Source organism: Streptomyces flavofungini (assembly GCF_030388665.1).
Classification (GTDB): Bacteria; Actinomycetota; Actinomycetes; order Streptomycetales; family Streptomycetaceae; genus Streptomyces; species Streptomyces flavofungini_A.
Genome location: NZ_CP128846.1, coordinates 4212453 through 4441375 on the forward strand (window position 1 = coordinate 4212453; position 228923 = coordinate 4441375).

205 protein-coding genes, 2 tRNA genes and 5 pseudogenes (2 of these 212 cut by a window edge) are annotated in these 228923 nt (G+C 71.8%); 98 read left to right on the top strand and 114 right to left on the bottom strand.

Annotated features, from left to right (window positions below; translation table 11 throughout):
- The 7 genes from QUY26_RS17385 to QUY26_RS17415 form a co-directional block, all read left to right on the top strand.
- Nucleotides 1-120, top strand: partial view of a histidine phosphatase family protein gene (locus QUY26_RS17385; protein WP_289947650.1) — the 3' portion only. 597 nt of this gene lie to the left of the window's left edge; the window shows 120 of its 717 coding nt (coding positions 598-717); its start codon lies off the left edge, out of view; its stop codon occupies nucleotides 118-120.
- Nucleotides 113-1405 carry a serine--tRNA ligase gene (gene serS / locus QUY26_RS17390; RefSeq protein ID WP_289947652.1) on the top strand — a complete coding sequence of 431 codons (1293 nt, stop codon included), beginning with the start codon at nucleotides 113-115 and terminating at the stop codon, nucleotides 1403-1405. The genes QUY26_RS17385 and serS overlap by 8 nt, the downstream gene beginning before the upstream one ends.
- Nucleotides 1406-2428, top strand: a complete 1023-nt coding sequence (locus QUY26_RS17395; RefSeq protein WP_289947654.1) for a glycosyltransferase — start codon at nucleotides 1406-1408, stop codon at nucleotides 2426-2428.
- The gene (locus QUY26_RS17400; RefSeq protein WP_289947655.1) at nucleotides 2422-3441 is read left to right on the top strand and encodes a hypothetical protein; all 1020 of its coding nucleotides are present in this window, start codon (nucleotides 2422-2424) and stop codon (nucleotides 3439-3441) included. The genes QUY26_RS17395 and QUY26_RS17400 overlap by 7 nt, the downstream gene beginning before the upstream one ends.
- Before the next feature lie 644 nt (nucleotides 3442-4085).
- Nucleotides 4086-4772 (top strand): DUF317 domain-containing protein, encoded by a 687-nt coding sequence (locus QUY26_RS17405; RefSeq protein ID WP_289947658.1) that lies wholly within the window; start codon nucleotides 4086-4088, stop codon nucleotides 4770-4772.
- Nucleotides 4773-4886: 114 nt separating this feature from the next.
- Nucleotides 4887-5324: a hypothetical protein gene (locus QUY26_RS17410; protein WP_289947661.1), complete on the top strand. Its 438-nt coding sequence runs from the start codon at nucleotides 4887-4889 to the stop codon at nucleotides 5322-5324.
- A 93-nt stretch (nucleotides 5325-5417) separates the two neighbouring features.
- Nucleotides 5418-5915: a hypothetical protein gene (locus tag QUY26_RS17415; RefSeq protein WP_289947663.1), complete on the top strand. Its 498-nt coding sequence runs from the start codon at nucleotides 5418-5420 to the stop codon at nucleotides 5913-5915.
- A gap of 85 nt (nucleotides 5916-6000) precedes the next feature.
- Here QUY26_RS17415 and QUY26_RS17420 read toward each other — a convergent pair whose 3' ends face one another.
- Nucleotides 6001-6129, bottom strand: a complete 129-nt coding sequence (locus QUY26_RS17420; protein WP_289947665.1) for a hypothetical protein — start codon at nucleotides 6127-6129, stop codon at nucleotides 6001-6003.
- 165 nt (nucleotides 6130-6294) lie between these two features.
- On the opposite strand from QUY26_RS17420, the gene QUY26_RS17425 reads away from it, so the two are divergent.
- Entirely contained in the window at nucleotides 6295-8583 is a 2289-nt protein-coding gene (locus QUY26_RS17425; protein ID WP_289947666.1) for a hypothetical protein, read from the top strand.
- A gap of 194 nt (nucleotides 8584-8777) precedes the next feature.
- Here QUY26_RS17425 and QUY26_RS17430 read toward each other — a convergent pair whose 3' ends face one another.
- From QUY26_RS17430 to QUY26_RS17445, 4 genes are all read right to left on the bottom strand, one after another.
- A complete protein-coding gene (locus tag QUY26_RS17430; RefSeq protein ID WP_289947668.1) occupies nucleotides 8778-9956 on the bottom strand; it encodes a hypothetical protein in 1179 nt (392 codons plus the stop codon).
- A gap of 273 nt (nucleotides 9957-10229) precedes the next feature.
- Entirely contained in the window at nucleotides 10230-11285 is a 1056-nt protein-coding gene (locus QUY26_RS17435) for a hypothetical protein (protein WP_289947671.1), read from the bottom strand.
- 9 nt (nucleotides 11286-11294) lie between these two features.
- The gene (locus QUY26_RS17440) at nucleotides 11295-11636 is read right to left on the bottom strand and encodes a helix-turn-helix domain-containing protein (protein WP_289947673.1); all 342 of its coding nucleotides are present in this window, start codon (nucleotides 11634-11636) and stop codon (nucleotides 11295-11297) included.
- 9 nt (nucleotides 11637-11645) lie between these two features.
- Nucleotides 11646-12737 (bottom strand): tyrosine-type recombinase/integrase, encoded by a 1092-nt coding sequence (locus tag QUY26_RS17445; RefSeq protein ID WP_289947675.1) that lies wholly within the window; start codon nucleotides 12735-12737, stop codon nucleotides 11646-11648.
- Nucleotides 12738-12984: 247 nt separating this feature from the next.
- Here QUY26_RS17445 and QUY26_RS17450 point away from each other — a divergent pair, with 247 nt between their 5' ends.
- Nucleotides 12985-13188, top strand: a complete 204-nt coding sequence (locus QUY26_RS17450) for a hypothetical protein (RefSeq protein ID WP_436840350.1) — start codon at nucleotides 12985-12987, stop codon at nucleotides 13186-13188.
- A 176-nt stretch (nucleotides 13189-13364) separates the two neighbouring features.
- Here QUY26_RS17450 and QUY26_RS17455 read toward each other — a convergent pair whose 3' ends face one another.
- The 6 genes from QUY26_RS17455 to QUY26_RS17480 form a co-directional block, all read right to left on the bottom strand.
- Nucleotides 13365-13745: a hypothetical protein gene (locus QUY26_RS17455; protein ID WP_289947677.1), complete on the bottom strand. Its 381-nt coding sequence runs from the start codon at nucleotides 13743-13745 to the stop codon at nucleotides 13365-13367.
- A gap of 295 nt (nucleotides 13746-14040) precedes the next feature.
- Nucleotides 14041-15783 (bottom strand): mobilization protein, encoded by a 1743-nt coding sequence (locus QUY26_RS17460; RefSeq protein WP_289947680.1) that lies wholly within the window; start codon nucleotides 15781-15783, stop codon nucleotides 14041-14043.
- Complete coding sequence (locus QUY26_RS17465; protein WP_289947682.1) at nucleotides 15780-16340, bottom strand: MobC family plasmid mobilization relaxosome protein; 561 nt, start codon at nucleotides 16338-16340, stop codon at nucleotides 15780-15782. Before QUY26_RS17465 ends, QUY26_RS17460 begins: the two co-directional genes overlap by 4 nt.
- 334 nt (nucleotides 16341-16674) lie before the next feature.
- Nucleotides 16675-17547: a DUF2637 domain-containing protein gene (locus QUY26_RS17470; protein ID WP_436840351.1), complete on the bottom strand. Its 873-nt coding sequence runs from the start codon at nucleotides 17545-17547 to the stop codon at nucleotides 16675-16677.
- 423 nt (nucleotides 17548-17970) lie between these two features.
- Nucleotides 17971-19281 carry a DUF3631 domain-containing protein gene (locus QUY26_RS17475; protein ID WP_289947685.1) on the bottom strand — a complete coding sequence of 437 codons (1311 nt, stop codon included), beginning with the start codon at nucleotides 19279-19281 and terminating at the stop codon, nucleotides 17971-17973.
- A gap of 230 nt (nucleotides 19282-19511) precedes the next feature.
- Nucleotides 19512-19742 carry a hypothetical protein gene (locus tag QUY26_RS17480; RefSeq protein WP_289955795.1) on the bottom strand — a complete coding sequence of 77 codons (231 nt, stop codon included), beginning with the start codon at nucleotides 19740-19742 and terminating at the stop codon, nucleotides 19512-19514.
- Nucleotides 19743-19836: 94 nt separating this feature from the next.
- Between QUY26_RS17480 and QUY26_RS17485 the strand changes: the two genes are divergently transcribed.
- Both QUY26_RS17485 and QUY26_RS17490 read left to right on the top strand, forming a co-directional pair.
- Nucleotides 19837-20538 carry a helix-turn-helix domain-containing protein gene (locus tag QUY26_RS17485; RefSeq protein ID WP_289947687.1) on the top strand — a complete coding sequence of 234 codons (702 nt, stop codon included), beginning with the start codon at nucleotides 19837-19839 and terminating at the stop codon, nucleotides 20536-20538.
- Complete coding sequence (locus QUY26_RS17490; protein ID WP_289947689.1) at nucleotides 20535-22178, top strand: tyrosine-type recombinase/integrase; 1644 nt, start codon at nucleotides 20535-20537, stop codon at nucleotides 22176-22178. Before QUY26_RS17485 ends, QUY26_RS17490 begins: the two co-directional genes overlap by 4 nt.
- A gap of 128 nt (nucleotides 22179-22306) precedes the next feature.
- On the opposite strand, the gene QUY26_RS17495 is transcribed toward QUY26_RS17490, so the two are convergent.
- From QUY26_RS17495 to bldG, 11 genes are all read right to left on the bottom strand, one after another.
- A tRNA-Thr gene (locus QUY26_RS17495) sits at nucleotides 22307-22380 on the bottom strand.
- 120 nt (nucleotides 22381-22500) lie between these two features.
- A complete protein-coding gene (locus QUY26_RS17500; protein ID WP_289947690.1) occupies nucleotides 22501-24078 on the bottom strand; it encodes an alpha/beta hydrolase in 1578 nt (525 codons plus the stop codon).
- A gap of 209 nt (nucleotides 24079-24287) precedes the next feature.
- A complete protein-coding gene (locus QUY26_RS17505; protein WP_289947694.1) occupies nucleotides 24288-25493 on the bottom strand; it encodes a DNA polymerase III subunit delta' in 1206 nt (401 codons plus the stop codon).
- A 184-nt stretch (nucleotides 25494-25677) separates the two neighbouring features.
- Nucleotides 25678-29115 carry a dTMP kinase gene (gene tmk, locus QUY26_RS17510; protein WP_289947696.1) on the bottom strand — a complete coding sequence of 1146 codons (3438 nt, stop codon included), beginning with the start codon at nucleotides 29113-29115 and terminating at the stop codon, nucleotides 25678-25680.
- Between the two features lie 252 nt (nucleotides 29116-29367).
- Nucleotides 29368-32184, bottom strand: coding sequence for a type I DNA topoisomerase (gene topA, locus QUY26_RS17515; protein WP_289947698.1), 2817 nt, complete (start codon nucleotides 32182-32184; stop codon nucleotides 29368-29370).
- Nucleotides 32185-32601: 417 nt separating this feature from the next.
- Nucleotides 32602-32799, bottom strand: a complete 198-nt coding sequence (locus tag QUY26_RS17520) for a hypothetical protein (RefSeq protein ID WP_289947701.1) — start codon at nucleotides 32797-32799, stop codon at nucleotides 32602-32604.
- 263 nt (nucleotides 32800-33062) lie between these two features.
- A complete protein-coding gene (locus tag QUY26_RS17525; RefSeq protein WP_289947703.1) occupies nucleotides 33063-34622 on the bottom strand; it encodes a DUF7059 domain-containing protein in 1560 nt (519 codons plus the stop codon).
- Between the two features lie 130 nt (nucleotides 34623-34752).
- Nucleotides 34753-35343 carry a small secreted protein gene (locus QUY26_RS17530; protein ID WP_289947704.1) on the bottom strand — a complete coding sequence of 197 codons (591 nt, stop codon included), beginning with the start codon at nucleotides 35341-35343 and terminating at the stop codon, nucleotides 34753-34755.
- Between the two features lie 261 nt (nucleotides 35344-35604).
- On the bottom strand, nucleotides 35605-38007 hold the full coding sequence (locus QUY26_RS17535; RefSeq protein WP_289947707.1) for a sodium-translocating pyrophosphatase: 2403 nt from the start codon (nucleotides 38005-38007) through the stop codon (nucleotides 35605-35607).
- A gap of 724 nt (nucleotides 38008-38731) precedes the next feature.
- A complete protein-coding gene (locus QUY26_RS17540; protein ID WP_289947709.1) occupies nucleotides 38732-39157 on the bottom strand; it encodes an ATP-binding protein in 426 nt (141 codons plus the stop codon).
- Between the two features lie 141 nt (nucleotides 39158-39298).
- Nucleotides 39299-39640, bottom strand: a complete 342-nt coding sequence (gene bldG, locus QUY26_RS17545; protein WP_030677886.1) for an anti-sigma factor antagonist BldG — start codon at nucleotides 39638-39640, stop codon at nucleotides 39299-39301.
- A gap of 81 nt (nucleotides 39641-39721) precedes the next feature.
- Between bldG and QUY26_RS17550 the strand changes: the two genes are divergently transcribed.
- Nucleotides 39722-42175, top strand: a complete 2454-nt coding sequence (locus tag QUY26_RS17550) for a DEAD/DEAH box helicase (protein ID WP_289947714.1) — start codon at nucleotides 39722-39724, stop codon at nucleotides 42173-42175.
- Nucleotides 42176-42232: 57 nt separating this feature from the next.
- On the opposite strand, the pseudogene QUY26_RS17555 reads toward QUY26_RS17550, so the two are convergent.
- The 7 genes and pseudogenes from QUY26_RS17555 to ssd form a co-directional block, all read right to left on the bottom strand.
- A pseudogene (locus QUY26_RS17555) lies at nucleotides 42233-42523 on the bottom strand (Rv3654c family TadE-like protein); the annotation flags it as partial.
- A gap of 149 nt (nucleotides 42524-42672) precedes the next feature.
- The gene (locus QUY26_RS17560) at nucleotides 42673-43020 is read right to left on the bottom strand and encodes a TadE family type IV pilus minor pilin (protein ID WP_289947717.1); all 348 of its coding nucleotides are present in this window, start codon (nucleotides 43018-43020) and stop codon (nucleotides 42673-42675) included.
- A 169-nt stretch (nucleotides 43021-43189) separates the two neighbouring features.
- Nucleotides 43190-43366, bottom strand: a complete 177-nt coding sequence (locus tag QUY26_RS17565; protein WP_289955796.1) for a DUF4244 domain-containing protein — start codon at nucleotides 43364-43366, stop codon at nucleotides 43190-43192.
- A 470-nt stretch (nucleotides 43367-43836) separates the two neighbouring features.
- The gene (locus tag QUY26_RS17570) at nucleotides 43837-44751 is read right to left on the bottom strand and encodes a type II secretion system F family protein (protein WP_289955798.1); all 915 of its coding nucleotides are present in this window, start codon (nucleotides 44749-44751) and stop codon (nucleotides 43837-43839) included.
- 68 nt (nucleotides 44752-44819) lie between these two features.
- Complete coding sequence (locus tag QUY26_RS17575; protein ID WP_289947720.1) at nucleotides 44820-45734, bottom strand: type II secretion system F family protein; 915 nt, start codon at nucleotides 45732-45734, stop codon at nucleotides 44820-44822.
- Nucleotides 45731-46900 (bottom strand): TadA family conjugal transfer-associated ATPase, encoded by a 1170-nt coding sequence (locus tag QUY26_RS17580; RefSeq protein ID WP_289947721.1) that lies wholly within the window; start codon nucleotides 46898-46900, stop codon nucleotides 45731-45733. The genes QUY26_RS17575 and QUY26_RS17580 overlap by 4 nt, the downstream gene beginning before the upstream one ends.
- Nucleotides 46897-48009, bottom strand: a complete 1113-nt coding sequence (ssd, locus tag QUY26_RS17585; RefSeq protein WP_289947722.1) for a septum site-determining protein Ssd — start codon at nucleotides 48007-48009, stop codon at nucleotides 46897-46899. Before ssd ends, QUY26_RS17580 begins: the two co-directional genes overlap by 4 nt.
- A 526-nt stretch (nucleotides 48010-48535) precedes the next feature.
- Here ssd and QUY26_RS17590 point away from each other — a divergent pair.
- Complete coding sequence (locus QUY26_RS17590) at nucleotides 48536-49360, top strand: HAD family hydrolase (RefSeq protein ID WP_289947724.1); 825 nt, start codon at nucleotides 48536-48538, stop codon at nucleotides 49358-49360.
- Nucleotides 49361-49755: 395 nt separating this feature from the next.
- Here QUY26_RS17590 and QUY26_RS17595 read toward each other — a convergent pair whose 3' ends face one another.
- On the bottom strand, nucleotides 49756-50571 hold the full coding sequence (locus QUY26_RS17595) for an oxidoreductase (RefSeq protein ID WP_289947726.1): 816 nt from the start codon (nucleotides 50569-50571) through the stop codon (nucleotides 49756-49758).
- 122 nt (nucleotides 50572-50693) lie between these two features.
- On the opposite strand from QUY26_RS17595, the gene QUY26_RS17600 reads away from it, so the two are divergent.
- Nucleotides 50694-51674, top strand: a complete 981-nt coding sequence (locus QUY26_RS17600; RefSeq protein ID WP_289947728.1) for an ATP-binding protein — start codon at nucleotides 50694-50696, stop codon at nucleotides 51672-51674.
- Nucleotides 51675-51841: 167 nt separating this feature from the next.
- Here QUY26_RS17600 and QUY26_RS17605 read toward each other — a convergent pair whose 3' ends face one another.
- A complete protein-coding gene (locus tag QUY26_RS17605; protein WP_436840352.1) occupies nucleotides 51842-53146 on the bottom strand; it encodes a hypothetical protein in 1305 nt (434 codons plus the stop codon).
- A gap of 296 nt (nucleotides 53147-53442) precedes the next feature.
- On the opposite strand from QUY26_RS17605, the gene QUY26_RS17610 reads away from it, so the two are divergent.
- The 6 genes from QUY26_RS17610 to QUY26_RS17635 all read left to right on the top strand — a co-directional run bounded on the left by QUY26_RS17610 (nucleotide 53443) and on the right by QUY26_RS17635 (nucleotide 61478).
- Nucleotides 53443-55899 (top strand): bifunctional SulP family inorganic anion transporter/carbonic anhydrase, encoded by a 2457-nt coding sequence (locus QUY26_RS17610; protein ID WP_289947729.1) that lies wholly within the window; start codon nucleotides 53443-53445, stop codon nucleotides 55897-55899.
- A gap of 49 nt (nucleotides 55900-55948) precedes the next feature.
- Nucleotides 55949-57955, top strand: coding sequence for an acetate--CoA ligase (gene acs, locus QUY26_RS17615; protein WP_289947731.1), 2007 nt, complete (start codon nucleotides 55949-55951; stop codon nucleotides 57953-57955).
- Nucleotides 57956-58161: 206 nt separating this feature from the next.
- Nucleotides 58162-59559, top strand: coding sequence for a Na+/H+ antiporter NhaA (gene nhaA / locus QUY26_RS17620; protein WP_436840353.1), 1398 nt, complete (start codon nucleotides 58162-58164; stop codon nucleotides 59557-59559).
- 51 nt (nucleotides 59560-59610) lie between these two features.
- Nucleotides 59611-60108 (top strand): phage holin family protein, encoded by a 498-nt coding sequence (locus QUY26_RS17625; protein WP_289947735.1) that lies wholly within the window; start codon nucleotides 59611-59613, stop codon nucleotides 60106-60108.
- A complete protein-coding gene (locus QUY26_RS17630; protein WP_289947737.1) occupies nucleotides 60105-61055 on the top strand; it encodes an alpha/beta fold hydrolase in 951 nt (316 codons plus the stop codon). Before QUY26_RS17625 ends, QUY26_RS17630 begins: the two co-directional genes overlap by 4 nt.
- A gap of 225 nt (nucleotides 61056-61280) precedes the next feature.
- Nucleotides 61281-61478: a hypothetical protein gene (locus QUY26_RS17635; RefSeq protein WP_289947739.1), complete on the top strand. Its 198-nt coding sequence runs from the start codon at nucleotides 61281-61283 to the stop codon at nucleotides 61476-61478.
- A 42-nt stretch (nucleotides 61479-61520) separates the two neighbouring features.
- Here QUY26_RS17635 and QUY26_RS17640 read toward each other — a convergent pair whose 3' ends face one another.
- The 3 genes from QUY26_RS17640 to nth form a co-directional block, all read right to left on the bottom strand.
- Nucleotides 61521-62723 (bottom strand): MarP family serine protease, encoded by a 1203-nt coding sequence (locus QUY26_RS17640; protein ID WP_289947741.1) that lies wholly within the window; start codon nucleotides 62721-62723, stop codon nucleotides 61521-61523.
- Between the two features lie 130 nt (nucleotides 62724-62853).
- Nucleotides 62854-63669, bottom strand: a complete 816-nt coding sequence (locus QUY26_RS17645) for an NUDIX hydrolase (RefSeq protein WP_436840354.1) — start codon at nucleotides 63667-63669, stop codon at nucleotides 62854-62856.
- Between the two features lie 91 nt (nucleotides 63670-63760).
- Complete coding sequence (nth, locus tag QUY26_RS17650) at nucleotides 63761-64780, bottom strand: endonuclease III (RefSeq protein ID WP_289947744.1); 1020 nt, start codon at nucleotides 64778-64780, stop codon at nucleotides 63761-63763.
- A gap of 554 nt (nucleotides 64781-65334) precedes the next feature.
- Here nth and QUY26_RS17655 point away from each other — a divergent pair.
- Both QUY26_RS17655 and QUY26_RS17660 read left to right on the top strand, forming a co-directional pair.
- On the top strand, nucleotides 65335-66009 hold the full coding sequence (locus QUY26_RS17655) for a Crp/Fnr family transcriptional regulator (RefSeq protein ID WP_016642758.1): 675 nt from the start codon (nucleotides 65335-65337) through the stop codon (nucleotides 66007-66009).
- Nucleotides 66010-66182: 173 nt separating this feature from the next.
- Nucleotides 66183-67019 (top strand): nucleotidyltransferase domain-containing protein, encoded by an 837-nt coding sequence (locus tag QUY26_RS17660; protein ID WP_289947750.1) that lies wholly within the window; start codon nucleotides 66183-66185, stop codon nucleotides 67017-67019.
- A 139-nt stretch (nucleotides 67020-67158) separates the two neighbouring features.
- Here QUY26_RS17660 and QUY26_RS17665 read toward each other — a convergent pair whose 3' ends face one another.
- The 4 genes from QUY26_RS17665 to QUY26_RS17680 all read right to left on the bottom strand — a co-directional run bounded on the left by QUY26_RS17665 (nucleotide 67159) and on the right by QUY26_RS17680 (nucleotide 69661).
- The gene (locus QUY26_RS17665) at nucleotides 67159-67989 is read right to left on the bottom strand and encodes an MBL fold metallo-hydrolase (RefSeq protein ID WP_289947752.1); all 831 of its coding nucleotides are present in this window, start codon (nucleotides 67987-67989) and stop codon (nucleotides 67159-67161) included.
- A gap of 61 nt (nucleotides 67990-68050) precedes the next feature.
- Nucleotides 68051-68977 carry an NUDIX hydrolase gene (locus tag QUY26_RS17670; RefSeq protein WP_289947755.1) on the bottom strand — a complete coding sequence of 309 codons (927 nt, stop codon included), beginning with the start codon at nucleotides 68975-68977 and terminating at the stop codon, nucleotides 68051-68053.
- 55 nt (nucleotides 68978-69032) lie between these two features.
- Nucleotides 69033-69503 (bottom strand): RidA family protein, encoded by a 471-nt coding sequence (locus QUY26_RS17675; protein WP_289947756.1) that lies wholly within the window; start codon nucleotides 69501-69503, stop codon nucleotides 69033-69035.
- Nucleotides 69500-69661, bottom strand: a complete 162-nt coding sequence (locus QUY26_RS17680; protein WP_003975360.1) for a DUF4177 domain-containing protein — start codon at nucleotides 69659-69661, stop codon at nucleotides 69500-69502. Before QUY26_RS17680 ends, QUY26_RS17675 begins: the two co-directional genes overlap by 4 nt.
- Before the next feature lie 96 nt (nucleotides 69662-69757).
- On the opposite strand from QUY26_RS17680, the gene QUY26_RS17685 reads away from it, so the two are divergent.
- On the top strand, nucleotides 69758-70732 hold the full coding sequence (locus tag QUY26_RS17685) for an ArsA-related P-loop ATPase (protein ID WP_289947757.1): 975 nt from the start codon (nucleotides 69758-69760) through the stop codon (nucleotides 70730-70732).
- Between the two features lie 57 nt (nucleotides 70733-70789).
- The gene (locus tag QUY26_RS17690) at nucleotides 70790-72226 is read left to right on the top strand and encodes an ArsA family ATPase (RefSeq protein WP_289947758.1); all 1437 of its coding nucleotides are present in this window, start codon (nucleotides 70790-70792) and stop codon (nucleotides 72224-72226) included.
- Between the two features lie 404 nt (nucleotides 72227-72630).
- On the opposite strand, the gene QUY26_RS17695 is transcribed toward QUY26_RS17690, so the two are convergent.
- Nucleotides 72631-72975 carry a WhiB family transcriptional regulator gene (locus QUY26_RS17695; protein WP_170316297.1) on the bottom strand — a complete coding sequence of 115 codons (345 nt, stop codon included), beginning with the start codon at nucleotides 72973-72975 and terminating at the stop codon, nucleotides 72631-72633.
- 432 nt (nucleotides 72976-73407) lie between these two features.
- On the opposite strand from QUY26_RS17695, the gene QUY26_RS17700 reads away from it, so the two are divergent.
- The gene (locus QUY26_RS17700; protein WP_289947760.1) at nucleotides 73408-75666 is read left to right on the top strand and encodes a transglycosylase domain-containing protein; all 2259 of its coding nucleotides are present in this window, start codon (nucleotides 73408-73410) and stop codon (nucleotides 75664-75666) included.
- A gap of 118 nt (nucleotides 75667-75784) precedes the next feature.
- Here QUY26_RS17700 and QUY26_RS17705 read toward each other — a convergent pair whose 3' ends face one another.
- Nucleotides 75785-76252, bottom strand: a complete 468-nt coding sequence (locus QUY26_RS17705; protein WP_289947763.1) for a GatB/YqeY domain-containing protein — start codon at nucleotides 76250-76252, stop codon at nucleotides 75785-75787.
- Between the two features lie 111 nt (nucleotides 76253-76363).
- Here QUY26_RS17705 and QUY26_RS17710 point away from each other — a divergent pair, with 111 nt between their 5' ends.
- Both QUY26_RS17710 and QUY26_RS17715 read left to right on the top strand, forming a co-directional pair.
- Nucleotides 76364-77299 carry a metallophosphoesterase gene (locus QUY26_RS17710; protein ID WP_289947765.1) on the top strand — a complete coding sequence of 312 codons (936 nt, stop codon included), beginning with the start codon at nucleotides 76364-76366 and terminating at the stop codon, nucleotides 77297-77299.
- 112 nt (nucleotides 77300-77411) lie between these two features.
- Nucleotides 77412-77485 (top strand) — tRNA-Pro (locus QUY26_RS17715).
- A 673-nt stretch (nucleotides 77486-78158) separates the two neighbouring features.
- On the opposite strand, the gene QUY26_RS17725 is transcribed toward QUY26_RS17715, so the two are convergent.
- Together QUY26_RS17725 and QUY26_RS17730 are read right to left on the bottom strand one after the other, a co-directional pair.
- Nucleotides 78159-78572, bottom strand: a complete 414-nt coding sequence (locus QUY26_RS17725; RefSeq protein WP_289947767.1) for a DUF5994 family protein — start codon at nucleotides 78570-78572, stop codon at nucleotides 78159-78161.
- Between the two features lie 43 nt (nucleotides 78573-78615).
- Nucleotides 78616-79008, bottom strand: coding sequence for an STAS domain-containing protein (locus QUY26_RS17730; protein ID WP_289947768.1), 393 nt, complete (start codon nucleotides 79006-79008; stop codon nucleotides 78616-78618).
- A 717-nt stretch (nucleotides 79009-79725) separates the two neighbouring features.
- Here QUY26_RS17730 and QUY26_RS17735 point away from each other — a divergent pair.
- Together QUY26_RS17735 and QUY26_RS17740 are read left to right on the top strand one after the other, a co-directional pair.
- Nucleotides 79726-80469: a GAF and ANTAR domain-containing protein gene (locus tag QUY26_RS17735; RefSeq protein ID WP_289947769.1), complete on the top strand. Its 744-nt coding sequence runs from the start codon at nucleotides 79726-79728 to the stop codon at nucleotides 80467-80469.
- Between the two features lie 82 nt (nucleotides 80470-80551).
- Nucleotides 80552-81280 carry an ANTAR domain-containing protein gene (locus QUY26_RS17740; RefSeq protein WP_289947770.1) on the top strand — a complete coding sequence of 243 codons (729 nt, stop codon included), beginning with the start codon at nucleotides 80552-80554 and terminating at the stop codon, nucleotides 81278-81280.
- 406 nt (nucleotides 81281-81686) lie between these two features.
- Here the strand turns inward: QUY26_RS17740 and QUY26_RS17745 are convergent, their stop codons facing one another.
- Complete coding sequence (locus QUY26_RS17745; RefSeq protein ID WP_289947773.1) at nucleotides 81687-81887, bottom strand: hypothetical protein; 201 nt, start codon at nucleotides 81885-81887, stop codon at nucleotides 81687-81689.
- A 200-nt stretch (nucleotides 81888-82087) separates the two neighbouring features.
- On the opposite strand from QUY26_RS17745, the gene QUY26_RS17750 reads away from it, so the two are divergent.
- From QUY26_RS17750 to QUY26_RS17760, 3 genes are all read left to right on the top strand, one after another.
- Nucleotides 82088-82600: a DUF5994 family protein gene (locus tag QUY26_RS17750; RefSeq protein ID WP_289947774.1), complete on the top strand. Its 513-nt coding sequence runs from the start codon at nucleotides 82088-82090 to the stop codon at nucleotides 82598-82600.
- A gap of 39 nt (nucleotides 82601-82639) precedes the next feature.
- Complete coding sequence (locus QUY26_RS17755) at nucleotides 82640-83188, top strand: GNAT family N-acetyltransferase (RefSeq protein WP_289947776.1); 549 nt, start codon at nucleotides 82640-82642, stop codon at nucleotides 83186-83188.
- 121 nt (nucleotides 83189-83309) lie between these two features.
- Nucleotides 83310-84272 (top strand): sensor histidine kinase, encoded by a 963-nt coding sequence (locus QUY26_RS17760; protein ID WP_289947779.1) that lies wholly within the window; start codon nucleotides 83310-83312, stop codon nucleotides 84270-84272.
- 12 nt (nucleotides 84273-84284) lie between these two features.
- Here QUY26_RS17760 and QUY26_RS17765 read toward each other — a convergent pair whose 3' ends face one another.
- Nucleotides 84285-84446 (bottom strand): hypothetical protein, encoded by a 162-nt coding sequence (locus QUY26_RS17765; protein WP_289947786.1) that lies wholly within the window; start codon nucleotides 84444-84446, stop codon nucleotides 84285-84287.
- 257 nt (nucleotides 84447-84703) lie between these two features.
- The gene (locus QUY26_RS17770; RefSeq protein ID WP_289947792.1) at nucleotides 84704-85327 is read right to left on the bottom strand and encodes a hypothetical protein; all 624 of its coding nucleotides are present in this window, start codon (nucleotides 85325-85327) and stop codon (nucleotides 84704-84706) included.
- A 492-nt stretch (nucleotides 85328-85819) separates the two neighbouring features.
- Between QUY26_RS17770 and QUY26_RS17775 the strand changes: the two genes are divergently transcribed.
- Nucleotides 85820-86344, top strand: coding sequence for a DUF5994 family protein (locus QUY26_RS17775; protein WP_289947795.1), 525 nt, complete (start codon nucleotides 85820-85822; stop codon nucleotides 86342-86344).
- Here the strand turns inward: QUY26_RS17775 and QUY26_RS17780 are convergent.
- On the bottom strand, nucleotides 86272-87339 hold the full coding sequence (locus tag QUY26_RS17780; RefSeq protein WP_289947796.1) for a fatty acid desaturase family protein: 1068 nt from the start codon (nucleotides 87337-87339) through the stop codon (nucleotides 86272-86274). The two genes, QUY26_RS17775 and QUY26_RS17780, sit on opposite strands and share 73 nt — an antisense overlap.
- Nucleotides 87340-87376: 37 nt before the next feature.
- Nucleotides 87377-88462 carry a ferredoxin reductase gene (locus tag QUY26_RS17785; protein WP_289947798.1) on the bottom strand — a complete coding sequence of 362 codons (1086 nt, stop codon included), beginning with the start codon at nucleotides 88460-88462 and terminating at the stop codon, nucleotides 87377-87379.
- Between the two features lie 498 nt (nucleotides 88463-88960).
- On the opposite strand from QUY26_RS17785, the gene QUY26_RS17790 reads away from it, so the two are divergent.
- From QUY26_RS17790 to QUY26_RS17885, 20 genes and pseudogenes are all read left to right on the top strand, one after another.
- Complete coding sequence (locus tag QUY26_RS17790) at nucleotides 88961-89533, top strand: DUF5994 family protein (protein ID WP_289947800.1); 573 nt, start codon at nucleotides 88961-88963, stop codon at nucleotides 89531-89533.
- A 6-nt stretch (nucleotides 89534-89539) separates the two neighbouring features.
- The gene (locus QUY26_RS17795; protein ID WP_289947802.1) at nucleotides 89540-89818 is read left to right on the top strand and encodes a hypothetical protein; all 279 of its coding nucleotides are present in this window, start codon (nucleotides 89540-89542) and stop codon (nucleotides 89816-89818) included.
- Nucleotides 89815-90126, top strand: a complete 312-nt coding sequence (locus QUY26_RS17800; protein WP_289947804.1) for a hypothetical protein — start codon at nucleotides 89815-89817, stop codon at nucleotides 90124-90126. Before QUY26_RS17795 ends, QUY26_RS17800 begins: the two co-directional genes overlap by 4 nt.
- Before the next feature lie 79 nt (nucleotides 90127-90205).
- The gene (locus QUY26_RS17805; RefSeq protein WP_289947807.1) at nucleotides 90206-91219 is read left to right on the top strand and encodes an acyl-CoA desaturase; all 1014 of its coding nucleotides are present in this window, start codon (nucleotides 90206-90208) and stop codon (nucleotides 91217-91219) included.
- A gap of 43 nt (nucleotides 91220-91262) precedes the next feature.
- Nucleotides 91263-91664, top strand: coding sequence for a DUF5994 family protein (locus QUY26_RS17810; RefSeq protein WP_289947809.1), 402 nt, complete (start codon nucleotides 91263-91265; stop codon nucleotides 91662-91664).
- 89 nt (nucleotides 91665-91753) lie between these two features.
- Entirely contained in the window at nucleotides 91754-92062 is a 309-nt protein-coding gene (locus tag QUY26_RS17815; RefSeq protein ID WP_289947811.1) for an STAS domain-containing protein, read from the top strand.
- Nucleotides 92063-92164: 102 nt separating this feature from the next.
- On the top strand, nucleotides 92165-92440 hold the full coding sequence (locus QUY26_RS17820; protein ID WP_289947812.1) for a hypothetical protein: 276 nt from the start codon (nucleotides 92165-92167) through the stop codon (nucleotides 92438-92440).
- A 196-nt stretch (nucleotides 92441-92636) separates the two neighbouring features.
- Nucleotides 92637-93380: a GAF and ANTAR domain-containing protein gene (locus tag QUY26_RS17825; RefSeq protein WP_289947816.1), complete on the top strand. Its 744-nt coding sequence runs from the start codon at nucleotides 92637-92639 to the stop codon at nucleotides 93378-93380.
- Between the two features lie 91 nt (nucleotides 93381-93471).
- Nucleotides 93472-94188 (top strand): ANTAR domain-containing protein, encoded by a 717-nt coding sequence (locus QUY26_RS17830; protein ID WP_289947819.1) that lies wholly within the window; start codon nucleotides 93472-93474, stop codon nucleotides 94186-94188.
- Between the two features lie 188 nt (nucleotides 94189-94376).
- Nucleotides 94377-94742 carry an STAS domain-containing protein gene (locus QUY26_RS17835; protein WP_289947820.1) on the top strand — a complete coding sequence of 122 codons (366 nt, stop codon included), beginning with the start codon at nucleotides 94377-94379 and terminating at the stop codon, nucleotides 94740-94742.
- Between the two features lie 528 nt (nucleotides 94743-95270).
- A pseudogene (locus QUY26_RS17840) lies at nucleotides 95271-96125 on the top strand (DUF2397 domain-containing protein); the annotation flags it as partial.
- Between the two features lie 79 nt (nucleotides 96126-96204).
- On the top strand, nucleotides 96205-96774 hold the full coding sequence (locus QUY26_RS17845) for a DUF2397 family protein (RefSeq protein ID WP_289955805.1): 570 nt from the start codon (nucleotides 96205-96207) through the stop codon (nucleotides 96772-96774).
- Nucleotides 96771-98099, top strand: coding sequence for a TIGR02678 family protein (locus QUY26_RS17850; protein WP_289955807.1), 1329 nt, complete (start codon nucleotides 96771-96773; stop codon nucleotides 98097-98099). Before QUY26_RS17845 ends, QUY26_RS17850 begins: the two co-directional genes overlap by 4 nt.
- A complete protein-coding gene (locus QUY26_RS17855; RefSeq protein WP_289947822.1) occupies nucleotides 98096-102334 on the top strand; it encodes a TIGR02680 family protein in 4239 nt (1412 codons plus the stop codon). The genes QUY26_RS17850 and QUY26_RS17855 overlap by 4 nt, the downstream gene beginning before the upstream one ends.
- A complete protein-coding gene (locus QUY26_RS17860) occupies nucleotides 102331-103602 on the top strand; it encodes a TIGR02679 family protein (protein ID WP_289947825.1) in 1272 nt (423 codons plus the stop codon). The genes QUY26_RS17855 and QUY26_RS17860 overlap by 4 nt, the downstream gene beginning before the upstream one ends.
- A gap of 368 nt (nucleotides 103603-103970) precedes the next feature.
- On the top strand, nucleotides 103971-104174 hold the full coding sequence (locus QUY26_RS17865; protein ID WP_289947827.1) for a cold-shock protein: 204 nt from the start codon (nucleotides 103971-103973) through the stop codon (nucleotides 104172-104174).
- Between the two features lie 360 nt (nucleotides 104175-104534).
- Entirely contained in the window at nucleotides 104535-106046 is a 1512-nt protein-coding gene (locus QUY26_RS17870) for a DEAD/DEAH box helicase (protein WP_289947829.1), read from the top strand.
- 46 nt (nucleotides 106047-106092) lie between these two features.
- Nucleotides 106093-106407, top strand: a complete 315-nt coding sequence (locus QUY26_RS17875) for a CBS domain-containing protein (protein WP_289947831.1) — start codon at nucleotides 106093-106095, stop codon at nucleotides 106405-106407.
- A 78-nt stretch (nucleotides 106408-106485) separates the two neighbouring features.
- Nucleotides 106486-106797, top strand: coding sequence for an SCO5918 family protein (locus QUY26_RS17880; RefSeq protein ID WP_289947834.1), 312 nt, complete (start codon nucleotides 106486-106488; stop codon nucleotides 106795-106797).
- Between the two features lie 706 nt (nucleotides 106798-107503).
- The gene (locus tag QUY26_RS17885) at nucleotides 107504-107842 is read left to right on the top strand and encodes a MerR family transcriptional regulator (protein WP_289947835.1); all 339 of its coding nucleotides are present in this window, start codon (nucleotides 107504-107506) and stop codon (nucleotides 107840-107842) included.
- Nucleotides 107843-107988: 146 nt separating this feature from the next.
- On the opposite strand, the pseudogene QUY26_RS17890 reads toward QUY26_RS17885, so the two are convergent.
- Nucleotides 107989-108245: pseudogene (locus tag QUY26_RS17890) on the bottom strand (citrate/2-methylcitrate synthase); the annotation flags it as partial.
- A 6-nt stretch (nucleotides 108246-108251) separates the two neighbouring features.
- Nucleotides 108252-109310, bottom strand: coding sequence for a tRNA (adenosine(37)-N6)-threonylcarbamoyltransferase complex transferase subunit TsaD (gene tsaD, locus QUY26_RS17895; RefSeq protein WP_289955808.1), 1059 nt, complete (start codon nucleotides 109308-109310; stop codon nucleotides 108252-108254).
- Between the two features lie 260 nt (nucleotides 109311-109570).
- Between tsaD and QUY26_RS17900 the strand changes: the two genes are divergently transcribed.
- The 3 genes from QUY26_RS17900 to QUY26_RS17910 are packed head-to-tail and all read left to right on the top strand — an operon-like array spanning nucleotide 109571 to nucleotide 111677.
- A complete protein-coding gene (locus tag QUY26_RS17900; protein ID WP_289947837.1) occupies nucleotides 109571-109717 on the top strand; it encodes a hypothetical protein in 147 nt (48 codons plus the stop codon).
- Complete coding sequence (locus QUY26_RS17905; RefSeq protein WP_289947838.1) at nucleotides 109714-111096, top strand: hypothetical protein; 1383 nt, start codon at nucleotides 109714-109716, stop codon at nucleotides 111094-111096. The genes QUY26_RS17900 and QUY26_RS17905 overlap by 4 nt, the downstream gene beginning before the upstream one ends.
- Nucleotides 111093-111677 carry a hypothetical protein gene (locus QUY26_RS17910; protein WP_289947840.1) on the top strand — a complete coding sequence of 195 codons (585 nt, stop codon included), beginning with the start codon at nucleotides 111093-111095 and terminating at the stop codon, nucleotides 111675-111677. The genes QUY26_RS17905 and QUY26_RS17910 overlap by 4 nt, the downstream gene beginning before the upstream one ends.
- 240 nt (nucleotides 111678-111917) lie before the next feature.
- On the opposite strand, the gene QUY26_RS17915 is transcribed toward QUY26_RS17910, so the two are convergent.
- Nucleotides 111918-112763 carry an SDR family oxidoreductase gene (locus QUY26_RS17915; RefSeq protein WP_289947843.1) on the bottom strand — a complete coding sequence of 282 codons (846 nt, stop codon included), beginning with the start codon at nucleotides 112761-112763 and terminating at the stop codon, nucleotides 111918-111920.
- 151 nt (nucleotides 112764-112914) lie between these two features.
- On the opposite strand from QUY26_RS17915, the gene QUY26_RS17920 reads away from it, so the two are divergent.
- The 3 genes from QUY26_RS17920 (at nucleotide 112915) to QUY26_RS17930 (ending at nucleotide 119253) form a co-directional block, all read left to right on the top strand.
- Nucleotides 112915-113505 (top strand): TetR/AcrR family transcriptional regulator, encoded by a 591-nt coding sequence (locus QUY26_RS17920; RefSeq protein ID WP_436840355.1) that lies wholly within the window; start codon nucleotides 112915-112917, stop codon nucleotides 113503-113505.
- A gap of 440 nt (nucleotides 113506-113945) precedes the next feature.
- Nucleotides 113946-118061: a WD40 repeat domain-containing protein gene (locus tag QUY26_RS17925; protein WP_289947845.1), complete on the top strand. Its 4116-nt coding sequence runs from the start codon at nucleotides 113946-113948 to the stop codon at nucleotides 118059-118061.
- Between the two features lie 445 nt (nucleotides 118062-118506).
- Nucleotides 118507-119253, top strand: coding sequence for a glycosyltransferase family 2 protein (locus QUY26_RS17930; protein WP_289947847.1), 747 nt, complete (start codon nucleotides 118507-118509; stop codon nucleotides 119251-119253).
- 103 nt (nucleotides 119254-119356) lie between these two features.
- On the opposite strand, the gene QUY26_RS17935 is transcribed toward QUY26_RS17930, so the two are convergent.
- Nucleotides 119357-120340: an FkbM family methyltransferase gene (locus tag QUY26_RS17935; RefSeq protein WP_289947848.1), complete on the bottom strand. Its 984-nt coding sequence runs from the start codon at nucleotides 120338-120340 to the stop codon at nucleotides 119357-119359.
- 44 nt (nucleotides 120341-120384) lie between these two features.
- Nucleotides 120385-121635 (bottom strand): amidohydrolase family protein, encoded by a 1251-nt coding sequence (locus QUY26_RS17940; RefSeq protein WP_289947851.1) that lies wholly within the window; start codon nucleotides 121633-121635, stop codon nucleotides 120385-120387.
- A gap of 226 nt (nucleotides 121636-121861) precedes the next feature.
- Here QUY26_RS17940 and QUY26_RS17945 point away from each other — a divergent pair, with 226 nt between their 5' ends.
- Both QUY26_RS17945 and QUY26_RS17950 read left to right on the top strand, forming a co-directional pair.
- Entirely contained in the window at nucleotides 121862-122311 is a 450-nt protein-coding gene (locus QUY26_RS17945) for a DoxX family membrane protein (RefSeq protein ID WP_289947853.1), read from the top strand.
- Between the two features lie 43 nt (nucleotides 122312-122354).
- On the top strand, nucleotides 122355-122975 hold the full coding sequence (locus tag QUY26_RS17950; RefSeq protein WP_289947857.1) for a hypothetical protein: 621 nt from the start codon (nucleotides 122355-122357) through the stop codon (nucleotides 122973-122975).
- A gap of 27 nt (nucleotides 122976-123002) precedes the next feature.
- Here the strand turns inward: QUY26_RS17950 and QUY26_RS17955 are convergent, their stop codons facing one another.
- The 4 genes from QUY26_RS17955 to QUY26_RS17970 form a co-directional block, all read right to left on the bottom strand.
- Nucleotides 123003-123623: a TetR/AcrR family transcriptional regulator gene (locus QUY26_RS17955; protein WP_289947859.1), complete on the bottom strand. Its 621-nt coding sequence runs from the start codon at nucleotides 123621-123623 to the stop codon at nucleotides 123003-123005.
- A 135-nt stretch (nucleotides 123624-123758) separates the two neighbouring features.
- A complete protein-coding gene (locus QUY26_RS17960; protein ID WP_289947863.1) occupies nucleotides 123759-124898 on the bottom strand; it encodes a TlpA disulfide reductase family protein in 1140 nt (379 codons plus the stop codon).
- Nucleotides 124899-125029: 131 nt separating this feature from the next.
- On the bottom strand, nucleotides 125030-125380 hold the full coding sequence (locus tag QUY26_RS17965; RefSeq protein ID WP_436840514.1) for an ArsR/SmtB family transcription factor: 351 nt from the start codon (nucleotides 125378-125380) through the stop codon (nucleotides 125030-125032).
- Nucleotides 125381-125418: 38 nt separating this feature from the next.
- Nucleotides 125419-125910 (bottom strand): SRPBCC domain-containing protein, encoded by a 492-nt coding sequence (locus QUY26_RS17970; protein WP_289947865.1) that lies wholly within the window; start codon nucleotides 125908-125910, stop codon nucleotides 125419-125421.
- A 140-nt stretch (nucleotides 125911-126050) separates the two neighbouring features.
- Here QUY26_RS17970 and QUY26_RS17975 point away from each other — a divergent pair, with 140 nt between their 5' ends.
- Nucleotides 126051-127787: an ankyrin repeat domain-containing protein gene (locus QUY26_RS17975; RefSeq protein WP_289947867.1), complete on the top strand. Its 1737-nt coding sequence runs from the start codon at nucleotides 126051-126053 to the stop codon at nucleotides 127785-127787.
- Between the two features lie 125 nt (nucleotides 127788-127912).
- Nucleotides 127913-128113, top strand: a complete 201-nt coding sequence (locus QUY26_RS17980; protein WP_289947871.1) for a DUF4287 domain-containing protein — start codon at nucleotides 127913-127915, stop codon at nucleotides 128111-128113.
- On the opposite strand, the gene QUY26_RS17985 is transcribed toward QUY26_RS17980, so the two are convergent.
- Nucleotides 128049-128648 carry a hypothetical protein gene (locus QUY26_RS17985; protein ID WP_289947873.1) on the bottom strand — a complete coding sequence of 200 codons (600 nt, stop codon included), beginning with the start codon at nucleotides 128646-128648 and terminating at the stop codon, nucleotides 128049-128051. The two genes, QUY26_RS17980 and QUY26_RS17985, sit on opposite strands and share 65 nt — an antisense overlap.
- A 595-nt stretch (nucleotides 128649-129243) precedes the next feature.
- On the opposite strand from QUY26_RS17985, the gene QUY26_RS17990 reads away from it, so the two are divergent.
- On the top strand, nucleotides 129244-130005 hold the full coding sequence (locus QUY26_RS17990) for a response regulator (protein ID WP_289947874.1): 762 nt from the start codon (nucleotides 129244-129246) through the stop codon (nucleotides 130003-130005).
- Nucleotides 130006-130175: 170 nt separating this feature from the next.
- Here QUY26_RS17990 and QUY26_RS17995 read toward each other — a convergent pair whose 3' ends face one another.
- The gene (locus QUY26_RS17995) at nucleotides 130176-132002 is read right to left on the bottom strand and encodes a sensor histidine kinase (RefSeq protein WP_289947875.1); all 1827 of its coding nucleotides are present in this window, start codon (nucleotides 132000-132002) and stop codon (nucleotides 130176-130178) included.
- 253 nt (nucleotides 132003-132255) lie between these two features.
- Here QUY26_RS17995 and QUY26_RS18000 point away from each other — a divergent pair, with 253 nt between their 5' ends.
- From QUY26_RS18000 to QUY26_RS18015, 4 genes are all read left to right on the top strand, one after another.
- The gene (locus QUY26_RS18000; protein ID WP_289947876.1) at nucleotides 132256-133041 is read left to right on the top strand and encodes a DJ-1/PfpI family protein; all 786 of its coding nucleotides are present in this window, start codon (nucleotides 132256-132258) and stop codon (nucleotides 133039-133041) included.
- A gap of 358 nt (nucleotides 133042-133399) precedes the next feature.
- Nucleotides 133400-133939, top strand: a complete 540-nt coding sequence (locus QUY26_RS18005) for a hypothetical protein (RefSeq protein WP_289947878.1) — start codon at nucleotides 133400-133402, stop codon at nucleotides 133937-133939.
- A 90-nt stretch (nucleotides 133940-134029) separates the two neighbouring features.
- Complete coding sequence (locus QUY26_RS18010) at nucleotides 134030-135952, top strand: S9 family peptidase (RefSeq protein ID WP_289947880.1); 1923 nt, start codon at nucleotides 134030-134032, stop codon at nucleotides 135950-135952.
- Nucleotides 135953-136574: 622 nt separating this feature from the next.
- Nucleotides 136575-137408 (top strand): SURF1 family protein, encoded by an 834-nt coding sequence (locus QUY26_RS18015; protein WP_289947882.1) that lies wholly within the window; start codon nucleotides 136575-136577, stop codon nucleotides 137406-137408.
- Nucleotides 137409-137537: 129 nt separating this feature from the next.
- Here the strand turns inward: QUY26_RS18015 and QUY26_RS18020 are convergent, their stop codons facing one another.
- From QUY26_RS18020 to QUY26_RS18055, 8 genes are all read right to left on the bottom strand, one after another.
- Nucleotides 137538-139160: a hypothetical protein gene (locus QUY26_RS18020; protein ID WP_289947883.1), complete on the bottom strand. Its 1623-nt coding sequence runs from the start codon at nucleotides 139158-139160 to the stop codon at nucleotides 137538-137540.
- Complete coding sequence (locus QUY26_RS18025; protein ID WP_289947884.1) at nucleotides 139157-139813, bottom strand: SigE family RNA polymerase sigma factor; 657 nt, start codon at nucleotides 139811-139813, stop codon at nucleotides 139157-139159. The genes QUY26_RS18020 and QUY26_RS18025 overlap by 4 nt, the downstream gene beginning before the upstream one ends.
- Before the next feature lie 412 nt (nucleotides 139814-140225).
- Nucleotides 140226-141287: an aspartate-semialdehyde dehydrogenase gene (locus QUY26_RS18030; RefSeq protein ID WP_289947886.1), complete on the bottom strand. Its 1062-nt coding sequence runs from the start codon at nucleotides 141285-141287 to the stop codon at nucleotides 140226-140228.
- The gene (locus QUY26_RS18035; RefSeq protein WP_289947889.1) at nucleotides 141284-142555 is read right to left on the bottom strand and encodes an aspartate kinase; all 1272 of its coding nucleotides are present in this window, start codon (nucleotides 142553-142555) and stop codon (nucleotides 141284-141286) included. Before QUY26_RS18035 ends, QUY26_RS18030 begins: the two co-directional genes overlap by 4 nt.
- Before the next feature lie 220 nt (nucleotides 142556-142775).
- On the bottom strand, nucleotides 142776-143354 hold the full coding sequence (locus QUY26_RS18040; RefSeq protein WP_289947891.1) for a Uma2 family endonuclease: 579 nt from the start codon (nucleotides 143352-143354) through the stop codon (nucleotides 142776-142778).
- Nucleotides 143355-143404: 50 nt separating this feature from the next.
- Nucleotides 143405-144382: a hypothetical protein gene (locus tag QUY26_RS18045; protein WP_289947893.1), complete on the bottom strand. Its 978-nt coding sequence runs from the start codon at nucleotides 144380-144382 to the stop codon at nucleotides 143405-143407.
- A 278-nt stretch (nucleotides 144383-144660) separates the two neighbouring features.
- A complete protein-coding gene (locus QUY26_RS18050; protein WP_289947895.1) occupies nucleotides 144661-144849 on the bottom strand; it encodes a DUF397 domain-containing protein in 189 nt (62 codons plus the stop codon).
- A complete protein-coding gene (locus QUY26_RS18055; RefSeq protein WP_289947897.1) occupies nucleotides 144846-145664 on the bottom strand; it encodes a helix-turn-helix domain-containing protein in 819 nt (272 codons plus the stop codon). The genes QUY26_RS18050 and QUY26_RS18055 overlap by 4 nt, the downstream gene beginning before the upstream one ends.
- A 78-nt stretch (nucleotides 145665-145742) precedes the next feature.
- Between QUY26_RS18055 and QUY26_RS18060 the strand changes: the two genes are divergently transcribed.
- Nucleotides 145743-146153: a hypothetical protein gene (locus tag QUY26_RS18060; protein WP_289947899.1), complete on the top strand. Its 411-nt coding sequence runs from the start codon at nucleotides 145743-145745 to the stop codon at nucleotides 146151-146153.
- Here QUY26_RS18060 and QUY26_RS18065 read toward each other — a convergent pair.
- A complete protein-coding gene (locus QUY26_RS18065) occupies nucleotides 146150-147250 on the bottom strand; it encodes a sensor histidine kinase (RefSeq protein WP_289947901.1) in 1101 nt (366 codons plus the stop codon). The two genes, QUY26_RS18060 and QUY26_RS18065, sit on opposite strands and share 4 nt — an antisense overlap.
- Entirely contained in the window at nucleotides 147237-147932 is a 696-nt protein-coding gene (locus QUY26_RS18070; RefSeq protein ID WP_289947904.1) for a response regulator transcription factor, read from the bottom strand. The genes QUY26_RS18065 and QUY26_RS18070 overlap by 14 nt, the downstream gene beginning before the upstream one ends.
- Before the next feature lie 153 nt (nucleotides 147933-148085).
- On the opposite strand from QUY26_RS18070, the gene QUY26_RS18075 reads away from it, so the two are divergent.
- The 3 genes and pseudogenes from QUY26_RS18075 to QUY26_RS18085 all read left to right on the top strand — a co-directional run.
- Complete coding sequence (locus QUY26_RS18075) at nucleotides 148086-148670, top strand: M15 family metallopeptidase (RefSeq protein WP_354670695.1); 585 nt, start codon at nucleotides 148086-148088, stop codon at nucleotides 148668-148670.
- Entirely contained in the window at nucleotides 148667-149788 is a 1122-nt protein-coding gene (locus QUY26_RS18080) for an endonuclease/exonuclease/phosphatase family protein (protein WP_289947907.1), read from the top strand. The genes QUY26_RS18075 and QUY26_RS18080 overlap by 4 nt, the downstream gene beginning before the upstream one ends.
- A 74-nt stretch (nucleotides 149789-149862) precedes the next feature.
- A pseudogene (locus QUY26_RS18085) lies at nucleotides 149863-150024 on the top strand (dihydrofolate reductase family protein); the annotation flags it as partial.
- A gap of 49 nt (nucleotides 150025-150073) precedes the next feature.
- Here QUY26_RS18085 and QUY26_RS18090 read toward each other — a convergent pair.
- The 3 genes from QUY26_RS18090 to QUY26_RS18100 all read right to left on the bottom strand — a co-directional run bounded on the left by QUY26_RS18090 (nucleotide 150074) and on the right by QUY26_RS18100 (nucleotide 151834).
- Complete coding sequence (locus QUY26_RS18090; protein ID WP_289947909.1) at nucleotides 150074-150733, bottom strand: DUF5063 domain-containing protein; 660 nt, start codon at nucleotides 150731-150733, stop codon at nucleotides 150074-150076.
- Entirely contained in the window at nucleotides 150726-151325 is a 600-nt protein-coding gene (gene recR / locus QUY26_RS18095; RefSeq protein ID WP_289947910.1) for a recombination mediator RecR, read from the bottom strand. Before recR ends, QUY26_RS18090 begins: the two co-directional genes overlap by 8 nt.
- Nucleotides 151326-151492: 167 nt before the next feature.
- Nucleotides 151493-151834 (bottom strand): YbaB/EbfC family nucleoid-associated protein, encoded by a 342-nt coding sequence (locus QUY26_RS18100; RefSeq protein ID WP_087885156.1) that lies wholly within the window; start codon nucleotides 151832-151834, stop codon nucleotides 151493-151495.
- 287 nt (nucleotides 151835-152121) lie between these two features.
- Between QUY26_RS18100 and QUY26_RS18105 the strand changes: the two genes are divergently transcribed.
- Entirely contained in the window at nucleotides 152122-152865 is a 744-nt protein-coding gene (locus QUY26_RS18105; RefSeq protein ID WP_289955813.1) for an SLATT domain-containing protein, read from the top strand.
- Between the two features lie 134 nt (nucleotides 152866-152999).
- Here QUY26_RS18105 and QUY26_RS18110 read toward each other — a convergent pair whose 3' ends face one another.
- The 5 genes from QUY26_RS18110 to QUY26_RS18130 all read right to left on the bottom strand — a co-directional run bounded on the left by QUY26_RS18110 (nucleotide 153000) and on the right by QUY26_RS18130 (nucleotide 159703).
- Nucleotides 153000-153650, bottom strand: a complete 651-nt coding sequence (locus QUY26_RS18110) for a hypothetical protein (RefSeq protein ID WP_289947913.1) — start codon at nucleotides 153648-153650, stop codon at nucleotides 153000-153002.
- Between the two features lie 97 nt (nucleotides 153651-153747).
- Entirely contained in the window at nucleotides 153748-156195 is a 2448-nt protein-coding gene (locus QUY26_RS18115; RefSeq protein ID WP_289947915.1) for a dolichyl-phosphate beta-glucosyltransferase, read from the bottom strand.
- A complete protein-coding gene (locus QUY26_RS18120) occupies nucleotides 156192-156965 on the bottom strand; it encodes a GntR family transcriptional regulator (RefSeq protein WP_289947917.1) in 774 nt (257 codons plus the stop codon). Before QUY26_RS18120 ends, QUY26_RS18115 begins: the two co-directional genes overlap by 4 nt.
- A gap of 407 nt (nucleotides 156966-157372) precedes the next feature.
- Nucleotides 157373-158731, bottom strand: a complete 1359-nt coding sequence (locus tag QUY26_RS18125; RefSeq protein ID WP_289947918.1) for an aspartate aminotransferase family protein — start codon at nucleotides 158729-158731, stop codon at nucleotides 157373-157375.
- A 186-nt stretch (nucleotides 158732-158917) separates the two neighbouring features.
- Nucleotides 158918-159703, bottom strand: coding sequence for a VTC domain-containing protein (locus QUY26_RS18130; protein ID WP_289947921.1), 786 nt, complete (start codon nucleotides 159701-159703; stop codon nucleotides 158918-158920).
- A 296-nt stretch (nucleotides 159704-159999) separates the two neighbouring features.
- Between QUY26_RS18130 and QUY26_RS18135 the strand changes: the two genes are divergently transcribed.
- Together QUY26_RS18135 and QUY26_RS18140 are read left to right on the top strand one after the other, a co-directional pair.
- The gene (locus QUY26_RS18135) at nucleotides 160000-160596 is read left to right on the top strand and encodes a DJ-1/PfpI family protein (protein WP_289947923.1); all 597 of its coding nucleotides are present in this window, start codon (nucleotides 160000-160002) and stop codon (nucleotides 160594-160596) included.
- The gene (locus QUY26_RS18140) at nucleotides 160593-161141 is read left to right on the top strand and encodes a MarR family winged helix-turn-helix transcriptional regulator (RefSeq protein ID WP_289947925.1); all 549 of its coding nucleotides are present in this window, start codon (nucleotides 160593-160595) and stop codon (nucleotides 161139-161141) included. Before QUY26_RS18135 ends, QUY26_RS18140 begins: the two co-directional genes overlap by 4 nt.
- A gap of 264 nt (nucleotides 161142-161405) precedes the next feature.
- Here QUY26_RS18140 and QUY26_RS18145 read toward each other — a convergent pair whose 3' ends face one another.
- Nucleotides 161406-161921, bottom strand: a complete 516-nt coding sequence (locus QUY26_RS18145) for a hypothetical protein (RefSeq protein ID WP_289947927.1) — start codon at nucleotides 161919-161921, stop codon at nucleotides 161406-161408.
- A 166-nt stretch (nucleotides 161922-162087) separates the two neighbouring features.
- Here QUY26_RS18145 and QUY26_RS18150 point away from each other — a divergent pair, with 166 nt between their 5' ends.
- From QUY26_RS18150 to QUY26_RS18165, 4 genes are all read left to right on the top strand, one after another.
- Entirely contained in the window at nucleotides 162088-162939 is an 852-nt protein-coding gene (locus QUY26_RS18150; protein ID WP_289947929.1) for a helix-turn-helix domain-containing protein, read from the top strand.
- 17 nt (nucleotides 162940-162956) lie between these two features.
- Nucleotides 162957-163511 carry a class IV adenylate cyclase gene (gene cyaB, locus QUY26_RS18155; protein ID WP_289947930.1) on the top strand — a complete coding sequence of 185 codons (555 nt, stop codon included), beginning with the start codon at nucleotides 162957-162959 and terminating at the stop codon, nucleotides 163509-163511.
- A gap of 290 nt (nucleotides 163512-163801) precedes the next feature.
- Nucleotides 163802-165739 carry a serine/threonine-protein kinase gene (locus QUY26_RS18160; protein ID WP_289955815.1) on the top strand — a complete coding sequence of 646 codons (1938 nt, stop codon included), beginning with the start codon at nucleotides 163802-163804 and terminating at the stop codon, nucleotides 165737-165739.
- 139 nt (nucleotides 165740-165878) lie between these two features.
- Entirely contained in the window at nucleotides 165879-167453 is a 1575-nt protein-coding gene (locus QUY26_RS18165) for a substrate-binding domain-containing protein (protein WP_289947931.1), read from the top strand.
- 3 nt (nucleotides 167454-167456) lie between these two features.
- Here the strand turns inward: QUY26_RS18165 and QUY26_RS18170 are convergent, their stop codons facing one another.
- Nucleotides 167457-168740 (bottom strand): adenylosuccinate synthase, encoded by a 1284-nt coding sequence (locus QUY26_RS18170; protein ID WP_289947933.1) that lies wholly within the window; start codon nucleotides 168738-168740, stop codon nucleotides 167457-167459.
- A 174-nt stretch (nucleotides 168741-168914) separates the two neighbouring features.
- On the opposite strand from QUY26_RS18170, the gene QUY26_RS18175 reads away from it, so the two are divergent.
- Nucleotides 168915-169775: a diacylglycerol kinase gene (locus tag QUY26_RS18175; RefSeq protein ID WP_289947935.1), complete on the top strand. Its 861-nt coding sequence runs from the start codon at nucleotides 168915-168917 to the stop codon at nucleotides 169773-169775.
- A 20-nt stretch (nucleotides 169776-169795) separates the two neighbouring features.
- On the opposite strand, the gene QUY26_RS18180 is transcribed toward QUY26_RS18175, so the two are convergent.
- Nucleotides 169796-170359 (bottom strand): GbsR/MarR family transcriptional regulator, encoded by a 564-nt coding sequence (locus tag QUY26_RS18180; RefSeq protein WP_436840356.1) that lies wholly within the window; start codon nucleotides 170357-170359, stop codon nucleotides 169796-169798.
- Nucleotides 170360-170452: 93 nt separating this feature from the next.
- Here QUY26_RS18180 and QUY26_RS18185 point away from each other — a divergent pair, with 93 nt between their 5' ends.
- Together QUY26_RS18185 and QUY26_RS18190 are read left to right on the top strand one after the other, a co-directional pair.
- The gene (locus tag QUY26_RS18185; protein ID WP_289947939.1) at nucleotides 170453-171385 is read left to right on the top strand and encodes an ABC transporter ATP-binding protein; all 933 of its coding nucleotides are present in this window, start codon (nucleotides 170453-170455) and stop codon (nucleotides 171383-171385) included.
- On the top strand, nucleotides 171382-173004 hold the full coding sequence (locus QUY26_RS18190; protein ID WP_289947942.1) for an ABC transporter permease: 1623 nt from the start codon (nucleotides 171382-171384) through the stop codon (nucleotides 173002-173004). Before QUY26_RS18185 ends, QUY26_RS18190 begins: the two co-directional genes overlap by 4 nt.
- A gap of 22 nt (nucleotides 173005-173026) precedes the next feature.
- Here the strand turns inward: QUY26_RS18190 and QUY26_RS18195 are convergent, their stop codons facing one another.
- From QUY26_RS18195 to QUY26_RS18265, 15 genes are all read right to left on the bottom strand, one after another.
- Nucleotides 173027-174235, bottom strand: coding sequence for a cytochrome P450 (locus QUY26_RS18195; RefSeq protein ID WP_289947944.1), 1209 nt, complete (start codon nucleotides 174233-174235; stop codon nucleotides 173027-173029).
- A gap of 109 nt (nucleotides 174236-174344) precedes the next feature.
- Nucleotides 174345-175025: a response regulator gene (locus QUY26_RS18200; RefSeq protein WP_289947945.1), complete on the bottom strand. Its 681-nt coding sequence runs from the start codon at nucleotides 175023-175025 to the stop codon at nucleotides 174345-174347.
- Nucleotides 175025-176467, bottom strand: a complete 1443-nt coding sequence (locus QUY26_RS18205; RefSeq protein WP_289947946.1) for a sensor histidine kinase — start codon at nucleotides 176465-176467, stop codon at nucleotides 175025-175027. Before QUY26_RS18205 ends, QUY26_RS18200 begins: the two co-directional genes overlap by 1 nt.
- 318 nt (nucleotides 176468-176785) lie before the next feature.
- The gene (locus QUY26_RS18210) at nucleotides 176786-177703 is read right to left on the bottom strand and encodes an alpha/beta hydrolase (RefSeq protein ID WP_289947948.1); all 918 of its coding nucleotides are present in this window, start codon (nucleotides 177701-177703) and stop codon (nucleotides 176786-176788) included.
- 231 nt (nucleotides 177704-177934) lie between these two features.
- A complete protein-coding gene (gene kynU, locus QUY26_RS18215) occupies nucleotides 177935-179242 on the bottom strand; it encodes a kynureninase (RefSeq protein ID WP_436840515.1) in 1308 nt (435 codons plus the stop codon).
- A gap of 25 nt (nucleotides 179243-179267) precedes the next feature.
- The gene (locus QUY26_RS18220; protein ID WP_289947950.1) at nucleotides 179268-180143 is read right to left on the bottom strand and encodes a tryptophan 2,3-dioxygenase family protein; all 876 of its coding nucleotides are present in this window, start codon (nucleotides 180141-180143) and stop codon (nucleotides 179268-179270) included.
- A 178-nt stretch (nucleotides 180144-180321) separates the two neighbouring features.
- The gene (locus QUY26_RS18225) at nucleotides 180322-180735 is read right to left on the bottom strand and encodes a DUF3151 domain-containing protein (protein WP_289947952.1); all 414 of its coding nucleotides are present in this window, start codon (nucleotides 180733-180735) and stop codon (nucleotides 180322-180324) included.
- 36 nt (nucleotides 180736-180771) lie between these two features.
- Complete coding sequence (locus QUY26_RS18230; protein ID WP_289947955.1) at nucleotides 180772-181923, bottom strand: MalY/PatB family protein; 1152 nt, start codon at nucleotides 181921-181923, stop codon at nucleotides 180772-180774.
- Nucleotides 181924-182008: 85 nt separating this feature from the next.
- Nucleotides 182009-183031: a class II fructose-bisphosphate aldolase gene (gene fbaA / locus QUY26_RS18235; protein ID WP_289947957.1), complete on the bottom strand. Its 1023-nt coding sequence runs from the start codon at nucleotides 183029-183031 to the stop codon at nucleotides 182009-182011.
- A 154-nt stretch (nucleotides 183032-183185) separates the two neighbouring features.
- Nucleotides 183186-183737 (bottom strand): orotate phosphoribosyltransferase, encoded by a 552-nt coding sequence (gene pyrE, locus QUY26_RS18240; protein ID WP_289947960.1) that lies wholly within the window; start codon nucleotides 183735-183737, stop codon nucleotides 183186-183188.
- A gap of 10 nt (nucleotides 183738-183747) precedes the next feature.
- Nucleotides 183748-184551 (bottom strand): aldose 1-epimerase, encoded by an 804-nt coding sequence (locus QUY26_RS18245; RefSeq protein ID WP_289947961.1) that lies wholly within the window; start codon nucleotides 184549-184551, stop codon nucleotides 183748-183750.
- An 85-nt stretch (nucleotides 184552-184636) separates the two neighbouring features.
- Entirely contained in the window at nucleotides 184637-185578 is a 942-nt protein-coding gene (locus QUY26_RS18250) for an SRPBCC domain-containing protein (protein WP_289947962.1), read from the bottom strand.
- A gap of 70 nt (nucleotides 185579-185648) precedes the next feature.
- Nucleotides 185649-187238, bottom strand: coding sequence for a polyamine aminopropyltransferase (locus QUY26_RS18255; RefSeq protein ID WP_289947963.1), 1590 nt, complete (start codon nucleotides 187236-187238; stop codon nucleotides 185649-185651).
- 228 nt (nucleotides 187239-187466) lie between these two features.
- Complete coding sequence (locus QUY26_RS18260) at nucleotides 187467-187988, bottom strand: DUF2617 family protein (RefSeq protein WP_289947964.1); 522 nt, start codon at nucleotides 187986-187988, stop codon at nucleotides 187467-187469.
- Between the two features lie 447 nt (nucleotides 187989-188435).
- Nucleotides 188436-188693, bottom strand: a complete 258-nt coding sequence (locus tag QUY26_RS18265; protein ID WP_289947965.1) for a hypothetical protein — start codon at nucleotides 188691-188693, stop codon at nucleotides 188436-188438.
- Nucleotides 188694-188875: 182 nt separating this feature from the next.
- Between QUY26_RS18265 and QUY26_RS18270 the strand changes: the two genes are divergently transcribed.
- Together QUY26_RS18270 and QUY26_RS18275 are read left to right on the top strand one after the other, a co-directional pair.
- Nucleotides 188876-190159, top strand: a complete 1284-nt coding sequence (locus tag QUY26_RS18270) for a pyridoxal phosphate-dependent aminotransferase (protein WP_289947966.1) — start codon at nucleotides 188876-188878, stop codon at nucleotides 190157-190159.
- 69 nt (nucleotides 190160-190228) lie between these two features.
- Nucleotides 190229-191422 carry a glycosyltransferase family 39 protein gene (locus QUY26_RS18275; RefSeq protein ID WP_289947968.1) on the top strand — a complete coding sequence of 398 codons (1194 nt, stop codon included), beginning with the start codon at nucleotides 190229-190231 and terminating at the stop codon, nucleotides 191420-191422.
- A gap of 21 nt (nucleotides 191423-191443) precedes the next feature.
- Here the strand turns inward: QUY26_RS18275 and QUY26_RS18280 are convergent, their stop codons facing one another.
- A complete protein-coding gene (locus QUY26_RS18280) occupies nucleotides 191444-191983 on the bottom strand; it encodes a YbjN domain-containing protein (RefSeq protein WP_289947970.1) in 540 nt (179 codons plus the stop codon).
- Nucleotides 191984-192076: 93 nt separating this feature from the next.
- Entirely contained in the window at nucleotides 192077-194704 is a 2628-nt protein-coding gene (clpB, locus tag QUY26_RS18285; protein WP_289947972.1) for an ATP-dependent chaperone ClpB, read from the bottom strand.
- A gap of 151 nt (nucleotides 194705-194855) precedes the next feature.
- Here clpB and QUY26_RS18290 point away from each other — a divergent pair, with 151 nt between their 5' ends.
- The gene (locus tag QUY26_RS18290) at nucleotides 194856-195290 is read left to right on the top strand and encodes a pyridoxamine 5'-phosphate oxidase family protein (RefSeq protein ID WP_289947973.1); all 435 of its coding nucleotides are present in this window, start codon (nucleotides 194856-194858) and stop codon (nucleotides 195288-195290) included.
- 205 nt (nucleotides 195291-195495) lie between these two features.
- On the opposite strand, the gene QUY26_RS18295 is transcribed toward QUY26_RS18290, so the two are convergent.
- Nucleotides 195496-195867, bottom strand: a complete 372-nt coding sequence (locus QUY26_RS18295; protein ID WP_289947976.1) for a hypothetical protein — start codon at nucleotides 195865-195867, stop codon at nucleotides 195496-195498.
- 346 nt (nucleotides 195868-196213) lie between these two features.
- Between QUY26_RS18295 and QUY26_RS18300 the strand changes: the two genes are divergently transcribed.
- The 4 genes from QUY26_RS18300 to QUY26_RS18315 are packed head-to-tail and all read left to right on the top strand — an operon-like array spanning nucleotide 196214 to nucleotide 200237.
- Complete coding sequence (locus tag QUY26_RS18300) at nucleotides 196214-197203, top strand: helix-turn-helix transcriptional regulator (protein ID WP_289947977.1); 990 nt, start codon at nucleotides 196214-196216, stop codon at nucleotides 197201-197203.
- Nucleotides 197200-198180 (top strand): helix-turn-helix transcriptional regulator, encoded by a 981-nt coding sequence (locus tag QUY26_RS18305; protein ID WP_289947979.1) that lies wholly within the window; start codon nucleotides 197200-197202, stop codon nucleotides 198178-198180. The genes QUY26_RS18300 and QUY26_RS18305 overlap by 4 nt, the downstream gene beginning before the upstream one ends.
- 53 nt (nucleotides 198181-198233) lie before the next feature.
- A complete protein-coding gene (locus QUY26_RS18310) occupies nucleotides 198234-199208 on the top strand; it encodes a helix-turn-helix transcriptional regulator (protein WP_289947981.1) in 975 nt (324 codons plus the stop codon).
- A gap of 57 nt (nucleotides 199209-199265) precedes the next feature.
- A complete protein-coding gene (locus QUY26_RS18315; RefSeq protein ID WP_289947983.1) occupies nucleotides 199266-200237 on the top strand; it encodes a helix-turn-helix transcriptional regulator in 972 nt (323 codons plus the stop codon).
- Between the two features lie 32 nt (nucleotides 200238-200269).
- On the opposite strand, the gene QUY26_RS18320 is transcribed toward QUY26_RS18315, so the two are convergent.
- The 3 genes from QUY26_RS18320 to QUY26_RS18330 form a co-directional block, all read right to left on the bottom strand.
- Entirely contained in the window at nucleotides 200270-200809 is a 540-nt protein-coding gene (locus QUY26_RS18320; RefSeq protein WP_289947991.1) for a hypothetical protein, read from the bottom strand.
- Nucleotides 200806-201480, bottom strand: coding sequence for an MmyB family transcriptional regulator (locus QUY26_RS18325; protein WP_289947992.1), 675 nt, complete (start codon nucleotides 201478-201480; stop codon nucleotides 200806-200808). The genes QUY26_RS18320 and QUY26_RS18325 overlap by 4 nt, the downstream gene beginning before the upstream one ends.
- 312 nt (nucleotides 201481-201792) lie before the next feature.
- Nucleotides 201793-202773, bottom strand: a complete 981-nt coding sequence (locus QUY26_RS18330; RefSeq protein WP_289947994.1) for an MBL fold metallo-hydrolase — start codon at nucleotides 202771-202773, stop codon at nucleotides 201793-201795.
- A gap of 343 nt (nucleotides 202774-203116) precedes the next feature.
- Here QUY26_RS18330 and QUY26_RS18335 point away from each other — a divergent pair, with 343 nt between their 5' ends.
- Nucleotides 203117-204196 (top strand): LuxR C-terminal-related transcriptional regulator, encoded by a 1080-nt coding sequence (locus tag QUY26_RS18335; protein ID WP_289947995.1) that lies wholly within the window; start codon nucleotides 203117-203119, stop codon nucleotides 204194-204196.
- A 10-nt stretch (nucleotides 204197-204206) separates the two neighbouring features.
- Nucleotides 204207-204512, top strand: a pseudogene (locus QUY26_RS18340) (response regulator transcription factor); the annotation flags it as partial.
- A 306-nt stretch (nucleotides 204513-204818) separates the two neighbouring features.
- On the opposite strand, the gene QUY26_RS18345 reads toward QUY26_RS18340, so the two are convergent.
- From QUY26_RS18345 to dnaK, 5 genes are all read right to left on the bottom strand, one after another.
- Entirely contained in the window at nucleotides 204819-205337 is a 519-nt protein-coding gene (locus QUY26_RS18345) for a hypothetical protein (protein ID WP_289947997.1), read from the bottom strand.
- Nucleotides 205338-205539: 202 nt separating this feature from the next.
- On the bottom strand, nucleotides 205540-205995 hold the full coding sequence (locus QUY26_RS18350) for a heat shock protein transcriptional repressor HspR (protein ID WP_289947999.1): 456 nt from the start codon (nucleotides 205993-205995) through the stop codon (nucleotides 205540-205542).
- A gap of 4 nt (nucleotides 205996-205999) precedes the next feature.
- Nucleotides 206000-207196 carry a molecular chaperone DnaJ gene (gene dnaJ / locus QUY26_RS18355; RefSeq protein WP_289948001.1) on the bottom strand — a complete coding sequence of 399 codons (1197 nt, stop codon included), beginning with the start codon at nucleotides 207194-207196 and terminating at the stop codon, nucleotides 206000-206002.
- 84 nt (nucleotides 207197-207280) lie between these two features.
- The gene (gene grpE, locus QUY26_RS18360; RefSeq protein ID WP_289948003.1) at nucleotides 207281-208021 is read right to left on the bottom strand and encodes a nucleotide exchange factor GrpE; all 741 of its coding nucleotides are present in this window, start codon (nucleotides 208019-208021) and stop codon (nucleotides 207281-207283) included.
- Nucleotides 208021-209892, bottom strand: a complete 1872-nt coding sequence (gene dnaK / locus QUY26_RS18365; protein WP_289948004.1) for a molecular chaperone DnaK — start codon at nucleotides 209890-209892, stop codon at nucleotides 208021-208023. Before dnaK ends, grpE begins: the two co-directional genes overlap by 1 nt.
- A gap of 356 nt (nucleotides 209893-210248) precedes the next feature.
- Here dnaK and QUY26_RS18370 point away from each other — a divergent pair, with 356 nt between their 5' ends.
- Entirely contained in the window at nucleotides 210249-212516 is a 2268-nt protein-coding gene (locus QUY26_RS18370) for a (Fe-S)-binding protein (RefSeq protein ID WP_289948006.1), read from the top strand.
- 178 nt (nucleotides 212517-212694) lie between these two features.
- Nucleotides 212695-214008 (top strand): FG-GAP repeat domain-containing protein, encoded by a 1314-nt coding sequence (locus tag QUY26_RS18375; protein WP_289948009.1) that lies wholly within the window; start codon nucleotides 212695-212697, stop codon nucleotides 214006-214008.
- Here the strand turns inward: QUY26_RS18375 and QUY26_RS18380 are convergent.
- On the bottom strand, nucleotides 214001-214237 hold the full coding sequence (locus tag QUY26_RS18380; RefSeq protein WP_289948011.1) for a hypothetical protein: 237 nt from the start codon (nucleotides 214235-214237) through the stop codon (nucleotides 214001-214003). The two genes, QUY26_RS18375 and QUY26_RS18380, sit on opposite strands and share 8 nt — an antisense overlap.
- Nucleotides 214230-214439, bottom strand: a complete 210-nt coding sequence (locus QUY26_RS18385; protein WP_289948013.1) for a hypothetical protein — start codon at nucleotides 214437-214439, stop codon at nucleotides 214230-214232. Before QUY26_RS18385 ends, QUY26_RS18380 begins: the two co-directional genes overlap by 8 nt.
- Nucleotides 214440-214611: 172 nt before the next feature.
- Between QUY26_RS18385 and QUY26_RS18390 the strand changes: the two genes are divergently transcribed.
- Both QUY26_RS18390 and QUY26_RS18395 read left to right on the top strand, forming a co-directional pair.
- The gene (locus QUY26_RS18390; protein ID WP_289948020.1) at nucleotides 214612-215331 is read left to right on the top strand and encodes a DUF6879 family protein; all 720 of its coding nucleotides are present in this window, start codon (nucleotides 214612-214614) and stop codon (nucleotides 215329-215331) included.
- A gap of 10 nt (nucleotides 215332-215341) precedes the next feature.
- Nucleotides 215342-216193 (top strand): helix-turn-helix domain-containing protein, encoded by an 852-nt coding sequence (locus QUY26_RS18395; protein ID WP_289948022.1) that lies wholly within the window; start codon nucleotides 215342-215344, stop codon nucleotides 216191-216193.
- A gap of 229 nt (nucleotides 216194-216422) precedes the next feature.
- Here the strand turns inward: QUY26_RS18395 and QUY26_RS18400 are convergent, their stop codons facing one another.
- The 3 genes from QUY26_RS18400 to QUY26_RS18410 form a co-directional block, all read right to left on the bottom strand.
- Complete coding sequence (locus QUY26_RS18400) at nucleotides 216423-216929, bottom strand: hypothetical protein (protein WP_289948025.1); 507 nt, start codon at nucleotides 216927-216929, stop codon at nucleotides 216423-216425.
- 87 nt (nucleotides 216930-217016) lie between these two features.
- On the bottom strand, nucleotides 217017-218279 hold the full coding sequence (locus QUY26_RS18405; protein WP_289948027.1) for a helix-turn-helix domain-containing protein: 1263 nt from the start codon (nucleotides 218277-218279) through the stop codon (nucleotides 217017-217019).
- 77 nt (nucleotides 218280-218356) lie between these two features.
- Nucleotides 218357-219607 carry a helix-turn-helix domain-containing protein gene (locus QUY26_RS18410; RefSeq protein WP_289948029.1) on the bottom strand — a complete coding sequence of 417 codons (1251 nt, stop codon included), beginning with the start codon at nucleotides 219605-219607 and terminating at the stop codon, nucleotides 218357-218359.
- Between the two features lie 227 nt (nucleotides 219608-219834).
- Between QUY26_RS18410 and QUY26_RS18415 the strand changes: the two genes are divergently transcribed.
- Both QUY26_RS18415 and QUY26_RS18420 read left to right on the top strand, forming a co-directional pair.
- Complete coding sequence (locus tag QUY26_RS18415; protein WP_289948032.1) at nucleotides 219835-221226, top strand: FG-GAP-like repeat-containing protein; 1392 nt, start codon at nucleotides 219835-219837, stop codon at nucleotides 221224-221226.
- 55 nt (nucleotides 221227-221281) lie between these two features.
- Entirely contained in the window at nucleotides 221282-222715 is a 1434-nt protein-coding gene (locus tag QUY26_RS18420) for an FG-GAP-like repeat-containing protein (protein ID WP_289948034.1), read from the top strand.
- A gap of 248 nt (nucleotides 222716-222963) precedes the next feature.
- Here the strand turns inward: QUY26_RS18420 and QUY26_RS18425 are convergent, their stop codons facing one another.
- Nucleotides 222964-226215: a hypothetical protein gene (locus QUY26_RS18425; protein WP_289948037.1), complete on the bottom strand. Its 3252-nt coding sequence runs from the start codon at nucleotides 226213-226215 to the stop codon at nucleotides 222964-222966.
- Nucleotides 226215-226721, bottom strand: a complete 507-nt coding sequence (locus tag QUY26_RS18430; protein ID WP_289948038.1) for a hypothetical protein — start codon at nucleotides 226719-226721, stop codon at nucleotides 226215-226217. Before QUY26_RS18430 ends, QUY26_RS18425 begins: the two co-directional genes overlap by 1 nt.
- A gap of 346 nt (nucleotides 226722-227067) precedes the next feature.
- Here QUY26_RS18430 and QUY26_RS18435 point away from each other — a divergent pair, with 346 nt between their 5' ends.
- A complete protein-coding gene (locus QUY26_RS18435) occupies nucleotides 227068-228144 on the top strand; it encodes a Yip1 family protein (RefSeq protein WP_289948040.1) in 1077 nt (358 codons plus the stop codon).
- Between the two features lie 113 nt (nucleotides 228145-228257).
- Here the strand turns inward: QUY26_RS18435 and QUY26_RS18440 are convergent, their stop codons facing one another.
- Together QUY26_RS18440 and dcd are read right to left on the bottom strand one after the other, a co-directional pair.
- The gene (locus QUY26_RS18440; RefSeq protein ID WP_289948041.1) at nucleotides 228258-228755 is read right to left on the bottom strand and encodes a phosphoribosyltransferase; all 498 of its coding nucleotides are present in this window, start codon (nucleotides 228753-228755) and stop codon (nucleotides 228258-228260) included.
- An 8-nt stretch (nucleotides 228756-228763) separates the two neighbouring features.
- A protein-coding gene (gene dcd, locus QUY26_RS18445; RefSeq protein ID WP_030362097.1) for a dCTP deaminase crosses the window boundary here: on the bottom strand, nucleotides 228764-228923 show its 3' end. It continues 416 nt past the right edge of the window; the window shows 160 of its 576 coding nt (coding positions 417-576); its start codon lies off the right edge, out of view; the stop codon is at nucleotides 228764-228766.

The window sequence follows — 228923 nt, forward strand, 5'->3', positions numbered from 1 at the left end:
GAGATCACCGCCGGTGGTGACGCGACGATATTGCGGATCGGCGAGGGGTCGGCGGTTGCTACCGTCGATGCGGTATCCCCATCCCACTCGCCGGATAAGAAGGATCTTCCCCATGCATGATGCCCGCGCCCTGATTGAAATGGGTGCCGAAGCGGTACGTCGGCTCGCGCGTCGCGGTTACTCCCTGGACCTGTCCCGGCTGGAAGACCTCCAGTCCCGGCGCAACCAGAGCATCCGCTCGGCCGACGAGCTGCGGGCGGAGTCCAAGCGGGTGGCGAGCGAGGTCCAGCAGACGGCCAAGCAGAGTGGGGACATCTCCAAGCTGAAGGAGCGCGCCCGCGAGCTGAAGGACCAGATCCGCGACATCGAGGCCGCACAGGAGAAGGTCCAGGAGGAGCTCACCGAGCTCCTGCTGACCATCCCGAACCTCCCCGACGACGAGGCCCCGGACGGCGACTCGGAGGAGTTCGCGGTCGAGATCCGGCGCGTCGGCAACCCGCCGGCGTTCTCGTTCGAGCCGAAGGACCATGTCGACCTGGGCGAGGCCACCGGCATCCTCGACTTCGCCCGCGCCACCAAGCTGTCCGGTTCGCGCTTCGCGGTCTCCCGAGGCGCGGGCGCCGCCCTGGAGCGCGCGCTGGCGACGCTCTTCCTCGACATCCACACCCGCCGCCACGGCTACGTCGAGCACGGGGTTCCGTACCTGGTGACCCGCAAGACGATGACCGGCACCGGCCAGCTGCCGAAGTTCGAAGAAGACCTGTTCAAGACCGGCGCCGCCGATCGCGACCTGTTCCTCATCCCGACGGCCGAGGTCCCGCTGACCAACCTCTACGCCGACGAGATCATCCCGCCCGCCGAGCTGCCCCTGGCCCTCACGGCGCACACCCCGTGCTTCCGCTCGGAGGCGGGCTCGTACGGGCGCGACACCCGCGGCCTGATCCGCCAGCACCAGTTCTCCAAGGTCGAGATGGTCAAGATCGTCGACCCGGAGACGGCGGACGCCGAGCTGGAGACCATGGTCGGCCACGCCGAGGCGTGCCTGAAGGAGCTCGGCCTCTCCTACCGCGTGGTCAAGCTGGCCGCCGGCGACACCGGCTTCTCCGCCCAGCTCACGTACGACATCGAGGTCTGGATCCCGAGCCAGAACACCTACCGGGAGATCTCCTCGATCTCCAACTTCGGCACCTTCCAGGCCCGCCGCGCCAACATCCGCACCCGCGGCGAGGATGGCAAGCCCAAGCTCGTCGCCACGCTCAACGGCTCCGGCCTGCCCGTCGGCCGCACCCTGGCCGCGCTCCTTGAGCAGTGCCAGCAGCAGGACGGCTCGCTCGTCCTCCCTGAATCTCTCTTCCCGTACCTCGGCTTCCGCCGGATCTCGGCGGACGGAACACCGGAGGCATAAGTGCTCGTCGGCGTCTGCGACTTCCCCGGTAGCTACGCCTTTCCACCCGCCGGATACGGCGGAATCGAACGATGGCTGTGGGCGGTCGCCGTAGGCGCCCGAACCGCAGGCGCCGACGTACACCTCCTCGGACCGGGCTGGCTCGCTGACCTGGAACACGGCTGGGTCCGCAAGCCGGTCCGCCTGGAGGACATCACCACCGGATCACTCGCCGAACGCGAGCTCCGCGCCAACGGCTACGACCTCCTGGTCGTGGGCCACGAATACCCATCACTGCCCGCGTGGACCCGCACGTGGAGCGAACTGGACTGCGACGTCGCCACGTTCCAGCACTCGCCGGTCTTCCAGCACACCGACGCCGCGTTCGACGGCAAGCGCTCCCGCCTCTACTGCTACTCACCCGAGATGATCGAGCGGTACGCCAGATGCGAGCCCATCCCGGAACTGGCCGTACACTTCGGCCTCGACGAAGCCGAACCACCCGCCCTCGCCGGGCGCGACCTCGTATGGCTCGGCCGCGTCGATGCCGAGAAGGCGCCCCATCTGGCGACCCGTGCAGCCCAGTTACTCGGCCGCCGGATACGGATCGTCGGCCCGGTCTTCGACGAGGAGTACGTACGCCGCCACGCTCGACTCCTCAACGCCGACCACATCGAGTGGGTCGGCGAACTCGGCGGCCCCGCCAAGACCGCAGCCATCCACGAAGCCTCCGTCTTTGTCTACACGTACGCCCGCACCTACGTAGAGGCCGGAGCCGCAGTCTTCGGAGAATCCCTCCGCGCCGGCACACCCATGGCCGCGCTCACCTGGCGCACGGGCACCTGCGCCGAAGCCGCCCTCTGCGACGCGACCGGCACGATCGCCGTGGCCGACCCCGAGGCGGACGACGAGACCGCCGCCCAGCAACTGGCGCACGCCATCGAGCAGGCGGAGAGTCTGGATCACCGGGAGGTCCAGGAGGTCGGCCTCCATCGCTTCGACCCGGCACGGCACTTCACCGCGATGGCGGCACCACCATGCTGACCCGATCGGCCAGCTCGGCCGGGGACACGCTGGCCCGACAGATACCCGCTGTGCTCCGCGCGAGGTTGGGGCCGCACTGGGAGTTCACGACCGACGCCGACCGCATCGAAATCCGGCACCCATGCCGAGGCACTCCCTACAGGCCCCCACGTAGAAGCCCCTCGTGGAGGGAGCTGCTCGACAGCCTGGAGACCTCCTTCGCGGGTGACGGAGCCGCTCGCGATACCTGTCTCCCTCTCCGCTGGGGCAGGGATACGGAACTGACCATCTCCGCGGTACAAGCCCTCGACCCCCTCCTCAAGGACGGCAAGCTCCACACCTACCGAAGCGGCTTCCTCGCCCAGCCGGTCGTCCGCTTCACCGGCCAGCGCGATGCCACGGGCCTCCTGAAGGACGGGTTCCTCACCTCCTTCGTCAACGTCTCCCGCGTCCAGCCCGTGAACAACCTGGACGAGTACGGGGCCGTCCTGGACGGCTGGCTGACCACGCTCTCCCAACTCGGCTTTCATGCACGCCACTTGCGGATCTACGGGACGCTGCATCCGTGGCGTCGGCGACAGGTCGAAGGCATCACACTCCGCTTCGCCCACCGGAACCTCACCCTCGGGGACATCGTCCTCCTATGGCACACCGACCACCCCGATCGCCTGGCGGTGGACCTCGGCACGGGCCTGGAACGTCTGGCGTGGGCACGCACCCAGACCCGCTGGAACGAGCTGATCTACGGTCGCTACGCTTACGCGGCACCACTGGCGACGTTGGACGCTGTCCGCACCGCCACGCTTCTCCTGGGCTCCGGGATCAGCCCTGCGGCCCGGGGCGCCGGCGGGGTCACCCGCCGCGTCGTGGGCACGATCGCCCCGGATGCTGTGCGCCTCGGTGTCAGTGCCGTCGTCCGAGACGCGCACGACTACTGGTCGCTCTTCGGCCCTCTGCAGGTTCCGTGGCCAGAGGTTGCTCGCGCCATCGAGGAGGAGACAGCACGTTCGGCCAGCTCGGCAATCCAATCCTGAGGATGGCACCCCACTCGTGCGTCATGCGGCGAGGTAGGTCGGTCCGATCGCCGGGGCTTTCTCCAGATCTGCCGCCGCCAGCCATGCGTGTTGGCTACCGTCCCCGGATGAAGTCACAGGTCGCCGAGATCACTGAAACTTGCACCTGCCCTGCGAAGGACAACGTCTGCCAGGACTGCAAAGGCGAAGGGTGGGTGACGCCGTTACCCGAGGACGGACGCCGACGTGACGCCACTGGCAGTTGTACCTCGTGCGCCGGACGGGGAGGCCACCACCTGCCACACGACTCGACGTGCCCGGTGACGCAGAAGCACCCTGGGCTCGAGTACTTCGCACCACAGCTCATCAGCGACACGGGCAACATCACGTTCTTCAGTACCGGCAACGCACTCGCTCGCCCAGAAGTGCGGCAGCGTCTCGCGCGGATTCTGTTCGGGCCGCTTCCTTGAGGACCCGACCCGCGCCATCAGTGGGTTCCTCCGCGCAAGTTCGCCTGAGGCAGACAGGAAAGTCCTCGGAACTACTGGTGCGCTGTCGAACTGCATGCCAACGTACAACGCTATGCCGAAGACCCCGAACCCACGGAGACGCCCCTGTCCCCGCACCACCCCGACGATCCCTCCCACCGCGAGATACCGGGCCCGATGTACTGGGTCACCCCGCGCCACCTGGCCGGTGACGACGACGCTCTCGCCGAGCGGGTCGGCGACACCCTCGTCGGCCTTGAGTGGCGTATGTGGCCGACTGCACGCGACACGATTCTGTACGTGAGCCCGAACGGGCTGTGTGGCGCCGAGTGGATACGCGCCAGCTATCCGTTCGAGCTCGGCGGCCTTCCTGTGGCCTGGCAGTTGAGTGCTCGGCTACATGCCGACTCCGCGATGCCGGAGTGGAACGCGTACTTCACCGCTGGCGTCCCCCACGAGGCACTGACCGATCTCCTTGTCGCGATCGACGGCTACGACAAGGCGGACTTCGGCGTCGAAGGTCCCGAGATGGTACTCGCCGCGCTCGGAGCCCAGGGCTGGGCCCGCGATGTGGACCGACCCCGCGCCGGCGCCTCGGACCCCGGGTTCTCCTGCACGTTCTCCCTGGAGCTGCTGCCGCCGCTCGTCCGGGATTCCGACCTGCGCCCTGACGGCGTGGGCTGGCAGGCGTGGGCGGAACCCGTTCTCGGCGCCCCGTACCTGTGGTGCACGAGCTTCAGTGCCAGCATCCCTCACGGGTTGGTCGCAGCGTTCGCCTCCTCACTCGCCTCGCCGGTCCCGGTATCCCGCCGCACCCTGCCCATAAGTGCCGGGGGCCGGCTCAGCATCGTCAGGCGCGGCTGACACCTCCCACCCTGCTGTTACCCCGGCGCTCGGAGCGGCTCCACGCCACTCGTCGCCAATCCCCTTGCGTTGCCGATCCCGTTGCACCTGCCCGATGACAGAGATGGAGACTCCATGTTCCGACGACGCGCTCGCGCCGACCGTGAGTTCCGTGAGGCCCAACGGGCGGGGTTTGCTCTCCTGCAGATGCACGCCCAAGAGCCGTGGTCCTTCGACGGCGTCCAGACGCCGGTTGCGCCGACCGACGCCACGGAGGGACCCGACTTCCTGCCGCCGGAGTTCCGAGCACCGTGCCGCCAGGACGTCTCGGGCTTCATGATGCGCTGGGACCTGCCGCTCGTAATCGACGGCGAAGTCCACGCGTGCCACTGCGGCGCGTACCGGAACTGGATCGTCTTCAACATGCGCGACGACTCGGTCTGGCTGCGCTGCGAAGCCGGGCACGAAGCACAGGAGACCCGGCTGGACACCGCCTGGTACAACCGCAACTCCGGTCCAGTCGACCGCTTCCACCCCACCCTCGAAGACGGCCTTCGCCACCTCGGCCACTGAAAGCACGAAACCCCTTCCCCCGCCCCTGCGTTCGTCGGCCCCGGAGGGCCGACCCGGTCAGACATCCGTCTCGCATCACCAAGGGGTTTCCGTATGCGCCGCTCCACCACGACCGCCCTCGGCTTCGGCCTCGGTGCCATCGTCACCGTCCTCACCCCGACCGGCTGCGCCGGCCCCGCCGAGACCGCCGGCTCGTCCACACCCACGCACCGGGGTGGCAGCTCCCGCTCTGTATCTGCGCCGCTGTCCTCGGCCCAACTGGACGAGCGGCTGTTGGACGAGAGCGACCTGGGCGAGGGCTACATACGCAAGTCCGAGACTTCTCGCCGCGATGATGACGTCACCGTCATCGGCTGCCCGGCACTTCAGAAGCTCGGCAGCGACGCGGCCACCGGCTCCGGCCTCGACTTCGCGCACAAGGCGAAGGCAACCTTCGCCTACACCGGCAGCAGCGCGTCACTGATCAGCGAGGACCTGTACAGCGACAGCGCCTCGAAGCTGTCCAAGGGCATCGTGCTGGTAAGTCCGGCTATCGAAACTTGCGGAATGCCGTCCCCAGAAACCTATCCGCCGGGCCAGGTCCCGGTTTGACCCGCAGGTCGCTCATGCGGGTGCCGTCCGGACTTCAGTTCCGTTGCGCCGCCACCAACAAGGGCGGCGGCGCAACGGTGCTTGGTTACAGCTCGTGGTCCAGAAGCCAGCCGATCACAGCCCGGGTGGCGCCGGAGAGGATGGCGGCAAGACCGGTGATGGCGAGCTTGGTGCGCGCTCGTCGTTCCGGACGATCGAGTCGACTATGGGGCATTGAGAACCTCCGTGGTTCGCGGATTCTGATGAGCGGCTGGCCAGCTCCGACTCCACGATTCCTGCAGCAGGGGCAGCGCATCTCAGTTGCGATGGGGCACGATCACGGAACCGTGGATGCGCTGTTCAGACCACGACCCCAGATGGTGAGCGAGAACATGGTGCGATGAGTGGAGACAAGAGGAGAGAGACGACGCGGCGCCCGCGTGTGATCGCGCGTCCGCCGGTTTCCGCGGGGCCGCTGCGAGACCTCAAGGACCTGCTGTACAAGCTGTACCTGGACGCAGACGCGCCGACCATGGAGGCGGTGGCCGCAGCGATAGCAGAAGACGATGGACTGCTGGGTGCGCCGAGCAAGGACACCGTGCACCGCTGCCTGGTTTCGACCGAAGTTCCGCCAAACCAGGCCGATGTAGCTGCGGTGGCGGTGGTGTTGGCGCGGATGGCGGCGTGGGACCCGAATGACGCTCAGGCGCGAGCGCGGGACTTGTGGGTGCAGGCCCGCATGGCTGGGCCACTGGGGCAGTCAATCGCCGAGTGTGACCCCATGGCGCTGGAAGTCCACCGTGCCATTGACGCTCCGCTGGTAGACGACGGGGCTGAGTTGCCGCGGTTGCCGACGTATGTGCCGCGTGCGCACGACCAAAAGCTGCGGGAGGTAGTTGACCGAGCGGCAGCCGGAATCACTGGAATCGCTGTCTTGGTCGGCGGCTCATCCACCGGCAAAACCCGCGCTTGTTGGGAAGCGGTCCAGCATCTGCCTGCGGGCTGGCGGCTGTGGCACCCCATCAATCCAAGTCACCCGGAGGCAGCGCTCGAGCACCTGCCTGCGATCGGCCCGCGCACTGTGGTGTGGCTCAATGAAGCCCAGCACTACCTTGACACTTCCGGGGAGTCCGGAGAACAGATTGCAGCTCGCCTGCGTGACGTGATGCGCGATCCTGATCGCGCTCCAATTCTCGTGCTGGGCACATTGTGGCCGGACCACTGGGATGCGCTGACTGCTGCACCCTCGTCAGGCGATGCGCCACATGCTCATGTCCAGGCCCGGGCGCTCCTATCCGGAACTGCCATCCGCGTGCCAGCACGCTTCGACGAGGCGGCACTGCAAAGCCTGCAGACCGCCTCTGTCGGCGACGCACGGCTCCGCCAAGCCGTTGAGCAGGCTCAGCAGGGGCGGATTACACAATATCTTGCAGGAGGCCCCGCTCTGGTCGAGCGTTACGAGACCGCACCGCCAGCAGCGCGGGCCCTTGTCAATGCTGCGATGGATGCCCGCCGATTGGGCCACGGTACGGACATTCCCATGGCATTCCTAGAAAGCGCGGCGTGGACCTATCTCGACGAATTTGAGCAGGACCAGCTCGGTGACGATTGGCTAGAGAAGGCTCTTGCCTACACCGCAGCCGCAGTGCATGGAGTTCGTGGTCTGCTGGCTCGCCGCCGACAGCGCCTTCCCGGATCTGACACCACGAACCTTGATTCGCTGACGTACCGGCTAGCCGATTACCTTGAACAACATGGTCGGCTAGAACGCCGCTATCTCATGCCTCCTGAAGGTTTCTGGAATGCTGTAGCAGAGCACATACATGTACCCGATTACCTCATGAACTTCGCCAATGCCGCCCACATTCGATGGCGAAAGCAGCTGGCGACAGAGCTCTATGGGCGGGTCACCTCCACTCACCCTAAGGCGCTCGCGAAACTAATCTCGCTTCTCATCGAAGCGGATAAAGACGAGGAAGTGAAACGCCTGGCTCACATGGCAACAGACATCGGTGATTCATTCACACTGGTGCAAATAGCCACGACGTACGCGGGAAAGGGAGTTCGGGGCAAGGCGAGGGACTTCGCTCTTCAAGCCATCGATGCTGGCCAACTCGACACCCTGGAAGTGGTGGACCGCGTATTAGCAGGCAGGAGGGAGACGGCCGGAGGCGCTTCCTTCGAGATTCCCGGCGACGACGGCCCCCGCCCGCGATCAGTTGGCCAGCCTCTTCGAACACGCAGAAGTCCACAAGATTGGCACGAAGCCCCGGTGTGGTTTTACCCAGCCAGCTCAGGAAGTGCGCCTTGGGTACTAGCCGAGGTCGCCGGGCGGCAGGAAGAAGCCGAGCGCCTTGCGGCGGAGGCCGCTGCGGCAGGAGCCACCTGGGCCTGGCTAAACGTAGCGGCTGTTCGCCTAGAAGCTGAGGATCGAGCCGAGGCGGTCGACCGCCTGATTCATCTCGCCGCCGATGCTGGCGATCTCTCCGCCCTGCAGTGGCTGGCTGGAAGGAGGGCCGCAGCCGGCGACAATACGGAGGCAAACCGCTTGGCTCTTTTAGCACTCAATGCAGGTAACCCGGCCGCAGCAATTCATCTAATGTTCGATGAAGAGGGTTCTGATCACACGCATCTGCAACTGATGAGATACGGATTGACGATCGAAGGGAAGATCTCCGGGCCCTGGTGACGCGGAAATGGCGGTGCCTCGAAATGTGGCGGAGAGGCGCACTCTGGCTAGGAATGCAACTGATCACAAGTCACATATGCATCACCACAGGTAGCTTGACTGGATTTGTTCATGCCGGATGCTAGTCGGCGCTCGCCATCCGGAACGACGCCGGAGTTATTGGTAAGCCCGGTTATTGGAACGTGCGGAGTGCCTCAGCGGTGGGTGAGTTCCGCCGCGTAGGCGGCTCCGTAGCCCTGGTTGTCTCGTTGCCACTGGTCTGCGGTGGTCTGGTGGAAGCCGAGCAGGCGGCTGATGACGTAGGCGGGCAGTTCCGCGGCGAGCTCGATCAAGGAGGAGCGACGGGCCACTCGGCAGCGGATCCCGAGGGCACTCAGGCGTGCGGCCAGGGAGTAGGGGGTCAGGGGCTGGCCTGGGTAGGCGCCGGGGAAGAGCCACGGGGCCTCGTTGAGTGGGACGGTGACCGCGCGGCCTTGGCGGCGGCGAACGAGCTGACGGACGAAGTCGTCGAGGGGCGGCGGCAGGATGACTGGCTCGCTGCCGAGCAGGAGGGTCACCGTATTGTCCCGGTCGGTGACCTGGTGGGTGGTGAGCTGGGTGATGCGGCTGGTGGGCTGGGCGAAGAGCAGCAGGAGGAGGCCGGCGGCCCGGTCGACGAGGTCCAGAGTGTCGTCGTGGATGAGGCGGCGGACCAGGTGCCAGCGGTGATCCTGCGCAAGGACGTCCTGTCCGAAGTCGGTGGTGTAGGCGGGTGCTTCCAGCTGGTGAGTGTGTCCGCGTCGGCTGGTCCAGAGCAGGAAGCTGCGGATAAGCGTCCTGTTGTGAGCGCCCTCGGCCAGCCAGGCATCGAGATGGTCCTGGGTGCACCCGCCCAGCGTGCTGTCCTGTTGGTGCAGCCACTGCACAAAGCGCACCGCATTCTTGATCTCGTGTCGGACTCCGATCGCCTGGCCGTAGGTGACCGGCCTGCTGGCAGATCGTCGGCGCAGACGACGCAGCGGCCCCCAAGTATCGTATGTCCGCAGGATCTTCCGCTCGTCGGGAGCCTCGACGCAGACGAGGATCTTCGACAGCCACTGCTCGAATTGGGCGAGCTGTTCGTCCCGGGGTGGCAGGGCGCCGCCGGCGACCAGGGCGGCGCGCAGGTGCTGCACGGTCACGGTGGGCTGGAGGCCATCCAGGGTGTCGTGGGTGATCGGTCTGCTTTGCTCGGCCAAGGTCGTGAGGATTGCGTGGCGGGCAGAGGCGGGACGCATCCACCGCAGCAGGGCATGGGGCCGGGCTCGCAGCAGCGCGGTGAAGACCGGCTCGGCTTCCGGCCGCATGCTGGGGCGGGACCCGGTCAGGACACCGCGCAGGTGCTCGCGGGCCACGCAGGCGGCGCACCGGCCGCGCCTGTACGGGCTGTCCACGGTGCCGCACTCGGTGCAGGGCCTACGGGCTGCGGGGTGTTTGCTCCAACAGTGGCGGCACAGTGGTTCACCGTCCGGACTGCGGCTGGCGACGCGGTGTGGCTTGCCGTAGCCTGAGCACGGCACCGGCTTCTGTCCGCAGTGTCCGCACAGCGGACGGCCGTCTACTGTGCGGGAGTTGACGCGCCGCACGGCGCCACAGGCGGCGCACGCTTCGCGCGGCTTCGCCTGCTCTCAACAAGGCTTGCACAGCGGCACCGGGCTCTTCGCGAAATGGCAGGGTGCCGTGCGGCTGCAGACCGAGCAGACGGCTGGTGGCAGCTGGCGGCATCTGCCGCATAGGGCCCCGTGCTCCGTTCGTTCCACCATGATCCGCACGGCGCCACATCCGGTGCACGCTCTGTGGTTGAAGGGGTCGGTGTGGATGCAGCTCCGGCACAGAGGCACGCCGTCGTGGGTTCGGCCGCCCACCGGCCGGGATTTGCCGCACCGGGCACACGTCTGGGGGCGGGATGCGTGCCAGCATTCGATGCAGCAGCGCATCCCTTCACCGGGCACCTCGAGCCGCACGGGCCGGTGGCAGATCGGGCAGGCGGGGACGGTGACGTCGACGGCTCCGCGATCAACGAGTGCCTGGGCCAGGGCTGCCGTCTTGGGCGGGCCCAGGGCGCCCTTTCCCTTCAGCAGATCGGGAATGTCTTCCAAGGCCCACAGCAGACGGCGCTGGCCGCTGCGGCGGCGCTCGGCCGAGAGGACCGCATCAAGGATCGCCGTGCGGTCGAGCCCGACGGGCAGGGCCTCGATCAGCGTGACGAGCGCCTCCAGCGGGTCCCGCCCGCCGTCGGGCGGATGGTAGCTGCAGCGTGGCTGGCCCTCGCGGTCGCGACTTGCGAAGTCCTTGATGCCGCAGATGGCACAGGGGTTGGCGTGGTTGAGTCGGCGGCGCTGACAGCGGGTGCAGATGCGCAGCCCGTCGCCCAGACCGGCTAAAGGGCGGTCCTTGTGGCAGTCCCCGCATCGCGGTAACTCCAGTCGTTCGGCGCCGTGCTCGCGCAAGGCACGGATCAGCCGCTCGATGGTCCGGGGCCCCTCGGGCCGGCCGGAGGTCAGCAGTTCGGGGTCGGCTTGCAGCACCCGTGCCAGGTCACGGCGCTGTGGCCGCTTGCCGATCGCCGCCACCAGCACCGTCTCCACCTCGCCCGCGTCGAGTCCGGGCTCGAGTCGCCGCACGGTCTCGACGATGACCGCTTCGGGCTCGGTGGCGTACCGCGGAAGTTCCCGACCGTCCATGGCAGTTCCCTACTCGCGTACGATCCGGGCCCGGCGCGGACGGAAGTCGCCGACCCCGGGATCATTGCCGGCGGGTCCATCGCCTCCCCCAGCCGCCGTTTTGCGGCGTCGCCCTGCGACGGGTACGGGTTCGATCAGTTCGTCCATCGCGCAGCCCAGAATGTCGAGCAGCGCCATCAGCGTCTTCAGGCTGAGGCGTTCGGGTCGTTCCACCACCAGGCGGTAGGTCTGGCTGGGCGACAGGTCGATGCCCCGCTCGGCCAGAAGGGGACGCAGATCGGTGGTGGAGAACATTCCACGGGTGGCCATCACCTCCCGCAGATGCCAGCGGTAATCCAGCTTCGCCGTCACGTCATCTCCCTACTGGCCGCCCGCAAGGGCCCGGTCCAAGACCGTGCGCATCATCGTATTCATGAAGTCTCCGCTGACCTCCGTGTAGATCGCGGTCGTGGAGGCATGGCGATGGCCCACCTGGCGTTGAACGAATGTCTCGTCCGCGCCGTCCTCGATCTGATGGGTTACATGACTATGCCGCAGGCAGTGCGGCACCAGGACCTTGTCCAGCCCCAGCGCATCACGGTAGTTGGCGAACCGCTCCTCGATCTCCCGGGCCTGTAGTCGGCCTCCCCGCTCGGTCAACCACAGCGCCTGACTCTCCCGGGAAGCGGCATACCGTGGGCGCACGTTGGTCACGTAGTCCTCGACCGCCTCGACGGCCCAGGGCATGACGCTGAGCACCATACGCCGACGCGGTGGCGAGCCCTTGGTGCGCTTGCCGTAGCGGACCTGCAGCGAGCCGAACCGGCCCAGTTCCGGCGCCTTCGGGCTGCGGTAGAAATCGGTGACGTCCAGACGGGAGGTCTCCGTGCACCGCAGCCCCCACCCGTAGATCGCCTTGAACACCGTCGCGTCGCGGTACGCCGCCAGGGCTCCCTTGCGGCCCAGCCGGATCGTCCGCTCCACCTGGTCGTCGGCGTGATCGAGGAAGAGCTGGATCTCCTCACGCGTCATCGGGCGCCGGTCTGCGTCGGCCTCGTAATCGACCAGGTGCGCGGCGGTGTTCCACTCGTGGCAGACCTGCACGGGATGAGTGCCGAAACGGGCCTCGCACTCCTGCGGCCACTGGTAGTGCGGCGAGGTGATGTAGTCGCAGAACAGGCGCACCGCCGTCTGATAGCTGCGGATCGTGGACTCGGCTCGCTTCAACTCCGCGATCAGGTACGTCGTCCACTCATCGACATCCCCCGCCGACCAGCACCACGGATAGGCATTGGCGAACGAACCGAAGGCCCGGACCACACGCTGCCGGTCCGAGATCGTCCTGGATTGGAGCCGACGCCCGCCACGCTGCTGACGCCCCCAGCCCTCCAACATCGCCTCAAACACGGCATCTTCGGGGTGCAGCAACGCGACGCCGTCAAGCAGAACCAGCCGAGCCGAAGCATCACTCATTCCAGTCCGCACCATGCGCACCCCCGCTATCGAGTGCTCGAATCATGCATCAAACGCAAGTGGCGGCGCAAAGGAACAGGTCAAGGTCTCTTGGGCAGCGGTAAGTTGGAGGGACCGACGCTGCACGTCACCAGGTCGCGACTCCGGAGATCATGCAGCAAATGCAATTGCCCGGGGTTGAAAGGTCTTCGACGCGATGCTCTCCTGCCCCGTCTACCAGGTGACGTCGGGCAGCACCGTCGTCGACATGGGCACCGAGAAGACGGCCGCGCCGGACCTCGGCGACGAGCAGTGGAGCCAGCTACTCACCTACTCCGCCGGGGGACAGCGCAGCATCGTAAAACAGACGGCGATCCGTACCGGCAACATCCTGGTGATCGTCTCCGGAAGCCCCGGTCTTGTCGACGCTCACTTGGCGAAGGCTTTCGACAAGGGACAGCACATGCGATGACCGACTGGATCGCGCCTGCCGCTGTACGGCCTTCCCTCAGGTCACGGGCCCACAGCAGCGCGGGCAGACGCTGACAGGCTACGGGCGTCGGCAGCAGGAAGGGGGCCGGCGGCCGGGAATCGTCCCGGCCGCCGGCCCCCTTCCTCATATCGGTATACGCGCGGTGTCGGCTTGTGTCAGAAGGCGTACGGAGTGAACGGACGGATGGGGTCTGCCACATCGGCGAGCAGCCGGTCGAGCTCGGCCCGGTCGTCCTTGGTCATTATCTTGACCGCCCCGCTGAGGGTCTTCCGCATGAGCCGGTCCATGAACGGAGCGAGGTAGCGGTGGAGTGTGTCGCGCGCTTCGCTCATCGTCCGCAGGTACTCCTGGTAGCGCGCGATCTGGGCGCGGGTCTCTTGGAGATCGGCGTGGGTGGCCGTGTCGACGATGGCCTGCTCCTCCTTGGTGAAGGGCCGTCCATCGAGGTAGGACCAGGTGTTGGTGTCCGAGCGACGCTTGAAGTCCGAGCTGCAAAGGAGGGCGACAACGTGGAAGCGGGGTTCGGTTTCGGGCATGCAGGTGCTCCATACAAGAGAGAGGTGGTTGGGCAACACCAACTGTCCGGAGAATCCCCGGTTTCGGTAACCGGGGATTCCCGGTTACCATCCGTCCCCGCTCCTGTCGGTCATCCCCTGCGGCAGATGCCACCGGCTGCAGCCCGGCCCTCACATCGACCTGCTCGCAGCCGCACTACGGGCCGTACGCCGCGAACGTGCGACGCCGCAGGAAACCGCCGCGTTGTGGGGCTTGCCCACGCACCTGGAGTCGGGCGGCCTGCCGTCGCAACAGGCCGCCCCTGCCCGTGCCATGTCACCGCCGCGGATGGCTGTCCCGTCCCGGAACAGGGGCTGGCGCGGCCGACCGGTGTGGGGGCGGCACCGTACCGCCGGACACTGACGCCCACGTGGCCGAGCTCTGTCGGGCCGCTTCGGCTCGGCGGTTGGGTACGGGGTTTCGGCTGGTGTGCTGGATGCGGGTGATCAGGACGCGGGCGGATTGGCGGGCGGTGCCCAGTTCGCGTTGCTCTGCGGCCTCCTTGAGGAGTTGGTGCGGCTTGTGGCCGCCGGCTTCGGCATCGGCGAGAAGCGCGGCGAGGGCGGGCCAGCTCCGGTCGGCGAGGATTCGCTCGGCGTGGTCGGGGACTGCGGTACGTACATCACTGGCCAGGGTCCGGCGGGCCTCTTCTCGCGGCTGGTGGTGTGCCAGTTCGGTGAGCGTGGGGGCCAGGGCGTGATCGGCTGCGGTCTGCAGGTGGTGGAGGGTTCGGCGGGCGGCGTCGGCCTGATGGGCGTGGTTCTTCGCCTCGTGCCACCGCTTGGCGAGGATCGTTGCCCAGACCAGGGCGGCGAGCAGGGCCGCGAGCGCGCTGCCGTCCGGGCCGGTGGCGGTGTGGACGATGTCGCGGGCTGCGATGCGAACCGCGTCGGCGGCTCGGTCTTCGGCACGGATTCGGGAACGCTGGGTGCGGGCGAACGCCCTTGATGCGGTTCGAAGTTCGACGCACAGGCCGTCGGGTGTGTGCTGTGCGGTGGCTTCGATCAGTTCGCCGAGCGCGGCTATGTGGGCCTGGGCCCGTGCGTCACTGCCGGACCCGTCGTCACCGGTGGCGTCGGTGAGCTCGGCGTGGAGGCTGTCGAGGGCGTCGGTGGCCTGGTGCCAGGGGGTGGCGGTCCGCGAGCGTCGGGCAGTGGGGTGCTCTTCTGCCGTGCTGGTCGCCAGGCGGGCCTGCAGCTTGGGCAGGCTGAGGTCGGGGGCGATCTTCCCGCCCGGCTTGTAGATCTGCTCGCCCTTCGCGTTCACGTCACCGGGGCGGCCGACGGCGTAGCCGAGCAGGTCTCCGGAAGGGCCGCGCCTTGGCTTGACCGCGAGGCCGTCCGCTTCGAGGTACGTGAGCAGTTCCTCGGCATCGGTGACGTGCGGGATGGCGGCGCGGATGCGGTCTTCGAGCCACTGTTGGCTGGTCTGTTCCCAGCCGAGGCGTGTCGCCTTGTGCATATCGGCCTGGGTCGGCCGACGGTTGGCGGTGCCGTCGCCCTTCTTCAACTGGCGGAGCCCGTAGTCCTTCTCGATCTTGCGGCACTCGTCGCCGACGCGGATTCCGTTGTTGTGGAGTTTGGGTCGGCGGCCGTCCTCGCGGACCGTGGTGGCGAGGATGTGCATGTGGTCGTCGGCGTGACGTACGGCGATCCAGCGACAGGCCAGGTCGTCGCCCTCCGGCGCGATGCCGGCCGCGTGCACGATGCGCCGGGCGATCTCACTCCACTCGACGTCGGAGAGGTAGCGGTCTTCGGGGGCGGCTCGGACGGGGCAGTGCCAGACGTGGTCGGTGACCGGTTGTCCGAACTCGCTGTTGCGCAGCCGTACAGGCTCGTCGAGGTAGCGGCCGAGTTCGGTGAGGGTGGCGTTCTCGTCGCGGCCGGGGTCGGGCATGGCGAGCATCGCGAAGCCGGCCACGATGTGCGGATCGAGGTGCTCGTCGTGCCGACCGGGTCCATAGAGGTAGGCGAGCAGACCGCGTGTCTTGGTCCCTGCGGGTTTGATAGCGGCGATCATGCGGCCAGGTCCTCTGTCGGGTCGGCGGGCTCGCGCAGGGCCTCGGCGATCAAAGTCAGCAGGTGGTCGAGTTCGTCGAGCCGCTGGCGTATGTCGGGTGGGGTGAGGTCGCTGTTGAGCGCTCGGGCGATCTGGTTGACGTTGACACCGATCCGGTTGAGCTGGCGCAACACCTGGGCGCGGAACATGTGGGTGCGACGGCGGTCCTCGGACAACGGCAGGTTCGCGGTGAAGCGGCCGTCCAGGAAGGCGAGGACGACGTCGGCGCAGAACCCGGACTCTCCTTTGTAACCGTGCTCGGCGGTGGTCTCCCGGAGGCGTGCACGCTCATCGGAGCGGAACTGCAAGGGGCCGACGCGTTCCGTGCGCTTGTCACCTGTGAAGCGGCGAATCGTGGGCTGCACGCTCTTAACGGTCGGCTCGCCGGCGACGGTCTCGATGACGGAGGCGGGGCGCAGAATGGCGCGTTGGACGGCGTGGCGCGTCTCCAGGTCGGGGCCGCCCTCGGCCCCGGCCTCCGGGTCCGGCGCCCCCTGGCGCGGGACCGTCTCCGCCACCCCCGGGGCGGAGATCCCCGAAGACCGGCCTTGAGTCGGACTCGGGGTACTACTGGCTCCGCCAGGGGCAGCCCGTCCGAACGCGCGACGCCAACGCTCCTTCAGCGTAGGGGATTTCGTCAGGGGCAGCGGCTCGCCGGGGGTGTTGTCGGGGTGGTGGGGATCGTGCGTCATGCGTGGTGCTCCGGAAGGGCTGGCTGGACGGACGGATACACGGGACCGGTGCGCTGGATGGGGCGGTCACCAGCCTGTCCACAGGTGTGGACAGGCGGGCGGGAAGTGGGGGTGATGGCCGGGTGACCGGAAGGGTTCCGGTCACCCGGCCAGGTTGCGGTCAGCGCTTGGAAACCTCGATCCCGGCGGCTTCGAGTTCCGGCCGCAGCAGATCCATCACCTCGGTCTGGCGCTCGCTGCCGATCGTCAGGTCACGGTCCTTCACAGCCTCCCGGAGCAGGCCCCGAGTGAGCTTGCCGTGCTGATGACCGGTGGCGCGGCCGATGTCGGCCAGCTCCGCGATGGTCGCCTTCGGCGGACGGCCACCGCTCGACTTGGTCGCAGTCTCTGCGGATGGCGGTATCGTCCGCGCATCCGGAGAGCCGAGCAGTTGACCGGTGGAGGCATCGGATGCAGCGGCTGCCGCAGGGCCATGGGCGGATGCGGTGACCGGTGGTTCCGGCACATGTACGGAACCGGCGTCCGGGTCGTCGGCAGGATGCGCGACGAGCTGGTGGATCTGCCGCATGAGCACACCGAAGGCCACCATCGCGGCGGCTGGTGGAACCGCGGCGACCACGTAGTCGAAGACGGGGACTGTGCTGGCGTTGTCGGTGCCGCTGACACCGGCGACGTTCAACGCGATGGAGCCGACCGATCCGATGGCGGTCACGGCGATGGCCCACCCGTCGGTGACGCGGCGCAGGCTCGCGCGGAGCATGAGCAACTCGCCCGCGACAATGAAGGCGTCCAGGGTGGCAGGCCAGGCCCAGCGGCGGATCGGGGAGTTGCCGAGGCCGTGCTGTCCGGCGACGTCGGCCAGATGCGCGTAGGAGAGCCAGAACGCGCCGCCGGTCAGGGCGACGATGACGACGCCCGCCATGGTGAGCGCGTACCGCTCGGCATCGTGCTTCGTCATCGCCGAGCGCTCGGTGCCCGGCTGGTCGTCGGGCGGCCGGTGGTGCGGTGCATGAGGCAGGGGAAGGGTTGTCAAGCGGGGAACTCCCTGGGGTTTCGGTGTGAGTGCGTCTTTGCCGTCTTGCCGTTGCAAGCCCAGGTCAGAGCGGGTACGGCAGCGGCCTCGGGGATCCGTCTTGGCACGTACCGCCGGCGTCTTGGGCCTGCCGCGAGCGGACTCAGGACGCTCGTCTCGCCTGAGCCCACAGGCAGGTTGGCCGGGTCCCGAGTCGGGACGGTGCCGTTGCGTCTCCCGTCTTGCGGGGCAGGGCTGTGACCTGTGGTGATACGGCAGGACGGCGGGAGACGGCACAAGACGGATAACGGGCACCGTCTTGGTGGCGGGGATGCGATTGATGATCGCGCTGCCGTCTTGCCCCTGATTGCCGTCTTGGGCGCATACCGTGTGACCTGCGAGATCACGGCAGGGACGGCAAGTACGGCAACCAGGGGCCGGGGCTCAGCCCTCGCTCGGGGCGGGATCGGCGTCGACGGGGTGGACCGTGGGGCAATAGCGGCGCCAGGCGTCGAGGAACTTGTTGCGCATGTAGCCCTTGCGCTGCGTCCGGTCAGCCATCCGCACGTTGCCGGAGGCGATACCGAACTCGCGCAGCATCCGACCCAGTTCTCGGGCGGTCAGGCCACCGCGCCCCCACTCGGCCCACGGGGCCTCCACGTCCTGACGCAGGTGATGGAGAAGTTCCTCGGTGGCCAGACTGTCGACCTCGCGCTGGGCGGCGAAGATCCGACGGATGTCGGCGAGGATCCGCGCCCCGCTGGGGTGCTCCTCCTCGGCCGCCACCTCAGCGGCGACCATCCGCGCACACGCCTCCCGTGCCAGACGTGGCCAGTACCCTCCTGCCAGCTCGGCGACGATGATCAGAGGCTCCCAGGTGTCGGCGGCGCGGTCCTCGACCGGCATCTCCGGCTCCAGGTCCGCGGCCTCGTCCAACAGGGGCCTGGCCCACGCGTGGATGCGGTCGCGCAGCTCGTGCAGGGCCGGGATGTCGCGGCGCGAACGGAAGGGTTTGACCTTCTCGCCCTCGGCCCGGCGCCGCATGCGGATCACCACCGCGCGGTCCATGACCGTGTCGGGCAGGTCGCCGATGCCCGCGATGGCGGCCATGGCGAATGTGGCGAAGCGGTGTGGGGTGTGGTCGTTGCCGACGACCCGGGTCACGTACCGGCCGCGCTGGTGACCGGCGTTGAGCAGGCCGCGCATCTCCTCGTTCTTCTCCGCCATCTTCGGACTGCCGAAGATAGTGTCCGCCTCGTCCACCAAGAGCGTGGGCGGATCGTCGGCGTCGACGGACCGGAAGATCGCCGCCGGTGTGGTGTTGATGGTCAGCATCGGTTCGTAGACCGTCTCAGTCAGTATGTCGAGCAGCCGAGACTTGCCGCACCGCTTCGCCGGCCCTACCACCGCCAGGCGCGGAGCGTGCTGCCACGCCGCCTGCAGATGCGTCGCCACCACCCACAACGTGACCGCGTCCAGCGCCTGCGGCGATGGCAGGATCACGAACCGGGCTATCTGCACACGTAGTTCGTCCAACAGCTTCGATCCGGTCGTAGGCGCTGCGTCCGGTATCTCCACCTCCTCGCTGGGCACCTCCGTGTCGGTGCCACGGACAGGCACGTCGCCGTCCTGGTCCAGTTCGCCATCGTCGGCCTGCGTGGCGCGCAGGTGGGCTCCGGGCTTGCCGGGGATGGCCGTTGCGGGCCAGCTCGCCGGAGCGCAAGTGGAATAGGAGTCGGGGTTCTCGGGTTGCACCGGGCAGCTCCTGTGGCGGTTGCGGGCTCGCATGCCCTGGCCGCCGGGTCGGTTCACATGGGACTGGTGGGGAGTCATCGGGCCTCCGGCGTCGCATCGCCGGAGGCTCTCCCCCATCTCGCGGTCGCTCAGGTACCGAGAGGGACCACGGACAGTACGTCCACGTCTGTCCACAGTCCAGCGTTTCTGTGTCAGCTCAGCGCAGAAGCGTCTGCTACGCACACGTCCCCTCATGCGGCCAGGCCCAGCAGGGCCAGCAGGTCTGCGGTCACCACCCGGTAGGCGTTGCCCAGCCGCAGCACCTTGCACGGGTACTGGCCGCGCTTCGCCAGCTCGTACCCCTTGCTCCGCCCGAGCCCCAACGCCCGATTACCTGTCTCCAGGTCAACGGCGGCGGGCAGGGTCAACAGCTCCTCGCGGCTCATGCCCTTCACGTGGCCGACGGCTTCGTTCTCGCGCATACGCGCTCCATCCATGACTGAGCCCTCGGCGAACGTGACGATCACGCCCGGCTCCAGGCCACCAAATCAAGGATGAAGAAGTTAATGTGTCCTCATGACACAATACGATTTCGATGCTGGATACGAGGACGAAGACGAGGACGACATCCCCGAGTGGGCCGACCACGTCATGGCCACCGTGGCCGCCGAGGTCCGACGCCGACGGAAGGAGCTGCGTATGAGCGCCCAGGACCTCGCCGACCGCTGCGAGGAAATCGGCCATCCGATCCCCCGCAACGTGATTGCCAATATGGAATCCGGCCGTCGCGCCAACCTCCCCCTGGTCGATGTCATGGTCCTGGCCAGGGCACTGCGCACGAACCCGATCTGCCTCATCTACCCGATCGGTTACGCCGCCGAGGTCCAGCGGCTCCCGTACGAACAGCGAATCGCTCCGTGGGAGGCCATGGTCTGGTTCATCGCCCAGGACAGCGGCTCCCTGGCCGACCGCGACATGCTCCGCTACCAGCGCGAGCACATCGAGGCCCTCAGCGAGGCGCGCTCCGCGATGGCCAGCGAGAGCTACGCGCAGTACGCCGTCGAGCAGGCGACCAGCGCCACAGAACGGGCGGAGGCCCTGCGCGACCAGGCCACCTGCCTGGAGCGCATCGACAAGGCCAAGCAACGCCTGCGCGTCGCCCGCTCCTTCATCCGCCGCGAGCGCGGCCTCCTCCCCTACCTGCCCCCCGAACTCGCCGACGTCGACCCACCCGAACCCGGCAGCAACACCAACACCACCAAGGAGAACGATCTTTGAAGGGCTCCACCTACCGCCGCTGCTCCTGCCGCGACCCGAAGACCGGCAAGGAACTCGGCACGTCCTGCCCCAAGCGCAACAGCAGGAACCACTGCACCTACTCCATACGCCAGGAGCTGCCGCCCCGCGAGGACGGCAGCCGCAGGTCGTTCGCCCGAGGTGGCTACGACAGCCGCAAGGCCGCCCAAGCCGACCTCGACCACGTCCGCGCCCTCCTGGGCCTGGCCGAGTCGGACGATCCCGAGGGCACGGAACTGATCGCCGCCATGCTGGCGGAGGTCGGCCGCGAGCGGACGCCCCTGCCGGACGTAGAGGAGACCCGTAGGCGCCTCAACGCCGGCCAGGACCTCATCGGCAGCCTGACTGTGGCCGAATGGCTCGACCGGTGGCTGGCGGGGAAGCGCATACGCAAGTCCGGCATCAGCCGCTACGAGACCGACATCCGCGTGCACTTGAAGCCGCGCATCGGGCACCGGCGCCTCGACCGGCTGCGCGTCAGCCACCTCAGCGAGATGTTCACGGACATCCGCGACGCCAACGCGGCGATCCTGGAGCAGAACGCCCAACGACGAGCAGCAATCGACGAATTGGCAACCGTGCTGTGGAAGGGCGTAGGCAACCGCGCCCGCCGCAAGGCGATGAAGGCCGCGATCGACGAGATGCCACCCTTCCGCCGCATCACCGGCCCTGCGACGCGCCAGCACGTCAAGGCGACCCTCCGCGCGGCCCTGAATGACGCGATCGGTCAGCAGATCATCACGTTCAATCCGGCGGCCCACGTCGAGATCGACCCCGTACGCAAACCGAAGGCGCTCGTGTGGACGGACGAGCGGATCGCCAAGTGGGAGCAGACGGGCGAGAAGCCGTCGCCCGTAATGGTCTGGACACCGAAACAGACCGGCGCCTTCCTCGACTTCGTAGCCCAGGACCGGCTGTACGCCATGTGGCACCTGATCGCCTTCCGTGGCCTGCGCCGTGGCGAGGCGTGCGGACAGCCGTGGTCGGAGACGAACCTCGACACCCACTCCCTCACCGTCTCCGCCCAACTCGTGCAGGACGGCTGGGAGATCGAGGCATCCGACCCCAAAACGGACAGCGGGTACCGCGTGGTGGCGCTCGACGACGACACCGTCAACGTCCTGAAGCACCACCGCGAGCGCCAGGACGAAGCCCGCGCAGAGTGGGGCTCGGCCTGGGTCGAGACCGGCCACGTCTTCACCCAGGAAGACGGCTCCTGGCTCCACCCCGGCAAGGTGACCGACCTCTTCGAGCGGCTCGTCGCAGCCTCCGGCCTCCCGCCGATCCGGCTCCACGACCTCCGCCACGGCGCGGCCACCCTCATGCTCGCCGCCGGCATCGACATCAAGATCGTGTCGGACACCCTCGGCCACAGTGACACCCGCATCACGCGGGACATTTACCAGAGCGTCCTGCCCCAAGTCGGCAAGAACGCCGCCGAGGCGACGGCCAAGCTGGTCCCGCTTCAGCGCAAGGCCGAGGCGGAGAAGGCGGCCCGCAAGGCGGCGAAGAAGGCGAAGGCCAAGAAGCCCCGCAAGGGCGACAGCAGCAAGCCGAAGGACAGGGCGAAAGCCCAGGCCAAGGCCAAGAAGAAGGCCAAGCGCCGGAAGCCCGAGAAGTAGGTCGCCGAGCGGCTCCGCTCACGCATCGCTCACGCAAGCCATCTCACGGCACCCCGGCCGTGTGACGCGCCATGCCCCGAACAAGACAAAACCCCAGGTCAGCGGCTATCTGACCTGGGGTTTATCGGAGCCGCCTTCGGGATTCGAACCCGAGACCTACGCATTACGAGTGCGTTGCTCTGGCCATCTGAGCTAAGGCGGCGCGCGTCCCGCACCTATGGTGCGATCAGCAACGACGCCAAGTCTACACAGTTTCCGAGGGTGCTCCGCACACCCCTGCGAAGCGGCGGTCGGGAGGGTGGTGCGGGGCGCTGAGCTGGGGTTATGTGCAGCGCTTGTCCTTCTGGGGGGCACGGCCCGCCAGGAGGTAGGTGTTGATCGTGTCGTCGACGCAGCGGCTGCCGCGGCCGTACGCGGTGTGGCCGTCGCCCTCGTAGGTGAGGAGGCGGGCCGAGGTGAGCTGGGAGGCGAGGGCCTTCGCCCAGCGGTAGGGGGTGGCGGGGTCGCGGGTGGTGCCGACGACGATGATCGGGTCGGCGCCCTCGGCCTCGATGCGCTGCGGCTTGCCCGTGGCCTTCGTGGGCCAGTACGTGCAGTTCAGGGCCGACCAGGCCAGGCCCTCGCCGAAGACCGGGGAGGCCTTCTCGAAGTCGGGGAGCGCCTTGCGCACGTCCTCGGGCGAGCTGAAGGACGGCGGCAGGTCGAGGCAGTTCACGGCGGTGTTGGCGTACATGAGGTTGGAGTACGAGCCGTCGCCGTCGCGCTCGTAGTAGCTGTCGGAGAGCGCGAGGAGCATCGAGCCGTCCTTGTCCTTCATGGCCGCGGCGAGCGCGTCGCGCAGCTGTGGCCAGGACGCCTCGTCGTACATCGCCGCGATCACGCCGGTCGTGGCCAGTGCCTCGCCGAGCTTGCGGCCGGCGGCCGGGCCGGGGTCGCCCGCGGGGAGCGGCGCCCGGTCCAGGTGCGTGAAGAAGCCCTTCAGTCGCTTGCCCGCGTCGGCGGCGTTCTTCCTGCCGAGGGGGCAGTCCGGCTGCCGCACGCAGTCCTTCGCGAACGACTGGAACGCCGTCTCGAAGCCCGCCGTCTGGTCGCGGTTCATCCGGCGCGCGGGCAGCGAGGGGTCCATGGCGCCGTCGAGGACGAGGCGGCCGACGCGGTCGGGGAAGAGGCCCGCGTACGTCGCCCCGAGGAACGTCCCGTACGAGGCGCCCACGTACGTCAGCTTCTTGTCGCCGAGCACCGCGCGCAGGATGTCCATGTCCCGGGCCGCCTCCACGGTGGATACGTGCCCGAGCAGCTTCCCCGAGCGCTTCTTGCAGCCCGCCGCGAACTTCTTGTACGCCGTGGCGAGCAGGTCGGTCTCACGCCGGTCGTCGGGCGTGGTGTCCGTCTGCGTGTACGCGCTCATCTGGCGGTCGTCCAGGCAGGTCACAGGCTCGCTGCGGGCGACGCCCCGCGGGTCGACCGCCACCATGTCGTACCGGGCGCGGACCTTCTCCGGATAGCCGAGGGCCGCGTAGGACTGGAGGTATCCGACGGCCGAGCCGCCCGGGCCGCCCGGGTTCACCAGGAGCGAGCCGAGGCGGCCGCCCTTGCCCGCCGCTCCCCCCGTCGCCCGCTTGCGCGACACCGCCAGCTTCACGTCGCCCGCGTCCGGCTTGTCGTAGTCCAGGGGCGCCTTCATCGTCGCGCACTGGAATCCGGGCGCCCCGCAGTCGCGCCAGCGCAGCTTCTGGGCGTAGTACGACGCGAGCTCCTTCGGCGTGGCGCGGGGCAGCTCGTCCATGACCACGTCGGTCGACGAACTCGCCGACGAGCAGCCGGAGATGAGCAGACCGGCGGCCAGGAAGGCCAGGCAGCCGCGGCGGAGGTGGCGGGCTCGGGGTGGGGAGGTTTCCATCTCGCGAGACTAACTCTATGGAGTTGTCAGATCACTTTGAGCACTCGTTTGGGTGATGCGGTCAACTGGGCTGTTGCTGTCGCGCCGCGCTGTTGCTGTCGCAGCTTGCTGCTGCTGTTGCGTCTCGCTGCTGCTGTCACAGCTTGCTGCTGCTGTCGCGTCGCGCGCTCGGTGTGGCGTCGCGGCCTCGCCCCGCGCGCAGCGGCTGCTCAGCCCGCCCGCAGTGCCACCGTCATCGCCTCCACCGCGAGCAGCGGCGCCACGTTCCGGTCGAGTGCCGTGCGGCACGCGCCGATCGCCTCTATGCGGCGCAGCGTCGACTCGGGCGAGGTGTCCCGGGCCATGCGCTCCAGCATGTCCTGCACCTCGGTGTTGGCGAGCGGGACGCGGGAGCCCAACTGGAGGGCCAGGACGTCTCGGTAGACCCCGGTGAGGTCGATGAGGGCGAGGTCGAGGCTGTCGCGCTGCGTGCGGGTCCTGCGGCGCTTCTGCTTGTCCTCGAGCTCCTTCATCGCGCCCGCCGTGCCGCGCGGCATCCTGCCGCCCTGGGCCGCGCCGAGCGCCGCCTTCATGTCCTCGGTCTCCTTGACGTCGACGTCCTCGGCGACCTGCTTGGCCTCCTCCGCCGCCGTGTCGATCAGCTCCTGCGCGGCCTTGAGGCAGCCGCCGATCTCCCCGACGCGCAGTGGCAGCTTGAGCACGGCGGCCCTGCGCTCCCGCGCGCGCTCGTCGGTCGCCAGGCGGCGGGCGCGGCCGATGTGTCCCTGGGTGGCGCGGGCGGCGGCCGCTGCGGCGGTCGGGTCGATGCCGTCGCGGCGGACCAGCATGTCGGCGACGGCGGCCACCGAGGGCGTACGCAGGGTCAGGTGGCGGCAGCGGGAGCGGATCGTGGGCAGCACGTCCTCCTGCGAGGGGGCGCAGAGGAGCCAGACCGTGCGGGGGGCCGGTTCCTCCACTGCCTTCAGGAGGACGTTGCCCGCGCCCTCGGTGAGGCGGTCCGCGTCCTCCAGGACGATGACCTGCCAGCGGCCCCCCGCCGGGGAGAGCTGGGCGCGGCGGACCAGCTCGCGGGTCTCCTTGACGCCGATCGACAGCAGGTCGGTGCGGACGACCTCCACGTCGGCGTGCGTACCGATCAGGCTCGTGTGGCAACCGTCGCAGAAGCCGCAGCCGGGCTCCCCGCCCAGCGCGCGGTCGGGGCTCACGCACTGCAGGGCGGCGGCGAAGGCACGGGCGGCGTCGGCCCGGCCGGATCCGGGCGGGCCCGTGAACAGCCAGGCGTGCGTCATCTTCGACGACTCGGGCGGCGGGGTGTCGGCCGCGACGGCGGTGACCAGCGCGTCGGCGTCACGGGCGGCGGCGCCGAGCTGCCCGCTCACCTTCTCCTGGCCCACCAGGTCGTCCCATACCGGCATGGGTCACCGCCTCCGCCCTACCGACGCACACGATCCCTCGGCGTACGTCCCATTTCGCACTGTCGGACTCATTGTGGGGCACCCCACTGACACAGCCGGAGAAGGGGCGGGACTGGGGCGCCCCGCGAGGGCCCGGCCCCGGACCGCCCGAACGCCCAGCGTCTCAGCACCTCACCTCAGCACCTCAGCGCCTCCGCCGCCGCCCCTCGTCCACATCGTCGTCCTCATGCGACCCGAGCAGCTCGTCCGCCAGCGACGGCAGGTCGTCCAGCGGTGTCTCCTCCGCCCAGTCGGGGCGCGGCCGCTGCCGCGGCGTACCGTCCTCGTCGACCTGAGGCAGCTCCCGCGTCCGGTCGTCGGGGCCTTGCAGCGCCTCGCCCGACCGGTCCGCACCGGACGGGCCGGACCGGTCGCCTCCGGGTCGCTCGTCGCGGAAGTAGCCCGGCGGCACCTTGTCCGCCACGGTCTCCGCGCGTCCGCCCCGCGCGGCGGGCTCCCCGCCCACCGCCGGGAGGACCGCCGTCTCGTCGGCCGCCCCCGGCACGTTCGCCTTGGGCAGCTCGGCGGTCACGTCGGACTCGCCCCCGCCGGACCGGCCCGCGCCGTGCCCCGTACCCGCGGCCCCGGCCTCCGGGACCTGCGGCAGCACAGCGGTCTCGTCAGCGGCCCGCGGAACCTGCGGCAGGACGGTCGTCTCGTCGGCGGCACCCGGGACCTGCGGCTTCACCACAGGCGTGGGAACGGTCGTCTCGTCGGCGGCACCCGGGACCTGCGGCTTCACCACAGGCGTGGGTACGGTCGTCTCGTTGTCGGGTGTCTCGACGGGGGAACCGGGCGAACCGGGCGCCTTGCCGACCGGGCCGGAGGACCTGCCCGCAGAGTCAGCCGAGTCGGCGGACCTGACCGCAGGACCGGACGACTTCTGAGCCGACTTGTCGAGCGAAGCCTTCCCCGAACCCGCGGACCCGGCGCCCCGCGCGGACCCCGCAGCCCCGACGCCCTCGCCGGACTCCGCCGCGCCCGCGGCCGCCTCCGCCAGCAGCCGGGCCTCCTCAGCCCGGCGCAGTGCCTCCTCAGCCCGGCGCTGCTTCTCCAGGCGGCGGGCCTCGGCCTCGGCGTGCAGCCGGGCCTGTTCCTCGGCCGCGCGGCGGCGCCGTTCCTCCTCGGCGGCGCGGGCCTGCTCCTCGGCCTCGCGCCGGGCCTCCTCGGCGAGGACCCGGGCGCGCTCCTCCTCGGCCTTGCGGCGGGCCTCCTCGGCGCGCAGCCGGGCCTCCTCGGCCTGGCGCTCGGCCTCGCGGCGCTGGGCCTCCTCCAGCTCGCGGCGCTTGCGCTCTTCCTCCTCCGCGCGGAGCTTGGCGAGCTGTTCCTGGCGCTCGCGCTCCAGGCGCTCCTCCTCGGCCTTGCGGGCGGCCTCCTCCTCGGCGCGCCGCCGCGCCTCCTCCTCGGCCTTGCGGCGGGCCTCTTCCTGGGCCTTCACCTCGGCTTCGGAGAGGGGCAGTACGAGATCGAGGCGGTGCCGGATCACGGTGGTGACGGCCTCCGGCTCCTGGGCCGCGTCGACGACCAGGTACCGGCCCGGGTCGGCGGCGGCCAGGGTGAGGAATCCGGAGCGCACGCGCGCGTGGAACTCGGCGGGCTCGGACTCCAGCCGGTCCGGGGCCTCCGTGAAGCGCTCGCGGGCCGCCTCGGGGGCCACGTCGAGCAGGACGGTGAGGTGCGGCACCAGGCCGCCGGTGGCCCACCGGTTGATGCGGGCGACCTCGGTCGGCGACAGGTCGCGGCCTGCGCCCTGGTAGGCCACGGACGAGTCGATGTACCGGTCGGAGATCACCACGGCCCCGCGCGCGAGGGCGGGTCGTACGACGGTGTCGACGTGCTCCGCGCGGTCGGCGGCGTACAGCAGCGCCTCCGCGCGGTGGGAGAGTCCGGCCGACGACACGTCCAGCAGGATCGACCGCAGCCGCTTGCCGACGGGCGTGGCGCCCGGCTCGCGCGTGACGACGACTTCGTGGCCCTTGGCGCGGATCCACTCGGCGAGCGCCTCGGCCTGCGTGGACTTGCCCGCGCCGTCGCCGCCCTCCAGGGCGATGAAGAACCCGGAGGCGGCGGGCGCCTGCACCGGGTCGTCGCCGCCGCGCAGCGCGTCCCGCAGGTCGTGGCGGAGCGGCACGCCCTGCCGGTCGTCGGCCTTGGCGAGGACCAGCGCGGCCACGGGCAGCAGCAGCGCGCCGACCAGCATCAGCGTGAAGGAGGCGCCGCCGTGGTCGAAGACGAACTTGCCGTTGACCATCCGGTGCGGCCCGATGACGGCCGCGAGCAGCGGCGCCACGAGCGCGGCGAGCGCCACGAAGAGGCGCACGACGGCCTGGAGGTGCTCGGTGGTGCGCGCCCTGCGGTAGTCCTCGACCTCCTGGTCGAGGAGCGCGTGCCCGAGGTTCGCCGCGATGCCCGCGGCGAGGCCGGCGAGCGCCAGGATCAGCAGGACCGTCGTCACGTCGGGGACGAGTCCGGCGGCGAGCAGCGCGACTCCGGTGACGGTGATCGCGAGCGCCAGCAGACGGCGGCGCGACAGCGACGGCAGCAGCGCGGGCGCGGTGCGGATGCCCGCGACCGTGCCGCCGGTCAGCGCGAAGACGAACAGGCCGTACGTGACGGGCCCGCCCTGGAGGTCCTTGGCGTGCAGCACGGCGACCGCGACGGCCGCGGCGACGGCCCCGGCGACGGCGGTGCAGGCGGCCACGAGGAGCGGGATCGCGCCGGTGCGGCCCTTGTCGGTGCCGCTGCCCGTGCGCGGCCTGCGCAGGCCCTCCAGAGGGCTGCGGGCGCGGGGCGTGTGCGTACCGGGCAGCTGGATGGCGTACACGATCGACAGGGACGCGGCGAACAGTCCGGCCGCGAGGAACGAGCCGAGGCCCGCCTGGTGCTGCTCGAACCAGTCGACTCCGGCGCCGAGCAGGATGCCGAGGAGGCTGACGGCGACGAGCGCGACGGCCGCGAGCGGCAGCGCCACGAAGCCCGTACGCAGCGACAGGCGCCGCAGGGCGTCCATGTGGTCGGGCAGGGGGCGCACGGTGGCGCCCTCCAGGGGCGGCCCCGGGAGGAGCGCGGGCGCGGCGCTCTCGCGGGCGACCGTCCAGAAGCGTTCGGCGACACCGGCCACGAAGGCGGTGACGAGCAGCATCGCGAGCGCGTTGGCCGGCGTCCAGTCGATCCACAGGGGCGCGCAGATCAGCAGCGCGGCCCGGACGCCGTCGGCGCCGACCATGGTCCAGCGGCGGTCGAGCGGGCCGTCCGGCGACGTGAGGGACGTCAGCGGGCCGAGCAGGACCGCTCCGAAGAGGAGGGTCGCGAGAACGCGTGCTCCGAAGACGGCGGTCACCGCGATGGCGACGCCTCTGTAGCCGTCGCCGAACGCCCCCTCGGCGACAGCCGCTTGGAGGGCGAGCATGACCAGGACGAGCAGCGCGAGCGCGTCACCGACGCTGCCGACGAGGTGCGCGCTCCACAACCGCTTCAGCTGCGGTACGCGCAGCAGGGCGCGCACCGCGCGCTCGCGGGAGTCCGCGAGCAGGGCGTCATCGGGGGCCGTGGTCATGGCGGGTGGCTGTTCGGCACGCGTCATCCGTCCAGCCTATCTGGACGCCGAGCCTCCTCGCGGGGCCCGCCCGAACACACGGACCCGTGCCCGCCCGGCCTGTACCGGTGCGGCCGCATCCGTTCCGGGCACGGAAACGCGGCGCCGGAGCACCTTTTCCTCAGGCACCCCGACGCCGCGTCACGTCAGCCGGATCAGCCGTCGAGCGGATCAGCCGTCGGCCGGATCAATTCAACCGTCGACCGGATCAACCGTCGACCGGATGAGTCCTCGGCCGGATCAGTCCTCGGCCGCCGCCTTCGAAGCCGCCGCCTTCTTGGTGGCGGTCTTCTTGGCCGCAGTCGTCGTCTTCTTAGCCGCCGTTTTCTTGGCAGCTGTCTTCTTAGCCGCTGTTTTCTTCGCCGGGGCCTTCTTGGCCGCCTTCTTGGCGGTCTTCTTCGCGGGGCCCTTCGCCCGCTTCTCGGCGAGCAGCTCGAAGCCGCGCTCCGGAGTGATGTCCTCGACGCTGTCGCCGGACCGCAGGGTCGCGTTGGTCTCGCCGTCCGTCACGTACGGACCGAAGCGGCCGTCCTTGACGACGACGGGCTTGGCGCTGACCGGGTCCTCGCCCAGCTCCTTCAGCGGCGGCTTGGCCGCGGCGCGGCCGCGCTGCTTCGGCTTGGAGTAGATCTCCAGGGCCTCGTCGAGGGTGATGTTGAAGAGCTGTTCCTCGGTCTCCAGGGAGCGCGAGTCCGTGCCCTTCTTCAGGTACGGGCCGTAGCGGCCGTTCTGCGCGGTGATCTCCACGCCTTCGGCGTCGGTGCCGACGACGCGCGGCAGCGACATCAGCTTCAGGGCGTCCGCCAGGGTCACCGTGTCCAGGGACATGGTCTTGAAGAGCGACGCGGTGCGCGGCTTGACCGCGTTCTTGCCGGTCTTCGGGGTGCCCTCGGGAAGGACCTCGGTGACGTACGGGCCGTAGCGGCCGTCCTTGGCGATGATCTCGCGGCCCGTGCTGGGGTCCGTGCCGAGCGCGAAGTCGCCGCTGGGCTTGGCGAGCAGCTCTTCGGCGTACTCGACGGTCAGCTCGTCGGGCGCGAGGTCGTCGGGGACATCGGCGCGCTGGTGGCCCTCGGAGTCGCGCTCGCCGCGCTCGACGTAGGGGCCGTAGCGGCCGACACGGAGCACGATGTCGTTGCCCACGGGGAAGGACGACACCTCGCGGGCGTCGATGGCGCCCAGGTCGGTGACGAGCTCCTTGAGGCCGCCCAGGTGGTCGCCGTCGCCGTTCCCGGCGTCGGCTGCGCCTCCGGAGGGCTCGCCCTCGCCGAAGTAGAAGCGCCTGAGCCACGGCACGGCCTGCGCCTCGCCGCGGGCGATGCGGTCGAGGTCGTCCTCCATCCGCGCGGTGAAGTCGTAGTCGACGAGCCGCCCGAAGTGCTTCTCCAGGAGGTTGACGACGGCGAAGGAGAGGAAGGACGGCACCAGGGCCGTGCCCTTCTTGAAGACGTAGCCGCGGTCGAGGATCGTGCCGATGATCGACGCGTACGTCGACGGGCGGCCGATCTCACGCTCTTCCAGCTCCTTGACCAGGGACGCTTCCGTGTACCTGGCCGGGGGCTTGGTGGCGTGACCGTCGACCGTGATCTCGTCGGCGGACAGCGCGTCGCCTTCGGAGACCTGCGGCAGCCGGCGCTCGCGGTCGTCCAGCTCGGCGTTCGGGTCGTCGGCGCCCTCTACGTAGGCCTTGAGGAAGCCGTGGAAGGTGATGGTCTTGCCGGACGCGCTGAACTCGGCGTCGCGGCCGTCGGCGGCCCGGCCGCCGATCTTCACCGTGACGGAGTTCCCGGTCGCGTCCTTCATCTGGGAGGCGACGGTCCGCTTCCAGATCAGTTCGTAGAGCCGGAACTGGTCACCGGTCAGGCCGGTCTCGGCGGGCGTGCGGAAACGATCACCCGAGGGTCGGATCGCCTCGTGCGCCTCCTGCGCGTTCTTGACCTTCCCGGCGTACGTCCGCGGCTTGTCCGGCAGGTAGTCGCTGCCGTACAGCTGCGTGACCTGCGCGCGGGCCGCCGAGACCGCCGTGTCGGACAGCGTCGTGGAGTCCGTACGCATATAGGTGATGAAGCCGTTCTCGTACAGCTTCTGGGCCACCTGCATGGTGGCCTTCGCGCCGAAGCCGAGCTTGCGCGAGGCCTCCTGCTGCAGCGTCGTCGTACGGAAGGGGGCGTACGGCGAGCGGCGGTACGGCTTGGACTCGACCGAGCGTACGGAGAAGGCGGTCTGCTCCAGGGCGGCGGCGAGCGCGCGGGCGTTGGCCTCGTCCAGGTGCAGCGTGTTCTGGCTCTTCAGCTGCCCGAGCGAGTCGAAGTCGCGGCCCTGCGCGACGCGCTTGCCGTCGACCGTGGTGAGGCGGGCGACGAGCTGGGAGGGGTCGCTGGAGTCACCGGGGCGACCGGTGCCGAAGGTGCCGGTGAGGTCCCAGTACTCGGCGGAGCGGAAGGCGATGCGCTCGCGCTCGCGCTCGACGACGAGGCGGGTCGCCACGGACTGCACACGGCCCGCCGACAGGCGCGGCATGACCTTCTTCCACAGCACCGGCGAGACTTCGTAGCCGTACAGGCGGTCCAGGATGCGGCGGGTCTCCTGGGCGTCGACCATGCGCTTGTTGAGCTCGCGCGGGTTGGCGACGGCGCCCTGGATCGCGTCCTTGGTGATCTCGTGGAACACCATGCGCTTGACCGGGACCTTGGGCTTCAGGACCTCGAGGAGGTGCCACGCGATGGCCTCGCCCTCGCGGTCCTCATCGGTGGCGAGGAAGAGTTCGTCGGAGTCCTTCAGCAGGTCCTTGAGCTTCTTGACCTGCGCCTTCTTGTCTGCGTTGACGACATAGATCGGCTGGAAGTCATGCTCGACGTCCACGCCGAGGCGGCGCACCTCGCCCGTGTACTTCTCGGGGACCTCCGCGGCGCCGTTGGGAAGGTCGCGGATGTGCCCGACGCTCGCCTCGACTACGTATCCGGGGCCGAGGTAGCCCTTGATCGTCTTCGCCTTGGCAGGCGACTCGACGATGACGAGTCGGCGGCCGCCCTGCGCGGTCTCGCTGGTCGGGGACAACTTCGCTCTTCTCTCCGGTCGACGCTCGGTGGGCAGTGCTGCGGCGGTGCGGTCCGGCGCCGTGGGGCGATGTGACCGCGCTTGCGTTGCGCTGACGCTGCGGAGTGTGACGGTACATCCCGCCCCCGTGTCAAACGGGAAAAGCCCGCAACGGCCACTCGAACGGTAACCCGACTACCGCCATTCCTGCCGCCTGGGCTGGCGGTCACTGCCCCCTGGGCCCTGGGCGGTGCGGGTGCGGAGACTTTTTTTATGGTGCCCTTCGCGTGGCGTGCCGTCCATCGCGCTGCGGGCTCGTCCTCAAGCGCCGGACGGGCTTCACCCCGCCCACCCCGCCCTTTCCTCGCCGCGCGCGGCCTGCCCGGTCGCGTGGGCGTTCCGGTCACGCGGCCTGGCGTGCCGTGCGGCCGTGCCGCCTCAGAGGCGTGTGAAGCACCACACCGCGAGGGCCAGGGCGCCGGATCCCGCCAAGGTCGTGAGGGTCGCGGCGGCCGTGGGGTGGACGCCGTGGGCCACGGGGGCGCGGTGGGCGACGCGGGTGCCCGTCCACAGCAGCAGGCCCGCCCCGAACAGCGCGAACACCGTCCCAGCGAAGATCGCAGGTCCGCTCTCCATGCGCTTGGCCTCCCGCCCCGTCCGTGCGGCACCCGTCGGGTACCCCGGCTGGGGAGGCTGGCACGCCCGGGCGGCGGAAGCGCGAAATCCGGGTGAACGGGGGGCAGCTTCCGAGGCCCACAATGGCTGGATCGGCTCCCAGAGGGGCTGATTTCTCCCCTCTGGCCAGGTCTGCGGGCGGGCCGGTGCCGGCCTGTGGGCGGGCCGGTGCCGGCCTGTGGGCGGGCCGGTGCCGGCCTGTGGGCGGGCCCGCCCACAGGCCCCTACTGCCCCACCGGCTCCAGGAACCCCTGCTCCACCAGGAGCCGGATCTGCGCCGGGGTGCGGTCGCGCAGCAGCACCGCGTCCTCACCCATCAACTGGGCGATGGCATCGAGGATCCGGCCGGCGCTCAGCGTGCCGTCGCAGACGCCCGCGAAGCCCGCGCCCACGGTGTCCACCTGGGTGGCGCGCCGCATGCCGCGGTGCTGGCGCAGCACCACGTGCTCCGGGTCCTCCGCGCCGGGCAGGCCGATCTGCTCCTGCACCACGCCGTCGGCGAGCTTGAAGTGCTCGGCGAGCAGGGCCGCGTCGTCGTGCGCGCGCAGGTAGTCCTGCCGTGCGAAGAACGCCTGCACCGTCTCGCCGAGGGGCTGCTCGACGGGGTGCGTCCACTCCTCGACGGTCACGGACGGCTCGGCGGCGCCGGACTTGCGCAGGGTGATCCAGCCGAAGCCGACGCCCCGGGTCTTGCGGGCCTCGAACTCGTCGAGCCAGGCGTCGTACCGGGCGGCGTACTCGGCCGGGTCCGTGCGGTGGTCCCCGGCGTCGCGCAGCCACAGCTCGGCGTACTGCGTGACGTCCTGCACCTCGCGCTGCACGATCCACGCGTCACAGCCGCGCGGGACCCAGGAACGGACCCGCTCGGTCCACTCCTCGCCCTCCACGTGCTGCCAGTTGGCGAGAAACTGCGCGTACCCCCCTTCGTTCAACCGCTCCCCCGCCTCCTGAACGATCGAGCGGCACAGATCGTCCCCGCCCATGCCACCGTCCCGGTAGGTCAGCCGGGCGCCGGGCGAGATCACGAACGGCGGGTTGGACACGATCAGGTCGTACGTCGCGTCGCCCACGGGCTCGTACAGGGAGCCCTCCCGCAGGTCCGCCGCGGGCACGCCGGACAGGGCGAGCGTGAGGCGGGTGCAGTGCAGGGCACGGGGGTTGAGGTCGGTCGCGGTGACCCGGGTGGCGTGCCGGGAGGCGTGCAGGGCCTGGATGCCGGAGCCGGTGCCGACGTCGAGGGCGCTCGCGGCGGGCGCCCGCACGGTGATGCCCGCGAGCGTCGTGGACGCACCGCCGACGCCGAGCACCACGCCCTCGTCGCGGCTTCCGATGCCTCCGGCGCCGCCGACCGCGCACCCCAGGTCGGACACGATGAACCAGTCCTCGCCGTCCGGTCCGCCGTAGGGCCGCACGTCGACGGTCGCCCGGAGCCCGTCGGCGCCTTCATCCCCGTCCACCGCGCCCTGCGCGCCGTCCGCACCCTCAGCGCGGACCAGCCAGCCGCTCTCCAGGAGCGCGCCCACCGGAAGTACGTCGGCCACGCGCGCGTGGGACACGGGACGCTGCAGCAGGAACAGCCGTACGAGCGACGCAAGGGCCCCGTCGCCCCGGGTGGCCCGGAGCGCGGGCACGGTCTCGCTGCGGGCGAGCGCGGTGTAGGCGGGCGCCCCGAGCAGTTCGAGCAGCCCGTCGGCGGTGAAGTCGGCGGCGAGGAGGGCTTCCCGCAGCCGCGCGGTGACGTCGGCGCGGTCGGACGAGGGCAAGGGCATGCTGGCGTTACTCACCCTCCAATTGTGACCCGCCCGCTCAAGACGGCGCCCCCGGCGCCACTGGGCACCGGGGGCACACGGCCGTACGGATGAGCGGACACCGGGACCCGTCCGGCTCCGCCTCCTCAGCGTGCCGCGGACGCGGCTAGCTCTGGGTCTTCGGAGTGGCCGCCGCGGACTTGCAGCCGTCCTGCTCGCGCATGGCCTTGCCCACGTCGCCCGCCTCCAGCTTCTTCTGGGCGGTGTTCTCGCTCTGGCTGAGCTTGCCCAGCTCCTCGGCGATCTTCGCGAGGTCGTCCGCGAAGGCCGACTGGTCCTTGGTGTCGAGCTTGTCGGTCTGCGCCTTCAGATCGGAGTAGGACTTGGAGAGGCCGTCCAGCTCCTTCACGGCGTCGTTCAGCTTCTTCTCGCCGTCGTCGACGGGCGGGGCGCCCGCCTTCTTCAGGGCGGCGCTCCGCTGGGCGTAGGCCGCGGAGATGTCGCCGAACGCCTTGGAGTCGGTGCTCTTGACCTCGTCCGGCGAACTGTTGTCGGCGGTCTGCTTCTTGATCGCCGCGTTGGCGTCGGCGATCTTCTTCGACTGCGGCCCCACGGCCGTGTCACAGACCTTCTTGGCCCAGTCGTCCAGCTTCTTGTCACCGTCGTCACTGCTGCATCCCGACAGCGCCAGTACCAGTACCGCACCGCCGGACAGCGCGGCCGCGAGCTTCTTGTTCACCGGATTGGTCCCTTCCATGGCTCTCGGCCCCGGAACTTACACGCCAACTGGGCGACAACCTCATGCCAGAGGTACGTTACGACCCCTATTGCAGCCATTTGCACCAAGGTGCGGGTACGAGAGAAGGCTCACGAGGCACGCTCCGCGACCCCGCGCACACGCCCGCGGGCGGACGGCGCCTCAAGAAGCGCCGCCCGCCCGCGTGTTGAGCGGATCCACCGCGTCCGACCGGTCCGGGTCACCCCGTCCCGGCCCGCCGCGGTCCCGCGTCGGCCTACGTCACGAAACCACCGCCGGATCCGCCGAATTGGCGACCTTTCCCTGCGGCTCCGCGTCACCCACGGCGATGCCGCGCCGCTTGGACACGTACACCGCCCCGACGATGACCGCGATGGACAGCACGGCGATCAGGACCCGCATCGCCACGCTCTTGTCCTCGCCGTAGCTGAATTTGATGACCGCGGGCGCGATGAGCAGCGCCACCAGGTTCATCACCTTCAGGAGCGGGTTGATCGCCGGGCCCGCGGTGTCCTTGAACGGGTCGCCGACCGTGTCACCGATCACCGTCGCGGCATGGGCCTCGCTGCCCTTGCCGCCGTGGTGGCCGTCCTCGACGAGCTTCTTGGCGTTGTCCCAGGCGCCACCGGAGTTGGCGAGGAACACCGCCATCAGCGTGCCGGTGCCGATCGCGCCCGCGAGGAACGAGCCGAGCGCGCCGACGCCGAGGCTGAAGCCCACCGCGATGGGCGTGAGCACGGCGAGCAGACCGGGCGTGGCCAGCTCCCGCAGCGCGTCCTTGGTGCAGATGTCGACGACGCGCCCGTACTCCGGCTTCTCCGTGTAGTCCATGATTCCGGGGCGCTCGCGGAACTGCCGCCGCACCTCGTAGACCACGGCTCCGGCCGATCGCGACACGGCGTTGATCGCGAGCCCCGAGAAGAGGAACACGACCGCCGCGCCGAGGATCAGGCCCACCAGGTTGTTGGGCTGGGAGATGTCCATCACCAGGTTCATCGGGGCGCCGTCGCCGAGTTTCTGGCCGACGTCGTCCGCCGCCTCGGCGATCGCGTCGCGGTACGACCCGAAGAGCGCCGAGGCCGCGAGCACGGCCGTGGCGATGGCGATGCCCTTGGTGATGGCCTTGGTGGTGTTGCCGACGGCGTCCAGGTCGGTGAGGACCTGTGCGCCCGCGCCCTCGACGTCGCCGGACATCTCGGCGATGCCCTGCGCGTTGTCGGAGACGGGCCCGAAGGTGTCCATGGCGACGATGACGCCGACCGTGGTCAGCAGACCCGTACCGGCGAGGGCCACCGCGAACAGGGCGAGCATGATCGACGTACCGCCGAGCAGGAACGCCCCGTACACGCCGAGACCGATCAACAGCGCGGTGTAGACGGCCGACTCCAGACCGATGGAGATGCCCGCGAGCACGACCGTGGCCGGGCCCGTCAGCGAGCTCTTGCCGATGTCCTTGACGGGACGCCGGTTGGTCTCGGTGAAGTAGCCGGTGAGCTGCTGGATCAGCGCGGCCATGACGATGCCGATGGCGACGGCCACGACCGCGAGGATCCGCGGGTCGCCGTCCTTGGCGAGGATCGCCGCGTCCGTGACGCCGTCCAAGTCCGCGTAGTTCGACGGGAGATAGACGAAGACGGCCGCCGTGACGAGCGCCAGCGAGATGCCCGCGGAGATGAAGAAGCCGCGGTTGATGGCGGTCATGCCGCTGCGGTCGGCGCGCCGGGGCGCGACCGCGAAGATCCCGATCATGGCGGTGATCACACCGATCGCGGGCACGATCAGCGGGAACGCGAGTCCGGAGTCACCGAACGCCGCCTTGCCGAGGATCAGCGCGGCGACGAGCGTGACGGCGTACGACTCGAAGAGGTCGGCAGCCATCCCCGCGCAGTCGCCGACGTTGTCGCCCACGTTGTCGGCGATGGTCGCGGCATTGCGCGGATCGTCCTCCGGAATGCCCTGTTCGACCTTGCCGACCAGGTCGGCGCCGACGTCGGCGGCCTTGGTGAAGATGCCGCCTCCGACACGCATGAACATCGCGATCAGCGCGGCCCCGAGGCCGAAGCCCTCCAGGACCTTGGGGGCGTCGGCCGCGTACACGAGCACCACACAGGAGGCGCCGAGCAGACCGAGCCCCACCGTGAACATGCCGACGACGCCGCCCGTACGGAAAGCGATCTTCATGGCTTTGTGCGAGACGGCGGTGAGATCCTTTTCCGGCTCGCCTTCCGCCGGTGTCGCTTCCCGCGCGGCCGCGGCCACGCGCACATTGCTGCGTACGGCGAGCCACATACCGATATAGCCGGTGGTCGCCGAGAACGCCGCGCCGATCAAGAAGAAGATCGAGCGGCCGGCCCGCTGATTCCAGTCGTCCGCGGGCAGCAGCATGAGCAGGAAGAACACCACGACGGCGAATACGCCGAGGGTGCGCATCTGGCGTCCCAGATAGGCATTCGCGCCTTCCTGGACCGCCGCCGCGATCTTCTTCATGCTGTCGGTGCCCTCGCCCGCCGCGAGTACCTGGCGCACCAGGATCCAGGCGAGCACGAGCGCCGCGACCGCGACGGCCGCGATCACCATCACGATGAGCCGGTTGTCGTCGGTCAGTACGGCGGCTGCGAGGGTTGAGGGGTGGTCAAGCTGATGAGGGGTAGAAAGCCCCGCCATTCGTCCTCCTTGACGCTTGGGCTGAGCTCAAGATGTGGACGGATTGTAGGGAGCCGAACCTGATCAAAACAGTGCGCCGCAAACGGAATTGGCGTGGGAGTGCGTATCCGCAAATGATCGCGCCGCCGGATTGACCCCGAAAGCGGTAATGCCCCAAAAGCATTGACGCCGGCGCCGCCGCAGAGTTCCCTTAATGGATCACCGAAGTTCGGCCCACCGGAATCACTAGTAACACAATTCAAACCCCGAACGCCCGTCCCGATATCCGAACACGCTTGGCCCCTTGCAGCTCTCTGACCCCACCCGCCCCGAGGGCCCCACTCCTACCGGAGCGCAGCTGCCGGCCGACGGGGCTCGGCCCAGCCCGTCGTGGGGGTCCCCTCTGCTCCTCAAGAGCTTGGGGGAGTTTGAGGACGAGGCGCGACGCGCCGACAGGGGGCATGGGGCGCGGCCCCATATGACCCACGGGGCATGGGGGCGCATCCCCGGGAGGGGCGGGCGGGTGGGGGAAGCGAAAAGCCCCGGCTCGGGCCGACGCGGCAGCGCACGGCAGCGAACTGGGGCACAGCAAGTACACCGGGGGCGGCCCCGGACCCGGCCAGGGTCAGGCCACCGCAAGCGTCAGGAAGCCAGAGCCATCAGGGCGTGGCGACCGTTCAGGGCAGCGCGACCGTCAGCGCGACGCGACCATCAGGACGACGAGACCGTCAGCGCGACGCGACCATCAGGACGTCGTGGGCCACGTCATCCGAATCGACCCGCCGTTCTCGCCGGCGGTCACTTCCACGTCGTCCACGAGTCCGCTGATGACCGCAAGGCCCATCTCGTCCTCGCCCTCGGCCTCCAGGTCCTCCCCGGATCCGGGCCCAGCACCGGGCGCCCGCTCCCCGGGCGCGGAACGCGGAGCCTCATCGCCGACCTCGATGGAGAACTGCTTCTCCTCCTCCACGAGGGCAACCCGCACGGGCGCGGGAACCTCGGCGGCCTGATGCAGCCCGACGGCACGGGTGCAGGCCTCGCCGACCGCGAGCCTGACCTCGTCGAGGACCGCCTCGTCCACGCCCGCCCTGCGCGCGACCGCGGCCGCCACCAGGCGGGCGGTCCGGACGTGCTCGGGCAGCGCGCTGAAGCGGAGTTCAACGGTGGCCATGCATCCCCCTCGGACATACACGCGTGCTGTCAGGGGGCCCGGCCGTCGGCCCGGCCCCCTGCCGTACTGCCACTCCGGGCCGACGGGCCCGGAACCCCCGGGACGAGTCCCGGGGCGCCCGGCCGCTGCCGGGCAACCGGATCAGTCGGTGGCCGCGACCGCTTCGTCGACCGACGTGTGGATCGGGAACACCTTGGTCAGACCGGTGATACGGAAGATCTTGAGAATGCGCTCCTGGTTGCAGACCAGGCGCAGCGAGCCCTCATGGGCACGCACCCGCTTCAGGCCGCCGACCAGCACGCCGAGTCCGGTGGAGTCGAGGAAGTCCACTCGCTCCATGTCGACGACCAGATGGAAACTGCCGTCGTTCACCAACTCGACCAACTGCTCGCGCAGCTTGGGCGCGGTATATACATCGATTTCGCCACCGACCTCGACGACCGTACGATCGCCGACGGTACGGGTCGACAGAGACAGGTCCACGGATCCTCCAGCACCTTGCTATCGAGCGGTCGCCCCTCGGGACACCTCGGCCCACGCCCTCGGGACGGATCGCCAGCCGCGATGGCATTCAATCACTTACCGGCAGGCGTGCACGACGCCTTCGGACCATTGTCCATCCCGCCGGTGACACACTCGGTGCCGATGGCCAACTTTTCTCCCTCCGGAGGACCCTCGCGGGACACCCCGGCACACGCCTCCCCGCAGGCGGTCCTCGACCGGCTGACCACGGGGCCGAGCCGGGCTGCGCGCGTCACTCATACGGAGCACCTGCCCCCACGTGCGGCCCGTTATGCGGTCTGGCCCGATCGCATCCGCGCGGAAGTGATCGCCGCCGTGCAGTCGGCCGGAATCGATCACCCATGGGCCCACCAGGCGCGGGCCGCCGAACACGCGCTGGACGGCGAGTCCGTCGTCGTCGCGACCGGCACCGCGTCGGGCAAGTCGTTGGCATATCTCACACCCGTCCTCTCGGCACTGCTCGACGGCTCCGAGGCCCCCAACGGCCGCGGCACCACCGCCCTGTACCTGGCCCCCACCAAGGCCCTCGCCGCCGACCAGCGCCGCTCCGTCCGCGCCCTGGCCGCCCCCCTCGGCACGGCCGTGCGGCCCGCGGTCTACGACGGCGACACCCCCGTCGAAGAGCGCGAGTGGGTGCGCCAGTACGCCAATTACGTCCTGACCAACCCCGACATGCTGCACCGCGGCATCCTCCCCTCCCACCCCCGCTGGTCCTCCTTCCTGCGCGCCCTGCGCTACGTGGTCATCGACGAGTGCCACACCTACCGCGGCGTCTTCGGCTCCCACGTCGCGCAAGTCCTGCGCCGCCTGCGCCGCTTGTGCGCCCGCTACGGCTCCGACCCCGTCTTCCTCCTCGCCTCCGCCACGGCCGCCGAACCCGCCCAGGCCGCCGAACGCCTCACCGGCCTCCCCGTCACCGAGGTCGCCGACGACGCCTCACCCCGCGGCGAGGTCGTCTTCGCCCTCTGGGAGCCGCCGCTCACCGAACTCCACGGCGAGAAGGGCGCCCCGGTCCGTCGCACCGCCACCGCGGAGACCGCCGACCTGCTGACCGACCTGACCGTCCAGGGCATCCGCTCCGTGGCCTTCGTGCGCTCCCGGCGCGGCGCCGAGCTGATCTCCGTCATCGCCCAGGAACGCCTCGCCGAGGTCGACCGCTCCCTGGCCCGTCGCGTGGCCGCCTACCGCGGCGGCTATCTCCCCGAGGAGCGCCGCGCCCTGGAACAAGCCCTGCACTCCGGCGAACTCCTCGGCCTCGCCGCCACCACCGCCCTCGAACTCGGCATCGACGCATCGGGCCTGGACGCCGTCGTCATCGCCGGCTATCCCGGCACCCGTGCCTCCCTCTGGCAGCAGGCGGGCCGTGCCGGACGCTCCGGCCAGGGCGCGCTCGCGGTCCTCGTCGCCCGCGACGACCCGCTGGACACCTATCTCGTCCACCATCCCGAGGCGCTCTTCGACCAGCCCGTCGAATCGACCGTCCTCGACCCCGACAACCCCTACGTCCTCGCCCCCCACCTGTGCGCCGCCGCTGCGGAACTCCCGCTCACCGAAGACGACTTCAAGCTCTTCGGCCCGGCCACCGGGGACCTGCTCCCCCAGCTGGAGGCCGCGAAGCTGCTGCGCCGCCGCACGAAGGCCTGGCACTGGACCCGCCGCGAGCGCGCCGCCGACCTCACGGACATCCGCGGTGGGGGCGGCCGGCCCGTGCAGGTCGTCGAAGAGGGCACCGGCCGCCTCCTCGGCACCGTCGACGCCTCCGCCGCCCACACGACCGTCCACGAAGGCGCCGTCCACCTCCACCAGGGCCGTACCTATCTCGTCCGGTCCCTGGACCTGGACGACTCCGTCGCCCTCGTCGAGGAGGCCGTCCCGCCGTACTCGACCACCGCCCGCGACACCACCGCCATCTCCGTCCTCGACACCGACACCGAGGTCCCCTGGGGCCCCGGCCGCCTCTGCTACGGCTCCGTCGAGGTCACCAACCAGGTCGTCTCCTTCCTGCGCCGCAAGCTCATCACCGGCGAGGTCCTGGGTGAGACCAAGCTCGACCTGCCGCCCCGCACCCTGCGCACCCGCGCGGTGTGGTGGACGGTCACCGAGGACCAGCTCGACGCCGCCCGCGTCAACCCGGAGATCCTCGGCGGGGCCCTGCACGCAGCCGAACACGCCTCCATCGGCATGCTGCCCCTCTTCGCCACCTGCGACCGCTGGGACATCGGCGGCGTCTCCGTGCCCCTGCACCCGGACACCCTGCTGCCGACGGTCTTCGTGTACGACGGCCACCCCGGCGGCGCCGGATTCGCCGAGCGCGCCTTCCACACCGCCCGCACCTGGCTCACCGCCACCCGCGAGGCCATCGCCTCCTGCGAGTGCGAGGCCGGGTGCCCCTCCTGCATCCAGTCCCCCAAGTGCGGCAACGGCAACGACCCGCTGCACAAACGCGGCGCGATCCGCCTCCTCACCACCCTCCTGAAGGACGCCCCCACGCCCTGATCCCGCCCCCACTGACCAGCCCTCAGCGGCAGCCGCACCCCCGACCAGAGGCCCACCCGGCACCGCCCCCGCAGGCCCCGCCCGCGACCTGACCTCCAGCTCGAACGGCCCGAACTCCGCCGCCGCCGTCACATCCGACACCTCGCCCGCCACCGCGCACCGCACGATCCGCGTGTCCTGGGCCCGTGCCACCCGCTCGGCCCGCGCACACGCCTCCGCACGGCCCGCCGTCCAGTGGTCCGCCGCCGCCAACGCCGCCAAGTCGGCCGCGCCGCCCGCCCGATGACGGGCCACCGTCGCCTGCCCCATCGCCAGCACGACCCCCGCGACCGCGCACAGCAGGGCCATCACCACGACCGTCCACACCGTCGCGGCACCCCGGTCCGCACCCGCCCCGACCCCACCTGGTCCGGCCCCACCTGGTCCAGCCCCACCTGGCCCGGCCCCGCCCGGCCCGGATCCGCCCCCTGGTCGCCGACCTCCCGCAGGCCCCCGCCTCACGCCCCCACCCCCACCGTCTGCCCCACCGTCTCTTCCGCCATCGCCACGGCCTCCGCCCGCAGCCTCAGCCCGAGCCCCAGCGCCCGTGGCCCCGGCGACCGCGCCACAACCTCCACCCGGACCAGGTCACCGTCCCTGCTCACCGCCACACTCGCGCCGCGCGGTGCCGCCTGCCGGGCCACCGCGACCGCCGTGCCCCGCGGGTCCTGGCGGGCCATCGCCCGGGCCCCGGCCCGGGCCGCGTCCACGCACTGGATCTGCGCGGACGCGGCCAGCAAGGCCCACACGAGCGCCATCGTGAACAGCACCAGCGTCGGCAGCACCACCGCCGCCTCCGCCGTCACGTACCCGCCGTCACTCCGACCGCGACACCGCCCGGCCCAGCGCCCAGAACCACCCTTGGAACCGGACTCGGAACACGATCCAGAACGGGCCTCAGGGCCGGTTCCGGAACCGGCCCCGGAACCGGAACCGGACTCAGGGCCAGACTCGGGACCGGCCCCGGAACCAGCCTCAGAACTGGACATCGAGTGCCCTCTCCACCACCGCCTGGAGCGCGGCCTTGACCGGTCCGCTCGTCACAACCTTGTAGAGCAACCCGGCGAACGCCACGGTCGCGATGATCCCCATGGCGTACTCGGAAGTGACCATTCCGGAGTCCCGCGCCACGCTCCGCGCCCTACCCCACATCCGGCCCGGCGGCCGCGCCGAGCTCTCCGAACTCACGCGACGCACCGGCCACTCCCACCGCATCCACCGCATCCACCGCGCCATCCGCGTCACGTACCGCCGAGCGCGCGCACGCACCTTGCCCCACATTTCAACCCCCATGGAATCTCTGTCAGTTGTTCGCGGCTGGTCCTTCACCGCTGGTTCTTCACCGCTGGTTCTTCACCGCTGGTTCTTCACCGCTGGTTCTTCACCGCTGGTTCTTCACCGCTGGTTTCTTGCTACTGGCACTTCGCTGCCGGACTTCACAGCCAGCTCTTCGCTGCTGGCCGCTCGCTGCTGGCTACTGGCTGCTCGCCGTTGACTCTCCGAGAGCCGTGGTCTCGAAGCCGGTCGTGCGGTCCCGCGCCCCCGATGTCCTGGCACCCGTACGACATTTCGCCCAGGCGGCCCGCAGGACGCCCGTCCGCGCACCGGGGCGCGGACCCGCCTCACTGCCCGCTCATCAGGCCCCCGGCCAGGCCGATCACCACCGGCACCACCCCGATCGCGAGGAACGCAGGCAGGAAGCACAGGCCCACCGGTGCCGTCATCTGGACCGCGGCGCGCCGGGCCCGGGCCGTCGCCGTGCGTCCCTGTTCGGTCCGGCAGTCCGCGGCGAACCGGGCGACAGGGCCGGCTGCGGGCGAGCCTGACTCCGTGGTGCGCTCCAGGAGGCGGGCCAGCGCGTCGGCGCCCGGTATCTCGCCGACCCTCCGCCACGCGTCGGCCGGTGCGCCGCCGAGCCGTACCTGCGCCGCGCCCCAGGCGAGCCGTTCCCCGACAGGCCCTCCCAAGGACTCGCCCACGGCCTGGGCCGCCACCACGGGCCCGGCCCCGGCCGCCACACAGGCCACCAACAGGTCCGCTGCCAGGGGGAGTTGCCGGGCAGCACGGGCAGTGTCGGCCTCGTCCTTCCGGTCGGCGCCCGGCTGCATCCGCCACACGCAGCACCCCGCAGCCACGCCCACCACGCATCCCGCGACCCCGCCGACCAGCGCCCACCCCGCGCCGACCACTCCGGCCACCGTCAGCCATCTCCGCGCCTGCGCCCGCCGCCCGGACTCCGCGTCGCCCCAGCGCCGGAGCCACGCACGGCCGCCAAGCCCTTTACCGCCGAGCCCTTCACCGCCAGGCCCCGCGCGTCCTTCGCCGCGCCCTCGACCCCATGACCGTCCCGGCCGGCCCCCGGCCCCCAGGAGGTCCATGGCCCGGCGCCCCACGGCCCGTTCCCGTCGTGCCGCCGCCAGCGTCAGCAGCAGCCACGCCAGGGCCGCCGCCGACCACAGCACCGCCCCCAGGCTGTGGAGAACCCCGGCGCCGACGATCAGCCCGCCCGCCACCTCGTCAACCACCTCGTCAGCCATTCCGCCCGCGATCCGGCCCGTCGTCCCGTCCGCCACGCGGTCCGCCACCTGGTCTGTCGTCTCCACCGTCACCGCCCCTCCGCCTTCCGCATGATCCGCAGCGCCCACCACGCGCCCGCGCCCTCGAACAGCCCGCCCACGGCCAGGCAGCCGAGGCCCGGCCCCGTGTGCAGCAGCACCCGCAGCGGTTCGGCGCCGAGCGCGGCGCCGAGGAGCAGGCCGAGTACGGGAAGCCCGGCAAGCATCAGGGCGGTCGACCGGGCACCCGCCAACTGCGCGCGCAGGTCGGCCCGTTGGTCCCGCTCCGCGCGCAGCGCCCCTTCAAGGCGCTCCAGTCCGGCCGCGAGGCCCGCGCCCCGGTCCACGGCGACCCGCCAGCACGCCGCGAGTCCGAGGAGCCCTTCGGCGCCCGGCTCCAGGGCGGCCTGCCGCAACGCGCCGGGCACATCCCCGCCGAACCGCGCCGCAGCAAGCACCCCGGCCCGCGCACCGCCGAGGCCCCGGCCGACGCCCTCAGCCGACTCCGAGATCGACTCCGAGCCCACCCCCGAGCCCGCCCGCGCGCCCGCCTCCGCGGCCGTCCGCAGCGCCTGCCCCGGCTGCCGCCCCGCCCGCACCTCACCGGCGAGAGCGCCGCACAGGGTGATGACCGCGTCCGCCCTGCGATCCCGCTCGCGGGCGGCCTCCCTGGCCCGGCGCACCCGGCCGGCGAGGGGCATGCCGACCGCCCCCGCGACCAGGGGCAGCACGGACTCCCCGAGGAGCCCGACGGCCGCCCCGCCCACCAGGAGCCAGACCTCGTGCCCGAGCCGCCCCCGTACCCGCGTGAGGCCCTGGCGCCACCGAGGCGCCGCCGCCGGACCGCGAGCCGGGAGGAGGGACCGTGCCCTCCGCAGCCCCCGGGAGGCCCGCACCCGCCCGCCGAGCAGCCACACCGAACCACCCGCGCACAGAGCGGCGCCGCACGCCGTCGCCGCGCTCACGTCCCCGCCCCCCGCTCCGCGAACAGCGCGCTCAACCGCGGCCAGCCGCGCTCCCGGACGAAGCCCCGCTCGCCCCAGCGCAGCGCGGGCACCGTGGCCACCAGGCCCGAAGGGGCGCGCTCCAGGACCTGCACCTCGGCGATCCGGCGCCGCCCCGCCCGGTCCCGTACGAGATGGAGGACCACCGACAGGGCCGCGGCCAACTGGCTGTGCAGGGCCGCCCGGTCGAGCCCCGCGGCCGTGCCGAGGGCCTCGAGGCGGGCTGGGACGTCGGCGGCGGCGTTCGCGTGCACTGTGCCGCAGCCGCCCTCGTGCCCGGTGTTCAGCGCGGCCAGGAGGTGCAGCACCTCGGCGCCCCGCACCTCGCCCACCACCAGCCGGTCGGGGCGCATCCGCAGAGCCTGCCGCACCAGGTCGTCCAAGCCGACGCGGCCCGCGCCTTCCTGGTTCGCGGGCCGGGACTCGAGGCGCACCACGTGCGGGTGGTCGGGGCGCAGCTCGGCGGAGTCCTCGGCGAGGACGATCCGCTCGCCCGGTCCGACGAGGCCGAGCAGGGTGCTCAGGAGCGTCGTCTTGCCGCTGCCGGTGCCGCCGCTGATGAGGTACGACAAGCGGGCGTCGAGGAGGCGGCGCAGCACCCGCTCCCCGCCGGGCGGCACGGTGCCGGCCGCGACCAGTTCGGCGAGGGTGAAGGCGCGGGGCCGCACGACGCGCAGCGACAGGCAGGTGGAGCCGACGGCGACCGGGGGCAGCACCGCGTGCAGCCGGGTGCCGTCCGGCAGGCGGGCGTCCACCCAGGGCCTGGCGTCGTCCAGGCGCCGCCCGGCCACGGCTGCCAGCCGCTGGGCGAGGCGCCGCACCGCGGCCGGGTCCCGGAAGGAGACCCGCGTGAGCTCGAGGCCGCCGCCGCGGTCCACCCAGACGCGGTCCGGAGCGGACACCAGCACGTCGGTCACCGAGGGGTCGGCGAGCAGCGGCTCCAGCGGGCCCGCGCCCACGAGCTCGGAGCGCAACTGCTCGGCCGCGCCGAGCACTTCGGCGTCGCCCAGGATGCGTCCCTGCGCCCGCAGGGCCTCGGCGACCCGGGCCGGGGTGGGCTCGGTGCCGTTCGCGGCGAGCCACTGCCGGACCCCGTCCAGCATGCGGGCGCCCACGACGGCGGTCATACGCCCCCTCCCGTGCGGTCCGGAAGCTGCTCCCAGAAGGCCGCGCAGAACCGGGCCAGGGGCCCGCGCGGCGCGCCGCCGGGCGGCTGTCCGCCGCCGCGCGCGGCGGCGATGCCGTGCTCCCTGGGCAGTTCGCCGACGAGGGGCAGGCCGAGCAGCCGGGCCACCTCGTCCGCGTCGAGGCCGTCGCCGCCGGGCGGCCCGGGGGTGGTGACGAGCCGCAGGTCCCGCAGGACCATGCGCACGGCCGACGCGACCCGCCGGGCCCCGGCCACCGCGCGCAGCTCCGCCGGCACCACGAGCAGGCCGAGGTCCAGCTGCGCCAGTGCCTCCGCCATCGCCTCGTCCACGCGGCGCGGCAGGTCGACGACCACGACGCCTCCACGTCTGCGGGCCGCCGCCAGGACGGCACGCACGGCTTCCGGGGCGATGGCCACCGTGTCGCCGCGGTCCCAGCTGAGGACACGCAGGTCGTGCAGGGCGGGCAGGGACTCCTCCAGGGCTCCGCCGCCGACCCGCCCCCGCGACTGGGCGAACGCGGGCCAGCGCAGCCCCTCGGCGGTCTCCCCGCCGAGCATCACGTCCAGTCCGCCGCCCAGCGGGTCGGCGTCGACGAGCATGGTGCGCCGTCCAGCGCGCGCCGCGGTGACGGCCAGGGCGCAGGCCAGCGTGGAGGCCCCGGCGCCGCCGCGGCCGCCGATGAGGCCGACGGTCAGCGCGGGGCGTCCGACGCCCTCGGCGACGTCGGCGATGCGGTCCACCAGCCAGCGCTCGCCGTCGGGCAGCACGAGCACGTCGTCGGCGCCGATCTCCACGGCCCGCCGCCACACGCCCGAGTCGTCCTGGTCGCGCCCCACGAGCACGACCCCGCGGCGGCGTGCGGCGCCGCGCACCCGGTCGGCCGCGTCGTCCCCGACGAGGACGAGCGGTGCCGCCTCCCATCCGCCGCCGCGCTCGGGCACGCCGTGGTGCACCTCGGGTCGCGCTCCCGCCGCGGCGCACAGCCGCAGCAGGTCGTCCAGCAGGTCCACGTCCTCCGTGACGATCAATGGTCCACCGGCGCGTCCTTCGGACGTCGGCGGTGTGTCGTACGCAATGACTCCAGCCACGATCTTCCGGCCCCCTCTCGCTGCAAGTCCTTCGAATGCGCGTGTGTGCGCATCCGGATCCGCGTCCGCGAAGACCGGCCAATGGAATCCGGCCAAGAACTCCACGAACGGAATCAAGCGTGGGGCGACGCCGGAAATGATGTGGATCTTGGTCAATAACTGTGGAGAAGGCGTTGGCTGTGAATAACTCCTTCACCCATACCGGTGACGCCCCGGGCGCCTTCCGCAGCGCAGCCCAACGGCTACGCACAGTGACGAATCTGGAGCGCACGACATCGACGTCGTTTCGGCGCGCGCGGCGCCACGACGATCGGAAAAGATCAGGAAAGGGCCCCCAAAACCCATCCGGACATGCGACGACCCCCGCCGGGGGGGAGAGCGGGGGTCGTCCCCTCGGTCCGACTCGGGGGGGGAGGAGCCAGACCGGGTTAGCACGGTCGCGAACGATCCGTGACTTCCATGGTGTACCCGAGAGCCTTCTCAGGCAAACCCACGCGCCTCAGCTTACGCCGAATGGTGGGCGCCTATGCTCAACCTTGTGGAAAACCACTCGTCGCCCCGCACAGCCGCGTTCTTCGACCTGGACAAGACGGTCATTGCGAAGTCGAGCACGCTCACCTTCAGCAAGTCGTTCTACCAAGGCGGGCTGATCAACCGCAGGGCGGTACTGCGAACCGCATATGCCCAGTTCGTGTTCCTCGCCGGCGGGGCCGATCACGACCAGATGGAACGGATGCGCGCGTACCTGTCCTCGCTGTGCCGCGGCTGGAACGTGCAGCAGGTCAAGGAGATCGTCGCGGAGACCCTGCACGACCTGATCGACCCGATCATCTACGACGAGGCGGCCTCCCTCATCGAGGAGCACCACACCGCGGGGCGCGACGTCGTCATCGTCTCCACCTCGGGTGCCGAGGTGGTCGAGCCGATCGGCGAACTCCTCGGCGCGGACCGGGTGGTGGCCACGCGGATGGTGGTCGGCGACGACGGCTGCTTCACGGGCGAGGTGGAGTACTACGCGTACGGCCCCACGAAGGCGGAGGCGATCCGGGAGCTCGCCGAGTCGGAGGGGTACGACCTGGAGCGCTGCTTCGCCTACAGCGACTCGGTCACCGACGTGCCCATGCTCGAGTCCGTCGGCCATCCGTACGCCGTCAACCCGGACCGGGCACTGCGCCGCGAGGCCCTCGCGCGCGGATGGCCGATCCTCGACTTCCACCGCCCCGTGCGACTCAAGCAGCGGCTGCCCGCACCCCGCCGCCCCGCGCTCGTCGCGGCGGCAGCGGTCGGCGCCGCGGCGGCCACCGCGGGCCTCGTGTGGTTCGCCAGTCGGCGGCGCGCGGCAGCGAGCTGACCTCGCACTACGGGGGCGTGCGACATGGCGTTCCGGTGCGCCCCTGGAGGCGGCCGGAACCCTGCGCCCGATTCACCCTTGTTTGAACCTAAAAGTAAAGAAGTGCAGCCAGGGCTTCCGCTTCCTCCAGGACAGGAGTACAAAGGAGTCAACGGCCCGCGAGACCAAGGACATCCGAGAGGATTACCTTTAACCGCATTGATTGGCCCCACGGACCGAAGCATGGTCACCGAGCACCCACGCGACGTCGACCCGTCGATTACGGGCCAGCCGCACCAGGTAACGGGCAAAGTTCCCGACCTGATGGGCAAACTTTCGAGGACGCTTGGTAACTCGATGGACATGCCAGCGGCGGTACGAATTCTCGTACCGCCGCATCCGTGTGCGGGGACCCCTCAGGCCGCGCCGCGCTGCAGCGCCTCGCACACCGCCGTCGACTCCCTGACGCCCAGCTCAACCGCCTTGCCACAGTGGACGATCCAGGCGGCCACACCCTCCGGAGTGCCGGACACGTACGCCTCCAGGGCGCCCATATAGGCAGCGCGCCCCAGCTCCGCGTGGCCCGCCTCGGCCGGGCAGATCGACTTCGGGTCGAGACCGCTGCCCACCAGGACGATGCGCTCCGCCGCACGCGCCACCAGGCCGTTGCACGAGCCGAAGGGACGCAGGGCCGCGAGTTCGCCGTGCACCACGGCCGCCGTCACCAGGGCCGGCGCAGAGCCGCCCGCGATGATCAGCTGCGAAAGGCCTTCGAGTCGCCCCGCCACCTCGTCCGCGTCCGGCAACTCCAGCTCGATCAACGGCTCGTCGACCGGTTCGCCCGCCAGGCGCGGACGGCCCGCGGCCTCGTCGGCTTCGGCCGCGGCGACCAGGTGCAGCCGCGCCAGGACCCGCATCGGCGACTGCCGCCAGATGGACAGGAGCTGCCCCGCCTCGGCGGTCAGCCGCAGCGCGGCACCCATCACGCGCGCGTCACCCTCGCCGCTGAAGTCGGTGCGCCTGCGCACTTCCTCAAGGGCCCACTCGGCGCCGGACAGGGCCGCGGACCCGCGCGCCCCCCGCAGCGCCGCCTCGGCGGTGACCTCGTTGCTGCGGCGCCGCATGATCCGGTGGCCGTACACGCGGTCCACGGCCTTGCGCACGGAGTCCACGGAGTCGGCGACACCGGGGAGCTCACCCAGGGCCGCCAGCGGATCGGCTTTCGTACTCATGAGTACGACCCTACGCACCCAGGGCGCGCCCGCCACGAAGGAGTGGTCTTCTTCACGCGATCCGGCACCCCGTGACCTGAACAGGGCCCCCGTGCCAGAGCGCGCGGCTACGCTACATGAACATGAAGATCGCTTTCGTGGGGAAGGGCGGCAGCGGCAAGACCACGCTGTCCTCGCTCTTCATCCGACACCTCGCCGCCACCGGCGCACCGGTCATCGCGGTGGACGCCGACATCAACCAGCACTTGGGCGCCGCCCTCGGCCTCGACGAGGAGCAGGCCGCCGAGCTGCCCGCGATGGGCGGGCGGCTGCCGCTGATCAAGGACTATCTGCGCGGCACCAATCCGCGCATCGCCAGCGCCGAGAAGATGATCAAGACGACTCCGCCCGGCGAAGGATCGCGGCTGCTGCGGGTCCGCGAGGACAACCCGGTGTACGAGGCGTGTGCGCGGGCCGTGGAACTCGACGGCGGCGCCGTGCGTTTGATGGTCACCGGGCAGTTCACCGAAGCCGACCTCGGTGTCGCCTGCTACCACTCCAAGACGGGAGCGGTCGAACTGCTCCTGAACCACCTGGTCGACGGCCGCGACGAGTACGCGGTGGTCGACATGACCGCGGGCTCCGACTCCTTCGCCTCCGGGATGTTCACCCGCTTCGACATGACGTTCCTCGTCGCCGAGCCGACCCGGAAGGGGGTCTCCGTCTATCGCCAGTACAAGGAGTACGCGCACGACTTCGGCGTCGCCCTCTTGGTCGTCGGCAACAAGGTCCAGGGCCAGGACGACATCGACTTCCTGCGCGAGCAGGTCGGCGACGACCTCCTGGTGACCTTCGGGCACTCCGACTGGGTGCGCTCCATGGAGAAGGGCCGTCCGCCCCGGTTCGAACTCCTGGAGGAGAGCAACCACTTGGCGCTGAAGACCCTCCAGGAAGCGGCCGACTCCGCCTACGACCGCCGCGACTGGGAGCGCTACACCCGCCAGATGGTCCACTTCCACCTGAAGAACGCCCGGAGCTGGGGCAACGAGCGGACCGGGGTCGACCTGGCCGCCCAGATCGACCCCGACTTCGTCCTGCGGGAGCAGGTGAGGGCCACCGCCTAGCCCGGGGGCCCGCGACCGCGCCGCCACCCGCCCCGGCCACGGGCACGCGACCGCCGCTCCCCGGCCGGGACAGGCCGGCCCACCGCAGCCCCTGGCCAGGACAGGCCGACCCGCCGCAGCCCCTGGCCAGGAAAGGCCGGCCCGCCGCCGTCTGCCCTCGGACAGGCCTACCGCTTGGCCGGCTCCGCGCCCGGAACGCCCTTGGGCGCCGGGGCGGGCCGGGCGGACAGGAACGCGGGCCAGCCCTCCTTCGGCGCCTTGCCGACACCGAGCCGGGTCAGCTTGGCGAGCACCTGCGGGTCCTGCGCGTCCAGCCAGTCGGCGAGCTGCCGGAAGGACACGCAGCGCACCTCGCGCTTGGTGCAGACGCGCTCGATCGTCTCCTCGATGGCGCGCATGTACGTGCCGCCGTTCCACGACTCGAAGTGGTTGCCGATGATCAAGGGCGCGCGGTTGCCGTGATAGGCGCGGTCGAAGCCCTTGAGGAGGCCGTCCCGCATCTGGTCGCCCCAGTACTCGTGCTTGTTGGGGTCACCGTGCGAGGTCGAACCCGACTGGTTCACCATGAAGTTGTAGTCCATGGTGAGCGTCTCGAAGCCGCGCCCGGGGACCGGGACGAGCTGCATCGACAGGTCCCACAGGCCCTCCTTCTTCTTGGGCCAGAGCTGGTTGTTCACACCGCTGGTGTCATAGCGGAAGCCGAGATCGCGGGCCGCGCGCATGAAGTTGGTGCGGCCTTCGAGGCAGGGCGTGCGGGCACCGATGAGTTCGCGGTCGTAGTCGAAGGGCAGCGGCTGCGCCTTCCCCATGCCCGTGTTCGTCTTCCAGGCCTTCACAAAGGACTTGGCCTGGTTGATCTCGCTCTTCCAGTCGTCGACGGACCACTCGCCGACGCCACGGCCGGTGCCGCAGAAGTGGCCGTTGAAGTGGGTGCCGATCTCATTGCCCTCGAGCCAGGCACCGCGGAGCTGCTCCACGGTGTCCTTGATTCCGGCGCGGTCGTTGAAGCCGATGTCCGAGCTGCCGGCGAGGTGCTGCGGGGGCTTGTAGAGCCTGCGCTTCTCCTCGGGGAGCATGTACACACCGCTGAGGAAGTACGTCATCGTGGCGTTGTTCCGCTTGGCGACCTTGCGGAAGTGCGAGAACAGCTTCTGGCCGTCCTCACCCGCACCGTCCCAGGAGAACACCACGAACTGCGGGGGCTTCTGGCCCGGTTTCAGGCGCTCGGGTCTGGGGAGCAGCGGCTGCTGACCGGTGAACGAGGTCGAGCCGTCGCCGATCAGGCGCACCGCGGCCTTGGGCGCCGGGGCACCGGCGGGCTTCTTCGCGCCGTGCGCCGACCCGGGCGCTCCCCCCTTCGTGCCGGACGAGTCGTCGGCGCACCCGGCCAGCGCCGCCGTGCAGACCATGAGCGCGGCGAGGCCCGCGGCCGTCCGCCGCACCCCCGCGCCCATGCTTGGGTTGGCGGCCATCTCCGCCCACCTTCTTCCGTGCAAGTCGGGACAGAACGTCAGCAACTTCGCACGGGGTGACGGACGGCTGATTCCGACAAGCCGATGAGCATTTTTATTCACTCATCAGAGTGATCACTTACCCCATTTGCACTGATTATCCAGCTAAGGCCTTTACGCTGCATTACGATTCGTTTACCGAGAGTTGAGATATCCCGCCGCTGCAACGCCGTGACCCACGGCCGCGACCCGCCCTCCGGGTTCCACCGGAGGACCCCCTGTTCCGCGACCGCGCCGCCCCGGAGGAGACGGGAAACATGTCCGCCTGCGTCCCCACAAGTGCCGCTCAGCCGGCGCACGGCCCACGCCCCCAGCAGCCCCACGCGCCACCACCGCGCAAGAAGTTCCGCGTCTCGGGCGCCGACGTGTCCGCGTCCATCGCCGTCTTCCTGATCGCCCTGCCGCTGTCCCTCGGAATCGCCCTCGCGACCGGCGCCCCGCTCCAGGCCGGCCTCGTCGCCGCCGCCGTCGGAGGCCTGGTCGCCGGACGCTTCGGCGGCGCCCCGCTCCAGGTCAGCGGCCCCGCCGCCGGCCTCACCGTCGTCACCGCCGAGCTCATCCAGCGCTACGGCTGGCGGACCACCTGCGCCATCACCGTCCTCGCCGGAGTCGCCCAGATCGGCCTCGGATGCCTGCGCGTGGCCCGCACCGCGCTCGCCGTGAGCCCCGCCGTCGTGCACGGCATGCTCGCCGGAATCGGCGTCACCATCGCCGCCGCCCAACTGCACATCGTGCTCGGCGGCACCCCCCAGAGCTCCGTGACCGCCAACCTCGGCGCGCTGCCCGCCCAGTTGGCGGACCTGCACCCGGCAGCGCTGTCCGTGAGCGCGCTGACCCTCGGCATCCTCGTACTGTGGCCCCGGATCCCCGGCCGCGCCGGACGCGTCGTACGGACCGTCCCCGCGCCCCTGGTCGCCGTCACGGCCGCCACCGCCCTCTCCGGACTAGCCGCCCTGAGCGTCGCCAAGGTCGACCTGCCCTCCTGGCGCACCCACGCCCTCGCCGGACTGCCCGAGGGACCCGCGCTCGGCCTCGTCGCCGCCGTGCTCACGATCACCCTGGTGTGCAGCGTGCAGTCGCTGCTCGGAGCGGTCGCCGTCGACAAGCTCACGGCCAAGCGCACCGACGCCGAGGAGCGGGTGGGCCGCTCCGACCTCGACCGCGAGCTGCGCGGCCAGGGCGTGGCGAACATGGTGTCCGGGGCGCTCGGCGGACTGCCCATCGCGGGCGTCGCCGTGCGCAGCGTGGCGAATGTGCGCGCCGGTGCCGTCAGCAGGAACTCCACGATGCTGCACGGCGTTTGGGTAGTAGCGGCCTCCCTGCTGCTCGTGCCGGTCCTGGAGAAGATCCCGCTCGCCTCCCTGGCCGCGCTCGTCATGTTCGTCGGCGCCCAGATGGTCAGCATCAACCACATCCGCACGGTCACCCGCCACCGCGAAGTCCTCGTGTACGCGGCCACCACCCTGGCCGTGGTGTTCCTCGGCGTCCTGGAAGGCGTGGCCGCGGGCATCGCCGTGGCGGTCGCCGTCGCCCTGCACCGCCTCGCCCGCACCCGCATCACCTGCGAGGAGGACTCGGAAGGCGTGCACCACGTGCACGTGCGGGGACAGCTGACGTTCCTCGCGGTGCCCCGGCTCAGCCGCTGCCTGCACCACGTCCCCCAGCGGGCGCACGCCGTCGTGGAACTGGACGGCTCCTTCATGGACCACGCGGCGTACGAGACCCTGCAGAGCTGGCTCGACGCGCACGCCGCGCAGGGCGGCAGCGCCGAGGTCACCGGACGCGGCGGCCAGCGCATCACGGAGCCCGCGGCCACCGCCCACTGCGGCTGCCGCCCCTGGACACCCTGGCGCAACCACCAGTGCGACACCCCCCAGGAACCCCCGCGCGCCGCCCGGCCCGAACAGCACCGACTGGCCAAGGGAATCAGCGCGTTCCAGCAGAACACGGCACCACGCGTGCGGGGCGAGCTGGCCCGTCTCGCGCGCGAGGGACAGCGGCCCGCGCAGCTCTTCCTGACGTGCGCCGACTCCCGCGTCGTCACGTCGATGATCACGTCGAGCGGCCCCGGCGACCTCTTCGTCGTCCGCAACGTCGGCAATCTGGTGCCGCTGCCCGGCGCCGAGAGCGGCGACGACTCCGTGGCCGCCGCGATCGAGTACGCGGTGGACGTGCTGAAGGTCAAGTCCATCACTGTGTGCGGGCATTCGGGCTGCGGAGCCATGCAGGCGCTGCTCAACACGCCGCCGACCGGGGCACAGACGCCGCTCAAGCGCTGGCTGCGGCACGGCCTGCCGAGCCTGGAGCGGATGGCCGAGCAGACCGCGGAGGCGGCCGACCAGCCTCTGGGTGCCACCGGCCAGCCCCTCGGCGCCACCAGCCGACCCCTGGGCGCCGCCGAGCAGGCCCTGCGCGGAATGCCCCGGCTCGCGGGCCGCGCCCCCGCCGACGCCGTCGAGCAGCTCTGCCTCACCAACGTCGTCCAGCAGTTGGAGCACCTGCGGGCCCACGAGGCGGTGTCGAGGCGGCTCGCCGAAGGGAGCCTGGAACTGCACGGGATGTACTTCCACGTGGGCGAGGCCCAGGCATATCTGCTGGCCGAAGGCACGGACGGAGCGGAAGAAGGGAAGGAGACGGGTGGAACGGCGCGCCCGGGGCAGGCACCTGACGAGGTGTTCAGCCAGGTGCCACCCGCTCACCCAGTAGAGGTCTAAACCAATTTTCGGCAAGCCCTTGTCACCGGGGCCGAGTGTCTGATGAGCTGTGGTCTGGGACACAACGGACACCCCGGGAAAGGGAGATGTCGTGAGCAACGAAAGCCTGGCCAACCTGCTCAAGGAGGACCGCAGGTTCGCGCCGCCGGCCGACCTGGCGGCGCACGCCAACGTCAAGGCGGAGGCGTATGAACAGGCCAAGGCTGACAGGCTCGGCTTCTGGGCCACGCAGGCCCGTCGGCTGACCTGGGCCACCGAACCGACCGAGACGCTCGACTGGTCGAACCCTCCGTTCGCGAAGTGGTTCGCCGACGGCAAGCTCAACGTCGCGTACAACTGCGTCGACCGCCACGTCGAGGCGGGCAACGGCGACCGCGTGGCCATCCACTTCGAGGGCGAGCCCGGCGACAGCAGGGCCATCACCTACGCCGAGCTGAAGGACGAGGTCAGCCGCGCGGCCAACGCGCTTACCGAGCTGGGGATCACCGCGGGCGACCGGGTCGCGGTCTATCTGCCGATGATCCCCGAGGCGGTCGTGGCGATGCTGGCGTGCGCCCGCATCGGCGCCGCGCACTCGGTGGTGTTCGGCGGCTTCTCCGCCGACGCCATCGCCGCGCGCATCAAGGACGCCGACGCCAAGCTCGTCATCACCGCCGACGGCGGCTACCGCCGGGGCAAGCCGTCCGCGCTCAAGCCCGCGGTCGACGAGGCCCTGAGCCGCGAGGGCACCCAAGGCGTCGGCAAGGTCCTCGTCGTCCGGCGCACCGAGCAGGACGTGGCCTGGACCGAAGGCCGCGACCTGTGGTGGCACGACGTCGTCGGCAAGCAGTCGCCGGAGCACACGCCCGAGGCGTTCGACGCCGAGCAGCCGCTGTTCGTCCTCTACACCTCGGGGACGACGGGCAAGCCGAAGGGCATCCTGCACACCTCCGGCGGCTACCTGACGCAGGCGTCGTACACCCACCACGCCGTCTTCGACCTCAAGCCGGAGACCGACGTCTACTGGTGCACGGCCGACATCGGCTGGGTCACGGGCCACTCGTACATCACCTACGGCCCGCTCTCGAACGGCGCCACCCAGGTGATCTACGAGGGCACGCCGGACACCCCGCACCAGGGCCGGTTCTGGGAGATCGTGCAGAAGTACGGGGTCACGATCCTGTACACGGCGCCGACGGCGATCCGTACGTTCATGAAGTGGGGCGACGACATCCCCGCCAAGTTCGACCTCAGCAGCCTGCGGGTGCTCGGGTCGGTGGGCGAGCCGATCAACCCCGAGGCGTGGGTCTGGTACCGCAAGCACATCGGCGCCGACACCTGCCCGATCGTGGACACGTGGTGGCAGACCGAGACCGGCGCCATGATGATCTCGCCGCTGCCCGGCGTGACCGAGACCAAGCCGGGCTCCGCGCAGCGGGCGCTGCCCGGGATCGCGGCGACCGTCGTGGACGACGAGGCGAACGAGGTGCCGGACGGCGGCGGTGGCTATCTGGTCCTGACCGAGCCGTGGCCGTCGATGCTGCGCACCATCTGGGGTGACGACCAGCGGTTCATCGACACGTACTGGTCGCGCTTCGAGGGCAAGTACTTCGCCGGGGACGGCGCGAAGAAGGACGACGACGGGGACATCTGGCTGCTCGGCCGGGTGGACGACGTGATGCTCGTCTCCGGGCACAACATCTCGACCACGGAGGTCGAGTCGGCGCTCGTGTCGCACCCGTCCGTCGCGGAGGCCGCCGTCGTCGGCGCCGCCGACGAGACGACGGGCCAGGCCATCGTGGCGTTCGTGATCCTGCGGGGCACGGCGGACGCGGAGGACGCGGAGCTGGTGGGTCAGCTGCGCAACCACGTCGGGGCGACGCTCGGCCCCATCGCGAAGCCCAAGCGGATCCTGCCGGTGGCCGAGCTGCCGAAGACCCGGTCCGGGAAGATCATGCGGCGACTCCTGCGGGACGTCGCGGAGAACCGCCAGCTCGGTGACGTGACCACGCTCACGGACTCGTCCGTGATGGACCTGATCCAGTCCAAGCTGCCGGCTGCGCCGAGCGAGGACTGAGCCCGCCCGACCCCCTGAGGGGCACCCGGCGCCACCCGCGCCGGGTGCCCCTTTTGCGCTTAAGGTGAATTTTGCCGGATAAGTTCGGGTGCACGGTTAGGTAAGCTAAGGATCAACGTCAACAACGCGACAAGAAACACCTAGGTGCGCCGGGAAGTCTGGTCGGCATGTGCTCAGCCCTGCCTACCGACCGGAGGTCGACTCTCGTGGCCGCGCCCACCAGCAGCAACCGCAAAGTACTCGGACGCCTCTCCCTGCCCGAGCGGAACTTCGTCGCGGAGGCGCTGCGCGCCGAGACCGTCGGTGGCGTACTCCTGCTCATCGCCGCCATCACGGCACTGATCTGGGCGAACACCCCGATCAAGGAGAGCTACGAGAGCGTCAGGGACTTCCATCTCGGACCCGCCTCGCTCGGCCTCGACCTGTCCATACAGCACTGGGCGGCCGACGGACTGCTCGCGGTCTTCTTCTTCGTCGCCGGGATCGAGCTCAAGCGCGAGCTGGTCGCCGGCGATCTGCGGGACCCCAAGGCCGCCGCGCTGCCCGTGATCGCCGCCATCTGCGGCATGGCCGTGCCCGCGCTCGTCTACACCCTGGTGAACGTCCTCGGCGGCGGCGCCACGGACGGCTGGGCCGTGCCGACCGCGACCGACATCGCCTTCGCGCTCGCCGTCCTCGCGGTCATCGGCACCTCGCTGCCGTCCGCGCTGCGGGCCTTCCTGCTGACCCTCGCCGTCGTCGACGACCTCTTCGCGATCATCATCATCGCGATCTTCTTCACCAGCGACCTGAACTTCGCGGCGCTCGGCGGCGCGATCCTCGGCCTCGCGGTCTTCTGGCTGCTGCTCCGCAAGGGCGTCCGCGGCTGGTACGTCTACGTTCCGCTGGCCCTCGTCATCTGGGGCCTGATGTACAACAGCGGCGTCCACGCCACCATCGCCGGCGTCGCCATGGGCCTGATGCTGCGCTGCCACAAGGAGGAGGGCGAGCGGCACTCCCCCGGTGAGCACATCGAGCATCTGGTACGCCCCCTCTCCGCCGGGCTCGCCGTGCCGCTGTTCGCGCTGTTCAGCGCCGGTGTCGCGGTGTCCGGCGGGGCGCTCGGCGACGTCTTCACCAAGCCGGAGACCCTCGGCGTGGTGCTCGGCCTCGTCGTCGGCAAGGCCGTCGGCATCTTCGGCGGCACCTGGCTCGCCGCCCGCTTCACCAAGGCCGAGCTGAACGAGGACCTGGCGTGGCCGGATGTGTTCGCGGTGGCCTCGCTCGCCGGAATCGGCTTCACTGTCTCGCTGCTCATCGGGGAACTCGCCTTCAGCGAGGACCCGTTGCTCACCGACGAGATCAAGGCCGCGGTGCTGGTCGGCTCGCTGATAGCGGCCGTGGTCTCCGGAGTCCTGCTGAAGCTCCGCAACCGGAAGTACCGCAAGCTGTGGGAGGACGAGGAGCGCGACGAGGACCAGAGCGGCATCCCTGACATCTACGAACAGGACGATCCGGACTACCACCTGCGGATGGCGGAGATCTACGAGAAGAAGGCCGCCGAGCACCGCAGACTTGCTCGACTGTCAGCCGGATCGAGCGACAGGCACGACGGTCCGGCATGATCTGATCTGACCAGAAGGCACAGAAGAAGTCAGAGGAATGAGGAGCAAGCGATGAGCGCACCCGACGGTCCCGTCGGCACCGAACGCAGCCTCGGCCAGCTCGTCTCCGCGGCGAGCAAAGAGATGTCGGAGCTGGTGCACGATGAGATCGCGCTGGTCAAGGCCCAGCTGACGCAGGACGTCAAGCGCGGTGCGATCGGCAGCGCCGCGTTCATCGCGGCCATCGCCGTCCTCATCTTCTCGCTGCCGATGCTGAGCTTCGCCCTGGCCTATGGCATCCGCACTTGGAGCGGGTTGAACATGGCCATCTGCTTCGTGCTGTCGTTCGCCGCGAATGTCCTGGTGGCCGGAATTCTCGCGTGGATCGGCGTGATCTACGCGAAGAAGGCCGCGAAGGGCAAGGGCCCCCAGAAGGCCGCGGCCGCCGCCAAGGAGACCGCCGCCGTCCTCGGGAACGTCAAGCCGCACCCGCGCGCCGTGGCCCCTGCGGGGGCCCTTGAGCTGGAGGCCGGTGAGCGGGCCGACGCTGTGGCACGCTCGACTACATGACGGACCAAGTCCCACCCCCGGACAGGGCCACCGCGCCGACCCCCGCGACCGTACGGATCGAGGGCCCCTGGACGCACCGGGACGTCGCCGCCAACGGCGCCCGCTTCCACATCGCGGAGGCAGGTGAGGGCCCGCTGGTGCTCCTCCTGCACGGCTTCCCGCAGTTCTGGTGGGCCTGGCGGCACCAGCTCGTCGCGCTCGCCGACGCGGGCTTCCGGGCGGTGGCGATGGACCTGCGCGGCGTGGGCGGCAGCGACCGCACCCCGCGCGGCTACGACCCCGCGAACCTCGCCCTGGACATCACCGGCGTCGTACGGTCCCTCGGCGAGCCCGACGCCGCGCTCGTCGGGCACGACCTGGGCGGCTACCTCGCCTGGACGGCCGCCGTGATGCGGCCCAAGCTGGTGCGCCGCCTCGCCGTCTCCTCGATGCCGCACCCGCGCCGCTGGCGCGCGGCGATGCTGCGGGACCGCAAGCAGACGGCGGCCGGGTCGTACGTGTGGGGCTTCCAGCGGCCGTGGCTGCCGGAGCGTCAGCTGGTCGCGGACGACGGGGCCCTGGTGGGGCGGCTGGTCCGGGACTGGTCGGGGCCGCGCCTGCCGGACGACGAGGCCGTGGAGACGTACCGCCGCGCCATGTGCATCCCCTCGACGGCGCACTGCTCGATCGAGCCGTACCGCTGGATGGTGCGCTCCCTCGCCCGGCCCGACGGGATCCAGTTCAACCGGCGCATGAAGCGGCCGGTGCGGGTGCCGACGCTGCATCTGCACGGCTCCCTGGACCCGGTGATGCGCACCCGCAGCGCGGCGGGGTCCGGCGAGTACGTCGAAGCGCCCTACCGCTGGCGGCTGTTCGACGGCCTCGGGCACTTCCCGCACGAGGAGGACCCGGTGGCGTTCTCCAACGAGCTGGTGTCGTGGCTGAAGGACCCCGAGCCGGACCGGTAGAGGCCCCGGGCCGGTGGAGGTCCCGACCCCGACCGGTGGAGATCCCCGACCGGAGCGGCGGAGATCCGGGGCGGTTCCGGCGGAGGTCCGATGACACGGTTCACGGCTCCCTGGCCGCCACCTCGGGGGAACTACTGTCCTACGAACGCCAATTGCCTGCCGCATAGGCCAATTGGGGCCCTTGGGCGCGGTTACCGACCTTGAGGCACGGGCACACGTCCGGGTATGGGCTGGACGCACGACTACAGTGACGTAGCACGCAAGCGCCGGACGGCCACCGTGGTGAACGGCCACGAGAGGGGCGGCCCGCACGATCCGGGGCACCCCGGTGACGCGGCTTCCGCCGAGGCCATCGGCATCCCCCGCATTCTGCGCCGCAGGGCCCGCTGGATGTCCGCGCGGCTGCGGCACACCCGCGACTGACCCGCCACGCTCACCCGCGCATCGGCTCCCCCAGGGGCGCGCCTAGAGCGCGCACCCCTGGCTGTCGACCTCCTGGTTGGCGGTGCGGCCGCGCTCGATGTCCTCGCGCACCTCGTCCACGGTCAGGGCGTATCCGGTGTCCGGGTCGTCGAGCGACTTGGCGAAGATCACGCCGTAGACCTTGCCGTCCGGGGTGAGCAGCGGGCCGCCGGAGTTGCCCTGGCGGACCGTGGCGTACAGCGAGTACACATCGCGGCGGACCGTGCCCCGGTGGTAGATGTCGGGGCCCTTGGCCGTGATGCGGCCGCGCACGCGCGCGGAGCGGACGTCGTAGGGGCCGTCCTCGGGGAAGCCCGCCACGATCGCGCTGTCGCCGCTCTGGGCGTCGCGCGAGGTGAACTGCAGCGGCGGCGCGGGCAGGGTCGGCACGTCCAGGACGGCGATGTCGCGCTCCCAGTCGTAGAGCACGACCTTGGCGTCGTACTTCTCGGCCTCGCCCCCTATCTGCACCTTGGGCTCGTCGACGCCGCCGACCACGTGCGCGTTCGTCATCACGCGGCGCGGGGCGAACACGAAGCCGGTGCCTTCGAGGGCCTTGCCGCAGCTGTGCGCGTCACCGCTGATCTTCACGATGGAGCGCTTGGCATCGGCCGCGACCTTGCTGCCCACCAGTTTGGGGTCCGGGGGCTCGACGTCCTTGATGGGCTCGTTCGAGAACGGGCTGAAGACCTGTGGGAAGCCGTTCTGCGCGAGGACGGAGGAGAAGTCGGCGAACCAGGTGTCCGCCTTGTTCGGCAGGGTGCGGGAGACCCCGTGCAGGACCGTGGAGTTGCGCACCTCCTTGCCGAGCGTCGGCAGCGTGGTGCCCGCGAGGGCGGAGCCGATCAGCCAGGCGACGAGCAGCATCGCGACGACGTTGACCAGCGCGCCGCCGGTGGCGTCCAGGGCTCTGGCGGGCTGCCAGGTGATGTACCTGCGGAGCTTGTTGCCCAGGTGGGTGGTGAAGGCCTGGCCGACGGAGGCGCAGACGATCACGACGACGACGGCGGCGACGGCCGCGGTCGTGCTGACCCGCGCGCCCTCGTCGGTGAAGGCGTCCCAGATGACCGGCAGCAGATACACCGCGACGAGACCGCCGCCGAGGAAGCCGATCACCGAGAGGATGCCGACGACGAAACCCTGGCGGTAGCCGACGATCGCGAACCACACGGCGGCGAGCAGCAGCAGGATGTCCAGCACGTTCACGGAATTCAGTCCTCGCCTCGCATCATTCCCCGCCTCGCCTCGCGGACTGTGCGCGTCACGGTCCTCGCGCCCGCCCCGCGGGCGGTGCGCACGGCTCCGGGCCCCGGTCGACCCGGTCCCCGCAACCTTGTCATGAGCCCCAGTCGAGCGGGACCTCGCGGCCTCGGTCCCAGGGGCGCTCCCAGCCCGCGTAGTGCAGCAGTCTGTCGATGAGGCCGGCCGTGAAACCCCAGACCAGGGCGGACTCGACGAGGAACGCCGGGCCGCGGTGGCCGCTCGGGTGGACCGTCGTCGCGCGGTTCGCCGGGTCCGTGAGATCGGACACGGGGACCGTGAACACCCGGGCCGTCTCGGCCGGGTCGACGACGCCGACGGGGCTCGGCACGCGCCACCAGCCGAGCACCGGCGTCACGACGAAGTCGCTCACCGGGATGAACAGGCTCGGCAGCACGCCGAAGAGCTGCACGCCGCTCGGGTCGAGGCCGGTCTCCTCCTCGGCCTCGCGCAGCGCCGCCCGCAGCGGGCCCGCGACGCGCGGGTCGCCGTCCTCCGGGTCGAGGGCGCCGCCGGGGAACGACGGCTGGCCCGCGTGCGAGCGCAGCGAGCTGGCCCGCTCCATGAGCAGCAGCTCCGGGCCCCGCTCGCCCTCGCCGAACAGGACGAGGACGGCGGACTTCCGGCCCGCGCCGTCCTCCGGCGGCAGGAAGCGGCTGAGCTGGTCGGGGCGGACGCTCTCGACGGCGCGCAGCACGGGGGTGAGCCACGGGGGCAGGCCCTCGGCGGAGAGCAGGCCCCGGGCGGTGAGGGCGTGGTGGTCGTCGCGGCGGACGGGGCCGCCGGTCGCGGGGCCTTGGGGGCGTGCGGAGCCTTGGGGGCGTGCCGGGTCCTTGCCCTGGCCGTCGGTCATGTCCGTCTCGTCTGTGTGCGTATCGCTCGCGTGCGTCATCGGCACCCCCGTCCGTCCCTGCACAACGCCTGTCGGCCCGCTGATGGTTCCTCGTCCCGGCGATCTCCCGGGCGTGCTCCCGGCCCCCCGGTCACCCGGCGGCGCCCAGGGGCGGGGCCGCCTTGCCCGGATAGTCGGGCGGCGGGTTGAGCCGCTGGCCGGGCATGCCCCCCATCTCGTACTTCAGGAGCTTCCTGGCCTTGTCGGGGTCCGTCTCGCCCTCTCCGTACGACGGGCAGAGGGGGGCGATCGGGCAGGCGCCGCAGGCGGGCTTGCGGGCGTGGCAGATGCGGCGGCCGTGGAAGATCACGCGGTGCGAGAGCATCGTCCAGTCGCTCTTCGGGAACAGCGCGCCGACGGCGGCCTCGACCTTGTCCGGGTCGGTCTCCTCCGTCCACTTCCAGCGGCGCACCAGGCGGCCGAAGTGCGTGTCCACGGTGATCCCGGGGACTCCGAAGGCGTTGCCCAGCACCACGAACGCGGTCTTGCGGCCCACACCCGGCAGCTTGACCAGGTCCTGGAGGCGGCCGGGGACCTCGCCGCCGAAGTCGTCGCGCAGCGCCGCCGACAGGCCCATGATCGACCGCGTCTTGGCGCGGAAGAAGCCGGTCGGGCGGATCAGCTCCTCGACCTCCTCGGGGTTGGCGGCGGCCAGGTCCTCGGGGGTGGGGTAGCGGGAGAAGAGCGCCGGGGTCGTCTGGTTCACCCGCAGGTCCGTCGTCTGGGCCGACAGGACGGTGGCGACCAGGAGCTGGAAGGGGTTCTCGAAGTCCAGCTCCGGGTGGGCGTACGGATACACGTCGGCCAGCTCACGGTTGATGCGGCGGGCCTGGCGGACGAGGGCGGTGTGGGATTGCGGGGGTTTGGGCCTCTTGAGGGGGGCGGCGTCGTCCGTGGGCGTTGCCTTCTTGGCGGGAGCCGTCTTCTTGGCGGCAGTCGGCTTCTTGGCGGGAGTGGCCTTCCTGGCGGAGGCCGCGCTCTCGACAGGGGCTGCCTTCTTGGCCGGAGCTGTCTTCTTCGCCGGGGCAGCCTTCTTCGCCGCCGTCGTCGCCGTCTTCGGCACCGTCCCGCCTCCGTCCCTGGAGCCTTCTGACACGCCTCGTTTCGCCATGGCGCCAGCGTACGGGCCGTCACTGACACGGGCGGGGGAGATGCGCAGTTGTCACGCGCCGGAGATCGTCACGCGGGCCGGAACCGACCCGCACGGGCACCCCGGCCACCACCGCGCCCCCTTGGCGGAAAGTCGCCGCACCCGACCGAGCGCTCCGAGGAGCACGCTCCGGCACTCACTCCCCCACCACGCCTGGCACGCCCCCCGAAACACCCTCCACCCACCCCGGTCCCGCCTCTCCCACGCCCCACCCAACGCCCGATTTGTCTGGTTCCTCGGGGTAACGTAAGCGTGTTCGCCCACAGCAGAATCACCGGGCGGGCTCGTGACCGCTGTCGCCGTGGCCTGTGCTCTCACGGGCCAGGGAGCAGGTGTCCGACCCACGTCCGGACGTCCGTATCCGTCGCCGGTCCCCCGGATCGGCCCCCAATTGGCCCCCTTCCGCATTGCCCCCGTCACAAGTGCGGCAGACTTGAGTGACTGATCACACTGTTTGAACCGTCCGGCAAACTGGGGGCACGGTCCCCTGATGCAGGTCGACAAGGAGAGAACTCGTGGACGACGTTCTGCGGCGCGCCCCGCTCTTCGCGGCGCTCGATGACGAGCAGGCCGCGGAGCTCCGCGCCTCCATGAGTGAGGTGACCCTCGCGCGCGGAGACGCGCTTTTCCATGAGGGCGACCCCGGAGACCGGCTGTACGTGGTCACCGAGGGCAAGGTGAAGCTCCACCGCACGTCCCCGGACGGCCGCGAGAACATGCTCGCGGTGCTCGGCCCCGGCGAGCTGATCGGTGAGCTCTCGCTCTTCGACCCGGGCCCGCGCACGGCCACGGCCTCCGCCCTCACCGAGGTCAAGCTGCTCGGCCTCGGCCACGGCGACCTCCAGCCCTGGCTGAACGCCCGCCCTGAGGTGGCCGCCGCCCTGCTGCGCGCTGTCGCCCGGCGCCTGCGCAAGACCAACGACCAGATGTCGGACCTGGTGTTCTCCGACGTCCCCGGCCGCGTGGCCCGCGCCCTGCTGGACCTGTCCCGCCGCTTCGGCGTGCAGTCCGAGGAAGGCATCCACGTGGTGCACGACCTCACCCAGGAAGAGCTGGCCCAGTTGGTCGGCGCGTCGCGCGAGACGGTCAACAAGGCCCTCGCCGACTTCGCGGGCCGCGGCTGGCTGCGCCTGGAGGCCCGCGCGGTGATCCTGCTCGACGTGGAGCGCCTGGCCAAGCGGTCGCGCTGACGCTGTTCCTCACGTACGGGGCCCGGCGCTCCGTACGCGATCGGGGCCGCCCCCTGAACCAGGGGGCGGCCCCGTCGTCGTATCCCCGCGAGCACGCCCGCGCCCCGCGCCACCAGTCGACTTCAGGGCGGAATTTACGTGCCCCGGGGCGCGGCACGCTGCACAGTGGGCCCATGGGCACCGTCAGTCGGGGACTGGACAGTCAGGGCTACATCGAGCGTGAGGGCTCGCTGGGGCGGGTGGGCGACGCCCTGTGGCCCGTCGTGGCCGCCGCGCGCGACCGCGTCGCGGAGACCTTCGGCAAGCGCCTCGACAGCGCGTACCTGTACGGCTCCGTGCCCCGCGGCACCGCCCGCGCGGGCCGCTCCGACCTCGACCTGCTGCTCGTCCTGCGCGCGGAGCCGACTCCGGACGACCGCGCCGACGCGGACGCCGTGGCCGCCGCCGTCGACAAGGAGTTCACCGAGGTCGACGGCGTGGGCGTCCTGCTGTCGAGCCGCGCGGCCGTCCTGAGCGATCTTGAGACGTACGACCTCGGCTGGTTCGTGGCCTGCCTCTGCACGCCCCTGCTCGGCGAGGACCTGGCCGAATTCCTGCCCCGCTACCGGCCCGACAGCCTCCTCGCCCGCGAGACCAACGGCGACCTCGCCCTGTTCCTGCCCCGCTGGCGCGCCCGGGCCGCCGCGGCCGCCGACGACCCCGAGGCCCTGCGCGCCCTGGTCCGCGGCGCCTCCCGCCACCTCGTGCGCACCGGCTTCACGCTCGTCATGCCGCGCTGGGGCGGCTGGACCAGCGACCTCACGGAGATGGCGGAGGTGTTCGCGCGGTACTACCCCGAATGGGCCGACCCGATGCGGGCGGCGGCCGCCATGGCCCTCGAACCGGCCGCCGACACCGCCGCGCTGCGCGAGTACACCGACGTGATCGGGCCGTGGCTGGCCGAGGAGTACGCGGCGGTGCACGGAGTGAAGGCCCCGCGCCCGGAGCAGGACGAGCCCGGGGCGCACTAGGAAGTCCTCCGGCGCGTCCGCAGGGCCCGCGCCGGACCGATCCTCCGGACAGCCCCGGATGAGCCCGTGCTCGCGCAGCTTCCCGGGCGAGCCCGTGCCCCCCCCCCACAGCCCCGGAGGACCCCGCGCCCCCGCAGCCCTAAATGAGCCCGTGCTCCCGCAAGTAGTCCAGCTGCGCCCGCACCGACAGCTCCGCCGCGGGCCACAGCGAGCGGTCCACGTCCGCGTACACGTGCGCCACGACGTCGCCCGGCGCCACGTACCCGTTCTCGACCGCCGTCTCCACCTGGGCCAGGCGGTGCGCCCGGTGCGCCAGATAGAACTCGACCGCGCCCTGGGCGTCGTCGAGCACCGGGCCGTGGCCCGGGAGCACCGTGTGCACGCCGTCGTCGACCGTGAGGGAGCGCAGGCGGCGCAGCGAGTCCAGGTAGTCGCCGAGGCGGCCGTCGGGGTGGGCGACGACCGTGGTGCCGCGGCCCAGGACCGTGTCGCCCGTCAGGACGGCCCGGTCGGCGGGCAGGTGGAAGCAGAGGGAGTCGGCGGTGTGTCCGGGCGTCGGTACGACGCGCAGCTCCAGGCCGCCCGTCGTGATCACGTCGCCCGCCGCGAGGCCCTCGTCGCCGAGGCGCAGCGCCGGGTCGAGGGCGCGGACCTTGGTGCCGGTCAGCTCCGCGAAGCGCGCGGCGCCCTCGGCGTGGTCGGGGTGGCCGTGCGTCAGCAGGGTCAGGCCGACCCGCGCGCCCCGCTCCTCGGCCGTCGCGACGACACGGGCGAGGTGGGCCTCGTCGAGGGGGCCCGGGTCGATGACGACCGCGAGGCCGGAGCCGGGCTCCGCGACGATCCAGGTGTTGGTGCCGTCCAGGGTCATCGCGGACGGGTTGGGCGCGAGGACGTTGACGGCGCGGGCGGTGGCGGGACCGCTGAGTACGCCGCCGCGGGGCTGGCCGGGGAGTGCGGCTGCTTCGGTCATGCGGGGGTGGCTCCCGTCGGGTCCGGGTGGGTGCGGTGCCGGTGGGCGGGGGCCGGCCGCCTCATGCGGTGCCGCCCACCGGGATGTGCTTGGTGAACTCGTCGTGGCCCGGCCAGGACAGGACCAGCTCGCCGTCCTCCAGGCGGGCCCGGGCGATGACGGGGGTCAGGTCGCGGGACGCGGCTGCGGCCAGGGCGTCGGCGGCGGTGGCGGTGCCGTCGAGCTGGCGCAGCGTGGCGATGGTCGGCGGCATCATCAGGAGTTCGCCGCGGTCGTAGCGCTCGGCGGCCTGCCGGGGGCGGATCCAGACGGTGCGGTCGGCCTCGGTGGAGACGTCGCGGGTGCGCTGGCCCGCGGGCAGGACGGCGACGAAGAAGAACGTGTCGTAGCGGCGGGGTTCGAACTCCGGGGTGATCCAGCGGGCCCACGCGCCGAGCAGATCGCTGCGCAGGACCAGGCCCCGGCGGTCGAGGAACTCGGCGAAGGACACCTCGCGGGCGACCAGGGCGACGCGGTCGGCCTCCCAGTCGTCGCCGGTGGTGTCGCCGACGACGGTGTCCGGGGTCGGCCCGGCGAGCAGCACGCCCGCCTCCTCGAACGTCTCGCGGACGGCCGCGCACACGATGGCCTGGGCCGCCGCCTCGTCCACACCCAGGCGGGCCGCCCACGCGGTGCGCGGCGGGCCCGCCCAGCGGACGTGGTGGTCGTCGTCGCGCGGGTCGACGCCGCCACCGGGGTAGGCGTAGGCGCCGCCCGCGAACGCCATCGAGGCGCTGCGGCGCAGCATGTGCACTTCGGGGCCCGGGCCGTGCGCTTCGGGCCCCGCCCCGTGCCCCTCGGGCCCCTCGGGCCCCGCGCCGGTGTCCGGTGTGTCCCGCAGGAGCATGACCGTGGCCGCCGGGCGGGGCGCTGCAGGCGTCAGTTCGCCGGCCGCGAGGGCACGGACACGGTCGGGCCACTCCGGTGGGTACCACTGCCCATTCGCCATGGGCGGAGGCTATCCGGTGTGGTGCGGATGTTCGAGAGGTAGTTGGTGCGTACCGCTACTGCGGCAGCAGCTCCACCTGGATCTCGACCTCGACCGGCGCGTCCAGCGGGAGCACCGCGACGCCCACGGCGCTGCGGGCGTGCACGCCCTTGTCGCCGAGGACCTCGCCGAGGAGTTCGCTGGCGCCGTTGAGGACGGCGGGCTGGCCGGTGAAGTCGGGGGCCGAGGCGACGAATCCGGTGACCTTCACGACGCGCGCGATCCGGTCCAGCTCACCCGCGACGGACTTGACCGCGGCCAGCGCGTTCAGCGCGCAGGTGCGGGCCAGGTCCTTGGCCTCCTCCGGCGTGACCTCCGCGCCGACCTTGCCGGTGACCGGCAGCTTGCCGTCCACCATGGGCAGCTGGCCGGCCGTGTACACGTACACGCCCGACTGGACCGCGGGCCGGTACGCCGCGAGCGGCGGGACGACGCCGGGCAGGGTCAGACCGAGCTCGGCGATCCGGGCCTCGACCACACCGCTCATGCCTGCTTCTCCCGCTTCAGGTAGGCCACGAGCTGCTCGGGGTTGTTCGGCCCGGGCACGACCTGGACGAGCTCCCAGCCGTCCTCGCCCCAGGTGTCCAGAATCTGCTTCGTGGCATGGACGAGCAGCGGCACGGTTGCGTATTCCCACTTGGTCATACGGCGACTGTAATGCCTGGCACCGGGGGCCTCACGAACGCCTGAGGTCCCGGGCCTCATGCGTAGCCCGCCGGGGGACTGGTTAGGCTCGAATACGTGAGCAGGCTCCAGGTCGTCAGCGGCAAGGGCGGTACCGGCAAGACCACGGTGGCCGCGGCCCTCGCGCTCGCCCTCGCGACGGAGGGCAAACGCACCCTCCTCGTGGAGGTCGAGGGCAGACAGGGCATCGCGCAGCTCTTCGAGACAGAGGCGCTGCCCTACGAGGAGCGGAAGATCGCCGTCGCTCCGGGGGGCGGGGAGGTGTACGCCCTCGCCATCGACCCCGAACTGGCCCTTCTGGACTACCTCCAGATGTTCTACAAACTGGGCGGCGCGGGCCGCGCCCTGAAGAAGCTCGGCGCCGTCGACTTCGCCACCACCATCGCGCCGGGCCTGCGCGACGTCCTGCTGACCGGCAAGGCCTGCGAGGCGGTGCGCCGCAAGGACAAGCGGGGGCGGTACGCGTACGACTGCGTGGTCATGGACGCCCCGCCGACGGGCCGCATCACCCGCTTCCTCAACGTGAACGACGAGGTGGCGGGGCTCGCGAAGATCGGACCGATACACAATCAGGCACAGGCCGTCATGCGGGTCCTCAAGTCCCCTGAGACGGAGGTGCACTTGGTGACGCTCCTGGAGGAGATGCCCGTCCAGGAGACCGTGGACGGCATCGCCGAGCTGCGCGCCGCCGACCTTCCGGTGGGCCGCGTCATCGTGAACATGGTGCGCCCGGCCCTCCTCGACGAGGCGGACCTGGAGCTCGGCCTGGAGCGCACGCCGCGTACGGCCATCGCGAAGACCCTGGCGGCCGCGGGGCTCGGCGGGGCCCGTGGCGCCGCGGGCCGCCTCGTGGACCCGCTCCTCGCCCAGGCCGCCGAGTACGCCGAGCGGTACGCCCTGGAGGGCGCCCAGCGGGCCGTGCTCGGCGAGCACGGCCTGCCCCTGCACGAACTGCCCCTGCTGGCCGACGGACTCGACCTGGGGGGCCTGTACGAGCTCGCGGCGGAGCTGCGGCGGCAGGGGGTCTCGTGAGCGCGGCGTACGGCACGACACCACTCATCACGTCATCACGCGGAGACCAGGAAACCCATGAGCCTCGATCCGGCACGTGACCCGCTCGACGTCGACGCCCTGCTCGACGATCCGAAGACCCGCATCGTGGTCTGCTGCGGCTCCGGGGGCGTCGGCAAGACGACCACCGCGGCCGCCCTCGGCCTGCGTGCCGCCGAGCGGGGCCGCACGGTCGTGGTCCTGACGATCGACCCCGCGCGCAGGCTGGCGCAGTCCATGGGGATCGACTCGCTGGACAACGTGCCGCGGCGGGTGAAGGACGTCCAGGGCGCCGGGGAACTGCACGCCATGATGCTCGACATGAAGCGGACCTTCGACGAGATCGTCGAGGCGCACGCGGACGCGGACCGGGCCAGGGCGATCCTCTCCAACCCCTTCTACCAGTCGCTCTCGGCGGGCTTCGCGGGCACGCAGGAGTACATGGCGATGGAGAAGCTGGGGCAGCTGCGCTCCCGCGACGAGTGGGACCTGATCGTGGTGGACACCCCGCCCTCGCGCAGCGCCCTCGACTTCCTGGACGCGCCGAAGCGGCTGGGTTCGTTCCTGGACGGGAAGCTGATCCGGCTCCTGATGGCCCCGGCGAAGGTGGGCGGCCGGGCCGGGATGAAGTTCCTGAACGTCGGGATGTCGATGATGACGGGGGCCCTCGGCAAGCTGCTCGGGGGGCAGCTCCTGCGGGACGTGCAGACCTTCGTGGCCGCGATGGACACCATGTTCGGCGGCTTCCGCAAGCGGGCCGACGCGACGTACCGGCTGCTCCAGGCGCCGGGGACGGCGTTCTTGGTGGTGGCGTCGCCGGAGCGGGACGCGCTGCGGGAGGCGGCGTACTTCGTGGAGCGGCTCGCGGCGGACGACATGCCGCTCGCGGGTCTGGTCCTGAACCGGGTGCACGGCAGCGGCGCGGCCGAGCTCTCGGCGGAGCGGGCGCTGGCCGCGGCGGAGGGGCTGGAGGAGAAGTCCGGGGAGGGCCCGGAGGCGAAGCCCGGAGAAGGCCCGGAGGCGAAGCCCGGAGAAGGCCCGGAGGCGAAGCCCGGAGAAGGCCCGGAGGCGAAGCCCGGGGAGGGTCCGGAGGCGAAGCCCGGAGCGGCCGCCGAGGAAAATCTTGAGGCGGTCGGCATTGTGGATCAGGAGGGCGGGAAGGTTGGACTGCGTAACTCCTCAGAGTCCGAGGCTCCCAACTCCCCTGAGGCGAACGGCTCTTCTCCTTCAACCAAAGACAACGACTCCGGCGCGTCCGTCGAGCAGCTGACGGCGGGCCTGCTGCGGCTGCACGCCGAGCGCATGCGGCTGCTCGCCCGTGAGCGGCACACCCGGGACCGCTTCACGGCGCTGCACCCGGAGGTGGCTGTGGCCGAGGTGGCGGCGCTGCCGGGCGACGTGCACGACCTCGACGGCCTGCGCGCGATCGGCGAACGGCTCGCGTCGACGGGCGCCGCTGCCGCCGAGCAAGGCTGACTCGGCGACCAAGGCCGCCTGCCACCGATCGCGGCTCGCTCGCCGACCAAGGCTGCCTGCCACCGATCGCGGCCGCCTCTCCGGTCAAGGCTCCCTCTCGGGGCAGCCGGTGACCGGACGTGACCGTCCGTCCAGACGGGTGCGCGCACTCCTCGTACCCCTGTCGCAGCTGGACACCGTCCGTTCTGACGCGCCCTGTCGAATCACCTGGCGTACAGCCCATACGTCAGATGTCGCACAGCTCTGGCGGCAGGTCGCCCGGCGGCCCCGGTGCCGCCTGTGAGCGGCGGCACTCCTGGGGGCCGGAGGGCCGGCGGTGGGTGCTGCGTCGGTTGGTGCGTGGTGATGCGTGCTGGTGCGCGATGCCGCGTGGCGTCCTGCCACGGGCGGCGCGTGACGTGGGCTCAGCCCACGGCCGCGTAGCTCTCGTAGGTCTCCTCGTCGTCCAAGTCCACGGGCAGCAGGCCCGTGCCACGCTCGTACTCGGAGCGTGCTGTCTCAAGGAGCCTGCGCCACGAGGTGACGGTGGGACGCCTGCGCAGCAGTGCGCGGCGCTCCCGCTCTGTCATGCCACCCCACACGCCGAACTCGACGCGATTGTCCAGCGCGTCGGCCAGACACTCCGTGCGCACCGGGCAGCCGGTGCACACCGCCTTGGCCCTGTTCTGCGCTGCTCCTTGTACGAACAGTTCATCCGGATCGGTAGTGCGGCAGGCGGCCTGCGCACTCCAGTCGGTTACCCAGCCCATACCGGCGCCGTCCTCTCCCGAATCGAGGCTCCCCCACGGCGGCAGCGGCATATTCACCGCCGCCAGTTGAGGACGTTACGGAAGGTGGGCACAGCGCAACACCCCCTGCGGGCCCAATCTTGAATGGTCCGAACGGACTATGCGTAAGCGGCAGATCACCCGACGGAGTGAGCTGGCGACATGCGTGACCAACCCGGCAAATGCGGGCAGTTCAGCTGGGTCACAGCGGACGCGAGGAGACCGACGAGGCGGATTCGGACGTCGCTTCCGACATCACTCCGGCATCGCTTCCGGCTTCCGTCCCGGCGTCGCTTCCGACCTCTCCGGGAACGGCACGGGGTTTGGTGCGCGACCGCACTGCTGTGACAGTTGAGAGCAGCTTAGGCCAAGGCATATACGCGTGTCCGGCGAATCAGAACGTAGGCTGCCCCCATGGCAAACAAGCGATCGGGCGGTGGGCTCTCCCCCGCGCAGCAGGCCGCCAAGTTCCTGGGCGTGAGCGTGCTCGCGGGCGCGGTGCTCGCCGGGATCGCGCTGCCCGCGGCGGGCATGATCGGACTCGCGGCCAAGGGGTCGGTCGAGGGCTTCGACGAGATTCCGGCCAACTTGAAGCAGCCGCCGCTCAGCCAGCGCACCACGATCCTGGACTCGGCGGGCGGGGCCATCGCCACGGTGTACTCGCGCGACCGCACGGTGGTGCCGCTGAAGCGCATCTCGCCGTACATGCAGAAGGCGATCGTCGCGATCGAGGACTCCCGTTTCTACGAGCACGGCGCGGTGGACCTCAAGGGCATCCTGCGCGCGGTGAACCAGAACGCGCAGAGCGGCGGCGTCGCGCAGGGCGCCTCCACGCTCACGCAGCAGTACGTGAAGAACGTCTTCGTGGAGGAGGCCGGCGACGACCCGGACAAGGTCGCCGAGGCCACCCAGCAGACCCTCGGCCGCAAGATCCGCGAACTGAAGTACGCGATCCAGGTCGAGGAGGAGCTCGGCAAGAAGCGGATCCTCAAGAACTACCTGAACATCACGTACTTCGGTCAGCAGGCGTACGGCGTCGAGGCCGCCTCCCAGCGGTACTTCTCCAAGCCCGCCAAGGACCTCAAGCTCCAGGAGGCGGCCCTCCTCGCCGGCATCGTGCAGTCGCCGAGCCGCTACGACCCGGTGAACGACGCGGCCGAGGCCAAGCAGCGCCGCAACGTCGTGCTCCAGCGCATGGCCGAGACGCACGACATCTCGCAGCGTGAGGCCGACGAGGCGAAGCGGACCAAGCTCGGCCTGAACGTCAGCCGCCCCAAGAACGGCTGCATCACGGCCGTGAAGGGCGCCGGGTTCTTCTGCAAGTACGTCGAGAAGACCTTCCTGAACGACCCGGTCTTCGGCAAGACCAAGGAGGCCCGCGCCAAGCTCTGGGACCGCGGCGGCCTGCGCATCAGGACCACGCTCGACCCAACGGCACAGCAGGCCGCGCAGGCCTCGATGAAGCAGCACGTGCACCAGTCCGACGACGTGGCGACCGCCAGCACGTTCGTCGAGCCGGGCACCGGCAAGATCCGTGCCATGGGCCAGAACCGCGCCTACGGCTACGACAAGGACAAGAACGAGACGGAGATCAACCTCTCCGTGGACGTCGACATGGGCGGCGGCGCGGGCTACCAGCCCGGTTCGACGTTCAAGCCGATCGTGGCCGCGGCGGCCCTGGAGCGCGGCATGTCACCGGGCAAGCGGTACGACTCGCCGTACGAGATGCCCTACCCGAAGCGGGTCTCCGCCTGTGACGGCAAGACCTGGCGGAACTTCGGCAACCAGAAGCTCACCAACGAGAACGAGTCCGAGGTCGGCCCCTACCGCATGCGGGAGGCGACCGCGAAGTCGGTCAACACCTACTTCGTGGAGATGATCGGCGACATCGGCATCTGCCCGGTGACGAAGATGGCCGCCAAGATGGGCGTCGAGCGCGCCAACGGCAAGCCGATGGACCAGGCGCCGTCGATCGCGCTCGGCACCCAGGAGGTGTCGCCGCTGACGATGGCCAGCGCGTACGCGACCTTCGCCGCGCGCGGCAGGTACTGCACCCCGATCGCCATCGAGTCGATCCGCACTCTCGGCGGCAAGTCCCTGCGGGTGCCCAAGTCGACGTGCTCGCAGGCCATGTCGGAGCGGACCGCCGACACGATCAACACCCTCCTCAAGGGCGTCGTCGAGGACGGCACCGGCAAGCAGGCCGGACTCGGCTCCCGCGACAGCGCGGGCAAGACCGGTACGACGGACTTCCGCTACGCCGCCTGGTTCGCGGGCTACACCCCGAACATGTCCGGCGCCGTCTGGGTCGGCGACCCGGCCCACGACCGCCGCATGGTCAACATCACCATCGGCGGCCGTCCCTACGGCAAGGTCTTCGGCGGTGAGGTCCCCGGCCCGATCTGGCGCGACGCCATGAGCGGCGCGCTCGCGGGCAAGCCAGACCCCGACTTCGAGACGGTGCGGCTGCCCGGCGACAAGGACCGGGACCGGGACCGCGACCGGGGCCGGGGCCAGGGGGACGGCGGCGGCGACAGCGATGACGGGAAGCCGGGCAACGGTGGCGGCAACGGTCATGGCGGCGGTGGCGACGACGATGACGACGACCCGTGGCCGGACCTGCCCGGGGTCATCGGTGGCGGGGGCGGGGGTCCCGGCGGCCGGCGGGACTAGGCACGTCCGGCCGGGGGCCGCACGGCCACTGAACGCACCGGCCCACGCTTGAGGGGGCGCCGCCCGAGTCGAGATCCGACTCGGGCGGCGCCCCCTCGACGTACGAGAACGCAGCGATTCAGCTGCCGGCCAGGAGCTTCTTGACCGTGGCGGCGACGCGGCCGCCCTCCGCCTGCCCGGCGACCTTCGGGTTCACGATCTTCATGACCTGGCCCATGGCCCGCGGCCCCTCGGCGCCCGCGCCCTTCGCCTCGGCGACGGCTTCGGCGACGATCTGCTCGAGCTCGTCGTCGGAGAGCTGCTTGGGCAGGTACTCGGCGAGCACCTCGCCCTCCGCCTGCTCGCGCGCGGCCTGCTCGGGGCGGTTGCCCTGGGTGAAGGCGTCGGCGGCCTCGCGTCGCTTCTTCGCCTCGCGGGTGATCACCTTCTGCACCTCGTCGTCGGAGAGCTCGCGCTTCTCCTTGCCCGCGACCTCCTCCTTCTGCACGGCGGCGAGCGTCATCCGCAGCGTCGAGGAGCGCAGCTCGTCGCGCCCCTTGATCGCGGCGTTGAGGTCGTCCTGAAGCTTCGACTTGAGCGTGGTCATGGGGCAATTGTGGCAGGTGGAACGCAGCCGTGGCCCCCTCATTTCCGGGGGCGGCCACCCAGGGCCCACGGGGCGTCCAACGGGCGTACGGGGTCTGACACGATGGGGGGCATGCGCGCGCGATACGCAGTACCTCTGGGAATCACGGCGACGGCCGCGGCCGGAATCGCCTACTCCGTGGGCATCGAAGCCCGCTTCTTCCGACTGAGGCGGGTGACGGTCCCGGTGCTCCCCGCCGGAATGCGTCCCTTGCGCGTCCTACAGGTATCCGACATCCACATGGTGTCCGGCCAGCGCAAGAAGCAGCGGTGGCTGCGCTCCCTCGCGGGCCTGCGCCCGGACTTCGTGATCAACACCGGCGACAACCTGTCGGACCCGGAGGGCGTGCCGGAGGTCCTGGACTCGCTCGGCCCGCTGATGTCCTTCCCCGGGGCGTACGTCTTCGGCTCCAACGACTACTACGGCCCGACGCTGCGCAACCCCGGGCGCTACTTGATCGAGAAGATGCAGGGCCGCCACGGCCTGAACGGCAACAAACCCGTGGTGGGCGCGGTCCACAACCCGTGGGAGGACCTGCGGGACGGCTTCGACGCGGCGGGCTGGCTGAACCTCACGAACACCCGGGGCGCGCTGAAGATCGACGGTTACGAGATCGCGCTGACCGGCCTGGACGACCCGCACATCAAGAGGGACCGGTACGCGCGGGTGGCGGGCGGCCCGGTGGCCGACGCGGACTTCTCCATGGGCATCGTGCACGCCCCGTACCTGCGCGCACTCGACGCCTTCACAGCCGACGGCTACCCCCTGGTCCTCGCGGGCCACACCCACGGCGGCCAGCTGTGCATCCCCTTCTACGGGGCGCTGGTCACCAACTGCGACCTGGACACGGACCGGGTGAAGGGGCTCTCCACGCACACGGCCGAGGGCCACACGTCCTACCTGCACGTCTCCGCGGGCTGCGGCACCAGCCGCTACACCCCCCTCCGCTTCGCGTGCCCCCCGGAGGCCACCCTCCTGACCCTCACGGAACGCTCCCCGCACGCCTGAGCCGCACCCGCGCCCCACCCCGCAAAACCGGATTTCGTCTCCGGCCGCCGGTCCGCTAAAGTAATCGATGTCGCCGCGACCTGCCCAGGCAGGACCGCCGGAACAACGACATCGGGGTGTGGCGCAGCTTGGCAGCGCGCTTCGTTCGGGACGAAGAGGTCGTGGGTTCAAATCCCGCCACCCCGACAGAGAAGTACCAGGTCAAGGGCCTGATTCGGAGACGGATCAGGCCCTTGCTGCGTCTCCGGTGATCGTTTGGGAGAAAGCCAGGGAGAAGATCTTGGTCGGGGTCTCCCAGATCCTGGTGGCTGAGTGCGAGCAGCGAGCAGCGAGCAGCGGGACCGTGCCCCGCGTGTGCGCCTTCGTGAATCCGCGTGGGAGGCGTTGGCGACGAAGCGGCGTCGGGCCTCGAAGGACTTCTCCAGCCGGTCGAGCAAGATGTCTGGGCGCGGTGTCCGTCCAGTCGGCCTGCGTGAGGAGAATCCTGGCGGTGTCGGCGGCGGCCGATGGCCGGTGAGTGCGAGCAGGTGACCGCCTCCGCTACGGGGTGTCCCGCCGGGAGGGCCTCCTCAGCCGACGCGTGCTCGCTCAGCCCTCCCGTGAGGGCAGGGGGTGGCGCAGGACGCGGCCCCATATCGACGGGTACTGCCGCCACAGCGGTCCGGTGGCGTAGGGCAGGCCGTAGCAGCGGTCGCAGATCTCGCGAACGCGCGGGGCGAGTTGGGTGTAGCGGTTGCTGGGCAGGTCGGGGAAGAGGTGGTGCTCGGCGCACAGGACGTGACCTACCGGGCCTCAGGCGTGGCCTGCAGCTGCTCCCCTTCGGAATCGGGCAGTTGATGCGTCTCCTGGTCCGCGGACGTCACGCGGGTCGACGGTTGCCGCTCGCGCCCGCCACCCGCGCCATCATCAGTTCCGCGGCCTCCTCCGTCGTATCCGGGGGGACGACGATCAGGTCCCAGCGGCCGTGGCCGGGGGCCGTGAGGACAATGGTGTGTGCCGCGGTGGCCGACGGGCGCCTGCGCAGGCTCACGACCTGGCCGGCGACGAACATCCGGCCCGGCGTCGACGACCACTCCACCCCGTTGAGCATGACGCTGGTGATCTGACCCCAGGCGCGGGGCAACCCGGCCAGAAGGGTCGGGAGTTCGGCGAGCAGGACGTACGAGCGAGGCCACCAGGCCCCGTCGATGGCGCGGGGCCCGTCGGCATGGGGTGCCAGGCGCAACCGGAGCTGGGGCTGGCCGGGAAGCGGAAGGTGCGGGGCGTATGTCATGGAGTGCGGCTCCTGCGGGCTGAAGTGCATGGGTGCGGGTTGTTCACGGGGTGCTGTCGGATGCGGCGGGCGGCGATCGGGCGGTGTCGGAGCGGGCCGGATGGTGGGGCGGCTGCTGGGCGAGGTCGTCGTGCAGGGGCAGGCGGTCGCGCAGGTTGCTGTGCGCGAGGGCGAGTTGGACGACGTGGCTGGGGTTGGCCAGGGTGAGGCTGCCACCGGCGTGGTGAATGGCCTGGCGGATGCCGAGGAGGGTGAAGAGGCTCGCGTTGTCGCAGTGGGTGACCGCGGCCAGGTCCAGGGTCAGGTGGCGGCTTCCCTCGGCCAGGACCTGTGAGGTCAGTGCGCACAGTGCGGGGGTGGAGCGGGTGTCGAGTTCGCCGTCCAGGGTGAGGGTCATGACGTAGTGGGGAAGGGTGGGAGTGCGTGTCAGGCCCATGCGCGGCTCCTTGGCTGCTGGTTTCGATCGGCCGTGGACGTCAGCAGTGCGCTCGGACGCCGGGCCTTGGGGCTGCGCATGACGGGTTCCCTGTGGAGCATTACGGTGCCGGTCTCGTGAACGCGGCCGTACGTACGGGCGCGCTGACGAGCGACGGCGCGGCGCCGCGGTGTGGCTCTTCCGCAGCGGCACCGCGCGGCGCCCTTCCGGCGCCAGGGCGTGCGGGAGCAGCCCCCGTTGGAACAGGCCGGAAGAGTCGAAGGTCGGGGCCGTGCCCCCGTGGGTATGGGCCGGGTCGTAGCAGATCGCGAAGACGCGGAGAACGCGTCAGGAGAGTGGACTGACTGCCGGATCGAATCCAGGACGCGGGCTCCCTGCCGATGAGCGACCCGAGGGCGTCCGGGGACCGGGGACCTTGCCAGAAGCGGTCACACGATGACCAGCGACGATACTTACGCACAGTAACCCACCAGGGGCAAGTGCGGGGCGGGCGCGCGACACCAGGTTGTGTACGCCGATTTCGGCATCAGGGACCAGCCAGTGCATCCGTGGCGGAGGCTGGCCGGGCAGGCCGAGAGGGCCGTGAACCGCAACGTCACTTTCTGTATCCGGAAGGATTCCTGGCGTGATGCGCGGCTGGGGAGGAGGCTGGAGGCAATAGCCGCGTGAGCAGTCTGCGCAAGCGTGCTTCCAAGCACTGTGAAGATGGGCGGATACATGGCTGAACTGCCGCACGAAGAGCAGTTGGCGGCGGCGTTCGTGGAACTCACCGACACACTGGTGCAGGGCTTCGACGTCATCAACTTCCTGCACACGCTGGCCGAGCACTGCGTCGCCCTGCTGGACGTGACGGCCTGCGGTGTCCTGCTGGCCACCCCGCAGGGCCGGCTGGTGGACGCGTCCGCCTCTGACGAGCGCACCCGCCTGCTGGAGGTGGCCAGCATCGAATGGGACGAGGGCCCCTGCCGGGACTGTTACATCACCAGGCGCGAGGTTCCTGACGCTCCGCTGAACACCGCGGCCGCGCGCAGGCGCTGGCCCCGGTTCACGCCGCGGGCAGTGGACCTCGGCTTCACCTCGGTGGTGGCTTGCCCGCTGCGGCTGCACGACCAGGTGATCGGAGCCCTGAACCTCTTTCGCGACCAGCCCGGCCCACTGGGCCCCACACAGCTCGGACTGGCCCAGGCGCTGGCCGACACCGCCACCATCGGCGTCCTGCAACAGCGGGCGGTGAGCGAGCAGATGACAGTCAACGCACAACTGCAGCGGGCCCTGGACTCCCGCATCATCATCGAGCAGGCCAAGGGCTACCTCGCGCACCGGCTCGACACCAGCGTCGAAGACTCCTTCACCCGGATGCGCCGCTTCGCCCGCACCCATCAGATGCGGCTCACCGAGGTCGCCCGGCAGGTGCTGCTGGGCGCGGTCGATCCCTCGCTGCTGCGTCGGCCCTGTCAGTGACAGGCCCTGCCCCCGAGGCGGACGCGCTCGTGAACTCTGTGACGGCGCCCACTCGCACCCCGCCCGGAAGGGGGCGGCCACGGTGACGCATCCGGTCATGACCGCCTACCTGCTGGCCCTCAGCTCCCACACCGGTCCGGGCCCGGCCCCCCTGCCGATGGCCGACTTCGCCGCCATGCTCGGCCTGGACGGACTGGGCCTGCTGCTGTCTCCCACTGGAGGACCGGCCCAACTCGTGCAGTCCCACGGCGAACACACGGACCTGCTGGAAGACCTCCAGCAGGTCCAGGGCCAGGGGCCCAGCCTGGACGCCGCCCGCTTTGGGAGCCTGCTGCTGATACCCGACATCGCCGAGTGCAGCAGCGAGCAGTGGCCGGGCCTGCCCGCCGCCGTCCAAGCCCTCGGCATACGAGCCGTGTTCGCCTTCCCCCTGCGGATCGGCGTCATCGGCCTGGGTGCCCTCAGCGGCTACCGCACCCGCCCCGGACCCATGTCGAGCGAGCAGCTGGCCGACGCCCTCGGCCTGGCGGAGATCCTCGCCCAGCTCACCAACGCCACCGCCACCCACACCGACCTCGCGCCCACCGCGCTCCTGGACGAACCCGGCCTGCACTTCGCCGAAGTCCACCAGGCCACCGGCATGCTTGCCGCCCAACTCCACTCCGACTGCGACAACGCCCTGATTCTCCTGCGCGGCCACGCCTTCAGCCACGACCAGTCCCTTCTCAGCATCGCCCGCGACGTCCTCGCCCAGCGCCTGCACCTCGACGACAACGACAACGACAACGACAACGACACACCACAGCCCTGAACACCGGAAGCGGACGGCCTGAACACGCAGGTCACCGCCGGTGATTGCTGCCGATCCGACACCGGTGCAAGGCTCGTCGCCGCACCTGGACTCGTCGTCGGCGAGGGAGAGCCGACGGCATCGAGCCACCGCGTTCCTGTGGCAGTGCCCGTCCCATGACCGGTGAAGAGCCCGTCCCATGACCGGTGAAGACGCACCGGACGTGCGTCGGAGTATGGAACGGGTTCGCCGAAGACAGCGGGCTTCTCCTACGACCGGATCAGGGGCGTCGCGTGCCGCAGACCGCGCGACTGTCCGCGCATACGCGTGCCGTACCGGTAGGGCGAGCGCGGGTCGCCGGACGGTCGGTGGAGGCGTGGTGGCGACGGTGCGGGGCGACCCCGACCGATGACGTCGCCCTGGAAGCTCATCGGCCCGGCTGCCGCGCGAGCGATGCGCACGGTGCGGACGGCCCGGTGGCCACCGTGGTGCGACCTCGGTGGAAGCCGACCATGGTCCCGAGGCCAGCGAGCACGTACAGGACGGGGCCGAGCGCGATGTCCGCGAAATGGATCCGCCGCTCCCGCAGCAGCCGTCCGCCGACGCCGAGCGCCACGAACGGCATCACCACGGGCCGGATACGCCGGAACCCACCGGGCGGCCCCGGTGCGACCGACGGGCGGAACCGGGCTCGTCGCCGCCTCACCCGCAGGAGTACCGTTGAGACACCAAGGGCATTTCGCACTCCGGCATCCACGCGGGTCTCGTCCTCGGTGAGCAACGGCATCGGGGACGGCCGCCGCGTCGCTCCGAGGACGGGTTCGCATCATGACCGCGAGCATCACGCCCACCCACACCGACGTTCCGTCGCCTTCCTCCTCCGCCGCGCGCGTGGCGTCGACGTCCCCGACCGGCCGCGGCCTGCTCGACGGCGCCTGGCGTCCCCGCTCGCGCGACCCGGCCGTGGAAGTCCCCGCCCTGATGGACGTACTCGATCCGTTGTGGGGCCGTATCACGCGCGTCGCCGTGAATCCGACGCTCTGGCCCGTCGTCCCGCGCAAGGTGACCGTTCGCGACCGCGTGCTCAAGGTCGGCTGGTTCGCTCCTGAACTCGACCCGCACAAGGCGCTGTTGCTGTTCTACGGCACCGGCTGCTTCGACCTGTCGGTGATTCCGCCCGAGACGGCGGCCGCGAGCGCGGCCCGGCTCATGGCCGCCGCCTGCGACACGGCCGGGTCGCCGCTGACCGCCACCGCTCTCCTCGCCGCCGAGACCGCACGCCACGACGACGGCACCGTGGGCGAGCGGCCGCGGACGGTTCCGGGCACGCCGACGTCGTGACCGCACCACCCACAAGAAGGGCCGCTGAAGGGAGTCCGGATGGCCGAGGTGTATCTGCGCAGGCTCACCCGGTGGCAGGCCGAGCAGCAGCGGGAGGTCGTCGCCGATCTGTACGTCTTGGCATACCGCACCGCCGCCGGAGCCGAGTACCGCGACCGGGAAGGGTTTCTGCGCCTCTTCGAGCAGCACGTGCGGCACGACGGCTTCGACATGGTGGTCGCCGACGAGGTGCGCCTCATCGGCTGCGCCCATGGGTACCGCCTGGAGCGCGACGGGGCCTGGTGGGCCGGCTTTCCCGTCGAGGTGACGCCGCAGATCGAGGAACTCACCGCGTCCGGGCGGGCGTTCGTGCTCGCCGAGCTGATGGTGCTGCCCGGGTACCGCCGCCGCGGTGTCGCGACCCGCCTCGCCGAACTGCTGCTGTCCCGCCATCCGCAGGACCTGGTCGTGGCCGGGGTGGGCCCGGACAGGGCCGAGGACGGGATCAGGGATCTGCTCCGCGCCTGGGGCTGGAAGGAACTGCCCGCCTCGGGACCGGGCACGGGGGCACCGGGCCGCGCGGTGTGGGCGCGTGGGCCGGTGCGGTGAGCGGCCGGTGCGAGGACAACCGGGTGGGGCGAGGAGCGGCCGGGGCGAGGACAACCGGGTGGCTCCGTTCGGATCGACCGTCACGACCTCTCGCCGCCCGTCACGAAGGAGGCTCCTCCCGATGAATGAGGCGCGCGTGCCGTCCCGACCGGGATGCGCTCACCAACTGCTGCTCTACGGCGACGACGCCCAGTTCCTGTCCGCGGCGCTGCCCTTCGCCCATGACGGCGTCACCGCCGGGGAGCCCGTCTTCGTCGCCACGAACCGCCACAACACCGCGCTGCTGCGCAGGCGTCTGGGCCCGCGGGCCGGCCGGGTGACGTTCGCCGCGGCGCACTGGTTCCGCAGCCCCGCCCAGGCCCTGCTGTCCTTCCACGACAAGGCCCGCACCGGCGGACCCGGGTCCCGCGTCCTGGGTGAGGCCCCCTGGAACGAATTCGCCCCCGGCCAGTTACGGGAGTGGTCGCGCTACGAGTCGCTGCTCACCCTCGCGCTCGCCTCAACCGGCGCCCGGCACCTGTGCCCCTACAACACCGCCGTCCTGGCCCCCGGCATCCTGCGCACCGCCCGGCTCACCCATCCCACCCTGGCCGCGGGGAGTTCCCACCTCGCCAACCCCGACCATGTCGCACCCGCGGAGTTCAGCGCGGGCTGCGACGCCGCACCGCTGTCCGAACCTCCCATGGGCTCCGCCGAGTTCCACTTCGCCGAGCCCCGACAGATCGCCGCGCTGAGGGAGTTCGCCGCGTGGTCGGCCCGGTGCGCGGCGCTCTCCTCCGGCCGCGTCGACTCCCTGCTGATCTGCGTCGCCGAGGCCGCCACGAACGTCCTGCGGCACGGCGGCGGCGCGGGCGCCTGCCGGATCTGGGCCACCGCGTACGAGCTGATCTGCGAGATCAGCGACGACGGCGGGGACCTGGACACCGCGCTGGCCGGGCATCTGCCGCCCGACCCGGCCCGACCCGGCGGCCGCGGCCTGTGGCTCATCCGCCGACTCAGCGACGCCGCGGACATCCGCAGTACCGGACACGGCACCACCGTCCGCATCCGGATGACCCTCGACCGTCGCCGTGCCACACCCTGACGATCGCGGAGCTCAGCGGGGATCGATGCCGGTAGCAGCCAGGATCTCCGCCGCCGAGGCACTGTCGTCGTCCCGTACGGCGAGGGTCATGGCGGCACGGGCGGCCTCCTCACCGGCGTCCGGCGCAAGCATCAAGAAGGAGAAGATGTCCCGTGCCCCACGGGAGACGCGCATGCCCCACGGGAGACGAGCATGCCCCACGGGAGACGAGCATCGTGTGGTCGTCGACCGCGGACCAGTCGATACGGACCGGGCGGCCGTCCACCGTCCGCGAGCGGTGGTGCACGTCCCAGGCCCCGGCGTCCGCCCGGACCGCCCGGGGACACCCACGCCGAAGCCGGTCAGCGAACCCCCGCCGTAGCGCGTCCGCAGGCGAAAGACGTTCGCCGACCGCCTCGCTCCCGACACGACCCGGCCCTGAGCATCACGGCTCAAGGCCGCGGGGCCGGCTCCTCCCCCGCGGCCTCATCACCGGCGGGTTCAGGGGTGCGGAGACGGGCTGCCGCCCGGCGAGCCCGTTCGGCCAGACACTGGTACTCGGCCGTCAGCTCCGGCTGTTCCTGGGCAGCCCGCTCGTACTCATCGGCCAGTGCTTCCTGAGTGGCACCCAGCGCGAACGCCACTTCCGTCAACTGTTGCTGAAGGCGGATCGCCCTGGCTTCCAGCACTTCCCGCGACCTGGGCCCTGCGACGCCCTGGCGAGCCTGTGAGGCAGCCACCTCCCTGTCGATGGCTCCTTGCTCCCTCATATCGCGCGCGTCCGCGCGACGCAGCGCCGCCTCACTGCGATCCAGCAGATCGTCACCGCTTTCCATCAGCCGCCGGGACCGCTCGATCGCCTCATACGAACGCTCCCGCGGGCTGGGCGCCAGCTGCCCCAACCGGCGAGCCCGCTCGTCCAGCCGCCCCTCCCACCCGGCGAGCCGCCCCTCCCGCTCGTCGGCCGACCGTTCCCGCTCGTCGGCCATACGCTCGCGCTCATCAGCCACGCGCTCGCGCTGATCGGCAGCAGCATCAGCCGAGGTGCGCTCACCGTCTGATCGGCTCTTCTCCATGCTGGCAGTATGCCTAGACAGGCACGTGATCGTCGCGCTGTGTCATGGCTCGGGGATGCGACACTTCCCGATACCGAAGTCACCCCGCCGGTTCGTCGTCCTCAGGCACCACGGACGACCTCACTGGCGTTCTCCTGCGAGGCGATCAAGTCGCCTGCCCCCATGAGCAGTTCATGCAGCCACGAAGCCCGAAGCGGCCGAGTGCCAAGCACCATCGAACGGCGACGGCTTCTCGGGCGTACCCCGGCCCCAGAGCCCCCTCCCTCACCCCCGAAGGCAGCGGCCTGGGCACCCCACGTGGGCCGCGGCGGCGTGCGGAACGCGCGCGCCGGCCCTCCCCCTCGCCCCGAGACACTGCGAGCGGCATGGGAGCCCTCGACACGGAGTACCGTGGAAGGACCGGGAGTTCGCCGTGTCCCCCTCAGGGCCCCGCCCCCGGTGTACACCGATGCCGGGTGCCGCCGCAGGCGCCCCGGGGACAGGGACCGCGTCATGGCCGCGCCCGTTCGGCTCGCTCTCGGCCCGACCGCCTTTCCTCCGGGGCCGCTGTCCGGCGCCTGGTGGCCGCGCTCCGACGACCTGAAGGCGGAACTCCCGGCGCTGGCCGCGGTGTTCGACCCGCATCCGGGCAGGATCACCCGCATCGCCACCACCCGCGACGCCTGGTCGACCACATCCCACGATCTGCCCGTGCAGGGCCACACCGTGCGGGCGAGGTGGGTCATCCCCGGGTGCGATCCGTACACGATCCGGCTCTTCTCCTACGCCGTCGCGCGCTGGGACCTGCTCGTGATCCCGCACGGCACGGCGGCCGACACCGCCGGCCGGCTCATGTCCGCGGCGTCGGACCCCGCCAACCGCCTCACCGCCGGGGCTCTCGTGGCCGCGGAGCAAGAGCGCCTCCCGGTCGGCGGGCCACAGGAGCGGCCCACCGTCCCGGCCGGCTACGGCAGGGCGTGGCGCAGTACGCGTCCCCACATCGACGCGTACTGCCGCCACAGTGGTCCGGTGACATAGGGGAGGCCGTAGCGGGCGCAGATCTCCCGGACGCGCGGGGCGAGTTGGGCATAGCGGTTGCTGGGCAGGTCGGGGAAGAGATGGTGCTCGATCTGATGGCTCAGGTTGCCGGTGAGGACGTGCAGGAGTGGGCCGCCCTCGATGTTCGCCGAGCCCTGTATCTGGCGCAGATACCACTCACCCCGGCTCTCGCCCTCGATCTGTTCCTCCGTGTACGTGAAGGTCCGCACGTCCGCGGGGAAGTGGCCGCAGAAGATCACCGTGTGCGCCCAGACGTTGCGGACGCCGTTCGCGGTGAGGTTGCCGAGCAGGCAGGGCAGCGCGCTGGGTCCGGCGAGGAACGGGAACAGGACGTAGTCCTTGGCCGACTGGCGAGCGGCCTTGCGCAGCAGCGCGGTCGCGTCACCGAGGAGGGACCGCAGGCTCTTACGGCCGGACGGCACCGCGTCCGCCTCCAGGTCGTACACGGCGATGCCCCATTCGAAGACGGGCGCGAGCAGGGCGGTGTACAGCGGCTGGAGGAGGTGGACCGGGCGCCAAGGCTGGTCCGCGGCCATCCGCACGATGGTGTAGCCGAGGTCGCGGTCGCGCCCGACAACGTTCGTGTACGTGTGGTGCAGGTGGTTGTGGGTGCGCTTCCAGGCGTCGGCGGGCGTGACGAAGTCCCACTCCCAGGTCGTCGAGTGGATCGCCGGATCGCCCAGCCAGTCCCACTGACCGTGCAGGATGTTGTGGCCCAGCTCCATGTTCTCCAGCGTCTTCGCCAGGGCGAGCAGGGCCGTGCCCGCCACCCAGGCGGGCGGGAACACGGAGACGGCGAGGGCGCAGCGGCCGACCGCCTCGCAGCCGCGCTGCACGGCGATCACGTGGTGGATGTAACGCGCGTCGCCGGGGCCGCGGTCGGCGACGATCTCGGCGCGGAGACGGTCGAGCTCCCGGCCCAGTTCCTCGGTACGGAGGGCGCGGGCATCGGGTGCGACAACGGAGAGGCTCATCAGGACTCCTCGAAAGCCGGTTGCGTGAGGCCGGGTATCAGAGATCGAGCGCCAGAGGACCCGCGGCACCGTTGACACAGGTCTGGATCATTTCGTTCTGCATGTCGCGCAGTTCACCGGTGCGCAGATCGCGCACACGGCCCTCGACGAGTGGTACGAGACAGCCGAAGCACAGGCCGCGGCGGCAGCCGTACGGCATCGGCACGCCCGCCGCCTCGCCGGCCGCGAGGAGCGTCGTGTCCGCGGCGGCGTCGGTCTCCACGCCGCTGCGCGCGAACCGCACCCGGCCGCCGACCGCGCCCTCGCCGGTCGGCTGGGCGGGCATGAGGCGGAACCGCTCAAGGCGCAGCCGTTCCCGCAGGCCCGCGGCGGCCCACTGCCGCTCGGCCGCGTCGAGCAGCCCGTCCGGGCCGCACACCCAGGCGTACCGGTCGCGCCAGTCCGGGCAGGCTCCGGCGATCCGTTTCGGGGTGAGCCGACCGTCGGATCGCGTGAGGGTGAGGCGGAGCTTCAGCCACGCGAACTCCGCTGCCATCAGGCCGAGTTCGCCTTGAAAGAGACACTCGTCAGGTGTCGGCGCACTGTGCAGGAGGACGGCGTCCGGGGCGGTGCGGTGGCGCCGGGCGAGGGTGCGCAGCAGGCCCATGACCGGGGTGATGCCGCTGCCCGCCGTGACGAACAGGACGCGGGCGGGCAGCGGCTCGGGCAGCGTGAACTCGCCCTGTGCCGGCCCGAGCCGGAGGACGGTGCCGGGCGGGGTCCGGTGCACCAGGTGCGGGGAGACCCGGCCGTCGGGGCGGGCCTTGACCGTGAGACTGACGTCGCTGTCGTCGGGCGGCGAGGTGATCGAGTACGTACGCCAGTGATGCACGCCGTCGATCTCCACCCCGATCGGCAGGTACTGCCCGGCTCGATGGCCGCTCCAGCCGCGGCCGGGGCGGATCGTCAGGGTGGCCGCACCGGGCCCCTCCCGCCGCACCGAGCGGACCCTGCCCGCGGGATGCCGTGCCGACCACAGCGGATCGAGCTGACCGAGATAGTCGTCCACGGTCAGTGGGGTGGTCAGCCGGTTCATCGCCGACGCCCACGGCAGGCAGCGCGGTGCCCGGAACGAGCGGACCATGTGGGTTCCCCTCCTGTACGCGTCTGTACGCGCCGCGGCGGCGGTCGACAGGCGCAGCGGAATCCGAGCGAAGCACACCCACCACGGCACGCCACAACGCCGCCGCAGACTTCGCGCCACGCGTCGCACGGCGCGTTCGCGCCGGAGGCGTGCGCGCGAGGACGGAACAGCGCGGCCCGCGCGGAGACGGGCTGGTGAGCGACGATCCCGCCGGTGGCCGAGTGCGGGGGCGCCCTCGGGCGCGTCGAGCGAGGGTGTCAGGGAACCGAGCGTGCCGAGGTGGCCACGGAGGACGTCGGGGCCAGTGGCGGCGCGATGAACCCGCGCGCGTCCCCGGTCGGGGCGGCTGGGGGAACGGCCAGGCAGTCGTGGTCGGGGCCGCCGCAGGAGTACGCTCGGCAGTACCGAAGGCATTCCTTGACCGGCTTCCATGTCGGTATCTCTTTCGGTTGGACAGCACCGGGCCGAGCCCGACAGGCCCGGGGAAGGGTCGGCACCATGACAGTGCTCACCGCACGACCCCCGCCAGCCACACCGATCACCAAGCCGTGCGACCACCCGCCGGCCCGGCTCTCCCTCAAGCCTCCGGGCCCGCCCTCCGGGCTGCTCGACGGCGCCTGGTGGCCGCGCTCCCGGGACCTCACTCGTGAACTTCACGCCCTGATCGACCTGTTGGACCCACTGTGGGGCCGCATCACGCGCGTCACGGTCAACCCGACCCACTGGCCGGTCGTTCCGCGCAAGGTCTCCGTCAACGGACATGTGGTCAAGGTGGGTTGGTTCCTCCAAGAGCAGGACCCGCACCAACTCCTGATTCTCTCTTACCGCGTCGGGCGCTGGGACCTGCTGATCATTCCCCCGGAGACCGGGGTGGCAGCCGCCGAGCGCCTCACGGCCGACGCCTGCGACCCACGGATCTTCCGTACGAGCAGCGCCCTCATCGCCGACGAGCTGGACCGTCACCCCGCGGTTCCAGCCGAGGCGGACCCGCCGGCCCGCACGCAGGCAGAGGCGTGGGAGGCGGAGGGCGGCGCCATGGCCGCGCCCGTCGGCACGGTCGGCGGGAGGTGACGGGCCATGGGCACCGGTCTCACCATCGCTGCCATCCTCGCGATGATCGCCCTGGGAGCATTCGTGATCCACCGCCTGAACGCCCAGCACGCCGAACGGATCGCGCAGCGCCAGTACAGCAGTCGCCTCACCGGTCGCCCCGGCGCTCGCGGCCCTGCGTGGCTGCGCCCTGACACCGCGCCTCCGCCCGCCGTCCGCGCCCGGCGCGACCACCGGGACGGGGGCCGTGGACGCCTCCGCCCACGGCGCAAGGCCAACAGGGCCGCGAAGGGGCGAAGGGCATGACCGGGCACACGACGACTGAGCGCGGCCCCGCCGGGCCGAGCCCGCAGAAGCAGTCGGCCGACGGGCGCGTCGAGGTCCGCATCATCGCGGCCGACCCCGACGCGGCCCGCCTTGTCGCGCAGGCCCTGAGCCGGGTACTCGTCTGCGACGAGCCCCGCAGCTACCCCACGGGCGGCGAGGGATGCGGCACCCGCCTCCACCTGACGGTGGACACCCTGCGCGCCCGGCTGCCGGACCCGGCACCCAGGTCCTGGCTCGCCGACAGCCGCTCCCAGGCACAGCGCACCCACGGCGACGAAACGACCTGACCCCTGGGTCGCCCCTCGCGCACCCGCTGGCCCCGGACCCCGGCCCGCCCCCCTCCGGACCGAGGCCAAGGAGCCTTTCATGTCCCCCGGCACCACCGGCAGTACCACCCGTTCGCAAGCCGCCGCCCCGCCACCCGCCCGCACCGCGCCCCAGACGTACGACGGGACGGCCGCCTTCCCCGCCGAGGCCACGCCGAGGCCACGCGGCCCCGGCGACCGCCTGTACGTGACCGTGACGGCGACGATCGTCGTGATTCCGTTTCTGGCGCTCGGCCTGGCCGGGTGGCTGCTGTGGGGCAGCCTCATCCACCCCGCCGACCTGGTGCTCGCCCTCGTCCTCTACCCGCTCACCGGCCTGGGCGTCACCGTCGGGTTCCACCGCGGCCTCACCCATGGCGGCTACCGGGCCGTCCGCCCCGTGCGCATCGCCCTCGCGGTGGCCGGGTCGATGAGCTTCCAGGGCGACGTCATCAACTGGGTCGCCACGCACCGGCGCCACCACGCCTTCACCGACCGGCCCGGCGACCCGCACTCCCCGTACCGCTACGGCACGCATCTGCGCGGCCAGCTGCGCGGTCTCGCCCACTCCCACGTCGGCTGGCTGTTCCGCAACGACCCCACTCCGGCGGAGCGTTACGCCCCCGACCTGCTGGCCGACCGCGACATCCGCGCCGTCTCCCGGGCCTTCCCGGCCCTGTGCGTCCTGACCCTGGCCCTGCCCTTCGCCCTGGGCTGGGCGATCGGCGGCACCTGGGTGCACGCCACAACAGCCCTGCTGTGGGCGGGATTTGTCCGTATCGCGCTGCTCCACCACGTCACCTGGAGCGTCAACTCCCTGTGCCACATGATCGGCGAGCGGCCGTTCCGCACCCGCCGCCACGACCGGGCCACCAACCTGTGGCCGCTGGCCCTGCTCTCCTTCGGGGAGAGCTGGCACAACCTCCACCACGCGGACCCCACCTGCGCCCGCCACGGCGTCGACCGGGGCCAGCTCGACCCCTCCGCCGCCGTGATCCGGCTGCTCGAACGCCTCGGCTGGGTGTACGACGTGCGCTGGCCCACCCCGGACCGCCTCGCCACCCGCCGCTCATGAACTCACTGGACAAACCACCCATCCCACCCCGACAGGAGCCCCCGTGACCTCAACCGCACACCCCCAGGACCGTCCCCTTCCGGTCCAGCCCGCCGTACGTCTGCGCGTGATGCCCCGCGAAGCGATCCCGCGCCGCATCGACGGCGCCTGGTGGCCCCGCTCCCGAGACCTGATGGTCGAACTCCCGCGGCTCTTGGCGGCCTTGCCACCGTCCTGGGGGCACATCGCCGCCGTCAGCGTGCACACGTCGATGTGGGCCACCACGCCCGGCCGTGTACTCATCGCCAACCGAGTCGTACGCCTGCACAGAACGTCCGGCGCGCACGGCCGCCACAGCATCTGCCTGCTCACCCCGGGCCGTGGCCGATGGGACCTGCTCGTCCTGCCGCCGGAGATCGACCGGGCGGACGCCGAACCGCTCACGGCATCCGCCGTGGCGACGTAGCCGCCATGGCCACCGCCCTGCCCCTCGTCACCACAGCGGCACGCATGCGCACTCACCCACCCCGGCCGGCCGCGCGGATCGGAGGCGCCATGTCCCTGCCTCGGCTGAACGTCCGCCGGCACGACAAGCACTGCCGGGCGCCGATCACCTTGGCCGGTGAGACCGACCTCGAAACGGCGCCCTTGGCCGACGCGTCCCTGCGGGCGTGCCTGCACGACGGGGTGCGCACGCTCGACGTCGACCTGACCGCCGTCACCTCCTGCGACGTGAGCGGCCTCCACGCCTTCCCGCACGCTGCCGCGCAGGCGCGCAGGGCAGGCGGCACACCGGCGAGCCGCATCGGAGACCCGCCCGCCCCACCGCGGTCCATGCCCCTGTCGTCGGCAGGCGCGCGATGACGGCCGCCGGCTCCGGGCCGGGCCACGAGCGCGCCGCTCTGGACGCGGTGCGCCTGAGAGCAACTGACCTCCTCGGGGCACGCCTTCGCCATCACGGAGACCGTGGTCCACCCGCACGAGCGCACACCGGGTCTCGCCCGGCTGCTGCAGACACGGCTGCTCACCGATCACCACGCCTCACTCGGCGCCACCCTGGTGGAACAGGCCGACCACAGGGCCCACGCCGCCTTCCAGGCGTGGGGATGGGAGGACATCGGACAGGTCCGCAGGCCCTCCGGCCCCGCGGTGCTGCGCGCCCTGGTCCTTCCCCTGGGAGAGCGCGCGGCGGACCGTCCGGACGGCCTCGCGCACAACGCCCGTACACAGCGGCCCGAGTAACCGGAACGAGCCCCGCGACACAGGGGAAGCGCGCGAACGGCGTGGGGTGGAGCCCCCGGCTGTTTTCCGGCTGCGCCGGGGCGGCACTTTCACCGGGCGCTGGTCAAGGCGCGCGAGGGAGACGAGACTGACTGGCAGCGAGAGACGGCTTCCTGTGGGAAGGTGTCCCCGGATCACTCTTGGAGGTGGGTGGGGCATGCCTGAACTGCCGCGTGAGGAGCAGTTGGCAGCCGCGTTCGTCGACCTCGCCGACACCTTGGTGCAGGACTTCGACGTGATCGGCTTCCTGCACACGCTCGCCGAGCACTGCGTGCACCTGTTGGACGTCGCCGCGGCCGGAGTCATGCTCGCCACTCCCGGGGGCCAGCTGGTGGACGCCGCCGCCTCAGACGAGCGCACCCGCCTGCTGGAGCTGGCCAGCACCGAGTGGGACGAGGGCCCCTGCCGTGACTGCTTCCGGAGCCGGGAACAGGTGCCTGACGTACCGCTGGCGACGCAAGCGGCCACGATGCGCTGGCCCCGGTTCGCGCCACGAGCCGTGGAACTCGGCTTCACCTCCGTCGTGGCGGCACCGCTCCGGCTCCACGACCAGGTCATCGGGACCCTGAACCTCTTCCGGGACCGGCCGGGCCCCCTGGACGACTCCCAGGTGAAGCTGGGGCAGGCGCTGGCCGACACCGCCACCATCGGTGTCCTGCAGCAGCGGGCGGTGAGTGAACAGATGGCAGTGACCGCGCAACTACAGGCCGCCCTGGACAGCCGGGTCATCATCGAACAGGCCAAGGGCTATCTGGCGAACCGCCGCGGCACTGGGGTCGAGGAGGCGTTCACCCTCATGCGGCGCTACGCTCGCGATCATCAGACGCGGCTCACCGAGATCGCCCACCAGGTCCTGCAGGGCACGGCTGACGCCTCTCTCCTCACGCGGCGCGATCGGTGAAGCCTCGGCCCATCGGTGCTGACTGGTGGGCCGACTGCCGGATGATCTGCACTGTGACCGAAAGGGGGCGGCTTCGGTGATTCATCCGGTGATGGCTGACTACCTGCGCACTCTCGGCTCCCACACCGGCCCCGGCCTGGCACCGCTGCCGCTGGCGGCCTGCACCGACATGCTGGGCCTGGACGGTCTCGCCCTGCTGGTGGCACCCGGCGGCAATCAGCCCGAACTGGTGCAGTCCTACGGCGAACGCACCCTCGCGCTGGAAGACCTGCAACAGGTCCAGGGCCACGGCCCGAGCCTGGACGCCGCCCGTCACGGGGCCCTGATGCTGCTGCCCGACGTGGCCGACACCGCCGCGTTCGCCACCGATCGCTGGCCCGGCCTGCCGGGCGCCATCGAGGTGCTGGGCGTGCGGGCGGTGTTCTCCTTTCCGCTGCGCATCGGGATCATCGCGCTTGGCGCGCTCACCGGCCACCGCACCCGGCCGGGACCGATGTCCACCGACCAGCTCACCGATGCGTTCGGCCTGGCCGACACCGTCGCCCAGATCACCATCGCCACCGCCGCCCACACAGAACTCCCCCACATCCCGCTGCTCGACGAGCCCGGTCTCCACTTCGCCGAGGTCCACCAGGCCACCGGCATGCTCGCGGACCAGCTGGACACCGACTGCGACCACGCCCTGATCCGCCTGCGCGGCTACGCCTTCAGCCACGACCGGCCCCTCCTGGACGTCGCCCGCGACGTACTGGCCCGCCGACTGCGCCTGGACGACCCCGGGGACGACTCGCCCAGACCTGACGCATGACGACGTCCCGCCGAGAAGCCCACCATCAGGTGCCCAGCTCCTCGCCCTGTAGCAGCGGAGCCGTCACGTCCGCAGCCCTTCGGCACAACCGGTCAGCAGGCCGACACAGCCCGCTACTCTGAATCGCCGACCCAGATCCCGTTGGTATCCGGTCCCCACGCACGTCTGCCCCGGAGAAGAGGGTCGCCATGACCCCGCCCCCGTCAGTGATCTGTGTCAAGGAAGTCCGCGCCCACAGAGGCTGCACCCTGGTGGTCCTGTGCGGCGAAATCGACATCCACACAGCCCCCGGCATCATCGAATTCCTCGACGGCCTCACCCACACCCATGACATTGACCTGCTGATCGATCTGCGCCCCGTCGACTTCATGGACTGCGGCGGCGTACGGCTCCTCAACCGCGCCCGAGCCAGGTCCAGGAGCCGACACGGACGCCTACGCCTGATCTGCACCGGTCACGCAACCCTCAACCTCCTCCGCCATCCACGGCTGCGCCTGGACTTCGAGATCCTGAGCGAGCTGCCCGCGCCCGTACCACCGCGGGCTGCGGCCTGACCGACGCGAAATCCCCCTGGGCTCACCGCCCCAGCGCGGCTAGGCTCACCAAGCGGCCCCGGTCCCCGGTCGACTGTACGCCTCCCACCCGCTGGGTCTTCAGGGGTACCCAGCGCAGCGGTCGAGGCAACCCGGCCGCGGCCCCATGGGGAGTGGGTCCGCAGGCCGGGCACACAGCAGTCCCCACCGCGCCTCCTGGGCTCCCCCTCCACTCCGGAAAGAGGCGCGGCGAGTTCGGGTTCGTACGACATCGCGTGCCTCCTCCCCCCCCTGTCGACACCGGCCTGAACGCACCCGATTCCCCGGAAGCCACTCGGCACAGGAGTCAAAGGGGCCGTTCCGGGGGCCTGGCACACGTCCGTGGCATTTTCAGCCACTCACCGGCGGCGCCCGGATGCCCCGCGTAACCTCACCCGCATGGGGGCATCAGCATCCGGTGCAGGTCAGGGCGGCACCGAGGAGGCGCGGCGGCGGCTGGACGGGTATGCGTACCTCAGCGCGCCCGAGCGGCTGGAGCATGTCGCGATCATGCGGGTCTTCTGCGGAACGCTGCTGGCGGATCTCGCCGTCCCGGACATCATGGCGAAGCTGCACCAGGGCGGTGGTTCCGCTGCGGAACTCGACGCCGACACCCTCACAGTTCGGCTGGAACAGCTGGTGAACTGGGGAAACCTGCTGCGCAGCAGCCACACCGTGAAGGCGTCCAGCATCAGCGAGTACCAGCGTTCCCGCTCGCGCTACCAGCTGTCGAAGCTCGGCGAACGCATCCAGCGGGACGCCGACGCGGTCCTGGCCGAGGCCGACGCCGCACGCGAGGTGAGCAACGAACTGCTGGCCCTGGTCGAGCGCGGTCTCCGGGAGCTGGCCGGCCTCGTGAGCGCGCCGGGCGGCGTCGAGCCGCAGGACGGACTGGAGCGGATCAGCACGCTGTTCGTGCAGTTCGGCGAGTTCGCGGACTCCATACGCGACTTCTACGCCTACCTCGGCCAGGTGCTGTCCCGCTACGACCTGGACAGCGCGGAGTACCAGGGCTTCAAGGAACTGCTCCTGGACTACGTAGAAGCGATCACCGAGGACGTGGCCTTCCGCGCACCTCGAATATCGGCGGCGTTGGACACCCTCTGGCCGCACATCCCGGCTCTGCTGAACCGGGTGGACGCCCACGCCCAGGGGCTCACCGGGCTCTCAGCACAGGGCGAAGGCCACCTGGAGGTCCGGGTCCAGCGCAGCCGGGGCCGCGAGCTCGCGGACTGGGAGGGCCTGCGCGGCTGGTTCAGGGACACCGACGGCCAGGGCAGTCAGGTCGACCAGTTACGGGACGCCACCCTTCGGGCGTTGCAGTCGCTGCTCGCCAACGCCAAGCGGATGCTGCGGTCGGCCACCGGGGAGATGTCCCGGCGCAAGGATCTGCTGCGGCTGGCCCGCTGGTTCGAGCAAGCTGCCCCCCCAGGACGCCCACGACATGGCCGTCGCCGCCTTCGGTCTGTACGGCGCGCGCCATCTGGGCATACCCCCGGCCACCGACGAGGTGGTGCCCGCCCACACGAGCTGGTGGACCGGTCCGGTCGTCGAGGTGCCGGTGGCCCTGCGGGAGAGGGGCAGCCGCGCTCAGCGGGGCCGGGCCTCCGCGGTGGAGGACCACTCCGCGCAGAAGGCGCGGCTGCGGGAGACCGCCCGGCAGCGGGCGGAGGCCAGGGCAGCGGCGGCGGACGAACTGCGCAGCGCGTCGGGTCGGTTCGCCGACGTACGACTCACCTCGGCGGCGCTCGGCCTTCTCCTGGAGCTGCTGGCCACAGCCCTCGGGAACGCGCAGATCAGCAGGCGCGCAGAGACGGACGGGTTCGACCTGGACTCTGCGCGCGGCGAGGACGCCGAACTGGGCATCCGGCTCACCGTGCGCCGGACAGCGGGCACCAGGACGGTGCTGTACTCGGCCGACGGCGACCTGCTGCTGGACGACCTGGAGCTGGACGTCGGTCGTACCCCGGCGGCGGTCGACGGTGCGGCCGAGGCGGAGGCGAGCGTGTCATGACCCTCCCCTCCACGCACGACGTGGCCCTGGCCGCCGAACGCCGTACCGCCGCCCGGCTGCTGCTCGCCCACCCCCTGGTCGCAGCCGACGGCCCGCACGCCGACGTCTTCCCGCTGATCCGCAGGCACGCCGACTGGCTGGGCAAACGGTTCCAGCAAGTGCTCGGCTACCGCCTCCTGGTCGACAGCTCCTTCGCCCGGCTGTTCAAGGCGGGGCTGGGCGCGGGATCGGGTCATCGGCTGGAGCGCTCCACAGGCACGCCCTTCACCCCGCACACGTACGCCTGCCTCGCGCTGGCCCTGTCCGTACTGGTGACCGCGCCCGAACAGATGCTGCTGTCGCATCTGGTCGCCGACATCAGGGCCGCCGCGGCCGACGCGGGGATCGAGCTGGAGGAGACGGGCCGGGCTGCCGGGAAGCGGACCCTGGTCGCGGCTCTGCGTCAGCTCGTCGAGTGGGGCGTTCTCATCGAGACCGAGGGCCAGGTGGCCGCGATCGCGCGGGAGGCGGACGGGGAGGCTCTGATCACGGTGGACCGGGAGCTGGCGCGGGTGGTCGTCGCCGGCCCGCTCGCCCAGTCCCGGGACGGCGCCGACCTGGTCCGGCGGGCGGCGGACCCGGGGTTCAGCGGGCCGCGCACCTATGTGCGCCGGATGCTCGTCGAGACACCCGTCGTCCACCTCGACGAGCTGACCGACGCCGAGCGCGACTGGCTGCGCACCCGGCAGCGCAGGGAAGCCCAGGCTTTCTCCGAACTCCTCGGCCTGGAGATGGAGATCCGTGCGGAGGGCGTGGCGCTGGTCGACCCCGAGGATGAGCTGACGGATCTGCACCTGCCGGGCACCGGGACCGTCGCACAGGCCGCGCTGCTGCTGGTGGAACGGCTCGTGGAGCGGCTTCGGCCGCGGGGACCGGGGCATCCAGCGACCGGCGGGACGCTCGTCATCGGGGTGGCTGTCCCGGACGGCCTGGTGGACGAGGTGCTCGCCGAACTGACCGCCGAGTACGGGCAGCGCGGCAACTGGCAGCGCGGCTACCTGGACGACCTCTCCGCCCTGCGGGAGGCCGTGCTGGACCTGCTGGTCCGGATGCGGCTGATGGCCCGCGCCGGGCGGCTGCGGGCCGAGGGCGAAGGGCTGCCGGAGGGGTACGTCGAGGACGCGTCGGAAGGGCGCACGGTGACCGATGTCCACGGCGCACGGCCCGGCGGCGACGGCGGCTGGGTGCTGCTGGCCGCGGCGGCGCGCTACGCCACCCTGGTGACGGTGCGCCCGGCGGCCAAGGCTGGCCAAGGAGCCGCTGTGCAAGAGGAGTTGCCGCTATGACCACCGACGCCCATGGCTTCGTTCCGCTGCGGCGTTCCGGCGCCGCGACAACCACCGGCACCCGTTTCCGGCTGCACCGGGCAGGCATCCGGAACGTCTGGCAGTACGACGCCCAGGAGTTCTCCTTCGGCGACGGACGGCTGCTCCTGCGCGGCAAGAACGGCGCGGGCAAGTCCAAGGCCCTGGAGATGCTGCTCCCCTATCTCCTGGACGGCGACTCCCGGGCGCTGGACGCGACCGGCACCGGCCGCACCACGCTCCCCTGGCTGATGCTGGACGGGTTCGAGCAGACCAACCGTCTCGGGTACCTGTGGGTGGAGTTCCGGGGCACGGCCGACGACGGCGGCCCCCGCCACCTGACGCTCGGCGCCGCCATCCGTGCCTCGAAGTCCACTCAGAAGGCAGTGCCGACATTCTTCGTCACCACCCTGAGGATCGGTGAGGAGCTGCACCTGGTCGAGGGCGGAAAGCCACTGCCGGTCGACCGGCTCAAGGAGATCGTCGGCTCCGACAACACGACCGACCGAGCGGTCACGCACCGCGCCCGGGTGGCCCGGGACCTGTTCGGCATCACCGACGCGACGCGCTATCGCAACCTCACCCAGCTCCTGCACCGGCTGCGGCGCCCCACTGTCGGGGACCGCATCGAGCACGGGGGCCTGGCCTCCCTGCTGAGCGAGACCCTGCCGGGGCTCGACGAGGACGTGATCGAGAAGGTGGCGCGCAACCTCCACGACCTCGACGCCGTGCGGGACGAACTCGGCCGCCTGGAACGCACCGACACGGCTCTGCGCACCTTCCTCGCCAGCTACCGCGGCTACCTGTCCGGAGTCCTGCGCGCCTCCGCGGAGCGAGTCGGTCGCGAGCTGGGCGTCCTCACACAGCGGCGCCGGGCGGCCGGAGACGCCGCACAGCGGACGAGTGACCTGCGGACACAGGAGGAGGAGTCGCAGGGCCGGCTGGAGACCCTGCGCGAGGAGGAACAGGCCGCCCGGACCGACCTGGCCGCCCTGCACGCCAGTCACGCCTACCGCGGCCTGCGCGAACTGTCGGAACGCCGCGGCACGGTAGAGGCACTGCGCGCCGCCGCCGTGGCCGCGTTCACCACCCTGCGCAACGCACACGACGCGGAGGAGGGCACGGCGGAGCGGCTGGCCGAAGGTGTCGAACACCTCGGCGGCCGACTGGCCGAACTGGGCACCGAACACCGTGAGTTGCTGACGCAGGCGGAGAAGGCCGGGCTTCCCGCCGGCCATCTCGGCGAGGCGGTGGCCCTGCCGCGCACAGTCCTCGCCCAGGCCGCCGAGACGGAGCTGACGACCCCGGACGGGGAGACCCACGCCGTGCGACACCGGTCGGTCGCCCGCGTGGACACGACGACGGCCCGGGACGGACTGCGCTCCTGGCAAGGCCGGCTGGAGAACGCCGAGACGGTCGCGAAGAACCGGTCCCGGATGGTCCAGGAGGTGACCCGCCTCATCTCGAAGGCGGACGAGGCCCGCGCCGCGGCGGCTCAGGTCGATGCCGAGCGGGAACGGCTGGAGGCCGAGGCGGAGGAAGCCGCAGGCCGTCTCGACGGCAGCCGCCAGAAGGTCGCCGAGGAGAGCGGCGCCTACGCCCGCCGTGTCGCCGAGTGGGCGACGCGGACACGGACCGCGCTGGGCTCCGACTGCCCGCCGCTGGCCGCCGTACACACCGCCGTCGGTCACGAGACCTCCGCCGACGCGCCGTTCGCGGACCGCACGCTGCCGCCCGACATCGACGGCGAGGCGTGGCGGGCCGCTCAGGCCGCACTGGAGCCGTACGGCGACGAACTCGCCGTACGCCGGGACGCGCTCGTGCTCGGCGTCGGCCACGTCAGCGAGGAACTCGACCGTCTGGCGCAGCAGAAGCGGGACTGGGAGCAGCGCACCGACCCTGAGCCGCCGGCCCCGCACCATCGCGTCGCCGAGCGGATGTCAGGCAGCGGAGCGCCCTTCTACCGGCTCGTGGACTTCGCGGACGACCTGGCGCCGGGCGATCGGGCAGGTCTGGAAGGGGCGCTGGAAGCGAGCGGGATCCTGGACGCGTGGGTGGGCGCGGACGGCGTTCTGCTCGATCCGCGCACCCGGGACACCCTGCTCCGGCCCGGCCCCGCGCTTCCGGACGGACCGACTCTCGCCTCGGCCCTGCGCCCGGCTCCCGAACCGGGGTGCGGCGTGACGCCCGAGCGTGTGGAGCGTCTGCTGGCCGCGATCGCGCTCACCCCGGCAGCACAGACCTCCGCGCACAACGCGGTGCACTTCGACGGCAGTTGGCGCTCGGGCGTCCTCAGCGGCCGGCACGACAAGGCCGACGCCGAGTACGTGGGAGCCGCCGTACGGGCCGAGACCCGGCGGCGCGTCCTCGCCGAGCTGGCGGAGCGGATCGCGCGGACGCAGCAGCGGCTGGCCGACGTCCGCGCCGAACTCGCCGTAGCCGATGCCCTGCGTCGGGCTCTCACGCTCGCGGAGCGGGACTTCCCCAGGGCACGGAGTCTCGCGGACGCATGGAATCGGGCCGAATCAGCCGAGAGGGCCCTGCGTGACCTGACCGCCAAGGCGACGCGGGCGGCACGGCTGGCCGAGGAGGCCCGCGCTCTCGCGGTAGCGGCGCGTGCCGAGGCGGACGCCACCGCGACCGCCCACGATCTGCCCGGCGACCCCGATGCCCTGGACCGCGCGCGCACCGCACTGGCTGCCCTGCTGAGCGGCGTCGGGCATCTCCGCAGGGCCGTCGGTGGCACGGGGGAGCGGCTCGGCGCGCATCAGGCGGATGCCGCACGGTACGGACGCGCCCGCGAGGATCGCCTGACCGCGGAGGAGGGCTACCGGGTCCACCTCACCGGACTGCGCACCGCCGAGCAGGACCTGCGTACCCGCGAGGAGGCCATCGGGTCGTCCGAGGAGGAGATCCTCGCCCGCGAACGCGAGACCAAGGAGCGCATCGCGAACGCCGTCCGCGCCCTGCCCGCGGCACAGCGCACTCGCGACGACCTCCATGACCTGCGGGTGCGCGCGGAGGAGGACGAGAAGCGCCTGCGCGGGACGCTGACGGACCAGGAGACGGCGGTCATCGGCACGGGCGGCGCTCTGCGCGGGGCTCTCAGCCGACCGGAGGTGGTGCTGGGCGCCGGTCTCGACCGGTCCTCGCTGCCCGATTGCGTGTCGGACGATCCCGGCGCGGACGTCCGCAGCCGTCTGCGCGCGCTACGGGCCCTCGCCGAGGCCGTGGAGCAGGCCCTCGGCCGTCCGAAAGGCGAGGTGTCGGACAGCACCCTGCTCAACCGGCACACCGATCTGCGCGACCAGCTGGCCGGCGGATTCGACGCACAGCTGGAGGAACGCGACGGGATCAAGGTGTGCCGTCTGGTCGACGACCACGGATCCCATGACGTCGCGGCCGTCGGCGAGCGGATCGCCGTCCAGGCGGCGGAGGCCCGAGGGCGGCTCACCGAGCGCGAACGCGAGGTGTTCCAGCGGTTCCTGACCGGTGAGCTCGGCGACCACCTCTCGGCACAGGTCATCACCGCGGCGAACCTGGTCGCAGCTCTCAACAACACCCTGCGGACCGTGCGTACCTCCCACGGTCTCGGTGTCGAGCTGCTGTGGAAGCTGGACGAGGACGTGGATGCGGACGTCCGGGCAGCCGTGGGTCTGCTGCGCGGTCCGTCGAGCCTCCGGACGCGCGAGGAGACCGAGCAGCTCCGCGAAGTCCTGCAACGCCGGATCGAGGACGCCCGGCGCGCCGATCCTTCCGCCGGATACGCCGCCCATCTGCGGACCGCGCTGGACTACCGCGACTGGTTCCGCTTCCACACCTTCGTGGTCGAGGACGCGGCTCCGGGCCGCCGCAGGAAGCTGACCGGCCGGACCGGTCTCAGCCAGGGCGAACAACGGGTCCTCTCCTACCTCGTGCTCTTCGCCGCAGCCGCCGCCCACTTCACCAGCCTCGCCGAATCAGCGCCGCACGCGCCACGGCTGATCCTCCTGGACGACGCCTTCGCGAAGGTCGACGAACCCACCCACGGCCGGCTGGGCCGTATCCTCGTCGACCTCGATCTCGACTTCGTCCTCACCAGCGAGCGGCTCATGGGCAACTGGCCCGAGGTTCCGTCCCTGCACATCTACGAGTGCCTCCGCGATCCCCACGTCCGAGGCGTGGCCACCCTGCACTACACCTGGAACGGCCGCCACCGGCGTCTGGTGTCCGTGTGAGCGCACTGCCCTCCGCGACGCGCGCATGGCTGACGGGCCCCGGGCTCGCCCGGCTCTGGGAGAGCGTACGCAAACGCCTGGAGAGCAACGGCGTACAGGCCACCGGCTCCCTCCGGCTGGCCGCGCTGAACACCCAGGAACGCAACGACCTGTCACTCCTCCTGGGCAAGCCCCTCACCGGTGCCGCCGTGACCGTACGGCTCGACGTACTCGACGCACGGCTGCGCGCCTCGGCCGCCGGACTCGGGCTGAGGCAGACCCTGGAGGAACTCGGCCCACCGCTCACCGACCGCCGTGCCGCCCGCGCGGACGCGACGGCACGGCGGGAGCGGGTGTGGTCGTCCCTCGCTTCGTCGCTGGACGCCTCCCCGCTCGCCGGCCAGGACTGGGCCCGGCAGTGGTACGACCTGTTGCGCCGGACCGGTGTTCCGGGAGGGGTGACGCCCGAAGCTGCCGTGTGGACACTCCAGCAGGCGGTCCAGGTCCTCACCACGTTGCTCGGACCCGAGCGGAGCGGCGTACGCGGCCGAGGAGAACTCGCCGCCATGGCGACCGGCTCCGCGCACGGCCTGGACGACGGCACCTGGCTCGCCCGCCTCGTCCAACGCGGCGTCGCCCTCGCCCACGGCACCGAGTTCCCCGACAACGCAGCTGGTCGGCGCGCTCTGTGGCGGCTGGTGTCCGTCACGCCGGACGAGGTCTCCAGCACGGTGCTGACCTACGGGCTGCGGCCCGAGGGCGAGGGCTGGCGAGAGCGCGCCCTGCGAGAACGGGCCGATCATCACGTCGAAGCCCACCTCACACCGCGTGACCTGCACGCCCTGCGGCCGCGGTTCCCCGCCGGAACACTCATCCACATCTGTGAGAACCCGCGCGTGGTGGAGGCGGCGGCGGATACGGCCTGCGTCCAGCCCCTGGTGTGCACGTCCGGCAGCGCCGCAACGGTGGTCATCACGCTTCTCGACGCCCTCGCCACCGCAGGCTGCCGCTTCGCGTACCACGGCGACTTCGACTGGCCGGGGATCGCGCTGGCCAACCGGGTCATCCGCCGCTACGAGGCCCAGCCCTGGCGCATGGGCACGGCGGACTACGAGCACCTGGCAGCTCGCAGCCAGGCCGAAGGCATCCCTCAACTGGCGCTCGACGGCCAGCCGGTCAGCGCGGACTGGGACCCGGATCTCGCCCCTGCCATGGCCGCCCTCGGCGTCGCGCTCCACGAGGAGGCCACTCTCGACCTTCTGGTGGACGACCTGTCACGTCGAACGTAGGGGCGTCGGCGTCTCGAACGTAGGGGCGTCGGCGTCGGCGGACGCAGAACGCTCGCCCGCAAAATTAGGGCTCCCGGAGAATCAATTTCTATGTTCGCGCAGGGAGAGTTTAACGGGCCGCGCGGCAAGAGTTTTTGGCGCAACGAGCGGAGTGGAATTATTTGCCACCCGCGGATCGTCGAGGCGTGCTACTCTCGCCAGAGTTGCAGTTGTGGTTCCCAGAACTTCAAGCGCGCCCATCCGAAAGCTTCGAAAGCCAGGACGGGAGCCCTTTCGTGTTGACCGGTAATTTCCGGCGGGGTGATCATCGCGGCGACTCGGAATCCACAGAGTGTGGGTCCCGATGCACTGCCTCAAAGGAGATCGACATGGCCAATGGCACTGTGAAGTGGTTCAACGCGGAAAAGGGATTCGGCTTCATCGAGCAGGACGGTGGCGGCGCCGACGTGTTCGCCCACTACTCGAACATCGCCACCCAGGGCTTCCGTGAGCTTACCGAGGGCCAGAAGGTGACCTTCGACATCGCGCAGGGCCAGAAGGGCCCGACGGCCGAGAACATCGTTCCCGCCTGATACTGACGCACAGCTCGCAGCTGCGGCCCGCATCCTTCGGGGTGCGGGCCGCAGCTGCATGGTTTTTCCGCACCGGCTCCACCCGCGGATCCCCCCTTGGCGAGATCCGCAGCGGGCGAGATCCGCAGCCGCAGCCCCGGCGGCCGGCCGGACGGGGACGGGCACATCGCTTCACGCCCTGAAACCGGGCCCCCGGATCCCGCGCCCTCGCCACATCATCCATTTCAGGATCTGCGCCCGCGCATTCTCTCCGGCGGCCGGATTCACTGCCGTTCACCATCGGTCCATTCTTGTAATTCTCTGCACCGCTCATCCTTGCGGGAATTCCTTGACATGCACCGCATCGAGGAAGAGTCCCGTATGAACCGCACACGCACGAATGACCGCCTCACCCGCGCCCGTAAGGGCGGTGCCGATGCCGGAAAGGGTGGGCGCCACTTCGGATCGTCGTCCCCGCGACGTTCGGGCGGATCGCACCGGTCCGGCGGATCGCACCGGCCCGGCGGTCACGGCCGTAGGACCGCTGCGCCACAGGGTGAGTTCGCGCTCCCCACGACGATCACTGCCGCGCTTCCCGCTGTGGAGAGCTTCGCCGATCTCGACATGTCCGCCCAGTTGCTGGCCGAACTCGGCAGACAGGGCGTCACCGTCCCGTTCCCGATCCAGGGCGCGACGCTGCCGAACTCCCTCGCAGGCCGTGACATCTTGGGCCGTGGGCGCACCGGCTCCGGCAAGACCCTCGCCTTCGGGCTCGCCCTGCTCTCCCGCGTCGCCGGCCGGCGCGCCGAGCCCCGCCAACCACTGGGGCTGATCCTCGTCCCCACCCGCGAGCTCGCCCAGCAGGTGACCGACGCGCTCACTCCGTACGCCCGCTCCGTCAGGCTTCGCCTGGCCACGGTCGTCGGCGGGGTGTCGATCGGTCGGCAGGCCGGCGCGCTGCGCGGCGGAGCCGAGATCGTGGTGGCGACCCCGGGCCGTCTCAAGGACCTCATCGACCGTGGTGCGTGCCGGCTGGACCAGGTCGGCGTCATCGTGCTGGACGAAGCCGACCAGATGGCGGACATGGGCTTCATGCCACAGGTCACCGCGCTGCTCGACCAGGTGCGCCCCGAGGGGCAGCGCATGCTGTTCTCCGCCACGCTGGACCGCAACGTCGACCTCCTGGTGCGCCGCTACCTGACCGACCCTGTCGTCCACTCGGTCGACCCGTCGGCCGGGGCGGTCACGACGATGGAGCACCACGTCCTGCATGTCCAGGGCGCCGACAAGCACGCCGCCACCGCCGAGATCGCCGCCCGCGACGGCCGCGTGATCATGTTCCTGGACACCAAACACGCCGTCGACCGGCTGACTCAGGATCTGCTCAACAGCGGCGTGCGCGCCGCGGCGCTGCACGGCGGGAAGTCACAGCCGCAGCGCACCCGCACCCTGGATCAGTTCAAGACCGGGCACGTCACCGTGCTCGTCGCCACGAATGTCGCCGCCCGCGGCATCCACGTCGACAACCTCGACCTCGTGGTCAACGTCGACCCTCCGACCGACCACAAGGACTACCTCCACCGCGGCGGCCGTACCGCCCGCGCCGGCGAGTCCGGCAGCGTCGTCACCCTCGTCACGCCGAGCCAGCGCCGAGGCATGCTCCGGCTCATGTCGGACGCCGGGATCCGCCCGCAGGTCACCGCGGTCCGCTCCGGCGAGCCGGAACTGCACCGCATCACCGGCGCCCGGACTCCCTCCGGAATTCCGGTCGTCATCACCGCACCGCTGGTCGAACGCCCCAAGCGCGGCAGCGCCTCCCGTGGCCGTCGCCGTCCCGGTTCAGCGAGTCGGCGCGCGTCCGTGCAGCAGCCCCCTGTCGAGAACGCGGCCTAGCACCTTCGTGACCAGGAAGCTGATCCCTCTTTGAAGGAGACATCTCTTGACGCTGGTTCAGACGCAGCTCCACCCGGCGAACGCCGACTCCACGCACACGGCGATGGTCCACGCCGCGCAGGAAGCCGGGCCGCGGGTCTGGGACGACATGACGGTCGAGGTCGCGCTGTCCGTCATGGCCGGCGCCCGGGTCAGGCACCTGCTCATCTGCGACGAGGACGGCATGCGGACCGGCCTGATCACCCTGGCCCGGCTCACCGCCGTCCGTGACAGCTCCGGATACACGGACCGGATGCGGCTGTGTGACATCGGCGGGGGCAGCGGGCCATCTCCCCTGGCCGCCCTCGGCCGCGCCCGCTGAAGCACGTGGTTTCCCACGGTCGCCCCGCTCCCCCTCTCTCGCTCCCCCCTTCCCCTCCCTCTCTCCTTGTGAGGTCTCATGCGTTGCGTCATCGCCCGCTTCCCCTTCGAGCTGACCAAGGCCGGCGTGCTGGAATCGATGAAAGGGGTCACGCCCGAGCCGGTCACCGGTGAGTCGGTGATCATCGGGCGGCGCCAGTACCCCGTCAAGCAGGTCGGCCAGGTGATCACCCGCCAGGACCGCCGCGACTTCAGCGCCGGCGAGGTCGTCCGTGCGATGACCCGGCTCGGGTTCACCTGCCGTACGGCCCCGACGGCCGCGCCCGCGCCCGCGCTCACGCTCAGCCCGCTCCAGCGGGCCTCCGCCATGCTGGGGACCAACGTGGCCTGAGCGACGAGGGCAGGCGCGAGACGCCACCAGAACAGCGACGCCACCAGAACAGCAGTGAGGGCCCGACCGGCACGACCGGTCGGGCCCTCACTGCGTGCCGGACCCAGTCATATCGAGGCAGGCCCGGCCTCCTCCTCAGCCATCCCTGAGTCGACCCTCCTCACCCATCCCCACGTCGGTGAGGAGGATTACCTCATCTTCAGTCATCCAAAAATCTAACCTCGCCGGAGTAGACATTGGGGCCTCGCTTGGCTAAGGTCTCTCTTGTAGCCGAGATCGAATGAGGCCCGGCAGACACGAACTGCCGGGCAGCAGCACACGCATCACGGTGCGGTGGTGGAGTTTCGGAGCCAGGACTGTGCACGAGGGCGACGGGACTGACCACCGGACCGGGTGGCCCGGGAGGATCAAGGGCTGCCACAAGCAAGAGCAAGAGAGTGAATGATTCAGAGGGAAGAACGGAGGAATCGATCGCCATCAGGATCGCCCGGGCGCAAGACTGAGCCCGGGTACCGCAGGACATCGATAGGCAGGTGGTCTCCGGTCACGCATCCGCGATCCCCGCACTTCCGTCGGCATTCCGGACGGTCATGCGGAAACAGAAGGCCGACGCGGCATCATGGTCGGCAGATGGTGTAGTAGTTCCTTCGGGGCCCTGGTGCCGTACGGCACCAGGGCCCCTCCACGCGTTCCGCAGAGAGGTGAAATGACAGCAGACAGCTCGCTGGGGCGTCTCGATGACGACGACTACCCCGCTTACACCATGGGACGGGCCGCCGAGATGATCGGCGCCACCCCCGGCTTCCTGCGCGCCATCGGCGAGGCGCGGCTGATCACCCCCCTGCGCTCCGAGGGCGGGCACCGCCGCTACTCCCGCTACCAACTGCGGATCGCGGCCCGCGCGCGCGAGCTCGTCGACCAGGGCACCCCGATCGAGGCCGCCTGCCGGATCGTCATCCTCGAGGACCAGCTCGAAGAAGCCCAACGCCTCAACGCCGAGTACCGCCGCGCCACCGAAGGCTCCGATCCGACGACCACGGCCTGAGGCGAACGCCGCTCCTGCCCGGCGCGACCCGGTCGGTCCCGGCCGTGATCAGTTCGTGGCGCTCGGTATCACGCAGGTTCCTGATCTCCGGTCCGCGTGCGTCGCGATCCGCACCAGGGACGTGCCCCGGAGACTGCGTCGGCGCGCTACGGAGCCGTCGGCACCCGCCTCTGGCCCGGCCCCGCGTAGGAGGCGAAAGGGCGGATCAGTGCGTTGTGGGCGAGCTGCTCCGTGATGTGGGCGGTCCATCCGGTGATGCGGCTCATCACGAAGACGGGTGTGAAGACGGGATGTCGAAGCCCATCAGGTGGTAGGCGAGACCGGCCGGGTAGTCGAGGTTGGGGTGGAGGCCCTCGCGGGCGCCCATGGCGGTGCGCAGAGCTGAGTGGAGGGCCGCGCGCCGGTGGCGTCAGGCGGCCTGCGCCGGTGACGCGGCCAGCGGGTTCAGTGAGGCGTACGCCAGCGGTGCCGACGGGTCGATGGACACGTCCAGCGGCGCGGGCTCGGCACCGGCGCGCACGAGCTGGTCGCCGACGGCCGCGATCATCGCGCCGTTGTCGGTGCACAACGTCACGCGCGGCACGCGCAGTTCGATCCCGGCCGCGGCGCACCGCTCCTCCGCCAGGGCCCGCACCCGCGAGTTCGCCGCCACGCCGCCCACCACGATCAGCGTCCGCACGTCGTACGCGCGGCAGGCCGCGAGGGCCTTGCGGGTCAGGACGTCCGCGACGGCCTCCTGGAGCGCTGCGGCACCGTCGGCCACGGGCACCTCCTCGCCGCGCAGGCGGTGCTGCTCCACCCAGCGCGCGGCGGCCGTCTTGAGCCCGGAGAAGGAGAAGGCGTACGGATCGTCGCCGGGCCGGGTGAGCGGGCGGGGGAAGGCCACGGCCCGCGGGTCGCCGTCCCGCGCCGCGCGGTCGATCGCGGGACCGCCCGGGTAGGGCAGGCCGAGGATCCTTGCGACCTTGTCGAAGCACTCACCGGCGGCGTCGTCGAGGGTGTCGCCCAGGTGCAGGATCGGCTCGCGCACCAGGTCCCGCACGAGAAGCAGCGAGGTGTGGCCGCCCGAGACGATCAGCACCACGCACGGCTCGGGCAGCGGGCCGTGCTCCAGGGTGTCCGCGGCCACGTGCCCGGCCAGGTGGTGCACCCCGTACAGCGGGACCCCGGCGGCGTAGGCGAGGGACTTGGCACCGGCCAGGCCCACCTGCAGCGCGCCCGAGAGGCCGGGTCCCGTGGTGACGGCGACCGCGTCGACCTCGGCGAGGCGCAGGCCCGCCTGGTCCAGGGCCTGGCGCACGACGGGGGTGAAGGAGTGCAGGTGCGCGCGGGCCGCGATCTCGGGCACGACCCCGCCGAACCGCGCGTGCTCGTCCATGCTCGACGCCACCACGTGCGCGAGCAGCTCGCCGTCGCGCACGATGCCCGCGCCGGTCTCGTCGCAGGACGACTCGATTCCCAGGACCACGGGTCCGGCCACCGCACAGCTCCTTCTGCAAGAGTTCAGTATCTGCAATATATGTGCAATAAGAGACGGTGCGTCAGCCGAACCTCCTGGCCCAGGCCCTGAGGCGCGACGAGCGCGGAAGCATGGCCTCCACCACGGCGCGCGACATGAACACCTGCTTGAGTGATCTTCACTGAACGGGCACAACGCCGTCGCGCTCACGAGGCGTGCGGTTCACCGCCGTGCCCGACCACCGTTCTTGGAGGGGGAACCCCAGGACCATGTCCACTGCCACGACCAGCCGTCGCATCCTCACCCGTACCACCGGAGCACTCGCCAGTCCTCGCACGGCGAGCACCCCCGCGCAGGTGCCGGTGGAGAAGGGGCACGTCGACGTCTCCAAGACCGGCCGGGGCCTGGCGCCTTGAACCTCCGTACCCGGCTGCGCACCACCCCTGCCGTGTGGACCGCACCGATCTGGCTCGGCATCATCGGCTTCTACTACTTCTACGCCCTGCACTTCGACGTCCCGTACGAGGAGGTCATCGCGGGTCCGCTGTGGGCTCCCGAGCAGGTGCAGCTGGCCCTGTCCTACTTCTATGTGTTCGCCTACGCCATCACCATCGGGCTCGCGGTGTGGGAGGGGGGACGGCTGCGGAGGGACGGGGTGTGGCAGCTCGCCCCCGGCCGGTCGCGGTACCGCGTGGCCGCTCACACACTGCTGCCCGTCGTCGGCGCGGGCTGGCTGGTGCTGGTGCTGCCGGTGGTGATGCGCCTGATCGAGACCCGGCTCCTGCCGACCCCGGCGGCACTGGCGCCCCTGCTCATGGCGATGGTCATCGTGTGCGCGTACGCCGTGTTCGGCTGTGCGCTCGGGCACCTCACCCCGCGGTTGATCTCAGCCCCGTTGGCCGCCGTCGCCGTGTTCTACGTGATCGCCGAGACCGTGAAGTACGACGACCCGGTGTGGCCCCGGCACGCCTCCGGGCAGTTGGACACATCCCTGGCGTTCGGTGAGGAGTACGGCGCCACCAGCCTGCTTGTTCCCCTCCTGTTCGTCGTGGCGCCGGCGGTCGGCGTGGGCGCCTGGTGGGTCCGCACGACACCCGGGCGGCAGTGGGCGGTTCGCGGCGCCGCGGGAGTCGCGGCCGTGGCGGTCATGGCGTCGTGCGCCGACGTCGCGTCAGGGTGGGCGATCGCGGACGGCCCCGTCAGCGCGGGGCACGCCGCCGCGCGCTGCACCGGCAGCGCTCCTCGCGTGTGCATGGCCGAGACGGGCGGCGCGGTCGGGAAACTCGACCAGGTGCGCGGGGAGATCGTGAAGTCGGTGGCGGGGCTCCGCGCGGCCGGAGTGCGCGTGCGCATGCCCGACACGGTGTCCGACAGCCTGCTGAACGGCCGGAACCGGAAGCAGGCGTCGCCCACCACGTGGTGGCTGCCGCTGTCCCGGCAAGCCGGCGACCTCGGCGGGGGAATGACCGCCATCCGCTACGCCGTCCTGCGCACCGGCGTCACCTTCCCCTGTGCCTTCCCGGAGACGTTCGAGGAAGGCGCCCCGACCGACTACGTCGTCAACCGCGACGCCGCGATGCTGTGGGCCGCCACGGTCGTCGATGCCGACAAGCCCTACCTGGCGTGGCGCAGGGGCGAGTACGGCGGCGTCTTCCAGAACCCGCGCCAGGTTCTGGCGAAGGTGACGGAACGCGCGGGCGACGCCCTGAAGCTCCCCGCCGCGCGACAGGCGACGTGGTTCCACGAGGAGCAGGCGAAGGCCTGTCGTCTCGTCGATCAGGGAGCCGGGCGATGATCTGGTGGATCAAGGCCCGCCGCCTGCTGCCCGCGCTGGTCCCGGGCACGGCCGCGTTCACGTTGATCGTCGCCGTGGCCCACGACCGGGCCGTCGAGCTGCCCGGCGTGCTGAGCGCGGGCGGAAACCGGGTGTTCCTCATGCAGATCGTCCCGCTCGTGATCACCTCGGCGCTCGCCCACAGCCTGGACCAGCGGCTCGTCGAAGCCGAGGTGGTGACCACGCGCGCCCTGGGCCGCCTGGACGCGTTGTTGGTCACCGCGACCGTGCTGACCAGCGCCGTGGCGGGCCTCGTCGTCGGTGCCCTCGCCGGTTCCGACGAGGCGACGGCGGTCGGCCGCAACACCGCGTTCCTCACCGGCCTCATGCTCCTCGCCCAGGCGGCGCACCCGAAGGCCGCGACGGCGGCTCCCGTCGGGTGGGTGTTCGCGGTCATCTTCCTCGGCTACGCGGACTTCCACCGCCCCTGGCCCTGGGCCGTGACCCTGCACGCCCCCACCCACGTCCTCGCCCTCGCGCTCTGCGTGATCGTCTTCGTCGGCGGCCTGGTCGCTCTGACCCGCGCCCGCCGCTCCCTGTGACTCGACCGGGTCCAGCTCGCAGACAGGGCCGACGTGCGGACCAGGCAGCTCTCCGGTGGCCGACCACGTCACCGTTCTCACCGAGGGGAGGATCACCTTCACCGGCGCCACCCGGGACTTCCTCGCCCACGCCCCCGCAGCGCCCCCGGGAGGACGGCGAGCCGAGGTCGCCCGCACCACCGTCTCCGGCCAGCCGCCGCCCAGGCGGTGGGCCGTCCCGCACGGGCCCCGGCGGGCACCTCAGCGGAAAGCGGCCTCATTCCGCCGCGCCCACTCCCCGTACGCCCGCGGCGCACGGCCCAGGACCCGCTCGATGTCCGGGCTGACGCGGGTCTCGGCGGGGGTCGGGGTGCCGAGGATGGCGAGGGTCGTGTCGACCACGGGGGCCGGCATGAAGTGGAGCAGTTGGGCGCGGGCCTGTTCGTGGGTCTGTTCGGTGAAGTGGACGGGCTCGCCGAGGGCCTCGGCGATCGCCTCGGCCTGTTCGCGGGGGGTGATGGGGGCCGGGCCCGTGAGTTCGTGGACGTGGCCCGCGTGGGCGGGGTCGCGCAGCGCCGCCGCGGCCACCTCCGCGATGTCCGCCGGGTCGACGACCGGCAGGCCGACGTCGCCGAAGGGCGCCGCGACGGTACGTGACGTACGTACCGAATCGGCCCAGGCGTAGGTATTGGACGCGAACCCGCCGGGGCGCAGGATCGTCCACTCCAGGCCCGACCGCCGCACCGCGTCCTCGATCGACCGCATCAGCACGCCGTGCGACGGCGAGTCCGGCCGGGTCACCACGCCCTGGGACGACAGCAGCACCACCCGCTCCACGCCGCCCGCCGCCGCCGCGCCGAGGATGTCCCCCACGTCGAGCAGGTGCGCGCCCGCGCCGCCGTTCTGCAGGAACAGGGCCCTCGCGCCGTCGAACACCGGCCGCAGGGTCTCGGTGTCGGCCAGGTCCGCCCGGCGCCAGTCGACGCCCTCCGGCACGTCCCGCCCCGCGATCCCCCGGGACGTCGCCCGGACCTTCTCGCCCGCCGCCGCGAGCGTCCGCACCAGCGATCGTCCGACGTTTCCCGTCGCTCCGGTCACCACGATCATGTCCACTCCCCGAGTCGATGTCAGTTGGGTAGTCGGGTGGTCAGCCAGCTGAGTAGCCAGCCAGTTAGTCAGCCAGCCAGTTAGTTAGTTAGTTGGCTGACTCAGAAGGACGCTAGCACGGTGGTCCCGGCCGCTGTCTATAGTTAGTCAGGTGACTGACTCAAAGAAGGTCCGCGGTGCCGGGAAGCGGCAGCGGCTCATGGCCGCCGCCGCTCAGGTCCTGCATCAGCAAGGCGTGGAGCGCACCACCATCGCCGACATCGCGGCCGCCGCCGACGTGCCCGTCGGGAACGTCTACTACTACTTCAAGACCAAGGACGAGCTGGTCCAGGCCGCGCTCGCGGAGCACTCCGGGCACCTCGCCGCGGTCACCGAGGGGCTCGACGCGCTGCCCGATCCGCTGGCGCGGCTCAAGGCGCTGGTCGGGATGTGGGTCGAGCGGCGGGACACCACGGCGCGGTACGGCTGCCCCACCGGCACCCTGGCCGTGGAGCTCGACAAGCGGGCCGAGGGTGGTCTGGACGAGGAGGCGGGCAAGGTCGTCCGGCAGTTGGTCGACTGGGCCGAGCGGCAGTTCCGGGAGCTGGGGCTGCCCGACCCGGGTGGGCTCGCGCTCGCCTTCGTGGGCGCGTACCAGGGCATGTCCCTGCTGGCCAACGCCCTCCGCGACCCGGATGTGATGGTCGGGCAGGGCGCGCGGCTGAACGACTGGCTCGACGGCCTCGGTGGCGGCGGCGCCTGACCGGCGTACCGGCAGGGGCCGCCGCACCGTATCGGTACCGGTCCCTCCCCTCGTGGGGACCGGTACCTGACGAGGCGGGCGGCGTCGACCCACGCCGGAGCGGCGTGGGTCGATGTGGGTCCGGCGTCGCGATCGACGTGACAGCGGTACGGGTGTGGCCGCTCCACGCGTCCGGCGAGTCCGTGTACCGGAACCCGCGCCACCGCTTATAACTCCGGCGAAAACCAGCCACGAGAGTGCAGCGCCATGCGTCACCTCTCCCGGCGCCGGGCCCGGTGGCCTGCCCTGACGCCTCGCGGTTGGTTCGCTACTGCGCCGCGATCCTGCCAGTTGAGGGTCCGGCTGAGGAGCTTCCGGTATCGTCCGGCCCACGTCGCCGCAGGTCAGGCGTATAGAGTGAGTTTTCCGGTCCGGATGGCCAGGTGCGGCGGAAGTGAGGGGTGGAAGGCTTGGGGTCCGACTCGGGGGCGCGTACGGCCTTCGCGGAACGCCTCGCGCTGCTGTATCAGGAGGCTGGAAATCCGCCTCTCAAACGCGTCGCCGAAGCGGTCGGACAGCTCCAGCGCGTCGACGAACGCGGGCGGCCCGTCCGGGTGTCCGCGCAGCGCATCAGCGACTGGCGCCGTGCCAGGAACGTGCCCGCCCACTTCGCCGCCCTCGCCGCGGTCCTGCACGTCCTCATCCCCGAAGCCCGGCGCAAGCGGCCCACCCCCGTGTCCGTCGGCCTGTACGACCTCGCCCACTGGCAGCGCCTCTGGGAGCTCTCCGTCGCCGACCCCGCCGGGGACCGGGCCGCGGGCGAGAACGAGGAGCGAACCCCCACCGACATCCCGGCCGTGCCCCCCGTGTGCCCCTACCGCGGGCTCGCCTCGTACCGCGAGCAGGACGCGCAGTGGTTCTTCGGCCGGGAGCGCAGCACGGAGGCCCTCGTCGCCCAGCTCCGCGCGGCCGAGAAGTCGGGCGGCTTCGTCATGGTCGTGGGCGCCTCGGGGGCGGGGAAGTCCTCCCTGCTCAACGCCGGGCTGGTGCCCGCCTTGCAGAACGGCGCGCCGGGGGAGGGCAGCGGGCCGGTGCTGCAGCTCGTGCCGGGAGCCGATCCGGTCGGTGAGTTGACCGGGCGCATACCCGGTCTCGCTGACGCGATAGCGGGCGTGGAGGGGGGTACGCCCCCCTTCGCCCGCGCCGTGCGCGCCTCCCTCACCGCCTGGGCCGAGCGGCAGACAGCCACGGAGGCCGAGCGCCAGGACTCCGCCGGGGCAGCCGGGACAGCCGGGACAGAGCGCCACACCGCCTCCCCGGCCGAGCGCCCGCCGTCCCCCGCCCCCCGCCCCGTCCTCATCGTCGACCAGTTCGAGGAAGCCTTCACCCTCTGTTCCGACGAGGACGAGCGGCGTACGTTCATCCAGCTCCTGCACGCCGCCTGCACGCCCGCCGACCCCGACGACCCAAGCGGTCCCGGCGGCCCAAGCGACCCCGACGCCCCCGCCCTCGTCGTCCTCGGCGTCCGCGCCGACTTCTACGAGGAGTGCCTCGGCCATCCCGAGCTCGCCGACGCCCTCCAGCACCGGCACATGGTGCTCGGGCCGCTGACCACCACGGAGCTGCGGACCGCGGTCACCGGTCCGGCCAAGGCCGTCGGGCTCGAACTCGAACCCGGGCTCGCCGAGCTGATCGTGCGGGAGGTGAGCACGGGCGGGCCGCGCGGGGCCCACGGCGCGGGCGTCCTGCCGCTCCTCTCCCACGCCCTGCTCGCCACCTGGCAGCGGCGCAAGACGGGAAAGCTGACGCTGGCCGGGTACCGCGCCGCGGGCGGCATCCAGGGCGCGGTCGCGGCGACCGCCGAGCGCGCCTGGTCGAGGCTCGACCCGGCGGCACGCTCCGCCGCACGGCTGCTGCTGCTGCGCCTCATCCACCTCGGCGAGGACACCCAGGCGACCCGCAGGCGCGGGACGCGGCGGCAGCTGGCGGAGGAGTCGACGAACCCCGACAAGACCGAGGAGTCCCTGGAGGCGCTGGTGCGCGCCCGGCTCGTGACCCTCGACGCGGACACCGTGGAGATCACGCACGAGGCGCTCCTGCACGCCTGGCCGCGGCTGCGCGACTGGATCGACGAGGACCGCGGCGACCATCTGCTGCGCCAGCGCCTGGAGGAGGACGGCCGGGCCTGGGAGGACTCGGGGCGGGACGCGGCCCTGCTCTACCGGGGTTCGCGCCTGGAGCGGGCGCGCGCCTGGGCGGAGTCCGCCGGTGACACCTTCCTGACCCGCGGCGCCGCGGAGTTCCTGGCGGCGTCGGCAGGGCTGCGCCGGCGCATCCTGTGGATCAGCCGGGGCGCGGTGGCGGCCCTCGTCGCCCTGGCGCTGGTGGCCGTCGTCTCCGCGGTGGTCGCCTCGCAGCAGCGCAACGACGCGGTGACCGAGCGGAACGACGCGGTCTTCGAGCAGGTGACCGCCGAGGCCGACCGCGCCCAGTCCACGGACCCGTCGCTGTCCGCCCAGCTCGGCCTGGTCGCGCACCGCCTGCGACCGGACGACGAGGGGACGAGGAACCGGCTGCTCGCCATCGTCAACGCGCCCCTCGCCACCCCGCTGCTCGGGCACAGAGGCGCCGTCTACCTCACTTCATTCAGCCCCGACGGACGGCTCCTCGCCACCGCGAGCTACGACCGGACCGTCCGGCTGTGGGACGTCCACGACCGGTCCCGCCCCGAGCCCCTGGGCAAACCGCTCACCGGGCACGACAGCTGGGTGAGCACCGCGGTCTTCAGCCCGGACGGCGACACCCTCGCGAGCGCGTCCGACGACGGCACGATCCGGCTGTGGGACGTACGGGATCCGCGCGCTCCGCGCCCGCTGGGGGACCCCGTGACCGGGCACGGCGGCACGGTCTACCTGCTCGCGTTCAGCCCGGACGGGCGCACGCTCGCCTCCGCCAGCGAGGACCGCACCGTCGGCCTGTGGGACGTGCGCAGGCCCGACCGCCCGGAGGCGCTCGGCACCCTGGGCGGCCACACCGCCGCCGTGCGCTCCGTGGCGTTCAGCCCCGACGGGCGGAACCTCGCGGCCGGGAGCGACAACGGCACCATCCGGCTGTGGGACACCGCGGAACCGCGCCGTCCGGAGCCGGTCGGGCGGGTCCTCACCGGCCACACGGGCACCGTGCACTCGGTGGCGTTCGACCACGAGGGCCGCACCCTGGCCAGCGGCGGCTCGGACAACACCGTCCGGCTCTGGAACGTGACCGACCCGCGCCGCACGACCTCCCTCGGCGCGCCCCTGACCGGCCACACCGGCCCCGTCTGGTCCGTGGCCTTCAACCCTGCGGGGACCATGCTCGCGGCCGCCAGCGCGGACAGCACCGCGAGCCTGTGGAACGTCCGCGACCCGGCGCACCCCTCGCAGGTCGGCGAGCCCCTCGCGGGCAGCGGCGGGGAGGTGTACGCCCTCGGGTTCAGCCCCGACGGCCACACGCTCGCGACGGGCAGCGGCGACAACAAGGTCCGCCTGTGGTCGATACCGACGTCGGACATGATCGGACGCATCGGCTCGTTCCGCCCCGACGGGAAGGTGCTCGCCACCGCCGCGCGCGACGAGAAGGTCCGGCTGTGGGACGTGCGGCGGCCCGAGCGGCCCGAGGCGCTGAGCAAACCGTTCAAGCCAGGGACGGGCGCCGTGCGCACGCCGACGTTCTCCCCCGACGGCGACACGCTCGCCGTGCTCACCGGAGCCCGCTCGGTGCGGCTGTGGAACGTCAGCGATCCCTCCCGTCCCGTCTCGTACGGCCCCGCCGTCGAACTGCGCACCCGGTTCGCCGCCGCGATGGCCTTCAGCCCGGACGGGCGCGTCCTCGCCACCGCCTACGAGGACCGCACCGTCCGGCTGTGGGACGTCAGCGACCCGGCCCGCCCCCGCCCGCTCGGCGCCCCGCTCACCGGCCACAAGGGGTACGTCAACGACCTCGCCTTCAGCCCCGACGGCCGCACGCTCGCCAGCGGCAGCTCGGACGCCACCCTCCGGCTCTGGGACGTGGCCGACCCGCGCCGCGCCACCCGGCTCGGCAAGCCCCTCACCGGACACCTCGGCCCCGTCAACACCCTCGCCCTCAGCCCGGACGGCCGGACCCTGGCCAGCGGCAGCGACGACAGCACGGTCCGGCTCTGGAACATCACCGACCCGCGCCGCGCGACCCCCCTCGGCCGGCCCCTGACCGGCCACACCGACGCGCTCGTGTCCCTGACGTTCAGCGAGGACGGCCACACCCTGGCGAGCGGCGGCAACGACAACACGGTCCGGCTCTGGGACGTGCGCCGTCCCGCGCGGACCGCCCCGATCGGCCAGTCGATGAGCCCCAACGCCAAGACGGGCAGTTTCCTGTCGTTCAGCCCTCAAGGTCACATGCTCGGAGTTTCCAGCGGCACGGATACCGTCCGATTGTGGAACCTGGACACCGACGAGGCCATTCGCCGCATTTGCTCGACCACCCGGGGTGTCCTGACGCCACAGAATTGGCGGGAGTATCTGCCCCGGCTCTCCTACGCGCCGCCGTGCGAAAGGTGACGGTTCACTTTTCTCCGCCGGGCGCCGCGAGGCGTGATCCCGCTCACAACCGGCCAACTCCGGCCCATTCCTTCCCCATACGCAAGGAGGCTTGTTACGGTTGGGCACAGCCCGATCGCTGGTGCATCCCCCGTCGCCAGCGATCGGGCCCTTGCATGCTCTCGTGGGCCTGTGGGTTTACCGCCATTGCACCCTCCGCAATGCGTCAATGCGTCGAATCGCAGAGCTCTTTCCATACTGGTGGCGCATCTCGCGGCGCGCCCGATGGCCCCTCTCGCAGTTCATCTCATGGCGCAACTCGCGGCACCGGCACCGGATAACGACAAAAGATCTGTTCCACCTACAAGCAACCCCTGTTACCCCCTACCTGAACCCCTGTCGACGAATATCTCGTTGAGGGGTGTACGTCACCCCTTCACCGCTCCCCGGAAAGGTGGTGCGTGCCGTGCGCAGGCGCGTCGTCATCATCACGGCAGTCCACGGCCCCTCCGCCCCGTACCTCACGGGTGCGTACGAGTCCCTGCGCGCGCAGCGGCTTCCCGAGGGCTGGGAGTGGCACTGGGTGATCCAGCAGGACGGCACCGGCGAGGACGTCGCCCCGCACGTCCCGGACGACGGCCGCGTGACGTTCCGCCAAGGCCGCCCCGGGGGGCCCGGCGTCGCCCGCACCTTGGCCCTGGGGCACGCGGACGGCCCCTACGTCAAGGTCCTGGACGCCGACGACCAGCTTCCCCCCGGGGCGCTGGCCCGCGACCTCGCCGCGCTGGAGGGCGATCCGACGCTGGGGTGGGCCACGTCCCGCGTCCTCGACCTGTTACCGGACGGCACGACCGTCGCCTTCCCCGGGGACCCGGGGCAGGGGCCGATCGAACGCCGGGCCCTGCTCGACCACTGGGCCACGCACGACTACCTCGCGCGAGTCCATCCGGCGACGCTCTTCGTCCGCCGCGACCTGCTCGTCGCGCTCGGCGGCTGGATGGCGCTCCCGGCCTCGGAGGACACCGGCCTGCTCCTCGCCCTGAACGCGGTCTCGCGCGGCTGGTTCTCCGCGGAGGTGGGCCTGCTCTACCGCAAGTGGCCCGGCCAGGCGACGAGTCAGCCCGCGCACACGGCCGCCGCCGAGCGGGACGTGCGCATGGCGGTGGTGGAGGCGCGGGCGCGGGCGCTCGGCGACTTCGAGTGGCGCTACTGAGCGGGGCTGCTGAGCGGGACTGCTGAGCGGCTACCGAACCGGACTGCTGGACTGGGCTACCGAACCGAGCCACCGAACCGGACTGCTGAGCCGAGCCACCGAGCTACAACGTCTCCGCGTCGACCCGCGAGAAGATCAGGTCGCTCTCCTCGGTCACGGGCCCCCGCAGCCTGACCGGCACGGCGGCCGGGCCGCGCAGGGCAGCGGGGTAGGTCCCGACGGCGTACTCGTTGGCGATGCGGTAGGCGTGGAAGCCGTGCTCGCGCATGGTCTCCATCAACTCCGCCGCCGACTCGCCGAGTTGGCGCATCCGGTCCGGGGTCACCTCCACGGTCACCTCGGCGTCCGGGCTTAGCTGGTCGAGGATCGGGGCCATGCCGCGGACGACGCCGCCCTCGGCGCCCTCCACGTCGACCTTGAGCACGCGGGCGGTGGCGATCTCCTCGTCGTCGAGCAGGTCGGGCAGCGGGCGGGCCTCGATGTCGAACGTCGACTCCGCGGGCCCGTCGTAAGGGACGATGCTGTTCGCTCCCATGTTGTGCGAGCTGGCGAGGACGAACGTCAGCGGCTCCGTCCGGTCGGACACCGCGGCGTTGAGCGCGCGGACGTTCCCGCAGGCGTTCAGCGCGACCTGCCGCAGCAGCCGCTCGTGGAACACGGGCGAGGCCTCGACCGTCACCACGCGCCCCGTCGGCCCGACGAGCCGCGAGGCGAGCACGGCGAAGTACCCGATGTTGGCGCCGACGTCGACGAACGTGTCCCCCGGGCGGAGCCGGCCGCGCAGCCACCGCGTCATGTGGGGCTCCCACGAGCCGAACAGGTAGAGGTAGCGCTGGATGAGGTCCTGGGTGTCGACGGCGAACCGCGCCCCGGGCGCGCCGTCCGCGCCCCGCGCCCCGAAGTCGACGTCCACCACACGGCGGCGCGGGTGCTCCCGCAGGCGGGCGTTCAGAAACCGGGAGGCCAGCGCGGCCTTGCCGAGGGTCCCCGGGGCCCGGCGCACGTACGCCCGCGCGAGCGTGGTCAGGGCCTCCACGGCGGGGTGCCCCTCCGGGACGGGACGGCCCTCCGAGGTGGAATGCGACATCCGGTCCGCCTGCCTCTCCGCACGGTGCGTCGCCGGCCCCGGTGTCAGGCCGTGGCCGCGGCCGTCCGGTCCTGGTCAAACGGCAGGTCCAGCATACGAATCGCGTTGCCGCGCAACAGCTTGTAGGCCACGTCCTCGGGCAGGTGGCCCACGTGGTCGGTCGCGACCTGCTTCGTGTGCGGCCAGGTGGAGTCGACGTGGGGGTAGTCCGTCTCGAAGGTCGCGTTGTCCACCCCGACCGTCTCGATGGCCTCGATGCCGTGCTTGTCCCGGAAGAAGCAGCAGAAGATCTGCCGGTAGTAGTACGTCGACGGCGGCTCGGGGATCAGGTCCTTGACGCCGCCCCACGCCCGGTGCTCCTCCCAGACGTCGTCGGCGCGCTCCAGGGCGTACGGGATCCATCCCATCTGCCCTTCGCTGTAGGCCAGTTTGAGCCGGGGGAACTTCACCAGGACCCCCGAGAACAGGAAGTCCATCATCGAGGCCATCGCGTTGTTGAAGGACAGCGAGGCCTGGACGGCGGGGGGCGCGTCCGGTGAGGCGGCGGGCATCTGCGAGGACGAGCCGATGTGCATGTTCACGACCGTCCCGGTCTCCTCGCAGGCGGCGAAGAACGGGTCCCAGTACCCGCAGTGGATCGAGGGCAGCCCCAGGTAGGTCGGGATCTCGCTGAAGGTCACGGCCCGCACGCCGCGCGCCGCGTTCCGCTCGATCTCCGCGACGGCGAGGTCCACGTCCCACAGCGGGATCAGGCAGAGCGGGATGAGCCGCCCCCCGCTGTCCCCGCACCACTCCTCGACCATCCAGTCGTTGTACGCGCGGACGCAGGCGAGTCCGACCTCCTTGTCCTTGGCCTCCGCGAAGGTCTGGCCGCAGAAGCGCGGGAAGGTGGGGAAGCAGAGCGAGGCCTCGACGTGGTTCATGTCCATGTCCGCGAGCCGCGCCTTGGGGTCCCAGCAGCCGCGGCGCATCTGCTCGCGCGTGATCCCGTCGAGCGTCATCTCGTCCCGGGAGAAGCCGACGGCGGCGATGATGCGCTTGTACGGGAAGATCTCGTCCTCGTACCGCCACCAGTCCGTGAGCTGGCCCTCCGGGTCGGTGGTGAAGCGGTACTTCCCGCCCACGTACGCCAGCTCGCCGATGCCCGCCGTGAAGGGCTGCGGGCCCCGGTCGCGGTACTTGCCCGGGAGCCAGGTCGCGAAGAGGTGCGCGGGCTCGATGACGTGATCGTCCACGCTGATGACCTTCGGGATGACCTTCGGGATGTCCTTGGCGCCGCTCTCATTGCCGCTCACGCTGTGTCCCCTCACCGCCCGCCGGACCGACCGGCTCGAATCTGACGACCCATCAGATCGAGGCTATGGCGAGGCGGGCCGCACGGCAAGGGGGGCCGGGCCGGACGGCAGGGGGGCCGGGCCGCACGAGGCCTTGCGGTCTCGACCGGCTTCCGCTGAACTGACGGATCGTCAGACAAGTGCGGGCGGGCAGGAGCACGCGGGCACCGGGCGGGAAGGGCACACGATGCAGACGATCTGGCTCAGCGGCGCGGAGTGGTTCGCGATCCTCCGGATCGGGCTCGGCCTCTGGTGGCTGGAGAGCTGGCGGCACAAGGACAAGAAGACCTGGTTCACCGGCGGGGGCATCGGCTGGGCGGCCGGCATCGCCGAGAAGCACCGGTGGCCGGTCGTGCGCCGCGGCTTCGACACCGTGGTGAAACCGCGCCCCCGCCTGATGGCCTACGTCGTCGCGTACGCGGAGCTGGCCCTGGGCCTCGGCCTCATCGCCGGTTTCCTCACGCCGATCGCGCTGGCCTGCGGCCTCCTGCTCAATCTGATCTACCTCGTCCTGATGATCCACGACTGGGCCGAGCAGGGACAGAACCTGATGATGGCACTGATCTCGGCGGTGGCGCTGTTCGCGATGAGCTGGCAGGTGTGGTCGGTGGACGAGGCGTTGGGGTGGTTCCTGTGAGGGGGCGCCCGGGAGGGCGTCGTAGTCGTGAAGGAGATGGGGCGTGAGGGGATCCGGGCGGGATGAGGCTTCGGGCGGAGCCACGGCCGACGAGGCCCTGCGGGCGGGGCACTCGGCTCGGGCGCGCAGTGCTGCGGCGCGGGCTGCCGCTGTGAGCCGGTACGTCGAGCGGGGGCGCGGGGAGGGGCGGGGCCCGGACGGGGGTGCCGGGGCGGACGGAGAGGCCCGGGCGGACGGGGATGTCGAGGTGGCCGCCGTGGGCGAGGAGGTCGTCTGGAAGGCGGCGCATGCGGCCCGGGTGTCCGCGCAGGCCGTCGCCGTGCTCGCCGAGAGCGCCCCCGACCCGGCGGCGGACTCGCGCTGCGCGCGGAACGCCGCGGCGTCCGCCGCGCAGGCCGCCGACATGGCCCGGATCCACGACGGCGACAGCGAACTCGCCGTCGCCGCCTGCGAAGCGGCCCTCAAGGCGGCGCAGGCGGCGGGGGCCGCCGCGAAGGCAGGGGAACTGGGAGCGAACCGTTCCCTGAACGCGGCGGCCGACGAGGCGGAGGCCACGGCGGTCGCGGCGGCGGAACGGGCCGGGTGGGTACGGCCCGGGGAGGAGGTGCCGGGGGTGCCGACGGGGGTGCGGAGCGGGGAGTTGATGCGGATGCTGCATCTGTGAGGGCGGGATCGCGCACCGGGGCGGGGCTCAGGGCAGGAACGCGTTCACCGCCGCTCTGGTCAGAGTGCGGAAGCGTTGTTCGCCGCGGCCTTCGGGGAAGTGGCCGCCGCGTTCGAGGCTGATCACCCCGTGGGCGGCCGCCCACAGAGTGTCGGTGATCTCGTCGACGTCGGCGTCCGGACGCAGCACACCCGCCTCGACGCAGCCGCGGGCCGCCTCCCGCAGGACGTCCAGGCTGGCCGCCGCCGCGGCACGGGACTCCTCGTCCGGTACGAAGCCGGGAATGCCCTCGCCGTGCATGACGCTGTAGAAGTTGGGCTCCGCCAGGGCGTTGGCGCGGTAGGCGCGGCCCACGGCGGCCAGGTACGCGGCCGGGTCGTCGCCGCGCGGCACCTCGGCGAGGCACCGGTGCAGGCGGGCAAAGCCCTCCCGGTACAGCGCGGCCGCGATGCCCTCCTTGGCGCCGAAGAGCCGGTAGAGGACCGTGGTCGAACAGCCCGCCGCCGCGGCCAGGCGGCGCATGCTCAGGGCGGCGGGCCCCTCGTCCGCCAGCAGCCCGGCGGCGAGGTCGAGGACGGCGGCACGGAGGGCTTCCTCGCCCTGGGCCTGGGCTCGGGCGAAGGCGGTGGGGTGGGGCGTGGTGGGCAAGGTGGCTCGCTCCTCGGGGGGACGTCAGGGGTGGGCCGGGCTTTCGGGTGCGCCCTCGGGCGCTCGCACCTTCGGGCACTCGCGCCCCGAGGCACCCGTGCCCTCAGGCACTCGTACCCCGAGGCGCCCGTACCCCTACTGCCAGTCCGGCAACGGCCGGTAGATCGGCACGCCCGCCTCCTCGAGACCGGCGCGCCGGGCGAAGTACTCCTCCCCCATCGGGTCCACCCCGAGCAGCGGCATCGCACTGCGCCATGTCGTCACGTCCTCCGGCGCGAGTTCCGCCGCCGCGGCGAAGTGCCGTTCCGCGGCCTTCTGTTGGCCGTTGCGCAGCAACCACAGCGCCAACGCAGCTTCAGTGCGGGCGAGTTGGCGGTCCGGCGTGCTCGGGTGGGTCAGCTCGGCGACCCCGTTCGCATGCAGGCCCGTGTCGCCCGTCGTCACCCAGCGGCGCAGCGCGGCCAGCGCCTTCGTGGAGTCCAGGCCGCTCATGGAGCGGAACAGGTCGGTGGCGAACTGGGTGTCGTTCGGCCGCGCAATGCGCCCCTCCTCGTCGATCCACACCACGGTGGGGACGTTGAGGAGCTGGTACTGGTCCGCAACGCGGCCGTCGACGTCGATCAGCGCCGGGTGCGTCGGGGCGGCCTCGGCGATCCAGGGCGCCGCGTCCTCGATCCTGCGGTCCACGGCGACGCTGAGCACCGAGAAGCCCTCGTCCGCGAGCGCGGCGTGCTGCCGCTCCCACTCCGGGAGGTCGTAGCGGCAGCCGCACCAGGAGGCCCAGAAGACCAACGCCACCTTGCGGCCGCGCAGTTCACCGAGCCGGTGCTCGGCGCCGTGGACGTCGGGCAGCGCGAAGTCGGGGGCGGTGCCGCCGGTGAGCGTCGCGGAACGGTCGGCGGCGGAGACCCCGAAGGCGACGACACCCTCGTCCGGGCCCACGCCCGCGCTCGCTTCCAGGCTCAGCTCCACCGCGACCGGACGGTTCAGCAAGGCGGCGAAAGCGGTGACGTCCAGCGTTCCGGTGCCCGCCTCGCCAAGGTCCTCCAGGGCGGCGACGGCCGCCGTCGGGACGCAGAGGTCGCCCCGGCACCAGCCCTGCGGCTTGCGCGTGAAGCCCAGGGCGCGCTCCACGTCGGCGAAGGCGAGCCGGACGTGCGGGGTGGCGCCGTCCGCGGCGGGGCGGAGTTCGGCCTCGACGCGGCTCTCGACGTGGTCGTCGAGAACCGTGAGGCGGACGGTGCCCAGCTCGGGCGGGACCGAGGTGCCGTGCATGGTGCCCCCTTCATGGAGTAACGTCGTTTCTGTAAAATAACAGCGTTACTGCACCAAGGCAACGGCGCCGGGAGCACCCCTTCCAGCAAGCGCGCGGGGGCTGTTGGCGGTCGGGCCGGGCACGAGCGCGCCTACCGCACGTCCCGCTCCGCGGCCTCCGCCGCCTCCGCGATGCGCTTGACGGCCGCGAGGCGCCGGTCCCAGTCGGCCGCGAGGGCGGCCATCCAGCGGGCCGTGACGTCCAGCGCCGCGGGCCGTACCGCGTACCGCATCTCGCGTCCGACCCGGTTGCCGGAGACCAGACCGGCGGCGTCCAGGACGGCGAGGTGCTTGACCACGGCCTGGCGGGAGACGGGGAGTTGGTCGGCGAGCCTCGTCGCGGTGGCCTCGCCCCGAGCGGCGAGCAGGTCGAGGAGCCGACGCCGGGTCGGATCGGCCAGCGCGGCCAGCACACCGTCCACAGCCTCGCCCCCACCCTCGATCCCGCCCTCGGCACCCTCGGCGGCCGGGTCCTGGTCGGTCACGCGGCCGACTGCTCGGCTCGCCGCTTGAGCGCGTCGAGCTCCTGGGGCCAGCCGACGGTGTTGTCCCGTACCGCATGGGCGCGCAGCTCCTCGGACCCGACGAGCGCCGCGAATCCGCTCTCCACGACACGGAGCCGCGTCTTGTCGCCCTCCGAAGTCAGCGTGAACTCGACGAGGGTGCTGTTGTCGGCCCGCAGTTCCTCGCCGGGGAACGCACTGGCCCAGCGGTACGCCACATACGTCTGCGGCTCGACCTTCTCCACCCGCACCGGATAGTCCCCGTACTGAGGATTCCGCGCCACGATCGACTCACCTTCCCTGGCCGTGGCCCCCGCCGGACTCGCCTCCTCGGCCACCCAGAACCCGGGCTGGGTCACCAGCGACCAGACCCGGTCCAGGGAGGCGGCGATCAGAGTCTCGCGCTCGATCCGGTCCTGCGGGCCGTCCGGGCTGCGCGGGTCCTGCGGGCTGCTCCCGGTGTCACTCATGGCGGGCTCCTCCTGGGTCTCGGCCTCGACGGTTGGTGCAACCTCAGAGTTGCACATCAAGAGGGGAAGCGCAACCGACGGGTTGCTCCTCGGCGCCCAGCGGGGCACCCGTTGTCAGTGGGTGCTGTCACGCTGCGCTCATGGGATTCTTCGAGGAGTTAGTGCTGCCGGAGGAACCGGCGGAAGCGCGCGATGCGTTGGTCCGGCTCGGGACCCCGGGGGACGACGCGGGACGGGAGGGCCCGCCCGTCGACTGGTTCGTGCCCGTGCTCGTTTCGCAGGTGGGAGTGGCGGGAGCCGGGCCCACCGCCAAGGTGATGACGGTCGGCTGGTCCGTGTGGCCGCAGTCGGTCACCTTGCATCTGGCCGTGTTCGAGCCCGTCCACTGGCAGCAGGGGCGGCGCGGGGGGCGGCAGTCCGGGCTTCGGGTGGGGCTGGCGCTGGCCGACGGACGACGGGTGACCTCACTGGACAGCACGGCGGAGCCGCGCATCGCCGGGCCCGCCGCCCGGGCGTCCGACGAGCAGTCGGGCGGGCTCGTCCCGCTGGACATCGGCACGTCGTTCCGCCACCAGTCGCTGTTCAAGACCGATGTCGACCTGCACCTCGGGGAGTTGCCGCCCGCCGGTGAGACACGGCTCGTGGTGGAGTGGCCCGACGAGGACATCCCGGAGACCAGCACCCCGGTCGACGCCGACACCCTGCGGGCCGCCGCTTCGCGCTCCGTGGAGGTGTGGCCGGACCTCCAGCCGCCCGACCCCGCCACCCAGCCGAGCGCCTTCTCGCTCTTCCGGCGCGGCGGCCCGCCGGACTTCCTCGCCCCGCCCCTCACCCGATGGCAGCGCGACGCCCTGCGCGAGCAGGAAGAGGCCCGGCAGCGCTATGTACCGCGAGGCGACTGGGAGCGCATGGGGTACGCGGACTGGGGCGACGCGGCGCTGATCCGCGCCCGCCTGGAGGGCGGCGCACCGGCCGACGCCTCCCTCTGGGGCTCCACGCCGCTGCACCGCGCGGCCGAGCGGGGTTCCGCCGACGCGGTCGCGGCGCTCCTCGAACACCTCACGGAGATCGACACGCTCGACGACGAGGACAACACCGCCCTCTGGCACGCGGTGTGCAGCATGGACGAGGGGAGCGTCCGCGCGCTCATCGACGCCGGGGCCGACGTCTGGACGCCGCAGGTCGGGGACTGGTCGCCGGGCCGGCTCCTGCTCGGCACGCCGTACGCACCGCTGGTCGCGGACCTGCCGGGCGCCGTCCCCCTCCCGGCCGAGGACGCCGCCGCCTTCCAGGCCGCGGACGCCCTCATCAAGGCCTTCGGCGAGGAGGAGTTGCACACCGAGGGCCTCGGCATCGCCTTCGTCCGCGACGTGGACGGAGACGAGTTGATACGACGACTGGGAGCGGATCCCGGGCGGATCCCCGAGACCGGGCCGCACGACACCCCGTTCGACGACCGGGACTTCGACGCGTCGCTACGGCACGTGGCGGTCGGCGAGATACCCGGCACACCCGGCGGCTGCGTCCTCACGCAGTGGGGGTACATGCCGAGCGACGACGCCGTCCTGCGCGCCATCACGGCGGGCACCGCGGCGTACGGCGTGTACTTCAACGCCAAGGGCGGAACACACGGCACCCTCGCCCGGGACGGCGAGATCATCGAGGGCGAGGAGATCGGCCTCTCCCCGTTCGAGTCCGACCCGCCCGCCTACTGGCACTTCCGCTTCTGGCAGCGCGGTTCCCGCGTCCCGTACTCGGCACGCAGCCTCGCCTATGCCTGCGCGGCGGCCGGGATGCGCGTCAGCGAGGGCCACACCGTCGTCGCCAGGCGGGCTCCGCTGCGCTGGGTGGAGCTGCCTCCGGAGCTTCGGCGCTGAGCAGGCGCCCTCGGGAACGGCCAGGGCACGTGATGTGGATCACTCAGCGGGGTCGATGAGTCCCGGGGACGAGGGCGGTCCAATCAGTGACAAGACCAAACGTGAGACCCAAGGAGGGCGTTGAGATGTCTGCTGCCGCTGCGAAGGGGCCCGCGAGCTACTTTCCTTCCATCGAGGCGAAGTACGGGCGCCCCGTCTCCGAGTGGGTGGAGCTCATTCGGGGATCCGAGCTGAGCAAGCACATGGAACTCGTGAAGTGGCTCAAGGACGAGCACGGTCTCGGGCACGGGCACGCGAACGCGCTGGTTGCCCACGCCCGGAGCTGAGCACGGCCGCCGCCCCCGCGAGGACCGCCGCCGCGATCGTCAGCGTGAGGACCGCCGGGTTGACGTACTCGGGGACCCCCACCGAGTACGTCGTGCCGTCCGCCGCGTGGCAGCCGAAGCGCAGCGGGACGTACGTGGCGCTGTAGCTCTCGATCGTCGTCACGTCGGCCGGGTTCTCCGCCTCGACGCAGGCCGCGCCCCGTTCCGTGTCGTCGAAGGCGAGCAGGCGCAGGGCGCCCCAGGCGTAGACGGTCAGGGCGCCCGCGCCCGCCAGCGACGCCGCGGCACCGAGGACGCGGGGGAAGGGCGGGGGTGGCGTCCCCCGGCCGCCGTCCGGGGCGTCCGGGCCGTCCGGGGCGTCAGGGCCGTCCAGGGCGACCGCGCCATTCGGGCTCACGGGTTCCGCGCGTCCGCAGACCACGCGTACCAGCGTGACCGTCGCATACGCCGTCAGGCCCACGGCCAGTACCGACGCCACGAACACGATGCCCATCAGCGAGACGACGCTGTGGCCGTCCATCGGGTCCGTGAACATGTTCCCCCGCCTGCTCTCCTCGCCCGGCTGCCACCAGGCACATGACCCGATTCCAGACTGTTGTCCGAATATCGGTTGATGACTGGGAATCTAGCAGGAGGTCCGCCCGCAGGCGTTATGTACCGACTTCCGCGACTCTCGCAGTGCGTGCCCGCGCGCGGGCGCTCGATGCGCCTGCGCGGCCGCTCCCCTGCGGCCGCGCAGGCGGGTGCGGTGGTCGCTGGACGATGCGCTCAGCCATGCCGCACCGGAACGGACCCGGCGCGGCGGAGTACGGCTCCACCACGGCACCGGAGTCCCGGGTCGAGGGTTGTTCCGTACTCAACAATGCCTCGCGCGGGGTGAGCCGCGCGAGGGCCGACTGGCCCTCGTGCGGGGCCGCCCGGCCCCTGCGTCGGGGCCCCGCCGGGCCGTTCGGCCCCTGGCAGGGAGCAAGCCCTTTCCGTCACCCTTGGCGGGGCACGGTTCTCCGCCCCCGTACGGACATGAATTCGCTGCCGTACGGGCACGGACACGGTCACCGGCGCCCCCTCCGCCGAGCAGGGCCGCCGACCGGCAGACCGATGGACACAACCGGGCCGACCAAGGGGTAGACATGAACAGCACTGCCGCAGCACCGGATCCAGCCCCCACCGACCCCGGCGACCCGCCACGCCCCATCCGCGTCTTCCTCCTCGACGACCACGAGGTCGTCCGGCGCGGGCTGCGCGACCTGCTCGGCGGGGAGCCCGGCATCGAGGTGGTCGGGGAGGCCGCAAGCGGGGAGCAGGCACTGGTCAGGGGGCCCGCGCTGCGGCCCGACGTCGCCGTCCTCGACGTCCGGCTGCCCGACGGCAACGGCATCACCGTCTGCCGTGAACTGCGCTCCCTCATGCCGGAGTTGGCCTGCCTGATGCTCACGTCGTTCGACGACGAGGATGCCCTGCTCGACGCCATCATGGCCGGCGCCGCGGGCTACGTACTCAAGCAGATCAAGGGGTCCGACCTGGTGACGGCCGTGCGGACCGTCGCCTCCGGGCAGTCGCTGCTCGACCCGGCCACGACCGCCCGCCTGATGCGGTCGCTGCGCGGCCCCGAGAGCGAAGCGCCCCCGGAGGACGCCCGGTTGTCCGCCCTCAACGAGCGCGAGCGTGCCATCCTCGCGCTCATCGGGGAAGGGCTCACCAACCGGCAGATCGGCGGGAAGCTGTATCTGTCCGAGAAGACCGTGAAGAACCACATCTCCCGGATGCTGGCCAAGCTGGGCGTCGAGCGACGGGTGCAGGCCGCCGTCATCGCCGCGCAGGTCATGCCGTCCGGCACCGCCCCCAAGGCCGAGCCCGGCTCGCCGCCGTCGCAGGGGTCGACGGTCGGCTGAGGCGATCGGGGCCGTCGGGCTCGGCCCGGCGGCCGGCTGAGGCGATCGGGGCGAGGTCGGGGCCAGCGGGCCGAGGTCGAGGCGACCGGGGCAGGGCCGAGGCCAGCGGGGCGAGGTCAGGGCCAGCGGGGCGAGGCCGCGGCCTGTCGTGCTCGGCGCCGAGGAGGCGCCTACCCCGCCCCCACCACCGGCACCCGCCACTCCAGCCGCGTCCCCCGCTGCTCCCCCGCCCGCACCACCAGCTCGCCCCCGAGCCGCTCGGCCCGCTCGGCGAGGTTCCGCAGCCCGGCGCCGTGCTCGGCCCCGGCGACGCCCCCGGCCCCCGCCCCGGCCGCCCGCCCCGCCCTCGCCCCGGTGTCCACGCCCACCCCTGCCTCCGCCGCCGATTCCACCCCTGCCTCCGCCCCCGCTTCCGCCTCGATGCCCACCCCGTCGTCCACCACCGCCAGTTCCAGCACCCCGTTCCGTACGACCAAGGACACCTCGGCCCTGTGGGCGCGGGCGTGGCGGGCGACGTTGGACAGGGCCTCGTTGAGGACGGCGGCCACGTCGTCGGCGACCGCGCGGGGGACGTCGGTGTCGACCAGGCCTTCCATGCGCAGCGCGGGGGTGAAGCCGAGGGCGGCGGCCGCGTCCTCGATCGCGCGGACCGTGCGGACGCGCAGCCCGGCCGCGCCGCCGGGCGCCTCGTGGTCGCGCAGGCCGAAGATGGTGGAGCGGATGATCTTGATGGTGGCGTCGAGGTCGTCGACGGCCCGGCGCAGCCGCTCGGCGGCGCCGGGGTGCTCCACGAACCGCTGCACGCTCTGCAGCGTCATGCCGGTCGCGAACAGCCGCTGGATCGCCAGGTCGTGCAGGTCCCGGGCGATGCGGTCGCGGTCTTCGAGGAGGCTCATCTGCTCGGCGTCGCGGCGCCGGTCGGCGAGTTCGAGGGCCAGCGCGGCCTGGCCCGCGAAGCCCGTCAGGGGTGTGGTCTCGGCCTCCGAGAAGCCGGGGCGGCCGGTGCTGCGGGCGAGCAGCAGGACCCCGCGGACGTCGTCGCGCGTGCTCATCGGTACGGCGACGGCCGCGCCGATCCCCTCCCACCGGTCGTCCTTGAACGTCACCCGTGCGTCCTTGCGCACATCGGTCGCGGAGACGAGCGCCTGGGCGTCGAGCGCGGCCCCCGCGAACGAGCCCTCGCGCGGCAGGTTGCCACCGAGGTGCGCCTCCGCGCCCAGGCCGAGCGCGATCTCCACCCGCAACTCGCCGTCGCCCTGCATGAGTTCGATCACGCCGAGCTCGGCGGACGTGATCTCCCTGGCCCGCTCCACCATCAGCTCCAGGACCTGCGCCTGCGGCGCACCAGAGAGGACCGCGCTGGTGACCTCCGCGCTCGCCTGCAACCAGCGTTCGCGCAGCCGGGCCTCCTCGTACAGGCGGGCGTTCTCCACGGCCACCCCGGCCGCGACCGCGAGGGTGGCGAGCACCGACTCGTCCTCGGCGTCGAACTCCGCGCCGCCGTGCTTGCCGGTCAGGTAGATGTTGCCGAAGACCTCGTCGCGTACGCGGATGGGGACGCCGAGGAACGAGTGCATCGGCGGGTGGTGCGGCGGGAAGCCGGACGAGGCGGGGTGGTCGGAAAGCTCCGCGAGGCGCAGCGGCTGCGGGTTGCGGATCAGCTCGCCGAGGAGGCCGTGCCCGGAGGGCAGGTCGCCGATCTCGGCGCGCAGTTCGTCGCTGATGCCGACCGGCAGGAACTCGTCCAGCATGCGGCCCTGGCCGATCACGCCGAGCGCGCCGTACTCGGCGTCGACGAGGGCGACCGCCGTCTCCACGATGCGCCGGAGCACCTGGGCCAGGTCCAGCTCCCTGCCGACGGAGAGCACCGCTTCGAGGAGGCTGTGCAGCCGGTCCCGGGTGCCGCGCACGGCGCCGATCCGCGCGGCCAGCTCTTCGAGCAGTTCGTCGAGGCGCAGACGGGTCAACTGGCCGTCATCCGCTCGCTGTTGGACCATCAGCTCCTCCGTTGGACCATCAGCTCCTCCGCCCGAGCAGAAGTGCGCCCCCCGCCTCGCGTCCAGACGCTCACCGTAGCCGGTGAGCGGCGCCGCGTGGAGGCGCTTCACATGGTTGGCCCCCGCACCGGAATCCCCCGGCCCACGGGAACCGATCCCGCGCACCTCACGACCAACTGGCCAAACCCGTACGGGAGTTGGCAGAGAGCAAGGACGGCAGGCAGCGACTGCCGCCGGAGGAAGGAGGGCCGGGATGGACCGCAGGGGTCTGCTGAGGTCGACGGCCGCCGTGGGGGCGGCCGGGGCGACGGTGTGGGGCGCGGGGAGCGCGGCGGCGCACGGGCGGCGGGAGCAGTGGCGGGAGCGACGGGAGGGCCTTGAGGGTTTTGAGGGTCTTGAGGGACAGAAGGAGCGGGCAGGGGGACGCGGGCGGGGACCGCTGCGCGTGCACGTCGTCGTCTTCGACGGCGTCGAGGAGCTGGACTTCGCCGGTCCCGTGGAGGTCTTCGGCGCCGCGCGCTCCGTCGGTCAGAAGGTCGAGACGCGGCTGGTCACGAGCGGTGGTCCGGGCGGCTTCACCGGCCGCTTCGGTACGCGGGTGACGGACGTCGGCGCCTGGGACCCGGACGCGGCCGACGTGATCGTCGTGCCCGGCGGCGGCTTCGCGCAGCGGGACGGCGCCGGGATCTGGGCCGAGATCAAGAAGGGCCGTCTGACCCGCGCCCTGCGGGAGGCCGCCCGGCCCGACCTCACCCTGCTCGGCGTCTGCACCGGCGTGATCGTGCTGCACGCGGCCGGTGTCGTCGGCGACCGGCCGTGCACCACGCACCACCGCGCGAAGGACTACCTGCGCGAGCGCGGCGCCGACGTCCGCGACGCCCGCGTCGTCGATGACGGGAACCTCGTCTGCGCGGGCGGGGTGAGCTCGGGGATCGACGGTGCGCTGTGGCTCCTGGAGCGGGCGCTCGGGGCCGCGCCGACCGGACAGGTGGAGGCGCTGATGGAGTTCGAGCGGAGGGGGACGGTGCTGCGGACGTGAGGCGGGCCCCGGGGCAGCCGGTACTGCGGACGTGAGGCGGACCCTCGGGGCAGCCGGTACTGCGGACGTGAGGCGGACCCTCGGGGCAGCCGGCGCCGGTCCGCCCGCGTCGAGAGCCGCGGGACGCGAGCCGCAGGACGCCAGCCGCAGGACGCCAGCCGCAGGACGCCAGCGCGGGACGCCAGCCGCAGGACGCGAGCCGCAGCGCGCGCCCGGGCGTGAAGTCGGCGCGTGCTCCCTACAGTTGGTCGCCCGCGCGTAGTTCCGTGAGCGGTCCCGTGGTGTCACCATGCGGAGTCCAGGTGCGGCGCGCGGGGCGGGGCGGCTCGGGGTCGCGGGGCGCGGGGCGGAGGCGTGGATGACTGAGGTGTTCTTGCGACGGCTGACGCGGTGGCAGGCTGAGCAGCAGCGCGAGTCGATCGCGAACGTGTACGTGGAGTGCTACGGGCCGGGCGGCATCGGCGAGCCCGGCGGCGCCGACCGGAAGGCGTTCCTTGAGCGGTTCGAACGGCACGTCCAGGAACCCGACTTCGACATGGTGACGGCCGACTCCGGTGCGGTGCTCGCCGGTTGCCTGTACGGGTTCCGGGCCACGCGGGGCAGCGCGCTCCTGGACTCCCTGCGGGACGTCCTGCCTCCCGCCGTGGCCGGGCGCGCCGGGGCGGGCCGCCTCTTCGTGCTCGCGGAGCTGATGGTGCTCCCGGACTACCGGCGGAAGGGCGTGGCCACCCGGCTGCGGGACCTGCTGCTGTCCCGGCACACGACCGACGTGGTCGTCGCGGCGGTGCCGCCCGGGGGCGGGGCCGCCCACGAGGTGCTGCGCGCCTGGTCGTACACGAAGCTGGGTGGGTTCGGGTCGCCGCAGCGGGAGGCGTGGCTGCGGCCGGGGACGGGCTGAGGCCCGGATCCGGCCCAGGGCCCCGGAAAGTTATCCACAGGCTGGGGACCTCGCCAGCGGGCGACCGCTCCGGCCAGGCACTATGGGGCCATGAGTGACACGGGTACGCAGCCGAATGCGGGTACGCAGCCGAACGCAGGGCCGGGCGGGGACAAGGACATCACGTCGTCCGGGAGCACGTCGTCCGGGAGCACGTCATCGGGGACGGAGCCGTCGGGCACGGAGCCGACGCCCGACTGGGAGAAGCGCTTCCGCGCGCCCCGCGTCTCCCTGCCGGACTGGGCCGAGGACGCCCCCGACCACTCCCTGTTCGTGTCGAACGCCACGGGGACGTACGAGCTGTACGCGTGGAACCGCGCCACGGGCGAGCAGCGCCAGGTCACCGACCGGCCGAACGGCACGACGGACGGCCTCCTCTCGCCGGACGGCCGCTGGATCTGGTGGTTCAACGACAAGGACGGCGACGAGTTCGGCGTGTGGATGCGCCAGCCCTTCGACGGCAGCGGCCAGGACGAGCCCGCCGTGCCGGGCCTGGAGCCGTCGTATCCGGCAGGCCTCGCCATCGGCCGCGACGGGCGCACGGTCGTGGTCGGCAGGTCGACGGACGAGGTCGGCACGACGATCCACGTCGTCCGCGCCGACGCCGCCCCCGGCGAGACGCCCGCCGAGATCTACCGCCACCGCGAGTCCGCGGGCCTCGGCGACCTCTCGCACGACGGCACCCTGATCGCCATCGAGCACACGGAGCACGGCGACGCGATGCACCCCGCGCTGCGCGTCGTGCGCGCCGACGGCTCGACCGTCGCCGAGCTCGACGACAGCGAGGGCGGCACGGTCGAGCTGGGCCTGGAGGTCCTCGGCTTCGCCCCGGTGGACGGCGACACCCGCCTCCTGGTGGGCCACCAGCGCCGCGGCCGCTGGGAGCCGATGGTGTGGGACGTGGCCACGGGCGAGCAGACCGACCTGGCCCTCGACCTGCCCGGCGACGTCTCCGCCGAGTGGTATCCGGACGGCTCCGCGCTGCTCGTCGGGCACGGCTTCGAGGCCCGCGGCGACCTGTGGCGGTACGACCTCGCGAGCCGCGAGCTGACCCGGGTCGAGACCCCCCGCGGCTCCGTCTCCGGCGCCACCGCCCGCCCCGACGGCACCGTCGAGTACATGTGGTCGTCCGCCGCCGAGCCGCCCGTCCTGCGCTCCACCTCCGGCAAGGTCGTCCTCGACCCGCCCGGCATGAAGGCGCCCCGCTCCGTGCCCGTCGAGGACGTGTGGGTGGACGGGCCGGGCGGCCGCATCCACGCCCTCGTCCAGAAGCCCGCCGGGGCGAACGGGCCGCTGCCCACCGTCTTCGAGGTGCACGGCGGTCCGACCTGGCACGACAGCGACTCCTTCGCGGCCGGTCCCGCCGCCTGGGTCGACCACGGGTACGCGGTCGTGCGCGTCAACTACCGCGGCTCCACCGGCTACGGCCGCGAGTGGACCGACGCCCTCAAGCACCGCGTCGGCCTCATCGAGCTGGAGGACATCGCCGCGGTGCGCGAGTGGGCCGTCTCGTCCGGGCTCGCCGACCCCGACCGCCTCATCCTCTCCGGCGGCTCCTGGGGCGGGTACCTCACCCTCCTCGGGCTCGGTACGCAGCCCGACGCGTGGGCGCTCGGGCTCGCCGCGGTGCCCGTCGCCGACTACGTGACCGCGTACCACGACGAGATGGAGGCCCTGAAGGCCATCGACCGCACCTTCTTCGGGGGCACCCCCGAAGAGGTCCCCGACCGGTTCTCCGCCTCCTCCCCGCTCACCTACGTCGACTCCGTCAAGGTGCCCGTCTACATCTCCGCCGGGGTGAACGACCCCCGGTGCCCCATCCGCCAGGTCGAGAACTACGTCGACCGGCTCGCCGCGCGCGGCGCCGTCCACGAGGTCTATCGCTACGACGCGGGCCACGGATCCCTCGTCGTGGACGAACGCATCAAGCAGGTGGCTCTTGAGCTGGACTTCGCGGGGCGGCATCTGGGGTAGTGGGGGTGTGGGGGGGGCCGGGCCCTGCCGGGGGCTCCCCAACCCCGCCCCTTCCCGAAACCGGGGCTGCGCCCCTGGACCCCGGGCGGGGTGGGTGTCCCGTGGCGGGTGGGACACTCCTCCCCCGAATCGGCGCTCCGCGCCTCGTCCTCAAGCGCCGGACGGGCTGAGACATCCCCGGGCCGGGCTGAAGGGTGACACGGACGGGGCCGGGGAGCGGGGCCGGGGAGCGGCGGCGTGGAGCGGCGACGTGGAGCGGGGGCCGAGAGGCGGCGGCGGGGCGCGGTGGCCGTGGAGCGGTGGCGGGGCGCGGTGCGTCGGGGCTGAAGGTGCCGGGCTTCTGGCCAGCAGAATGCAGGCGGGGGCGGGCGGGTGGGAGAAAGCCCGTCCGGCGATTGAGGACGAGGCGCGGAGCGCCGATCCCGGGGGTGCCCCCTTCCGGGCTGAGGGTGCCGGGCTGCTGGCCCGCAGGGGGCGAGTTCGGGCGGGCGGGTGGGAGAGAGCCCGTCCGGCGATTGAGGACAAGGCGCGGAGCGCCGATCCCGGGGGAGGAGTGTCCCACCCGCACGGGACACCCACCCCGAGGGCAGCCCCGCCGCCACGCGCCCGTACCGTGGGGGGTGTGTACCGGTTCCTGCTGACGCCCCGCTGGTGGGGCATCAACCTCTTCGTCGCCCTGGCGATCCCCGTGTGCCTCTTCATGGGCTCCTGGCAGCTCAGCCGCTTCGAGGACCGCGTCGAGGACCACAAGGACGCCGAGCGGCAGGCGACGACGGACACGGGCGCCGCCCGGCCGCTGGCCTCGCTGCTGCCGGTGGACCGGAAGACCTCGGGCGAGAAGGCGACGGCGACCGGCCGGTGGGGCAGGCAACTCCTGGTCCCGAACCGGGAGTTGGACGACAAGAGCGGGTACTACGTCCTGACGATGCTGCGTACCGACGGCGGCAGGTCACTGCCGGTGGTGCGGGGCTGGCTGCCGGGGACGGCGGACGCGAAGAAGGCCCCGGCACCGCCGAAGGGCGAGGTCACGGTCACCGGCGCGCTGCAGGCCTCGGAGAGCCGGAGCTCGAAGGGCGTGACCACGGCGGGCGGCCTTCCGCCCGGCCAGGTGGGCATGATCAGCGCGGCGTCCCTGGTGAACATGGTCCCGGACGACTTGTACGACGCGTGGGTCACGCTGGACCGGGGCACGGGGCCGCTGACGCCGGTGCCCGCGACGGCGCCGGAGGACTCGGGCCTGAGCATGAAGGCCTTCCAGAACCTCGGCTACACCGGTGAGTGGTTCGTCTTCGCGGGCTTCCTGGTGTTCATGTGGTTCCGGCTGTTCCGCCGGGACCGGGAGCTCGCACGGGACGCCGAGCTGGGGCTCGTACCGGAGGCCACGGAGGCGCAACCGGACGCCGCAGAGGCACGGCCGCACACCCCAGAGGCACGACCGGACACCGCTAAGGCGTGAGCGCACCCCGCTGAGCCCGGCGGAAGCCCCCCGGAGGCCCGCAGGGGCTCCCGGAACATGTCACCACGCACGCACCACGCGCACGCGCCACGTGTCACCACGCACGACGCACACCGCGCGCCCCGCGCGTCACTGCGCCGCAAGCACCCCGGTCTTGTACACGGTCCCCGCACACGCGTTGGGCACCGTCGCGCCCGCGGAGGGCGAGCCCGGCTCGGCCGTCAGGGACACGGCGACCTTGCCGTCCTCCGTGCCCTCCTCACGGACCAGCTGCGTCGTCGTACCGTCCGGAGCGCCGCTCTCGGAGCCGCCGCCCGCGCTGCCACCGCCGCTGTCGCTCGGCGTGGGGTTGGGCGAGGGATCGCCGCCGTCGGACGGGCAGGACCCCGAGGGGACGAAGGCGAACCGCACCTCGTACGCGGCGCCGGGCTTCAGGACGAGCGCGCTGGACTCCTGCGCCGGGTCGGGCAGGCCGGTCGCGGCGTCGCCCGCCGTGTGGTCGACGACGTTCACGTTCGCGGGGTCGGCCGCGCCCAGGGCCGCGGCGTTGACGCTGCCGGCCGAGTTCACGGTGCAGCTGCTGCTGGAGGTGTTGGAGACGCGGAAGGTGCCGTAGACCGTGCCGTTGGCCTCGGCGGGGGCGACGGAGCCGGTGGCGCCGAGCTGGGCGGCGTCGCAGCTGGGCGAGGACACGGCGTCCGTGTCGTCGTCCGTCGGGTCGGGGCCGCCGGTGACGCCGCCCTGCTTGCCGTCCTTGCTCTTGCCGTCCTTGCCCTTCCCCTCCTTGCCCTTCTCTTCCTTCTTGTCCTTCTTGTCTTCCTTGTCCTTGACCTTGTCGCCCTTGTCGCGGTCGTCACGGTCCTTGGTGCCGCCGGTGTCGCCCTGGCTGGGCTGGTCGCTGCCCGCGCCGATGATGGAGGGCCGCGCGTCCGAGTCGCCGCCGGAACCGGCGACGTGCACGAGGGCCGGGATGGCCGTGCCAACGAGGAGCGCCGCGGCCGCCATGCCGACGAGGGCCTGGCGCTTGCGGGCGCGGCGCGCGGGCACCGCGTGCCGCAGCCGCTCCAGGGCGGCGTCGCCCGGCTGGATCTCCTGCACGGCCTGCTGGAGCATGCGCCGCAGCGCGAGTTCGTCGCCGTGCAGACCGTCGGGGTCGTCAGGGTCGTGGGAGTCACCGCCACCGAAGGGGCCGCCGCCGAAGGGGCCACCACCGGAGCCGCCGCTGCCGGAGCCGCCGCCCGGTCCCGTACCGCGCGAACCGCCGCCCTCGCCTGCGGCCGCACCGCCGCTCCGGGCACCGCCGTCCGCACCACTGCCCTGAGCACTGCCGACCTGAGCACTGCCTCCCGGGCCGTCGCCGCGGGCGGGGCCGTCGTCCGACGCGCCCTCCTGCGGGCCGTCGCCGGAATCGCTCACGATCAGGCCGAGTACGCCGAGTCCGCGGTCGGGGCGGCCCTTGCCGCTCGGCCCGTGCTTCACAGTTCCGTTCCCAGCGTCTTGCCCGCAGGCGCGCTCGGCGTCCCGCTCCTCGTACATGCCCTGCTCGTCCGTGGCGCTCGGCTTGTCCAGCGCGCCGCTCGCCGTGGCGCTCGGCTTGTTCAGCGAACTCGGCTTGTTCAGCGAACTCGGCTTGTCCAGCGCGTCCCGCGTCCTGCGCCTCTCCCGCACGTCCCCGCGCGCGAGCACGTCCCGCTCCTGGAGCGCGCCGTTCTCGCCCGCCGCTCCCTTGCCCTGGTGTCCCCTGTCCGTCATGCCGGGGCCTCCATGGCGACGCGCAGGGCGGCGATGCCCCGCGAGCCGTACGCCTTGACCGAGCCGAGGGATATCCCGAGGGTCTCGGCGACCTGGGCCTCGGTCATGTCCGCGAAGTACCGCAGGACGAGGACCTCGCGCTGGCGGCGCTGCAGGCCGCGCATGGCCTTGATGAGTTCGTCGCGCTCCAGGAGGTCGTACGCGCCCTCCTCGGCGCTCGCCATGTCCGGCATCGGCTTGGTGAGCAGCTTCAGGCCGAGGATGCGGCGGCGCAGCGCGGACCGGGAGAGGTTGACGACGGTCTGGCGGAGGTAGGCCAGGGTCTTCTCGGGGTCGCGTACGCGCTTGCGCGCGGAGTGCACGCGGATGAACGCCTCCTGCACGACGTCCTCGCAGGAGGCGGTGTCGTCGAGGAGCAGCGCCGCGAGGCCCAGCAGCGACCTGTAGTGGGCGCGGTAGGTCTCGGTGAGATGGTCGACGGTGGTGCCCGCGATCACGCTCAACTCATCGCCCTCGCGCTGAGTCGGGATGCGGGCGGGCCGCGCTGCGGGCATGGGGGCGATCACCGGCATGCCACCGGGAACGCGCGGGCGCCTGGGCGGTCGCAAGGCCACCGCGCCGCTCGCTGCTGTGAAGTCCAGTACCTCTGCCACGCCTGTTTGACACGCTTCCCCCCATCAGGGTTGTACGCGTCGGGTGTGGCGTTCCGCATCGCCTGCCCGGTGCGGGCCGCAGGCGCCGTGGTCGCGGCGTGCGCTGCGGTTGCGGGAACCGCTCGCGACGATGCATCAAAAGCCCCCATGCGTACCAGCTCTTCCCCTATGCCCCATATTCTTTTTCGCAGCGCTTCAGGCCACCCACTGGAGGACGACGGCGAAGACGCGCGCCACGCCGTCGCGGTTGCACGACGCGGAAACCGAATCTTCGAACGCGGAGACGCCCCAGTTCAAGCGGTCTGGACCATCGGATCGAACACAGAACTTACACAGTTCCTACAACGCCTTCCGCTCCGGGAGGCCCCAACGGCCACGGAAGCACCGCCTCCGCGTCTCCGGCCGGCCTCGCTCAGGCTCCGCCGGTGAACTCGCCCGCCACCAGCTCCGCGATCTGCGTGGTGTTCAGGGCCGCGCCCTTGCGCAAGTTGTCCCCGCACGCGAAGAATTCCAGCGCCGTCGGGTCGTCGAGGGCGCGGCGCAGCCGTCCGACCCACGTCGGATCGGTGCCCGTGGCGTCGGCGGGGGTCGGGAACTCACCGGCGGCGGGGTCGTCGAAAAGGACGACGCCCGGCGCGGTCGCCAGGATCTCGCGGGCGTGCGCCACGGTCACCTCGGCCTCGAAGCGCGCGTGCACCGTCACCGAGTGGGTGGTGACGACGGGGACGCGGACGCAGGTGACGGCGACCTTCAGGTCGGGCAGGCCGAGGATCTTGCGGGACTCGTCGCGGACCTTCATCTCCTCCGAGGACCAGCCGTCCTCGCGGAGCGCGCCGACCCACGGCACGACGTTCAGGGCGACGGGCTCGGGGAAGGGCCCGGTGTCGTCGCCCACGGCCCGGCGGACGTCACCGGGGCCGGTGCCGAGCTCCGAGCCCGCGACGAGCTTCAGCTGCCGCCGCAGGGTGTCGATGCCGTCCTTCCCGGCCCCGCTCACCGCCTGGTACGAGGAGACGATCAGCTCGCGCAGGCCGAACTCGGCGTGCAGGGCGCCGAGGGCGACGATCATCGACAGGGTGGTGCAGTTGGGGTTGGCCACGATGCCGCGGGGCCGCAGCCGGGCGGCGTGCGGGTTGACCTCGGGCACGACCAGCGGGACGTCCGGGTCCATCCGGAAGGCGGCGGAGTTGTCGACGACCACGACGCCGCGGGAGGCGGCGATGGGCGCCCACTGCTCGGCGACGTCGACGGGGACGTCGAACATGGCGACGTCCACGCCGTCGAAGACGTCCTCGCTGAGCGCGAGGACCTCGACCTCCGCACCGCGCACGGCCAGCTTGCGGCCGGCCGAGCGCGGTGAGGCGACGAGTCGGATCTCGCCCCAGATGTCGGCGTGCTGCGACAGGATCTGGAGCATCACCGTGCCGACGGCCCCGGTCGCTCCGACGACCGCGAGCGTCGGCTTGCGGCTCATCGCCCGGTGCCTCCATAGACCACGGCCTCGTCGGAGTCCGAGTCGAGCCCGAAGGCGGTGTGCACGGCGCGCACGGCCTCGTTCACGTCGTCGGCGCGGGTGACCACGGAGATGCGGATCTCGGACGTCGAGATCAGCTCGATGTTCACGCCCGCGTCGCTCAGCGCCTCGAAGAAGGTCGCCGTGACACCGGGGTTGGTCTTCATGCCGGCGCCGACGAGGGAGATCTTCGCGATCTGGTCGTCGTAGCGCAGGGAGTCGAAGCCGACCTGGGCGCGGGTCTTCTCCAGCGCGTCGATGGCCTTGCGGCCCTCGGTCTTCGGCAGCGTGAAGGAGATGTCGGTCAGGCCCGTCGAGGCGGCCGACACGTTCTGCACGACCATGTCGATGTTGACCTCGGCGTCGGCGATCGCCCGGAAGATCGACGCGGCCTCGCCCGGCTTGTCCGGGACGCCCACGACCGTGATCTTGGCCTCGGACGTGTCGTGCGCGACACCGGAGATGATGGCCTGCTCCACCTTGCGGTCCCCTTGCGGTTCGTTGCTGACCCAGGTGCCCTGCAGTCCGCTGAAGGACGAGCGCACGTGGATCGGGATGTTGTAACGGCGGGCGTACTCCACGCAGCGGTGGAGCAGCACCTTGGACCCGGAGCTGGCGAGCTCCAGCATGTCCTCGAACGAGATCCACTCGATCTTCCGCGCCTTCTTCACGACGCGCGGGTCGGCGGTGAACACACCGTCGACGTCCGTGTAGATCTCGCAGACCTCCGCGTCGAGCGCGGCGGCGAGGGCGACAGCGGTGGTGTCGGAGCCGCCGCGGCCCAGCGTGGTGATGTTCTTGCCCTCCTGGCTGACGCCCTGGAACCCGGCGACGATGGCGATGTTGCCCTCGTCGATCGAGGTCCGGATGCGGCCGGGCGTGACATCGATGATGCGCGCTTTGTTGTGCACCGAGTCGGTGATGACACCGGCCTGGCTGCCGGTGAACGACTGGGCGGCGTGGCCCAGGTTTTTGATCGCCATGGCAAGGAGGGCCATGGAGATCCGCTCTCCGGCGGTCAGCAGCATGTCGAATTCGCGCCCGGCAGGAATCGGCGATACCTGTCCGGCGAGATCGATCAACTCATCCGTCGTGTCACCCATCGCCGACACCACGACAACGACCTGGTGGCCGTTCTTCTTGGCGTCGACGATCCTCTTGGCGACCCGCTTGATGCCCTCGGCATCGGCTACGGAGGAGCCTCCGTACTTCTGCACGACAAGGCCCACGTGCGCTCCTCGCTCAATCCGTCTCGTTCCGCATCACTGCGGTCGGCTCAGTCTAACGAGCGGCCGAAATCCGCCCCGCGAGTATCAGATCGTGAGATGTCCCGCTCACGCCTTGATCATCACGGTGGCCCTTTGTCCTCCGGCCGCTCCGGGGAGTCCTCTGCCCGCTGCGAACCGGGGCACTCCGGAAAGTGGGCCGGGTCACATGGGTCGGCGGCGTTCAGTCCACGTACTCCTTGAGCTTCTCCGTGTCGAGGGTGATGCCGACCGGGCCGGGCAGCTCCACGCTGTCACCGAAGGATCGCCGGGTCACGCGGCGGTACGTTCCGTCCTTCAAGTCGGCGTACACCCGGACCTCGTTGTTCTCGCGGTCGACGAGCAGATAGACGGGGATACCTGTGGCGGCGTAGGCGTCGGGCTTCTCGACACGGTCGCGGCTGTCGGCGTCGCGATCACAGGAAGTGACCTCCACGGCCATCAGCACCCCCGCGGGGTCGGCCCATTGCCCTTGGCCCACGAAGTTCTCGTCCGGCGCGAGCACACCGTCCGGAATGGCTCGCCCCTTCCGGTACCCCTTGACCTTCAGCCCTTGCTCCGGAAACAGGGACAGCTCGGGGCGCCGCTGCATGCAGTACTTGATCAGCCACATGACGATCTGGCCGTGAGAACCGTCCGGCACGGGCTTGACCTGGACCTTTCCATTGATGAACTCCAGCCGCACGGTCTCGGGCGCGCAGCGGGCCAGCTCCTCGAAGTCCTCGATGGACATCTGGGGCCGGTCCGTGGTCCTGGGGGTCATGGCGTCGCCTCCTTGACTCCATGGTGCCCGGACCAGCTCGTGTTGCACGCTCATCCGCGCCCCCTCGGCGCCGGCCCGGCCGCACGGCGGGCCTCGTCGACGGCCACCGGCGGCTCCACCGGGCAGAGGCCAGGCAGAAGCGCCTCCAGGGCGAACTCGCGCGGCGGTCCCGCCTCGTCATCGATGCCGCACTCCGCGCGGCACTCGGCGCACAGCCCGTTGATGAGCTCCGCGGACGTCTCCGGCTCTTCGCAGAGGCCGCAGACGATCACCGCCCGGGTGACGCGGGCGCGCAGCCGGGTCTTGCCCGGGCCCTTGGGCAGCTTGGCGGGCTTGGGGGGCATCTTGTTCTCCAATCGGATACGGGTGAAGCCGCCCGGGTTGGTGACGGCCTCGGGTAGCCCGGAGGCCAGCTCCTGGAGCAGGTCGGCCGGGGTCGCCCCGCGTGCCAGCCACTCGGCGGCGAGGGGTTCGAGGGCCCGGCAGTCACGCTCGGACAGCGCGAGCCGCGAGTCCGCTGCGCGGAGCCGGACGAGGGCTTGGTGGGCGGCGCTTGCCTCCGGCCAGGGTTCAGCGGGGACGGCCTCCGGCCCGGGTCCGGCGGGCTCGGGCTCCGCCTCGGGTTCGGCCTCTTCGTCGACCCGGGCGAGGCCCGGACCGTACTGGTCCGTCACGTCCCGCCCGTGCCGCTCCCGCGCGAACTCGGCCCACCATTCAGCCGACTTGGGCTCCCTGGACCAGTACGTCCTGGTCACCCAGCGCATCGAGTTGTCCTCGATGGTCAGGTGTTCCTTGATCCAGCGGAGGTGGCCCGCCGTGATCAGGTTTCCCATCGACGTACGGACGGCTTGCTGGCCGTAGCGCGGATGCTCGGCGGCGATGACCTTGTGACCCATCGCCGCGCCAACGGCGAGGTGGTCGATGAAGGTCGCGATCTCCGCGTCGCGTGCGCCCAAGTGTGCGAAGTCGGCTTCGCTGTGCGGGGCTTCGTCACCCGCGGGGCGTTTGCCGTAGCCCGTTTTCGCCATGGGGTGCGACGGGGACGGCAGGACAGGATTAAGCTTGGCGTAAGCCACGATCGAAGCTCGCAATTCGATCCGTAGGTCTAGGCCTCGGTACCGGTGTTGGCGCACCGGCCGGGGCCGTTTCTTTGTCGCGAACCTAGGCCGACTTTACGTTCCGAAGCAAGCTGACCACGGAACGTCACCCTTGAGGGTGATGCACCGTTCAACTCCCTTAGCGGGTGGGTTGGTTGGGTCTGAATTCAACCAACCAAACCCCGGGGGAAGAGCTCGGGTCCCGGGGCTCAAGCTCCGGGCCGACCTGCGGAGATGAAGGCCTTCCAGGCGGGGGGAGAGACGTTCAGGCGGGGGCCTGCGGTCTGCTTGGAGTCGCGTATGTGGACGGCGTCGGGTTCGCCGAGGGCGACTTCGACGCAGGCATCGCCCTCGTCGTCGCTGTAGCTGGACTTGAACCATCGCAGTGCTGCGTTCATAGGGCACCCACCATCCGCTCGATGAAGCGGGACGACTCATCCGGGTCGAGAGCCACTGTACGCAGCATGCCGAGGCGCTCAATGTGCGCGCTCACCACCTCGGGGTCGGCCGTCAGTTGGCTCACCGACTGTCCCGTCGAGTAGGCGAGACGTTCGTGTTCACGGGTTTCCAGCAACACCATGGGCCCGATGAGGGCGGTGGACGTCGCCCGCTCGTAAGGCAGCACCTGCAACTCGACGTTGGGCAGCTCCCCCATCTCCAGCAGGTGGTTCAACTGCTCCTTGTACACATCCGGGCCGCCCAACGGGCACCGCAGCACCGCCTCGTAGATCACGAAGCTGAACGACACCGGGGGCTTGCACGTGAGGAGCGCCTGCCGTTCCAGCCGAGCCGCGATCCGCTCTGCAGCCGTTCCGTCATCGACCGGCGGGCGGCGGTTGCCGATGAGGAAACGTACGTAGGCATCAGACTGCAACAACCCTGGGATCAGGGCGATTTCGTACCACCACAAGCTGATCGCATCCCGCTCGTACTGCATGAAGTCCTGAGCCCTAGCCGGAAACGGCTCCCGCCTCACATAGTCCTTACCCGCGCTCAGCAACCCTTCCGCATGGCACAACTCATCGGCCACATCCAGGACCCGGGCCGTCGGCATCCGTACGCCCTGCTCCATCGCCTTGATGGTGTCCGGCGAGTAGTTGGACGCCGCCCCCAGCTCCTCGCGCGTCACGTTCGCCTTGGTGCGCCAGCGTTTCAGCTGGTTGCCGCCGTACCTCCACGTACCGGGAGACGTGGAGTTGTACTGGACCGACACAGCGGCCACCTCCCACAGCTACACGTGCGCGTGTCACCCCGCAGTCACTACCGAGCGTAGCCCGCCGGGCAGCACGGTGTGACCATGAACTACGCGATTCACTGGCCCGACTGGGTCCCGGTGGCGGGCCACCAACTCCGGGTGTCCGGCGTGCACTTCGACGCGCTGCGCGTCCCCGGCGTACGCGGGGAGCTGGTGGCGGCGCGCCTGATCGAGGAGGCGGACGGGGACGCGGGCCCCGTGATCTGCGAGGCCGTCGGCTTCCGGTGGATGTACTTCCTGGTGGCGCCCGGCACGGCGAGGGGGTACGCCTGGCCGCTCGGGGTGCAGCGGTTCGGCGGGGCGGGCTGCCGCACGGTGACGTACATCGGCGTACCGGCCCTGGACGGCAACACCTGGCCGCTGCGCTGGTACAGCGAGCCGACGCCGACGGCGCCGTTCGTGGACGCGGCGATGCTGCGGGCGGCGCTGGAGTGCGCGCCCGCCTAGGCTCCGGGGCCAGGCCCCCTCGGCAGCTCCACGGTGACGCGGAGCCCGCCCTCGGGGCGCGGGGCGAGGGTGAGGGTGCCGTCGTGCGCGTGGGTGATGGTCTTGACGATGGCGAGGCCGAGGCCGAGGCCCGCGTGGTCGGCGGTGTGCAGGCGTTCGGCACCGCGCTGGAAGGGTTCGGTGAGGGTCGCGGCCAGCTCGGCGGAGACCTCCTCGCCGGTGTTCTCGACGGTGAGCGCCACCGTCCTGGGGCGCAGGGCGGTGGTGACCCACACCGTGCCGCGCGCGGGCACGTTGTGGACGATCGCGTTGTGCACGAGGTTCGTCGTCAGCTGGAGCAGGAGCGCCTGCGAGCCGGACGTCGGGGTGATGTCGCCGGAGGTCTCCAGGGTGACCCCGCGCTTCTCGGCGAGGGGGAGGAGGGTTTCGGTGGCCTCTTCCGCCATCAGGGACAGGTCGACGTGTTCCCGGGTGAAGGCGCGCTGGTCGGCACGGCTGAGCAGGAGCAGGGCCTCGGTGAGGTCGATGGCGCGGGTGTTGACGGTGTGGAGGCGGTCCATGACTTCCTTCGCGTCATGGTCCGGATCGGTGCGGGCCACGTCGATCAGCGTCTTGGAGACGGCCAGCGGGGTGCGCAGCTCGTGCGAGGCGTTGGCCGCGAACCTCCGCTGCTCGCCGACGTGCGCTTCGAGGCGCGCGAGCATCGCGTCGAAAGCGTCGGCGAGTTCGCGGAACTCGTCCTTGCGGCCCGGCATGCGGATCCGGTGGGAGAGCGATCCGTCGGCGGCCATGCGGGTGGCGTCCGTGATGCGGGTCAGCGGGGCGAGCATGCGACCGGCGAGGAACCATCCGCCCAGGAGTCCGAAGACCAGCAGGAACACCATGACCCCGGCTGCCGTCGGCGCGAACCCGCGCACCATGTCGGTGCCCGGAGTCTGTCTCCACGCCCCCTCCTCGTTGGTCCGCAACCATCCCTGGCTCAGCAGGAAGAACCCCGCGGCGCCGATGAGCAGCACCCCCGCGAGCATGAGGAATCCGGTGTAGCTGAGGGTGAGCTTGAGGCGGACGCTCAGACCGGACCGCCTAGTCACGGTCATCGCTCCCGCGCCCGGTGCCGGGCGTCGTGTCGATGCGGTAGCCGACGCCCGGCACGGTGGCGATGAGCCAGGGTTCGCCGAGGCGTTTGCGCAGGGCGGAGACCGTGATGCGGACGGCGTTGGTGAACGGGTCGGCGTTCTCGTCCCACGCGCGCTCCAGGAGCTCTTCGGCGCTGACGACACCGCCTTCGGCGGCGACGAGGACTTCGAGGACCGCGAACTGTTTGCGGGTGAGCGCGACGTAGCGGTCGTCGCGGTAGACCTCGCGGCGGAACGGGTCCAGGCGCAGGCCCGCGATCTCCCGCACGGGGGGCCTGCTGTGGGCGCGTCTGCGGTCGAGTGCCCTGAGCCTGAGCGCGAGTTCACGGAGCTCGAAGGGTTTCGTGAGGTAGTCGTCGGCGCCGAGTTCGAACCCGGAGGCCTTGTCGTCGAGGCGGTCGGCCGCGGTGAGCATGAGGATCGGCATGCCGCTGCCGGAGGCGACGATGCGCTTGGCGATCTCGTCGCCCGACGGCCCGGGCACATCGCGGTCGAGTACGGCGATGTCGTACGCGTTGACGCTCAGCAGCTCAAGCGCGGTGTCGCCGTCACCCGCGATGTCCGCCGCGATCGCCTCCAGGCGCAGGCCGTCGCGAATGGCCTCCGCCAGATAGGGCTCGTCCTCGACGATCAGCACACGCATGACACAGACGCTACAAGCGGCCGCATATCGTCGGCATATCGAAAACCGCATACCCGCCCGCAACACCCCGGTTCCTTCACTGGCGGTATGACGCGAACTCCCTCATCAGCGCGAACAGCGCCCCATCGGACGCGATGGCTCCTCTTCCTCTTAGTGGCCACGGCCGTCACCATCACCGTCCTCGTCCACCAGGCACGCAAGCCCTCGTCCTCCCTCTCGCCCCCGTCCTACGGCTCCGGGGCGTCCCCGAACGGCGCCGCCCGGGGTGAGGTCCGTGGCCCGCTCACCGAGGCCGACGGCGTCGTCCCCGACCACGTGACGATCCACGACGACGGGATACCGGCCGTGGCCCGCCTCGACGAGGGCCTGCGCGACGCCCTGCGCGAAGCGGCGGGGGACGCCTCGGACGACGACGTCGACTTCTACGTCAACAGCGGCTGGCGCTCACCGGACTACCAGAACCAGCTCCTGCGCGAGGCCGTCGCCAAGTACGGCTCGAAGGACGAGGCCGCCCGCTGGGTGGCCACCGCGACGACGTCCCCGCACGTGGCGGGCGACGCGGTCGACATCGGGGACTCCGACGCCCAGAAGTGGCTGTCCGCGCACGGCGCCGCGTACGGGCTCTGCCAGATCTACCGCAACGAGCCCTGGCACTACGAACTGCGCGACCACGCGGCCGACCGAGGCTGCCCCCACATGTACGCCGACCCCACCGAGGACCCGAGGACACGGCAGTGACCAGCACCATCCCGAGCACAGCCCCAGCCACAGACACGGGCACGGACACAGGCACGGACACGGACACAGACACCGGCACCGGCACCGGCACCGGCACCACGCCTTGGCGCGCCGCCCTCCACCGGGCCAAGCGCGCCTGCTCCCGCCCGGACCCCTGGAAGCGCGGCCCGCTCCTCACGGCCCTCGCCCTGCTCCTCGGCCTCTTCCTCCTCCTGCACGCGTGGATCCCGAACCGCATCGGGAACGTCGGCAGCCTGGTGGAGACCTTCCTGCCGTGGTTCGGCCTGTTCGTCCCCGTGCTGCTCGCCGGGGCGCTCTGGCGCCGCTCCGCCGCCGCGCTGTGCGCGCTGCTGCTGCCGGTCACGGTGTGGCTGAACCTCTTCGGCGGGCTGCTCGACGACAAGTCCCAGGCGGGCGGCGACCTCACCGTGGCCAGCCACAACGTCGGCGCCGAGAACCCCGACCCGGCGGGCACCGCCCGCGACCTGGCCGCCTCCGGCGCGGACGTACTGGCCCTCGAGGAGATCAGCGCGCAGGCGAAGCCCCGGTACGAGCAGGCGCTGGCGAAGGCGTACCCGCACTACGTGGTCCTCGGCACGGTCGGCCTGTGGAGCAAGCTGCCGCTGTCGGACACCCGGCCGGTCGACACCGAGCAGGACGTGGGGCCGCTGGGCGACGCCAAGCCGGCCGACGTCACGCTGACGGACAACCGGGCGCTGCGGGCCACGGTGGCCACGGACCAGGGCCCGCTCGCGGTGTACGTGGCCCACCTGGGGTCCGTGCGGGTGGTCCCCGGGGACGGCTTCGCGACCGGGCACCGGGACCGTGGCGCGCGGGCGCTCACCAAGGCCGTCGCCGCCGAGCGGAACGAGCGGGTGGTGCTGCTCGGCGACCTGAACGGCGCCCTGGACGACCGCGCGTTCGCCGGGCTCACCGCACGGATGGACTCGGCCCAGGAGAAGGCCGGGGACGGCTTCGGCTTCACCTGGCCCGCGCGGTTCCCCGTCGCCCGGATCGACCAGATCCTGGTCCGCGGCGTACAACCGCGGGGCGCCTGGGTGTTGCCCGCCACCGGCAGCGACCACCTGCCGGTGGCCGCCGGGATCGACTTCCGATGAGTTCGCGCGTGGCTCGCGGTCTGAGCAGTCAGGGATCGTGACGGGCACCAAACGCCGGGGACGCAAGGCAGATCGCGGGCCTGATCGACCGCTCCCACCTGCTCGTCTTCCCGCTCCTGCTCGGCGCGGGCAAGCGGCTTTTCAGCAGCACGGACAAGGACACCCAGAAGCTGAGGCTCGTCGAGCACGAGGCGTACGCCAACGGGCGGCAGCAGAACGTCTTCGACGTCGTCCGCCAGGGCCCGCCGCCGGGTCGGCGCGCGCCGACCCGCACCCGTGCCTTGCCTAGGTCGCGGGGCGCAGCCCCAGCGGGCCCGCGATCTCCTCGGCCATGACCTTGCCCGCCTCCTCGGCGAGGGCGTCCTCCATCAGGTCCTCGTCGGTGTCCAGGCCGTCGAGGTCCTCCAGGGGCTGGTTGAGCCGGACGTGGGCGACCAGGGACTGCAGGGCGCGCAGACAGGCGGAGGCGGTGGAGCCCCAGTTGGAGAAGTAGGAGAACTGCCACCACCACAGGGCCTCGGTGGTGCGGCCCTCGCGGTAGTGCGCGAGGCCGTGGCGGAGGTCGGTGAGGACGTCGGCCAGGTCGTCGGAGATCCGGCAGGCCACGGGGGCCTTGCGGGGCTCGTAGGGGTCGAAGACCTCGGAGTAGACGTCGATGGGGTCGAGCAGCCGGGCCAGGCTCTCGCGGAGGTCGTCGACGTCGGCCTCCGGGCCGAGGTCCGGTTCGTAGCGCTCGTCGGGGACGATGTCCTCGTGCGCGCCGAGGCGGCCGCCCGCGAGCAGCAGCTGGGAGACCTCAAGGAGCAGGAAGGGGACGGCCGAGTCCGGCTCGTCGCCCTTGGCGATCTCCGTGACCGCGACGATGAAGCTCTCGATCTGGTCCGAGATCTGGACGGCGAAGTCGTCCGGGTCCTGGGTGATCGCGTGCAGCGTGGCGTCAGACATCTAGGAGTCGTCTCCCCTCGAAAGCGCGGCCCAGGGTGACCTCGTCCGCGTATTCCAGATCTCCCCCGACCGGGAGTCCGCTGGCCAGTCGGGTCACTTTCAGGCCCATCGGCTTGATCATGCGCGCGAGGTACGTCGCCGTCGCCTCGCCCTCCAAGTTCGGGTCCGTGGCCAGGATCAGCTCCGTGACCGTGCCGTCGGCGAGGCGCGCGAGGAGTTCCCTTATCCGCAGGTCGTCCGGGCCCACGCCCTCGATCGGGCTGATCGCGCCGCCGAGCACGTGGTAGCGGCCGCGGAACTCACGGGTCCGCTCGATCGCCACGACGTCCTTCGGCTCCTCCACCACACAGATGACGGCGGGGTCGCGGCGCGGGTCGCGGCAGATGTTGCACAGCTCTTCCTGCGCGACGTTCCCACAGGTCGCGCAGAAGCGGACCTTGTCCTTGACCTCAAGGAGGGCGTGCGCGAGCCGGCGCACGTCCGTGGGCTCGGCCTGGAGGACGTGGAAGGCGATCCGCTGCGCGCTCTTGGGACCGACGCCGGGCAGCCTGCCCAGTTCGTCGATGAGGTCCTGGACCACGCCTTCGTACACGGATTGCCTTCCTGTCTCCGGCCGCCTGCCTCGGCTCGCCGGATCTTCAGTCTTCGGGGCTCAGGGAGCTTTTGTACGTACCGTAGTTGGCCGTCGGCCGACATAGAAGGGAAGCGCGGGCCACAACGGCGGCCCGGGCGCGACCCCGCCACGCGGCGGGCGACGTCCTAGAACGGCAGGCCGGGGATGCCGCCGCCGCCCAGACCCTGGGCGAGGGGGCCCAGCTTCTGCTGCTGCAGCGCCTGGGCGTTCTCGTTCGCCGCCTGCACCGCCGCGACCACCAGGTCCGCGAGGGTCTCCGTGTCGTCCGGGTCCACCGCCTTCGGGTCGATCACGAGGCCGCGCAGCTCACCCGAGCCGTTGACCGTCGCCTTGACGAGGCCGCCGCCCGCCTGGCCCTCGACCTCGGTCCGCGCGAGCTCCTCCTGCGCCTTGGCGAGGTCCTGCTGCATCTTCTGGGCCTGCTGGAGCAGCTGCTGCATGTTGGGCTGGCCACCACCGGGGATCACGATCAGCTCCTGGTTCCTCTGGTCCGTATGGCGGGATTTTCCCGTCTGGCACGAGCCTACGTGGTCACTGCCGCACGCGCCCCAGCACTCCGGCCACCACTCTTTCGGGTGAGTTTGCCCCAGCTCCTATACCTGATCAAGCGCCCCTTCCAGGCGGAAAAGCCGCGAAAACTGCCGCATAGCCACCCATTGGGCGGTAGGACTGGATGCCGCGCAGCGGCACCAGCCAATTACGTTGCGCCACCAAGCGGAAGCCGAGGGAGTGCCGGGTGAGCCACCAGCCGGAGATGCAGCCTGAGGGGGTGCCCCATGACGGGGACGGTGCCGGTGCGGGGACGCCCGGGGCGGCGCCCGGTGACCTGGTGGGGCGATCGTTTCCGCAGGGCGACTGGGGAGAGCCCGCCGAGCGCCTCGACGAGCTGTACCGGTGGGTGGAGCGAGGGGCGCTCGACACCGCCGGGTGGTATCTGCGCGACCGCACGCGCAAGCGGCTCGGGGCGCGGCTGCTGCGGGGCGGGGCGGCGCTCGGGGGCGCGGGGGCGGGGGTGCTTCCGCTGCTCGATCTCGCCGGGGGCGCGGAGGGCGTGGCCACCTGGGGATTCGTTTCGCTGCTCGCCGGAGTGGCGTGCGTGGGGTGCGACCGGTTCTTCGGGCTCACCTCCGGGTGGATGAGGGACGTCGCCACCGCGCAGGCCGTGCAGCGGCGCTTGCAGGTGCTGCAGTTCGACTGGGCTTCGGAGAGCGTGCGGGAGGTGCTCGGGCCCACGGAGGGGACCGCCAGTGAGGCGGCCGAGCGGTGCCTCGGGGTGTTGCGGCGCTTCACCGAGGACGTGACGGAGCTGGTGCGGGCCGAGACGGCCGACTGGATGGTGGAGTTCCGGAGTGGGCCCGCGCCGCTGGTGATGCAGGGGGCCGTGCCCGGGGGTTCCGGCGGGGCGCCCCGGGAGGGTGGGGGTGGGCCCGGGCGGTTTCCGTTGCCGCCCGGGGCGCGGCCGAACATGCCTCGGCAGCGGCCGCCCGAGCCCAGGTAGGCCGGGGGCCTTGGGGGACGTCCCGCGCGGGTGGGACGGGCCGCCGCCGATCGGCCTGCGGCCTCGTCCTCAAACGCCGGACGGGCTGACTTATCCCCAGGGCGGGCCGAGGGAAGCAGCCGCGCCGCAGGCCCTCAGCTGTAGATGATCATCGAACCCTGCGCCAGGCTTCTCGTCGTCGCCGCGTGCAGGCCCAGCCAGACGTGGCGTTCGCGGGCGAAGGGGCTCGGGTCGTGCGGGGGTGGGGTGGCCGGTTCTTCCAGGGTGGTGGGGGCCTGGGGCGGGGCCGGGGGGAGCGGGGGGTTGGCCGGGTCTATGCCGATGGCGGGGGCCACGAATTCCAGCTCGCGCAGGAGGGCCTGGGAGGAGCCCAGGGGGCCGCCGCCGGCGAGGAGTTCGTCGTTGGACAGGGGCGCGGGGAAGTCCACGGGGACGTACGCGCCCGCGTGGTCGTAGTGCCAGACCAGGTGGGACTGCTGGGCGGTGGAGTCGAACATCTCCAGGAGCTGTTCGTAGTCCCCGCCGAGCTCGTCGACGGGGGTGACCTCCAGGCCGCAGATCTTCAGGAGGTAGGCGCGGCGCAGGAAGTGCAGCGCGTCGTAGTCGAAGCCCGCGACCGGGGCCACGTCGCCGGAGAGCCCCGGCATGTACGCGTACACGGGCACCGCCGGAAGGCCCGCGTCGCCCAATGCCTTGTCGTACACGGCGAGTTCCTCGGCGAAGGGGTTGTCGGGGCTGTGGCACAGCACGTCGACGAGCGGGACCAGCCACAGGTCGCAGGCCAAGAAATCCTCCCAGGGTCGGTGAAGGGGGCCGGACGGGTTCCTACGGACGTAGCTACCGTGCGTGTCGTTCCGGCAGCGTAGTGGCACCGGGGCCTGCTCAGCCTCCCCCGTGCACGTCCCAGATCCACACCCCGTCTACCCACTTTGCGCGCTGCCCAAGGAGGTCGTCGACCGTCGAGCGCAACGCCGCGTCGCCGGGCTGCGGTGCGAGGACGAGGAGGCCCGCCTTCCAGTACCGCAGGTCGACGCGGGCCGCCTCCCGCCAGGCGTCGGTGATCCGCACGGCCTGACCCGAATTGCGCACGTCCCGCAGCAGGTTGGAGGTGTTGCGGGGCGAGGCGCCGTAGATGCCGACGCGGTCCGGGCCCCAGGGTCCGTTGAAGTAGCCGCCGGGCAGCCGGAACCCCAGGTCGGCGGTGGTCTGCCAGTGCAGGGCCTCGGCGTAGGCGGGGTCGGGAAGGGGCACCGGTACGAGCGTCTCGCCGGACGCCGTGTCGACGTACCGCTTCCAGGTGCCGTCGGCGATGAACGGGGGCACCTCGGCGCGATCGACGGCCTTGAGGGGCAGCGGCAGGAGCGGGACGAGGGCGAGGGCGACGGCGACGAGCCCGGCGTACCGCAGGCGCCGCCCCCACACCGGCCGGCCCTCGGCGCCGCGCGCGACCAGGCGCCCCAGCGCGAGCGCCACCAGCATCCCCAGGGCGGGCGCGCACACCATCGCCACCCGCGATTCGATGACCGACTCCAGCAGCGGCTTGTCGGAGAGCAGCGCCCACGGCCCCGACAGCACGACGTCGGTCAGCGGGATGCGGAACTTCGGGCCGAGGGACAGGAACGCCGCCGCGACCGCCGTGAAGGCGAGCGCCTTCACCACCGCCTCGCGCCACAGCCACACCACGATCAGCAGGGCGAGGGCGACGAGCGGCCAGCCGTAGAAGGCGTTCTGCTCGGTGGGGTTCATGGACAGCGAGGCCGCGGTGTCGGCGTCGCCCGCGAGGGAGCGCTCGGCGAAGGAGAGCAGGGCCAGCGGGCTGTTGCCCGCGTTGTCGCCGTGCAGGACGCTCTTGTAGCTCTGCGGCCCGAAGAACTGCCACCACAGGGGGAACGCGACCAGGGGCAGGCAGACGGCGAGCCCGATGCCGATGCCCCGGGCCAGCGGCCGCCAGGCCGCCCGCGCCACGTCGCGGCGCACCACCGCGTACGCCACCGTGAACAGCAGCATGCCCATCGCGGCGAGCAGCAGCGGCTCCTCGCCGAGGAAGATCTGGTACGTCGCGAACAGCCCGAGGACGACCCCGTCCCGTACGACGTTCGTGCCCTCGCAGAGCCGCAGCGCGCGGTCGATGATCAGCGGGACCATGAACAGGACGATGAAGTTCGGGTGCGCGTGCGCGTGGCTGATCATCGGGGGTGCGAAGGCGGCGAGGGCCGCGCCGACGGCGGCGGCGCCCCGGTGGCGCACGAGGCGGCGGACGATCAGCCAGTACCAGGCGAAGGCCGTCCCGGCGAGGCCGAGGGTCATCGCCAGATTGAGGCTGACGGCGGGGCCGAAGAGCCAGGTGACGGGCGCGAGCGGGACGGAGAGCCCGAGCATGACCGTGTTGGCCATGAGGTTCACGCCGTCGGGATACCCCTGCAGATCCGTGAACAGGGGGTTCTGGAGATGCCGCACGTTGTGTGCCGTGACCTCGAAGAACCACTCCCACTGGTTCTGGTCCTGGAGGGAGTGCGGGAGGTAGCGGTGGTCGGGGGATATCCAGCGGGACGAGTACAGGACCGTCGTGAAGGCGACGAAGAGGGCGGCGACGAGGAGGTCGGCGCGGCGCACGGAGCGGACCTTGAGGGCGGAGACCTCGGCGAGCACCCGGACGTAGTCGCCGGGCCTGACCTTCGAGCCCTCCTGGTGCGACCAGCGCACCGGGACCTCCGCGACCGGCCAGCCCTCCCGCCGGAAGTGGTGCAGGATCTCCACGTCGATGCCCCAGCCGCTGAGGCGGGACGCGGCGAAGGCCGCGCGGGCGCGGTCGCCGTCGAAGAGCTTGAACCCGCACTGGGTGTCGCGGATCCCGGGGACGGCGACCGTGCGTATCAGGAAGTTGCCGCCGCGGCCGAGCAGCTCGCGCAGCCGGTGCTGGTGGACGTCGATCGTCGCGCCCGGCCGCGCGCGCGAGCCGACGGCGGCGGCGTACCCGTCGGCGAGCGCCTTCTCCAGGGCCTCCAGCTCCTCGATGGGCGCCGCCAGGTCGGCGTCCGTGACGAGGACACGACGGCCGTACGAGGCGAGGACGCCCTGGCGCAGGGCGTGGCCCTTGCCCTGGTTGCGGCCGCCGCGGAGCAGCTGGATCCGGGGGTCCGCGGCGGCGGCCTCGGCGGCGATCTCCGCCGTCCGGTCCGTGGAGCCGTCGTCGACGACGATCAGCTCCCACTGCGGGCGCCCCGCGTCGGCGGCGGGCCCGTCCAGGTAGGCGCGGATCGCGTCCAGGGTGGGGGCGAGGCGGCGTTCCTCGTTGTAGGCGGGGATGACGATGCTGAGGTCGACGCTCATGCGGGGGCCTGCGGGGGGTGGGGGCCGGGGTGGCTGTGGGGGCGGCCCCGCCGGGGGCGGGCGTGGTCGCCGTCGTCCGGGCGGGCCAGGCCCTCGACGAGAGCCAGCGAGTGCGCGTTGTACTCGGCCACGATCGCGTGCGCGAGGACGGCGTCGCGGCAGGTCAGTGCCTCCACCAGGTCCAGGTGCCGGGACCAGAGGCGGCCGCGCAGGTCACCGCCGCGCTCCACCTCGCGGCGCAGGTGCGGGACCGCGCACACCCAGGACTGGACGCGCAGGCGGTGCAGGAAGTCCGAGAGGTAGGCGTTGCCGAACAGGGCGCTCAGTTCGCGCCAGAAGCGCAGGTCGTAGCCGATGAGGACGGTGAGGTCGCCGGCCGCCGCCGCGCGGGCCGCCTCCTCTCCCCTTCGGCGTACGGAGACGAAGCTCACCGCCGGTACGGCCTGGTGCGCCGCCGTCGTCGCCACCTCGCGGAAGATGGCGTCCGCGATGAGGCTTCTGGCCTGGAGCATGCCCCGGTAGTCGGCCAGGGTGTGCTCGTGCACGCGGAAGCCGCGGTGCTGCACGGAGTCGAGGAGGCCCTGCGCCGAGAGGTTCACCAGGGCCTCGCGGACCGGGGTCGCGGAGACGCCGTACTGGTCGGCTATCTCCTTCACCGTGAACTCCTGGCCCGGCACGAGGCGGCCCGCGAGGATCTCGTCGCGCAGGGCGTCGGCGATCTGCTGGCGCAGGGTGCTGCGGATGACGGCCGGGCCGTCGGGTCCGGGCATGGTGGTGGGCCTCCCCCTACGCGCTTCTCTGACGTGGGCGTCCATGAACGGACGCGGGCAAGTTCTGGTCACTTACGAGCACGTCAGACTACGTGGTCGGGGCTCCCGTGCCCCATGACCGATATCACCGCACGTCACAGGCCATGGGCCTTGGGGGTGTGCCCCTCCCCACACGGTACGGGTGCCGTCGGGGCGGGGGCTCCCCTCTCCCGACGTCATGGGGCCGTCGGCCTGGGCCGTGCCCTCCCTCGTCGATACGGAGCCGTCGGCCTGGGGCGTGTGCCCACCCGTGCCGCCCCTGGCGGCCCAGATGCCCGCAGCGGGGGGCGGGGGACGGATGGGGTCGGGCGGGGCAGGGGTCGGTGGGGTGAGCGTGCGGGCTCACCCCACCGGCCCCGGCGGCCGCGTCAGGCCACGTGGGCGTCGGCGGCGTCGAGGGCCGCGTCCAGGGCCGCGAGGCCGGCCTTCGCGTCGGGCTCCGAGATGTTGCACGGCGGCACCACGTGCGTGCGGTTCATGTTCACGAACGGCCAGAGTCCCTGCGCCTTCGCGGCGGCGGCGAACGCGGCCATGGGGGCGTTCGCCTCACCCGCGGGGTTGTAGGGGACGAGGGGCTCCCGGGTCTCCCGGTCCCGTACCAGCTCAAGGGCCCAGAACATGCCGACCCCGCGCACCTCGCCCACGCTCGGGTGCCGCTCCGCCAGCTCACGGAGTCCGGGCCCGATGACGTCCTCGCCCATCCGGGCGGCGTGCTCGACGACGCCCTCGTCCGCCATGACGTTGATCGTCGCGACGGCGGCCGCGCAGGCCAGCGGGTGCCCGGAGTAGGTGAGGCCGCCCGGGTAGGGCCGCTTGGCGAAGGTCTCGGCGATGGCGCCGGAGATGGCGACGCCGCCGAGCGGCACGTACCCGGAGTTCACGCCCTTGGCGAAGGTCAGCAGGTCCGGGACGACGCCTTCGTAGTGGTCGACGGCGAACCACTTGCCCGTGCGCCCGAAGCCCGCCATGACCTCGTCGAGGACGAGCACGATCCCGTACCGGTCGCACAGCTCGCGGACGCCCGCGAGGTAGCCGGGCGGCGGCGGCATGATCCCGGCGGTGCCCGGGATGGTTTCGAGGATGATCGCGGCGATCGTCGCCGGCCCCTCGAAGGCGATGGTGTCCTCAAGGTGCTGAAGGGCCCGCTCGCACTCCTGGGCCTCGTTCTCGGAGTGGAACGGCGAGCGGTACAGGAACGGCGCCCAGAAGTGCACGACGCCCGCCGACGCGGTGTCGGACGGCCAGCGGCGCGGGTCACCGGTGAGGTTGATCGCGGCGGCGGTGGCGCCGTGGTACGAGCGGTACGCGGAGAGCACCTTCGGGCGGCCCGTGTGCAGCCGGGCCATGCGGGTGGCGTTCTCCACGGCCTCCGCGCCGCCGTTGGTGAAGAAGATCTTGTCCAGGTCGCCCGGGGTGCGCTCCGCGATGAGGCGGGCGGCCTCGCTGCGCGCCTCCAGGGCGAAGGCGGGCGCGAACGTGGTCATCGTCGCGGCCTGCTCCTGGATCGCGGCGACGACCTTCGGGTGCTGGTAGCCGATGTTCGTGTAGACGAGCCCGCTGGTGAAGTCGAGGTACCGGTTGCCCTCGTAGTCCCAGAAGTACGAGCCTTCCGCGCCGGCCACGGCGAGCGGCGTGATGAGGTCCTGGGCCGACCAGGAGTGGAACACGTGGGCGCGGTCCGCGGCGGACACGGCTGCGCCGAGCTGCGGGTTTGGCTGAGGGGTCATGGGGCCGAGGGTAGATGTCCACGTCGTGGACGGGCCATGGGCGTCCTGTCTGGCGACTCGCCGGGAACGCGACATTCTGTCGGGCGGAGAGGCGCCGGACGGGAGCACAGGGGGTCAGCCGTCCCCACGTTGTCGACCGGGCTCCAGGACCGTCCCCCCGGACGAACTCTCCGCCGCCCACGCCGCCTACGGGAACACCGTCCGGACCGCCCGCGCCCAGCGGTCGACGCCGAGGTCGGGGCGGACGGCCGCGAAGCCGCCGCAGTACTTGGTGAATTCGGTGGCGCGCAGGCCGTAGCGGTGCAGGACCCGGTCGGCCTCGGTGAGGCGGCCGCGGGTCTTGGTCTCCACGAGGACGAGGCCGCTGTCGGCCGCGGCGGTGCGGCCCGTCGCCACGTCCCGCACCACGAGCGCCGCGTCGCACGTCACGCGCTGGCCGTCGGCGACGAACGTCGCGCGGCGGTAGTCCGTGACGAGGGAGGGGGTGAGTCCGTGCGGGGCCTCGATGCCGTACGACCCCCGCAGCACCCCGGCGAGGAAGCCCCGCCGGGTGGCGTCGAGGGCGTGGTCGGCGCCCTCCATCCGCTGCCGGTGCTTGACGCTCTCGCCGCGCCCGGTCTTCAGCTCGACCTCGAACTGCCGCTCCCCGCTGTCCTGGTAGACCCGCTCGCGGACGCGGTAGCGCAGCCTGCGGCCCTGGCGGTGGTCGTGGTACGTGCGCAGGGCCGGGGTGTCGTAGTGCGTCGAGCTGTATCCGAACGAGCGGCGGCCGCCGATGCTGAGGGCGCGGAACGGGCCGCCGGCCCGGCGCGGGTCGGTGAGCAGCGCCGCGAAGTCCTCGAAGATCTCCACGGGGACGAGGTAGCTGTGGTCGTAGCGAGCGAGGAGCTCCGCGCGGACGTTCAGCTCGTCGAGCGAGACGGGGTGCGCGGCGAGCGCGGCACGGCTCAGGGCACGTACGGCGGGTTTCACGCGGCCTCCTTGGCGTACGGCGGGGTCACTCGTGCGAACTCCCCATCGTGCGCCATTGGTTCCGGCTGACGGAAGCGGACTTCCAGCACCATGAGGGCGCGGGCGCACAGGCGCGGGTGGCCGCCGACGGCGGAACGCCGGAAAGGGGCGGGGAGGGGCGGGGCGGGGAGGGGCGGGCCGAAGGAGCTGCCGGTGGGGGCCGGGCCCTGCGCCTGACGCGCCCCCGAACCCACTTCATTGACAGCACACTGTCGACATGACAGCATCCTTACATCAGCCACCGAGTGGAGGTCACCATGAGCACCACCGCTGTCGTTCACCTCGCCGTCTACGACGCCCTCGCCGACTGGGAGACGGGCTACGCCACCGCCTACCTCGCCCGCGCGGGCCACACGATCCGCACCGTCGCCGCGACCCGCGAGCCCGTCACCACCGTCGGCGGCGTCCGCGTCCAGCCCGATCTGACCCTCGACGAACTGCGGGCCGAGGACAGCGAGCTGCTGATACTGCCCGGCGGGGACCTGTGGGACACGGGTGACTCGCTCGCCCCGTTCGCCCGCGCGGCCCGCACGTTCCTGGACGCGGGCGTGCCCGTCGCGGCGATCTGCGGAGCCACGGCAGGGCTCGCCAGGGAAGGACTCCTCGACGACCGCGCGCACACCAGCGCGGTGTCGATGTACCTGGACGCGACCGGCTACAAGGGCGCGGACCACTACGTCGAGTCGGACGCCGTCACCGACGGCGACCTGATCACGGCGGGCCCGACGGAGCCGGTCGCGTTCGCCCGCGAGGTCCTCAAGCGGATGGGCGCCTTCGAGGGCGAGAAGCTGGACGCCTGGTACCGCCTCTTCCACGACTCGGACCCGACGGCGTACGAGACACTGGCGTCATGAGCAGCGAGAAGCAGGCCGGCCGGCTCGGGAACGGGGAGCCGGCCGGCGGGGCGCAGGTCGTCAACGTCACCGTCGGCGAGGGCGTACTCGCCCGCCCCGAGCAGGACCTGCTCACCCGCACCGCCCTCGGCGTCTTCCGCCTCAACGGCCAGTTCCTCACCGTCTCCGAGGAGATGGCCCGCCCGGCCGGACTGACGGCCGCCTGGTGGCAGGTACTCGGCGCGGTCCTGCGCGAACCGCAGCCCGTCGCCGGGATCGCCCGCACGATGGGCATCACCCGCCAGAGCGTGCAGCGCGTCGCCGACCTCCTGGTCCGCCGCGGCCTCGCCGAGTACACCCCCAACCCGGCCCACCGCCGCGCCAAACTCCTGCGCCCCACCGACGAGGGCCGCGCCGCCGTCCAGCGCATCCAGCCCGCCCACGCGGACCTGGCGACCCGCCTCAAGGAAGCACTCGGCGAGGAACAGTTCGCGGAGACCGCACGGACGTTGGAGCGGCTGTCCGAGGTCCTGGCGGGGCTGGAGGTGGACGTGGAGAACCCCTAGCGGAAGCTCTCGGACATGGACAGGAGCCGACGACCGCGGCGAAGCCGGACACCTCCGCCTCCGAATCCGAGAAGGAGAGGCGGACGGGCACTGGTCAGCGCGGTGTCCTCCCCCGGGCGGCATACCGCGCGGCACGCAGAGCGCGGCGCAGCCGGGTGCCCTTGGCGCAGTCTTCCATGGCGCCGCAGGGCCGGCACACGTCGACGTGCTGGAGCAAGAGCCGGTACAACTCCTCTGCGCGCGAGGCAGCCTGGTCAGTGGCGGTCACGACTCGATCGCCTTCGGTGTCTCGGCCGTGGACAGCAGCGCGGCGAGGTGCGCGGGATCGCACAAGTGCCCGCGGCGCTGCGGCTGGACCGCCCAGTACGTGATGGGTGAGACCTTCTTGCCGATGCGCGGCACGGCCAGGTACGTGCCGGTCCTGAGCCGGTCCGCGGGGCCCTCCCACAGAGCGTCCGCTGCCACCAGTACGTAGTAACACCCGCTGCCCGTGCGGGTGTCGCGGATGACCGGGCCGTGCAGCCAGTCGTCCAGCGTCGGCTCGACCACTTCCGCCTGGTCGCTCCCCACCGCAGCATGGACGAGCCGACCGGGGACGCGGATGGCGTCGAAGCGCTCACCGAGGGGCAGGAGTGCGATCCCATACTCGGCCCACTCCGATGCGGCCTGGCGCGGCACGGGGTGGGCCCTGGCGAACCAGTCGGCGATGGCGCCGCGGTCGTGCGCCTGCTCCCGCGCTCTGCATTTCGTGCCTGGTGCGGGGGCCGTACTCTCGCCCATGTCGACTCCTCAGTGGTCGGCCATGCCCCCGGCAGGTCGCACGGCCGCCGGGGCTTTTGTTGACCTGGCCAGCGTCTTGTGACGCACGGTGCCGACTCGATCCCCCACGGGTAATCTCACAGTGGGATGGAATCTCATCCCGTTCGTGGATACCGGGGGCCGCACCATGGGGACCGCACTGGAGCCGATCGAACTGCCTGACTGGGCATGGGAACGCGCCGAGGTGCGCGAAGCCCTCAGGGCCCGCGACATAGGCGCCGTGTTCCGCCACGTGCAGCAGTACGCGGGCGCCAGCCAGGCCCGCATTGCGACCGCGACCTGCATGACGCAGGCCCGCGTCTCCGAAATCATCAGTGGACGCCGGGAAGTACAACGGCTGGACGTGTACGAGCGGATCGCCGACGGACTCCACATGCCCGACGACGCCCGGCACCTCCTCGGCCTCGCCGCGGGCCGGGAGCGTCGGACGGGCGGGGCCGCGTTCGATCTGGCGACGTTCCCGGAAGTGGTGCGCGTGTACGCGGCGCAGAACTCGGCAGCGGAAGAGATCAAGGAGCGGGCCCGCGAAGCCACGGAGTTGGACGTCCTGGCGGTGCGCGGGCTCGGGCTGATCGGCCTGAACGACAGTCTGCTGCGCGCCTGTCTGCCCCGCGAGCGAGGCGGCAACGGGCTCCGCGTCCGGGTCGCTCTCCTCGACCCGGACAGCGAGGCTCTGACGCGCCGTGCGGCGGAGATCGGGGAATCCGCGGAATCCCTCGCGTCCGGGGTGCGGCTCGCCGAGGCGAGGCTCCGCGAACTGGCGGACGTGGGCGACGTCAGCGTGTGGCAGTACCGGATGCTTCCGACGTGGCGCCTCATCCGCGCCGACGGGACGATGTTCGTCGGCGCGTTCGACGCCGGGTGGGAAGGGCACGAGTCGGCGCTGTACAAGGTGGTGGAGACCCCGCACGGCCCCTTGCACCGAGGGTTTCGGCGGATGTTCGAGGCGGTCGTCGACGGAGCGCGGCGCACGGTCTGACGAGGAGGTGACCCCGGGTGATCGAGGCCGAGTTGAAGGCACGTGTGCATGCGCCGGAGCAGGTCGTGCGGCGGTTGGGCGAGTGGGCGACGGCGCGGGTCGAGGTGTACCGGGACACGTATTACGACCGGCCGGACGGGTCGTTGGAGGCGGCGGGCGAGGAGTTGCGGGTGCGTACCGTGCGGGGTGCGGACGGCACGCGCACGGTGCTCACGTACAAGGGCCCGGTGGTCGACGAGGGGTCCGGGTCGAAGCCCGAGCATGAGACGCGGGTCGAGGACGCCGAGCAGGCACACGCGATTCTGCGAGGGCTCGGGTATGTGGAGCTGATCGCGTTCGAGAAGCGGTGCCGGAACTACGCGTTCGAGGCGTACGGACGGCAGCTGCTCGCCACGCTGGTGCGCGTGCCGGAGATCGACGGCACCTTCCTTGAGGTCGAGACCCTCGTCGACGAGGACCAGGTGGCCGCGGCGCTCGACGACGTCCGCGCGGTGCTCGCCGACCTCGGCGTCGGCGCGGAGGACCTGACGTTGGAGACGTACACGGGTGCCGTGGCCGCGCGGCGCGGCTGACCCGGCCGGGTCGCCGCGGTCCGCCGCGCGGCTGCGCAGGGACCGGATACAGGCCCCGCCCCGGTGTCGCGGTCATCACCACCGGGTCTGCCGCCGTCTCACGGATGTGTCACAGATTCCGTCGACGGACTGCGGAAAAGGCGCGCATGTAGTGGGCTTATAAAGGACTCGGGGGCGTCCCGTGAACCGTACGCACGGTGCGTAGACTCCTCGGTCTGTCGCACGGCGACGTACGCGCGGTCGCCGTACCGCGGTGGCTGGAAATCAGGGGGAGGGCGGCGCCGATGGCCATGGAGAAACTCGGCCCGGGGGATCCGCAGCGGATCGGTGCCTACCGGCTGCTCGCGCGGCTCGGCGCGGGCGGTATGGGGCAGGTGTATCTGGCGCGGTCCGACCGCGGGCGCACCGTCGCGGTCAAGCTGGTCCGGGAGGAGCTGGCCGCGCAGGACGAGTTCCGCGGGCGGTTCCGGCAGGAAGTGGGGGCCGCCCGGCGGGTCGGCGGGGCCTGGACCGCGCCGGTCCTCGACGCCGACACGGAGGCGAGCATCCCGTGGGTCGCCACGGGGTACGTCGCCGGGCCCTCGTTGCAGGCCGTCGTCTCGCACGACCACGGGCCGCTGCCCGAGCGGTCCGTGAACATCCTCGCCGCCGGGCTCGCCAACGCCCTCAAGGACATCCACGCCGCCGGGCTCATCCACCGCGACCTGAAGCCGTCGAACGTCCTCGTCACCATCGACGGGCCCCGCGTCATCGACTTCGGTATCGCCCGCGCCCTGGAGACCGTCACCGACGGCGGCCTCACCCGCACCGGGGCGCTCGTCGGGTCGCCCGGCTTCATGGCGCCCGAGCAGGTGCGCGGCGACCGCGTCACCGAGGCCTGCGACATCTTCTGCCTCGGGTCCGTCCTCGCCTACGCGGCCACCGGAGCGCTGCCCTTCGGCACCGCCAACAGCGGGGTGCACGCGCTGATGTTCCGCATCGCGCAGGAGGAGCCCGACCTGGAGGCCCTGCCCGAGTCCCTGCGCGATCTTGTCGGGCACTGTCTCTCCAAGGCCCCGGAGGACCGGCCGTCCCTGGACGAGATACTCGCCCGGACCGGGGCCGAGGACACCCTCTCCGAGGGGAAGTCCCTGGAGCCCTGGCTTCCGGCGGCCTTGGTCGCCCAACTGGGGCGGCACGCCGTGCAGTTGCTGGAGATCGAGGAGCCCGAGGGGGCGGCGGCAGCCGGGGGCGCGGCCGGGTCCGGTGAGTCCGCGCCCGGTGAGTCCGGGGCTGCGGGAACGGCAGGTGCGGGAGCAGCTGCGGCAGGCGCGGCCGGGGCTTCCGCGCAGGGCGCCCCGGACGCGCCCGCCGCACCCCCGTCCGGCCAGGACACCCCGTCCGGCCACGACACCCCACCCCCACCCGGCACCCCCGGGCAGGCCTCCGTCAACCACCTGCCCACCATGGTGAGCGGCCTGCCCCCGGCCCCGGCGGCCGCGCCGACGCCGACCCCCGGGCACACACCCACCCCCGCCCACTCCCCCGCGTACGCCTACCCCCACCAGGCCTCCGGCTACGGCTATCCGCACCCGCAGCAGCCCCCGTACGGCGCCACCCCGCCCTACGGCCCCACACCCCCGTACGGCCTGCCCGCAGGGGAGCCGCAGCGGCGCAGCGGGCGTTCCACCGCGCTGCTCGTCGCCGTGGCGCTGATCGTCGCGCTCGGCGCGGGCGGCACCGTGTACGCGACGATGAAGGGGGACGACGGCGACCCGAAGGCGCGGGGCGGTGGCGACGGCAAGAACCGGGAGAGCAGCGCGCCCGAGACGCCCGGCTCGCCGTCGGAGTCCGACTCCGGGCCGAGCCCCTCGCCGTCCACGTCCGCCGTCTCGGACAAGACGGTGCCGGACAAGTTCCTCGGCACCTGGAACGGCACGGTCAGCGGCGACGCCGGACTCAGCACGCGGCGGCTGACCATTCAGCAGGGCAAGGAGGGCGACACCGTCCTGTCCATGACGGCCGACGGGCCGCTGGAGGGCGGCGGCACCTACCACTGCGTGTTCCAGGGCGAGTTGAGGTCCGCGAGCGAGGACCGGCTGAACATCGGCCCGACGCGGGTCACCGTCGGCGGGCCCCCGGCCTGCGCCCCCGGCAAGCCGACCGTCGTCACGATCCTGCCGAGCGGCGAACTGCACCGCGTCAACGCCGACGGCACCCGCGCGCTGACGTACACCAAGGGCAGCTGACCGCGAGGACGACCGGCGACCGGAGCAACCCGCCCGCACGGCAGGCCGGTTGAACCAGCGGCGAACGTCCGGCGGCGGAAGGGCGAAGTCCCCCGCCCGGGCGTTCCCCGCGCCGGGGGCGCCTCCGTAGCGTGCGGGCGTGGACTGGTTGAGCCCCGAGAATGTCGTCGCTGTTCTGACCGCCGCGCTCGGGCTGCTGGCCACGCTGGGTGCCATTTGGTACGAGCGCCGGGTGCCGCGGCGCAAACGCATCGGCTACCGCGTGCAGATGGACACCGCGATCGGCGACAACGTCCGCACGGGCGGCGCGAACGCCCGGCTCGGGCTGTTCGACGAGACGCCGGAGATGTCCGACGCCACGCTGGTGCTCCTTCGGGTGGAGAACGACGGGTCGCAGTCCATCAGCGACGCCGACTACACCGGGCGGGCGCTGCACGGCCTGACCGCCGTGTTCACGGGACGCACCGTGCGCGGCCTCGCCGTCACCGCGCAGGCGGGCGCCGACCACCTGATGGAGCACTTCACCCCGGCGGCGGGACTGCGGTACGACGGCTCGACGCTGTACGTCCCGCGCGTCCCGCTGAACCGGGGCCAGCACTACAAGCTCCTCGTCCTGCTCACCGGCGGCGCCGTCGGCGGCGAGGTCATCGTCTCCGGCGGCCTCCAGGCGGGCGAGGTGAAGCCCAACCGGTCCACCACGCCCGACGAGAAGCCGCCGCTGTTCAGCCGCCCCGCGAAGGTCCTCACCGCCCTGCTGACCGCTTCCGTGGTCACGCTCGCCGCGATGATCCTGGTGAGCGAGGACGACCCGACGCCGATCGAGTGTGCCACCGGTCGGCTGACCATCGTGGGGTCGACGGCGTTCCGGCCCGTCGCCGAGGAGCTGAAGGAGAAGTACGAGGACGACTGCCCGGACGCCGACATCAGCGTCAGCGCGCACGGCAGCACGGCGGGGATACGCGAACTCGACGCGGAGGGCGCGAAGTCGGCGCGGTCCGCGAAGAAGTCGCCGCCGCTGATCGCCCTGTCCGACGGGCCCAAGTCGGACGGCTATCCACGGCTCGTCGAGCATCGCGTGGCCGTCTCGGCGTACGCGCTCGTCGTCAACGACGGGGTGCGGCTGCGGAATCTGTCGCTGAGGGACGTGCGGCGGCTCTACCGGGGCGAGATCAGGAACTGGAAGCAGCTCGGCGGAGCCGACCAGGAGGTCGTCCTGGTCAGCCGGGGCTCCAGCTCCGGCACCCGCGACACCCTGCAACGCCGTCTGCTCGACGGCGACTTCGAGATCAAGGCGTCGTCCAACGACTGCGTGCGCAAGGACGACGCCCGCGCGCCCGTGATCCGCTGCGAACTCGACTCCACCGAGCAGGTCCTCGACGCCGTCGGCCGCGTCCCCGGCGCCGTCGGCTACAGCGAGCTGCGCGCCGCCACGCACCTGAAGGGCCTGCGCCGGCTGTCCCTGGACGGCCGGGAGGCGTCCACCGACGACCTCGCGAGCGGCGACGGCTATCCGTACCGCGAGATCGAGTACGCCTACACCTACGGGCAGCCGCCCGCCGACTCGCTCGCGTCGAGCTTCCTCGCGTACGCGCGCGGCAGCGGCCAGGACGTGATCCGCACCCATGGCCATCTGCCGTGCGCGACACCCGAGGGCCTGCGCGCCTGCTCCGAGCTTCCGGACGAGCCGGACTCCCGGACCAGGCGCGCCGGTTGACCGCTAGATGAACGAGTTGATCTCGATCGTCTCGTCGCGGCCCGGGCCCACACCGATCGCCGAGATCGGCGCGCCGGACATCTCCTCCAGGGCCTTCACATAGCCCTGCGCGTTCTTCGGCAGGTCGGCGAAGGTCTTGGCCTTGGTGATGTCCTCGGACCAGCCGGGCAGCGTCTCGTAGATGGGCTTCGCGTGGTGGAAGTCCGTCTGGTTGTACGGGAGTTCCTCGACGCGCTTGCCGTCGATCTCGTACGCGACGCAGACCGGGATCTGCTCCCAGCCGGTGAGGACGTCCAGCTTGGTGAGGAAGAAGTCCGTCAGGCCGTTCACGCGGGTCGCGTAGCGGGCGATCGGGGCGTCGAACCAGCCGCAGCGGCGGTCGCGTCCGGTGGTGACACCGCGCTCGCCGCCGATGGTGCGCAGCGCCTCGCCGTCCTTGTCGAACAGCTCGGTCGGGAACGGGCCCGCGCCGACACGCGTGGTGTACGCCTTCAGGATGCCGATGACCCGGCTGATCTTCGTCGGACCCACGCCGGTGCCCGTGCAGGCGCCGCCCGCGGTCGGGTTCGACGAGGTGACGAACGGGTACGTGCCGTGGTCCACGTCCAAGAGCGTGCCCTGGCCGCCCTCGAACAGGACGACCTTGTCCTCGTCGAGGGCGTTGTTGAGGATCAGGGTGGTGTCGGCGACGTACTGCTTGATGTTCTCGCCGTGCTCCAGGAGCTGCTCGACGATCTGCTCGGCCTCGATGGCGCGGCGGTTGAACACCTTCGTCAGGAGCTGGTTCTTCTGCTCCAGGGCCGCTTCGACCTTCTGCTTCAGGATCGACTCGTCGTAGAGGTCCTGGACGCGGATGCCGGTGCGGTTGATCTTGTCGGCGTACGTCGGGCCGATGCCGCGGCCGGTCGTGCCGATCTTCCGCTTGCCGAGGAAGCGCTCGCCGACCTTGTCGACCGTCACGTTGTACGGCGTGATGATGTGCGCGTTACCGCTGATCAGCAGCTTCGACGTGTCGACGCCGCGCTCGTTCAGACCGCTCAGCTCGGAGAGCAGGACCGACGGGTCGACGACGACTCCGTTGCCGATGACCGGGACACAGTCCGGTGAGAGGATCCCGGAAGGGAGGAGATGCAGCGCGTACTTCTGGTCGCCTACGACAACCGTGTGGCCGGCGTTGTTGCCGCCCTGGTAACGCACTACATAGTCCACGGAGCCACCGAGCAGGTCGGTGGCCTTTCCCTTGCCTTCGTCACCCCACTGAGCACCGAGCAGCACGAGTGCGGGCACAGGCGTACACCCCTTCCGGGCGGGGCATGTCCAAGGTCAGGGGCCACAGCGACAGGCCGTCGGCCGTCGATGTGGATGTGCCTTGGTTGCCCCGGAATAGACGAAGCCCCTGGCGCAATAGCGCAAGGGGCTCTTGCACAAAGATGCTACCCGAGACCTAAAGAAAGGGCGCACGTGTCGGCTCGCGACCAGCTTCTGGTGGTCATCGACCCGGTCGCCCGGCGCACGGACGGGGAGTCCGTGCGTATCGCCAAGGACGTGCTTGGCGCGGGCGCGGGCGTCAGGGTGTGCCTGCCTGAAAGCCCCGAGGAATTCACGAAAGCGCTGGTCAGACGCGGGTCTCGGCGGCCCGTCGTGGTGGGCGACGATGCCGCGCTGCTGCGCGCGGTCGGTGTGCTGCACCGGGAGCGCGCGCTCGCGTCCGCCGTTCTCTCCGTCGTTCCCGTCGGCTCCGCCGCGTCCGCCGTCCGGCTGTCCCGGGGGCTCGGGGTGCCCGCCGGGGCGGTGGCCGCGGCCCGGGCCGTCCTGGAGGGGACGCCGCGGCGGCTGGATCTGCTCGTGGACGACCGGGACGGGGTGGTCCTCGGGGACGTGCTGATTCCGCCGGTGGGCCCGGTGGGGGCCGGGGGCGGGGTCCCGGGGGCCGAGGACTCCGGGGAGGCCGGGGGCGGGGAGCGGCATCCGTGGCTGCGGACCTGCCAGTCGCTCGTGCGGACGCTGGCCGTGCGGCCCTCGCGGGTGGTGCCCGGCGGGCCCTCGCGGCTGCGGGTCGAGGCGGACGGGGTGACCCTCGTGGACCTCGACCAGCCCGTCGAGGGGGTGCGGGTGCGGCCCGGTGGGGCCGGGTTCGCCCGGGTCGAGGTGCATCCGGCGTCCGTCGGGGCGGAGGTCGCGCCGGTGCGGGCGCGGGCCCGGTCGGTGACGGTGTCGGGGCCGGACTTCCGCTACCGGGCGGACGCGGAGGTCAGCGGCCCGGTGCGGAGCCGGACGTGGCACGTGCGGGCGCAGGCTTGGGGGCTGGTGCTGCCTCGGTGAGGCGGCCTCGGCCCGGGGCGTCAGCGCGGCGGGCCGAAGAGGGATTCCCGGTGGGTGCGCCAGCGCGTCATCATGCCCGCCAGTTCCACCTGCACGAACTCGAAGAAGGCGAGGGTCTCCTCCAGGCGGTGGCCCGCGGGTGAGTCGGGGCCGAGGCCCGCGATGCCCTCACGCAGGGCGGTCTCCCAGCGCTTGAGGACGGAGTCGCGGTTGGTCAGCGCCTCGTACCACTGGTTGCTGTGCACCCGGAAGATGTCGCGCCGCGAACCGGGCTCCCGCTCGCGGGCGACCATGTACTGCTGGGTCAGATAGCGCACCGCCCCCGAGACCGCCGCCGGGCTCACGTGCAGCCGCTCCCCCAGCTCGGCCGAGGTGAGCGCGCCGGACTCGGAGGCGAGCAGGGCGGCGAAGACGCGGGCGGGCATGCGCGGCATCCCGGCCCAGACCAGTTGCGCGGCGAACTGCTCGGTGAACCGGGACGCGGCCGCCAGGTCCTCCGTGCGGCCGTCCGCGACCCCGTCCGCCTCCCCCTTCACGGAAACGCCCACCGGGCCCGCCACCGCGTCCTTCTCGTCCGTGCTCATCGCTAGATCATCTCCCCTGCTCGCCCGGCTCACCCCAAGTTTATACAGTTCCTTAACTTCACAAATTTGTGAAAGTAGCGTACGTTCAAAAACATGACGAAGGCAATCACCGTGTCCGGGCTGCACAAGTCGTTCGGCCGGACGCACGCACTGGACGGCCTCGACCTCGACGTCGAGCGCGGTGAGGTGCACGGCTTCCTCGGGCCCAACGGAGCCGGCAAGTCCACCGCCATCCGCGTCCTGCTCGGCCTGCTGCGGGCCGACTCCGGTGCCGCCCAGCTCCTCGGCAAGGACCCCTGGCACGACGCCGTGGAACTGCACCGGCGCCTCGCGTACGTACCGGGCGACGTCACCCTGTGGCGGAACCTCTCCGGCGGCGAAGTCATCGATCTGTACGGCAAGTTGAGAGGCGGCCTCGACCAGGAGCGGCGGGCCGAGCTGATCGAGCGGTTCGAGCTGGACCCGACGAAGAAGGGCCGCGCCTACTCCAAGGGCAACCGCCAGAAGGTCGCCCTGGTCGCCGCGTTCGCCTCGGACGTCGAGCTGCTCATCCTCGACGAGCCGACGTCCGGCCTCGACCCGCTGATGGAGGAGGTCTTCCAGAGCTGCGTGGTCCGGGCGCGCGCGGAGGGCCGCACGGTCCTGCTGTCCTCGCACATCCTCAGCGAGGTCGAGACCCTCTGCGACCGGGTCAGCATCATCCGCAAGGGCGCCACCGTCGAGTCCGGCTCCCTCGCCGACATGCGCCACCTCACCCGCACCAGCGTCCGCGCCGAACTCGCCGCCGCCCCCGACGGGATCGCGCACCTGCCGGGCGTGCACGACCTGGAGATCGACGGACACCGCGTCGCCCTCCAGGTCGACACCGACAAGCTGGACGCGGTCCTGCGCGCCCTCACCGAGTCCGGCATCCGGTCCCTGACCAGCACCCCGCCCACCTTGGAAGAGCTGTTCATGCGCCACTACCAGGACGACGTGGCGACGGCCGGCGCCGAGCGCGGGTCCCAGGAGGCGATGTCGCGATGACCACCGCGACCACCGCGCCCGCGGCCCCCGCGCGGCGCACCGGCGGCCGCCGCCACCTGGCGGGCACCGGACCGCTGCTGCGCCTGGCACTGCGCCGCGACCGCGTGATCATCCCGGTGTGGCTCGCCGTCATCGCGATGATGGTCCTGAGCATGCCGAGCACCCTGAAGGAGGTGTACGGCACGGCGGCCCAGCGCGCCGACCTGACGGAGTCCCTTGCCACCAACGCCTCCCTGCGCGCCCTCTACGGCCCCGTCTTCGACCAGTCCTTCGGCGGGCTCACGGCCTGGCGCGTCGGCGTCTTCGCCGGGGTGCTCGCCGCCGTGATGAGCCTCGTCATCGTCGTACGGCACACCCGCGAGGAAGAGGAGACCGGGCGCCAGGAGATGATCTCCTCGGCCATGGTCGGCCGCCGGGCGCCGCTGACGTCGGCGCTGCTCACGGCGCTGGTCGCGAACGCGCTCCTCGGTCTGCTCGTCGCCGCGGGACTCGCGGGCGAGGGCGGCGCGGGGGCGCTCGCGCTCGGGCTCGGCATCGCCGGGGTGGGCATGGTGTTCGCCACGATGGCGGCGCTGGTCGCCCAGCTCACGGAGAGCGCCCGCCTCGCCAAGGGCCTCACGTCGGCGCTGCTCGGCGCGGCGTTCGTGCTGCGCGCGGCCGGGGACTCGGCGACGGCCGACGGGTCCTCGCTGCTCACCTGGCTGTCCCCGGTCGGCTGGCTGGAGAACCTGCGGTCGTTCGGCGCCGAACGGTGGTGGGTGCTGCTGCTGTTCGCGGGCGCCGCCGCCGTCCAGACCATCGGGGCGTACGAACTCGCCGGGCGCCGCGACGTCGGCATGAGCTTCCTGCCGTCCCGCCCAGGACCCGCGCACGGCCGCCTCGGCACGGCGGGCGCGCTCGCCCGGCGGCTGCAGCGCGGCGCCGTCATCGGCTGGAGCCTCGGCTTCCTCGCCGCCGGTCTCGTCTTCGGCGGGATGACGGAGGGCGCCGCCGACCTGGTCGGCGACAACGAGAACACCCGCGAGATCTTCGAGCGCATGGGCGGCCAGACCGGCCTCACCGACGCCTTCCTCGCCGCGATCGTCGGCCTCGTCGGCATGGTCGGCGCGCTCTACATCGTCGCCTCCGTCCTGCGGCTGCACGGCGAGGAAACCTCGCAGCGCGCCGAGCCGGTCCTCGCGAACGCGGTGGGCAGGCTGCGCTGGGCGGCCGGCCACCTCGTGCTCGCCTTCGCGGGCGCCGCGCTGATCATGCTGCTCGCGGCCTGCGGACTCGCCATCGGATACGGGCAGGACTTCGGGCCGATCCTCGGCGCCTGCCTGGTCCAGCTCCCCGCGATCTGGCTGCTCGGCGCCGTCGCGGTCCTGCTGCACGGCCTCTCGCCCCACCTGGCCGTCGGCGCCTGGGGCGTGGCGGGCCTCGCCCTGCTCATCGGCTGGATCGGCCCCGCCCTCGACGTACCGCAGCCGATCATGAACCTGTCGCCGTTCTCGCACCTGCCGAAGCTGCCGGGCCAGGACATGGCGTGGAGCCCGGTGCTGCTGCTCACGGCCGCGGCGGTGGTGTTCACGGCGGCCGGGCTCGCGGGCCTGCGCCGCCGGGACCTGGCGACCGGCTGAACACGCCCCGCCCCGCAGCCGCTCAGCACTCGACGAGCAGCTCCCCGAGGCCCCGGATCACGAAGCCCGGTTTGCGCACGGGCTCCGCCGCGAGCCGCAGGTCCGGGGCCCGGCGCAGCAACGCCCCGAGCGAGGCGGCCAGTTCGACGCGGGCGAGCGGTGCGCCGACGCAGTAGTGGATGCCCGCGCCGAAGGAGATGTGCGGGTTGTCGGCGCGGGCCAGGTCCAGGGTGTCGGGGGCGGCGAACGCGGCCGGGTCCCGGTTGGCGGAGCCGAAGAGCAGCGCCACCTCGCTGCCGCGCGGGATGAGGGTGTCCCCGACCTCGATGTCGTCGAGCACCCACCGCTCGAAGAGCTGGAGCGGGGTGTCGTGGCGCAGCAGCTCCTCGACGGCCGTGGGCAGCAGCCGCTCCGGTTCGGCACGCAGGGCGGCGAGCTGGTCGGGGTGGCCGAAGAGGGCGTGCCAGCCGTTCGCCGTGGAGTTGACGGTCGCCTCGTGGCCCGCGTTCAGGAGCAGCACACAGGTCGAGATCATCTCCTGCTCGCTGAGCCTGTCGCCCTCGTCGTGCGCGGCGATGAGGGCGCTGATCAGATCGTCGCGGGGCTCCTTGCGCCGCGCGGCGATCAGCTCCCGCAAGTACGCCGAGAACTCCACCGAGGCCCGCACGGCCCGAGCCGCCGTCTCCTCCCCCGGATTCAGCTCGTACATCCCGCAGATGTCCGCCGACCAGGGCCGCAGCGCCCCCCGGTCCGCCTCCGGCACGCCCAGCATCTCGGCGATCACCGCGACGGGCAGCGGCTCGGCGACCCGCGCCACCAGGTCCCCGCCCCCGTCCGCCACCAGGCCCCGCACCAGCTCGTCCGCGAGGCCCTCGACGTACGGCCGAAGGCGCTCCACCGTGCGCGGTGTGAACGCCTTCGCCACCAGGCGGCGGACACGGGTGTGCGCCGGGGTCTCCAGGTCGAGCATGCCGTTGTCGTTGAGGACGTGGAACGGCTCGTGCTCGGGCGGCGGCGCCTGGCGGCCGAACTCCTCGTGGCTGTACCGGTGCAGGTACGTGCGGCCGAGGCGGCGGTCGCGCAACAGGGCGGCGACGTCGGCGTGGTGCGGGATCAGGTACTGGCGGCTGGGTTCGTAGTAGTGCGCGCGGCCCCGGGCGCGCAGGGTGGCGTACGCGGGGTAGGGGTCCGCCACGAACTGGGGCGACCAGGGGTCGAAGGGGGCGTCCATGCGGGGACGCTAGCCGCGCGCACCCCGCCTGACCAGACCGGCGCACCCCGCCCGACCGGACCCGCGCACCCCGCCCGACCGGACCCGCGCGCCCGCCCGACCGGCCCCCTCAGCCCGGCGTGACCAGCCGCGCCTCGTACGCGAACACGGCCGCCTGGGTGCGGTCGCGCAGGCCGAGCTTCACCAGGACCCGGCTGACGTGCGTCTTGATCGTGGACTCGGCGACGACGAGACGGGCGGCGATCTCCCCGTTCGACAGGCCCTGCGCGATGAGCACCAGGACCTCCGTCTCGCGTTCGGTCAGCTCGCCGTACTGCGCCTGCGCCTGCGCGGACGCCGCGAGCCGCGGGTTGTCCGACAGCTTCGAGAACTCCGTGATCAGGCGGCGCGTCACCGTCGGCGCGAGCAGCGCCTCGCCGGAGGCCACCACCCGGACGCCGTCGGCGAGCTGGCGGGCGGAGGCGTCCTTGAGCAGGAAGCCGGAGGCGCCCGCGCGCAGCGCCTGGTAGACGTACTCGTCCAGGTCGAACGTCGTCAGGACCAGGACCTTCGTCTCGACGCGCGCGTCCGCGACGATCTCGCGGGTGGCCTCGATGCCGTTCATCTCCGGCATGCGGATGTCCATCAGGACGACGTCCGGGGCGAGTTCGCGGACCCGCTCGACGGCCTCGCGCCCGTTCACCGCCTCACCGGCGACCTCGATGTCCGGCATCGCGTTCAACAGCACGGAGAAGCCCTCGCGGACCATCATCTGGTCGTCGGCGATCAGGACGCGGATGGTGCGGTTCATCAGGCGTGACCTCCGGCGGGCTTGTCGAGGGAGACGGTGCGGGCGGTCTCGGGGGACGAGGGCGCGGGCACGGTGGGCGCGGCCTTCGTGGACCCGGGCGCGGCAGGGGCGTCGGCCACCCTCGTGGCGCCCCCCGCCTCCGCCGCCCGCGGGGCGTCAGCCGGGACCGGCAGGAACACCGTCACCTCGTACCCGCCCTCCTCGGTCGGCTCCGCCGTCATGTCGCCGTCCAGCATCGACACCCGCTCGCGCATGCCCGTGATGCCGTGCCCGGCGCCCGGCGACGGCTTCACCGGATCCGTCGGGGGCCCGTTGACGATCCGCAGGCCGAGCCCGCCGAGGACATAGCCGATCTCCACCCGGGCCGTCGCCCCCGGCGCGTGCCGCAGGCTGTTGCTGAGCGCCTCCTGCACGATGCGGTACGCCGACAGCTCCACGCCCTGCGGCAGCTCGCGGACCGCGCCGGTGACGACCTTCTCCACGGCGAGGCCGGTGCCGCGCACGTTGTCGAGCAGCCGGTCGATGTCGGCGAGGGTGGGCTGCGGGGCGTCGGGGGCCTCGTAGTCCTCCGCCCGGACGACGCCGAGGACGCGGCGCAGCTCGGTCAGGGCGATCACCGCGTTCTCGCGGATCGTCGCGAAGGCCTGTTCCAGCTCCGGCGGCGGGTTCTCCACCCGGTACGGGGCGGCCTCCGCCTGGATCGCGACCACCGACATGTGGTGGGCGACCACGTCGTGCAGCTCGCGAGCGATGTTCGTGCGCTCCTCCAGGAGCGTGCGCCGGTCCCGCTCCACGGCGGTGACGGTGCGCTCGGCCACGACCTCGCGGCGGGTGTTGGTGTTCACGGCGACCAGGCTGACCAGGGTGATCGCGATGCCGCTGACCACGGCGAGAGCCCCGCTGTTGGAGGCGTAGTGCGACCCGCCGGCGTCCGCGACGAACGAGTACACGGTCGTGAGGATCCACATCCAGGCCGCCGCGCGGGGGCGGGTGCGGGCCGCGACCACCATCATCACCATCGTGTGCCCCGCGAAGGAGCCCGGCGACCAGGGGTAGTCGATGCCGCCGGCCACGGCCACGAGGAACGGGGTCACCGCCAGCGACAGCCACCACGCCAGGACCGGGCGCACCAGCGTCAGGGCCACCGTGAGCGCCGGGACCAGCGACGCCAGGACCTCGATCAGGCCGTTGCCGCCGTAGCCCCCGGACATCCCCGCGTACGTGACCAGCACCGTGAACGCGGCCATCGTCAGGACCACCGCGTGCGGGGACCACACGGCGAACCTGCGTATCCGCCCCGGCAGCCACTGCACCAGCGGTGCGTCGGGGCGCAGTGGGGGCAGGGGGCGGTAGGCGAAGGCGTTGTGGAAGAGGTCCGTGCGCAGGCCCTGGAGGGCGTTCTGCGCGAGGTGGAACTCCGGGCTGCGCGTTTTCTCGGTCACGCGTCAGACGGTACGGGGCGGGGGGACGACGCCGCGTCCCCTCCGGGACGGGTTCGCGGGGGTCCGTCCCAGGTACTACGTGGCGGGGGCCGGGCCCTGCCGGGGCTCCCCGATCCCGCCCCTTTCCCGAAACCGGGGCTGCGCCCCTGGACCCCGGGGGCGGGTGTCCCGTACGGGTGGGCCCGTCCTCCCCCGAATCGGCGCTCCGCGCCTCGTCCTCGAACGCCGGACAGGCTGAAGACCTGCTCCTTGAGAGCTTGGGGGGAGATTGAGGACGAGCGCGAAGCGCGACCCGGGGGCGCCCGGCCCACCCCGGGGTCAGAACGCCAGCTGGGCGATCTCCTCCGCGACCACCGCGCAGGCGTCCGCCGCCGGATCGATCAGGGGAAAGTGGCCGACGTCCTCCAGCAGCGTCAAGCCGACCACCTCACCGGCCTTGGCCGCCGCGTCCGCGTACGCCTCGGAGACGACCTGCGGCACGACGATGTCGGTGCGCCCCTGCACGACGGTGGTCGCGATCCCGGTGGGCAGCAGCACCGCCGGATCCGCATGCGCAAGCCGCTCCTCGAACAGCGCCTCGGCGCCCCCCGCCCCCGCCCCGGAAGCAGCGACACCCAGGAACTGCCGCACCGCCCCGGAACACACCCCCAGATCGTCCGCCACCCGCAGATCCCCGATCGGGGCCAGCGCCACCACACCCCGCAGCGGGGCGGGCCGCGCCAGGTGCCAAGGCGACTCCTGCGGCAGCACGTGCCGCGCAGCCGCCCACAACGCGAGATGCCCCCCGGCCGAGTGCCCGGTCACCACGACCCGGTGCGGGTCGGCGCCAGGCAGCGCCGTCCGGACGAGCCCGGGCAAGGCGTCGAGCGCGGCGGCCACGTCGTCGAGGGTGTCGGGCCACCGCCCGGCGACGGGCCCCGCGCCGCCCTGCGCCGGGACCAGCCCCCCAGAAGCCCCCCGCCGATACTCCACGCTCGCCACGGCGAACCCCCGCCGGGCCAGGAAGTCCGCGAACGGTGACACGTGCGCGCGGTCGTACGGAGCCCGCCACGCGCCACCGTGCAGCACCACGACGAGCGGCGCGGCCCGATCGGCGCCGCCGCGCGGGGCGTAGAAGTCGATGACCTGGTCCGCGTGCGCCCCGTACGCGGCGGTGGAGTCGGGCCGGACCGCGGGATGCGCGAAAGCGGAGTCCTGCTCGGCGGCATCGCGGGCCACGGCGGCGTCGTCCGGCATACGGCAACCCTCTCAAACTCGGCCACTGGCCGCCCGTCGGCCACCGGCAGCAACTGTCCGGCGGCCGACGGGCGTTCGTACCATGATCCAGATTTGCCGGACGGTATCAGGATCCGGCGGGCATCCGTGCCCCAGGGCCCACCGCACCGCCCCATCCAGCGACCCCACGGCACTCTCCCCGGCCACGGGGAGCCCTCGGGGGCCACGGGACGCCACGGTGGGCGCCCCCGGCTACGCCGCGGCCCCGGGCGCCTCCGCCAGGGTCGCCGCGAGGACCCACGCCGCCCGCTCCGCGTCGGCGAACGACACGTACAGCGGTGTGAAGCCGAAGCGCAGCACGTCCGGTGCGCGGAAGTCGCCGACCACGCCCCGCTCGATGAGCCGCTTCATGACGTCGGCGGCGTCCGGGCAGCGCAGCGCGATCTGGCTGCCCCGCTCGGCGTGCGCCACGGGCGTGGCCGACTCGACGCGGCCCGCGGGCACGTACGCGGCGACGCACTCCAGGAAGAAGTCCGTCAGGGCGAGGGACTTGGCGCGCACGGCCGCCATCGACACCCCGTCCCACACGTCGAGCGCGGCGTCGAGGGCGAGCAGCGACAGGATGTCGGGGGTGCCGACGCGGCCGCGTACGGCGTCGGGCGCCGGTTCGTAGTCGGACCGCATCCCGAAGGGCTCGACGTGCGAGTTCCAGCCGGGCAGCGGCGAGTCGAAGTGCGGCTGGTGCTCCCGGCGCACGTACAGGTACGCGGGCGAACCGGGGCCGCCGTTCAGGTACTTGTAGGTGCAGCCGACCGCCAGGTCCACGCCCTGCTCGTCGAGGCCGATGGGCAGCGCGCCCGCCGTGTGGCAGAGGTCCCACACGACGAGGGCGCCGACCGAGTGCACGGCCTCCGTCAGGCCGGGCAGGTCGTGCAGGCGCCCCGACTGGTAGTCGGCGTGGTTGAGCAGGACGGCGGCGGTACGCGGACCGAGTGCGCCGGGGACGTCCGCGGGGGCCACCGGGATCAGGCGGCAGCCGGTGAGGCGGGCGGCGGACGCGGCGATGTACCCGTCCGTGGGGAAGGTGGTGGAGTCGACGAGGATTTCGTCGCGCCCCTCGTCCGGGGAGGCCGCGTCCCCGGCCCGCTGACGGACGATGCGCACGGCCGCCACCAGCGCCTTGAAGATGTTGACGCTCGTCGAGTCGGCGACGACGACCTGCCCGGGGGCGGCGCCGATCAGCGGGGCGAGCCGGTCGCCGATCCGCTCCGGCGCGGTCCACCAGCCGCTCTCCTCCCAGGAGCGGATGCGCATCCGCCCCCACTCGCGGGTGATGACGTCGGCGACGCGGGCCTCGACGCCCCGGGGCAGCGCGCCCAGCGAGTTCCCGTCCAGATAGACGGTCTCGTCGAGCACGAACTCGGCCCGCTTGTGGGCGAGTTCGTCCTTTCCGTCCTGTACGGCGGCGGCATCAACGAGCCGCACGCGCTCAGCTTCCAGAGCCACCTGGGCCACCTCCGACACCTCGGACACCTCGGACACCTCGGCCACCTCCGACATCTCTCCCGCCCCCGACGCCTCGGCCTCAGACATGGCTGCGCGCCGTCCACAGCTCCGGGAACACGTTCTTCGCGGCCCGCTTCTCCAGCCACGCCACCCCGGCGGAGCCGCCCGTGCCGGTCTTGGAGCCCATGGCGCGGCGGGTGGCGACCAGGTGGTCGTTGCGCCATCGCCAGACCAGCTCGCCGACGTCGGTCAACGCCTCGCCGAGCCGGGCGAGTTCGGCGCCCTCGTCCCCGGCGTACAGGGCCGTCCACACGGCCTCGACCTCGGGCGACGGCTCGTACCTGCGGGAGATGTCACGGTTCAGGACGGCGGCCGGTATCGGGTGCCCGCGGCGGGCGAGGAGCCGAAGGACCTCGTCGTACAGGCTCGGCTCCTGCAGCGCCTTCTCCAGCTCCGCGTGCACGCGCGGGGCGCCGCGGTGCGGCACGAGCATGGACGCGGACTTCTCACCGAGCAGGAACTCCATGCGCCGGTACATCGCCGACTGGAAGCCGGAGCCCTCGCCGAGCGCGCCCCGGTAGGAGTTGAACTGGGCGGGGGTGAGCTGGCCGAGCGGCTTCCACGAGTGGTTCAGGGCCTCCAGCTCCCGCACCGACCGCTTCAGGGCGGCGATGGCCACCGGCACGTCGTCCTCGCGCAGGGCGCGCGCGGCGGTCTCCCACTCGTGGACGATGACGGTGAACCACAGCTCCATCACCTGAGTGGTGACGAGGAAGACCATCTCACCGGGGTCGTCGGACCGCAGGTGCTGGAGGTGGGTGAGGACGTCCGCCTGGACGTAGTCCTCGTAAGGGGTGGTGCCTGCGAAGTCGAGGTTCGGGCTGTCCGGGCTCTCGTCGTCCGTCGCCGCGGACTGCGGGCCGGGCTCGTGCGCCGCGTGCGCCTCGTGGGACATCGCTGTCTCCTAGATGCGTACTCCGGGTAGCGGTCCGCCCCTGCCGGTACCGGCACGGGGGCCCCGGTCCCCACCCGCATCCTCCGCAACATCCCCGGAAACGGCAAGACCTGCCTGGTCACACCGGGTGTCCAGGCAGGTCTTGGCCGGCCCGCGGGTGCGGGGGCCGGACGGGGTGCTAGCCAAGCGTGTCCGCCGCCGTCGCGGAGGAGTCGCGCAGGAACGTCGAGCAGCGCTCGTACTCCTCCTGCTCGCCGATCGCGCCCGCGGCGCGGGCCAGGGCGTGCAGGGCGCGCAGGAAGCCGCGGTTCGGCTCGTGCTCCCAGGGCACCGGGCCGTGGCCCTTCCAGCCGCTGCGGCGCAGGGAGTCGAGGCCGCGGTGGTATCCCGTACGGGCGTACGCGTACGACTCGACGACTCGTCCCGCCTCGTACGCCTCGTCGGCGAGGCGGGCCCAGGCGAGGGACGACGTCGGGTACTTCGCCGCCACCTCCGTGGCCGGGGTGCCGCCCGCGAGCAGTTCGCGGGGCTCCGGGTCGTCGGGCAGGTGGGTCGGGGGCGGTCCCCCGAGCAGGTTCTCGTGAATGGCCATGGGACAAGTCTGCGGCATGGGCGACCCTGCCGGGGCTCAGCCCCTGACCGCCCGCACCCCCCGCACCAACGCCTCCACCCCCACCTCGACCTTCCCCCGAGGGCACCCCACATTCAGCCGCACGTGCCCGGGCGCCCCATATGTCCCCCCGGCCCTGACGGCCACCCCCTGCCGCTCCGCCAGCTCCCGCTGAAGCACCTCGTCCCCCGCGTCCCCGAGCACCCCCCGCAGATCGATCCAGGCGAGATAACCCGCCTGCGGGGGCACCCACCCCAGCTCGGGGAAGGCCTCGTTCAACCGCTCCCCGACGAACCGCAGATTCGCGTACGTGTAGGCGCGCACGGCGTCCAGCCACTCCGCCCCCTCCCGGTAGGCGGCGATGTGCGCCACGAGGGAGAGCACGGCGGGCGAGGCGAGCCCTTCGCCCGTGTCCATCCGCCGCACGAACGCGGCATGGTCGTCCGGATCCCCGACGAAGCCGTAACTCCCGCTGAGAGAAGGGAAGTTGAAGGCCTTGGTGCCGGAGGTGACGAGAGCCCACCGCCCGCGCGCGTACCGGGTCCACGGCAGATGCGTGGACCCGGCGTGCGCGAGGTCGGCGTGGATCTCGTCGCTGATGACGGCGACCCCGTACCGCTCGCACAGCGCGGCCATCCCGGCCAGCTCGGCGTCGCTCCACACCCGCCCGGTGGGATTGTGCGGCGAGCAGAGCAGCAGCACGCGCGCGCCGGGACGGGCCAACTCGGCTTCGAGGAGGGCGAGTCCGGGATCGTCGACGGGCACGGTGCGCAGCTCGCGGCCGAGCCCGCCGACCGCCTTCCGGAACCCGTCGTAGGTGGGCGTGTGCACCACCACGCCGTCGCCGGGCTCCGTCCACATCCGCAGGAGCTGGGATATCTGGTTGAGCACGGACGGGGCGTAGACGAGCGAGCCGGGGTCGACGTCGGTGTCGTGGCGCTGTTCGAACCAGTCGCGGACGGCGCCCCGGAAGTCGTCGTTGCGCCAGTCCGTGTAGCCGAAGACGCCGTGCGCGACCCGCCGCTGGAGGGCGTCGATGACGGGCGGCGCGCAGGCGAAGTCCATGTCGGAGATCGTGAAGGGGAGCAGGTCGGGCACGCCGTCCCACTGGACGCACCAGGTGCCGAGCCGGTCGACGGGGGTGTCGAAGTCGTAGGGCGCTGTGGTCACGGGCGGATCCCTCCGGGCATGCCGGGGGCCCGGCACTCGCGCGCTGTGGCGGAGTGCCGGGCCCGGCCGGACGATGTGGGTGGTGTTACTTGAGCTTCGTGCCGGTGGAGCGCAGGTTCGCGCAGGCCTCGGTGACGCGCTTGGCCATGCCCGCCTCGGCGGACTTGCCCCAGGTGCGCGGGTCGTAGGTCTTCTTGGAGCCGACCTCGCCGTCGACCTTCAGGACGCCGTCGTAGTTCTTGAACATGTGGTCGGCGACGGGACGCGTGAAGGCGTACTGCGTGTCCGTGTCGAGGTTCATCTTCACGACGCCGTTCTCCAGCGCCGTGGCGATCTCCTGCTCGGTGGAACCGGAGCCGCCGTGGAACACGAAGTCGAAGGGGGACTGCTTGCCGTACTTGGCGCCGACGCCCTCCTGGAGGTCCTTCAGGAGCTCGGGGCGGAGCACGACGTTGCCCGGCTTGTAGACGCCGTGGACGTTGCCGAAGGAGGCGGCGAGCAGGTAGCGGCCCTTCTCGCCCAGGCCCAGGGCCTCGGCGGTGCGGATCGCGTCGTCGACCGTGGTGTACAGCTCGTCGTTGATCTCGTGGGTGACGCCGTCCTCCTCGCCGCCGGTCGGGGTGATCTCGACCTCGAGGATGATCTTCGCGGCGGCGGCCTGGGCCAGCAGCTCCTGGCCGATGGCCAGGTTGTCGGCGAGGGTCTCGGCGGAGCCGTCCCACATGTGGGACTGGAAGAGGGGGTTCTGACCGGCCTTGACGCGCTCGGCGGAGACCGCGAGCAGCGGGCGGACGTAGCCGTCGAGCTTGTCCTTCGGGCAGTGGTCGGTGTGCAGCGCGACCGTGATGTCGTACTTCGCCGCGACGATGTGCGCGAACTCGGCGAGGGCCACCGCGCCCGTCACCATGTCCTTGTTGTACTGGCCGCCCAGGAACTCAGCACCACCCGTGGAGATCTGGATGATGCCGTCGCTCTCCGCCTCCGCGAAGCCGCGCAGGGCAGCGTGCAGGGTCTGCGAGGACGTCACGTTGATGGCCGGGTAGGCGAACTTGCCTGCCTTCGCCCGGTCCAGCATCTCGTTGTAGACGTCGGGGGTTGCGATGGGCATGTGTCCGCTCCTTGTGATGTGCGGGGTGCTGACTGACCGGGGGGCGACGTCGTCGTCGCCCCCATCTTTCCAGACTCGCCGGATTGCTCCAGCCGTACGTCATGCACCGATCAGTCGTAAGTCATGTACCGGTCAGCCGTACGCCATGTACCGGTCAGTCGAGGCCGAGCTCGTCCTTGGAGAACGCGAAGAGGTACGGGACCCCCGCGCCCTCGGTGATCTTCACGTCGGCGCCGGTGGCGCGGTCCACGATCGTCGCCACGGCCACGACCTCGGCGCCGGCCTCGCGGACCGCCTCCACGGCGGTCAGCGGGGAGCCGCCGGTGGTGGAGGTGTCCTCGACGACCAGGACCCGGCGGCCCTTGATGTCCGGCCCCTCGACCCGGCGCTGGAGCCCGTGCGCCTTCGCCGCCTTGCGCACCACGAAGGCGTCCAGGCGCCGGCCGCGGCCCGCGGCGGCGTGCAGCATCGCGGCGGCCACCGGGTCGGCGCCCATCGTCAGGCCGCCCACCGCGTCGAACTCCAGGTCGGCGGTGAGGTCCAGCAGGACCTGGCCGACCAGCGGGGCGGCCTCGCCGTCGAGGGTGACGCGGCGCAGGTCGACGTAGTAGTCGGCCTCGATGCCCGAGGAGAGCGTCACCTTGCCGTGCACGACGGCCTTGTCCTTGATCTGCTGCAGCAGGTCGCCGCGTACGTCGTTCGTCATGGCTACGAGCTTAAAGGCGCCGCCAGGTCCAGGTGGTCGACGTCTCCAGCGGCTCCAGCGGGGTGACCAGGCGCGGCAGGGTGTTCAGGCCGTTCGGCGGGCCCGTCTGCGGCTCCACGCACACCGCTTCCGCGGGCTCGTCGTACACCACGACCCACTGTTCGCGGCTCGCCACCTTCAGTTCGAGGCGGCCCGGCCAGGTCAGGGTCACGTCCACACCGTCGGGCATGCCGAAGCAGTCGTCCCAGGGGCCGGGGGTCGGGTCGATCCGGGTGCCGGTCGGCAGGTGGTCGTCGCCGCGCAGCTCCTGCCAGGCGGCGTCGAAGCGCAGCCGGACGCCCTCGGTGTCCGTGGGGTCGTCCGCCAGGTGGCGGTTGAACCAGGGGTGCCAGCCGGCCTGCGCCGGGAAGGAGTCCCCGTACGTCTCGATCGCCATCCTCAGCGTCAGGGCGTCCTCGGTCAGCTCCACGATCTGCGTGACCCTGCCCGGGTACGGCCAGGGAGCCGTCAGGTCGTACGTGAACACCGCCTCGCGGTCGCCGACCCGGGCCGTCTTCCACGCGGCGTCGCGGGCGGTGCCGTGGATGGCGTGCGGCGGGGAGTTCACCGGGAGCTGGTGCAGGACGTCGCCGTTTTTGAACCTTCCCTCCCTCGTCCGCCCGCACCACGGCACCATCGGGAAGCTGCCGTACCGCTCCCCCTGCCGCAGCAGCTCGACCCCGTCGACCCGCAGACTCCCGACCCGGCAGCCGTCCCCCGGCCGCACCGTCACATCCGCGCCACCCGCGCCCAACCTGATCTCATCGCTACTCACAGCCCCGACCTTACGACCCGCTCCCCTGCGGGGCTTTCCCATCCCGGGGGCGGGTGTCCCCGTTGCCGTGGGACGCCCCGAAACCTCAGCGCCGACGCCGCAGCACCCGCCCCACGAGAATCGCCGAAGCCACCACGACCGCCGCAGCGGGCGCAGCCCACCGCAGCGTGGCGACCCCGCCGGACATCGCCTCGGGCGCGGGCACCGGCGCGTACCGCCCCCGCGGCGGCGCGTGGTCGACCTCCTCCGCGCTGCGCCCGATCATCGTCCGCCGGGCATGCGCGGCCTCCGCGGCGGCCCCGCCCCCGAGGTCCGAAGCCCGGTCGAAGTCATCGGCGAGCGGATCCAACGAGGGCGGCGGCACCTCGGCCTCGTAGATCCCCCCGAGCCCCGGCACGGAATCACCGGGTCCGTCAGGGCTGTCCGGGGCGGCGGCGGAGACGTCGTCCGGGACGTCGCCCGAGGCATCGTCGGAGGCACCGCCCGAGGACTCCGCACGCGGCTCCCCACCGGAGCCCTCAGCGGCATCAACGGGATCAGCGGCATCAGTGGCATCAGCAGAATCAGCGGCATCACCAGGAGCCGGGGACGCCCCCGCCCCCAACCCCTCCCCGAACCGCGCGAGCAACCTCCGCACGGCCGCCTCCACAGCCTGTGGAGAACTTTCCGCGATCTCGGCGACGCGCCCGTCGCCGGAGCCCGTACCGGTGAAGGTGAGGCTGGTGCCGCCTTCGGCGGCGGGGGCGAGGCGCAGGATGAGGGAGAACTTCACGGAGCCGCCGCCGCGCACCTCGACGCCCTCGCCGTCGAGGGAGTAGTCACCTCCGGCGCGGGGGGCCAGACGCAGGGCACCGCGATAGGTGATCGTGTGGCCACCCACCCGCGCGCGCAGCCGCCCGGACAGCGGCGGCGAATCCGCGTCGGCGGCACGCTGCCACCCCGGCACGGCGCCCGCGACCCGCTCGGGGTCGGCCAGCGCCTCGCGGAGCGGCTCTTCCGGGACCGGTACGAACACCTCATGCTCCATGACAGTCGAGCGTACCGACGCCCACCGCGTGATGTACGACACTTGCCCGCGCCGAGGGTCCGACGACCCGTCAGTCGGCGTACCGCGGATGCACGAGGGTGGAGGGCGCCATGGACCGCCCGGGGTCGGGGCGGACGCGCTGGGCGGCGCGCGCGCCGGACCGCAGGATGGCGGAGTCGGCGGCGGCGAGCAGCCCTTCGGGGCCGCGGGCGGCGAGGACGAAACCCCAGTCGCGGGTCCTGACGGTGCCGTCGGCGGTCCGGTCCGGCCCGGCGGCGAAGCCGGAGTGACGGCCCGTCACGCGATAGGGCGTGGTGGTGAGTCCGGCGGCGCGCAGGGTGGCGTCGACGGTCCAGTAGGTCCGGGGACGGGTGACGACGGGCCCGGCGTGCACGGCGAGGCGGCCGCCGTCGGTGAGGGCGCGGGCGACCAGGCCGTAGAACTCCTGGGAGTAGAGCTTGGTGCTCGCGGTGATGCCCGGGTCGGGCAGGTCGGCGATGACGACGTCGTAGGGGAGGCGGCGGCCGTGCGGCCCGCGCAGCCAGTGGAAGGCGTCGGCGTGCACGACCCGCACCCGCCGGTCCCGGAAGACGTGGCCGTTGAGCTCGCTGAGCGCGGGATCGCTGCGGGCGAGCTTCACGACGCCGGGGTCGATCTCGACGACGTCGACGCGGCGCACCCCGGAGTGGCGAAGGACCTCGCGGGCGGCGAGCCCGTCGCCGCCGCCGAGGACGAGGACGCGGGCGTGCGGCCCGCCGCGCATGGCGGGCTGGACGAGCGCCCGGTGGTAGCGGTGTTCGTCGCGGCCGCTGACGCGGAGCCTGCCGTCGAGGAAGAGGTCGAGGGATTCGCGGTGGCCGCCGGTGAGGACGACTTCCTGGACGCCGGTCTGGACGGCGACGCGGATGTCGGGGCCGTAGACGGCGCGGCGGGCGGCGCGCTCGAAGTCGTCGACGAGGACGGCCGCGGAGGCGAGCACGGCGAGCACGGTGACGTTCGTGGTGAGGAGTACCCAGCGGCCGCGGACGCTCAGGTCGCGGCCGAACAGGCCGAAGACGAGGGCCCCGCCCGCGAGGACGTTGACGGCGCCGGTGAGCAGCGCCCCGGTGAGCTGCCCGAACCAGGGCAGCAGCAGGAAGGGGAAGGCGAGTCCGCCGACGAGCGCGCCGACGTAGTCCGCGGCGAACAGGTCGGCCACCGCGCCGCCCGGGTCCTGCCGCCGGACGCGCTGGATCAGCACCATCAGGAGGGGGACCTCGGCGCCGATGAGGATGCCGATGGCGAGCGAGAACGCCACGAAGAGATAGCGCGAGCCGCCCTCCCACATCTCGCCGCGGTCCCCGGCCCACGCGAAGGCCGCGTACAGCGTCATGGCGCTGCACCCGCCGACGAGGGCGAGGGCCGCCTCGATGAGGCCGAATCCGGCGGCGGCCCGGCAGCGCAGCCGCTTGGCGAGCAGCGAGCCGATGCCCATCGCGAACACCATCACGGACAGCACGACGGAGGCCTGGGTGACGGAGTCGCCGATCAAGTACGAGGCGAGGGCGACGAGTTCGAGTTCGTACACGAGTCCGCAGGCGGCACAGACGAACACGCCCGCGAGGACGAGGAACCGGCCTGTCCGGGGCGTGACGGGCAGACGCTCGGGCGGCTCGATCACGCAGCGAACGCTACGTCACCGAACGCTTACGCCAAGTCCCCCACAAGGGTGGAGATTGCCGGGCGGACGTGTAGGACGCGTAAAGGGCCGTCGGGCGTGTGCGGGTGACATCGGTGTCGCGCCCGCGCACACGGGTCCGCCGTCGCCCCGGGCACCCCGCACGTCACCGCACGACCGCCGGGGGACTCTCCACACGTCACCGCACGACCGCCGGGGGACTCCCGCACGTCACAGCGCCGCAGGCATCCGCACGCCGACGCGCGTCCTGGTCGCCACCAGCTGTCCGTCCTGCGGATAGGCGTGCCATGTGCGCCACATGACCGAGCCTTCGTGGCGCTGGGCGAGCATCGCGGTGAAGGCGTGCGGGATGCCGGGGAAGACTCCGGCGAGCCCGTGCGGGTGCTCGGCGACCAGGGCGAGCAACTCCTGCGCGCGACCCGCGAACTGACCCTGCGACAGAGTTTCGACGCAGGCCGCGAACTCGTACTCCCACTCGCCCACCCGCTTGGACACGCCGAGCGGCAGCGGGGTGCTGCTGCCGGGGATGCAGGCCACCGTCTCGGAGCAGCTGCCGCCGCGCTCCTCCTCCAGGAGCACTTGGTGGGACGCCCCGAGGAGTCTCAACTGCACCGTCGCACCGGATAGTTCGAGGTCGAGCGTGGCGAGGGCGGGCAACGGCTCGCGGCCGAGGGCCCAAGCCAGGTCCCCGGCGCGCGTGTCGGTATAGACAGTCTTCAGGGTCGTGAGCATGGGTCGGCTCCGCTAAGCACGCAATGGAGGTGGGGCCGGCGCACCCGGTCGGACACCAGGTGGTCGGAATGCCGGCTCGTGCCCACGGAGAAGTCCCGATCGTTGTTGAGCTGAGAACGTCCGAGGGCGGTGTGACGGTTAAGAGGGAATCATGAACTGCGACACTGCCACAGCGTTTTTACCCAACTTCGTAGGGTTTCCATCCCCTAGAGGGCCGAACAGTTCATCTGTTCACGTTTCTGCAAACTCAGACGATCCAGAAGCGTCCCGGTACGGTCGTCAATAGACCCATTTGGCCCCTGTCACCCCGCGACGACCCCCTGTGCAGCGCTTTCCCCGCCCCCCGCGTCAACATCCGTCCCCCGCCCCGGCACCCGACAACGACGAAGCGCCCGCCGGGAGTTGACTCCCGGCGGACGCTCCGCCCAGTGGACCAGCTGCCCCGTGTCAGCTGCCTCCGCCGCATCCACCCCCGCCACCGCCGCCGCCGCAGGACGAGGAACCACCGCCGCAGGACGAGCCGCCGCCGCAGGACGTGGCTCCGCTGTGGTTGTTGCTGCTGGTCGAACTGCCGGACGCCCACCAGCTGCCGCCGCCCGCACCGGACGCGGTCCGGCGCCCGCTGCCGCGCACCCGGGCGGCCCCGATCGTGAGCCCCGCGATCAGCAGCACCACAAGCACAAGGAAGAGGACGACAAGAATCATGTCCCTCACTCACCTTTCCGTTCCCCCGATGCGCGGGGCGCCTCGTGTTCCCCCGGAACCACGAAGCGCCCCGCGCCCTGCGGTTGTTGTCCCGCGTCGTTGCGTGACAAGGGGATGCCCCCGGCCATTCGCGGCCAAAGCAGAGTTGAGGAAGTCCAGAGGTTCGGCGCAGGATGACGGCCATGACGTCCTCTTCCGGCTCGACCGGCACCACTGGCGCCTCAGGCGCCCCGGGTTCCTCGGCGAGCGGCCGCCCGCTGCTCAACCGCCGCCTCGCCGAGTTCGGCACGACGATCTTCGCCGAGATGTCCGCCCTCGCCGTGCGGACGGGGGCGATCAACCTGGGCCAGGGCTTCCCCGACACGGACGGGCCCGAGGAGGTGCGGGAGGCGGCCGTGCGGGCGCTGCGCGACGGCCGCGGCAACCAGTACCCGCCGGGCCCCGGCGTGCCCGAGCTGCGCGCGGCGGTCGCGGCGCACCAGTCGCGGCGCTACGGCCTGGCCTACGACCCCGACCGGGAGGTCCTGGTCACGGCCGGCGCCACCGAGGCCATCGCGGCCTCGCTGCTCGCCCTGGTCGAGCCGGGCGACGAGGTCATCGCCCTGGAGCCGTACTACGACTCGTACGCCGCCTCGATCGCGCTCGCGGGCGGCACCCGGGTGCCCGTGACCCTGCGGCCCGGCGGCGGAGCCGCTGACCGACGCTTCGTCCTCGACCTGGACGAGCTGCGCGACGCCGTCACCCCGCGCACCCGGCTGCTGCTCCTCAACACCCCGCACAACCCGACGGGCACCGTCCTCACCCGCGAGGAGCTGGCCGCGATCGCGGAACTCGCCGTCGAGCGTGACCTGCTCGTGGTCACCGACGAGGTCTACGAACACCTGGTCTTCGCCGACACCCCGGCGCCCGACGGCTCCGGCTCGCCCGCGCACATCCCCCTCGCCTCCTTCCCCGGCATGCGGGAGCGGACCGTCACCATCGGCTCGGCGGGCAAGACGTTCTCGTTCACGGGCTGGAAGGTCGGCTGGGTGACGTCCACGCCGGAGCTGGTCACGGCGGTGCGCTCGGCGAAGCAGTACCTGACGTTCGTGGCCTCGGGCCCGTTCCAGTACGCCGTCGCGGAGGCCCTCGCGCTGCCCGAGTCGTACTTCACGGGCATCCGCGAGGACCTGCGCGCCAAGCGGGACCTGCTGTCGGCGGGCCTGACGGCGGCGGGCTTCGAGGTCTACCGGCCGCAGGGCACGTACTTCGTCACCACCGACATCCGCCCGCTCGGCGCGGACCGTTCGCACGGCGGCGACGGCTTCGCGTTCTGCCGCGCCCTGCCCGAGCGCGCCGGTGTCGTCGCCATCCCCAACGCCGTCTTCTACGACCACCGCGAGGCGGGCGCGCCCTTCGTGCGGTTCGCGTTCTGCAAGCGCACGGAGGTCCTCGCGGACGCGGTGGAGCGGCTCAAGGCGCTGTAGGGCCGCGGCACCCACCCACACGGACCCACCCGGCTCGCGCCCGCCGCCACGACCCCGGAGGGTTCGGGTGTGACCCACCCGAGCCCCACCGTCCCGGCCCCGCTCACCGAGCCGCCCCGCACCCGCTGCCTCGCCCTGGAACCCAAGGGCCCGACGGCCGTGCGCGCCCTCGGTGTGTTCGCCGCCGCCCGCCTCACCGGGCTGCTCGCGGTGACGGCCGTGGCGCACGCCACCGGCCAGGACACCTTCCGCCTCCTCGGCCGCTCCTGGGACTCCCGCTGGTACACCGGCATCGCCGCGCACGGCTACGGCCGCACCCTGCACTTCGAGCCCGCCGTCGTCCAGAGCGACCTGGCGTTCTTCCCGCTGTACCCGGGCCTGATCCGCGCGGTCACCACCGTCACGCCGCTGTCCCACGGCGCGGCCGGGCTGCTCATCTCCTGGCTCGCCGCCGCGACCGCCGCCCTCGGCATCTACGCGATCGCGGCCCGCCTGTACGACCGCCGCACCGCGACCGTCCTCGTGCTCCTGTGGGGCCTCATGCCCCACTCCGTCATCCTGTCGATGGCGTACACCGAGCCGGTCCTCACCGCCCTGGCCGCCTGGTCCCTGTACGCGCTGCTCACCGGGCGCTGGCTGTGGGCGGGCACGCTCGCGGCGCTCGCGGGCCTGGCCCGGCCGAACGGCTTCGCGGTGGCGGCCGCGGTCCTCGTCGCGGCGGCCTGCGAGATCGTCCGGCGGCGCGGGCGCGGGGTTCCCCACAGGCTGTGGACGGGCGCGCTGCTCGCGCCGCTCGGCTGGGCGGCGTACGTCCTGTGGGTCGGGGCCCGCAAGGGCGACGTGCTCGGCGGCTACTTCGCGGTGCAGCGCGGCTGGGGCTCGCGCTTCGACTTCGGCGCGGGCTCGCTCGCCTTCGTCAAGCACCTGCTCCTCGACGGCGACAAGCTGGTCTTCTCCATGACGCTGGTGATCGTCGCGGTGGCGGTGCTCCTGTACGCGCTCCTGGTGGCCGAGCGGGCGCCGCTGCCGCTGCTCGTCTACACCGGCGTGCTGCTCCTGGTCACGGTCGGCGGCTCCGGCTTCTTCGAGTCCAAGCCGCGTTTCCTGCTGCCCGCCTTCCCGCTGCTGATCCCGCTCGCCTGCGCGGTCCTGCGGACGGCGAGAGCCCGGCCGCGGGCCGCCTTCCTGGTGGTCGGCGCCCTGGCCGGGCTCTCGGTGGCCTACGGGACGTATCTGGTGACGATCGCCCGCATGCCCTTGTAGTCACCGCCGTGCGGCGGGCCCTCAGGCCTCGCCGTCGGGCTTCTCGTCGCCCTCGGCGGAGTCGACGGACTGCTCCAGGCCGAGCTGCTCGACGAGCCAGCGGTCGAACTCGATCGCGGCGCGCACCCAGCTGACGGTCGACGACACGAAGTGCTCCAGGGAGACACCCGTGCCGATCAGCATCTGGGCCTCACCGATGAGGCGGACCGTGCCGTCGTCGTGGGTGTGGCTGTAGACCTTCGGCCACAGCGTGCGGCGGTTCCAGTCGTCGATGGACTCCAGGAGCTGGAGCTTCTCCTCGATGCCGTGCGGCCGGTCGTAGAACGTCCGCACCGAGAAGACCGCCTGGTCCTCCTCGCCCCGGAACATGAAGTACGTACGGAACTCCTCCCACGGCGCCGCGAGGTCTCCCTCGTCGTCGACGACGTACTTGAGTTCCATCTGGTCCAGGAGCTGCTTGACCAGGTCCTGGTCAGGGACGACGGGGCCCGCCGGTCCTGCGCCCTGCTGCGGTTCGGGCTGGCCCCCGAAATTCGGAATCGAGGACGGGTCGATGCTCACCGTGTATTTCCCTTCGTACGGATTGAGCCATCCTCTCCCATGCCGGGCGGGGGCTCGCAACCCCCGTCCGCCCATGTGTCCGGTTACGACGCCTCACAGCGACTTCCCCGTCGGCTCCGAGCCCGCCCCGGCCCCCGCGGGACCGACGATGAGGCCGTCCCCGAAGACGTCCACGCGGACCGTGTCCCCGTCCTTGACCTCGCCCGCCAGGATCTCCTTGGCCAGCCGGTCGCCGATGGAGGTCTGGATCAGGCGGCGCAGCGGCCGGGCGCCGTACGCGGGGTCGTTGCCCTCGTCCGCGAGCCAGGCCAGGGCAGCCGGCGTGACGTCGAGCGTGAGCCGCCGGTCGGCGAGGCGCTTGGCGAGGCGCTTGATCTGCAGCTCGGCGATGTGCGCCAGCTCGTCCTTGCCGAGCGCGGAGAAGACGACGAGGTCGTCGAGCCGGTTCAGGAACTCGGGCTTGAACGAGGCCCGCACCACCTCCAGAACCTGCTGCTTCTTCTCCTCCTCGCTGGTCAGGGGCTCGACCAGGTACTGGCTGCCGAGGTTGGAGGTGAGGATCAGGATGGTGTTGCGGAAGTCGACCGTCCGCCCCTGCCCGTCGGTGAGACGGCCGTCGTCGAGGACCTGGAGCAGCACGTCGAAGACCTCCGGGTGCGCCTTCTCGACCTCGTCGAGCAGCACCACCGAGTACGGACGCCTGCGCACGGCCTCGGTGAGCTGACCGCCCTCCTCGTACCCGACGTACCCGGGCGGAGCGCCGACCAGCCTGGCGACGCTGTGCTTCTCCCCGTACTCACTCATGTCGATGCGGACCATGGCCCGCTCGTCGTCGAAGAGGAAGTCGGCGAGGGCCTTGGCCAGCTCGGTCTTGCCGACGCCGGTCGGGCCGAGGAACAGGAACGAGCCGGTGGGGCGGTCGGGGTCGGCGATCCCGGCGCGGGTGCGCCGCACGGCGTCGGAGACCGCCTGCACGGCCTCGGTCTGCCCGATGAGGCGCTTGCCCAGCTCGCCCTCCATGCGCAGCAGCTTCTGCGTCTCGCCCTCCAGGAGCCGGCCCGCCGGGATGCCGGTCCAGGCGGCCACGACATCGGCGATGTCGTCGGGCCCGACCTCCTCCTTGACCATGGTGTCGGGCTCGGCGGCCTTCTCCTCCTCGGCCTCCGATGCGGCCTCCAGGTCCCGCTCCAGGGCGGGGATCTCGCCGTAGAGCAGCTTGGACGCGGTGTCGAAGTCGCCGTCGCGCTGCGCCCGCTCGGCCTGCCCGCGCAGCTCGTCGAGCTTCTCCTTCAGCTCACCGACGCGGTTGAGGGACTGCTTCTCCTTCTCCCAGCGGGCGGTGAGCCCGCGCAGCTCCTCCTCCTTGTCGGCGAGGTCGCGCCGCAGCTTCTCAAGACGCTGCTTGCTCGCCGGGTCCGTCTCCTTGCTGAGCGCCAGCTCCTCCATCCGCAGCCGGTCGACGGCGCGCTGCAGCTCGTCGATCTCGACCGGCGAGGAGTCGATCTCCATCCGCAGCCGGGACGCCGCCTCGTCCACCAGGTCGATGGCCTTGTCCGGCAGGAACCGGGAGGTGATGTACCGGTCGGAGAGCGTGGCGGCGGCGACCAGCGCGCTGTCGGCGATCTGGACCTTGTGATGGGCCTCGTACCGCCCCTTGAGCCCGCGCAGGATCGCGATGGAGTCCTCGACGCTCGGCTCGGCGACGAGCACCTGCTGGAACCGGCGCTCCAGGGCGGGGTCCTTCTCGATCCGCTCCCGGTACTCGTCCAGGGTGGTGGCGCCGACCATCCGCAGCTCACCGCGCGCCAGCATCGGCTTGAGCATGTTCCCGGCGTCCATGGCCGAATCCCCGCCGGCCCCCGCCCCGACGACCGTGTGCAGCTCGTCGATGAACGTGATGATCTGCCCGTCGCTCTCCTTGATCTCGGAGAGCACGGTCTTGAGCCGCTCCTCGAACTCGCCCCGGTACTTGGCCCCCGCGACCATGGCACCGAGGTCCAGGGACACCAACCGCTTGTTCTTCAGCGACTCCGGTACGTCCCCCTTCACGATGCGCTGGGCGAGGCCCTCCACGACGGCGGTCTTGCCGACGCCGGGCTCACCGATCAGCACCGGGTTGTTCTTGGTCCGCCGCGACAGCACCTGCACCACGCGCCGGATCTCCTGGTCCCGCCCGATGACCGGGTCGAGCTTGCCCTCGCGGGCGGCGGCGGTGAAGTCCGTGCCGAACTTCTCCAGGGCCTTGTACTGCCCCTCGGGGTCAGGGGTGGTCACGCGACGCCCTCCACGGCTCGTCTCGAAGGCGTCGAGCAGCTTCTTCGCGCTCGCGCCGTTCTGGTTCAGTACCTCACCGGCGGCGCCGCCCTTCGCGGCGAGGCCGATGAGCAGATGCTCGGTGGAGAGGTAATCGTCGCCCAGCTCCTTGGCGCGCTGGGCCGCGTCGGCGACGACGACGAGCAGCTCGCGGTCGGGCCCCGGCGGGGAGACCGTCGACCCGGTGACGCTGGGCAGCCCCGCGAGGACGCGCTCGGCCCCGGCGCGCACGGCCGCCTGGTCGGCGTCCACCGCGGCGAGCAGGTCGGTGATGTTCTCGTTGTCCTGCCCCTCCAGAAGCGCAAGCAGCAGATGCGCGGGGGTCAGGTCGGGGTTGCCGCCGGACACGGCCCGGCTGGTGGCCGCGTTGATCGCGTCCCGGCTCCGGTTGGTCAGCTCGGCGTCCACGTGCGGGTTCTCCTCCTGGGTCGCGGTCTCTCGGGCCTCCCGGCCCCATGCTGACTTAGACAGCGTACATAAAGTTGAGTCTATTCCGCTCAAGGGCGAGTGGGGAACCCGGAGCCTGGAATCCGCCCGGGCCGGGCTAGGTTTCCTGCCCATGAGCATCGACCTGGGCGACCCGCCCGCCGCCTACCTCAGCTTCTGGCGGGAGCGGCATCTGTGCACCCTGACGACCCTGCGCCCGGACGGCACCCCGCACGTCGTCCCGGTCGGCGTGACCTTCGACCCGGAGGCGGGCCTGGCCCGGGTCCTCGCGAACAGGTCCAGCAGGAAGGTGGCCCACGTCCTCGCGGGGTCCGGGGCGGGCGGGCCGACCGGGCCGGCCGGTCCCGGCGCGCGGGTCGCGGTCTGCCAGGTGGCGGGGCGGCGCTGGGCGACCCTGGAGGGCCGGGCCGAGGTGTCGGCGGAGCCGGAGCGGGTGGCCGAGGGGATGCGGCGGTACGAGGAGCGGTACGGGCGGGTGCCGTCGCCCAACCCGGACCGGGTGGTGATCGAGATACGGGTGACGCGGGCGTTGGGGAAGGCGGGCTGAGGGGGAGCGGGGCTGCCGGGGGGGGGAGTGAGGCCGCGGGGGCGGGCCGCGAGGGGGCGAAGGGGCGAAGGGGCGAGGGGGCGAGGCCGCGAGGGGCGCGCCTCAGTACCGGCACACACCACAGCGGCGCCACCGTGTTCAGGTCCACGGTGGCGCCGCTGCTGGGGGAAGCACCTGCGCGATTTACAACGACGGGGGAATCGCGTCAGGCGCTGCGGGGGGTGGCTGCGAGAGGGTCTGCGGAGGCGGTCTGCCGTTCGACGGCCTGTCGGTCGGCGTCGCGCTTGCGCTTGTCGATCACTTGGTGGTCGCGCTGGTCGAGGTTCACGAAGACCATGCCGTAACGCACGGCGCAGCGGACCGGCTGCGGCGCGCCGCGGGGGCGGCGCAGGCAGCGGTAGGCGCGGATGTCCTCGTCGTCGTCGCGGACGATGACGACGGGCTCTCCGACCAGGGTGACCATCAACGAGTCGCCGGGGTGGGGGATCGCGGTGACGAGGTCGATGAAGTGCCAGCCGGAGCGGTAGGCGGTGGCCATTTCGCGACGGAAGGTGCGGTCGTCGGGAGGAGTGCTCATGGTTACGCAACCCCCGCCTGAGTCGAGCCCCAGACGGTATCGCTCTGCCCGGCCACCTTGAGCGACGCGACCGCCCATACGGTGTCCGGCGGCGCCGAGTTGTACGTCGACGTCCGCGCGCCGTCCTGGCCCGCATCGACAACGGCCAGAGCACTGATGGCCAGACCGGCCGAAAGGGCACCGATAAGCACTGAGCGAAGCATTCCCTTGCACATAGCGGGCTTCGTCCTCACTTCCCATAGCGACTTCCCCCGGCCTCCCAAGACGATGGCTCATTCGGCCATGCGCACACCACAGGAGCGATGCATCATGTTCCTGCACGTTCAGGAGCCTGGGGGGTGGAGCTATGACAACAAAGGATCCAATTCGGGCACATCCTCATTCCATAGCCGAGCTATGTGAAGAGGGGAAGCGGCTCTACGCTGACGCGCTGCGCGCGGGGCGCATCACTCGGGACGAGGCCGCTACGGCCCCGTGCCTGGTCGAGTTCGCTCTACTGCACCCGGATCCGGATGATCCGGAGTGGCTCCGTCCGGTGCCGCCGACCGCGGCCCTGGCACAGCGCCTCCGGCCCATCGAGCGGGAGATCCAGGAGCGCAGGACTCTCGCCGTTGAGTTGACCGACACCTTTGAGCCATTCCTGGCCATCAGCGCCCAGGACCGCTCGATGGTGCACGCGATCACGATCCTCGAGGGGCCCGACCGCATCAACGCGGCCATCAAACTCGCCACAGCCGAGTGCCAGTCGGAGATTCTGACGGTCCAGCCGGGCGGCGGACGCAGCGAGGCGATCCTGCGGGAAGCGGTCAAACGCAGCCACAGCATCATCGAGCGCGGTCTCACGATGCGTACGCTCTACCAACACACGGCGCGACACAGTCAGGGCACCATCGCCTACGCCGAGTACATGAAGCAAGGCAAGGTCGAGGTCCGCACCCTCGAAGAACTCGTGGACCGGCTGATGGTCTTCGACCGCACCGTCGCGTACATCCCGGCGCAGGAGGATGGTCAAGTGGCCCTGGAGCTGAGGCACCCGGGGCTCGTGACGTACCTCGCGAACGTCTTCGAGCAGCTCTGGCAGCGCGCGTCGCCGCTGCTGGAAGAGGCACCGTACGGACCGCCCACCGACGGCATCACCGGAGTCCAGCGCTCCATCGCCCGACTCCTCATCGAAGGCCACGTGGACGAAGCCATCGCCCGCCGCCTCGGCATGAACGTACGCACCTGCCGCGCCCACATCGCCAAAATCGCCGCCGCCCTTGGCAGCGGAAGCCGCGCGCAGCTCGGCTACCTCATCGCCCAGTCCGGCATCCTCGAGCAGGACAAACCAAGATGACCACCGAACCCCGCCCGCATCCTCACGGCCCCGACGAGTTGTGCGACGCGGGTTCGGCGCTCTACGCCCGCGCCCTGCGTGAGGGCCGCGTCCGCCACCGGGAGGCCGACACCGCCCCCTGCCTCATCGACTTCGGCCTCCTGCACCCCGACGTCGAGGACATGGCCTGGCTGCGCCCCACCGCGCCCGCGGTGGCCCTGCCCCAGCTCCTGCGCGGCATCGAGGACCACATCGCCCGCCAACGCGAGCGCGAGGAACGCCTGACGGCGATGTTCGAGCCGTTGATGGCGCTGGACGCCCGGCAGGCGGCCGGCGGGGAGCCGCCCGAGATCACCGTCCTCGACGGCTTCGAGCGGATCAACGCGGCGATCGACCGGGCCATGGCCGACGCCACCGTCGAAGTCCTCACCGTCCAGCCCGGCGGCGTCCGCTCCCCCGAGGTCCTGGCCGACGCGCTGCCCCGCGAACAGGAACTGCTCGCCCGCGGCTGCCGCATGCGCACCCTCTACCAGCACACCACCCGTCACTCCCTCCCCGCACTCGCCCATTACGAGCAACTGGACGGCGACGTAGAGGTACGCACGCTCAATGAGGTAACCGAACGCATGGTGGTCCTGGACCACTCGGTGGCTTTCATCCCCGCCAGCAAGGACCGCACGGTCGCCCTCGAAGTACGCCAACCGGCCATCGTCGACTACCTCATCACCACCTTCGAACGACTGTGGCGACTGGCCACCCCGATGTTCCCGCACGCGGCCCAGCTCCCCGCCGAGAACGGCATCACCACCCGTCAGCACGCCATCGCCGAACTCCTCGTGGAAGGCCTCACCGACACCGAGATAGCCGCGCGCCTCGGCATGAACGTGCGCACGGCCCGCGAACACATCGCGAAACTCGCCGCGATCCTCGGCAGCAACAGCCGCGCCCAGCTCGGCTATCTCATTGGTCAGTCAGGGATCCTCGACCAGAATCACTAGCTGTCGGACACCTGGGGCGGGGGCTTCGGGCAGGTGCGAGGAGGGGCAGCGACGTGGTGGTGGTGCACAGATCGCACGCTGAGGACGAGATGTGCGAAGCGGGAATCGCCGTCTACACCCGTGCCGTGGAAAAGGGCAGCGTGCGCGTCGACGACGCACAGTCGGCACCCTGTCTGCTCACTCTGGGCCTCCTGCGGCCCGATGGACACGGCGATCGTCGGCTGTTGCCGACTGCACCGGCTGTGGCCCTTCCTGAACTGCTCGACGCCCTCACGGACCGCATCAGGGAGTTCCGCCGCCGCGAACTCACGCTGGCTGCGGCGTTCAAGCCCTTCGTAGAACAGGAACGCAACCATCCGCGTCCGCCGCACACATCCGGGATCACCGTTCTACACGGGCTGCTGACTATCAACGAGGCCATAAACCGTGCCCTGGACAGCTCTCACCGCGAGCTCATCACCGTCCAGCCGGGCGTCCGGCGCCTCGACACGGATCCGACGGACGCAATCCGCCGCACGAAGGCGTTCATCGACCGCGGCGGAGGCAGCCGCACTCTCTACCAGGACACAGCGCGCTATTCGCCGTGGGTGATGAACTACTACGAGCAACTCGGCGGCCAGGCGGAGGTCCGCACACTCGACGAGCTACCGAAACGGCTCCTCGTCTTCGACCGTGAAGTGGCCTTCATACCGGGCGACCGGGAGCGCAGGACAGCCCTCATGATACGCACCCCCGCACTGGTCTCCCATTTCGTCACGACGTTCAACTTGATGTGGCGCCTGGCCACTCCGCTGTTCCCGAAAGCGGCTCACGAGCCCGCCCACAACGGAATCACCTCGCGCCAAAGAGCCATCGCCGCCCTCCTCACCGAAGGCCTCACCGACGCCGACATAGCCGCCCGCCTCGGCATGAACGTCCGCACCGCCCGCGTCCACATCGCCAAGCTCTCGGCAATCCTGAAGAGCACCAGCCGCGCCCAGCTCGGATACCTCATTGGTCGGTCAGGCATCCTCGACCAGAATCACTAGTCGGCGGGCGGCCGACGGCGGCGGCGGTGAGGGTGGAGAGGGACGGCGGAGGCAGTGGTGGAGCACAGACCCCACGAGGGCGGTGAGTTGTGCGAAGCGGGCAGGGGACTCTACGTCCACGCGCTGCGGTCGGGGCGGATTCGCGTCGAGGACGCCCGCGAGGCGCCCTGCCTCGGTGAACTGGGCCTTCTCCAGGCGGACGGGGAGCCCGCGCAGTGGCTGCTGCCCGTCGCCCCGTCCGTGGCCCTGCCGCGGATCCTGCACACCATCGACGCGAGCATCACCGCGCAGCGGCAGCGGGAATCGCGGCTCGCCGACGCCTTCGCGCCGCTGATGGACCTCGGGGGCGAGCGCGCCCGTACCGCGCACTCGTCCGGAACGACCCTGCACACGGGCACGTCCCGCATCAATGAGGCCATCGACCGCGTGGTGTCCCGGTCGAGGTCGGAGGCGCTCGCCGTCCAGCCGGGAGGGAAGCGGTCCGCCGAGGAGCTGGTGCGCTCGCTGCCACGGGTGAACCACATCCTGTCCCGGGGCGGCCGTATGCGCACGCTCTACCAGCACACGACGCGCTACTCCGGTCCGGCGCTCGCCCACTACGAGCAGCTGGTGGGCGACGTGGAGGTCCGTACGCTCGACGAACTGCCGCACCGCATGATGGTGTTCGACCGCGCCGTGGCCTTCATCCCCGTCGGCAACTCCCCCGACGTCGCACTCGAGATACGCCAGCCGGCCGTCGTCGACTACATGGTCGCGACCTTCGATCTGCTGTGGCACCTCGCCGTCCCCCGCTGGCCCCAGCCCATCCCCAAGGCCACCCCGCACGGCCTCACCCCGCGCCAGCTCTCCATCGCCGCCCTCCTCACCGAAGGCCTCACCGACGCCGACATAGCAGCCCGCCTCGGCATGAACGTCCGCACCGCCCGCGTCCACATCGCCAAGCTCTCGGCGGTCCTGAAGAGCACCAGCCGCGCCCAGCTCGGCTATCTCATCGGCAAGTCGGGCATCCTCGACCGCGCGCCCGGCTGACCCGCCCGCCGGGGAGGGGCCTCGGGCAGGCCCTAGTGATAGACCGCCCGCTGCAACGGCAGCCCCAACGCCCGCAGCGCCGCCCGCACCACGGACTCCGCGTCCAGGCCGTCCGGCCCCAGGTCGAGCACCGCGGACTGTTCCCACCGCACGGACGAGGGGCGGCCCATGCTGACCTGCCAGGCGGGGCCGCGGTCGTCCAGGGCGATGTTGAGGACGCGGACCACGGAGACCTTGGCGACGACCTGGAGGGGGAAGTCGCCTGCGAGCATCTGGCGGTCCACGACCCAGGTCACGGGATAGCCGCGGCCGTTGAGGTCGGCGGCCATGGCGTGCAGCAGCGCGGCGAGCCCGGCGCGCTCCAGGACCGGGCCGATCGGCTCGATCCGGCCGACCGGGCCCATCGGGTCGATCTGGTCGATCTGGTCGGCAGGGTTGCCCTGACCGCACTTACCACCCTTACCGCCCTGGCCGGCCGTCAGCGGCTTCGTCGGGCCGGGGCCGTCGGCCGCCCCCGAGCCGTCCAGCACATCAGCGTCCTTCGTGGCCCTCGCGGCCTTCCCCAGCCTCATGCCGGCGACGGCTTCTCGTCGAGCGGGTCGAAGAGCAGGACGACGTGGCGGGCCCCCGGCGAACTCGCCGGTTCCGAGACGACCATCGTGATCTGCCCGGGGCCTTTTCGCGGGTGGTACAGGGGCCGGACATCACCGTCCGGGTGGATGTAGACCTCGGTGCTGCGCTCGTAGATGGGGCCCGCGTACTTGTCCCGTTTGACGTCCTCGTTCAGCTGGGCCAGGGAGCGGTTCTCGGGGTGCTGAATGTGGGCGAGCCGGACCTGGTTGAGAATTCCCGGCGCCCACCGGGTCTCCCAGTCGATGAGAATGTGATCGCGGGCCTCGTCGGCGAGCGCCATCCACCGCATGGTGTTCTCCGGCGGTATGCCGCCCTCGAAGATGTCGGCGAACGGCTGGTTGTACGCGACCAGGTCCCATTGGACGTTGCTCACGTACGAGATCTCGCGCTGTCCGGAGACGGCCCGCTGCCACGCGGCCGCGGCGGGCATGCGGACGCCGTCCCTGGGGTCGAGGGGATGCGGCGGCCGCTGGCCGAGGCTGAGCAGATAGACCTGGGTGAACTCGTCCTCGCTCATGCGCAGGATGCGGCCGACCTCGCGCAGATACTCGTCGCGCGGCGACATCTTCCCGCTCTCGAATCGGTGGTAGGTGCCCACCGACCGATTCATGAGGATGTCCATGTCGGGCTGTGCGAGACCGCGAACTCGGGGCCCGGGGCGCCCCGACGGCTTCGGCGTCAGACCCACTTCCGCGGGTGTGATTCTGGAACGCAGTTCTTTGAGTATGCGACGCAGCGCTTCCTCGTCCACTGCGTCCCCCTTTCCCGCTTCCCCGCTGCCCGCTCCCCGTCGCCGCGCGCACGGGCCGCCACGCGCGCGGTGCCTGCACCATAAGCCCAAACGAGTCACCGACCAACAGATCGTAATCATCGGGCTCTTCCCCGTAGCGCGCGGGTCGGGGGGAGGCGCGGGGCGCGGGGGTCAGCGGGCCGCGACGGTGGCGTGGTGGTCCGCGTACGCCCAGCGTGCCGCCTGCGTGGCCAGGTCCACCATCTCGATGGGCGCCGCGGCCCCGCCGAGGCGGTGGTACTCGATGAACGTCAGCATCACGACCCGCTCCGGCGCCCCGAGGCGCGGGTGGAATCCGGCCGCGAGGATGTCCGCCGCGGCCTCGTACGCGCCGAGCCCCCGCCCGTGCCGCTCCTTGATCTCCCCTTCGAGCTCCCGCAGATAGCCGACGTACGCGCGCACCCCGTCGGGGCCGATGACGCGCCCGTGGCCGGGCACGATGTGCTCGGCGTCGAGGGCGAGCACCGCCTCCGCGGCCCGGACGACCTCGGCGAGCGGCCCCTCCCAGTGCACGGGGTGGTCGCCCTCGAAGATGACGTCGCCCGCCATCACGACGCCCTGCCCCGGCAGATGCGCGACCAGGTCCCCGGCCGTGTGCGCCGGACCCACTTCGAGGAGGCGCACTTCGATGTCCCCGACGTGGAAGTCGTAGGAGCCGTTGAAGGTGACGGTGGGCGGGACCACGGTGATGCCGGTGTAGTCGTACGCCCCGAAGCGTTCGCGCGCGTACCAGCCGAGCGGGTTGTCGGGCTCGCTCGCGTGCACCAGGTACTGCATCTGCTGCGGGGTGATCTCGCGGCAGTGGCGTTCGAGGCTCGCCTGGGAGCTGATGATCTCGGCGCCGGGGAAGAAGGCGTTGCCGAAGCAGTGGTCGCCGTTGGCATGGGTGTTGACGATCGTGCGGACCCGGGCGCCCGCGGGCAGGGCGCGGTCGGCGGCGGCGATGAGCGCGCGGGTCATGCGCTCGTCGTACGGGGTGTCGATGAGCGCGGTGTCGTCGCCCGAGGAGATGAGCAGGCAGTTGGCGAGGCCCCAGGAGCCCGCGGCGCCGCGCGGCGCCCAGAGATACAGTCCGTCGCCGCTCAGGGCGGTGAGGTCCACAGGAAGGTCCATGGACGTATTTTCGTCGGGAGTCGGGGGTTCCCCCGCTGTGGGGATGGCCACACCGGGCACTCGGTCGGCACGGAGCCGGAACACAGTCGGAACGGAGCCAGAACGGAGCCAGATTTGATTTAATTTTGAATTATTGGTTCGTCATCGCAGGAGATAAACCCGCCATTGATATCAGTTGTCTCGTTGACAAGGATGACGAGACACGAAGGATGACAGCTCACGAAGGATGACGGCCCAGGCTCACAACTCGCGGGTCCCCGCCCGCGGGTGACGGCTCGTCGGTGACACCCGCCCGCGGCCTCCGTCATTCGCGCGAACACTGCAATCCGAGCAGGGGGAGCATGTGCAGGACGTAGCGACGCAGGCAGCCCCCACCCTCCGCGGCGGGCCGCAGCACACGGCCGGGATCCGGCTGACCGGGCCCGCCCCGACCGGGGAGCCCGCCGCCCGCCACCACGTGCCGCACGAGCCCGTGGACGTGTGCGAGGCAGGCCGGGCGCTGTACCTGCGCGCCCTTCAGGAACGCCGGGTTCCCGCCAAAGCCGCCGCCGCGACCCCGTGCCTCATCGACACCGGGCTCCTCCACCCCGACCCCGACGACGCCGGCTGGCTGCGCCCCACCCCGGCCGCGGTCGCCCTCCCCCGGCTCCTGGAGGACATCGAGGGCCGCGTCGCCCGCCAGCGCGGCCGGGCGACCCGGCTCGCCGCCTCCTTCGAGCCGTTCCTGCGGCTCGGCGCCGACCGGGCACCGGCCCCCGCGGCGTCGCCGGTCACCGTGCTCAAGGGCGTCCCGCGCATCCGGCTCGCCGTCCGGCAGGCGATGGCCGCCGCGTCCGAGGAGATCCTCGGCATCCAGCCCGCCGACTCCAGGCCGCGGCTCCTTCCGCACAACGAGCCCTGGCGCCTCGCGGAGTTCGCCGAGCGCGGCGGGCGCGTGCGGGTGCTCTCGCTGCCGCGCACGGCCGACGACGCGCTGCCCGGACTGCGGCAGCCCGGACCCGCGCGGCCCACCGGCCGTGAGGTCCGCGCGCTCGACGAACTCCCGCCCTGCCTCCTCGTCTTCGACCGGGACGTCGCCTTCATCCCCGCCGTCGAGGACGGCTCGGTCGCCTTCGAGCTGCGCTCCACCGCCCTCGTCAGCTATCTCTCGACGGCCTTCGACATCCTGTGGCGCCTGGCCACGCCCCTGTACCGCGACGAGAACCCGCCCCCGCCCACACAGGACGTCAGCGACGTCCAGCGCGCCATCGCGCACCTCCTCACCGAGGGCCACACCGACGCGGAGGTCGCCCGGCACCTGGACATGAACGTCCGCACGGTCCGGCTGCACGTGGCCAGGCTCGCCACCCTCCTCGGCAGCCGCAGCCGCACCCAACTCGGCTATCTCATCGGCCGCTCGGGCCTGGTCGAGCACCACCAGTAGGCGCCCCGCGCCCGCCGTCGTCGGCTGTCTGGTCGCGCTCTTCGAGAGGCTGTGGCGCCTCGCCACGCCGATGTTCCCGCACCCGGCGGCGCCGCAGCCCGCCAGGGACGGCGTCACCGCCCGGCAGCGGGCCATCGCCGAACTCCTCGTCGAGGGCCTGACGGACGCCGAGATCGCCGACCGGCTCGGCATGAACGTGCGGACCGTACGCGTCCGCATCGCGAAGCTCACCAGCACCTTGGGCAGCAGCAACCGCACGCAACTCGGATTCCTCATCAGTCGCTCAGGAATCCTGCGACCCGGACACCCCATGTGAATCACGATCGTCCGTATTTGCTGCCACTTGCACCCACCTCCGCCCCTTGCACCGCAACAAGTTGACGGTAGCGGAGCGTGGGCGGGCCGTTGCATCGTGGTGACGGCGGCAGGGAGCGGCCAGAGCCCTCTCAGGTACTGGAACCGACCGCTTCCCGCAGCCGAGTGACTCTGTCGTGGTCTCCCCCCGCAGGGTCACGCTTCCCTAAGGGGTTGCCCCGGTCCGGCTACGCCCCGTGGCCGACCGGGGCGCTCGCACTTCGGGGGGAGTGAGCGCCCCGTCCCACGGGCAGCCCGGGCGGGCTGCTCAGGCGTGGGCCGCGTTGTCGTCGGCCCACTCCTGCAGCAGTCGCTCCCGCTCGTCCCTGCGGGGCGAGCCGCCCTCGTGCGCGCGGCCCCACGCGGCCATCGCGGCCAGCGTGGTCATGAGCGTGGCGGCGCCCTCGGTGAGGCGGGCGAGCAGGGCGCGCGAGAGGTCGTACTCCTTCTGGGAGTAGCCCGCGGCCGCGGCGACGTACGCCGTCAACTCGATCTCCTCGTCGGCCGTTGCGACGCACACCGTCATCGTCGGCGCGTCGTCACCGCCGCCGAGGCCCATCGTGAGCGCCATGTCGACGACGGCGCCCACCTGCCGCTTGAGGGAGCGCACGGGCACGTCCTCGACGGTGAGCTCCTGGACGTCGTCCCACAGCCACAGGCCGGACTGGCCGTGCCCGATGCCGGCGATGCCCTCGGGCGTCAGGCGCACACCGGGGGCGAGCCCGGCCGGTTTCGAACCCACGTACACATCGCCCTCGGCGATCCAGAACAGCCCCACCATGGCCATGGTCTTCCAGCTCCCCCTGTGCCGAGCACAGCGCTTGATTCGATCGCGCGGTCGGGTGAGACGGGCTGGTCAGGGGCGCCCCGCGCCCGGCCCGCGGTCCTCGCGCCGCGCTCTGCCCACTATAAGGAGGCACGCGAGAGGGCCGGGAGTTCCCGAGGGAGCTCCCGGCCCCGACAGAGCACGGTGCGCACGCCGGCGCGCGTCACGCCTCCGGCGACCTCTTCGGCCGCCACACCACGAGCGCGCTGGTCTGCTGGACGTCCTGGTACGGCACGAGGTCACGGCGGTAGGAGGCGTGCACCGCGGCCTCGCGCTGCTGCATCGCCGCCGTGGCGCCCTCGACGGCCGCCGACAGCTCGGCCACCCGGGACTGCAGCGCCGCGACCTGGTTCTCCAGCTCGATGATGCGCTTGATGCCCGCGAGGTTGATGCCCTCTTCCTGCGACAACTGCTGGACGGTGCGCAGCAGTTCGATGTCGCGGGCGGAGTACCTGCGGCCCCGGCCCGCGGTGCGGTCGGGCGAGACCAGGCCCAGGCGGTCGTACTGCCTGAGGGTCTGCGGGTGCAGGCCGGAGAGCTGGGCCGCCACCGAGATGACGTACACCGGGGTCTCGTCCGTCAGTTGATACGGGTTGCGTCGGCGGCCGTCCCGCTCCATGAGGTCACGCTCCCTTCGCGGCCTTGAACAGTTCTGCCCGCGGATCGGTGTCCGCAGTCGCCTTCCGGTACGCCTCCAGCGCTTCCTGCGCCGCGGGCGTCAGCTGGGTCGGCACGGCGACCTCGACGGTCACCAGGAGGTCCCCTCGGGTGCCGTCCTTGCGGACCGCGCCCTTGCCGCGGGCGCGCATGGTGCGGCCGTTGGGCGTGCCGGGGGGCAGCTTCAGGGTGACGGGCGGGCCGCCGAGCGTCGGCACCTTGACCTCGCCGCCGAGCGCCGCTTCCGCGTACGTCACCGGCACGGTCACCGTCAGGTTGTCGCCCTTGCGGCCGAAGACCGGGTGGGCGTCCACGTGGACGACCACGTACAGATCACCGGCGGGGCCGCCGCGCTCGCCCGGGGCGCCCTTGCCGCGCAGGCGGATGCGCTGGCCGTCGCTGACGCCCGGCGGGATGCGGACCTGCATGGTCCGCGAGGACTTGGCGCGGCCGCTGCCGTGGCAGACCTCGCAGGGGTCCTGCGCGATCAGGCCGCGGCCCTTGCAGTCCACGCACGGGTCGGTCAGCGAGAAGCCGCCACCGCCGCCGCGCGAGACCTGTCCCGTGCCCACGCACGTCGGGCAGACGCGCGGGGTGCCGTTCTTGTCGCCCGTGCCCGAGCAGGCCTTGCACGGGGCCTGGGAGGACATGCGCAGCGGAACCGTCGCGCCGTCCACCGCCTCCGTGAAGCTCAGCGTGACCTCGGACTCGATGTCCTGGCCGCGGCGCGGCTGGGTCCGCGTGCCCGCGGTCGCGCCGCCGCGGTTGAACAAGCCCCCGAAGACGTCACCGAGGCCGCCCCCGAATCCGCCGGCGCCCGTCGTCCCGCCCCCACCAGGGGCGCCGCCTCCGAAGAGGTCGCCCAGGTCGAAGTTGAACGATCCGCCGCCGGGGCCTCCGGGGCCCGGCCTGAATCCTCCGCCGTTGCCGAAGAGCGCGCGGGCCTCGTCGTACTCCTTGCGCTTCTTGGGGTCGCCGAGGACGTCGTTCGCCTCGGAGATCTCCTTGAAGCGCTCCTCGGCCTTGGCGTTGCCCTTGTTGGCGTCCGGGTGGTTCTCGCGAGCCAGCTTCCGGTACGCCTTCTTGATCTCGGCTTCGGTGGCGTCCTTGGGGACGCCGAGGACCTTGTAGTAGTCCTTCTCGATGAAGTCCTTGGTGCTCATCCCCGACGTCCCTCCTTCCCTGTCATCCGGCGGGCCCCGGCGCCGAGGTCGCCCTCGGCGCCGAAGCCGCCGTCCGTGTCGGCGTCAGCCCTCGTCCGGGCCACCGCTCTCCTTGCCCTTGGCGTCCGTGGTGTCCGCGGCGCCGTCGGCCTTGCCCTCCACGTCCGCGGACGCGCTGTCGTCGCCCTCGGCCGCGCCGGACTCCGCCGTCTCCGGCTTCACCGTCTGCGCGCCGGGCTGCGGCTCGGCCACCGCCACGCGCGCGGGGCGCACGACGCGCTCGCCGATGCGATACCCCGGCTGGAGGATCGCGACGCACGTCGTCTCCGTGACGTCCGGTGCGTAGCTGTGCATCAGCGCTTCGTGGATCGTCGGGTCGAAGGGCTCGCCCTCCTTGCCGAACTGCTGCAGACCCATCTTGGCGACGACGGTCTCCAGCGCCTCGGCGACGGACTTGAAGCCGCCGACGAGTTCGCCGTGTTCCCTCGCCCGGCCGATGTCGTCGAGCGTGGGGAGCAGTTCCGTCAGGAGGTTCGCCGCGGCGATCTCCTTGACCGTCACCTTGTCCCGCTCCACCCGGCGGCGGTAGTTCTGATACTCGGCCTGCAGCCGCTGGAGATCCGCGGTGCGCTCGGTGAGCGCGGTGCGGACCTGGTCCAGCTGGGCGGTCAGGCCCGCGATCTGGCTTGCGTCCCCGGCCGGGGCCGCCGGGCCCTCCTCGGTGGAGGGCCCGTCGGCCTGCGGCGCCTTCTCTTCAGGGGTGGCGCCGGAGGGGACGTCGGGCTGCTCGGCGTTCTCGCCGAAGCCCGGGGTCTCCTCCGTCATCAGGCAGCGCCGCCCTTCGCGTCACCGGGCTTCTCGTCGTCGACGATCTCGGCGTCCACGACGTCGTCTTCCTTGGACATGTTCGGGGCCTCGGCACCCGGAGCGGCACCCTCGGGGCCGCCCGCGGCCTGCGCGGCCTGGGCGTCGGCGTACATGGCCTGGCCCAGCTTCTGGGAGACGGCGGCGACCTTCTCGGCGGCCGTGCGGATCTCGGCCGTGTCCTCGCCCTTGAGCTTCTCCTTCAGCTCGCCGACGGCTTCCTCGACCTCGGTCTTGACGTCGCCGGGGACCTTGTCCTCGTTGTCCTTGAGGAACTTCTCGGTCTGGTAGACCAGCTGCTCGCCCTGGTTGCGGGTCTCGGCGGCCTCGCGGCGCGACTGGTCCTCCTCGGCGTACTTCTCGGCCTCTTCGCGCATCCGGTTGACCTCGTCCTTCGGCAGCGAGGAGCCACCGGTGACGGTCATCTTCTGCTCCTTGCCCGTGCCGAGGTCCTTCGCGGTCACGTGCATGATGCCGTTGGCGTCGATGTCGAAGGCGACCTCGATCTGCGGGACGCCGCGGGGCGCCGGGGGCAGACCGGTCAGCTCGAACATGCCGAGCTTCTTGTTGTACGCCGCGATCTCGCGCTCGCCCTGGTAGACCTGGATCTGCACGGACGGCTGGTTGTCCTCCGCCGTCGTGAAGATCTCGGAGCGCTTCGTCGGGATCGTGGTGTTGCGCTCGATCAGCTTGGTCATGATGCCGCCCTTGGTCTCGATGCCGAGGGACAGCGGGGTGACGTCGAGGAGCAGGACGTCCTTGACCTCGCCCTTGAGGACACCGGCCTGGAGGGCGGCGCCGATGGCGACGACCTCGTCCGGGTTCACGCCCTTGTTGGCGTCCTTGCCGCCGGTCAGCTCCTTGACGAGCTCGGCGACGGCGGGCATGCGGGTGGAGCCACCGACGAGGACGACGTGGTCGATCTCGGAGAGCTGGATGCCCGCGTCCTTGATGACGTTGTGGAACGGCGTCTTGCAGCGCTCCAGGAGGTCGGACGTGAGCTGCTGGAACTGGGCGCGGGTGAGCTTCTCGTCCAGGTGCAGGGGGCCCTCGGCGGACGCCGTGATGTACGGCAGGTTGATCGTGGTCTCCGTGGAGGAGGACAGCTCGATCTTCGCCTTCTCGGCGGCCTCGCGCAGGCGCTGGAGCGCCATCTTGTCCTTGGAGAGGTCCACGCCGTGGCCGTTGTTGAACTGCTTGACCAGGTAGTCGACGACGCGCTGGTCCCAGTCGTCGCCACCGAGGTGGTTGTCGCCGTTGGTGGCCTTCACCTCGACGACGCCGTCGCCGATCTCCAGGAGGGACACGTCGAAGGTGCCGCCACCGAGGTCGAAGACGAGGATCGTCTGGTCGTCCTTGTCGAGGCCGTAGGCCAGGGCGGCCGCGGTCGGCTCGTTCACGATGCGCAGGACGTTCAGGCCCGCGATCTCGCCGGCCTCCTTGGTGGCCTGGCGCTCGGAGTCGTTGAAGTACGCCGGGACGGTGATCACGGCGTCCGTGACCTTCTCGCCCAGGTACGACTCGGCGTCGCGCTTCAGCTTCTGCAGGATGAACGCGCTGATCTGCTGCGGGTTGAAGTTCTTGTCGTCGATGCCGACCTTCCAGTCAGTGCCCATGTGGCGCTTGACGGAGCGGATGGTCCTGTCGACGTTGGTGACTGCCTGGCGCTTCGCAACCTCGCCGACCAGCACTTCACCGTTCTTCGCGAAGGCGACGACGGACGGCGTGGTCCTGGCACCCTCGGCGTTGGTGATGACGGTGGGCTCGCCGCCCTCCAGAACGCTGACGACGGAGTTAGTCGTGCCCAGGTCGATGCCGACCGCACGTGCCATTTCAATGCCTCCAGATAACTTCTTGAGTGGAACTGGCTCAAGGATGCATCAGGGGTTGCCCCGAGTCAACAGACCTGAGCCGGGGCGACTCAACTCTTATCTTCCGCTTACGCGCAACCCGGGGGCTCGTGCGGGGAGACGCCGCACAGGGCGGCCGCGGTTGCCCGGCGAACCCACGCGGCCGTACGGAAAGGTCACCGCCCGAGGCGCGCGGCAAGGGCAGCCTGAGCGACGCAGATCACCGCCTGGCTGGCTACAGTGCGGCGATGTAAGTGGGTAGTCTCAGACGGACTGCATAAGTTACCGCTTAGTAATACGTTGGATTGCCCACCCTCGCAGGCCCGAGGAGCCCCGAAATGCAACTCGCCGCGATCATCGTGTCGCTGGTCCTCATCGCAGTCGGCGTCGCCCTGTTCGGCCGTGCCATCCTGCAGATCTACCAGTTCATGCGGCTCGGTCAGCCCGTGCCCGCGGGAACGAGGACCGACGCGCCCGCCGAGCGCACCCTCACGGTGGCCAAGGAGTTCCTCGGCCACACCCGCATGAACCGGTGGGGCGTCGTCGGTGTGGCGCACTGGTTCGTCGCGGTGGGCTTCTTCTCACTGCTCCTGACGATCGTCAACGCCGTCGGCCAGCTCTTCAAGGCCGACTGGATGCTGCCGATCATCGGTGACTGGGCGCCGTACAACATGTTCGTCGAGTTCCTCGGCACCATGACCGTGCTCGGCATCCTGACCCTGATCGTCGTCCGGCAGCTGAGCCGCCCCGACCGGCCGGGCCGCAAGTCCCGGTTCGCGGGCTCCAACACCGGTCAGGCCTACTTCGTCGAGACCGTCATCCTCATCGTCGGCGTCTGCATCTTCATGCTGCACGCCCTGGAGGGCGCCCAGCACCACGTGGACGGCTACGAGGCCTCGTTCTTCATCTCGTACCCGTTCGTCTCGTGGTTCGGGGGCATGGACGTCTCCACGCTCCAGAACCTCACGTACTTCTTCGCCGGCCTGAAGATCGCGACCTCCTTCATCTGGATGATCACGGTCGCCCTGAAGACCGACATGGGCGTCGCCTGGCACCGCTTCCTGGCCTTCCCCAACATCTGGTTCAAGCGCGAGGCCGACGGCTCCACCGCCCTCGGCGAGCTGCTTCCCATGACGTCCGGCGGCAAGGAGATCGACTGGGAGGACCCGGACGAGGACACCGTCTTCGGCGTCAGCCAGGTCGAGCAGTTCTCCTGGAAGGGCCTGCTCGACTTCTCCACCTGCACCGAGTGCGGCCGCTGCCAGTCGCAGTGCCCCGCCTGGAACACCGGCAAGCCGCTCTCCCCGAAGCTGCTGATCATGTCGCTGCGGGACCACGCGCACGCCAAGGCGCCCTACCTGCTCGCGGGTGGCGGCAAGTCCATGGAGGGCGAGGAGAAGGCCTCGGCCGAGCAGCTCGCCGACGTCCCCGCCGCCGCCCTCGCCGAGGCCGAGCGCCCCCTCATCGGCACCCTCGAAGAGAACGGCGTCATCGACCCCGACGTCCTGTGGTCCTGCACCACCTGCGGCGCCTGCGTCGAGCAGTGCCCGGTGGACATCGAGCACATCGACCACATCGTCGACATGCGCCGCTACCAGGTCATGATCGAGTCCGCCTTCCCGTCCGAGGCGGGCACGATGCTCAAGAACCTGGAGAAGAAGGGCAACCCCTGGGGCCTCGCCAAGAAGCAGCGCGTGGAGTGGACCAAGGAGGTCGACTTCGAGGTCCCGATCGTCGGCAAGGACGTCGAGGACCTCACCGAGGTCGACTACCTGTACTGGGTCGGCTGCGCGGGCGCCCTGGAGGACCGGGCCAAGAAGACCACCAAGGCCTTCGCGGAGCTCCTGCACATGGCGGGCGTCAAGTTCGCGATCATGGGCGGCGACGAGAAGTGCACCGGTGACTCGGCCCGCCGCCTCGGCAACGAGCCGCTGTTCCAGCAGCTGGGCGCCGAGAACGTCGCGATGCTGAACATGGCGTACGGCGAGGACGACGACGATCCGGAGACCAAGAAGCCGAAGTCGGCGAAGAAGATCGTCGCCACCTGCCCGCACTGCTTCAACACGATCGCCAACGAGTATCCGCAGCTCGGCGGCGAGTTCGAGGTCATCCACCACACGCAGCTGCTCCAGCACCTCATCGACGAGGGCAAGCTGATCCCGGTCACGCCGGTCGAGGGCCTCATCACCTACCACGACCCCTGCTACCTGGGCCGTCACAACAAGGTCTACACGCCGCCGCGCGAGATCATGGACAAGGTCCCGGGCCTGCGCCAGCAGGAGATGCACCGCCACAAGGAGCGCGGCTTCTGCTGCGGTGCCGGCGGCGCGCGGATGTGGATGGAAGAGCGGATCGGCAAGCGCATCAACACGGAGCGCGTGGACGAGGCTCTCAGCCTCAACCCCGACATCGTGTCGACGGCCTGCCCGTTCTGCCTCGTGATGCTGACCGACTCCGTCAACGGCAAGAAGAACGATGGCAAGGCCAAGGAGTCGCTCCAGGTCGTGGACGTCGCCCAGCTCCTGCTCGACTCCGTGAAGACGCCGGTGGACCCGGCGGGCGAGGAGGAGTCGGCGGACGCGCCGGAACCGGAGCCGGTGAAGTAGCCAACCAGGACAGGTTCTGTCCTGGACTCGGACAGGTTCTGTCCTGGACTGTGTGTGGGGAGGGGCCGGTTTCGCCTGGGGGCGGGACCGGCCCCTCGTCGTTCGTGTAAACCTGTGGTGCGGCTGATGCTGTCGTGAGCATGAAGAAGCCATCGGGTGACGCAGGGGTGGGTGCGGCATGAAGGGTTCCGGAAGACGTCTGCTGGCCGTCGTCGTGGGCGGCGTCCTGGTTCTCGCGGGCTGCGGGGGCGGTGGAGGCGGCGACAAGTCCCCCTCCCGTCCGGCGGCCGCCGACCTCGCGGGCAAGAGCGCACCCCACCAGCCCGTCCCGCGCGGCAAGGGCAGCAAGGTCGACGACGACTTCAACGGCGACGGCGCCAGGGACCTCGTGCTCGACGCGCTCGCCCATCGCGGGCACGGCGACGACCCCGGCATCGGCGTCGTCTACGGCAGCCGGCGCGGACTGGTCCCGGGCGCCCGCCAATTGCTCACCGCGCGCGCCAACGGCGCCCGTACGAAGGGCCGGTTGCCCGCCGCCTTCGAGTCCGAGGCGTCCTGCGACCTGAACGAGGACGGCTTCACCGACCTCGTCGTGTCGACGGACCCGCCCTACGACGGCCAGGGCCGGCCCCCCGTCCCCCTCCAGCTCCTCTTCGGCTCCCCCGCGGGCCTCACCGGCAAGGCCGTGAAGCTCCAGGTGCCCGCGCGGGCCCGCCTCGGAAACGACTGGGCGGACCAGCCGGTGTGCGGCGACTTCGACGGCGACGGAGCCCACGACCTCGTCCTCCACGCCAGCGGCTCCCACCTCACGTACCTGCGCGGCCCCTTCACCCGCAAGGGAGCCCCGCGCGCGGCGGGCAAGCCGATCACCGCCCCCGGAAACGACCTGGCCACCGGCGCGCCCGCCGTCGACGTGAACGACGACGGCTACGACGACCTGGTCGTCCGCGAGGAGGCCCGCGCCTCCAAGGGCAGCCTCGTCCTCGGCGGCCCCAAGGGCCCCACCCGCACCGGCGTGCTCTTCCCCGCCTCGACCGACGTGGCGTTCGGCGCCTTCGGCCGCGCCAAGGGCACGGACGCGGCGCTCGCGGCTCCGGGCGGCATCGCCCTGCGCTACGACGTGCCGGGCACCGCCCGAGCCGAGATCGACGTGCGGAACGCCACCGTGTCCGCGGGCGACCTCGACGGCGACGGCCGCAGCGAGCTGGTCGTGGGCGGGAGCGGGCCCGGCGAGGTGTGGGTGTACCGGGGCCGCGCGTCCGGCCTCGCGGCCAACGCGACGGCGACGATCGTGCCCACCCGGGGCCGGGACGGGGCCGTCCAGGTCCTCAAGGTCGCCGACTTCGACGGCGACCGACGGGCCGACCTGGTCGTGCGGACGGCCTGGGGGCAGGGGCGGGACCGGGTGGAGGTGTATCCCGGCAGGGCCGGGGCGGACGGGCCGGTGTCCCGGAAGCCGGAGGTCACGTTCTCCACGGCGGGCTTCAGGTAGTCGCCGGGTGCGCGGCCCGACGGGCGCGCAGGGAGGTGTTCCTGGCCGTCTTCCACGCCTCGCGCAGGCGGGTGCCCGGGGCGCAGCCGCCCCCGCTCTGACAGGGGAGGCATCCGTGCAGGTGGCTCACGTAGGCGGTGTACGCCTCCGCGGCCCGCGCGTCGAGTGGGGCAACGCCGGTGCTCGTGCCGACGACCAGCGCGCCCTCCGGCGGTTCCTCCTCAGTCATCGCGTACCGCCCCTCGCCGGATCACTTCGGCCAGGCGCGCCGCCACGTCCGAGCGCACCCTCCCCAGCTCGACGAGCCGCAGTTGAGGTGAGGCGGGGTCGCCCCTGAGCGAGGGCAGCACGATGCCGGCATCAGTCAGCGCCGCTCTCAAGGTCTCCACCGCAGCCTGCGGGTCGACGTCGTTGCGTTCCTTCGTTGCCATGAACGGGACGCTAGAAGGCGGGAGTTGGACAGCGGTACGCTGTTTTCTCGAGTTTGCTCGCTGCCCGCCCGAGATTGCTGAGGTTTTCTCACGCACCGTGCCTGACCCCGTGGATCGGGGGCGAGAGCCCGGCCATGCTGATGGATCAAGACTCCTGGAAGGGAGAGCGTCCATGGCTCGTCAGTTGCGCTTCACCGGCACGGACAGCAAGGTCGACGGTTGCCCCGCCCTGCACACGGACGAGGGCACCGGGCAGATCATCGTTCAGGGCACACCCGTCACCGACCCGGAAGACCTGAGGCAGCTCAAGCATCTCGGAGCCGACGAGGCAGCGGTGGCCGTGCCGCGCGAACTGCTCGTGAACTGGGGGCCGAAGGAGATGGAGCGGGTGCCGGAACTCGTCGACCGAGCCACCTTCCGCCGTCTGTTCGAGTCATTCCAACACACGGCTTGGCGACTGGAGACGCGACGCGGTTACGCATCGGATCGCGAAGACCCCGACTTTCAGGAGTTCTTGGCCACCGGCTCCGCACCCTGCGACCCCGATGAGCACTGGTTCGTCAACATCAAGGCCCAGACCGAGGCAGGCAAGCGTGTCGGCCGCGTGCGGGTCGCCGACCGCCCGATGACCACCGAGCAGCGGTTCTTGCTCGACTACGCCCGGCACAACGCGGCGGTTGGCGAGGACATCCGGTATCTGTGGCGGGAGGACGCGGCCGACCTGCCCGCCGAAGACTTCTGGATCTTCGACTCGCGCCTGGTCGCGCTGCTGCACTTCGATGACGCCGACGAGATCGTGAACATCGAGCTGATCACCGAACCGGCCGAGGTCGTCCGGTACGCGGCGATGCACCACGCCGTGCCCTTCGACCAGTTCGCCCCGGCCGAATGACGCGTGACCGGTGAGCACTGACTACCAGCGAGCCAGGGCGGCCCTGGGGACGCGACTGCGCGAACTCCGGTTCACCTGCCCTGGTGGTCGGCTCACCGGTCAGCAGCTCGCCCAGCGGCTCGGCTGGCCCGGTTCCAAGGTCAGCAAGCTGGAGAACGGCAGGCAGACGGCCACCCCCGAGGATCTGAGGGCGTGGGCCGACGCGACCGGGCAGCCGGGTGTGTACGCCGAGCTTGCCGCCCGCCTTGCGGGGTTCGAGTTCCACATCCGCTCATGGCGTCGCGCGCTGGCGAACGGCTTCAAGCCGCTGCACGAGGGGCTGAGCGCCGAGATCGACCGCACCTCGGACATGTGGATCTGGGAAGAGTCCGTGATCGCCGGGCTGTTGCAGACCCCCGAGTACGCGCGCCACGTCATCCGGCGCTTTGCCGAGCTGCTGGGCGGAGCCGGCGACATCGAGGCCGCCGTGCGTTCCCGGGCACAGCGGCAGGAGTGGCTGTACCGGCCCGGTCGCACGCTGCACGTCCTGATGTGGGAAGCCGCGTTACGGTCGATGATCTGTCCGCCCTCGGTGCTGGCCGCGCAGCTCGACCGCCTTACCGGGGTGCTCGGGATGGACACCGTGGAGCTCGGCATCGTCCCGTTCACGGCCCCTGTGAGGATCGCGCCCGCCAACGGCTTCTGGGTCCTTGATGACCGGCTCGTGGTCACGGAGGACTGGCACGCCGAGATGTGGTTGGACGACGCCGACAACATCGCCTTGTACGGGAAGATCTGGAAGACCCTCAGCGAGTCGGCCGTGTACGGGGCCGACGCCCACAACGTCATCAACGCGGCGCGGCGTGCCCTGAACCCTCAGTGACCCGAGCGACGGGGTCCCGTTCTCCACAGCGGGGTTCGGGTGATCGCCGGGTGTGCTGCGCGGCGGGCCCGCAGGGAGGTATTCCTGGCCGTCTTCCATGCGTCGCTCAGTCGGGTGCCGATGGGGCAGCTGCCGCTTACGTCCCCGTCCTGGCACGGTTGGCAGCCGTGCAGGTGACCCACGTAGGCGGCGTAGGCCTCCGCGGCCAGCGCGTCCAGCTCGGCGACGCTCACGGTTCGACCGCCCTCAGGGTCTCGGCCGTCAGGAGCAGCGCGGCCAGGTGCGCGGGGTCGCACAGGTCGCCCGGGGCGCCGGGTGGGACCACCCACCGAGTGAGGGTCGACACCGGCTGCCCCAGGCGCGGGACGCCGAGGAAGGTGTGGGTGCTGAGCCGCTCCTCGGCCCCGTTCCAGGGGGAGTCCGGGGCGATGAGGACGTAGTACGGGCCGGGGGCGCCGCGGGTGTCGCGGATCACGGGGCCCGCGAGCCAGTCGCGCAGGAACGCGGCCACCGTGCGGGGGTCGTCGCTGTGGACGGCGGCGTGGATCCGGGCGGCGGGCACGCGGACGGCGTCGAAGCGGAGGCCCAGGGGGAGGAGGGCGACGCCGCGCTCGGCCCAGGCGGCGTGGACGGTGGCGGGGTGGGGGTCGGCGCTCGCGAGCCAGGCGCTGATCCGGTGTGCGTCGTGGCGGAGCATGGGCGTGGAGGGCCCCGGGGGCGGGGGGATTCGGGTCACATGGGGGACGGTAGGCGCGCCCGGGCCCTGCAAGGGGGAAGGCCCGTACCCCCTCGCCGAGGGGTAGCGTTCCTACCCCCTGCGTGATCAGACAGGCACGCCTAGTTCCCGCGCCAGCCCTTCCGCGTCCTCACGCACCATCTGCGGCCCCGACGTCACGAGACCCGGCAGTGCCGACCGTGTGTAGAGGTTGAACTGGATGGTCTCCGGGGACTCCCGGTGGGCGCGTTGCAGGTACGACACGACGGCAGCGCCCTCGTTGCGCAGGCCGTGCGCCCGCGCTGTCTCGATGAGGTGGTACGAACGGCGGGTGGCCGAGGGGATCCCGCGCAGGTTGACGGCGTCCGCGACCTCCAGCGCCTTGCCCGGTTGCACCAGGTCGTTGTGCATGGTGATGGCGTATCCGTCGACGACGCCCCGCCCGAAGATCAGCCACGGGTGCGCGTAGTCGTCGCCGAGCCTGCGCGCGGCCGCGTCGGCCTTGTCCCAGTACCGCCACGCGTCGCCCGCCTGCCCCGTCTTGGCGTAGGACAGGGCCACCGCCAGGTACAGCAGACCACGGCGGGCGATGCACTCCGGGTCGTCCGTGTCCGGCAGCAGGGCGACGGCCTGCTCGGCGAGTTCGACGCGCGCCTCGGCCGCCTCGCCCGCGTCGCGGTGGACGTGGTTGACGTACCAGGCTGCGGCGGCGATGGCGCGCGGGCTGTCGGCGTCCTGCGCCGCCGTCATCGCCCGATCGCCGGTGAGCATGATCAGGTCTGGGGCGGGCTGGAAGGACAGGAACAGCTGTGCCAGGTGGTACGCCTCGGCCTGTGCCATCAGCGCCTTGCGGCGGTCCGCACCCTCAAGGGTCCGGGCGGCGTGCCGGGTGTCGGCGAGCAGGGCGGGCAGCAGCCGTCCGATGCGGGTGCGGTTGCCCTCGCCGGATTCGATGCGGCCTGCGGGCCGCTCAGCCGCGTGCCACAGCTTCCACGCCTGCCGCAGCCTGGCAGCGAGCACCTCGACCGGCTCGGCCGGTCGGGCGGCGGCAGCCAACTGGGGCTTGTTCAAGGCGTCCTTGACGACGGGCAGTTGCCGGTGCTCGGCCTTGGTGAAACTTGCGGCGGCGATGCGGTCGTCCCCGGTCAGCTCCGCGATGTCCTCGACCCCGAGGACCTGCGCGAGCCGCAGCAACTTGGGCAGCCGGGGCATGGCGATGGTGCCCCGCTCGACGGCCTTCACCCATTCCTCGGAGTGTCCCATCACGTCCGCGACGTATGCGCGTGTTCTGCCCGTACGGGTCCGCGCGCGCTGGACGCGCTGACCGAAGGTGAGCTGACGTACCTCACCGGTGTCGGGAGTATCGGTCATACCGGCGCCTCCGTTCAGGGCTCGACTCTCCGAACGTACCCCTGAAGACCCCACCCGTACGCAAGAAGTCTGGCCCCTCAGGCGCCCAGCAAGCCGATCCCCATGGCCAGTTCGGCCGCGCGGTGCCGTCGGCCCGCCTGTTTCGACTCCGTCTCCTCCAGAATGATGCGGCGCGCGTAGCCGTTGTAGCGGATCGTCTCCGGTGCGGCCTCGTACGCCTTCTGCAGCGTGGCGATCGCCACGTCCGGCTGCCCGTCGAGCTGGAAGCCACGGGCCTCCTCGATCCGGTGCCGGGCCCGGCGCGGACGCGACTTGATGACGGCCTTGTCCGCGCGGGCCGCCTGGCGCACCGACTCGCCGCCCTGGCGCAGTTCGACCGCCACGGTGACAGCGTGCGCGCCCATGATGGCCCGGCTGAAGCTGGTAACGGGGTGGAAGTAGTCCGTCGGCAGCCGGGCCGCCATGTCCTTCGCCTTGTCCCAGTGCCGCCACGCCGTACCGGTGTCGCGGCGCCGGGCCGCGGTGTACCCGAGCTCGAACTCCAGGGCGCCCGCGATGGCGAGTACGTCGTCGTCGGCGTCGGGCAGGAGGGGTTCGAGGAAGCGGATCGCTTCGAGGTTGACGGTGTCGGCGGCGTCGAAGTGCCGGGGCCCGGTGTCGCGGTGGGCCTGCGCCAGGAGCCAGGCGGCCACGCCGATGGCGTGCGGGTCGCCCGAGTCCTGCGCGGCGACCATCCCGCGCTCCGCGACCCGCCACAGCAGGGCGGCGTCGGGCTGGTAGGCGAGGAAGAACTGCGACAGCGAGTACGTCTCGGCGAGGCGGGCCTGGGCCGCCCGGCGCTCGGCGGCCGTCTCGGCGTGCCGCGCGATCGCCCGCGCGTCGCGGATCAGGTCGGGCAGCAACTTGCCGATGGCCTCACGGTGGTTGGGCGACTGGTGCCGTGCCTTCCAGGCCACGTAGAGACGGGCTTCCAGGTGCGCGACGGGGGGCGGCTCCACGACCGCCGCCAGGGCGAAGTCGTCGACGGCCGCCTGGACGGCGGCGAGGCGGGGATGGCCGGGCCCGGCGAACAGATCCACGTGCGCGTCCGCGCGACCGGTCAGCTCGGCCAGGTCGCGTACGCGCAGCGCCTCGGCGATGCGCAGCACCATGTCGAGCGCGGGGGCCCGCTGCTGACCGTTCTCGATCTTGCGGAGGGTGTGCACCGACACCCCGATGAAGTCCGCGAGTTGGGCGCGGGTCATGCCACGGCGCTCGCGGAGGATCTGCACGCGCTGACCGAAGCGCAGCGGGTCGGCGTACGGGTCCGGAGTGTCACCTGAGGACATCACGGCCTGCCCCTCTCTGAACGGCTCACCACCGCCAGCGTATGGGGCGGGGCCGACCCACGTGAGGCTTCCTCGGACTCCGGGCGCGCGCGGGACCCCCCACAAGCCCCGCCTCGCACAACCTTTCCCTCCCCCCACCGGTCACACCCCCGGAACCCCACACCACCGTTCACCCGAGGTCCACCCCCTGGTGACCCCCCGTGAACCCACGAGCCCGGGAGCCCCACGTGCGCGCAAGAAGCCTGGCCGTCGCGGTCACCGCCGCAGCCCTCGCCGCCGGAGGGCTCACCCTGCCCCTGGCCGGGACGGCCACCGCGGCCCCGGCCGCCCTCAAGGACGACTACAACGGGGACGGCTACCGCGACCTCGCGGTGGGCGCGCCGAACGGCAACTCGGTGACGGTGACGTTCGGTTCGGCCTCGGGCGTGAAGCCGGGCCGGGGCACGACCGTCACGCAGAACACCGCCGGGGTCCCCGGCACCACCGAGCCCGGCGACGAGTTCGGCGAGAACGTCACCAGCGGCGACGTGAACAGCGACGGCTACGCCGACCTGATCGTGGGCGCCCCCGGCGAGAAGGTGGCGGGCAAGCCCGACGGCACGGTCACGATCGTCTGGGGCGGCAGGAACGGCTTCAAGACGGGCGGCAAGACCCTCACCGCGCCCAGCGCCGACGACCACCGCTTCGGCGAGGCCGCCAGCTTCGTCGACATCGACGGCGACGAGGTGGCCAACCTCGCGGTGATCAGCGGCGGCCACTGGTGGTACTACGCCGACGGCATCCCGCGGGACGGCCGCGCGATCCCGCTCGAAGTCGACTTCCTGCCCAAGGACGTCCGCCTGGACGACATGGTCGCGGGCCACTTCACGAACAAGGACGGCTACACCTACGTCCTCGCGGGCGAGCGCGCGGACGGCGGCGCCTACACCGCGTACATGAAGGGCGGCGCCGGTGACCTCGGCTACTGGTCGGGCGTCCTGGCCGAGGGCGACGACCGGACGGCGACGCGCGGCCCGCTCGCCGGGGGCGACGTCAACGGCGACGGCTACGACGACCTGATCACCGGCAACCCGCGTGCGGGCAAGGGCGGTTCGGTCAGCGTGCGCCTCGGCGCGGACTCCAAGATGGGCGCGCCCGCGACGTACACGCAGGACAGCGCGGGCGTGCCCGGCGCGGACGAGGCGGGCGACGGCTTCGGCGCGGCGGTGGCCGCGGGCGACGTGACCGGCGACGGCCGCGCGGACGTGGCGGTGGGGGCACCCGGGGAGCAGGTCGGAACCGTTCCGGGCACGGGGAGCGTGACCCTGTTCAAGGGCTCGGCGAACGGCCTGACCGGTGGCAGGTCCTGGCACCAGGAGACGACGGGCGTCCCTGGAGTCGCCGAGAAGAACGACCGGTTCGGGTCGTCCGTGCGCCTGAAGGACATCAACAAGAACGGCAGGGCCGACCTGGCGATCGGCGCGCGCGGCGAAGACATCGGCAGTTCGGCGGACGCGGGCGCCGTGTGGGTGCTTCGCGGTACGACCACGGGCGCCACGACGTCGTACGCGACCTCTTTCAACGGCGCGGACTTCGGCGCGGGCGGGGCCGGAAGGGGCTTCGGCGAGACGCTGCGCTGAGTACGACCGCCACTGACCTTCACCTCACCTACGTACAACGCTGGTTGGAGCTACCTTGCGCAAGAAGACTCTCTCCGCCGCCGTGCTGTGCGCGGCGACCGTACTCAGTGTCGCGGGCCTGTCCGCGACCCCCTCCGTCGCGGCCGAGCCCGCGCCGAAGCCCACGTCGGACTTCAACGGCGACGGCTACGCGGACCTCGCGGTCGGCGTCCCCGGCGCCACGGTCGGCGGCAAGGCCAGGGCGGGCTACGTGAACGTGGTCTGGGGCGGCAAGAAGGGCCTGGGCGGCCACGGTTCGACGACCGTCAGCCAGGGCAGCCCCGGGGTTCCCGGCACCGTGGAGAAGGACGACGGCTTCGGGTCCGCGGTGGCGACCGGCGACATGAACGGCGACGGCCTCACGGACATCGTCGTCGGCACGCCCGGCGAGGACAACTCGGCGGGAGGCGCGGCGGGCACCCTCACCGTCCTCTGGGGCGCCAGGTCCGGCATCAAGGGCGGCTTCACGGCCGCCAACGGCCGTTACGCGGACAACCAGATCGGCCGCATCGTCACCACCGGTGACTACGACGGCGACGGCGACCAGGACATCGCGCTCAGCACGGCGAACGACGAGATCCGCGCGATGGAGATGCGCCCGGGACCGTTCAAGACCGGGTCCCCCGCGGCCCTGAAGCGCGTCGACAGCTGGCGCTTCAGCGGTCCCCGCGCGGTGACGTCCGGCGACTTCGACGCGGACGGCCGCGACGACCTCGCGGTGACGTACGGGGGCACGGAGATCGCGGGCACGGCGGTGTACGGCACGGAGTCCGGGGCGTGGCAGCGGACCTGGCGCACCGGCGACACCGCGACGGCCCTCGCCACCGGTGACTTCGACGGCGACGGCACCGCCGACCTCGCCCTCGGGCAGGTCCAGCCCAACCCCGAGGCCGAGGAGGGCGACCACGGCTACTGCGAGGACCGCCTCGGCGGTGCCATCGCCACCGTGTACGGCAAGTCCGGCACCACGCTCGGCGGCGACGTGTCCTGCACGACCCAGAACACGCCTCGCGTCGACGGCAACTCCGAGGCCGAGGACAACTTCGGCGCGGCGCTCGCCGTGGGCGACGTGGACCGCGAGGACGGCGACGAGCTGATCGCGGGCGCGAGTGCCGAGGCGGTCGGCAGCGACCAGGCCGCAGGCGCGTACTGGATCCTGGAGTCCACCGGCACCGGCAAGGAGTTCTACGGCAGCGGCGTCAACCAGACCTCCCCGGGTGTTCCCGGTGCGGCCGAGGCGGGCGACCGCTTCGGCGCGGCGATCGCCGTGGACGACTACAACGGCGACGCCTACCCCGACTCGGCCGTCGCCGCCCCCGGTGAGAACGCCTCGTCCGGCGGGGTCTGGTACGGGACGCCGAAGGACCGGCCCGCGCCGCAGGTGTCGGTGACGCCGGCCAGGCTCGGTCTCGCGGGGGCGCGGTCGTACGGGGCGGTCCTGGGCCACTAGCGTCCGCCCCGGCGCTCACGGGCGGGCTCCTCACGGCCACCGCACCGGCGGCAACAGCGGCACCCCGCCCCGAACTCACCACCTCCGACGCGGACTTCGACCACGACGGCCGAGCGGACTTCGCCGCATCGACCTCGGGCACGTACGTCCGCGGAAAGTCCGCGGCGCGGCTCACGGGGCGTCGGCTCACGGAGCGTCGGCTCACGGAGCGTCGGCTCACGGAGCTTCGGGCTCACGGAGCTTCGGGCTCACGGGGCGCCCGCTCCGTGAGCCGCGGACGGGAAGACCTTCTGGACACCGGAGTCGAGCGTGCGCTCCTCCTCCCCTCCGGTGACCATGAGGGCCAGGCCGCCCCGGCCGTCGACTCGTGTGATCTGTCCCCCGTCCGCGGCACCGAGTACCCGCCCGGGGTCCTTCGCCAACCGCTTCCAGGAGTGGCCGCCCGGCGCGAGGGTGTAGTGGGCGGGCGCGCGGCCGGTGTCGACAGTGCACGTCGCGGCGTCGGCCCCCTGCTCAGGCCGGTAGACCACGTGGGCCGTGCCGTCGGGGTCGTACCAGGTCTCGTGGACCCGCCATCCGGCGCCGGGGCCGGCCAGCGGGACCCGCGCGCCGGAGGTGACGTCGAGCCCCGCCATCGGATAGGCCCCCTCACCGCACGAGCCGTACGGAGGCTGTCCCGTGGGCGGGTCGAAGACGGCCCTGCGGCCGTCAGGGCTCACGGCCCAGACGCCGCTGGAGTAGCCGAGCTGGGGCAGCTCCTTGATCTGCCGGGCCTTGGTGGTCGAATCGAGCCGGAACAGGAAGGACCGCTGGCCGACGTCGCCCACGAGGGACACCGCGTAGGTCTGGAGCCGGTCGCCCTTCCAGGTGTTCAGGAGACGGGTGTTGGGCGGTCCGTCGTGCGCCGGACCGACCGGGATCTCGGCCAGGTCGTGGCTCTCCGGCTCCCCGCCGTCGGCGGGGTGGTGGCGTACGTCGTTGCCGCTGGAGACGAGTTCGCCGCCCACGAAAGCGATCGTGCACCCGTAGCACGTCCACGAGCGCTGCTTGCCGGTCTTCAGGTCGCGCAGCTTGATCACCGTGTCGTCCGCGAGGGCTTCTCCGGGAGCGCTGTTCACCTCCACCCACGCCACCCGGGTGGCGTCCTCGGACCAGACGACCTCGCCCGGTCCGACCCGCTCGCCCAGCGTCGCGAGGACCTGGGGCTTGCCGTCCGGCTCGGTGAGGACCTTGACCTGCGTCCGCGTCGTCCAGGCCAGCGGCCGGAACGCGACGGTCGGCGCGGGCGAGCCCGTCAGCTCGGCGCACCGCCTGCGGGCGGCCTCGTCCTTGGGGCTGGTCGTGGTGGCGCACACATGGCGGTCGCCGTCGGCGGTGACCGAGCAGGACTTCGCCTGCGGGCCCTCGTCGCAGCCCCAGTACACGAGGCTGACCCCTGCGGGGAGGGGCTGCGCGGGGTCCACGGAAACCGGCCCGGACTCGCCCTTCTTCGACTTCACGACCCTCGTGCAGTCCGTCGCGCCGTCCGCCACCGAGCAGGTGCCGTCGGGCTCACCCGGCATGGTCGCCTCCAGGACGCGGGTCGCCACGGTCACCCTGACCGGAACGGTGTCCGCGCCCGCCTGCTGGCTGAGGACGACCCCGCCCGCCGTCACCGACGCCGCCAGGCCGCCGCCGATGACCACCTTGGCCGTCACGCTCATGCCGGTCTTGGCGGCGACTCCGGTGCCGGTCTTGGCGGCCAGGCCGCCCTTCGCGGCGACCGCCGCCGAGCCGGGGTCGACAGGAGGGACGGGCGGCGGGGCCGCCGAGGACACCACCTGGGATGTCACCTCGTGCCCGAGGTCACCGATGGAGCCCGGGTCACCCGCCGAACCCAAGTCCCCCGCCGAACCCGGATCGCCCAGGGAGCCCTGCTCGCCGGAGGCCACGGCGTCGCCACCGGAGCCGGTGACGTCGGGCTGCTGTGCCCCGCCCTCCTGCGGAGCAGCCGAGTCCGCCCCGCCGGCGGGACCTTCCCCGCACGACTGCGCGGCGTCGGCGGCGGCGTCCGCGTGGTCGGTGCTGCCCAGCTCACGCCAGTACGCGGCGGCCGCGGCGAAGGCGGCCGCCGCCAGCAGGCGCTTGCCGGTGACCAGTTTGCGGACGCCGTCCTCGTGCGTCAGGTAGGCCAGGACGTCCCGCAGGCCCGCGCGTTCGGCGGCCTCGATGCCGCGCTCCAGGACCCGGCCCCAGACGCCGGTGCGCAGGGAGCAGGCGAGGGCGGGGGAGGCGGCGCGCGCGAGGCGGGCGGCCTCCGCCGGGCGCCCGGCCTGGCCGGCGGCGTCGACGACGGCTGTGATCAGCGGCGCGTCCTGTGCCACAGCCGCGGGCTCCGTACGCGTGGCGGACACCCAGTGCGTCAGTCGCACGGCGAGCGCCGCCAGTTCCGCGGGGCCGGGCCGCAGGCCCGCGAGCCGCCGCCCGCCGATCTCCGGCGCGAGCCGGTGGCCCCGCTCGGTCGGCACGACGACACCCCGGGCCGCGAGCCGGTCGCAGACCGCGGCGACCCCGGTGACGCCGCCGAGGAGCGTACTCAGCAGCCGTGTGCTCACCCCGCCGTCCCGGGCGACGGCGAGGATCTCGACGACGTCGCGCTCGGCGCCCGTCAGCGCGGCCAGCAACTGGGGCAGCAGCCCGTCGAGTTCGACGGCGGGTCTGAGCCTGTCCGAGGCCGCGGCGCGCAACAGCGGCAGCGGGGCGCCCCCGGTGGCGCGCCACAGCTCCTCGGCCACCGCTTCCTCGGCCGCCTCCAGCGGGCGGCCGAGTCCCTGGGACAGCAGGGTCAGGGCGTCCTCGTGGCCGAGGCCGCCCAGGGGCAGGGCCCGGCCCTTGCCGAGCAGGGTGCGCTGCCCGCCCGCGTACAGCAGCACCGAGGACGGGAGCGCGTCGAGCACCGCGTCCAGGTCCGCCGCCTCGGCCTCCAGGTCGTCGAGGACGACGGTGACCGTGACGGCGGCCATGAGGCGGCGCAGCTCGGTGGCGGAGGGACGGTATCCGGGGGCGTCGTAGCAGGCTTCGAAGACGTCCTGGAGCACGTCACCCGCGTCGCGGCCCGCCGCGTCCACGAACACCACCGCACCGGACGGACCGGACTCGTCGGACGCACCAGGCGCACCGGGCGCACCGGACTCGTCGGACGCACCGGACTCGTCGGCGAGCCGGTGCGCGGCCAGGCGCAGCAGGGTGCTCTTGCCGATGCCGGCCGGGCCGTGCACCTGCCGCACGTCGCCGTCAGCGAGCCCGCGGAGCAGCTCGCCGAGTTCCCGCTCCCTGCCGACGGCCGTACGTGGACGCCGGGGCAGCAGCGACATGTCCTCGCGCGCGACCGGGACCCGCCGCTGCCCCGCCTGGATGACCTGGACGTACGACCGGTCCCCCGAGACGACCACGTTGTTGTCGCCGATGGTGACGTTGCCGCGTACGTCGCTGACCTCTACGGACATCACCCGCCCGGTCATCAGCCCTCGCTCGGTGACGACACCCCGACGCTCTGGATCAGCCCGTCGAACCCGGCGGCCACGTCCTCGCCGGCGGCCTGGACGAGGAGCGCGGCCGTGGGGTGCAGCAGCAGAGCGGTGACGGCTCCGAGCGCGGCCGGGAGCTTCTCCGCGAACCAGGCGCGCACCCGGCCCATGGTCCGCACGTCGGGCTCGTCGTCGGTGACCGCCGCCTCCAACTCCTCCAGGCGGTCCACCGCGGCGCCCTTCTCCCGCTCCCCGGCGCCGTCGAGCCCCTCGATGAACTCCCGCACGCGGGCGAACTCGCCACGCAGCTCCTCCAGTTGCGCCTCCGCCACCCGGGCCGCCGGTTCGGCCGGGGCGTTGACGCTGCCGACGACCGTGTTCCTGCTGCCCGTCGTCGTGTGTCCGGTGACGTTCCGCACCGTCACCTTGTACGTGGTGCCGCCCTTCTCATCCGCCTGGCCCGCCTCGCCCGCGTCTCCCGTGCCGTCATGACTCGCCATCAGAGCGTCCTCCCCCTAGGTGCGCGGCGCACCGGCACGAGTCCCGTCGGCCCACAGCGCAGCGTGTTCTCAGAGTAGCGAGGCGGTCACACGGATGGCAGGGATTCGACCGCGATACGCCACTCGTCACCCGGCGCGCGCCACCACCCTCACTCCCAACTCCCTCCCCCTCCCGGCGACTTCCACCGCACTGGCGTACGGGAGCGTTCTCGGGCGCTGGCCCGAGCCCCTGACCTGGGGTTGTCCCCTCAGGGTCCCCCTAGGGGTTGTCACAGCTCAGCCGCAAACCCGCTCTCCTCCACAGGACGGACGACCCCACCCCGCCAGACCAGGTACGTTCGATTCCGTGGCTGGATTCAGGATCGGACGCGGCGGCCGGGACAACCGCGCACAGCAAGGACCCCGACAGGGCCCGCCCCCGGGCGGGCACCCCGGTCAGGGCGGTCACCCGGGGCCGCACCAAGGACCGCGGCAGGACCCGTACGGACAGCAGGCCCCCCAGGGCGGCCAGGCGCCGTACGGGTACCCGCCCGCGCCCGGCGGCGGCCGCCCGGCCCCGCAGCCGTACGGCGGCCAGCCGCCCTACGGCGGGCCCGGCCCCGGCCAGTACGGCGGCCCGCAGCACGGCGGCCCCCAGGGCGGCGGCCAGCACCACGGCGGCGCCCAGCAGTGGCCGCAGCCCGCGGGCGGCCACGGGGAACCCGAGTACTTCGGCGGGCAGGGCGGGCACGGTGGTCCTGCCGGACACGGCGGGCACGGCGGCGGCCACGACCCGTACGCCGCCAACAACCCCGGGCACACCCAGGCCTTCTCCCTCGGCGAGGACCCGTACAACGACGGTGACACCTACCGCGCGGGAGCGGCCCCCGCGGGCCCCATCGGCCCGAAGCTCCCCTGGAAGGACCTGCTGCGCGGCATCGTCTTCCGCCCGGTCCCGACCTTCCTCCAGATGCGGGACTACGCGATGTGGGCCCCGGCCGTCATCGTCACGTTCCTCTACGGCCTGCTCGCCGTCTTCGGCTTCGACGAGGCCCGCGAGGACGTACTGAACGCCACGCTGTCCACAGCGATCCCGTACGTCATCACGACCGGCGTCGCGATCTCCCTCAGCGCCTTCATCCTCGGCATCGTCACGCACTCCCTGGCCCGCCAGTTCGGCGGCGACGGCGCCTGGCAGCCGACGGTCGGCCTCTCCATGCTGATCATGGCGATCACGGACGCCCCGCGCGTCATCGTCGCCCTGTTCCTCGGCGGCGGCAACAGCTTCGTCCAGCTCCTCGGCTGGGCCACCTGGCTGGCGGCGGGCGCGCTGCTGACCCTCATGGTGAGCAAGTCCCACGACCTGCCGTGGCCGCGGGCGCTCGGCGCGTCGGCGATCCAGCTCCTGGCGATCCTGTCGATCATCAAGCTGGGCACGTTCTGACTCCCGCGTACACCGGCGTACACCTGCGTACACAACGAAGGGCCCCGGCGAGCACAAGCTCACCGGGGCCCTTCGCGTCGTACGCGCGACTGCGTACGCGGGACACCTGACCGTTAGGCGTCGAGAACCTGCCCCTGCCGCTTCACGACGGGCGGCTCGACGCTCCACGGGAAGTTGATCCACTCATCGGTCCGCTTCCACACGTACTCGCACTTCACGAGCGAGTGGGACTTCTCATAGATGACGGCGGAGCGCACCTCGGCGACCGTGTCGAGGCAGAAGTCGTGGACGAGCTTCAGCGTCTTGCCGGTGTCGGCGACGTCGTCGGTGATGAGCACCTTCTTGTCGGAGAAGTCGATGGCGTTGGGGACGGGGGCCAGCATGACCGGCATCTCCAGGGTCGTCCCCACCCCCGTGTAGAACTCGACGTTCACCAGGTGGATGTTCTTGCAGTCGAGGGCGTACGCGAGCCCGCCGGCGACGAAGACGCCGCCGCGCGCGATGCTCAGCACGATGTCGGGCTCGTACCCGTCGTCGGCGATGGTCTGCGCCAGCTCGCGTACGGCGCCGCCGAACTTCTCGTACGTAAGGTTTTCGCGAACGTCACTCATGCTGGGGCTCACACCTGGGTCCGATGGAAGTTGAGGAAGGAACGGGAGGCGGTGGGGCCGCGCTGGTTCTGGTAGCGCGAGCCGTAGCGCTCGGACCCGTAGGGGGACTCGGCGGCGGAGCTCAGCCGGAACATGCACAGCTGGCCGATCTTCATCCCCGGCCACAGC

Coding starts and splice junctions, on each gene's coding strand:
- serS (WP_289947652.1), top strand. CDS start 113: ATGCATGATGCCCGCGCCCTGATTGAAATGGGTGCCGAAGCGGTACGT.
- QUY26_RS17400 (WP_289947655.1), top strand. CDS start 2,422: ATGCTGACCCGATCGGCCAGCTCGGCCGGGGACACGCTGGCCCGACAG.
- QUY26_RS17405 (WP_289947658.1), top strand. CDS start 4,086: ATGTACTGGGTCACCCCGCGCCACCTGGCCGGTGACGACGACGCTCTC.
- QUY26_RS17410 (WP_289947661.1), top strand. CDS start 4,887: ATGTTCCGACGACGCGCTCGCGCCGACCGTGAGTTCCGTGAGGCCCAA.
- QUY26_RS17415 (WP_289947663.1), top strand. CDS start 5,418: ATGCGCCGCTCCACCACGACCGCCCTCGGCTTCGGCCTCGGTGCCATC.
- QUY26_RS17420 (WP_289947665.1), bottom strand. CDS start 6,129: ATGCCCCATAGTCGACTCGATCGTCCGGAACGACGAGCGCGCACCAAG.
- QUY26_RS17425 (WP_289947666.1), top strand. CDS start 6,295: ATGAGTGGAGACAAGAGGAGAGAGACGACGCGGCGCCCGCGTGTGATC.
- QUY26_RS17435 (WP_289947671.1), bottom strand. CDS start 11,285: ATGGACGGTCGGGAACTTCCGCGGTACGCCACCGAGCCCGAAGCGGTC.
- QUY26_RS17445 (WP_289947675.1), bottom strand. CDS start 12,737: ATGAGTGATGCTTCGGCTCGGCTGGTTCTGCTTGACGGCGTCGCGTTG.
- QUY26_RS17450 (WP_436840350.1), top strand. CDS start 12,985: ATGGGCACCGAGAAGACGGCCGCGCCGGACCTCGGCGACGAGCAGTGG.
- QUY26_RS17455 (WP_289947677.1), bottom strand. CDS start 13,745: ATGCCCGAAACCGAACCCCGCTTCCACGTTGTCGCCCTCCTTTGCAGC.
- QUY26_RS17460 (WP_289947680.1), bottom strand. CDS start 15,783: ATGATCGCCGCTATCAAACCCGCAGGGACCAAGACACGCGGTCTGCTC.
- QUY26_RS17480 (WP_289955795.1), bottom strand. CDS start 19,742: ATGCGCGAGAACGAAGCCGTCGGCCACGTGAAGGGCATGAGCCGCGAG.
- QUY26_RS17485 (WP_289947687.1), top strand. CDS start 19,837: ATGACACAATACGATTTCGATGCTGGATACGAGGACGAAGACGAGGAC.
- QUY26_RS17500 (WP_289947690.1), bottom strand. CDS start 24,078: ATGGAAACCTCCCCACCCCGAGCCCGCCACCTCCGCCGCGGCTGCCTG.
- QUY26_RS17505 (WP_289947694.1), bottom strand. CDS start 25,493: ATGCCGGTATGGGACGACCTGGTGGGCCAGGAGAAGGTGAGCGGGCAG.
- tmk (WP_289947696.1), bottom strand. CDS start 29,115: ATGACGCGTGCCGAACAGCCACCCGCCATGACCACGGCCCCCGATGAC.
- QUY26_RS17520 (WP_289947701.1), bottom strand. CDS start 32,799: ATGGAGAGCGGACCTGCGATCTTCGCTGGGACGGTGTTCGCGCTGTTC.
- QUY26_RS17530 (WP_289947704.1), bottom strand. CDS start 35,343: ATGGAAGGGACCAATCCGGTGAACAAGAAGCTCGCGGCCGCGCTGTCC.
- QUY26_RS17535 (WP_289947707.1), bottom strand. CDS start 38,007: ATGGCGGGGCTTTCTACCCCTCATCAGCTTGACCACCCCTCAACCCTC.
- QUY26_RS17540 (WP_289947709.1), bottom strand. CDS start 39,157: ATGGCCACCGTTGAACTCCGCTTCAGCGCGCTGCCCGAGCACGTCCGG.
- QUY26_RS17550 (WP_289947714.1), top strand. CDS start 39,722: ATGGCATTCAATCACTTACCGGCAGGCGTGCACGACGCCTTCGGACCA.
- QUY26_RS17565 (WP_289955796.1), bottom strand. CDS start 43,366: ATGTGGGGTAGGGCGCGGAGCGTGGCGCGGGACTCCGGAATGGTCACT.
- QUY26_RS17570 (WP_289955798.1), bottom strand. CDS start 44,751: ATGGCTGACGAGGTGGTTGACGAGGTGGCGGGCGGGCTGATCGTCGGC.
- QUY26_RS17580 (WP_289947721.1), bottom strand. CDS start 46,900: ATGACCGCCGTCGTGGGCGCCCGCATGCTGGACGGGGTCCGGCAGTGG.
- QUY26_RS17590 (WP_289947724.1), top strand. CDS start 48,536: ATGCTCAACCTTGTGGAAAACCACTCGTCGCCCCGCACAGCCGCGTTC.
- QUY26_RS17595 (WP_289947726.1), bottom strand. CDS start 50,571: ATGAGTACGAAAGCCGATCCGCTGGCGGCCCTGGGTGAGCTCCCCGGT.
- QUY26_RS17600 (WP_289947728.1), top strand. CDS start 50,694: ATGAAGATCGCTTTCGTGGGGAAGGGCGGCAGCGGCAAGACCACGCTG.
- QUY26_RS17605 (WP_436840352.1), bottom strand. CDS start 53,146: ATGGCCGCCAACCCAAGCATGGGCGCGGGGGTGCGGCGGACGGCCGCG.
- QUY26_RS17610 (WP_289947729.1), top strand. CDS start 53,443: ATGTCCGCCTGCGTCCCCACAAGTGCCGCTCAGCCGGCGCACGGCCCA.
- QUY26_RS17625 (WP_289947735.1), top strand. CDS start 59,611: ATGAGCGCACCCGACGGTCCCGTCGGCACCGAACGCAGCCTCGGCCAG.
- QUY26_RS17630 (WP_289947737.1), top strand. CDS start 60,105: ATGACGGACCAAGTCCCACCCCCGGACAGGGCCACCGCGCCGACCCCC.
- QUY26_RS17635 (WP_289947739.1), top strand. CDS start 61,281: ATGGGCTGGACGCACGACTACAGTGACGTAGCACGCAAGCGCCGGACG.
- QUY26_RS17645 (WP_436840354.1), bottom strand. CDS start 63,669: ATGACGCACGCGAGCGATACGCACACAGACGAGACGGACATGACCGAC.
- nth (WP_289947744.1), bottom strand. CDS start 64,780: ATGGCGAAACGAGGCGTGTCAGAAGGCTCCAGGGACGGAGGCGGGACG.
- QUY26_RS17660 (WP_289947750.1), top strand. CDS start 66,183: ATGGGCACCGTCAGTCGGGGACTGGACAGTCAGGGCTACATCGAGCGT.
- QUY26_RS17665 (WP_289947752.1), bottom strand. CDS start 67,989: ATGACCGAAGCAGCCGCACTCCCCGGCCAGCCCCGCGGCGGCGTACTC.
- QUY26_RS17670 (WP_289947755.1), bottom strand. CDS start 68,977: ATGGCGAATGGGCAGTGGTACCCACCGGAGTGGCCCGACCGTGTCCGT.
- QUY26_RS17675 (WP_289947756.1), bottom strand. CDS start 69,503: ATGAGCGGTGTGGTCGAGGCCCGGATCGCCGAGCTCGGTCTGACCCTG.
- QUY26_RS17680 (WP_003975360.1), bottom strand. CDS start 69,661: ATGACCAAGTGGGAATACGCAACCGTGCCGCTGCTCGTCCATGCCACG.
- QUY26_RS17690 (WP_289947758.1), top strand. CDS start 70,790: ATGAGCCTCGATCCGGCACGTGACCCGCTCGACGTCGACGCCCTGCTC.
- QUY26_RS17695 (WP_170316297.1), bottom strand. CDS start 72,975: ATGGGCTGGGTAACCGACTGGAGTGCGCAGGCCGCCTGCCGCACTACC.
- QUY26_RS17700 (WP_289947760.1), top strand. CDS start 73,408: ATGGCAAACAAGCGATCGGGCGGTGGGCTCTCCCCCGCGCAGCAGGCC.
- QUY26_RS17705 (WP_289947763.1), bottom strand. CDS start 76,252: ATGACCACGCTCAAGTCGAAGCTTCAGGACGACCTCAACGCCGCGATC.
- QUY26_RS17710 (WP_289947765.1), top strand. CDS start 76,364: ATGCGCGCGCGATACGCAGTACCTCTGGGAATCACGGCGACGGCCGCG.
- QUY26_RS17725 (WP_289947767.1), bottom strand. CDS start 78,572: ATGACATACGCCCCGCACCTTCCGCTTCCCGGCCAGCCCCAGCTCCGG.
- QUY26_RS17730 (WP_289947768.1), bottom strand. CDS start 79,008: ATGGGCCTGACACGCACTCCCACCCTTCCCCACTACGTCATGACCCTC.
- QUY26_RS17735 (WP_289947769.1), top strand. CDS start 79,726: ATGGCTGAACTGCCGCACGAAGAGCAGTTGGCGGCGGCGTTCGTGGAA.
- QUY26_RS17750 (WP_289947774.1), top strand. CDS start 82,088: ATGACCGCGAGCATCACGCCCACCCACACCGACGTTCCGTCGCCTTCC.
- QUY26_RS17755 (WP_289947776.1), top strand. CDS start 82,640: ATGGCCGAGGTGTATCTGCGCAGGCTCACCCGGTGGCAGGCCGAGCAG.
- QUY26_RS17760 (WP_289947779.1), top strand. CDS start 83,310: ATGAATGAGGCGCGCGTGCCGTCCCGACCGGGATGCGCTCACCAACTG.
- QUY26_RS17765 (WP_289947786.1), bottom strand. CDS start 84,446: ATGCGCGTCTCCCGTGGGGCACGGGACATCTTCTCCTTCTTGATGCTT.
- QUY26_RS17770 (WP_289947792.1), bottom strand. CDS start 85,327: ATGGAGAAGAGCCGATCAGACGGTGAGCGCACCTCGGCTGATGCTGCT.
- QUY26_RS17775 (WP_289947795.1), top strand. CDS start 85,820: ATGGCCGCGCCCGTTCGGCTCGCTCTCGGCCCGACCGCCTTTCCTCCG.
- QUY26_RS17780 (WP_289947796.1), bottom strand. CDS start 87,339: ATGAGCCTCTCCGTTGTCGCACCCGATGCCCGCGCCCTCCGTACCGAG.
- QUY26_RS17785 (WP_289947798.1), bottom strand. CDS start 88,462: ATGGTCCGCTCGTTCCGGGCACCGCGCTGCCTGCCGTGGGCGTCGGCG.
- QUY26_RS17790 (WP_289947800.1), top strand. CDS start 88,961: ATGACAGTGCTCACCGCACGACCCCCGCCAGCCACACCGATCACCAAG.
- QUY26_RS17795 (WP_289947802.1), top strand. CDS start 89,540: ATGGGCACCGGTCTCACCATCGCTGCCATCCTCGCGATGATCGCCCTG.
- QUY26_RS17800 (WP_289947804.1), top strand. CDS start 89,815: ATGACCGGGCACACGACGACTGAGCGCGGCCCCGCCGGGCCGAGCCCG.
- QUY26_RS17805 (WP_289947807.1), top strand. CDS start 90,206: ATGTCCCCCGGCACCACCGGCAGTACCACCCGTTCGCAAGCCGCCGCC.
- QUY26_RS17815 (WP_289947811.1), top strand. CDS start 91,754: ATGTCCCTGCCTCGGCTGAACGTCCGCCGGCACGACAAGCACTGCCGG.
- QUY26_RS17825 (WP_289947816.1), top strand. CDS start 92,637: ATGCCTGAACTGCCGCGTGAGGAGCAGTTGGCAGCCGCGTTCGTCGAC.
- QUY26_RS17830 (WP_289947819.1), top strand. CDS start 93,472: ATGGCTGACTACCTGCGCACTCTCGGCTCCCACACCGGCCCCGGCCTG.
- QUY26_RS17835 (WP_289947820.1), top strand. CDS start 94,377: ATGACCCCGCCCCCGTCAGTGATCTGTGTCAAGGAAGTCCGCGCCCAC.
- QUY26_RS17845 (WP_289955805.1), top strand. CDS start 96,205: ATGGCCGTCGCCGCCTTCGGTCTGTACGGCGCGCGCCATCTGGGCATA.
- QUY26_RS17850 (WP_289955807.1), top strand. CDS start 96,771: ATGACCCTCCCCTCCACGCACGACGTGGCCCTGGCCGCCGAACGCCGT.
- QUY26_RS17855 (WP_289947822.1), top strand. CDS start 98,096: ATGACCACCGACGCCCATGGCTTCGTTCCGCTGCGGCGTTCCGGCGCC.
- QUY26_RS17865 (WP_289947827.1), top strand. CDS start 103,971: ATGGCCAATGGCACTGTGAAGTGGTTCAACGCGGAAAAGGGATTCGGC.
- QUY26_RS17870 (WP_289947829.1), top strand. CDS start 104,535: ATGAACCGCACACGCACGAATGACCGCCTCACCCGCGCCCGTAAGGGC.
- QUY26_RS17880 (WP_289947834.1), top strand. CDS start 106,486: ATGCGTTGCGTCATCGCCCGCTTCCCCTTCGAGCTGACCAAGGCCGGC.
- QUY26_RS17885 (WP_289947835.1), top strand. CDS start 107,504: ATGACAGCAGACAGCTCGCTGGGGCGTCTCGATGACGACGACTACCCC.
- QUY26_RS17900 (WP_289947837.1), top strand. CDS start 109,571: ATGTCCACTGCCACGACCAGCCGTCGCATCCTCACCCGTACCACCGGA.
- QUY26_RS17910 (WP_289947840.1), top strand. CDS start 111,093: ATGATCTGGTGGATCAAGGCCCGCCGCCTGCTGCCCGCGCTGGTCCCG.
- QUY26_RS17915 (WP_289947843.1), bottom strand. CDS start 112,763: ATGATCGTGGTGACCGGAGCGACGGGAAACGTCGGACGATCGCTGGTG.
- QUY26_RS17935 (WP_289947848.1), bottom strand. CDS start 120,340: ATGTCGCATTCCACCTCGGAGGGCCGTCCCGTCCCGGAGGGGCACCCC.
- QUY26_RS17945 (WP_289947853.1), top strand. CDS start 121,862: ATGCAGACGATCTGGCTCAGCGGCGCGGAGTGGTTCGCGATCCTCCGG.
- QUY26_RS17960 (WP_289947863.1), bottom strand. CDS start 124,898: ATGCACGGCACCTCGGTCCCGCCCGAGCTGGGCACCGTCCGCCTCACG.
- QUY26_RS17970 (WP_289947865.1), bottom strand. CDS start 125,910: ATGAGTGACACCGGGAGCAGCCCGCAGGACCCGCGCAGCCCGGACGGC.
- QUY26_RS17975 (WP_289947867.1), top strand. CDS start 126,051: ATGGGATTCTTCGAGGAGTTAGTGCTGCCGGAGGAACCGGCGGAAGCG.
- QUY26_RS17980 (WP_289947871.1), top strand. CDS start 127,913: ATGTCTGCTGCCGCTGCGAAGGGGCCCGCGAGCTACTTTCCTTCCATC.
- QUY26_RS17985 (WP_289947873.1), bottom strand. CDS start 128,648: ATGTTCACGGACCCGATGGACGGCCACAGCGTCGTCTCGCTGATGGGC.
- QUY26_RS17990 (WP_289947874.1), top strand. CDS start 129,244: ATGAACAGCACTGCCGCAGCACCGGATCCAGCCCCCACCGACCCCGGC.
- QUY26_RS17995 (WP_289947875.1), bottom strand. CDS start 132,002: ATGGTCCAACAGCGAGCGGATGACGGCCAGTTGACCCGTCTGCGCCTC.
- QUY26_RS18000 (WP_289947876.1), top strand. CDS start 132,256: ATGGACCGCAGGGGTCTGCTGAGGTCGACGGCCGCCGTGGGGGCGGCC.
- QUY26_RS18005 (WP_289947878.1), top strand. CDS start 133,400: ATGACTGAGGTGTTCTTGCGACGGCTGACGCGGTGGCAGGCTGAGCAG.
- QUY26_RS18010 (WP_289947880.1), top strand. CDS start 134,030: ATGAGTGACACGGGTACGCAGCCGAATGCGGGTACGCAGCCGAACGCA.
- QUY26_RS18020 (WP_289947883.1), bottom strand. CDS start 139,160: ATGACGGACAGGGGACACCAGGGCAAGGGAGCGGCGGGCGAGAACGGC.
- QUY26_RS18030 (WP_289947886.1), bottom strand. CDS start 141,287: ATGAGCCGCAAGCCGACGCTCGCGGTCGTCGGAGCGACCGGGGCCGTC.
- QUY26_RS18040 (WP_289947891.1), bottom strand. CDS start 143,354: ATGACCCCCAGGACCACGGACCGGCCCCAGATGTCCATCGAGGACTTC.
- QUY26_RS18045 (WP_289947893.1), bottom strand. CDS start 144,382: ATGGCGAAAACGGGCTACGGCAAACGCCCCGCGGGTGACGAAGCCCCG.
- QUY26_RS18050 (WP_289947895.1), bottom strand. CDS start 144,849: ATGAACGCAGCACTGCGATGGTTCAAGTCCAGCTACAGCGACGACGAG.
- QUY26_RS18065 (WP_289947901.1), bottom strand. CDS start 147,250: ATGACCGTGACTAGGCGGTCCGGTCTGAGCGTCCGCCTCAAGCTCACC.
- QUY26_RS18070 (WP_289947904.1), bottom strand. CDS start 147,932: ATGCGTGTGCTGATCGTCGAGGACGAGCCCTATCTGGCGGAGGCCATT.
- QUY26_RS18090 (WP_289947909.1), bottom strand. CDS start 150,733: ATGTCTGACGCCACGCTGCACGCGATCACCCAGGACCCGGACGACTTC.
- QUY26_RS18105 (WP_289955813.1), top strand. CDS start 152,122: ATGCAGCCTGAGGGGGTGCCCCATGACGGGGACGGTGCCGGTGCGGGG.
- QUY26_RS18115 (WP_289947915.1), bottom strand. CDS start 156,195: ATGAGCGTCGACCTCAGCATCGTCATCCCCGCCTACAACGAGGAACGC.
- QUY26_RS18120 (WP_289947917.1), bottom strand. CDS start 156,965: ATGCCCGGACCCGACGGCCCGGCCGTCATCCGCAGCACCCTGCGCCAG.
- QUY26_RS18125 (WP_289947918.1), bottom strand. CDS start 158,731: ATGACCCCTCAGCCAAACCCGCAGCTCGGCGCAGCCGTGTCCGCCGCG.
- QUY26_RS18135 (WP_289947923.1), top strand. CDS start 160,000: ATGAGCACCACCGCTGTCGTTCACCTCGCCGTCTACGACGCCCTCGCC.
- QUY26_RS18140 (WP_289947925.1), top strand. CDS start 160,593: ATGAGCAGCGAGAAGCAGGCCGGCCGGCTCGGGAACGGGGAGCCGGCC.
- QUY26_RS18145 (WP_289947927.1), bottom strand. CDS start 161,921: ATGGGCGAGAGTACGGCCCCCGCACCAGGCACGAAATGCAGAGCGCGG.
- QUY26_RS18150 (WP_289947929.1), top strand. CDS start 162,088: ATGGGGACCGCACTGGAGCCGATCGAACTGCCTGACTGGGCATGGGAA.
- QUY26_RS18160 (WP_289955815.1), top strand. CDS start 163,802: ATGGAGAAACTCGGCCCGGGGGATCCGCAGCGGATCGGTGCCTACCGG.
- QUY26_RS18180 (WP_436840356.1), bottom strand. CDS start 170,359: ATGAGCACGGACGAGAAGGACGCGGTGGCGGGCCCGGTGGGCGTTTCC.
- QUY26_RS18185 (WP_289947939.1), top strand. CDS start 170,453: ATGACGAAGGCAATCACCGTGTCCGGGCTGCACAAGTCGTTCGGCCGG.
- QUY26_RS18190 (WP_289947942.1), top strand. CDS start 171,382: ATGACCACCGCGACCACCGCGCCCGCGGCCCCCGCGCGGCGCACCGGC.
- QUY26_RS18195 (WP_289947944.1), bottom strand. CDS start 174,235: ATGGACGCCCCCTTCGACCCCTGGTCGCCCCAGTTCGTGGCGGACCCC.
- QUY26_RS18200 (WP_289947945.1), bottom strand. CDS start 175,025: ATGAACCGCACCATCCGCGTCCTGATCGCCGACGACCAGATGATGGTC.
- QUY26_RS18210 (WP_289947948.1), bottom strand. CDS start 177,703: ATGCCGGACGACGCCGCCGTGGCCCGCGATGCCGCCGAGCAGGACTCC.
- kynU (WP_436840515.1), bottom strand. CDS start 179,242: ATGTCGGAGGTGGCCGAGGTGTCCGAGGTGTCCGAGGTGTCGGAGGTG.
- QUY26_RS18220 (WP_289947950.1), bottom strand. CDS start 180,143: ATGTCCCACGAGGCGCACGCGGCGCACGAGCCCGGCCCGCAGTCCGCG.
- QUY26_RS18225 (WP_289947952.1), bottom strand. CDS start 180,735: ATGGCCATTCACGAGAACCTGCTCGGGGGACCGCCCCCGACCCACCTG.
- fbaA (WP_289947957.1), bottom strand. CDS start 183,031: ATGCCCATCGCAACCCCCGACGTCTACAACGAGATGCTGGACCGGGCG.
- pyrE (WP_289947960.1), bottom strand. CDS start 183,737: ATGACGAACGACGTACGCGGCGACCTGCTGCAGCAGATCAAGGACAAG.
- QUY26_RS18250 (WP_289947962.1), bottom strand. CDS start 185,578: ATGGAGCATGAGGTGTTCGTACCGGTCCCGGAAGAGCCGCTCCGCGAG.
- QUY26_RS18260 (WP_289947964.1), bottom strand. CDS start 187,988: ATGCTCACGACCCTGAAGACTGTCTATACCGACACGCGCGCCGGGGAC.
- QUY26_RS18265 (WP_289947965.1), bottom strand. CDS start 188,693: ATGATTCTTGTCGTCCTCTTCCTTGTGCTTGTGGTGCTGCTGATCGCG.
- QUY26_RS18270 (WP_289947966.1), top strand. CDS start 188,876: ATGACGTCCTCTTCCGGCTCGACCGGCACCACTGGCGCCTCAGGCGCC.
- QUY26_RS18290 (WP_289947973.1), top strand. CDS start 194,856: ATGAGCATCGACCTGGGCGACCCGCCCGCCGCCTACCTCAGCTTCTGG.
- QUY26_RS18295 (WP_289947976.1), bottom strand. CDS start 195,867: ATGAGCACTCCTCCCGACGACCGCACCTTCCGTCGCGAAATGGCCACC.
- QUY26_RS18300 (WP_289947977.1), top strand. CDS start 196,214: ATGACAACAAAGGATCCAATTCGGGCACATCCTCATTCCATAGCCGAG.
- QUY26_RS18305 (WP_289947979.1), top strand. CDS start 197,200: ATGACCACCGAACCCCGCCCGCATCCTCACGGCCCCGACGAGTTGTGC.
- QUY26_RS18320 (WP_289947991.1), bottom strand. CDS start 200,809: ATGAGGCTGGGGAAGGCCGCGAGGGCCACGAAGGACGCTGATGTGCTG.
- QUY26_RS18325 (WP_289947992.1), bottom strand. CDS start 201,480: ATGAATCGGTCGGTGGGCACCTACCACCGATTCGAGAGCGGGAAGATG.
- QUY26_RS18330 (WP_289947994.1), bottom strand. CDS start 202,773: ATGGACCTTCCTGTGGACCTCACCGCCCTGAGCGGCGACGGACTGTAT.
- QUY26_RS18345 (WP_289947997.1), bottom strand. CDS start 205,337: ATGGCCATGGTGGGGCTGTTCTGGATCGCCGAGGGCGATGTGTACGTG.
- QUY26_RS18350 (WP_289947999.1), bottom strand. CDS start 205,995: ATGGAGCGGGACGGCCGCCGACGCAACCCGTATCAACTGACGGACGAG.
- dnaJ (WP_289948001.1), bottom strand. CDS start 207,196: ATGAGCACCAAGGACTTCATCGAGAAGGACTACTACAAGGTCCTCGGC.
- grpE (WP_289948003.1), bottom strand. CDS start 208,021: ATGACGGAGGAGACCCCGGGCTTCGGCGAGAACGCCGAGCAGCCCGAC.
- dnaK (WP_289948004.1), bottom strand. CDS start 209,892: ATGGCACGTGCGGTCGGCATCGACCTGGGCACGACTAACTCCGTCGTC.
- QUY26_RS18370 (WP_289948006.1), top strand. CDS start 210,249: ATGCAACTCGCCGCGATCATCGTGTCGCTGGTCCTCATCGCAGTCGGC.
- QUY26_RS18375 (WP_289948009.1), top strand. CDS start 212,695: ATGAAGGGTTCCGGAAGACGTCTGCTGGCCGTCGTCGTGGGCGGCGTC.
- QUY26_RS18380 (WP_289948011.1), bottom strand. CDS start 214,237: ATGACTGAGGAGGAACCGCCGGAGGGCGCGCTGGTCGTCGGCACGAGC.
- QUY26_RS18385 (WP_289948013.1), bottom strand. CDS start 214,439: ATGGCAACGAAGGAACGCAACGACGTCGACCCGCAGGCTGCGGTGGAG.
- QUY26_RS18390 (WP_289948020.1), top strand. CDS start 214,612: ATGGCTCGTCAGTTGCGCTTCACCGGCACGGACAGCAAGGTCGACGGT.
- QUY26_RS18405 (WP_289948027.1), bottom strand. CDS start 218,279: ATGACCGATACTCCCGACACCGGTGAGGTACGTCAGCTCACCTTCGGT.
- QUY26_RS18410 (WP_289948029.1), bottom strand. CDS start 219,607: ATGTCCTCAGGTGACACTCCGGACCCGTACGCCGACCCGCTGCGCTTC.
- QUY26_RS18425 (WP_289948037.1), bottom strand. CDS start 226,215: ATGACCGGGCGGGTGATGTCCGTAGAGGTCAGCGACGTACGCGGCAAC.
- QUY26_RS18430 (WP_289948038.1), bottom strand. CDS start 226,721: ATGGCGAGTCATGACGGCACGGGAGACGCGGGCGAGGCGGGCCAGGCG.
- QUY26_RS18440 (WP_289948041.1), bottom strand. CDS start 228,755: ATGAGTGACGTTCGCGAAAACCTTACGTACGAGAAGTTCGGCGGCGCC.